This is a genomic window from Formosa sejongensis, assembly GCF_033447105.1.
Classification (GTDB): Bacteria; Bacteroidota; Bacteroidia; order Flavobacteriales; family Flavobacteriaceae; genus Formosa.
Genome location: NZ_JAWQUN010000005.1, coordinates 57,672 through 238,891, shown reverse-complemented (window position 1 = coordinate 238,891; position 181,220 = coordinate 57,672). Strand labels below are relative to the sequence as shown.

The 181,220-nt window shown below is 32.3% G+C and carries 157 protein-coding genes, 2 pseudogenes and 1 riboswitch; of the genes and pseudogenes, 90 read left to right on the top strand and 69 right to left on the bottom strand.

The window, feature by feature from the left end:
• The 13 genes and pseudogenes from R6X41_RS08105 to R6X41_RS08045 all read left to right on the top strand — a co-directional run.
• A partial coding sequence (locus tag R6X41_RS08105) for a transposase (protein ID WP_318499122.1) occupies positions 1-302 on the top strand: 302 nt, incomplete at its 5' end.
• 114 nt (positions 303-416) lie between these two features.
• Positions 417-1,331 carry a helix-turn-helix domain-containing protein gene (locus tag R6X41_RS08100; protein WP_318499121.1) on the top strand — a complete coding sequence of 305 codons (915 nt, stop codon included), beginning with the start codon at positions 417-419 and terminating at the stop codon, positions 1,329-1,331.
• A gap of 111 nt (positions 1,332-1,442) precedes the next feature.
• On the top strand, positions 1,443-1,805 hold the full coding sequence (locus R6X41_RS08095; protein ID WP_318499119.1) for a hypothetical protein: 363 nt from the start codon (positions 1,443-1,445) through the stop codon (positions 1,803-1,805).
• 908 nt (positions 1,806-2,713) lie between these two features.
• Positions 2,714-2,908 carry a hypothetical protein gene (locus tag R6X41_RS08090; RefSeq protein ID WP_318499117.1) on the top strand — a complete coding sequence of 65 codons (195 nt, stop codon included), beginning with the start codon at positions 2,714-2,716 and terminating at the stop codon, positions 2,906-2,908.
• Between the two features lie 68 nt (positions 2,909-2,976).
• A complete protein-coding gene (locus R6X41_RS08085) occupies positions 2,977-3,372 on the top strand; it encodes a hypothetical protein (protein ID WP_318499115.1) in 396 nt (131 codons plus the stop codon).
• 66 nt (positions 3,373-3,438) lie between these two features.
• A complete protein-coding gene (locus R6X41_RS08080) occupies positions 3,439-4,428 on the top strand; it encodes a hypothetical protein (RefSeq protein WP_318499113.1) in 990 nt (329 codons plus the stop codon).
• 307 nt (positions 4,429-4,735) lie between these two features.
• On the top strand, positions 4,736-5,596 hold the full coding sequence (locus R6X41_RS08075) for an alpha/beta hydrolase (RefSeq protein WP_318499111.1): 861 nt from the start codon (positions 4,736-4,738) through the stop codon (positions 5,594-5,596).
• 199 nt (positions 5,597-5,795) lie between these two features.
• Positions 5,796-6,188, top strand: a complete 393-nt coding sequence (locus R6X41_RS08070) for a VF530 family protein (protein ID WP_318499109.1) — start codon at positions 5,796-5,798, stop codon at positions 6,186-6,188.
• A 125-nt stretch (positions 6,189-6,313) separates the two neighbouring features.
• Positions 6,314-7,405: a nickel-binding protein gene (locus R6X41_RS08065; RefSeq protein ID WP_318499107.1), complete on the top strand. Its 1,092-nt coding sequence runs from the start codon at positions 6,314-6,316 to the stop codon at positions 7,403-7,405.
• Between the two features lie 131 nt (positions 7,406-7,536).
• A complete protein-coding gene (locus tag R6X41_RS08060; protein ID WP_318499105.1) occupies positions 7,537-8,037 on the top strand; it encodes a YybH family protein in 501 nt (166 codons plus the stop codon).
• 79 nt (positions 8,038-8,116) lie between these two features.
• Positions 8,117-9,502: an FAD-binding oxidoreductase gene (locus tag R6X41_RS08055; RefSeq protein WP_318499103.1), complete on the top strand. Its 1,386-nt coding sequence runs from the start codon at positions 8,117-8,119 to the stop codon at positions 9,500-9,502.
• A 971-nt stretch (positions 9,503-10,473) separates the two neighbouring features.
• Positions 10,474-10,761, top strand: coding sequence for a hypothetical protein (locus R6X41_RS08050; RefSeq protein ID WP_318499101.1), 288 nt, complete (start codon positions 10,474-10,476; stop codon positions 10,759-10,761).
• A gap of 12 nt (positions 10,762-10,773) precedes the next feature.
• A pseudogene (locus R6X41_RS08045) lies at positions 10,774-11,112 on the top strand (4Fe-4S dicluster domain-containing protein).
• Between the two features lie 177 nt (positions 11,113-11,289).
• On the opposite strand, the gene R6X41_RS08040 reads toward R6X41_RS08045, so the two are convergent.
• From R6X41_RS08040 to R6X41_RS08020, 5 genes are all read right to left on the bottom strand, one after another.
• On the bottom strand, positions 11,290-12,219 hold the full coding sequence (locus tag R6X41_RS08040; protein WP_318499098.1) for a DUF302 domain-containing protein: 930 nt from the start codon (positions 12,217-12,219) through the stop codon (positions 11,290-11,292).
• Between the two features lie 99 nt (positions 12,220-12,318).
• Complete coding sequence (locus R6X41_RS08035) at positions 12,319-13,239, bottom strand: alpha/beta hydrolase (RefSeq protein ID WP_318499096.1); 921 nt, start codon at positions 13,237-13,239, stop codon at positions 12,319-12,321.
• Between the two features lie 112 nt (positions 13,240-13,351).
• Positions 13,352-14,653 carry a Na+/H+ antiporter NhaC family protein gene (locus R6X41_RS08030; protein ID WP_318499094.1) on the bottom strand — a complete coding sequence of 434 codons (1,302 nt, stop codon included), beginning with the start codon at positions 14,651-14,653 and terminating at the stop codon, positions 13,352-13,354.
• Positions 14,654-15,238: 585 nt separating this feature from the next.
• The gene (locus R6X41_RS08025) at positions 15,239-15,385 is read right to left on the bottom strand and encodes a hypothetical protein (RefSeq protein WP_318499092.1); all 147 of its coding nucleotides are present in this window, start codon (positions 15,383-15,385) and stop codon (positions 15,239-15,241) included.
• Between the two features lie 120 nt (positions 15,386-15,505).
• On the bottom strand, positions 15,506-16,240 hold the full coding sequence (locus tag R6X41_RS08020) for a flavodoxin family protein (protein ID WP_318499090.1): 735 nt from the start codon (positions 16,238-16,240) through the stop codon (positions 15,506-15,508).
• Positions 16,241-16,537: 297 nt separating this feature from the next.
• On the opposite strand from R6X41_RS08020, the gene R6X41_RS08015 reads away from it, so the two are divergent.
• From R6X41_RS08015 to R6X41_RS07980, 8 genes are all read left to right on the top strand, one after another.
• Positions 16,538-17,845, top strand: coding sequence for an MFS transporter (locus R6X41_RS08015; protein ID WP_318499088.1), 1,308 nt, complete (start codon positions 16,538-16,540; stop codon positions 17,843-17,845).
• Positions 17,846-18,125: 280 nt separating this feature from the next.
• Positions 18,126-19,502: a hypothetical protein gene (locus tag R6X41_RS08010; RefSeq protein ID WP_318499086.1), complete on the top strand. Its 1,377-nt coding sequence runs from the start codon at positions 18,126-18,128 to the stop codon at positions 19,500-19,502.
• A 132-nt stretch (positions 19,503-19,634) separates the two neighbouring features.
• Positions 19,635-19,952 (top strand): hypothetical protein, encoded by a 318-nt coding sequence (locus tag R6X41_RS08005; RefSeq protein WP_318499085.1) that lies wholly within the window; start codon positions 19,635-19,637, stop codon positions 19,950-19,952.
• A gap of 109 nt (positions 19,953-20,061) precedes the next feature.
• The gene (locus R6X41_RS08000) at positions 20,062-20,751 is read left to right on the top strand and encodes a M949_RS01915 family surface polysaccharide biosynthesis protein (protein WP_318499083.1); all 690 of its coding nucleotides are present in this window, start codon (positions 20,062-20,064) and stop codon (positions 20,749-20,751) included.
• A 131-nt stretch (positions 20,752-20,882) separates the two neighbouring features.
• Positions 20,883-21,719 carry a 5'-nucleotidase, lipoprotein e(P4) family gene (locus R6X41_RS07995; RefSeq protein ID WP_318499081.1) on the top strand — a complete coding sequence of 279 codons (837 nt, stop codon included), beginning with the start codon at positions 20,883-20,885 and terminating at the stop codon, positions 21,717-21,719.
• A 347-nt stretch (positions 21,720-22,066) separates the two neighbouring features.
• The gene (locus R6X41_RS07990) at positions 22,067-22,459 is read left to right on the top strand and encodes a hypothetical protein (protein ID WP_318499079.1); all 393 of its coding nucleotides are present in this window, start codon (positions 22,067-22,069) and stop codon (positions 22,457-22,459) included.
• Between the two features lie 433 nt (positions 22,460-22,892).
• The gene (locus R6X41_RS07985; RefSeq protein ID WP_318499077.1) at positions 22,893-24,116 is read left to right on the top strand and encodes an ankyrin repeat domain-containing protein; all 1,224 of its coding nucleotides are present in this window, start codon (positions 22,893-22,895) and stop codon (positions 24,114-24,116) included.
• 311 nt (positions 24,117-24,427) lie between these two features.
• The gene (locus tag R6X41_RS07980; RefSeq protein ID WP_318499075.1) at positions 24,428-25,225 is read left to right on the top strand and encodes a hypothetical protein; all 798 of its coding nucleotides are present in this window, start codon (positions 24,428-24,430) and stop codon (positions 25,223-25,225) included.
• Between the two features lie 285 nt (positions 25,226-25,510).
• Here the strand turns inward: R6X41_RS07980 and R6X41_RS07975 are convergent.
• Positions 25,511-25,663: pseudogene (locus R6X41_RS07975) on the bottom strand (transposase); the annotation flags it as partial.
• A gap of 173 nt (positions 25,664-25,836) precedes the next feature.
• Here R6X41_RS07975 and R6X41_RS07970 point away from each other — a divergent pair.
• The 4 genes from R6X41_RS07970 (at position 25,837) to R6X41_RS07955 (ending at position 28,211) form a co-directional block, all read left to right on the top strand.
• Positions 25,837-26,490 carry an 8-oxoguanine DNA glycosylase OGG fold protein gene (locus tag R6X41_RS07970; RefSeq protein ID WP_318499073.1) on the top strand — a complete coding sequence of 218 codons (654 nt, stop codon included), beginning with the start codon at positions 25,837-25,839 and terminating at the stop codon, positions 26,488-26,490.
• A 9-nt stretch (positions 26,491-26,499) separates the two neighbouring features.
• Positions 26,500-26,997 carry a hypothetical protein gene (locus tag R6X41_RS07965; RefSeq protein ID WP_318499071.1) on the top strand — a complete coding sequence of 166 codons (498 nt, stop codon included), beginning with the start codon at positions 26,500-26,502 and terminating at the stop codon, positions 26,995-26,997.
• Positions 26,998-27,164: 167 nt separating this feature from the next.
• Complete coding sequence (locus R6X41_RS07960; RefSeq protein WP_318499069.1) at positions 27,165-27,581, top strand: hypothetical protein; 417 nt, start codon at positions 27,165-27,167, stop codon at positions 27,579-27,581.
• A gap of 6 nt (positions 27,582-27,587) precedes the next feature.
• Complete coding sequence (locus R6X41_RS07955; RefSeq protein ID WP_318499068.1) at positions 27,588-28,211, top strand: hypothetical protein; 624 nt, start codon at positions 27,588-27,590, stop codon at positions 28,209-28,211.
• 7 nt (positions 28,212-28,218) lie between these two features.
• Here R6X41_RS07955 and R6X41_RS07950 read toward each other — a convergent pair whose 3' ends face one another.
• A complete protein-coding gene (locus R6X41_RS07950; RefSeq protein WP_318499066.1) occupies positions 28,219-28,659 on the bottom strand; it encodes a TlpA family protein disulfide reductase in 441 nt (146 codons plus the stop codon).
• Positions 28,660-28,765: 106 nt separating this feature from the next.
• Entirely contained in the window at positions 28,766-29,095 is a 330-nt protein-coding gene (locus R6X41_RS07945) for a winged helix-turn-helix transcriptional regulator (protein WP_318499064.1), read from the bottom strand.
• Positions 29,096-29,306: 211 nt separating this feature from the next.
• Between R6X41_RS07945 and nfsB the strand changes: the two genes are divergently transcribed.
• The 6 genes from nfsB (at position 29,307) to R6X41_RS07915 (ending at position 37,843) form a co-directional block, all read left to right on the top strand.
• Positions 29,307-29,966, top strand: a complete 660-nt coding sequence (gene nfsB / locus R6X41_RS07940; RefSeq protein ID WP_318499062.1) for an oxygen-insensitive NAD(P)H nitroreductase — start codon at positions 29,307-29,309, stop codon at positions 29,964-29,966.
• 1,282 nt (positions 29,967-31,248) lie between these two features.
• Entirely contained in the window at positions 31,249-33,933 is a 2,685-nt protein-coding gene (locus R6X41_RS07935) for a DUF2339 domain-containing protein (protein WP_318499060.1), read from the top strand.
• Positions 33,917-35,158: a DUF3999 family protein gene (locus R6X41_RS07930; RefSeq protein ID WP_318499058.1), complete on the top strand. Its 1,242-nt coding sequence runs from the start codon at positions 33,917-33,919 to the stop codon at positions 35,156-35,158. Before R6X41_RS07935 ends, R6X41_RS07930 begins: the two co-directional genes overlap by 17 nt.
• A gap of 108 nt (positions 35,159-35,266) precedes the next feature.
• Positions 35,267-36,313, top strand: a complete 1,047-nt coding sequence (locus R6X41_RS07925; protein WP_318499057.1) for a flavin monoamine oxidase family protein — start codon at positions 35,267-35,269, stop codon at positions 36,311-36,313.
• Positions 36,314-36,470: 157 nt separating this feature from the next.
• Entirely contained in the window at positions 36,471-36,899 is a 429-nt protein-coding gene (locus R6X41_RS07920; RefSeq protein ID WP_318499056.1) for an organic hydroperoxide resistance protein, read from the top strand.
• Positions 36,900-37,243: 344 nt separating this feature from the next.
• Positions 37,244-37,843 (top strand): DUF6642 family protein, encoded by a 600-nt coding sequence (locus R6X41_RS07915; RefSeq protein WP_412176260.1) that lies wholly within the window; start codon positions 37,244-37,246, stop codon positions 37,841-37,843.
• A gap of 447 nt (positions 37,844-38,290) precedes the next feature.
• Here R6X41_RS07915 and R6X41_RS07910 read toward each other — a convergent pair whose 3' ends face one another.
• The 3 genes from R6X41_RS07910 to R6X41_RS07900 form a co-directional block, all read right to left on the bottom strand.
• The gene (locus tag R6X41_RS07910; protein ID WP_318499054.1) at positions 38,291-38,596 is read right to left on the bottom strand and encodes a GIY-YIG nuclease family protein; all 306 of its coding nucleotides are present in this window, start codon (positions 38,594-38,596) and stop codon (positions 38,291-38,293) included.
• Between the two features lie 122 nt (positions 38,597-38,718).
• Positions 38,719-39,483, bottom strand: a complete 765-nt coding sequence (locus R6X41_RS07905; RefSeq protein WP_318499053.1) for a TIGR03915 family putative DNA repair protein — start codon at positions 39,481-39,483, stop codon at positions 38,719-38,721.
• Between the two features lie 9 nt (positions 39,484-39,492).
• Complete coding sequence (locus R6X41_RS07900; RefSeq protein WP_318499052.1) at positions 39,493-40,755, bottom strand: putative DNA modification/repair radical SAM protein; 1,263 nt, start codon at positions 40,753-40,755, stop codon at positions 39,493-39,495.
• 160 nt (positions 40,756-40,915) lie between these two features.
• Here R6X41_RS07900 and lexA point away from each other — a divergent pair, with 160 nt between their 5' ends.
• A complete protein-coding gene (gene lexA / locus R6X41_RS07890; protein WP_412176259.1) occupies positions 40,916-41,515 on the top strand; it encodes a transcriptional repressor LexA in 600 nt (199 codons plus the stop codon).
• A gap of 242 nt (positions 41,516-41,757) precedes the next feature.
• Here the strand turns inward: lexA and R6X41_RS07885 are convergent, their stop codons facing one another.
• The gene (locus R6X41_RS07885; RefSeq protein ID WP_318499051.1) at positions 41,758-44,151 is read right to left on the bottom strand and encodes an outer membrane beta-barrel family protein; all 2,394 of its coding nucleotides are present in this window, start codon (positions 44,149-44,151) and stop codon (positions 41,758-41,760) included.
• 456 nt (positions 44,152-44,607) lie between these two features.
• Between R6X41_RS07885 and R6X41_RS07880 the strand changes: the two genes are divergently transcribed.
• From R6X41_RS07880 to R6X41_RS07805, 16 genes are all read left to right on the top strand, one after another.
• Entirely contained in the window at positions 44,608-45,417 is an 810-nt protein-coding gene (locus R6X41_RS07880; protein ID WP_318499050.1) for a sensor histidine kinase, read from the top strand.
• Entirely contained in the window at positions 45,414-46,115 is a 702-nt protein-coding gene (locus R6X41_RS07875) for a LytR/AlgR family response regulator transcription factor (RefSeq protein ID WP_318499048.1), read from the top strand. Before R6X41_RS07880 ends, R6X41_RS07875 begins: the two co-directional genes overlap by 4 nt.
• Positions 46,116-46,712: 597 nt before the next feature.
• Positions 46,713-48,293 (top strand): aryl-sulfate sulfotransferase, encoded by a 1,581-nt coding sequence (locus tag R6X41_RS07870; protein WP_318499047.1) that lies wholly within the window; start codon positions 46,713-46,715, stop codon positions 48,291-48,293.
• A gap of 550 nt (positions 48,294-48,843) precedes the next feature.
• Positions 48,844-49,440: an NAD(P)H-dependent oxidoreductase gene (locus R6X41_RS07865; protein ID WP_318499045.1), complete on the top strand. Its 597-nt coding sequence runs from the start codon at positions 48,844-48,846 to the stop codon at positions 49,438-49,440.
• 3 nt (positions 49,441-49,443) lie between these two features.
• Positions 49,444-51,330, top strand: a complete 1,887-nt coding sequence (locus R6X41_RS07860; RefSeq protein WP_318499043.1) for a monovalent cation:proton antiporter-2 (CPA2) family protein — start codon at positions 49,444-49,446, stop codon at positions 51,328-51,330.
• Between the two features lie 8 nt (positions 51,331-51,338).
• On the top strand, positions 51,339-52,217 hold the full coding sequence (locus tag R6X41_RS07855) for a helix-turn-helix domain-containing protein (RefSeq protein ID WP_318499042.1): 879 nt from the start codon (positions 51,339-51,341) through the stop codon (positions 52,215-52,217).
• 97 nt (positions 52,218-52,314) lie between these two features.
• Entirely contained in the window at positions 52,315-52,938 is a 624-nt protein-coding gene (locus R6X41_RS07850) for an O-methyltransferase (protein ID WP_318499040.1), read from the top strand.
• 94 nt (positions 52,939-53,032) lie between these two features.
• Positions 53,033-53,476, top strand: a complete 444-nt coding sequence (locus R6X41_RS07845; RefSeq protein ID WP_318499039.1) for a MoaF-related domain-containing protein — start codon at positions 53,033-53,035, stop codon at positions 53,474-53,476.
• Positions 53,477-53,538: 62 nt separating this feature from the next.
• Positions 53,539-53,733: a hypothetical protein gene (locus R6X41_RS07840; protein ID WP_318499037.1), complete on the top strand. Its 195-nt coding sequence runs from the start codon at positions 53,539-53,541 to the stop codon at positions 53,731-53,733.
• A 137-nt stretch (positions 53,734-53,870) separates the two neighbouring features.
• Positions 53,871-54,116: an L-histidine N(alpha)-methyltransferase gene (locus R6X41_RS07835; RefSeq protein ID WP_318499036.1), complete on the top strand. Its 246-nt coding sequence runs from the start codon at positions 53,871-53,873 to the stop codon at positions 54,114-54,116.
• Positions 54,117-54,330: 214 nt separating this feature from the next.
• Entirely contained in the window at positions 54,331-55,182 is an 852-nt protein-coding gene (locus R6X41_RS07830; RefSeq protein ID WP_318499034.1) for an SDR family oxidoreductase, read from the top strand.
• A 358-nt stretch (positions 55,183-55,540) separates the two neighbouring features.
• Positions 55,541-57,943 carry a glycoside hydrolase family 31 protein gene (locus R6X41_RS07825; protein ID WP_318499032.1) on the top strand — a complete coding sequence of 801 codons (2,403 nt, stop codon included), beginning with the start codon at positions 55,541-55,543 and terminating at the stop codon, positions 57,941-57,943.
• Positions 57,944-58,391: 448 nt separating this feature from the next.
• Complete coding sequence (locus R6X41_RS07820; RefSeq protein ID WP_318499030.1) at positions 58,392-58,592, top strand: helix-turn-helix domain-containing protein; 201 nt, start codon at positions 58,392-58,394, stop codon at positions 58,590-58,592.
• A gap of 1 nt (position 58,593) precedes the next feature.
• A complete protein-coding gene (locus R6X41_RS07815; RefSeq protein WP_318499028.1) occupies positions 58,594-60,672 on the top strand; it encodes an HsdM family class I SAM-dependent methyltransferase in 2,079 nt (692 codons plus the stop codon).
• Entirely contained in the window at positions 60,669-62,003 is a 1,335-nt protein-coding gene (locus tag R6X41_RS07810; protein ID WP_318499026.1) for a restriction endonuclease subunit S, read from the top strand. Before R6X41_RS07815 ends, R6X41_RS07810 begins: the two co-directional genes overlap by 4 nt.
• Positions 62,000-65,818: a DEAD/DEAH box helicase family protein gene (locus tag R6X41_RS07805; protein ID WP_318499024.1), complete on the top strand. Its 3,819-nt coding sequence runs from the start codon at positions 62,000-62,002 to the stop codon at positions 65,816-65,818. Before R6X41_RS07810 ends, R6X41_RS07805 begins: the two co-directional genes overlap by 4 nt.
• A gap of 761 nt (positions 65,819-66,579) precedes the next feature.
• Here R6X41_RS07805 and R6X41_RS07800 read toward each other — a convergent pair.
• On the bottom strand, positions 66,580-67,584 hold the full coding sequence (locus R6X41_RS07800; RefSeq protein WP_318499022.1) for a sugar kinase: 1,005 nt from the start codon (positions 67,582-67,584) through the stop codon (positions 66,580-66,582).
• Positions 67,585-67,740: 156 nt separating this feature from the next.
• Here R6X41_RS07800 and R6X41_RS07795 point away from each other — a divergent pair, with 156 nt between their 5' ends.
• The 6 genes from R6X41_RS07795 to R6X41_RS07770 all read left to right on the top strand — a co-directional run bounded on the left by R6X41_RS07795 (position 67,741) and on the right by R6X41_RS07770 (position 72,758).
• Positions 67,741-68,319: a TetR/AcrR family transcriptional regulator gene (locus R6X41_RS07795; protein ID WP_318499021.1), complete on the top strand. Its 579-nt coding sequence runs from the start codon at positions 67,741-67,743 to the stop codon at positions 68,317-68,319.
• Between the two features lie 27 nt (positions 68,320-68,346).
• Positions 68,347-68,979 carry an NAD(P)H-dependent oxidoreductase gene (locus R6X41_RS07790; protein ID WP_318499019.1) on the top strand — a complete coding sequence of 211 codons (633 nt, stop codon included), beginning with the start codon at positions 68,347-68,349 and terminating at the stop codon, positions 68,977-68,979.
• Between the two features lie 11 nt (positions 68,980-68,990).
• Entirely contained in the window at positions 68,991-69,989 is a 999-nt protein-coding gene (locus tag R6X41_RS07785; RefSeq protein WP_318499017.1) for an NADP-dependent oxidoreductase, read from the top strand.
• Between the two features lie 139 nt (positions 69,990-70,128).
• Entirely contained in the window at positions 70,129-70,779 is a 651-nt protein-coding gene (locus tag R6X41_RS07780; RefSeq protein ID WP_318499015.1) for a peroxiredoxin-like family protein, read from the top strand.
• Between the two features lie 83 nt (positions 70,780-70,862).
• On the top strand, positions 70,863-72,023 hold the full coding sequence (locus R6X41_RS07775) for an iron-containing alcohol dehydrogenase (RefSeq protein ID WP_318499014.1): 1,161 nt from the start codon (positions 70,863-70,865) through the stop codon (positions 72,021-72,023).
• Between the two features lie 42 nt (positions 72,024-72,065).
• On the top strand, positions 72,066-72,758 hold the full coding sequence (locus R6X41_RS07770; RefSeq protein ID WP_318499013.1) for a type 1 glutamine amidotransferase domain-containing protein: 693 nt from the start codon (positions 72,066-72,068) through the stop codon (positions 72,756-72,758).
• 1,634 nt (positions 72,759-74,392) lie between these two features.
• On the opposite strand, the gene R6X41_RS07765 is transcribed toward R6X41_RS07770, so the two are convergent.
• A complete protein-coding gene (locus R6X41_RS07765) occupies positions 74,393-75,511 on the bottom strand; it encodes a DEAD/DEAH box helicase (RefSeq protein ID WP_318499012.1) in 1,119 nt (372 codons plus the stop codon).
• A gap of 111 nt (positions 75,512-75,622) precedes the next feature.
• Between R6X41_RS07765 and rlmF the strand changes: the two genes are divergently transcribed.
• Positions 75,623-76,498, top strand: coding sequence for a 23S rRNA (adenine(1618)-N(6))-methyltransferase RlmF (gene rlmF / locus R6X41_RS07760; protein WP_318499011.1), 876 nt, complete (start codon positions 75,623-75,625; stop codon positions 76,496-76,498).
• Between the two features lie 126 nt (positions 76,499-76,624).
• Here rlmF and R6X41_RS07755 read toward each other — a convergent pair whose 3' ends face one another.
• The 3 genes from R6X41_RS07755 to R6X41_RS07745 form a co-directional block, all read right to left on the bottom strand.
• On the bottom strand, positions 76,625-76,996 hold the full coding sequence (locus R6X41_RS07755) for a hypothetical protein (RefSeq protein WP_318499010.1): 372 nt from the start codon (positions 76,994-76,996) through the stop codon (positions 76,625-76,627).
• Positions 76,997-76,998: 2 nt separating this feature from the next.
• Complete coding sequence (locus R6X41_RS07750; protein WP_318499008.1) at positions 76,999-77,379, bottom strand: hypothetical protein; 381 nt, start codon at positions 77,377-77,379, stop codon at positions 76,999-77,001.
• 502 nt (positions 77,380-77,881) lie between these two features.
• Positions 77,882-79,435 carry a DEAD/DEAH box helicase gene (locus R6X41_RS07745; RefSeq protein WP_318499007.1) on the bottom strand — a complete coding sequence of 518 codons (1,554 nt, stop codon included), beginning with the start codon at positions 79,433-79,435 and terminating at the stop codon, positions 77,882-77,884.
• 469 nt (positions 79,436-79,904) lie between these two features.
• Here R6X41_RS07745 and R6X41_RS07740 point away from each other — a divergent pair, with 469 nt between their 5' ends.
• Positions 79,905-80,708 carry a DUF1853 family protein gene (locus R6X41_RS07740; RefSeq protein ID WP_318499005.1) on the top strand — a complete coding sequence of 268 codons (804 nt, stop codon included), beginning with the start codon at positions 79,905-79,907 and terminating at the stop codon, positions 80,706-80,708.
• A 78-nt stretch (positions 80,709-80,786) separates the two neighbouring features.
• Here R6X41_RS07740 and R6X41_RS07735 read toward each other — a convergent pair whose 3' ends face one another.
• The 8 genes from R6X41_RS07735 to thiS all read right to left on the bottom strand — a co-directional run bounded on the left by R6X41_RS07735 (position 80,787) and on the right by thiS (position 88,387).
• A complete protein-coding gene (locus R6X41_RS07735) occupies positions 80,787-81,842 on the bottom strand; it encodes a HesA/MoeB/ThiF family protein (protein WP_318499004.1) in 1,056 nt (351 codons plus the stop codon).
• Between the two features lie 16 nt (positions 81,843-81,858).
• Positions 81,859-82,971, bottom strand: a complete 1,113-nt coding sequence (thiH, locus tag R6X41_RS07730) for a 2-iminoacetate synthase ThiH (protein WP_318499002.1) — start codon at positions 82,969-82,971, stop codon at positions 81,859-81,861.
• 3 nt (positions 82,972-82,974) lie between these two features.
• The gene (locus R6X41_RS07725; protein WP_318499000.1) at positions 82,975-83,748 is read right to left on the bottom strand and encodes a thiazole synthase; all 774 of its coding nucleotides are present in this window, start codon (positions 83,746-83,748) and stop codon (positions 82,975-82,977) included.
• Positions 83,738-84,400, bottom strand: coding sequence for a thiamine phosphate synthase (gene thiE / locus R6X41_RS07720; RefSeq protein ID WP_318498998.1), 663 nt, complete (start codon positions 84,398-84,400; stop codon positions 83,738-83,740). Before thiE ends, R6X41_RS07725 begins: the two co-directional genes overlap by 11 nt.
• Entirely contained in the window at positions 84,397-85,158 is a 762-nt protein-coding gene (locus tag R6X41_RS07715) for a hydroxymethylpyrimidine/phosphomethylpyrimidine kinase (protein WP_318498997.1), read from the bottom strand. The genes thiE and R6X41_RS07715 overlap by 4 nt, the downstream gene beginning before the upstream one ends.
• A 345-nt stretch (positions 85,159-85,503) precedes the next feature.
• Positions 85,504-86,088 carry a thiamine phosphate synthase gene (locus R6X41_RS07710; RefSeq protein ID WP_318498995.1) on the bottom strand — a complete coding sequence of 195 codons (585 nt, stop codon included), beginning with the start codon at positions 86,086-86,088 and terminating at the stop codon, positions 85,504-85,506.
• 148 nt (positions 86,089-86,236) lie between these two features.
• On the bottom strand, positions 86,237-88,093 hold the full coding sequence (gene thiC / locus R6X41_RS07705) for a phosphomethylpyrimidine synthase ThiC (protein ID WP_318498993.1): 1,857 nt from the start codon (positions 88,091-88,093) through the stop codon (positions 86,237-86,239).
• A 90-nt stretch (positions 88,094-88,183) separates the two neighbouring features.
• A complete protein-coding gene (thiS, locus tag R6X41_RS07700) occupies positions 88,184-88,387 on the bottom strand; it encodes a sulfur carrier protein ThiS (RefSeq protein WP_318498991.1) in 204 nt (67 codons plus the stop codon).
• Between the two features lie 76 nt (positions 88,388-88,463).
• Positions 88,464-88,557: riboswitch (TPP riboswitch) on the bottom strand.
• Positions 88,558-88,679: 122 nt separating this feature from the next.
• Here thiS and recQ point away from each other — a divergent pair.
• The gene (recQ, locus tag R6X41_RS07695; protein WP_318498989.1) at positions 88,680-90,803 is read left to right on the top strand and encodes a DNA helicase RecQ; all 2,124 of its coding nucleotides are present in this window, start codon (positions 88,680-88,682) and stop codon (positions 90,801-90,803) included.
• Between the two features lie 92 nt (positions 90,804-90,895).
• Here the strand turns inward: recQ and R6X41_RS07690 are convergent, their stop codons facing one another.
• Positions 90,896-92,524: a DUF885 domain-containing protein gene (locus R6X41_RS07690; RefSeq protein ID WP_318498987.1), complete on the bottom strand. Its 1,629-nt coding sequence runs from the start codon at positions 92,522-92,524 to the stop codon at positions 90,896-90,898.
• Between the two features lie 407 nt (positions 92,525-92,931).
• On the opposite strand from R6X41_RS07690, the gene R6X41_RS07685 reads away from it, so the two are divergent.
• Together R6X41_RS07685 and R6X41_RS07680 are read left to right on the top strand one after the other, a co-directional pair.
• Positions 92,932-95,235, top strand: a complete 2,304-nt coding sequence (locus R6X41_RS07685) for a type IA DNA topoisomerase (protein ID WP_318498986.1) — start codon at positions 92,932-92,934, stop codon at positions 95,233-95,235.
• On the top strand, positions 95,222-95,830 hold the full coding sequence (locus R6X41_RS07680) for a pseudouridine synthase (RefSeq protein WP_318498984.1): 609 nt from the start codon (positions 95,222-95,224) through the stop codon (positions 95,828-95,830). The genes R6X41_RS07685 and R6X41_RS07680 overlap by 14 nt, the downstream gene beginning before the upstream one ends.
• Here the strand turns inward: R6X41_RS07680 and R6X41_RS07675 are convergent.
• The 4 genes from R6X41_RS07675 to R6X41_RS07660 form a co-directional block, all read right to left on the bottom strand.
• On the bottom strand, positions 95,819-96,550 hold the full coding sequence (locus R6X41_RS07675; RefSeq protein ID WP_318498982.1) for a LytR/AlgR family response regulator transcription factor: 732 nt from the start codon (positions 96,548-96,550) through the stop codon (positions 95,819-95,821). The two genes, R6X41_RS07680 and R6X41_RS07675, sit on opposite strands and share 12 nt — an antisense overlap.
• Positions 96,547-97,596 carry a sensor histidine kinase gene (locus tag R6X41_RS07670; protein WP_318498980.1) on the bottom strand — a complete coding sequence of 350 codons (1,050 nt, stop codon included), beginning with the start codon at positions 97,594-97,596 and terminating at the stop codon, positions 96,547-96,549. The genes R6X41_RS07675 and R6X41_RS07670 overlap by 4 nt, the downstream gene beginning before the upstream one ends.
• 11 nt (positions 97,597-97,607) lie before the next feature.
• Complete coding sequence (locus R6X41_RS07665) at positions 97,608-97,940, bottom strand: DUF4907 domain-containing protein (protein ID WP_318498979.1); 333 nt, start codon at positions 97,938-97,940, stop codon at positions 97,608-97,610.
• Between the two features lie 116 nt (positions 97,941-98,056).
• Positions 98,057-99,043, bottom strand: coding sequence for a Kelch repeat-containing protein (locus R6X41_RS07660; RefSeq protein ID WP_318498977.1), 987 nt, complete (start codon positions 99,041-99,043; stop codon positions 98,057-98,059).
• A gap of 276 nt (positions 99,044-99,319) precedes the next feature.
• On the opposite strand from R6X41_RS07660, the gene R6X41_RS07655 reads away from it, so the two are divergent.
• Positions 99,320-100,624, top strand: a complete 1,305-nt coding sequence (locus tag R6X41_RS07655) for a DUF4270 family protein (protein ID WP_318498975.1) — start codon at positions 99,320-99,322, stop codon at positions 100,622-100,624.
• On the top strand, positions 100,617-101,846 hold the full coding sequence (bamG, locus tag R6X41_RS07650; protein WP_318498974.1) for a BamG family beta-barrel-assembly machinery protein: 1,230 nt from the start codon (positions 100,617-100,619) through the stop codon (positions 101,844-101,846). Before R6X41_RS07655 ends, bamG begins: the two co-directional genes overlap by 8 nt.
• 19 nt (positions 101,847-101,865) lie before the next feature.
• Here bamG and R6X41_RS07645 read toward each other — a convergent pair whose 3' ends face one another.
• The 3 genes from R6X41_RS07645 to R6X41_RS07635 all read right to left on the bottom strand — a co-directional run bounded on the left by R6X41_RS07645 (position 101,866) and on the right by R6X41_RS07635 (position 105,706).
• Positions 101,866-102,318 (bottom strand): cold-shock protein, encoded by a 453-nt coding sequence (locus R6X41_RS07645; RefSeq protein ID WP_318498972.1) that lies wholly within the window; start codon positions 102,316-102,318, stop codon positions 101,866-101,868.
• Between the two features lie 206 nt (positions 102,319-102,524).
• Positions 102,525-103,223: a hypothetical protein gene (locus tag R6X41_RS07640; RefSeq protein WP_318498970.1), complete on the bottom strand. Its 699-nt coding sequence runs from the start codon at positions 103,221-103,223 to the stop codon at positions 102,525-102,527.
• Positions 103,224-103,534: 311 nt separating this feature from the next.
• On the bottom strand, positions 103,535-105,706 hold the full coding sequence (locus R6X41_RS07635; RefSeq protein WP_318498968.1) for a S9 family peptidase: 2,172 nt from the start codon (positions 105,704-105,706) through the stop codon (positions 103,535-103,537).
• A gap of 245 nt (positions 105,707-105,951) precedes the next feature.
• Between R6X41_RS07635 and R6X41_RS07630 the strand changes: the two genes are divergently transcribed.
• Genes R6X41_RS07630 through R6X41_RS07615 form a run of 4 tightly spaced genes read left to right on the top strand, consistent with a single transcriptional unit; the run spans position 105,952 to position 109,052 of the window.
• Entirely contained in the window at positions 105,952-106,902 is a 951-nt protein-coding gene (locus tag R6X41_RS07630) for an isopenicillin N synthase family dioxygenase (RefSeq protein ID WP_318498967.1), read from the top strand.
• Positions 106,903-106,915: 13 nt separating this feature from the next.
• The gene (locus R6X41_RS07625; RefSeq protein WP_318498965.1) at positions 106,916-107,242 is read left to right on the top strand and encodes a translation initiation factor; all 327 of its coding nucleotides are present in this window, start codon (positions 106,916-106,918) and stop codon (positions 107,240-107,242) included.
• 6 nt (positions 107,243-107,248) lie between these two features.
• Positions 107,249-108,190: a DUF1835 domain-containing protein gene (locus R6X41_RS07620; protein ID WP_318498963.1), complete on the top strand. Its 942-nt coding sequence runs from the start codon at positions 107,249-107,251 to the stop codon at positions 108,188-108,190.
• On the top strand, positions 108,180-109,052 hold the full coding sequence (locus R6X41_RS07615; RefSeq protein ID WP_318498961.1) for a nucleoside phosphorylase: 873 nt from the start codon (positions 108,180-108,182) through the stop codon (positions 109,050-109,052). Before R6X41_RS07620 ends, R6X41_RS07615 begins: the two co-directional genes overlap by 11 nt.
• Positions 109,053-109,478: 426 nt before the next feature.
• Here the strand turns inward: R6X41_RS07615 and R6X41_RS07610 are convergent, their stop codons facing one another.
• Positions 109,479-110,144 carry a uracil-DNA glycosylase gene (locus tag R6X41_RS07610; protein WP_318498959.1) on the bottom strand — a complete coding sequence of 222 codons (666 nt, stop codon included), beginning with the start codon at positions 110,142-110,144 and terminating at the stop codon, positions 109,479-109,481.
• Between the two features lie 75 nt (positions 110,145-110,219).
• Here R6X41_RS07610 and R6X41_RS07605 point away from each other — a divergent pair, with 75 nt between their 5' ends.
• From R6X41_RS07605 to R6X41_RS07560, 10 genes are all read left to right on the top strand, one after another.
• Positions 110,220-111,716: a YfcC family protein gene (locus tag R6X41_RS07605; RefSeq protein ID WP_318498958.1), complete on the top strand. Its 1,497-nt coding sequence runs from the start codon at positions 110,220-110,222 to the stop codon at positions 111,714-111,716.
• 59 nt (positions 111,717-111,775) lie between these two features.
• Positions 111,776-113,941: an endonuclease MutS2 gene (locus tag R6X41_RS07600; RefSeq protein WP_318498956.1), complete on the top strand. Its 2,166-nt coding sequence runs from the start codon at positions 111,776-111,778 to the stop codon at positions 113,939-113,941.
• Positions 113,942-114,034: 93 nt separating this feature from the next.
• Complete coding sequence (locus tag R6X41_RS07595; protein ID WP_318498954.1) at positions 114,035-114,781, top strand: DUF3575 domain-containing protein; 747 nt, start codon at positions 114,035-114,037, stop codon at positions 114,779-114,781.
• A 24-nt stretch (positions 114,782-114,805) separates the two neighbouring features.
• On the top strand, positions 114,806-115,222 hold the full coding sequence (locus R6X41_RS07590; protein WP_318498953.1) for a thiol-disulfide oxidoreductase DCC family protein: 417 nt from the start codon (positions 114,806-114,808) through the stop codon (positions 115,220-115,222).
• A gap of 96 nt (positions 115,223-115,318) precedes the next feature.
• Entirely contained in the window at positions 115,319-115,999 is a 681-nt protein-coding gene (locus R6X41_RS07585) for a hypothetical protein (RefSeq protein ID WP_318498951.1), read from the top strand.
• 123 nt (positions 116,000-116,122) lie between these two features.
• Positions 116,123-116,896, top strand: a complete 774-nt coding sequence (locus R6X41_RS07580) for a M90 family metallopeptidase (protein WP_318498949.1) — start codon at positions 116,123-116,125, stop codon at positions 116,894-116,896.
• Between the two features lie 17 nt (positions 116,897-116,913).
• The gene (locus tag R6X41_RS07575; RefSeq protein ID WP_318498948.1) at positions 116,914-117,945 is read left to right on the top strand and encodes an alpha/beta hydrolase; all 1,032 of its coding nucleotides are present in this window, start codon (positions 116,914-116,916) and stop codon (positions 117,943-117,945) included.
• 102 nt (positions 117,946-118,047) lie between these two features.
• On the top strand, positions 118,048-118,947 hold the full coding sequence (locus R6X41_RS07570) for a DnaJ C-terminal domain-containing protein (protein ID WP_318498946.1): 900 nt from the start codon (positions 118,048-118,050) through the stop codon (positions 118,945-118,947).
• A 1-nt stretch (position 118,948) separates the two neighbouring features.
• Positions 118,949-119,245: a chaperone modulator CbpM gene (locus R6X41_RS07565; RefSeq protein ID WP_318498945.1), complete on the top strand. Its 297-nt coding sequence runs from the start codon at positions 118,949-118,951 to the stop codon at positions 119,243-119,245.
• A 53-nt stretch (positions 119,246-119,298) separates the two neighbouring features.
• On the top strand, positions 119,299-120,054 hold the full coding sequence (locus R6X41_RS07560; RefSeq protein WP_318498943.1) for a M15 family metallopeptidase: 756 nt from the start codon (positions 119,299-119,301) through the stop codon (positions 120,052-120,054).
• Between the two features lie 63 nt (positions 120,055-120,117).
• Here the strand turns inward: R6X41_RS07560 and R6X41_RS07555 are convergent, their stop codons facing one another.
• Entirely contained in the window at positions 120,118-120,693 is a 576-nt protein-coding gene (locus R6X41_RS07555; protein WP_318498942.1) for a DJ-1/PfpI family protein, read from the bottom strand.
• Between the two features lie 328 nt (positions 120,694-121,021).
• Between R6X41_RS07555 and R6X41_RS07550 the strand changes: the two genes are divergently transcribed.
• A complete protein-coding gene (locus R6X41_RS07550) occupies positions 121,022-121,597 on the top strand; it encodes a hypothetical protein (RefSeq protein WP_318498940.1) in 576 nt (191 codons plus the stop codon).
• Between the two features lie 64 nt (positions 121,598-121,661).
• Here the strand turns inward: R6X41_RS07550 and R6X41_RS07545 are convergent, their stop codons facing one another.
• Positions 121,662-123,293: an ABC-F family ATP-binding cassette domain-containing protein gene (locus R6X41_RS07545; protein WP_318498938.1), complete on the bottom strand. Its 1,632-nt coding sequence runs from the start codon at positions 123,291-123,293 to the stop codon at positions 121,662-121,664.
• A 179-nt stretch (positions 123,294-123,472) separates the two neighbouring features.
• Positions 123,473-124,060, bottom strand: coding sequence for a hypothetical protein (locus R6X41_RS07540; RefSeq protein ID WP_318498937.1), 588 nt, complete (start codon positions 124,058-124,060; stop codon positions 123,473-123,475).
• 198 nt (positions 124,061-124,258) lie between these two features.
• Between R6X41_RS07540 and R6X41_RS07535 the strand changes: the two genes are divergently transcribed.
• Positions 124,259-125,071: an EcsC family protein gene (locus R6X41_RS07535; RefSeq protein WP_318498935.1), complete on the top strand. Its 813-nt coding sequence runs from the start codon at positions 124,259-124,261 to the stop codon at positions 125,069-125,071.
• Between the two features lie 38 nt (positions 125,072-125,109).
• Here the strand turns inward: R6X41_RS07535 and R6X41_RS07530 are convergent, their stop codons facing one another.
• The 4 genes from R6X41_RS07530 to R6X41_RS07515 all read right to left on the bottom strand — a co-directional run bounded on the left by R6X41_RS07530 (position 125,110) and on the right by R6X41_RS07515 (position 129,786).
• Positions 125,110-126,000, bottom strand: a complete 891-nt coding sequence (locus tag R6X41_RS07530) for a fructose bisphosphate aldolase (RefSeq protein WP_318498933.1) — start codon at positions 125,998-126,000, stop codon at positions 125,110-125,112.
• A gap of 103 nt (positions 126,001-126,103) precedes the next feature.
• Entirely contained in the window at positions 126,104-127,081 is a 978-nt protein-coding gene (locus R6X41_RS07525; RefSeq protein ID WP_318498932.1) for a bile acid:sodium symporter family protein, read from the bottom strand.
• Between the two features lie 186 nt (positions 127,082-127,267).
• Positions 127,268-128,776: an aminotransferase class V-fold PLP-dependent enzyme gene (locus R6X41_RS07520; RefSeq protein WP_318498930.1), complete on the bottom strand. Its 1,509-nt coding sequence runs from the start codon at positions 128,774-128,776 to the stop codon at positions 127,268-127,270.
• A gap of 233 nt (positions 128,777-129,009) precedes the next feature.
• Positions 129,010-129,786 carry a universal stress protein gene (locus tag R6X41_RS07515; protein ID WP_318498928.1) on the bottom strand — a complete coding sequence of 259 codons (777 nt, stop codon included), beginning with the start codon at positions 129,784-129,786 and terminating at the stop codon, positions 129,010-129,012.
• A gap of 164 nt (positions 129,787-129,950) precedes the next feature.
• Here R6X41_RS07515 and R6X41_RS07510 point away from each other — a divergent pair, with 164 nt between their 5' ends.
• A complete protein-coding gene (locus tag R6X41_RS07510) occupies positions 129,951-131,348 on the top strand; it encodes a hypothetical protein (RefSeq protein WP_318498926.1) in 1,398 nt (465 codons plus the stop codon).
• A 166-nt stretch (positions 131,349-131,514) separates the two neighbouring features.
• On the opposite strand, the gene clcA is transcribed toward R6X41_RS07510, so the two are convergent.
• The 7 genes from clcA to aroC all read right to left on the bottom strand — a co-directional run bounded on the left by clcA (position 131,515) and on the right by aroC (position 142,472).
• Positions 131,515-132,735 carry a H(+)/Cl(-) exchange transporter ClcA gene (clcA, locus tag R6X41_RS07505; protein ID WP_318498924.1) on the bottom strand — a complete coding sequence of 407 codons (1,221 nt, stop codon included), beginning with the start codon at positions 132,733-132,735 and terminating at the stop codon, positions 131,515-131,517.
• Positions 132,736-133,013: 278 nt separating this feature from the next.
• Positions 133,014-135,332 carry a chondroitinase-B domain-containing protein gene (locus R6X41_RS07500; RefSeq protein WP_318498923.1) on the bottom strand — a complete coding sequence of 773 codons (2,319 nt, stop codon included), beginning with the start codon at positions 135,330-135,332 and terminating at the stop codon, positions 133,014-133,016.
• A 774-nt stretch (positions 135,333-136,106) separates the two neighbouring features.
• Complete coding sequence (locus R6X41_RS07495; RefSeq protein WP_318498921.1) at positions 136,107-137,147, bottom strand: glutathione synthetase; 1,041 nt, start codon at positions 137,145-137,147, stop codon at positions 136,107-136,109.
• Between the two features lie 7 nt (positions 137,148-137,154).
• A complete protein-coding gene (locus tag R6X41_RS07490; RefSeq protein ID WP_318498920.1) occupies positions 137,155-138,984 on the bottom strand; it encodes a peptidase MATCAP family protein in 1,830 nt (609 codons plus the stop codon).
• Between the two features lie 2 nt (positions 138,985-138,986).
• The gene (locus tag R6X41_RS07485) at positions 138,987-139,817 is read right to left on the bottom strand and encodes an N-formylglutamate amidohydrolase (RefSeq protein WP_318498918.1); all 831 of its coding nucleotides are present in this window, start codon (positions 139,815-139,817) and stop codon (positions 138,987-138,989) included.
• A gap of 131 nt (positions 139,818-139,948) precedes the next feature.
• Positions 139,949-141,262, bottom strand: a complete 1,314-nt coding sequence (locus R6X41_RS07480) for a dicarboxylate/amino acid:cation symporter (protein WP_318498916.1) — start codon at positions 141,260-141,262, stop codon at positions 139,949-139,951.
• Between the two features lie 148 nt (positions 141,263-141,410).
• On the bottom strand, positions 141,411-142,472 hold the full coding sequence (gene aroC, locus R6X41_RS07475; RefSeq protein ID WP_318498914.1) for a chorismate synthase: 1,062 nt from the start codon (positions 142,470-142,472) through the stop codon (positions 141,411-141,413).
• Between the two features lie 201 nt (positions 142,473-142,673).
• Here aroC and R6X41_RS07470 point away from each other — a divergent pair, with 201 nt between their 5' ends.
• Positions 142,674-143,537, top strand: coding sequence for a UDP-2,3-diacylglucosamine diphosphatase (locus tag R6X41_RS07470; RefSeq protein ID WP_318498912.1), 864 nt, complete (start codon positions 142,674-142,676; stop codon positions 143,535-143,537).
• Here R6X41_RS07470 and R6X41_RS07465 read toward each other — a convergent pair.
• Entirely contained in the window at positions 143,529-146,459 is a 2,931-nt protein-coding gene (locus R6X41_RS07465) for an FAD-binding and (Fe-S)-binding domain-containing protein (RefSeq protein WP_318498911.1), read from the bottom strand. The two genes, R6X41_RS07470 and R6X41_RS07465, sit on opposite strands and share 9 nt — an antisense overlap.
• A 138-nt stretch (positions 146,460-146,597) precedes the next feature.
• On the opposite strand from R6X41_RS07465, the gene R6X41_RS07460 reads away from it, so the two are divergent.
• Positions 146,598-147,071, top strand: a complete 474-nt coding sequence (locus R6X41_RS07460; RefSeq protein ID WP_318498909.1) for a hypothetical protein — start codon at positions 146,598-146,600, stop codon at positions 147,069-147,071.
• A 119-nt stretch (positions 147,072-147,190) separates the two neighbouring features.
• Here the strand turns inward: R6X41_RS07460 and bshA are convergent, their stop codons facing one another.
• From bshA to R6X41_RS07420, 8 genes are all read right to left on the bottom strand, one after another.
• Complete coding sequence (gene bshA / locus R6X41_RS07455) at positions 147,191-148,336, bottom strand: N-acetyl-alpha-D-glucosaminyl L-malate synthase BshA (RefSeq protein WP_318498907.1); 1,146 nt, start codon at positions 148,334-148,336, stop codon at positions 147,191-147,193.
• A 1-nt stretch (position 148,337) separates the two neighbouring features.
• A complete protein-coding gene (locus R6X41_RS07450) occupies positions 148,338-151,259 on the bottom strand; it encodes a serine hydrolase domain-containing protein (protein WP_318498904.1) in 2,922 nt (973 codons plus the stop codon).
• Positions 151,260-151,534: 275 nt separating this feature from the next.
• Positions 151,535-152,758 carry a phosphoserine phosphatase SerB gene (gene serB, locus R6X41_RS07445; protein ID WP_318498902.1) on the bottom strand — a complete coding sequence of 408 codons (1,224 nt, stop codon included), beginning with the start codon at positions 152,756-152,758 and terminating at the stop codon, positions 151,535-151,537.
• Between the two features lie 143 nt (positions 152,759-152,901).
• Positions 152,902-153,387: an ABC transporter ATPase gene (locus tag R6X41_RS07440; RefSeq protein ID WP_318498900.1), complete on the bottom strand. Its 486-nt coding sequence runs from the start codon at positions 153,385-153,387 to the stop codon at positions 152,902-152,904.
• Positions 153,388-153,573: 186 nt separating this feature from the next.
• Positions 153,574-154,365 carry a (Fe-S)-binding protein gene (locus R6X41_RS07435; protein WP_318498899.1) on the bottom strand — a complete coding sequence of 264 codons (792 nt, stop codon included), beginning with the start codon at positions 154,363-154,365 and terminating at the stop codon, positions 153,574-153,576.
• Between the two features lie 48 nt (positions 154,366-154,413).
• A complete protein-coding gene (locus R6X41_RS07430; RefSeq protein ID WP_318498897.1) occupies positions 154,414-155,724 on the bottom strand; it encodes a (Fe-S)-binding protein in 1,311 nt (436 codons plus the stop codon).
• A 3-nt stretch (positions 155,725-155,727) separates the two neighbouring features.
• A complete protein-coding gene (locus R6X41_RS07425) occupies positions 155,728-156,717 on the bottom strand; it encodes an MlaD family protein (protein WP_318498895.1) in 990 nt (329 codons plus the stop codon).
• Positions 156,718-156,770: 53 nt separating this feature from the next.
• A complete protein-coding gene (locus tag R6X41_RS07420; protein WP_318498893.1) occupies positions 156,771-157,886 on the bottom strand; it encodes an N-acetylmuramoyl-L-alanine amidase family protein in 1,116 nt (371 codons plus the stop codon).
• A gap of 131 nt (positions 157,887-158,017) precedes the next feature.
• On the opposite strand from R6X41_RS07420, the gene R6X41_RS07415 reads away from it, so the two are divergent.
• The 3 genes from R6X41_RS07415 (at position 158,018) to R6X41_RS07405 (ending at position 162,310) form a co-directional block, all read left to right on the top strand.
• Complete coding sequence (locus R6X41_RS07415) at positions 158,018-160,744, top strand: putative LPS assembly protein LptD (RefSeq protein WP_318498892.1); 2,727 nt, start codon at positions 158,018-158,020, stop codon at positions 160,742-160,744.
• Positions 160,745-160,754: 10 nt separating this feature from the next.
• Positions 160,755-161,135, top strand: coding sequence for a Rid family detoxifying hydrolase (locus tag R6X41_RS07410; RefSeq protein WP_318498890.1), 381 nt, complete (start codon positions 160,755-160,757; stop codon positions 161,133-161,135).
• Between the two features lie 134 nt (positions 161,136-161,269).
• On the top strand, positions 161,270-162,310 hold the full coding sequence (locus R6X41_RS07405) for a GMP reductase (RefSeq protein ID WP_318498888.1): 1,041 nt from the start codon (positions 161,270-161,272) through the stop codon (positions 162,308-162,310).
• A 117-nt stretch (positions 162,311-162,427) separates the two neighbouring features.
• Here the strand turns inward: R6X41_RS07405 and R6X41_RS07400 are convergent, their stop codons facing one another.
• From R6X41_RS07400 to lon, 7 genes are all read right to left on the bottom strand, one after another.
• The gene (locus R6X41_RS07400) at positions 162,428-163,675 is read right to left on the bottom strand and encodes an MliC family protein (RefSeq protein WP_318498886.1); all 1,248 of its coding nucleotides are present in this window, start codon (positions 163,673-163,675) and stop codon (positions 162,428-162,430) included.
• Positions 163,676-163,849: 174 nt separating this feature from the next.
• Positions 163,850-164,500: a pyridoxamine 5'-phosphate oxidase gene (gene pdxH / locus R6X41_RS07395; RefSeq protein ID WP_318498884.1), complete on the bottom strand. Its 651-nt coding sequence runs from the start codon at positions 164,498-164,500 to the stop codon at positions 163,850-163,852.
• Positions 164,501-164,519: 19 nt separating this feature from the next.
• Entirely contained in the window at positions 164,520-165,425 is a 906-nt protein-coding gene (locus tag R6X41_RS07390; RefSeq protein WP_318498882.1) for a ribonuclease Z, read from the bottom strand.
• A 3-nt stretch (positions 165,426-165,428) separates the two neighbouring features.
• Positions 165,429-165,761, bottom strand: a complete 333-nt coding sequence (locus R6X41_RS07385; protein ID WP_318498880.1) for a ribonuclease Z — start codon at positions 165,759-165,761, stop codon at positions 165,429-165,431.
• A 2-nt stretch (positions 165,762-165,763) separates the two neighbouring features.
• A complete protein-coding gene (locus R6X41_RS07380) occupies positions 165,764-166,693 on the bottom strand; it encodes an aspartate carbamoyltransferase catalytic subunit (RefSeq protein ID WP_318498878.1) in 930 nt (309 codons plus the stop codon).
• Positions 166,694-166,699: 6 nt separating this feature from the next.
• Positions 166,700-167,239: a bifunctional pyr operon transcriptional regulator/uracil phosphoribosyltransferase PyrR gene (gene pyrR / locus R6X41_RS07375; RefSeq protein WP_318498876.1), complete on the bottom strand. Its 540-nt coding sequence runs from the start codon at positions 167,237-167,239 to the stop codon at positions 166,700-166,702.
• A 240-nt stretch (positions 167,240-167,479) separates the two neighbouring features.
• Positions 167,480-169,930 carry an endopeptidase La gene (gene lon / locus R6X41_RS07370; RefSeq protein ID WP_318498873.1) on the bottom strand — a complete coding sequence of 817 codons (2,451 nt, stop codon included), beginning with the start codon at positions 169,928-169,930 and terminating at the stop codon, positions 167,480-167,482.
• A gap of 248 nt (positions 169,931-170,178) precedes the next feature.
• Between lon and R6X41_RS07365 the strand changes: the two genes are divergently transcribed.
• From R6X41_RS07365 to R6X41_RS07350, 4 genes are read left to right on the top strand one after another with little or no spacing between them, the layout of a single operon-like run.
• Positions 170,179-170,733, top strand: coding sequence for an RNA polymerase sigma factor (locus tag R6X41_RS07365; protein ID WP_318498872.1), 555 nt, complete (start codon positions 170,179-170,181; stop codon positions 170,731-170,733).
• A 12-nt stretch (positions 170,734-170,745) separates the two neighbouring features.
• The gene (locus R6X41_RS07360) at positions 170,746-171,309 is read left to right on the top strand and encodes a hypothetical protein (RefSeq protein WP_318498870.1); all 564 of its coding nucleotides are present in this window, start codon (positions 170,746-170,748) and stop codon (positions 171,307-171,309) included.
• Positions 171,287-172,372, top strand: a complete 1,086-nt coding sequence (locus R6X41_RS07355; RefSeq protein WP_318498868.1) for a hypothetical protein — start codon at positions 171,287-171,289, stop codon at positions 172,370-172,372. Before R6X41_RS07360 ends, R6X41_RS07355 begins: the two co-directional genes overlap by 23 nt.
• Before the next feature lie 20 nt (positions 172,373-172,392).
• The gene (locus R6X41_RS07350; protein WP_318498867.1) at positions 172,393-173,127 is read left to right on the top strand and encodes a head GIN domain-containing protein; all 735 of its coding nucleotides are present in this window, start codon (positions 172,393-172,395) and stop codon (positions 173,125-173,127) included.
• Between the two features lie 63 nt (positions 173,128-173,190).
• On the opposite strand, the gene R6X41_RS07345 is transcribed toward R6X41_RS07350, so the two are convergent.
• Both R6X41_RS07345 and R6X41_RS07340 read right to left on the bottom strand, forming a co-directional pair.
• Positions 173,191-174,510, bottom strand: a complete 1,320-nt coding sequence (locus R6X41_RS07345) for an MFS transporter (RefSeq protein ID WP_318498865.1) — start codon at positions 174,508-174,510, stop codon at positions 173,191-173,193.
• Between the two features lie 65 nt (positions 174,511-174,575).
• Positions 174,576-175,382 (bottom strand): M48 family metallopeptidase, encoded by an 807-nt coding sequence (locus R6X41_RS07340; protein WP_318498863.1) that lies wholly within the window; start codon positions 175,380-175,382, stop codon positions 174,576-174,578.
• A gap of 220 nt (positions 175,383-175,602) precedes the next feature.
• Between R6X41_RS07340 and msrB the strand changes: the two genes are divergently transcribed.
• Positions 175,603-176,085, top strand: coding sequence for a peptide-methionine (R)-S-oxide reductase MsrB (gene msrB, locus R6X41_RS07335; RefSeq protein ID WP_318498862.1), 483 nt, complete (start codon positions 175,603-175,605; stop codon positions 176,083-176,085).
• Here the strand turns inward: msrB and R6X41_RS07330 are convergent.
• The gene (locus R6X41_RS07330; RefSeq protein WP_318498860.1) at positions 176,082-177,371 is read right to left on the bottom strand and encodes an NAD(P)/FAD-dependent oxidoreductase; all 1,290 of its coding nucleotides are present in this window, start codon (positions 177,369-177,371) and stop codon (positions 176,082-176,084) included. The genes msrB and R6X41_RS07330 overlap by 4 nt on opposite strands.
• A gap of 115 nt (positions 177,372-177,486) precedes the next feature.
• Between R6X41_RS07330 and lpdA the strand changes: the two genes are divergently transcribed.
• The gene (gene lpdA / locus R6X41_RS07325; protein WP_318498859.1) at positions 177,487-178,863 is read left to right on the top strand and encodes a dihydrolipoyl dehydrogenase; all 1,377 of its coding nucleotides are present in this window, start codon (positions 177,487-177,489) and stop codon (positions 178,861-178,863) included.
• 167 nt (positions 178,864-179,030) lie between these two features.
• On the opposite strand, the gene R6X41_RS07320 is transcribed toward lpdA, so the two are convergent.
• Positions 179,031-179,669: a porin family protein gene (locus tag R6X41_RS07320; protein WP_318498857.1), complete on the bottom strand. Its 639-nt coding sequence runs from the start codon at positions 179,667-179,669 to the stop codon at positions 179,031-179,033.
• A 423-nt stretch (positions 179,670-180,092) separates the two neighbouring features.
• Here R6X41_RS07320 and R6X41_RS07315 point away from each other — a divergent pair, with 423 nt between their 5' ends.
• The gene (locus tag R6X41_RS07315) at positions 180,093-180,647 is read left to right on the top strand and encodes a nitroreductase family protein (RefSeq protein ID WP_318498855.1); all 555 of its coding nucleotides are present in this window, start codon (positions 180,093-180,095) and stop codon (positions 180,645-180,647) included.
• A 63-nt stretch (positions 180,648-180,710) separates the two neighbouring features.
• Here the strand turns inward: R6X41_RS07315 and aroQ are convergent, their stop codons facing one another.
• The gene (gene aroQ / locus R6X41_RS07310; RefSeq protein WP_318498853.1) at positions 180,711-181,127 is read right to left on the bottom strand and encodes a type II 3-dehydroquinate dehydratase; all 417 of its coding nucleotides are present in this window, start codon (positions 181,125-181,127) and stop codon (positions 180,711-180,713) included.
• Between the last annotated feature and the right edge of the window lie 93 nt (positions 181,128-181,220).

Sequence of the window (181,220 nt, the reverse complement as noted above, 5' to 3'; positions counted from 1 at the left end):
TCTACAAGGCTAGATGGGAGGTAGAAATCTTTTTCAGAGACATAAAACAACAATTGCACATAAAATCCTTTATCGGAACAAGTCAAAATGCAGTGATGATACAAATTTGGACAGCATTAATAACTATTCTTATCCTAAAGGCGTTAAAAGCACAAGCTAAACACCCTTGGTATTTATCTAATTTGGTCGCCTTTATAAGACTAAACCTTTTTGTGAAGGTTGAACTGAATAAGTGGCTCGATTATCCTTTTCAAAAAGGTAAACCCCCTGCAAATAATTATATGCAAGGGGTTCTATTTTGAAAAAACACAAAAATTAATGGTTAAACCAGTAAAATGGTTAAAATTAGTGCGCCTTAATTTTATTTAGGACAGGATTGATTTTTGTCCATTAAATAATAGTACATAGAAAATAAAATGTTGGCACAAGGAGCAAAGGAATTAAGAAAAGAAAAAGGCTTGTCTCAAGAAGAATTAGCTAAAAGTTCAGGACTATCTTTAAGAACTATTCAGCGATTTGAAAATGGAGAAACAGAACCTTCAGGTGAAACTCTTAGAAGAATATCGTCAGCTTTAGATTTAACTCCAAAAGAATTAATGGAATGGGGTCAAAATAAAGACACATTGAAAAAGACGGTTAAAGCTAAACATGAATATCTGCACATTTTTGACAGTAAACTGGTTTTTAGTAAAACCCCTGAAATAGAAGATTTAGTTGGAGATTATGGTAAATCGGTTAACAATGCTTTTAAATCGTTGATGGTATTCCTTGTTTTTATACCAATTTTCACAGCATTGGCAGTTGTTTTTTATAATATGGAAAAATTTGGTTTGGCATTATATGTAGGATCATTTGGATTATTTTTCTTGACTTTAGCATTCTATTATATGCTTTTCACCTCAGGTTCTTCTTCTATAAATAAGGAGAGTATTCATAAAATAAAGATAAAAAGGAGACTTAATTATACTGTGCTTGAGATTTCTTATAATGAATTTGGTCGATTTAAAAAGCGGGGATTGATATTTGAGAAACATCAAGTGGAGCCGATGAAAAATGTTTTGCTATCGCAGAAACTAATTGAAAAATCAGATATATCACTTAAAGGAAACAAGGGAATGAGAGTTGGCATTATTGTTTTTATGGGATTATTTTGCATTATTCCATCTTTGTTGAATTTGAAAAGTGGTGAAGACAAAAGCTTAAACATAATGATGTATTATGGATTTTACGTGATAATACTATGTATTATAGTTATATCAATAATGGTAATAAGATTTTTAAAGCCATCATTCAATAAAAACAACAAACCGCTAACACGTGCTCATAAATAATTGCCATTTAGTAGTTTATTCAAGGTTTATAGCCCGTATTAGGTTCTGTGTAACTCGATATACGTTGGATGACCAAATAAAGAAAAGACGATGCTTTAAATACTTTTTAAAATGAAAAAAACAATATATATATTATTGATTATAGGTACCTGTATTGTCTTAAGTCTGAATTTTTATAATTCACAAAAAAAACTAGCTACTTATCGAAGTCCTGATGGTAAGTATGAATTAATAATAAAAAATAGAAGAAGTTTTTTTGAAACTATAATGCCTGGAGATGGAGGTCTAGGAAGTTTACCTGTAGAAGTAATACTAAAAAACTCTAACGGTAAAGTAATTGGTAAAAGCAGTGATAATAGTGATTGTGGGCTTTTTTATGACAGTGTTGAAGTGTCATGGGATATAGAAGAAGGGTATGTATCATATGGTAGAGCTAAAACTATCAACTTAAAAACAGGTCAAGTTGAATGTTAATACATAAAACGTTTTGTAATAACTTAGTATTCGGCTCGCCGATTGGCCAGAGCTGAATATTGTGTTGAATAATCCAGTTACAATGATGTGGTTGCTTACCCAAGTAAATATGCCTTTTTATACGGTTTATTCATAAATGTTTATTGTTTTAGTTTAATAGCGTCCTAAACGATTACTCTCTTTTTCTACAAAGATTTGCCACTGCTGACTTTATGGAATTAGTTGTACTTAGGGAGGTACTTTTTCTATATAATTTGAATTTTGTTTTTTGGGTTGGCCTATCGAAAATTTATCGTAAAATTTGAAGAGAAACTATCGTAAAATTTAAAGCTGTTTGAGCTAAACGTATGTTTCTATATAGTTGATTTTTAGTAGCGAGTTCTTTAAATTTAGATAGTGAACGAAAAATTTAGATAAAAGTTCGTAAGCCTAGATTTTTTTGGTTCGTTTTTTTATCAATGAAAAAAATGAACATGTAATATTATTTAGGACACGATTGGTTTTAGTTGTATTCATGATACCGCTTCGCTAAATTCTGTTTAGTTTATACTGAGCGAAGTCGAAGTACCAGTACCGAGTTTTGTAGTCGGTATTTGCTCATTATTCAATCACAAATAACCTTCAGATAAAACCTCACGATTTTCACCCTTGCGACTTACTAATGCTTCAAAGCCCCTGTCCTGAGCCAGAGCCGAATAGTTACTCTTGCGCATAATGGACTTGCACCCTCTAGATTAATTATTTACCTTTCGGTAAATCAAAAGACGCCCATGCTGTGCACACACACCGTATAAAATTTAGCCTATTTACGAAAGTCTAAACGGACTTTTTATCTGTGATTTATTTGCTAAATTTACTGCCTAAAACATGTAACTAATCTTATACAATCACGTTTTAGCCAATTAAAAATGACAGACGAAGAAATAAATAAGATAGTAAATCAAGTTGACGGAATTGAAGGAATGACAGTTAACGAAAGATTATTTACGACCGATTTAATGGACTTATTTGATAAAGCAAAAGTTACAGACAAAGAGTTGGCAAAAAGAATTCTATTGGCTTTAAAAGTTGACAATACCTCAATTGATAAAATCTTAAATTAATGAGTCCTGAAGTACCAATAATAGTTTTAATTCTAGCAATTCTAACTTATTTTATATGCATGTGGCTAATGACAAGGCTTAAAATTGGAAACGAAAGTAACAGAAAATTCCTTGCGATAATACCAACTGTTATTTTAAGTCCGATTATCTATGTCGGACTTGTGATGATTTGGATTTTCTCAATTTCATACTATCCAACAAGTGATTTCAACAAAGATGAATGGAATTCCAATGTTGAAGAAAGATTTAAAATATCAGAATACATCATTGAGAGTAAAATCCTGATTGGTAAAACACGAGAAGAAGTAATCCAATTGTTAGGAAACGAATTTATAACTAATAATGAAAGTGAATTATCATATGAATTAGGTTTCGTACCAGGATTATTTAATATTGACCCTGATTATTTAGATATAAAACTTGAAAACGGAATAGTAATAAGTGTCAACCAACATAAAGGATGAAAAACTAGCTACAACACGAGTATAAACCGTTACCACACATTTCCAACATCAGAACCCGATTAATTTATGATAACACATTCCAATATTCTAGATCTTAATTCGAAAAGAAAATATTTACATTTTGTAAAAAACTATAAGAATCTATTATTTACAATACAAGAAGATAACATTTTAACCATTTGGAAAATTGAAGTTCCTTTCCAGCTAAAGCAATTAGTAAAGATACCGCTGGAAGTACGTTTTTACGAACCTAATTTTCAATTTATAGATGACACTCTCTTGTTAAGAGGCGGTAGAGGTAATAAAATTGCAATTATAAACTTTCAAAATCTTGACAAACCTACTGTTATAATTAAGGAAAGAGAAATGGGTTATATAAAAGGTGCCTGTATAGCAAAAGGCAAATTATACATTCAAATTTCTTCTCTTTATAATAAAGACTATAGGTTTGAGGTTTCTGATATTCCAACTATTAATAACACAGATCCAATATCAAAAATCGTTATACCAGATAAGAATGAAGAATCTTCCGCTTTTTACTCTTTAGTTTTTAATGATACCATTTATTGGGTTAATCAAGATTCTATATTTTTAATGGATATCTCAGAACCAGACCATCCAAAATCAATTGTATCAAAAGAAATAGTTAATTTAGGAATAGGCTATCCGATACTATTATCAGATAATAGAATGATTGTCTTTGAGATTGCAAGTGATGTGAGAATTGGGTTAAACTATTTAGATATTTCAGGTAATAATGTAAAAAGAAAAGCAAAAGGATTGTTTAAAAATCACTGCATTAGAGGTTGGCAGTTAATAGATAATACATTGTACATAGTACATTTGGATTTCAAAAAAACTGATAACGAACGAAAATATAAAACTTTTTTAAGTAGTGTTGACGTAAGTAGCGACCCAGTTATCAACTTCACAAAAGAACTACCTATTCTAGAAGTTTATGGTGAAGATAATACAACCATAGTTTGGTATTATATAAGTCATAACAAGCACATTTTTCTTCAAGGTAATGGAATTTTTTATGAGCTACCTTTCTAAAAAACGATTTGCTAATAACTAAGTTTTCGGCTCGCCGATAGGCCAGAGCTAAATATTAAGTTGACGAATCCGGTTGCTTTGCCATTTATGGGTAAAGCGGTAACTTTAGGGAAGGTATATAGGGTGTGTTAAGTTGTATTCGAGACCAAAATATATAAAAAGCACTTATGTTCTCATAGGTTCGTGCACTTTTTAATCGATTTAATTTTTAAGCAGGCGTTTTACAGTTTACTTTTAAGGGAATAAATCTAACTTAAGTTTTACATAAACGTTATAGGCAAACTAAAATATAAAACGGAATAAAAATATGCGATTACTATTTCAGATTTTCATCTATATTCTTTTCACTTCAGCACTTCACGCTCAAATTAGAGATACCATTTATTTGTGGCCGGATCAAGTTCCTAACGAGAAAAAGGAAAAACATGTACCAGTACAAACCGCTAATACAGGTGGTGATGTTAGTAGGATTACAGATATTACAAATCCTGCTATAGTTGTTTTTGAACCCGCTGCTAATTCAAATAATTCAGGTGTTGGAGTAATTGTTTGTCCTGGAGGCGGATATAGGATATTAGCTATCGATAAGGAAGGTTACGAAATAGCTAAATGGCTTAATGAACTCGGCTATACTGCTTTTGTTTTACAATACCGAGTACCAAATAATCAATTAGGGGCATTGAATGATATTCAAAGAGCAATTAGGGTTGTTCGTAGTAGAGCAGATCACTATGACTTGAATCCTCAAAAAATTGGTGCTATAGGATTTTCTGCAGGAGGGAGTTTAGTTGCACGAGCATCAACCCAATTTACTAAAGATTCCTATACTAAAACGGATGCTATCGATACATTATCCAGTAAACCGAATTTTTCAATGCTTGTTTATCCTGCGTATCTAGATAAAGGTGAAGACAGAAGTATTACACCTGAATTAGAGTTGAGTACAGGTGTACCGCCCTTTTTTATTTTTGGAACCTCAGATGACCAGCATGGAAATAGTTCATTAGTGTTTACTCAGGCGCTTAGAGATTATCAGATACCAGTTGAACTTCATATGATGCAAAATGGTGGACACGGATACGGTATGCGACCTGGTAATATTTCAGCTATAACATGGCCTTCTTTAGCAGCGATTTGGTTGGATATGACTATTAAATCGATTAATTAAAAGATTCTCAGATGTTGTTATGCTTTATCTCATCATTATATATTGATTGGAACTTCTACAAAAGAAGTTTTAGAAAATAAATAACAATACCTAATAAAGTACTTCTAGTAAGAATGGTTATATATTAATTCTATTTTTGCTGCGATAAAACCTGATTTAAGGGCTGGCAAAAAACATACACTAAAAACACTTACCAATAATGGATTTAAAAAATGATAATAAGAATACCCCAGTTGATAAACAGCAAGAAGGAGATGAGCTTTCGAGTACAGAACTCAAACCAAAAACAAATGAGGAGCTGAATGTAGAGAAACCTTCTAGACGAAATAGGAGGCAAGCCACTGAAGCAGAACTTAACAATCCGCTACATGGGGTGAAATTGGCTCAGATTTTAGATCGTCTAGTAGAATATTATGGTTGGGAGTATTTGGCAGATCGTGTCAATATTCGCTGTTTTATATTTAACCCTACAATAAAGTCAAGTCTAGGTTTTTTAAGAAAAACACAGTGGGCTCGCGAGCATGTAGAGGATGTATATTTAGATATGTTGGATGAAATTGAAGACGAGGAGGCTTTTAAAGCGAGAAAATGATACAGGTTTAAACGGATAGTTCTTATCGGAACTTCTCTGTTATGATGTCATCAAAATGTTAACATCTATTTGATTTTTAAATAGATACGTGTAAAAAAACGTATATTACATTAAAAATCAATACTATGCCGTTATATTTAGACTTACATGAACTTCCAGAAGGGATAACCGCAGCACATGTTGCAGAAATGCATCAAGCAGATTTAGATATTGAACATAAATACAATTGTCGGGGGTTAACATACTGGTGTGACGAAAAACGTAAAACAGCCTTTTGTTTAATAGATGCTCCAAATAAACAAGCACTCATAGATTTACATGAAAATGCTCACGGTGCTATCCCAACGCGAATTATTGAGGTAAATGATACTATAGTGGAGTCCTTTTTAGGGCGTATTGAAGATCCCGAAAAGTCTAAAAATATAACTCTAAATATTATTAACGACCCTGCGTTTCGAACGCTTATGGTTGTAAAAATTAAACGGAATACGTTAAGCCGTAACCATAGCAATATGCTAAATGCTGCAATTCGGGGCTATACTAAATCTATTATCGCCTTAACGCACGAAAATAAGGGGCGATTGGTACAGCAAGAGGGCAGTTGCTTTCTAATGTCTTTTGATGCTGTTACTAACGCTGTGCATTGCGGATTAAGAATTAAAGCGGCTTATAACGCGGTGATAACTCCCGATTTAGAATTTAATATTGGACTAAGTGCAGGAACTCCTGTTACCGATAAAGACAGTATTTTTGAAGATACAATCAAGACTTCAAATTACTTTAGTGATATGGCTAAAGGCGATTTTTCTATCACTACAGCCGTAAAAGATCTCTATGAAGGCGAAAATCAAAACAAACCCATTTCCATCCATAAAGACATTAGTGTTTTAAGTCAACAGGCAGAAGCATTTATAATGCAATTAATGGCCTATACTGAAACGATTTGGTCGCAAGCAACTATAAATGTTACAGATTTTGAAGACAATTTAGGCTATAGTAAATCTAAACTCTATCGCACAATGATGGATGTTGTAGGTAAATCTCCCAATCAATTTTTAAGAGATTATAGGCTTAATAAAGCGCTAGAGTTGTTAGAAAAACAACAGCATAATATTTCCGAAATCACCTATCAAACCGGTTTTAGTAGTCCTGCTTATTTTTCAAAATGTTTCCAAAAGAAGTATGGTGTTTTACCTTCTGTCTTTAATAATAGTTAATTAAAGTATTGTTTTGTAGTATGTTGTAAAATATGTGAATTGGTCTAAAAGTATATTTATTTGGTCTAAATGTAGAATTCTAGAATGTTTTTCTGTTCTACTTTTGAAATAAATCAAATACTTATATTATTATGAAAACAAAAATTGTATTAGGAATAGTGGTGATGTTATCATTGGTATTCGCAAGCTTTCAAGCAAAAGATGAAGTCGTAAAAACAGACTTGATTACGAATGAGTTTCCAAAAGAGAAACAAGAAGTTCTAGAAACATTTGGTGCCATTGCACAAAGCATAAAAGATGGTGATATGGATCAGCTTATATCCTATCATGCCTATAGTCCAAAGTTTACAGAATTTAAAAATGGACAACCTAGAAATGGTGGTGAAGCTAACGAAGAACACGAACGTAGTGTTTTTGGAGTAGTTACAGAAGTTGTAAAATTTGAGGCCGACGATTTACAAATTGCGGTGTATGGCGAAGTGGCCAACTTAACATTTCATTCCGATTTTGAATTAATGTTCGGAGACGAACTTGTAGTTGTAAATGATCAAATTACACTATTGTTTGTAAATACCGAGGATGGTTGGAAAATGGTTCACGAGCATCATTCGCCACTTAAAAACCAACAATAGCAACACAATAATAATTCCCTAAGATTATATTTAATAGCTGATTTCCATAGTTTTTTAATTCTAACTTTAATATATACCAATGAAAAATTCAGCAAAAACACTAGACCCTCAAATTATAGGCGCATTTAAAACGCAATTAAATGGTCAGCTTATTTCACCTACAGATGCTGCTTATAACGATACACGGCGAGTCTATAATGGCATGATTGATAAATATCCAGGATTAATTGCGATGTGCAATACTACTGAAGACGTTATTACCGCTGTAAATTTTGGAAGAGATAACAATCTGTTAGTAGCGATTCGTGGTGGCGGTCATAATGGCGGCGGACTGGGGATCTGTGAAGACGGATTGGTAATTGATTTATCCGGAATTAAGTTTGTTACGGTCTACAGGTCTAATAAAACTGTAAAAGTAGGCGGTGGAAACATTTGGTGTGAAGTCGATGAAGAAACTCATAAATACGGACTTGTAATTCCTTCGGGAATGGTATCTTCTACAGGTGTTGGTGGTTTAACCTTAGGTGGCGGTGTCGGATATTTAAGCCGGAAGTATGGATTAACGATTGACAATCTTTTAGAAGCAGAGATGGTTTTAGCCGATGGTAGTTTTGTGACTGTAAATGCTGAAGAACACACCGATTTGTTTTGGGCAATCAGAGGTGGAGGTGGAAACTTTGGTGTGGTTACCTCGTTTACATTTCAAGCACATCCGCTTAAAACGGTAAAGGCTGGACCAACATTTTGGCCTATAGAACGTGTAGAAGAGATTATGGCGTGGTATGATACATTTATTGAAAACGCAACAGAAGATATTAGCGGATTTATAGCGACCATGGTGGTTCCAGAATCTCCATTTCCAGCAGAATTACACAATAAAAAGTTTTGTGCTATTATTTGGTGTTATACGGGAGATAGTGGAGAATTTGATGAATTATTTAAGCCTGTGCTTGATCTAAAACCTATATTTGCTCATGTTGGCGAGATGCCATATCCAGCATTACAAAGTATGTTTGATGATTTCTTTCCTACAGGTATGCAATGGTATTGGAGAGCTGACTTTTTTAATAGTATAACTCCGAAAATGACTGCACAACATTTTAAATTTGGTTCTAAAATTCCAACAGCATTATCTCAAATGCATTTGTATAATATTAGTGGTGCCGCAAGTCGGGTAGGAGCAGAAGAAACACCCTGGGCCTATCGCGATGCGAAATATGCAGGTGTGATTGTAGGTGTAGATCCAGATCGTAAAAACTCAGATAAAATCACGAATTGGTGTAAGGACTATTGGGAAGCATTACATGTATATTCTTCTGGTGGGGCATATTCTAATTTTATGATGGACGAAGGTCAAGAGCGTGTAAAAGCAAGTTATAAGTATAATTACGAGCGTTTACTATCTATTAAAAAACAGTATGATCCAGAGAATTTATTTCGCGTAAATCAGAATATTAAATCTTAATGGAAATAATGAAAAAGGGTTAGGTTAACGTAACTATTAACACGCCGTCATGCTAAATTAGATTTAATATCACACAAGATCATAATGCTAAAACAAGAATTTTAGATAACAGTAGTAAATAAGAAATTAAACGCAGTTCCGTTATAATACTCGGCCTCTTAAAATTTTGATAAAACAATTGGATTAAATAGCGTATCTGTTTTTTTACTATCCGAATACAATACTTTACTAAAAAAGTACTTTAAATTGTATTTAACTAAAATGTATTTTGGGTACATTTTCTTAACGCTAATTAGTCTAAAACATAACGGTTAATCCGTTCATTGTTTTCCAGAATTATATGCAGCCTTGATTTTTTTGGTTCAATTTTTCATTAAGGAAAAAAGAAGATATTAACTATAACATTCAATTCATTCCAGTACGTAAATATGGTTAGTTACGTATGAGAACCTGAAACAAGTTCAGATTGACGCTGCGATAAATAATGCGTCATGCTAAACTTGTTTCAGTATCAAATAAAGAGCAGATCTTCTTAAGTCAATTCTTTTTCATTTTTACTATTCAAACCCCTAATTTTATGTAATACAAAAATCAGATTAACTTCATTTCAATTTTGTGATATTCTGTAAGATATGTTAACAAATTAATCTTACAATATCAAAAAATATTTTGGTCTACATTTTTATTCTGAAGCCTTACTCCTTTAAATAATATTATCGGATAAATTTGTCCGAATTAAAATAAATGCATACTTTTACTAGAGTTAAGATTCAAATAAGATATTAAAACATCAAGGTTTGCACTTAAAAAGTATCAAGTATAATATTTGTAAGACATATTAAATCATAATGTAATGCATTTATTATCAGTCATTAAAAAGATGTATGTCACATGAGTAAAGCTATAAGATTTAAAAAATATATTTCTCTTAAATCAAAGAATTCATACTAACAGTTTTAAATATATTTGAGATGATTTTAAAAACATATAAAAGTTTATTGATAGAATATAGTTCAGGAATTATTGGTTATGGTACGCTAGGAGTACTTGGTCAGAGTTGTATAGGATCTATTGCTGCAATGTTTATATTAATGAATAATGATCTCCCCAAAACACCAAAAATGATTGAGCTCTTTTTAGTCACCATATTCACTATGGGGTTTAATGGTGCGGTACTATCGCAACAATCTGGAAAAGTTCAGTTTAACATACTTGTCGCAAGTATTTTAATAAGTATTCTATTCATCCTGCTTAATTAATTTTTATATACTATGGCAATAATTATAACAGATGAATGTATTAATTGTGGTGCTTGTGAACAGAGTGGCCAAATAATGCAATTTATGTAGGGGCAGACCAATGGAGATATTCTGATGGAACAAGACAGTAATTTAGCAGATGGGAGACATGTAAATGCAGACAAGTTACAAGAACCCATTGTAGATGAGTTTTATTTTATTGTTCCAGATAAATGTACAGAATGTATGGACTTTCATGATGAACCACATTGCGCAGCTGTGTGTCCTGTAGATTGTTGTATTCCCGATGAAAATGTTGTTGAAGCTAAAGAATCCCTTTTAGAGAAAAAACGAATTTTACATGATAAGTAATTGTGAATTTAAATAATGTGAGCTCCTTGTTAGAACCTGAAACGAGTTCAGGTTGACTTAACTATTAATGTCCGGTTACATACTTATCTAGTTTCAGTATCACACAAGATAAAACCCTGCAATTAACTTACAGGGTTTTATCTTTATCTTGAAAGGAAATACTATAAACGATATAAATTAATCGACTAAAGTACCTGAAGTCGCAATCGTTTTTAACGCATTAGAAATCATATTTAATGTTTCATCATTATTATCTATATCATGACGATCTGCAATATAAAACGGATCATTATAAATAATCTTCACATCACCATTAGCATCTTCATACACTAACATTTTTTGAGGTAAATCTAATGCGGTTGTTCTAGACTCTTGCATTAATGGTGTTCCTAATACCGGGTTCCCAAACATAATTAACTTTGCAGGCATTAATTCCATATCTACACGTTGTGCATTGGCTTGATGATCTAATTCTGCCATTATAGTGATAGGTTCTATAGTATTCAGTGTATTTATAATGTTCGCATAAGTTGTGTCAAAATCATTAGAACTCGACACGGTAATAATGCCAGAGGCATCATCGGTATCTACAGCATTTAAAATAGCTTCTTCTCCAGTTGAAGAATTCACAATCGAGGCCAAGGCATTTTCAATCATAGTTGTGGTTGAAACTTCTCCTAATTCATGTCTGTTTATAACATAATCTATAGAATTATAAGCAACAACAGTTTGTCCATCGTCATCTGTGTAAACGGTAATGCGTTGGGGAAGATCTAATCCAGCCTGAATATTATCTTGCATCAGAGGAGTTCCTAAAGCAGGGTTTCCAAAATAAACCGTTCGTGTATAGTCTAAAGTTAATCCTGCATTTACTGCATTTGCCGAATGATTAACTTCCGCAACAATCCCGATATTGCCGTTAGCATTTAAAGTCGAAATAATCGTGTTATATATTTCTGAAGGTTCAGTATTGGTTTTTACATATCCAATACCTTCAGTCTCTGGCATGTTGTTATTCTGATCTTGTACTGTTGAATCGTCATCATTGCAAGCAAAGAGTAAAAATACGGCACTAAATAATATTGAAGTAAATGTTGTCATTTTCATAAGTTCTTAATTTTGTTTGTCGAAAATAAAGAACGATTCTTTCAGTGTTTAGCGCTATCACTTATAATGTTGACTTAAAAAACGAAAGGCATTTTATCTTTAAAGGTGAGATAACCAGGAAAACATATTACTAAAAGCCGTATCTCTAACAGCTTTAGGAGATAAAAAGATATCATGTTGGGCATGATCGATTGGCATTAAGGTAACTTGATCTCCCAATTTTTTTCCAACACGTTTAATATCTTCAATATTCAATACAATATCGTTAGACATCGCATCTTTGGTGTATTTTTTAGTGCGAATAGATCCTGAAGAATACATTACTAAAACAGGAATTTTAATGTTGGAAACGTCTAAACTATGTTGCCCCTTTGCAATGGCTACAACCCATTTAAAGTAAGTTGGAAATCCTTTTATCGGTTTCCATTTCAGATTAAAGTCCCATTCGCCATAATAATCTTTGTGAATACTTTGTGCATAAGCAGGAGCAAGGACACCAGTTATTTTTGCGTAGTCTGATAATTTAGCAATATGTCGCGCCACAAATTGACTTACTGTTTTTTCGAATGGGGTTTGATTGAAATCTAAAAAAGGGGAGTTTAAAATTAAACCATCTACAAGATGTCGTTCTGCCCCGGAGTTCATATAACAGCTTGCCGTTAATCCACCTGTAGAATGTGCTAGCAAGTAAATCGCATTACCCTGACCTTTTATTTTGCGAAGCGTGATAGATATTTCTTCAAAATATTCTTCTAAATCTTTACAATAATTAGGGTGCTGATGTGGCAAAAGAGCTCTACCATACTTACGAAGATCGAGTGCATAAAAATCGAAATTATTTTTGTTAAACTGTTCTCCTAAATGCGGATGAAAAAAATAATCCACATAACCATGCAAATACAATATGCTTTTTCTATCTCCTGTATTGAAATTAGAAGCGGTTAAAACGGCAATAACTTCTCCTTCGTAATCCGGTTTCAGAGTAATGGTTTCACTGCTATAGTCTTTAGATAAATTCATTTTCAGGTATGCTAATCTACGTTATATTAAGAATACTAATTTAAGCATATAATGACAGAATACCCAATGTAGTAGTTTAAGGTTGTTAACCGTGTTGCTCTAATTTGAATAATTAGCGGCTTCTCAACGGACTTAAAGTAATAAAGGCTAAGGTGTAAATAAATAGCAAAATCAAATACCACGAATTACTCACCAAATCTAAATAATCTATACGCGCTTTAGAAAAGCTTAAAATCATTAAAACTTGAGCGCCATAAGGCAATAGACCCTGAGAAACACAAGAGAATATATCTAAAATTGAAGCCGTGTTTTTATTATCTAAACCGTATTCATCATTAATTGTTTTACTAATCGGACCTGCAATTATAATAGACACGGTATTATTGGCAATAGCCAAATTAATGGCACTCACTAAAGTCGCAATACCAAGCTGAGCCGATGTTTTACCTGTAATACCTTTTTTAATGTGAAGTAAAATATAATCTATACCTCCATTTTTTTCAACTAAAGCCGCAAGACCACCTGTAAGCAAGGATAGTAAAAAGATTTCTGTCATGTTTGTAAAACCATTATAACTGATTTTAGTCGCTTCTAGAAACGTAAAATCACCATAAAAAAGACCAAGAAGTCCCGCCGAAAGTGTCCCAAATAGCAAAGTAACAAACACGTTTATACCTGCAATAGACAGTATAATGACTAAAATATAAGGGAGTATTTTAATAACAGAATAATTATAAACCACGATTTCAGTGGTAGCAGATTCTAAGTCCAAACCTTGAAACAGCAATATAGCAATCGTAAATACAGCAGCAGGAATGGCAATTTTAATATTCTGTTTAAACTTATCATTCATCTTACACCCTAAGGATTGGGTGGCTGCTATAGTAGTATCCGAAATCACTGATAAATTATCGCCAAACATACTACCTCCTAATAAGGCGCCACATAAAATCGCTAAATCGGCAGTGCTTCTATCTGCAAAACTTACAACTATAGGCGCTAATGCCACTATAGAACCAACCGAAGTCCCAGAAGACACCGCTAAAAACCCAGAGATAATAAAGATCCCAGCATAAATATATTGAATCGCAATATAATCTAATCCTAGATTTACTATGGCTTCTACACTGCCTGTTTCATTTGTAATAGCTGCAAAAGCACCAGCCAGTAAATAGATTAAGCACATGGTTAAAATCTTGTCGTCACCACAGCCTTTTAAAAGTGTTTTTATTTTAGAATCTATAGATTGTCTAAACATTAAAAAGGCAACGATAATACCCATAATAACAGCAATAGGAGCAGGCAAGGCATAGAAGTCGTTCTGATAAATACCAAATCCTAAAAAGGTAAAAACAAAGACGAATAAAGGAATTAATGCTGAAAACTTAGGGGTTTGTGTATATGTCTTTGCCATGTAATATTTCATTTTAAAAGGAGAAGTAAAGCTAATAGTTAATCCAATCAATTAGCCTATCTAATGAGCGCCATACTCATTAATGCCGAAGCAAAGTCCTTTAATCGAGATTCTTGATTCAAATTTTAAGCCGGCGAAATTACTATAAAAAAGGAGATAGGTAATTCTTTAAGTCTGTTATTTTCTAGAGGAGGCTTATAGAAGGAGGGATTAGGTTTTGGGTTTTGGGAATTTTGTTCTTAGTTGAATTAACTTGGCCTCAGCCGTGCTATCGTAACATGTGCAGTGCAGTATCCGTAAAATTTTAGGCTGTCTGAGCAAAACGAATGTTGTTAATATGTAACCTAATTTTTTTAATCTTTAATATGGTAAAACAATAAAATCTAAAAGCGAGTTCCTGAAATTTAGGATGCAAACATAACATGTAGATAGCACGGGTGCAGCCTAGATTTTTTTGTTTCGTTTTTTTATCGATGAAAAAAATGAAAATAAGGATCATTTAGAACACGATTACAACATAAAAACCTTCCCCGTCACCCTATATTCATTTCAGCGTCACACAAAAAACTTTACAGAACGCATGTGCTATTCAGTAACGTCAATAGTCTTTCTGAAAACCACATGTTTTCCAGTAACCGTGAAACCATCTAAAACTATTTCATAAGTTCCTGTTACACTAGACGTGTAAAATTCGATGGTCTTAGTGTTAGAATCCATTTTTAAATTTGGCATCCATAAGAGCTGTATTCTGTAATCTGGAATATCAACAAAACTCCCATAACAGTATAATTTCTGAATTAAAAAAAAGCTTGAATACTACCGGCATAGGTAATATTAAAGCTTTTTAAATTACTATCTATATTCAGGGTTTGAAAAATTCCATCTTGTGCCGTCATCCCAAGCTTCCCTAGAATTTCCATACGCAGGATAACCGTCTTGTTCTTTTAACATTTTGGCCAAATGCATTAAGTTATAACTCATAAAGGTTGTGTTTCGATTGGTGAATTCAGAATCGTAACCCACTGGCGGATTTATTTTTTCTCCTTTCCATTGTGTATCACCATAACTAGGTCCTGGACCCACAGGTCCAATCCACCCTGCATCTGCTTGCGGCGGAATACTATACCCTAAATGTTGTAAGGCATACAACATACCCATAGCACAATGTTTAACACCATCTTCGTTTCCAGTAATAATACACCCACCAGCTTTGCCATAATATACATATTGGCCTTTATCGTTTTGGTAACCACTCATGGCGTATAAGCGCTCTATTAGCTTAGAGGCTACCGAAGAGCGTTCTCCCAACCATATTGGTGTTCCAATAACAAGGATATCTGCTGCGATTATCTTTTTATAAATATCCGGCCATTCATCTGTGTCGTGACCTTCTTCAGTAAGATCTGGCTGAACACCTGCTGGGATATCATAATCTGCCAGACGAATAGTTTCTACAGAGACACCCTCAGATTTCATGATGTCAATAGACACATCCATAAGATTACGGGTGTGACTTTTCGTTGGTGATTTCTTTAACGTACAATTTACAAATACAGCTTTTAAGTTGCTAAAATCTATTTTTTTCATGCTATTTATTTAAGTGTGATTTCTTATTACCTTCTATTTTGTAAGATATATGATGTCTATGATTCTTATTACCCCATTCCGTTTCATAATTGCCGTAAATAACTTGGTGAATTTGTATTCTAATTACTATTCTAAAAATGAGTATTAAGCCGTCTAAATTGGTTTAATTAAGATTGTATTTGCTTACTTATGGAAATAAAATATGAATTTTGTAGTCTACATTAAGAATGAAAAAAGTAATGTTTACTATACCTCAATGCATTAAAACAATTACTTTTATGCTCCTGAAACAAAATCATGTTAACCCCAAATTCATTCTCATTCATCAATCCCAATAAAGTTCCTTTTTTCTATGGTTATATAGTGCTTTTTATAGGTAGTATTGGTGTTTTAGCAAGTATTCCTGGGCAAACTGTAGGCGTTTCTGTGTTTACAGATCCTGTAAAAGATGCCTTAGGCCTAAGCCGAAATCAGTTTAGTAATGCCTATATGTTTGGAACCTTACTAAGTGCCTTTTTCGTATCTAAAGCAGGGCGGTTGTTCGACCGTTTCGGAGCGCGTTATGTTGCTTTTTTCGCGACTATAGTTTTAGGCATCTCATTAGTACTCTGTGCCGTATCTGTACAAATTAGCGAAGGGATACAATCTATACTAAACGTGAGTACATGGATTGTGCCTTTTGGAGTTATGTGTGTGTTGTTTTTTTGTATCCGATTTAGCGGACAAGGCGTCTTAACCATGGCATCCAGAAACATGATTATGTTATGGTTCGATAAAAACAGGGGGAAAGTAAATGCAATTAGTAGCGTTACCGTGTCACTAGGGTTTTCGAGTTCGCCTTTAGTGCTTAATTACCTTATCGAAAACCATGGTTGGGAACGCAGTTGGCAAATACTAGCCGCATGTTTATTTATCTTTAGTTTTGGTATCCTTCAATTTTACCGTAACAAACCAGAAGATTTTAATCTCATACCAGACGGCGTCCAAAAGACCATTAAAAAAGTAGTCGAAGCCCCTAAAAAAGTACTCAAAGATTTCACGCTAACGGAAGCCAAGAAAACACGCGGATTCTGGATGTTTGGTTTAGTATTAGCCTTTAATAGTTTCTTTGCTACAGGATTCACCTTTCATGTGGTGTCTATTTTTGCGACTCAGGGCTATAGTAAAGCACATGCCATTGCTATTTTTATTCCCATTTCTATTATAGCCTTATCGGTCTCTAATTTTTGTAATATACTAAGCGATTATATCAGTCATAAAATATACTTGTACGTCATGTTGGGTGGGGGCGTGTTAGCATCTTGCGGATTGTTATTCTTATCTAGTCCATTTGGTGTGTATGCTTTGGTGGCTGGTTTAGGATTATTAAGCGGATTATTCGCAGTTATTAACGCCGTAACCTGGCCAAGATATTATGGCCGATTACATTTGGGAGCTATTACCGGAAAAGTCATGAGCTTTTTAGTCCTTGCAAGTGCTATAGCTCCAAGTTTATTTAGCTATTGTTTTTCAACCTTCGGGTCTTACAGTTATATTGGGTATATCGCTTTGGCGTATTTGTTGTTTTTAATTGTAGGATCTGTAGCGGTTAAGAATCCGCAGTAGTGCAGACTGTTTATATGTAATACGGTGTAAGATCTTATCCAGAGCAAAGTCGAAGGATCCACTTATTCGAGAAAAAATGAACCTATAATATTCAATCAATCAACTTACTTTTTAAAATATAAGTGTTTATTTGTGTTTTAATAATAGCCAAATCATAACGAACTTGCTTTATAGCGAGTTATAATTAAGTCTTTTGTCTTATATAATAGCGAAGTAGTTTTGTTTCTTTTATCGGACAACAAATAATAATAATATACAACCTTAAAAATATATTTAAACCATGTCAGATTTTCTAACGGTACTATTAATTATGATTGGCGTAGGACTTTTATTCCTGCTTCCAACTGCTTTTATAGGCGGTAAAAAAAGTTTAATAGTTGTTACCATTGTGTTAACAGGAATTAGTTGTTTTCTGTTAATGTACGGAAAAGCACTAGGAAGTTCTTTTTCTAATAGTAATAGAACTAAGTCTTTTGATTGGGATGCGGTGCTTATGTCTCTTGCATTTGCTGCCCTATATGCTTTTATTGCCTACGGTTGTTTTTGTTTAAATCAAGTACTTAATGATATTGATGGTTATAAAATTAAACTATTAATTTGGGGCATTATATTAATTGGGTACCCAATGTATCTCATTATTAGTGCTGAGACTAGTTTACATAATATGCATAAAAAACATTATGAAAGTGAAATTATAATTGCACATCCAATAGATTTTCCAATACTTATCGATCGGTTACGGTTCTTCGATTCTAAAACAAACAAATCATCCTCTTTAAGTTCTAGATTTCTTGAAAATGATAGAATGCGGTCCAGTATAGAAGGCTTAAGTTACGAGTACGAGTTTATGCAAAGTCAGAGGTATTACACCAGATTACCCAAAATTTTAATCCCAATTGATTTTGATACTTTCGAATTGTCTTGGTATTCCGTTCCAGAACAGAAATTTTATAGGGATACCTTTTCTATCGATCAGAAGAAATTAAAAGTAGGTGAGAATTACGATAAACAATTAATTATTAGTGATATGCTTATTCACATATTACCAGGCGGACATGTAGAGCTTTTAAAAAATGAATATAGAAATTATACACATTTATACTCTTATTTTGATGTTGATTTTAAAGCTGTAGAAGGTCAATCTATAGATTCAATTTGGAAACAATATTCTCAGGTTGATTCAGAATATATCAATTATAATAATCTAAACTATGATTTCAAAATATTAAATAATGGAACAGTTGAGAAATTAACTCCAGAAGAGATCTTGGCTTTTAGTAGTGTACATACGTATGCTATTCAAGTTGAATTAATTCAAAAAGAAGATGAAGTCAATGAACTTGAGGAGATTAAAGTCATCGATTTTTATCTGAACCAATATACTCGATCTACGGAGTTTTTAAGAAAGGAAGGCACAAAACCCTTACCGAGTTTTATACAAATTGAACTTTTAAAGGATAGAGAATTTAAAGGTCGGATAGAAGTTATGTTCGATAAAAAGGAATTACTGAATCAGTTTAATGCGTTTACAACCACACCTAAAGAAGATGTATTTTTTAAGGTCACTATTAATGTTGCCGATTTAAATAAGAGTACAATAGAGTTACATTCTAAAGATGAAACATTGATGCTAAACAATTGGCATATTACAGATTGATAGGGGCGTTGCCAATATTAAAATCTGATAGTTTTAATAATTATATAGATTATTGGGGTTATTAGAAAAAAGTCCGAGTAAGCCGAAAAGGACTAAAAATTAGAAGTAGGTATTATATTAAAATTGAATTTTATGATTGTATGGTCAGGTAGAGGGTTTCTATCAATTATTGTTTTATTTGTAACATTATTTATATGCGTTTCAATCTTTTCGACTGAAAATGCTAATTATGGATTTAGTATCACAGCTTTTGTTACCGGAATTTTTAGTTGGTATTTTGGTAAAAAATGGAATACAAATAATGAAAGAATTGTAATTGATGAAAAAACAGGAGAACGATTAAAAATTAAAAATAATCACACGCTATTTTGGATACCAATGCAATATTGGGGAATAATATTTATAGCGTTTGGAATACTCATTCTTTTCCAGAGTTTTGTGATTTTGTAGTCATAGGAACGCTATTTTTAATATTTTAATAACTGCTAATTTTACTTCTAAAAACCTTAGTTCAATAACCGTATTATTTCATTAAGATACTAGTGTAACCCATTACAAAATGAATAAAATTACAATAATAGTATTGCTACTAATTTACAATGTCACATGTGCACAACAAGTAAAAGTAACAAGTACTCAACTGTCGGAACATCAAATAGATTCTGTTTTTACAGACCCAATAAAAGCCACTTTACAATTAGATTACGATATTCACAGAGTCTATGAATATAACGATAAAGCTGGTAAGCACTTTGTTGTAATGACCAAAAATCTCGTAAACTGCGAAGAACTAGAAACCTGTTACGATTCCATTAAGGCCTATTGTTATGTTTATAAAAATGACACCTTCAAACTCAAATGGAAGTGTAATGATTTTATTCTACCTAACAACTATGAATACTCCATCTCGTATTGGACAAAATACTTCGAAATAAAAGACTATGATAACGACGGTTTGGCCGATCCTATACTTGTTTATGGCACTTATGGTTTGAATGAATTCTGGGATGGTAGATTAAAAATATTGATATATTACAACAACAAAAAGAGTGTAATTAGACACCAGAACGGTATACATGATAACGAGAGATACACCCAAGTAGATTCGCAGTTTTATGACTTGCCCATAGAAATTCAGAAACGAGTAAAGATTATAATGGAAAACATTACGGAAAATGATCATGGTATTTTTCCCTACAATTGGGAAAATGATATGAAAAATAAGCAACTAAGATTTGATGAAAGCTAAAACCGATTGTCAATAACAAATAAAAAGGGTGGGAGCGTCTTACATCTTAATTTTATTCAGATAATCCTTGTATATAATAACGACGTTCTTTATTCAACACCTCGAAACCTAAAAACTTAAATAATATTTTCATGAAACATATACTGCCATTATTAGCCATTTCCATTCTAATTAGCTGTTCTCCTAGTATTTCGGTAACAACGCAAACCGTAGTTAAAGACACGGAATCCGTACCACAGGAATTAAAGATCCCATCGCAAGAAAATTTAGTCTTAGCGGTTTTATGGCAACAATCCGCTTCCGAATACAAAGCCCTGTGTTATCAAGCTTATAATCTAGCTAGAGTGCAATTAGATCAGCAGCTTTTAGAGCATAAATCGGATTTACCATTGGCAATAATAACCGATATAGACGAAACCGTCCTTGACAATAGTCCATACTCCGGTAAATTAATCCAAACAGACACCAAGTTTACTGCCGAAAATTGGAATACATGGGTCAACTTAGAATCTGCCGAACCTGTACCGGGAGCAATCGATTTCTTTAACTATGCTGCCAGTAAAAATGTCGAAATATTTTACATATCTAATCGCGAAGATCGTCAGACCCAAGCCACGATTAATAATATGATAAAACAAGGCGTACCTTTTTCCGATGCCGAACACGTATTACTGCAAACCGACACCTCAAATAAAGATGCCAGACGAAATCATGTACTAAAAACACATCGTGTGTTAATGTATATCGGAGACAGCCTTGGCGATTTTAATAGTGTTTTCGATCATAAAGACACTCCAGAGCGCCATAAACTAACCAATAGTTCAAAGTCTAAATTTGGTACCTCGTATATTGTATTACCAAATCCTATGTATGGCGCTTGGGAATATGGGTTGTATAATAAAAAACCGTATAGCATAAACGAAGTGCAAAAGGATTCCCTAAGAAAATCGAAATTAAAAGCCTATTAGCTATTTGTGTAAATAGATGCAAATCAATAATATAAAGTTGTGTTTTAAATAAATGCATCCTAAAATACCTGAAATGGCGTCATGCTGAATTTATTTCAGCATCTCACCGGAAGATATAGCATGATTCAAGAGGAATTATAATCTAAAAACGCAATAAAAAAATGGCGTTTACGGTAATCCGTAATATATAACTGTGTGAATTGATTACTTTTAGTGTTGATTAGTTGAGAGTTAAATTAATATATAAATGTTTTACGAAATTTTGACAATGATATTTTAAATAAATATAGAATTTACCTCCTCTTTTTCGAAATATATAGTTGAAAAATAAAATAAAACCTAAATTAATGAAAGAATTATTAAAAAAACCATTTGTTATTATAGTTCTACTAATAGCATTAACTTATGTAGGAATTAATATTTATAATAAAATTATTTTAGGAGATGAATATGATAAACTATATCCTGTTGGTGATACACCTTCCAATTATTTTAGTAAAGAAGATGCTGTTTACGCCTCTCAGAAATTTGTAGAATCAAGGTTAAAATCTCCAAAATCAGCAGATTTTCAACCAATGTTTCAGGCGAAAGTAGAAAGTGAAAATGATATTTACACAATAAATTCTTATGTAGATTCTCAAAATGGATTTGGAGCAATAATAAGAAGTAACTATATAGTTAAACTCAAAAGAAAGCCTAATGGGGATGTATCGTTACTTGATATTATTATAGAAAATTGATTAAAAACAACATAAATATGCTATTTATAATTATTAGGCTCTTTGATTAACGGGTTAAAATTTTGGATTTTAATGTATAAACAACAGCATAAATGCAAAATGATTTTTATATAAAGAACAGACAAAAACTTTTGTTTATGGTTAAGTAATTACCCAGCGTGTCAATTGTAAGGTTCGTTGGACTCTGTGTTTTCTTATAAATCGTAATTAAAACTTATTTACGATATCGTTTTTTTATTTTTACTAGTTCTTTAGTTTTTTAAATAGGTAGTTTATCTAATATGAATATAAAATATATATAGAACATATGTTACATATATCTTATATTTGAGAGATATAGCACATATGTGCTGTATACAATTGTTAGCTTTCATTACAGCAAACGAACCAATATCAAAGTATTTGAGAATTAATTAAGTATAAAAAACAGAAAATGAAACAAGAAGAATTCCTAGAAGACTGCCAAGGTGGTAATGAAAAAATAATTTCTTTAAACTTAAAACAGGGTTTGAATCCGAATTTTGAAATTAATGGGAATACACCTCTAAATGCAGCGATACAAGGAGATCATCTACATATAGTTAAGCTACTTATTGATGCAGGTGCAGATGTGAATTTTCCAATTACCAATAATGAAACGGCCATTTTAATGTCCGCAGCCTTTGGGAATGTTGAAATTCTTAAAATACTTATTTCTAATGGAGCGCAACCACATGATCGGGATGCTGCTAATAGTTCAGTGATATGTCGGGCATGTCAATACACTAATGCAAAATTCGTAAAAACATTATTGGACGCAGGTTTACCTATTGATGATTGTTCTCATAATTGGACCCCATTGATTCATGCCGCCTATAAAGGAAGACTTGATATTGTTGAGATGTTAATTAGTATGGGCGTAGGTATTAATATAGAAACCCAAAAAGGACAAACGGCCCTTATGTTCGCTTGCGAAGAAGGGCATGCAGAAACGGTAAAACTATTACTGGAAGCAGGTGCAGATCCAAATATTGGCGTAAATAAACAACATCATTTATATGGAGGAGGACGTCAAGCCAGCCCTCTTAATACTGCAGCTTTTTGGGGTTATACTGATATTGTACGTATGCTGTTAGCTAAAGGAGCAGACATTGAAACTTCTGGAGAAAATGATAGAAAGAACGCCTTGCACCTGAGTGCCATAGAGAAACATTATGAAGTCGTTAAAGAACTAATTGTGGCAGGTGCAGATCCGAATGTTAAAGATGGTTATGGTTCAACCATTTATAGTTTAGCTGAGGAAAATGGAGTTCTTGTTGCATTGGAAGAAGCAATAGGGGAAAATCAAAAAAATGAAACTAATGATCGAGGAGATACAGATATTTCAAAAATGGTTAATACCATTTCTTTAGCTTTAGAAAACATGAGTTTGAGTAAGACCTATGTAAATTTCCAAATAGACGAAGGTATTTGTTATTTGGTTGATGATTTAAAAAATAGAGAATTAATAGTTGAGCTGGAGGAAGACGATGGCTTTGATTTTGACATATACCATGAAAATGAGCAAGAGTACAAAACAATCATGTCGGAAGTCTTTGAGTCCCTGGAGTCAAGTAAAACACTTAAAAACAAAGAATTAACTGACTTGAAATTAACATTTATCGATCATGTCATGTAAAAAATACATTGTAGAAAAAGCAAGGATCAAATTAACGAAAAGCTAACAATATGTATAAGTAATGCGGGGAAAATGCTATATTTTAATGAATTATTAATTAATGAGCGGCAGTGTAACTTGATAGTTTGGAGCTTCGAAATACCGCACTACTCATACAAGAACCGTTATGTGTAATTCAAGATGTCTCCCGAGACAAACTGACTTTTGTAGTTAACGTTAAAGAAATTAATTTTCGAAAGAATTATATATTAAAGTATAAAATATTGAAATTAAACATTTTAAAAAAAAGTTAGTTAAAAATGATACATTGTATGAGAGATTGGATATTTATAGCGAGTATGTGCATTACTTTTACTGTAAATGGTCAAAACGTAAATAGTAAATTAGAAATTTCCATAATAAAAGAAACACTGCCGCAATTGTTAAATAATCATCCTAACTCAGCTGCAAGTTATCTTAAAGACGGTGGAATATACAAGCTAATGTACGAGACAATAAATTCAACCGCAATCCACGATACCATAGGCATTCCTGAAATATTATTAGAGCTAAATAACTTATCAGATTCTATATCAAATGTTTTGGCTAAACAAAAAATTGTAGTTCTCCTAAGTGACACTTTATTTACTTATAAATATTCCCCAAAGATTATTGATTACAAAGCCGAATATTCAGATACAATAGATTTGAATACACCTGAGAGTTGGGAGAACACTAAAAATGATTTAATTGAAGTCTTTCAGACAAATTATATAAATAGTGGACTTGAGAATCCGGTTGACTTGGAGTTTATTGATCTAATCTATGATCAAATTCAATTGAAATCCTCCGATGAAAAAATAGGTCTGAATGATTTAAACAACTCTTATTATGAATATAAGAATGACCTAGATTCAAGTTCAAATGAAGATTTAATATTCCATGGCATACGACTTTACAAACCTGTTTTTAATAAAAATATGGATAAAGCCTGTTATTTATTCTCTTACGAAGCTAGCAATGGTCCGTTTCGAGTATTTGTGTTTGTTGAAAAACATGAGGGACATTGGGTATATATCGAAAAATATGGAAGCCATCATATTGATTCTAATCAAAATTGGTTTAAGTAGTCAAATAAGATACACATAATTACGTAGACGGCTCCAACTAAAATAGCTGGAGTACGCCTCTCACACTACCCATAAGGGACTTGCACCCTCTAGATTAATTATATACCTTTCGGTAAATCAAAAGATGCCCATGCTGGGTACACACACTATATAAAAAACATAGGGCGTTTGTGCTAAACTAAGGTTTGTGAATATTAATTAAGTCCGCTAAATATAAAATTTAGCGTTTAAGAGAAACTAAACCACCCTGCACTTTCAGTGCAGGGTGGTTTAGTTTCCAGTGTTAAGGTTGTTTTTTTGCCCGCCTTTACGATAGTCTTTCAAGCTAATGGTAACGGTTTTATCAGTTCTGTTGAGCGCTAAAATGCGATGGTTGCTAATAGCTGTTTTATGGGTATATCTCCCCAGATATTCAATCACATATTTTGGACTTCTAAAACATATAAAAGCGCATCATGCTGAACGCGTTTTAATATCTCACCGGAAGATATAGCATGATTCAAGAGGAAATGTAATATAAAAACGCAATAAAAAAAATAGCGTTTACGGTAATCCGTAATATATAACTGTGTGAATTGATTACTTTTAGAGTGGATTAAAAATGAAACTTCGTGAACATTACAAAATATAAAGAGTTTATTAGAGAATTCCCCTATTTAAACCAATCGTTTGATATTAAAAAACAGAATTGGAAAATTGAGTCTCAACAACAAAAAATTGATCAGATTTTTAACGAAAGTGAGATTATTACTTTAAACAGATTTGATCTATTTAATTCAAAATTCGATTTAGAAAACTTCATATTTAAAACGCTAATGTGGGGGTATCCGACAAAAGGTAGAGGGAAAAATATTGAAAATATGCTTGAAGTTAAAAATTTAGAGCATCTTATAAATATTCTTGAGAATTATCGAGATAGTGAAATTTCGATTAAGCAATTAAAAGATGATTTAAAGTCTTTACCAGGTTTAGGGCTTTCGACTCTTACGAAATTTGCTTACTTTTTAAACTCAACTATAAACGGTAACAAAGCAGTAATTTTTGATATACAAATAATTGAGGCTATTAACACTGGTCGTTTTGAGGAATTTAATCACTTAAAAGGAATAACATATGGAAATGCACCTAAACGTTATCCTGAATTTTTAAAGACAATAAATGAATTATCTAAATCAATAAATGCAGAGCCTGATCAAATTGAAATGTTTTTGTTCACTTTTGGAAGAAGATTATCAGAAGTAATAGGAGAAGAGTGTTATGATTAATATAAAAAAATGAGAATATTTATTTTACTAGTACTTTTTAGTTTTTCAATGGGTTATTCACAAACAGCGGAATATGGAAAATTATCTGAAAAATCTAATTATAAAGTTTACCTAACTAAAACCGGAGATTCTTTAAAAGTTGGTGATACTTTAACGATTGGAATTCCAACATCTGATTTAGGATTTACTTATATTACACAAGGAGGACAAAGAGTTTCAAATAGCTTAGCGGACAAAAAAGTTATTGTACATAAACTAAAAACTTATGGATCTGCAAAAAGCGGATATAAAATGTATGTGCTATTTAAGGGTTATGGTATTAATGTTTTTATTGATTATGATACGGCTTTGGAGCTTGGTGAAATAAATAATCCGAATAAAAAATTAACAAAAACCGAAGCTATTAATAAATTAAAGGAAGGAAAAGATTTATTAGATTTAGAATTAATAACACAGGATGATTATGACAAATTAAAATCTGAATTGACACCATTAATTATAAATTAAAAAAAGCAGTAAGATCCAGACCTACAAACCGGAAACCATTCTTATTATAAGAAAGTAGGATGTGTTTATAACTCCTCCTAAATAAAGGTTTTCTATTTTTGATTACATAAACAATAGCACAAATGCAAAATGATTTTTATATAAAGAACAGACAAAAACTATTGTTTATGGTTAAGGAATTACATAAACGTGGTTATGGGAACTTGAGAGTATTTCCATCCATTGCTCCAAATGGCTTGGTTTGGCGTTGTAAATTCATTAACCAAACAAAAGAATACGATTTTATCGCTTCTTTATGGTTTGAGAATCATGAAAATAAAGATTATCAAGTAGAAATTAAATTATCTCCAATAGAATTAGCTGATTATTTTATAAATGAAAATCATAGTTTTATTGAACATTGCAAAGTAAAAAATCAAGAATACGAAAAATGGTTCGATCAAATGGTTGAAGGTCTAAAGGAGGAAGAAATACCATATTCTACTGATGTCGGAGAACGCTTTTTTATTTGCGACTATTGGTTAACGAATAAAAACAAAGAAATTAAAACGTTGCTCAACGAAAAAGAATTTTATACCTATTAAATTAAAATGGATGAACTCAAAGCAATAAAAGCTAATCTGAAAACTGGAGAAGAATGCTTAAAAGACAATGGACAAAATACAAACTATAATTTATTAGACTTTTGGCGTTGGAGTGTTTCAGACATTTTAAGTAATGCAACACGCGGAAGATTTGCAGAGTTTGTTGTTGGCACTGCAATTGAAATAAACCCGGAAAACTTAAGAGTAGAATGGGATGCTTATGACATATTAACAAAAGACGGAACAAAAATAGAAGTAAAATCGGCAGCTTATATTCAAAGTTGGGATCAAAAGAAATTTTCTAATATTTCATTTTCTATCAAATCTGCAAGAAGTTGGGAAGGAGAAAATAATATGCAACGTGGAGAACGAAAAAGACACGCTGATCTTTATGTTTTCTGTCATTTAAAACATAAAGTCAAAAAAACAATTGATCCATTAAAAATGGAACAATGGGATTTTTATATATTACCAACATACAGACTTGACAACTATAAAAGAAGTCAAAGTTCCATCACAATTAATTCACTTATAAAATTAGCGAATCCCAAAAGATACAGTGAATTAAAAAGTGAAATAGCGAATGCATCTAAAGAACAAAAAAAATACATCGAACAAAGTAGTATTTAAGAATTATCTACTCCCCACCAACAAGACTTTCCAAAGCATAAAACAAACGATTTTTAGCATTCGCTTGCGATCCAAAAATCGAACGAAACAATACACCCTGTTCCGAAATAAGCACCCATTGTGGTGTCCCTTCAGCCTCAAACTGATCGTACACCTGATGCTCTCGGTCTATATAAATAGGAAACGGAATCTCGCCGCTAGTAAACACACTTTTTATATTGGCTTTGTTACCTTCTCGGTTTTTAAAATCGGCATGAATCCCTAATACCTGAATAGAAGGGAAAGTCTGCATAAATTCATAAGCCAAGGGGATAGCACGTCCCGTACAACCCAAACAATCGTTATTATAAATAATAAGCAACAAGATCTTATCCTGGTAAGCCGATATTAAATCTACAGCATTGCCATCTAAATCTAAAACAGGTATGGATTGTATTTGAGTATTCATGTTTTTCTGGTTTTATAAGCAGCTGTAAATGTATAAATTTAAGAATGTAATAGCAGGTGTTCTAGAGTAGAGTATTGGTGATAAAGATGTTGTGGGGAGCTATAAATTAGTCTTTTGTTACCACAGAAACGCCCCAATCAGCAATAGATTGAATGACCGGAATTAAGGTTTTACCAAAATCGGTTAACGCATATTCTACTTTTAAAGGCGGTTTAGAGGTGTATACTTTTCGTTTTATTACGCCATCTTCTTCTAAGGTTTTTAGCTGTAAACTTAAGGTGCGCTCGGTAACCGTCGGCATTTTTTTACGCAATGCGTTGTATCTAAACGGACCGTCAATTAAATGATACAATATCACGGTTTTCCATTTTCCTCCAATAACGCCCATGGTTAAACTCGCACAACAGGGGTACTCCTTACCTTTAAATATATACATGATTTTTGGATTTAAAAGGCAAAGATAAAATACTATACATAAGTACACAACTATATTTTTTATAGTAAATATTTTAATTTGTAAAACACCGTAAATAAGCACTTTATTAAAAATAGTTTATACTATCCTTTTTGACCGTTATTGCGAAATATAAATACTATACATACTTTTGTCACTATAAAAATGATAGTATAACTTATACACTATAAAAATGAATTTACAAGATACCCTAAACTGGAGATACACAACTAAAGAATTTGATACAAGCAAGAAGATATCGGAAGCAGATATGACCCAAGTCAAAAATTTATTACGCATGAGTCCTTCAAGCGTCAACCTTCAACCTTGGCATTTTATCATTGCAGAAACTACAGAAGGAAAAGCACGTATGGCAAAAGGAACACAAGGTTTTTTTAAATTTAACGAACCTAAAGTCACCAATGCCTCAGTTGTAGTCTTGTTTTGTTCAAAAATTGACGCAGACGACGACTATTTTAAACATATAGCAGATACAGAAGATAAAAATGGAAGATTTCCAAATGAAGATATAAAAAACGGATTTTTAGGTGCTGTAAAGGCCTTTGCTGGGATCCATAAATACGATTTAAAAGATCTTCAACATTGGATGGAAAAGCAAGTGTATTTAAATATTGGAAGTTTCTTATTGGGAGTTGCAAGTTTACATATTGATGCCACACCAATGGAAGGAATAGATGTAAAAGCGTTAGACGAAGAATTCGGATTAAGAGCAAAAGGGTATACGGCATTGGTGGCTGTATCTTTAGGATACAGAGCAGCATCTGATTTCAATTCAACCGATAAAACACCAAAATCTAGACTGGAAGCAAGTGAAATTATTACAATTATTTAAGTTCTAGATCAATAGCGCCCTAAACGATTACCCTCTTTTTTTTTAAAGATTTGCCACTGCTTACTGTATGGAATTAGTTTTACTTAGGCAGGTACTTTTTTTATATATCTTAAATTTTGTTTTTTTTGGTTGGCCTATCGAAATTTTATCGTAAAATTTTAAGAGAAGACACCGTAAAATTTAAGGCTGTTTGAGCTAAACGAATTATTTTAATTAAAATATAAATACTAAAGCGAGTTCCTTAAATTTAGGAGTCAATCGATAAATTTAGATACAATTTCGTAAGCCTAGATTTTTTTGTTTCGTTTTTTTATCAATGAAAAAAATGAAAATATGAATTATGTTAAAAACGATTACATCATTAAAAACCTCCCCCGTCACCCTGAATTTATTTCAGGGTCACACATAAAACACATCACAACACAATTAGTAATTAGATTGCTTCAATTTTAGTTCTTAATAAGCGGTCTGAATACGTACGCTGGTTTTTGGTCTTGGGTTTTAGTATTTAGGAAGTTTAAGCGTTTTAGAATTTTGTTAAACTGGCCATAGCCTTGTTATCGTAACATGAACGGGGTAGTTTCATGGTCAAACAAAAACATTAAACTATCTAAAAACACCAATAGTAAGCAAACGGCCTATCGAAAAGGTATCGTAAAATTTGAAGAGAAGACACCGTAAGATTTAAGGCTGTTTGAGCTAAACGGATTATTTTATTTAAAATATAAATGCTTTAGCGAGTTCCTTAAATTTAGGAGTCAATCGATAAATTTAGATACAATTTCGTAAGCCTAGATTTTTTTGTTTCGTTTTTTTATCAATGAAAAAAATGAAAATAATTATCATTTAGAACACGATTACAACTTAAAAACTTTCCCGTCACCCTGAATTCATTTCAGGGTCACACACAAAAGATCTCATTACACAAATAATAATTAGATTGTTTCAATTTTAGTTCTTAATAAGCAATCTGAATACGTACGTAGATTTGTTTAATGGTTTTAGTATTAAGGATACAAGCATAACATGTAGATAGCACGGGTGCAGCCTAGACTTTTTTGTCTAGGTTTATCCAGAGCGTAGTCGAAGGATCTGCTAATGAAAAAAAGTAAAGAGAAACACTATATCATCTATAATCATGTAAAACCTAAACTATTTTAAAATGTGTCTCCATAACATAATTATAAAGATCAATCCGCTTAGGTTCTATCTTTATAAAGAACTCTAAAAAAAATACTACATTGCAGATATTCTCTTTAGGAGATCTCAAACCAAAGACCATATGGAATACCTACTTTCTATTGTTATTATCATTTTATTACTCATCCAAAAGGCTAAAACCAATAAAAATAGTAGACGTTTACAGGAAGATATCGATACGCTTAACGCTAAGTTAGATACGCTTCAAGAGTTCTTAAAAACAGATCAGCCATCTAAAACGAGTACAGAGGAACCTCTTGAAGTCGTGGTTAAAGACACTACGCAGTTACCTTTAGAAGTCAAGACTCCGGAACCAACGGTTACAGAACCAACGCCCAAAGAGGCATATATTCCAATGTATACTGCAGTCACAAAATTATCTAATAAAGATATCACCGTTATTAAAGATATATTAGAAACGGCTACACAAACAGCAGATTCTGAAAGACTAACAGCATTGCGTACTAAGTTAATAAAGGTGTTAGGATTAGAAGGCATTGAAGTCGGTTCTGCCAATACATTTATACAAACCATAATTAGTGATTACGATTACTACGCAGCACAGGCAATTACTGAAACGTCTTCTATTGAAGACACTACCGAAACTGAGAGTCCAGCATCTATTTTAGAGGCTACAAATTCAGTATTAAGCACAGAGCCAGAATCAACAGAAATACAAGAACCAAAACCTTCACTATGGGAACGTTTTAAACAGAAAAACCCTGATTTAGAGAAGTTCATTGGGGAGAACCTAATTAATAAAATTGGTATTCTAATTCTAGTATTAGGAATTAGTTATTTTGTGAAATTCGCTATCGATAAAGATTGGATTAACGAACCTGCTCGTGTAGGTATTGGTGTTTTAGCAGGGAGTTTAGTACTGTTTATCGCTCATAAATTACGACAGAAGTATGCACCATTTAGTTCGGTGCTTGTGGCCGGAGCCATTGCAATCTTTTATTTTACCATTGCCATTGCGTTTCACGAATACAAACTCTTTAGTCAAGAAGTTGCCTTTGGCATTATGGTGATTATTACTGCGTTTAGTTGTTTAATATCCTTGTCTTATAGCCGTATGGAACTCGCTATACTATCCCTAATTGGTGGGTTTTTAGTACCATTTATGGTAAGTACAGGCAGCGGAAATTATGTGGTTTTGTTTACCTATATCGCCATTTTAGATATCGGAATATTAACCTTAGCCTATTTTAAGAAATGGCAATTACTACATACGCTAGCTTTTGCATTTACTATGGTATTGTTTGGAGCTTGGGTGTTTAAGGATATATATAGCGACGCACCGCATTATAGAGGCGCTCTAATGTTTGGGTTTATATTCTATATTATTTTCATTATAATGACTGTTATAAACAATTTACGATCTAAAGGTAGTTTTACAAACATGCAATTATCGATGCTTACCATAAATAATGTGGTGTTTTATGGCATTGGTATGCTGGTTTTAGCAGATTATAAACCACAATATACCGGTGTTTTTACAGCATTTTTAGCGCTATTAAATATGGGGTATTCGGTACTCTTATTTAAGAAATTCGGATTAGATAAACGAGGTATTTATCTGTTAATTGGGCTGAGTTTAACCTTTATTACATTGGCAATTCCTGTGCAGTTTTCCGGTTATAGTATTACCATATTCTGGGCTGTAGAGGCTGTAATGCTCCTTTGGCTATCTCAGAAATCGCAAATTAAAAGCTATCGTTTTGCTGCGGTTATTGTACAGACTTTAATGCTTGGTAGTTTGGTAATGGATTGGGAGGTGTATTTTACAACTTCAGACTTAGATGTTGTTGTCAATCCTATTTTTATGGCGGGTATTTTAGTGGTTGCATCGTTTGTTGGGGTAAACTTATTATTACGAAAGGACACCGAAAAGGTCTCTCAATTTGGATTAACATTTAACCCGATATTTTATAGAAACCTAACTCGTAATTTGGCTGTTATTACAGGATATTTTGTAGGACTGGCCGAAGTGATTTATCAGTCGTTACAGTATGTCGAATTTAACGATGCTTTAGCCATTTTAGTACTATATCATATTGTATTTACAGCGGTGCTTTGTTTCGTATTGTACAGACACAAATCGGTTAAATCCGTTAAAATCATTAATATTATAGCGGTGGTAAACATTCTTGCATTTGCGTTTGTGTTTTTTCAGATTCCGTATTTAGAAATAGAAGACAATATTGTTTACGATCATGATTATAGTATCGCCTATTATTTACATATGGTGTGCTTAATCTTTATGGTGTATTTCTGGACTTTAATATATCGTACGAACAGCGGTAAGAAAGTATTTGCCCTCTTTAATCATAAATTGGCGCTATGGTTTGCTGTTTTTGTATTGGTACTTATTACGAGTTCCGAAGTGATTCTACAGGGCTTGCATTTCATGGCCTTCCCCTCAATTCCAGACCAGATAGGCAGCACTTACGAGATGTTCGACACAGCACAGTATAAGATTATAAAAACAGGACTGCCTGTGCTATGGGGAATCTTAGCTTTTGTATTGCTGCTATGGGGCATAAAGAAACAACTAAAGCACTTACGCATTATAGCACTGTCCCTTTTAGGATTGACTATTGTTAAGCTGTTTGTATACGATATTAGTAATGTCTCTGAAACCGGAAAGATTATTGCATTTATACTATTAGGTGTTCTTATTCTAATCATTTCGTTTATATATCAAAAAATTAAAGTTCTAGTCACCGATGAAGATAAAACTCCCGAAAATGAAAACTTGGATTAAACTATTACTGATGCTTAGTGTGGTTTCGGCTTTTGGTCAGGATGACACTGTAACCGGCAAAATAGATGCTGTAAGTACAGACGGTTTACGTCTTATTCCTATTCCGCATACCGTGCGTTCTTATGCCACACCTAATATGCGTGACCTTAGGATTTGGGATGCTAACGGAAATCAAGTGCCTTATTTTATACAACCAGAGACAGCCTATACCCATACAACGGTTTCAAATTTCACAGCATTTGCTATTATTTCGAATACTCGGATAGCAGATAGTAGTGCAACCTATATTTTTAAAAACCCTAATGCAACGATTAAACAAGCAGTGCTTAATATTGCTAATTATCAAGGTGTTAAAAATTATAAATTAGAAGGGAGTCATGATAAGAATAAATGGTTTGGTATTGTAAATAACGGTACACTCCAAGACTTAAATCACCCTGAAGAGACTAGTGTATTTAAGGTGATTGAGTTCCCTATTTGTAATTATCCCTATCTTAAATTGGTGTTCGACGATCGCTATTCCTTGCCTTTAAATCTCTTAAAAATAGGTGAAGCAACGGCCGAAACGGTGCAATTGGTACCAGTAATTATGGAAGAAATCCAAGTAGATTCTATTGCTTTTTCTGAAGCAGATAAGACCACACAAATCCATATGAGTTTTAAACGCCAAGAAATCATCAATCAGTTGAAGCTAGATATTACGAGTCCTGATTTGTATAGCCGAACCGCAACTTTATATACTTTGGGAGAACGTGAGGTGAATCGTGTTAAGGAAACTTACCGACAGAACATCACAACCTTTGAGCTGAGATCTGATCGTCCGCTAGTTTTCAACATTCCAACCACCATAGCACAAGAGGTCTATTTAGAAATTGAAAATAAAGACAACCCTAAATTGCAAATAACAGGCATTCAGATTATGCAGAAACCAGTGTATGTAGTTGCTAGTTTAAAGGCGAAACAACCCTATACCATTACAGCTGGTAACACGGATTTAGCTGCTCCAGATTATGATATTTCGGAGGTAACCAATACATTAAAACAGGCATTACCCATTGCTGAAATAAGTACTATTACCTATATAGCTCCCGAGAATGAAGCAGCTGTTAAAACATCCTTATGGCAACAACCGTGGTTTATGTGGTGTTGCATTGGTTTTGCTGCTCTAATCATTTTGTATTATGGGTTTAACTTAATCAAGGACATGAATACCGATAATAAGTAAATGGTGACTATAAATTATGGTCTAAAATACACTTAAAAATATCTAGGTAGGAAGGATGTCAATGTGTGTTTTAAGAATACTTTGTTTTAATTAATCTCAATCTTTTCTATGTCTAAATATCATTCAAAATATATTATAGTTGGTGCAGGTTTATCTGGTTTAACATCAGGATATCAATTACAAGCAAGCGGTGAACATGACTTTGTTGTTCTAGAAAGTAGAGCACAGGTTGGAGGTAGAATATATACCAAAAACGGAGTTGATTTAGGAGCGACTTGGTTTCAAAACCATCATACATATGTTAAATCAGTAATAGACCAATTAAAAATCAAAACCTTTTCTCAGTTTAGCGCTGGGAAAAGTGTTTTAGTCTATAATACGATGTCGCCAGCCCATTATTTTGAAAGCGATCAGAACAGTCCTTCAGCACATAGAATTGAAAAGGGTTCAGAAGCATTAGTGCATGCATTATCTGCATCTTTTCAGGATAAAATCCAGCTTAACACGCCTGTTATTAGTATTACGGAAGACAAGGATATTCTTCAAGTAAAAACCAAAACTATCACATTTACTTGCGACAAAATAATCATAACCCTTCCGCCTAAACTTGTGAAAAATATTAATTTCTCACCTCAATTACCAGAAGAACTTACTCAGATTTTAAATAAAACACATACTTGGATGAGTAATGCGATAAAAGTAGGTATAACATTTAAAAGTCCTTTTTGGAAAGCAAAAGGATTGTCAGGAACAGTGATTAGTCAAATAAGCGAGATTACAGAACTTTACGATCATTGTAATTATTCAGATACTGAATTTAGTCTTATGGGCTTTGTAAATGAAGGCTTACGGGAATTATCCCCTACAGATAGAAAAGAACGTATTCTAAAGTATTTAGAAACATATTTAGGTGGAGACATAAGATTGTACACCAATTATTACGAGAAAGATTGGTCTGCAGATCCTAATACATCTTCTAAAGAATTAAATTCTGTATATATGAGTCCTTCTTATGGAAGTAAAGCGTTTCAAGAGGTGTATATGAATGGAAAACTATTCTTCTCGGGAACAGAAACGTCTCCAATAAGTGGCGGTTATATGGATGGTGCTATTTATAGTGGTCTTCAAGCAGCAATAAAGATTTGTAAGCTTTAGTGTCAATTATTTATACTACAATTGTGTCTACGTGATGTTTATCGAAATTCATAACATCCAGTAACTCCTATAATTTAATAGAATTTTAAGATAATTCTCTTTATTAGATATGGATATGGTCTTATCTTTAAATCTGTAATTTATAAAAACGTAAACAATGAAAACATTATATGAAGCAACTACAGTTGCAACAGGAGGAAGAAAAGGACACGTCGTATCAGAAAACAGCCCGATAGATTTTAATTTGTCAGTTCCAGAATCTATGGGAGGTGACGGTGGAGCAGGAGCAAATCCTGAACAATTATTTGGAGCAGCTTATGCCGCTTGTTTTGGTGGAGCTATTCAAGCTGTAGCTAAAAGTGAAGGTATTGAAATTGATGAAGACGAATTAAGTGTGACTGCCATTATCGGATTCTGCCAAGGTAAAAAAGGATTTTTCCTAGAAGCTACCCTAGATTGCTATATTCCAGGAGTAGATCTAAAAACGGGAGAAGATTTAGTAGAAAAAGCACATGAAGTGTGTCCGTTTAGTAAAGCCACTCGCGATAATATTACGGTGACTTTAAATCTGTTATTAGACGAATAATCAACTTTATACTTTTAAGATTATTAAAAAGCTCACCAGAAGATGGTGGGCTTTTTTGTTGCTTTGAATTATACTTAGAATCAAAATCATGTAGTTACTAGCTATACAATCGTTATTAGATGTAATTCTTGTTCTCGACTCCGCTCGAACACCCTGTAAAACAGAATATGATTAAAATGGTCTTTGAGCATCAGCGAGAAAAAATAGTAAGATTCTGACGAAACTAGGAAACGAAGTTTGTCTAGAAGTTTATAATTCAATATCTAATTTTATATTAAAATCCTAAAAAAATCAAAAGCGTTGTTTTAATTTTGTATTTCAAAACGTCACATAAATTAAAAACCTTGTTAGAAAAAAGTCAGCAATTACCACAAGAACACGCTATAGATTCAGAGTATTTTATCTATTGTTTAGAAGGCGTTCACGACATCGAAATAGATCAAGTTACCGAAGCACAAGAAAGCCTGGAACACTTGGCGTTGACCTACGAAATAGCGAGTATACATAAAACATGCGACACTATTGAAGGATTTGAAGATAGCTTAAATGCACTGATCTTGGATGATCATAATTTTAAAGATTATGAAATAATCTACTTGGTTATTCCTGGTGAAGCAAATAACATTTGTTTAAATGATTATTACTATAGTTTACAGGAAATTGCGGAACTTTTTGAAAGCAGGTTAAGTGGAAAGATTCTACATTTTTCAAATGCAAAAATTCTAGATTTAGACGAAGAAGAATCTCAATATTTTTTAGATATCACGGGCGCAAAAGCAGTCTCAGGCTATGGTAATGTGCTTAACGGTATAAGCAGCTCAAATCTTGATAAAGCATTCTTTAACTTATTTAAAGAAGATGATAATATGTTTGACGTTGTAGAAGAATTACACCAAAAATATTATGAGGTCTGCAAATTACTCGATTTTAGATTGTATTATTAATCCTGTTTTTTTGTGCGCAGTAGAGACCGAAAAAGTGTATTGTATTAATTCCATTTCTTTTTAATGATTTGATTATCATAAGTTTAACGGCTCCTAGTTTTAAACTAGTATTGATGCTTCTCGTCAAACTTTGTTTGTTAGTTTCGTCAGAATCTTACTATTCTTTCTCACTAATGCTTGAAGACCGTTCCAATCATATATTGTTTCCAGGGTGTTCGAGCGGAGTCGAGAACGATAATGTATATTATAGTACGTTTATTTCTTTTAATGTGATGACTGTCTATAGCCTATTGGTTTTACTTTGTAAAGTATAGTAGTGGCTTCTCAACAAACTTCGTTTGCTAGTTTCGTCAGAATCTTACTATTCTTCCTCACTAATGCTCGAAGACCGTTTTAATCATATTATGTTTCCAGGGTGTTCGAGCGAAGTCGAGAACAAAACATCTTTTACTTTTTCTTTTTAAAATGTGTGTCATTTTTACATTCTGAAAGTTTAGGTAATAATTCCCAATTATTATCTATCATAGCTTTCTTTTTAGCATGAGACCACTTTTTTATCTTCATTTCATAGTAAAAAGCATCTTCAATATTTAGAAAATACGCTTGAAAAACTAAGTTAACAGGTAATCTCATTTTGGTATAATTAGCACCTTTCCCTGATTGATGTTCAGATAGTCTTTTTTCTAAATTTTTAGTGCTTCCTGTGTAATAGGTTCCATTGGAACATTGCAAAATGTATAAATATCCAGGCATAATTTAGTTGGGTATTTGCTTCTCGTCAAACTTCGTTTGTTAGTTTCGTCAGAATCTTACTATTCTTTCTCACTAATGCTTGAATACCGTTTAATCACAAATATAAATCGAAAAATGAAGCGCTACTGTTTCTCACTTAAATATTTCCAATACCGTTTAGGCACATGTTGTATGTGTAGTTTCATATTTTTCCGAGATGCGATGTTTGTACTTTTAAAATAGTCGTTCCATAACTGTTGAAACTCTAATTCGATTTCAGCAAAAATGTCTGTCGATGTTTTAGACGGATCGAAATCAGCATCAAATTCAAGGGTTATAATATCTACTTGTTCTAAATCGTAATAAATGCCATACTTCCGTTTTAAATCGTAAATCAGCCATTGTTGATCGGCATATCGCCTTTTAAAATGATTTTTTATAAGCGGTAATACGTTAAAATCGGGTTCTATATTTGCAAAATAAACGCCATCTTTCGTCAGTTTAAATCGTACAAAAGCTTCCATTCTGTGTTTTTCTCGTCCTACGTTTTTTGTCAGTTTAGAGATTTCCAATATATGCACATTGGTATAATCAGACCCCACGTTGGTTTTAGATGCAAATACGTATACCATGGCTTGGAATAAGGTATCTTCTACAGTAGGTTTTTCACTCAGAAACGCATAATAAAAACGGCGTAACTCATTAGCAGACATTTTATTTTTTAAGCCTGTCCACACGCGATTTGCCTTCTCAGCATCCGTATGCACCGTTTCGTAACTCCCAAATAAAGGTTGTTGAAAGCGTTCTGTAGTAACAATAGTCACTGTTTTTAATTTCATTTCGAACGCTGCAAACACAGCCGTTAAGAAGCCATCGAATGTGCCGTCGTAAATTAGAGTCGTTTCCATAGTAGTGGACTATCCAAAAAGATTTAATTGGTTACTAAGCATGCTGGTATATTTGCTCTTTGTGTTTTGTAAGATTAGACCTTTAATCTTTTCAGCGGTCAGATCACGAGTTTCAAATTGGTTAGAGGCACAAATCAAAAAGTACTGCGCGCGATTTAATGACACACCAATCGCTTTTAAATGGTCCCAATTCAGTTGTCTATAACGTCTGGCGCTTAATATTTTAAACACCGATTTCATCCCCAAACCCGGAATTCGTGCCAGCATGCGCTTATCGGCTTTATTCACATCCACAGGGAATTCGTGTAAATTCCGTAATGCCCATCCCAATTTTGGATCGATATCCAAATCTAGATGCTGATTGTCTTTGTTTAAAATCTCTTCAATATTAAATCCGTAAAACCGCAACAACCAATCGGTTTGATATAACCTATTTTCCCGTAACATGGGTACAGGCGTGCCGATTTGAGGTAAACGCGTATCGTAACTAATAGGCACATAACCCGAATAGTACACCCGCTTTAAATTAAAGTTTTTATAAAAGTAATTAGAGGTGTACATGATTTGCATATCATTTTCACCACTCGCACCCACAATCATTTGGGTACTTTGCCCAGCAGGTGCGTATTTAGGTGTACTTTTAATCAGTTTCTTTTCATTTTTATACTGTATGATTTCATTTTTAACCTTTTCCATAGGTTTAATAAAATCGGCTCTATTTTTCTCTGGAGCTAACAATTTTAAACCTTCTTCTGTCGGAATTTCAATATTAACACTCAATCGGTCGGCATATAAACCCGCTTCCCGCATAAGTTCGTCACTAGCACCGGGAATAGATTTTAAATGAATATAGCCATTAAAATTTTCTTCTAACCTTAATTTTTTGGCCACAGATACTAAGCGTTCCATGGTATAGTCAGCGCTTTTAAAAATGCCTGAACTCAAAAACAAACCTTCAATATAATTACGTCTGTAAAAGTTTATGGTTAAATCGACCACCTCTTGTACCTGAAATGCCGCCCGTTTAATATCGTTGCTTTTGCGCGTCACACAATAGGCACAATCGAATATACAATGATTGGTAAGCAGTATTTTTAATAAGGACACACAACGGCCATCTTCCGTATAGGTATGACAAATACCAGAATTCGAAGCATTCCCCAATCCCTTATTGGTATTGGTTCTATTGCTTCCGCTAGAGGAGCAAGACACATCGTATTTGGCAGCATCTGCAAGGATATTTAACTTTTCTTGTACACGTTCAAAAGACATACTTAAGCATTTAATTTTAAGGCGTAAAGCTACAACTTAATCTTATTAAAAAGGAGTTGTGTTTTAAATAAATATCATTATAGTGTAAATAAGTATCTCATAATATGATATGCCATTATGTAATTTATTATATTTGCTAATGAAAATCAACTCATTGATTATGAATCGGATTAAATTCATTTTAGAAGACAAAGGCATCAAGCAAACCTGGTTGGCCGAGAAGCTAAATAAGAGCTACAATATGGTGAATTCTTATGTCCAAAATAGGAGGCAGCCTAGTATAGAAATGTTGTATGAGATTGCTAATATCCTGCAGGTTGAAGCCCGAGATTTATTAGATTTTAACCAAGCGGTGTTTAATCCTACGGTTGAAAGTGATACGGTAAACATTCCATTAATTGGATCTGTCGCCTGCGGATTGCCTGTTTTTGCAGAAGAACATATTGAAGCTCAAATCCCGATTTCTACACAATTGGTAAAAACGCCATCCGATTATTTTTTATTGAGAGCGACTGGAGATTCTATGAATACGAAAGGGATTGATAGTGGCGACTTATTGCTTATTAAACGCCAACAGACTGCTAATACAGGAGATTTAGTCCTCGCTTTATTAGACGACGAAGCCACGGTTAAGGAGTTTAGACATAACGGCAGTACCATTGTATTAAAACCACATTCTACAAACTCGAAACATCAGCCTATTATATTAACAACCGATTTTAAAGTTCAGGGTGTAGTTGCGCATGTGGTTAAGATGTAGTTTGGTATTAAAATATATTGTAAAAAGTTGCTTTTGAAATGTTTACAGAACACATTTTATATAACGACCTAGGAAGGAAGTGCTAATATATCTGCAGTGGAAATATGAAGACTATACTAAATAATAGTACACGCTAAAATCCATAAATTTAAAGCAACACTTTACTTTCTGAAGGTGCGAATAGTTAATCTCGTAATGCATTTATTTAATAAGAGTGTCGTTTTTCATCTTTTCTAATAAAATTAAAATCTTTGATTTTCTTCCTCTCCAGAGGATTTACGTTGATAATTTGTCTTCTTTAACTTCCCAAAATTGTAAGTGGCCACAAACCGAAAATAGTGTGTGTTATTAACCCTATCAAACAAAATTAAAGTGTTTCCAAGACTATAGTATCCATCGGGTTTGTTAGTCTGGAAAATATCATTGGCCACCACTTGGAGTTTTAAAGACTTGTTAAACAGATCCTTTTCTAAGCCTAAGGTGATTTCAGACTGGTTTTTTCGGAAGTAGATGCCATCGTAACGATCACTCAAGTACCACGCTATCAATTGTAATTTGAAACCTTTAAATAAGTTGAATTTATTAGAGGTATAGAGATAGGCTTGAGGTTCAGTATTCATATAGCCAAACGAAGATTGGTTGTCTATTAATTTATTATAGCTCACCGTAATAGTGTTCATACTGGTCCACCAATTCGTATTGATAGGTAAACTCAAGTTGGCGAAGATGTCGTGTTGCTCGGTGCCATTGAAAGATTGTAGCACATAGGTTTTTGGGTCCTCTCCCTCTAAAGCACCACCAACTATTGGGTCTATGATATAATTGTAACCTATTTTTAAGGTGAATTTTTTAGTGCCAATACCTGTTTCAAAGGCATAAATTTTTTCAGGAATTAAATTGGGATTTCCTTGAATGGAGGTAAAGGCATCTTGGTAAATAACGGTTGGATTGAGGGCTTGATAAGATACACGGGAAATTCTGGAAGCAATAGAGGTGAAAAAAGATTTGTTTTCTCCTAACGTTATTCCTAATGTAGCATTCGGGAATAAATTGAAGTAGGTATTTTTTATCTTTTCATCTGGATTAACTGTTGCCAGATTGTATTTTGTGAGTTCACTTCGAAGGCCAAAACTATAGTTTAACTTTTCTGATGGATTCATTTTATAACTAATATAAGTGGCATAAATCTGTTCGTTATATTCAAAATCTGTAGATAGGTTTTCATCTAAAGTAGCACTAACATTACTTGACAAAACCAGAAAATCGGAATAAGAAGTATTGCTAACCCGTCCAATTTTAATTCCTGCTTCTAACTGATTTTGTTTAGAGAATGCTTTGATATAGTCTAATTGCGCACTGAAAATTGGAATTTCACGGTCGATAACATTATTCAATGTACGGTTCGTTTCTTGACCATCGTTAACGGATGCTTCATCGATGATATCATTTATTTTTGTTTTGAAAAGAGAATATTGCCCACCGATGTAGACAGACGAGCCTAAGGTATCCAATATTTTTAAATAATTAAAGATTAAAGCATTTTGTGTAGTAAGATTATCTTTATAAACAATACTTTCAAATTGTTCCTGTTCTCCGTTATATGTTATTGTATTATTACTGGTTTCTGTGCCTCCTAAATTATTGGTAAGACCATTATAAGAGATAGAAAAATAGCTACTTTCACCAAAATTATATTGGATACCCATTCCGTAATTTCCGAAATAATCCTGATTTCTAACCCAATCCGTAGTGATGTCAGAATTGAAAACATCTCCTTCCTCCTCTCTATTTCGTGTGGTATTTAATAGAAAGCGATAGGCTCCCAGTTGCATTCCGTAATTTCCAGTTATAGAAACACGTTGCTTTCTGAAATCTAAATTCAAATTGGTGTTGGTATTTGTAGGTGAAAAATTAGAAATACTCACATTTTGACTAACCTGTCCTTTAATCCCTTCTGTAGTAGCTGTGCTTGTAATAATATTTATCACAGCCTGTCCTTCGGCATCGTACTTCGCAGAAGGGTTCGATATAATCTCGATTTTCTTTATTTCCGATGCTTGTATGTTGGCCAATTGTTCGCTTAACACAAGCTGTCCGTTTAAATAGATAATAGCTTGGCCTTTTCCAATAACTGAAATACCTGTGTCATCTACATGCACATTTGGTGAATGCGCCAAAATTTCTAAAACAGAATTGCTGGTGGCCAATACGGTATTTTCTACATTTACTTGTACCGTTCCATCTGCTTTAGTCTCAAATAGTGGCAAATTTGCAACCAAAACCACTTCTTCTAGTGCGTTTTCGGCATTCTTTACCACTATGTTCCCCAAGTCAATGGAAGGCTCTCCTTCGTATGCAATGCTTATATAGGTATCTTCAAACTCTAAAGACTTGAGTTTCAACAAAACGTTTTTATCTTTTAAATTCAAAAATTCAAACTTACCTTCAAAAAAACTGGTTCCTTTAATAATTGTTGAATCTTGAGGGGATATAATAAGTGCATCTCCAAAGACAAGTTCTTTATTTGTATTCATTACATTTCCAGAAATAGATGTTATGGTCTGCGCGTTGGTCATGGTTTGCACCAAAACTAAAAACATTAGTTTTAGCGTCACTTTTAAGATACTACCTTTCATTTGGTTTCTTTTTTTCAAAACTAATGTTACATAAATCCTGTTTTCGAGAAAGTAGATGAAGCATAGATTATAGTCTACAGACAATCTATTTAGTGTTTGTAGCTCGTTTTGGCCTGTTTGGAGTCTTATAAGATCTATTTAGTAGAAAATTTGATTTGAAAAGGACATAAAGCGCTATTTTTATCATTTAATTATATGAACAGTCTACTCACATACCTCAAAAATCCAGTCTTAAAACATATATTGTTTTGGATGGTGATCTATTTATATTTTATCTTATCTATAACTAATATTAGTTTTTATGGTAGTTACAGACATGTATTTGAATCGTACGGAATAATTGTATTGGTGCAAATAATAACAGCCTATGTATGTATTGATGTTTTAATACCCAAATTTTTAAATAGAAAGCGAACTATTCTTTTTGTTTTCTGGATGTTAATCCTATTGCTTTCAATGTTCGCGTTTTACCAAGCTATTAAGATGTTTTATTTTGATGTTGAATACTTTTATTCATACAATGAAATCCAAAGAAATTATGCGAAAGAGGGCTATTGGAAACGATTGTCTTACTTTTCTATCTATCTCAGTAAAGGAATCCTTTTTCTTACACCCACAGCACTTTTGTTGATGGCTCGTTTTTATAAAAACCAACAGAAGTTCCTAAAATTGAACGAACAAAAAAGAATAGCGGAGCTTACTGCTTTACGAAACCAGCTAAATCCACATTTTTTGTTCAACACCCTCAATAATATTTATGTATTAGCATTAGAGAAATCGGATATGACGCCTGAGGTTATCGAACGTCTTTCCGATATTCTGGACTATATTCTTTACCGTTGTAAGGAGAATTATGTGCCTGTTACAAAGGAGATTGAGCTTATCGATAACTACCTGTCATTAGAGAAAATACGCTATGGAAACCGTGTGGTTATAAATTTTGATCATAGCGTTGAATCCGATGCGAAGATCGCTCCCCTTATTTTATTAACATTTATTGAAAATGCCTTTAAGCATGGGGTAACGCAGGAATTGAACAAAGCAAATATTAATATCTCTTTATCAACAGATAAAACCGATGTGTTATTTACAATATTCAATTCGAAGCCAAATAATACGATAGAGAAGCGCAACACCCAAGATGAGCCACTAGGACTCAAAAATGTAAAACAACAATTGGAGTTATTGTATCCCAACGCACACGAATTGACTATTTTGGATGCCGAACATAGCTATGAAGTAATACTAAAACTAAAGCGAAAATGAAGTACAAATGCGTAATTGTTGATGATGAAGCCCTGGCTAGAAGTTTGATTAAAAACCATTTGAGCCAGATGGATGATTTTGAATTGGTGGCTTCTTGTGCTAGTGCCATAGAGGCTAGTGCGGTTCTTAAAAATGTAAAAGTAGACCTCTTGTTTTTAGATATAGAAATGCCTGTTTTAAAGGGGACGGAATTTTTTAAAAACCTGATACACAAACCCAAGGTTATTTTTACAACGGCTTATCGTGATTTTGCAGTGGACGGTTTTGAATTGAATGCCGTAGACTATCTATTAAAACCGATATCTTTTGCTCGTTTTTTTAAGGCTATAGAGAAATATTTGGAGCAAACCCCAGCATCAATTATTCCAAATGAAGATAGCGTGCAAAGTAAAATGGATTCTGTTTTTATTCGAAAAGATAGAAAACAGGTAAAAGTGTTATTTGCAGACATATTATATATTAAAAGTGTCAAAGATTATATTCAGATTAAAACCCAAGACCAAGATCACATAGTCAAACAAAGTCTAACCTCTTTTTTAGAAAATTTGGACGATAGATTTCTAAGAACGCACCGTTCTTACCTTGTCAATCTGGATAAAATCACAGCCTATACAAATCAGGATATTGAGATTGGAAAATTTGAAGTCCCAATAGGGGATAGCTATAAATTAGTAGTGTTGCAACGCTTAAAGAATTGAAATAGATTCGATACGTATTTAAATATTGTCAATTGGACTATTCTGTTCTCGACTCCGCTCGAACACCGTAAAAGAATAAAAACTAGTTCCAAATTATCGATCTTCGAGCATTAGTGAGAAAGAATAGTAAGACTCTTAATAACTAGTAAACGAAGTTTGTCGAGAACCAAAATACCAAAATAACTATAATACAATTTTAATAGGCATAATTATTCATAAAATGAACTAGGAGGGAAGTTACATGTATGTAGCCAAGAATGTCATCATGACCTAATATTAAATTTTAAATACTCTATTACGCTTACCATCCTTTATATTCTGAAAATCGTAAATAAATTAGGAGTACGATAGCCTAGAAATAGTATTCCGAAATTTAGTCTCGTTATTCGATTTTGGCCGGTTGCGAATACTAGTTCCTAGCTTAAGGCGTTGTTTAAAATTAAACTATATTTTTAAGCATTTATAGTATATATTGCTATTCTCATAAAAAATAGTGGTATTGTGAACGCAGCTTTACATGAATGTGCTTCAATTTTTTTATGACTATGGAGTAAGCTTAATGACTAGCACTCAAATTTTAATAAATAATAGGACCCAATGTACAGTAAATTGAAAAATAAATATCCTAAATTTTTAGTCTTAATAGGTGTATTTTTATGTATATCTTGTCAAAATGATAATGATTTTAATTCTGAAGAAGAGGCCGATATCCCTTGTAATGGTGCCATATGTGATATGCTGATAGCGGAAGAAATTATACTAAATCCCACTGGGTATGCACCTTTGTCGGCCATAATAGCACTAGAGACTAATGAGAGCATCCAAGTCGATATTAGTATCGCAGGGTCTAATGGCACGGATTCTAACGTGGTTCATCAGTTTTCTGAAACTGGCACAACCTTAGACATTCCCATTCACGGACTCTATCCAGACTATGAAAATACAGTAACACTTAGCTTTTTTAACACTAACGGTTTAAAACTAGGAGAAAAATCCTATGTTATTACTACAGATCCGTTAATTACAGATCTACCGCAAATAAGCATCGATACGGCAGATCGAAATCTAATGGAAAGTGGAATGAATTTAGTGAATTATTTTGGATATGATCAGCATTTGACCCTGTTTAGGCCCTTTATTTTCGATTCTTATGGTGATATTCGATGGTATCTCAATTTTGAAAATCATCCCATTTTAAGCGCCTTGGACTATGATAACGGACCAGAACAATTGGCCAACGGAAACTTGTATTTTGCAGACCAGTCTACCAATGCGATCTATGAAATAGATCTTTTTGGAACCATTTTAAATATCTGGGAGATTTCAGGATACAAGTTTCATCATGAAGTCTTTGAAAAGCCAAATGGCAATTTTTTAGTTACCGTAGATAAGAATGGTGAAAATACTATAGAAGATTATATTATTGAGATTGATAGACATAGTAAAGAGATCGTAGTCGAATGGAATTTAAATGCATCTCTAGACAATACTAGAATGGCTTTAACGAGTAATACACAAGATTGGATTCACGTAAATGCCATTAATTATGATGAAACTGATAATACTATTATCGTTTCAGGTCGTACACAAGGCGTTATCAAGTTAAATAATAACAATGAAGTGGTTTGGATTATGGGATCACACAGCGATTGGAATACCTCGGGAAATGGTATAGCACTTAATCCCTTTTTATTACAACCTTTAGATGCTTCAGGTTTACCTATTACCGATCAGGCGGTTTTAAATGGCCATGAAAATCACCCTGATTTTGAGTGGAATTGGTTTCAACATGCCACAAAAGTACTTCCTAACGGCAATATTATTCTCTTTGATAATGGTGGAACTGACCGCAATTTTAGCACGACAGATTTATATAGTCGCGCCGTAGAATTTAAGATAGAAAACGGTACTATTCAACAAGTCTGGGATTATGGAAAAGAACGCGGATTAGAAATTTATTCACGAATTGTATCAGATGTAGATTATTTAGAAAATCAAGATCATATTTTAATGTCTTCTGGTGCTATTGTTTCTGGAACGCAACCCGTAGGTAAATTAATCGAAATCGATATGTCAGACCATAATGTGATTTTTGAAGCCACAATTACACCACCTACCGCGCATATTGATCAAATAACATTTCATAGAGCAGGACGCATTTCACTTTATAGCAATTAGAATACACGAGTATCGCATTACATAACGTTCGCCGTATATTTTCCAGGGTGTTCGAGCGGAGTCGAGAACTAGAATACTCATTATAATACGTTTATTCATTTAATATGATGATTGTCTATAGCCTATTGATTTTAATTTTTAAATCAGAGTAGTTATCCTTTTGAATCTCATATTCAGGGTGAATAATTATATGTGCCTATTGATAATTATGGTTTTGTTCTTGGAGGATTATCTGAAGATCAGACTGTAAAGTAATTGTTCATCGGACTATTATAGAGAGTGTTCCAGTTGGTGCTTTGGCATACTAGAGTTTCTTTATGTTTTTTTCTAAAAATTTCTTATACAATGCTAATAGAGCACTTTTTATGCGACGACGACGAAGGGAAGCGTAATGTGTGTGGAAAGGAATATTAAAAACTAATTTTAATACTTATAAAAATTACTACATTTAAATAATCAAAAATAAGTGCATTATTAAGTGTTACAAATTTAATAGTATTAAAAATATAAGTTCTTTACCCATTAATTGTTTTTCATTTAGATTTGTGAAATGAAAAAAATATTAATTTTATTTTCACATCCTAAATTTGAAAAATCTAGAGCAAACGCGGCTCTTGTAAATCATATAAAAGACATGGAAGGGGTCACGTTTCACGATTTGTATGAACGTTACCCATACTTCCATATCGATGTGGAAGCAGAAAAAAAACTACTAGAGACACATGATGTTATTATCTGGCATCATCCATTTTACTGGTATAGTTGTCCACCATTAATGAAACAGTGGATTGACCTCGTTTTAGAATTTGGTTGGGCGCATGGCCCAAATGGTAATGCTTTGCAATCTAAAATATGTTTAAATGTGATTACAACTGGTGGTGCGCGAGAAGTATATTGTTCTGAAGGCACAAATAGTTTTACGGTAAATCAATTTTTACGCCCCTTTGAACAAACAGCAAATTTATGTGGCATGCAGTATTTGCCACCATTTGCAGTTATGGGAACGCATTTGTTAACCAACGATCAATTGGATAACTATGTGATACAATATGGTAAATTAATACAATGGCTTCAACAAAGGCTTACGCTGAGCGATTTTAATGGCTGCTTTTTTTTAAATGATTTACCGCAATTACAAACCTCATAATATATGACAGGAAGTATACTTTTTGAAGCCATCGTTTTTTTATTAGGCGCCATTATAAGTGTCTCTATAGCCAAAAAATTAGGATTAAGTTCTGTTATTGGGTATTTGTTAGCTGGTGTTTTAATTGGCCCTTATGTTTTCGGGTTTATAGGGAATGAAGGCGAAGACATCATGCATTTTGCCGAATTTGGTGTAGTAGTCATGTTGTTTTTAATTGGCTTAGAAATTGAACCAAAAAACTTCTGGAACATGCGAAAAACGATACTGGGCATGGGCGGATTACAAGTGGGAGTGACCATGTTCCTCTCCTATATGTTGTTTACTTGGTTAGATTATGATTGGAAGGTGTCGTTAGTCATTTCCATGGCAGTCGCGTTGTCATCCACCGCCATTGCGTTGCAAACTATAAAAGAAAAAGGCTTGATGGACACTACTTTCGGTAATTCGTCATTTTCCATTTTATTGTTTCAAGATATCATTGTTATTTTCATGTTGGGTGCATTGCCTTTATTATCAAACTCAGAAACGGTTTCGGCGACAGAAAATCATAGCGAACATGTTAATTTATTAGATGGCTTGCCTATGGGTTTACAAACATTGGCCATTATTTTATCGGTTGTTTTAATAGTAATTTCCGGTAACTATTTAATAGTACCCATGCTTCGTAAAGTCGCTAAAACAGGGGTTCGAGAACTATTAATAGCGTCGGCATTTTTAATTGTATTTGCCATCACTTTTTTAATGGAATATGTAGGCTTAAGTCCTGCATTGGGTGCTTTTTTAGGTGGTGTCGTTTTATCCAATAGTGAATTTAAACACGAGCTTGAAAGTACACTAGAGCCTTTTAAAAACTTGCTATTAGGCTTGTTCTTTATGGCTGTAGGTGCATCTATCAATTTTATTGTGATAGCTAAAAGTCCGCTTACTATAGGCGGTATATTACTAGCGATTATTGTTTTAAAAGCTTTTGTTTTATTTGTTACAGGGCAGGTTTTTAAATTAAAATTAGATCAAAAACTACTACTAACCTTTGGTTTAGCCCAAATTGGAGAATTTGCATTTGTATTACTATCATTTGCCTTTAATTTAAATATTTTAGAACAAGAACAAATGGATATGATGTTAGTAATAACAGCATTAACCATGTCGCTTACACCCATTATCAGTATGATTAATGAGCGCTTGATTCTTCCAAAAATTGGCACAAAGGAATCCATTAAAAGACCCATGGATCATATTGCCAAAACACATAAAATAATATTAGTTGGATTTGGGCATTTTGGAAGCACCGTCGGACGCTTTTTAAGATCACATGGTGTAGAAGCAACCATTTTGGACCATGATTCTAATCGGGTCGATTTTCTTCGTAAAATGGGTTTCGAAGTGTATTATGGAGATGCTACCCGTCTTGATTTATTGGAATCTGCAGGAATTGCAGAAGCTAAAATACTCATTTGTGCAACTAATAAATTAGAAGTTTCAAAAGCTATTAGTAAAATAGTTAAAGATAAATATCCACATGTAGAACTCATGATTCGTACTAAAAATAGATACGATGCATACGAATTACTTAATCTTGGAAATGAAAATATTTATCGTGAATCTTTAGAAACCTCACTTACATTAGCCAAAGACGTATTAAGCAAAATGGGATTTAGAAAATACACATTGAATAGGCAAGTACAAAATTTTATTAAATATGATGAGGATAGTTTGAGACGCTTATCCGCAGAAACTAAAGACACACAAAACTATATTTCTAAAGCAAGAATTGAGTTAGAGCAACTGGAAAAATTCTTAAATGAAGATTTTAAAAGAGGCATTGTAGATTATGATAATCAATGGGATAGCGAGCATATCAGAAAAGCTTTAGAAAAGAACAAAGACTAATTAGTTTTATGCAGAAAGATATACCAAACATTGCGTTCAACTCTAAAAATCCAGAGAATAAAGGCATTGAAATAGTAACCATTGAAAGCCTTTCGCTGCGCAAAGCAGATATCGCACACAATCCAGAAAAAGCACATCAAGTGGCTTTTAATATGATTGTATTTTACACAGCAGGTGAGAGTAAACATTTGGTGGATTTTGTATGGTATACCGTTAATAAGAATACAATTCTTCATATTTCTAAAGGTCAAATTCACGCCTTTCAGTTTACGGAAGGGTTAAAAGGGTACATATTATTATTTACAGATGATTATTTAAAAAATCAGATTCATTCCTTACCTAAAAACGAAATCATCAGATTGTTTAATTTACATTTGTTTTCGCCAAAAATCGAAGTTCCTGAAGATTCAAATGTAGCGCAATACATTAGATTATTTTACGAAGAATATACCAATCCTAAAGAAAACTACAATCAAGAAAACACCTATAACGCGTTACATTCTATTATCTTTTCAAAATTAGAACGCTTAAAGCAATACCAAACTGTTCATTTAAAAAAATCAGATAAACTCAATACTTTTTTAAATTTAAAATCCCTACTTGAAAATAATTACGATAAGAGCAGAAATGCCGATTTTTATGCAGAAAAATTAAACATCACTTACAAACATCTTAACACCATTTGCAAAGACATTGTAAACGTTACTGCAAAACAATTTATAGATACTTTTATAGTGTTAGAAGCCAAAAGATTACTTATTAATTCTGAAATAAAAAGCACCGAATTAGCATATTCTTTAGGGTTTGAAGAACCAACAAACTTTGTGAAATACTTTAAAAAACATACAGGATTAACCCCTAATTCCTTTAAAAAAGATTATATGTAAATAGCTGGGTTCGATATTTACCATTTTTACACCCATATTCATCTTTAGTAAACTTGATAAAATCTTCAACTTTGTAGTACAGTTAAAAACTGCAAATATGACATCACAAGAACAAATAGCACATACATTGGATGAACTATTCAATGATTCAAAATATGACCGTATTAAAATGGTAAAAGGTGCTGCAAAAAGTATGTTCCGACCCATGCAAACGCCAGATTTTAAAGATGCCTATCTTTCCATTTCGAGAGAACAAGGCGAAGATTTAGTGAAACTTATTACTGTTAATCATCTTAAAAATATTGTGGAGTTTGGTACTTCATTTGGAATCTCTACGCTTTATTTAGCACAAGCAGTAAAACAAACAAACGGTAAAATTATAACCACAGAATTAATTGAATCTAAAGCTCAAAAAGCAATAGATAATTTTAAAAAAGCAGGTGTGAATAAATTTATTGATGTCAGAACTGGCGATGCTATTGAGACCTTGCAAAATCATAAAGAATCTATAGACTTATTGCTTTTAGATGGCTGGAAGAATTTGTATTTACCATTATTTCAAATGCTCGAACCTAATTTTCATACACACACTATAATTTATGTGGACAATGCAAATATGTCTGATTCTCAAGCTTTTTTGAATACCGTTGGTCAGAATAAAAAGTACCACTTGCAATCTAAATTTGGTAATAAAGTGGTTTTAATAACTCTTAAAAATTAAATAAAATGAAACGAGCATGTTCAAAATTTTATCACCTAAGGGAATGATTAATGGCGAACAGCATGTGACCGATAGTAAACAATAAATTAAACTCATGAAAACAAAATTAATTACAATTATCTGTATGATCTTATTAGTTACCACACATAGTTTTTCACAAAGTGAAACATTAGAAAACAATAATTTCCAATTTGGTGAGCCAGAACACTTGCTAGATGGTTACTCCATGAACTTCCAATATCAAAATGGCACCGCTATACATATGGCTTTTAGTAATGGTAAGGCTGAATATAAATGGCTTGTTGGACCTGGAAAAGGAAATGGAAACCAAGATATTTCGTATCGTTCTCTTAAAATTGGTGAAAATCTTTATTTAATCAATTGGCACGAAATTGATAAAAACGATTACTTAACAATTGTTTTTGATTTCGATAAAATGATTGTTCATAGTTCTATAATAGTTGGTTATAAAAATGAGGCTAAACGACCTTTACAGACCGTATTTAGAAGCGGAATTATTGATCATTTAAAAAAATAAAATATTTTTAGAATAAATATAGCTTTGGTAATAGTATAAATTATCTATAAAACATAAAAAAGATGAGTCAAGTAGCAATATGCCCAACTTGTGGTAGTAAATCAAAAATAAAAGAAGTAAACGGGGAAACAACGTATCAAGCACTTCAAGATGATGAAGTTTTAAAAAAAGTAGGTCAGCTTAAAAAAGCAATGCAAAAATTTAAGGAAAAAGCAGAAGCTTTAGAAAAAGAATTAGATGCACTAAAATCTAAATAATAAACTTATGGACGTATCGCAAAACAAAAAAAGACGCCACTGTTTTTTATAGAAGGCTATATGAAGACAACCCTACAATAGCTGTAGAACTTTATTTTGGCGATGTATAAAGAACACAACCTCAATGGTTGTAGAAGGTGATCAATGAAATAGATGGTATTGCTAAAATTTATATGGTAAGCACTATCCATCAAAAAGTTGAAATTAAAGCTTTAAACAAAACGTATGAGTTTATAGAAGGAGAAAGCATTCATAACGAAATTTCAAGAAAATATAATGATAGCATTATTGAAAAAATAATTTCAAAAACAGATTTTAATATTGCAGCTAAAATTATGGATAGCAAAGCGTATTTTGCAGAATATATTCTTACAAGAAGTTAAAAATGAATAAAATAGCAGTTGCTGTTTTAGGACTTGGAAGTCGCGTTACTTCTTAGGCATGGCAGATGTACAAAAGGAAGAACAGTAAAACTTATGCTTCAATAAGATGATATTTACCATTTTTCGACTCACTTTCATCTTTAATGTAATAGGAATAAATTTAACCTTTGTATTAATAAATGAAACAGATTATTAAACCTTAAAACAAATTATAATGAAAATAGCAGTAACATCAGCAAGCGGAAAATTAGGAGCTTCTATAGTAAAACATCTTATTCATTTTATAGGTAAGGATAACGTCATTGGAATTGCTCGTACGCCAGAAAAAGCTGAATATTTAGGGGTAGAAATTAGAAAAGGAGATTATAATAGTAGAGCACAGTTTGATGCTGCCTTAAAAGGAATAGATGCTGTTTTATTGGTTTCAGGCATGGATGCTCCAGATAAAAGAATCATACAACACAGAAATGTCATTGAAGCTGCTAAAAGTAATGACGTTAAAAAAATAGTCTATACAAGTATTGTTGGAGCAGAAGAAGGCAATGCGTTTAGTCCGATTGTTCAAACCAACAGACAAACTGAAAAAGATGTACAAAATTCTGGATTAGAATGGGTTATTGGCAGAAACGGCATTTATATAGAACCTGATTTAGAATACATAGATACATACGTAAAAGAAGGGGAAATTAGAAATTGTGCAGCTACTGGAAAATGTACGTATACAAGTCGTGAGGAGTTAGGTTATGCATATGCCAAAATGCTTATTGATGAAAAGCACAATGGACATATTTACAATTTAGTTGGCGAACCCATAACTCAAAGTCAACTTGCTAAGCACATAAATAAAGTTTATAATACCAATCTCGTTTATAATTCTGTTTCTGTTTCAGACTATGCCATAGAGAGAAAAGAAGCATTAGGCGATTTTATAGGAACTGTTATTTCAGGAATTTATGAAGGAATTAAAGATGGCGCAAACGATGTGGCTTCCGATTTTGAGAAAGCAGCAGGAAGACCGCATAAGTCAACTTTAGAAATTATTGAAGATTATAAAATCTCACAATAAAGAGTTTGTTAAAAGCATCTTGAGAATGGTTTAGTTATTAATATTATGTAAATAGAATCATGTGTAATTTGTACTCATAATTATTTTCGGATGGTGTTATAAAATTTCGAGATGAAGATTATTACTTGCTTTTTAATTTCAGATTTCTTTATTCTAAACCAGAGTGTTATTACTTAAGATTTTACTTTGTTTGAAAAGCGTGATTAAGAAACTATTTCTTTAGTTTAATTTTAGAAAGTACTAAGATTAGCCTTAATACACTTCATTTTAAGAAAAGTTATCAACACGAAAACGTATTCGTAATGTTTCACATATTGTATTTGTAAAGCTTAGTTATATATTGATAAAAAAATATATTATGCGCCATATAGTAAGCCTTTTTCTAATGTTTGGTCTTTTAGTCATTTTTACATCTTTTAAATATAAATCCTATCAATTTAAAGACAAGAGCATTGTAATTACCAATAGCGATAGCCTAAGATTGAAGTTAACACCTTATGGTAAAAGCATGATTCGCGTACAATATGCCTTGCCAAATGAAACATTTTTCTCAGACAATCATTACGAGATGGTTGCATCTCATGATTTTGATGGTGAGTTAAATATGGGTGAAGCTAATAACAACTTCGAAGTTTCAATAGTAGGAGAACCATCTTTAAAGTTGATTATAAATAAAGAAACTTTAAGTCTTGATTATCAATATTTAGGACAAACAATATTAAAACAAGAAGACCGTTTTTTGGCAACAGAGGATAATTTAAACATATCTTTTGTAAGTGATTCCACTGAGCATTTTACTGGTCTTGGACATAGTTATTTTGGAAGAGCAGAAAGTCTAGATCTTAAAGGTAAATTGCATACCAGAAATTATGGAAGTGATGCACATGAACAAGCGCCATTAATAGTGCCTTTTTACATGTCTAGTAAAGGCTATGGTATATTTTTGAATAGCACTTTTGAAAATTATTTCAATTTTGGGAAAGACGACAATTATGAGTTTGGTATTAATACATCTGGCTTTAAGGGACAAATGGATTACTTTTTTATTCTTGGTCCTTCTTTAAAAGAAGTATTGCAAGGGTATGTTTCATTAACAGGAAAACCTAGATTACCACAAAAATCTATATTCGGTCTTCAACTTTCAGATAAAGGGCACGACCATGATTCTGATACACCATCTGATGAACAATGGTGGCGACATAAGATTAAAGCACATAAAGATGCAGGTTTCCCTCTAGATCATGTTGTTAATGATAACAGATGGAGAGCTGGAGGTGGTAAGCGATGTGAATCCTACATAGAATGGGATAAAGATAGGTATCCAAAACCGCAAGATTATCAAAAATGGTTAAAGGAACAAGGTTTGACTATGACCATAGATTATAATAGGTGTATTGGTCAATTTAGCGAAGGCTGGAATCCTGATTTTAATATTCCAGTAACAGATTCAATTAACTTTAAAGAAAGCGCACCAGATTTAACGAATAAAGAATTTAGAACTTGGTTTTGGGATATTTTGTATAAAAAATCTTTAGATCCGACATTAAATTATCCAGGAGATGGTCTTTGGATAGATGAGTTTGATGAAATGGGTAACGCACCAAAAGATATGATACTTGCTAATGGAAAAAGTTCTGCCGAAATGCGAAATTATTGGTTCTTCTTAATAGCTAAAGCATTGGTAGAAGATGGTTGGGATAAACAAATTGGTGAAGAAAAACGACCTTATGTTTGGGTTAGAGGGATGACAGCAGGAGCACAGCGTTATGCCACACTTTGGAGTGGTGATATATTGCCAAATCACCAAGAGATGAAATTACAAATTCGTGGTATGCAATTAGCAGGTTTATCGGGTTTTCCTTTTTGGGGACATGATGCAGGTGGTTTTTATGATTGGGATAAAAATATTGGGCCAGATGAACAATTATATCAACAATGGTCAATGTTTATGGGTGTTTTTTCTCCTATTTGGAAACCTCATGGTATGGGACAATCAAGATGGCCACTAGACAGGTCTAAACAATCGCAAGGCGTAGCAAAAAAGTATAGTGATTTAAGATATGCTTTAATGCCTTGCACTTATTCAAACGCATATTTAGCACATAAGACAGGATTACCAATGGTTAGAGCTATGATTTTAGAGTATAGCGATAATGAAAAAGCGTGGAGTCATGATCTTCAATATTTATGGGGAAAAGATATGCTCATAGCACCAAGTATCTCTAAAGATGATGTGGTTAGCGTATGGTTACCAAAAGGAGGATGGTATAATTTCTGGAATGATGACTTTTATTCTCAAGAAGCCGAACTTTCATTTAAGGTTGAGAATGACGAATATCCAGTATTTGTGAGATCTGGCGCTATTATTCCCATGGTTCAAACTGCGAACAACATGTCTAGCATAAATAATGATGAATTAATTGTGCATGTTTATACTGGAGCAGATGGCGTTTTTACACTGTATGAAGATGATGGCGAAACTGAAAAATATAAAACTAAAAACCTACAACGTCAAACTGTATTTAGATATAACAATACAGATAATAAATTGGTCATAGAGAAGTCAAAAGGCACTTTCGATGGCGCAAATTCGTCAAGAATTTATACTGTAGTAATTCATGGATTAACTAATAAAATGCAAGTTAAAGTTAATGCTGTAATTCCATCTGAAAAGGTAGTTTTTCAACAAAATAAAAAAGTGTTGACAGTAGATTTAGGTGCATGTTCTATTCATGAAAAATTAACAGTTGAATTATATTAGATTTCAGTTTTTATAATATAAAGTATTAAAAACGTGTGTTACAGAGTTTACTTCATATACTATTGTTAGGGCATTTAGTAATAGAAAGAATGAAAAGAAAGATTAATTGAAGTTCTAAATATAACAAGTGCATAGAATTTTATTTTACTCACATATTTAATTATTTTCAGAAACTTAAAATGTGTTCCTGAATCTCCTAAAAAGTCGATTTCATAAAATTTATGCTCTAAACAAGTTTCAACGTAGATTTAATGAAATCGAGTTTTCGAGATTCAAAAACTCCTCTAAAACAATATTAACCTTGTGATTAAACACTTTTTATGCGACGACGTAAGAGGGAAGCATAATGTGTGTGGAATGGCTATTAAACTAACGGTTTAGTTTATCTCAAAATATGATATATAATTAAATAATAGTACTATTTTTATTCTTTAAAATAGTTAATATAATGAGTCGCATTAAAGAGGTACTCGAAGAGAAAAGTATTAAACAGGTTTGTCTAGCTGAAAAGTTAGGTAAAAGCTATAATATGGTTAATTCTTATGTGCAAAATAGAAGACAACCAAGTCTAGAAAACCTATATAAAGTGGCAGAATTATTAAATGTAGACGTTAAAGAACTATTAATATCAAATGTAGATAAAAAATAAAATGGCGAATAACAATATTTTACAATACACAACTAAAGTTTGGGATACAGCAGATTTGCTGATTGGTGCAGGAATAAAACAGAGTGATTTTCCTAAATATATGATGCCTTTTTTCGCCATATTATTGGTAGAAAGTAGATTAATTAGAGAATCCAATAAGCTTTTAGAAGATTATGGAGTTGATTCAATTGCTGAATTAAATAAAGAAGATTTAGAAAGCTTTGTTGAGGAATTCTCTGATAATGGTTTAGGCTATAGTGATTTCATAATTAGAGAAGGAAAAAAGTTATCTGACATATGTGAAAATGATAAAACTTTTGATATTGATTTTCAAAACTATTTGAAATCGTTTGATCAACAAACCAAATCACTTCTTGGTGTTGATAAAGGCAATGAGGAAGAGAAGTTTATGAATATTTCTGGAATTAGTGGTTTACTAAAAAAGAAAAAGATTTTGTTTGAATCTGTTAAGGCTTGGAGTCAAATTAATTTAGTTTCTTTTAATAACTCAGAAATAACAACACTAGAGGAACACATAAAAAGAAAATGGGCTGATATTTCTGCTGAAACTGCAGGAGAACAATATACACCTGATGATGTGATTGCCTTAATTTCTGAAATCATCTTGTCTAAAATTGAAGACAATAAAAAATTCTTAACAATTTACGATCCTACTTGTGGTGGTGGAAATATGCTTTATGGTGTTGAAGATAAAATAAACGAAAAATATAATAGACCAACTTCTACATTCGGAGAAGATTGGAATGACACACTTTATGCTTTAGCTAAAATTGAAAGTAGATTTAGAAATGATTCTAGAATTGAATATGGTAACTCTTTAACAGGTCTTAAATTTAGCGACAAACAGTTTAATGTTATTGTTGCCAATCCACCATATGGAATTCCTTGGAAAGGATATGAAAAGGAGATTAGAACAGATCAAACAGATCGATTTATTGATTTACCTGGAATTGGTGATGGACAAATGTTATTTGCACAACATATTATTTCCCAGTTAGCTGACGAAGGTATTGCTATCGAAGTACATAATGGTTCTTCTTTATTTAGTGGTGATGCTGGAGGTGGAGAAAGTAATATTCGAAAACACTTTTTTGATAATGATTACGTAGAAGCTATTATACAGCTACCAACTGATGAATTTTATAATACAGGAATTTATACGTATCTGTGGATTTTTAATAAAAATAAAGTTCAAGAACGTGTTGATAAAGTCATAATGATTGATGCCAGCAATCATTTTACTCCTATGAAGAAAAGTAAGGGTAAAAAACGAAAAGAAATGTTGGAAGATGACAGAGAGCCTATAGTAAAAACTTTAACTAATTTTAAAAATACTGCATTTGCTCAAGTACACGACAAATGGGATTTCTATTACAATAAACAAGCTATAATGCTTACTAAAATTGATGAAAACGGGAAAACTTACAAAAGGGAATTAGTTGGGAAAGCAAAATCTAAAAAATTAACTCCAACAAAAATAACTCAAGTTGATCACGAAGGAGAATTAATTGAGATTACTAATTTTTTAATTACAGCATTTGATAATACTAAATACAGTAATTTAAAAGAGTACAACGACAATTACATTAAACCGTTATTAAGCAATTTCGATTATAAAGAATGTGATTTAAAAGTTATTACACCACAAGCCACTTATTCTTTTGATGCTGATAAAGAAACTCTTATTGAAGATACAAAAGGAAAGCAAAAGGAATTAGGGTGTGGTAAAATTGTTGTGAAATCAAGCTATAAAAAAGCAACTAAAACTAAAGTGGCCGAAATTGTAATTACTACTGAACTAACACCAGACTATCAAAAAGATTATGAAATAATACCTTATTCTAATGATTTAGCTTTAAATGAATTGTGGATAGAAGAATTTATGACTAAATATATTACAAAACCATTTAGATATTTAGATAGGAATGTAGGAGTAGAGATGAATTTTAACAAACTTTTTTATAAACCAGAAAAATTACGAGATGTTTCCAAAATTATCATTGATTTAGATAATTTAGAAAAAGAGTTGAAAATTTCAGAAAAAGAGTTATCGATATGAGTATAGTGAAAAAAGAAAACCATATTGATTTTTCTGACAACGATTGGAAATCTTTAAGAATTAAAGATTTAATTACTAAAATTGGAAGTGGAGTTACGCCAAAAGGAGGAGGTGAAGTATATGTTGATAATGGAGTTACTTTTATAAGAAGTCAAAATGTATATAATGATGGATTAAGATTAGATAAAGTTTCATTTATTACAGATGAAGTGAATAATCGCATGAAAAATTCACAATTAAAACCATTCGACATTCTTATAAATATTACTGGAGCTTCTATTGGAAGAACTTGTGTTTTTCCCATTTCTGTCGGGAAAGCTAATATTAATCAGCATATCATTTATTTAAGAATAAAAAAACGAAAAGTCGATTTTCTGTCATATTATCTCAAATCTCAATTTGTTAAGGATTATATAATGTCTGTTCAAGCAGGTTCATCAAAAGAGGCTCTCAATATGGGGCAGACTTTAAATATTCCTGTATCAATACCTAACCCAGAAATGCAAACCAAAATAGCCAGTTACCTTGAAGTTAAGACTGAGGCTATAGATGAAAAAGTAGCATTGCTAGAAAATAAAATTGATAAATATAAAGACTTCCGAAAATCATTAATTAACCAAACCATTACTAAAGGATTAATAACTACTGTAAAACTTAAAGACAGTAAAATTGATTGGATTGGTGAAATTCCAGAGCATTGGAAAGTAAAAAGAATGAAAGATATAGGCTTTTTATATAGTGGATTATCTGGTAAGAGTGCTAAAGATTTTAATCAAGATGATAAAGAAGACAATAAGAGTTTTTTAACTTTTACAAATATTGCAGGTAACACATATATAAACACTAATGATTTTGGAAAGGTCATTATTAAAGAAAACGAGAAACAAAATAAAATAAAGCAAAATGATTTATTTTTTTTGATGAGTTCAGAAGGTTATGAAGATGTTGGTAAAGCTTCTTTATTAGTTGATAATGTTTCAGATACTTATTTAAATAGTTTCTGTAAAGGTTTTAGATTAACCACAAAAAATGTGGTTCCAAAATTTTTAAATTGGATGCTTTATGCACCAATATTTAGAGAAAGGCTTTTAATACAAGGTAAAGGGTTTACAAGAATTAATTTAAAAATGGAGAAAATAAATGATTTCAATTTAATCATCCCATCAACAACCAAAGAACAAATAGAAATTGCCAACTTTTTAGATTTAAAAACGACCTCTATAGATAATATCATTACCAATATTAAAAAACAAATTAATTTACTGAAAGAACTCAGAAAGACATTAATTAATGACGTAGTAAACGGAAAGCTTAAAGTAATAGAAGAATGAAAGAATTAGACTTACAAGAAAAATATCTTATCCATTTCTTTACTGAAAGGGCAGACGGATTACAATACAAAGAAGTAAAAGCAAATACGGTTTCCACAAAGTTTTTTATTGTTGAGGATTTAAAGAATTTTATTAGTGAAACCTCACTAAATAAAGAGAGTTACAAAAAACTGCTTAGAACCAAATTCAATGGTGATGAAAAGGCATTGATGGATAAATTTATGGATTTCTTAAATGAAAAGATAAAGTCATCCATGAATATGGCTATTTTCATTAATAGTAATCACTCTGTAACGTTTGAAGGTTATAAATTGTACTTATTTTATCCAAGTGGCGCAGTGAGCTCAGAAGATAAGCACTTTGAAGAGAACATATTTTCAGTTGTTCAAGAATTACCATACACCTATAAACACGAAGGAATAAAACAATTTGCTTTTCGACCAGATCTAACCTTTTTCTTAAATGGTATTTTCCTTGGTTATAGTGAATTAAAATCTAACTGGAATAATCAGAATGCAAAGAAACACGGAGTTAAAAAAGTTGCTAAAGATTATCATAAAGCAGTTTCTTCTTATTTGACTTTAGCAGATGGTAATGATGTAACTCAAACTATCAAAAAGGATTTTCTAAAAATATTTGAAAAGGCTATTCACATTACTTCTACTGATGTCAATGAAACCTATATAATTAGAAATATTTCTAATCATTTTGATAATGTTAAAAAGTTTGGAGATTATGATTACGACAAGTATCATAATGCTATTTCAAAAGATTTTAAAGAGTATCCGTTATTAAACCCAAAAGCTTCACGTCAAGAACGATTTGAAGAGGTTTTTAGAGCCTTGTTTAGTAAAAAAATGATAGAGAAGGAAATTCTTTACTACAATTTTATTGAACGTGAGTTAGTCATAAAAGAAGGTAAAAAGGATAAAGAATATAAGCACAATGATGGACGCTTAATTAGTCCTAGACCTAAACAAAAATTTGGTGCAGACAAAATAATGTCTAAAATAGATGAATTCTTAGAGCACGAAAATGAGCCTGATTATTTCATTAACAAACTTAAAATAGACCTTAAAGAAAGAGGTTTAGGAGAGGCTCAAATAAATGAATTAGTTGAAAATAGAAATAAGTACCAAAATAATAAAAACGTTTATTCTTTATTGCTTCAATATGCTGCTGGGTTTGGAAAAAGTAATATAATTGGTTGGTCTGCATTACAATTAAAAGATCTTAGAAAAGATAAAGAATTTATTTTTGATAAAATAATGTTGGTTGTTGATAGAGTTCAACTTAGAGATCAGCTTGACACTTTAATGCACAATATGAACATCAATAAAAAGATGTTTATTGAAGCTAATAGTAAAAAAACATTTTTAGAGGCTTTACATTCTAATGTAAAAATAGTTGTGGTCAATCTTCAAAAGTTTGGCACAATCAAAGAGGTGTTAGATGAAGAGGCTATAAATAGGCTAAATTCATTACGTGTAGCCTTTTTAATTGATGAAATTCATCGTTCAAATAGTGGTTCTACGAATGAAGAAATGATTAGTTTATTTGATGAACTTCAAAGTAGTTTTGATAATAGTAAAGAGTACAAAACTAGTCATACCAAAAAAAACCTCATAATTGGTTTTACAGCTACACCAAGCAAACATACATTATCAAGATTCGGTGAATTTAATAATTATGCCGAAGCAGAAAAAATGTGGGCTCCTTTTGATAGCTATACAATGAAGGAGGCTATTGATGATGGTTATATTTTAAACCCCATTAAAGGCATTGTTCCAGTTTCTTCTAAAATGTATTTTGAATTACAGGATAATGATTTAGAAGGATTTGAAGGCGATACTGGTTATGAAACAATACCAGATGGAACTGAAGAAGGTATTGACGAATACGGAAAGAAATATAGAATTAGAAAACAAAAAATATATGCTAACGAAGATAGAATAAAAGCTATCTCAAAATTTGTAGTTGACAGATTGGTTAGTACAATTTATCCAAATATTTGGGGACAAGCAAAGGCAATGTTAGCTGTGTCATCAATTAAATCAGCTATAAAATATCATAAATATGTATCAGAATTTTATAGAGAAGTAGTTCCAAACTCTAAATATGATAAATTTAAAGATGCACCAATTTATATTGTTTATAGTTCTGATAGTCAAGATAATCCAAGTTCTTCTTCTTTAAATGGAGGTTTGTCAGAAAAGAAGGTTCTACAAAATTTTGCAAATAAAAAGAATGGAATAATTATCGTCATTGAAAAACTGCAAACTGGTTTTGATGAACCAAAATTACATACATTATTCTTAGACAAGGAAATTAGAGGTATAAATGCTATACAAACAATTTCAAGAGTAAACAGAACTACAAAACATAAGAACGATTGCAAAATTGTAGATTTCTCACATAAGAATGTAAACGTAAATAATATAAAAGAAGCATTTGAGCATTTCAGCAATGTTGTTGTGTCAGATTTTGATCCTCTTGGAGATGAAAAAGTTTTAAAGACACATTTCATAGACCTAAATGATCATAGTCTTTTTAAAGACCATTATGCCAAGTTTCTGTCTTATGTTACTGATGAAAGCGAAGACAAAGGAATTACTATAATTGAGAATGTTACAGAAGGGTTTAGTAAATACATTAAAACGAATGTAGAAACTGCGAAAACACTTAAAAAGAAAATCAATAAGTATTTTCAAATTCTAAATCTGATAGAATTTGTTATTGATTTAGAGGATAAATATAAGGATGAACATTTTTTAGATTTTTGGAGAAGGTTCAATAAAATATATAACAACATTAATAAATCAGAAGATATTATTGATGATGTTGAAGTTTATTTTGACAATAAAATTGGAATTGTTGCTCCGCAAGATTACAAAACTCAAGAGCAAAAATCTAAAACAGCTAATGAGGGTGAACCAACATATGGAGAAGGAGGAAAGCAATACAAGTTTCATATTCTTGCAGTAATTGAGAAAAGAAACCAAGAAGAAGAAGAAATAGAATTACTAATTGAAGATTTTGAGAAAAAAGTCATCAAATTATTCGAATTTATTAAGACTGATGATAAGGGAAATCGCCTTGTTGCTAAGATATTGGATGACGGTTCAGCTTTTGATTCTGATGAAATATATGGAGATTTTAAAGTTATACTAAAAAAGTTTTTGATTCGCAAGAGAAAGGAATTAGGAACATTTTTCCCAAAAGAAGCAAAAGATAATATAAATCAATTATGTGATGATTTTGAAAAATATTTAAAGGAAGAACATTTAATTATTATGCCCCAAAGTGATTCTTTATGCGATAAGAGCGTTCAAGAAATAATTAAAAAAGGAGAAACTAAAGAAATAGAATTCAAGTCATCATTGCGTTATTGTTTAAGAGAAAAAAAGCCAATGCCACATATTGAACATTCTGCATTTAAAAATATTGCAGCATTTTTGAATACGAATGGAGGTGTTCTTTTAATAGGAGTAGAAGATGATTTAAACGTAATTGGAATTGACACAACTGATTATCCAACATTTAGCGATAGTGATAAAAAGGATGCATTTTTAAAACATTTTGATAATTTACTCGCTAAATATTTAGGAAATGATTTTAACAGCATTGTGGATATTAAGATTGAAAGTATAGATGGTAGAAAAATTGCTAAAATCTGTGTAAAAGGAAAAGCTCTAGAACCTGTATTTTTAAATCAAAAAGGGAAACCTGACGAATTCTACATTAGGAGAAGTGCAAGTGCTATAGCTTTGACTTCTAAAGAAATGCTTAGTTATACTAGATCACATTGGACATAGTATCTTTTAAGTTGTTTAATATTATGTAAAATAGAATCTCGATGTTAAACTTGGCCTCATAAAATTTTGGTAAAACAATAAGGTGAAGTGAGCGTGTATATTTTAGGGGTTTAAGTAATACAGTTTATTAATAGTTTCAATTATACAGGGGATTTCAAAGCAATGTTAATAGTTACAATGTTTCCTAAAATATAGCGATTGATCCGTAATTGTTTCCAAAAGTTTATGCAGCCTTGATTTTTTTGTTTAGCTCACGCGTTTATATTTTATTGGAGTTCGTGAATCTCCTTAAGTCGATTTCTATTTTTTATCAAGAAAAAAAGATAAGAATGTTTTAAAAAAGGATTAATTGAAATTCTACATATAACAAGTGCATAGAATTTTATTTTTACTCACATATTTAATTATTTGCACAAATTTCAAATGTGTTCGTGAATCTCCTAAAAAGTCGATTTCATAAAATTTATGCTCTTGTGGCAATCCACGAGAATCTCGTAAAACAAGTTTCAACGTAGATTAAATCAAATACACGATTTATGAACCAGATAAAAAAGCGCTTTGTAGTCGTTTAAATAATCGTATTTAAGAAGCCACAATTAACTTGTACATAATCACTAACGATATAAAACACTAAGGTGTTATTACATCTGCGATTATGTCAAATAGCGCTGAAATGCGCTATTAGGTTAATTGTTGTAATTTGTTCTATAATTAATATTATGTAAAATAGAAAATTAAGAATGCTCTCGCACTCTTTTAGTTTATCTTACTAATCTGCCACCAGTATTACCCGATAGTAAATGATTTACATCTTCGACAGTTGCATAATTTATATCACCAGGAAAAGTATGCTTTAATGCACATGCTGCACTTGCGAATTCCATGGCTTTATAATCATCGTAGTTTAAAAGTCCGTATATAATTCCAGCTGCAAATGCATCGCCGGTTCCAATACGATCTACAATGTGTGTAATTTCAATAGCTTCGGTTTCTTTAAATTCTATACCATTCCACATTCTGGCTTTAATTTTCTGCCAAGATGCATTTATAGCAATTCTAATCTTATCAAAAACCTTTTCGACATTCGGATACTTTTCAATCAACGCTTTACTCGCAGAAACAAAATCCTCATTATCATAGCCATATTCTGTACCTAGTATTTCATTAATCTCATTTATCCCACCAATAAAAATAGTGACATATTGCATTAAATCACGAATGGCATCTTTAGGATCTACACCATATTTCCATAAACCACTACGGTATGTTGGATCTGAAGAAATGGTAATTCCTTTTTCTTGAGCTGCTTTTAAACCTTCTCTTAAAGTATCGTAAGCACCTCTGGATAATCCTGGTGTAATTCCTGTCCAATGAAACCAATTTCCTTTAGCTAGCGCCTTATCCCAATTTACCATATCTGGGGTCACCCCAGAAAAAGCAGAATTAGAACGATTATACGATATGGTACTTGGTCGCATTACAGCACCAACTTCTAAAAAATACATTCCTAAAGGTCTGTTTGTTCTGTATATATCTCGAGTATCTACATTGTATTGTCTTAAATAACCAATGCATGTATTCCCTATAAAGTCATCGGAAATACAAGAAATATGTTTTACTTTATTTCCAAAATTAGCCAAAGAAATAGATACATTAATCTCGGTACCACCAAAATAATACTCTAATAAATTGGTTTGTTTCATCTTCTTATTTCCTAGCGGAGACAGCCTCATAAGTACTTCGCCAAAGGTTACAATTCTATTCATGTTTTTAGTTTGTTTTGTTTAAGTATCTAAATATATAATTTTGTTTATACACTTTGTAAGAATAGATTGATTAATACGTTAAACTCATCTTAAAACAGTCAATAAAAAATGAATGTTTATTCTTTTATTATACATTTGTACTCTAAATTAAAAATCATGACGGTTTTAAAAAAGAGTGAAATCAAACGCGCAGCACTTGTAAATGCCACCATTAATTTGGTAAATAATCAAGGCTTTCACGCAGCTCCTATGGCTAAAATTGCCAAAATGGCTAACGTGTCTCCTGCAACGATTTACTTGTATTTTGAAAACAAACAAGATTTAATTAATCAAGTCTATAAAGAAGTAAAAGCAGAATTTATGCAGTATGCTTTTGAAACCTTTTCAGAAGACTTGGCTGTAGAAGCTGGATTTGAAATGGTTTGGAGACGTATGGCAGCATATAAATTAAAAGATATTGAAAAAGGTTTTTTCTTATCGCAATGTGAAAACACACCTATGATTGATATGGATAGTAGACAGGAAGGTGTTCAAAACTTGAAGCCCCTACTCGACCTCTGGAATCAAGGGATAGTACAAGGTATTATTAGACCCATATCACATCATTTACTATATGCGTATAGTATTTACCCATTAGCATTCTTACTTAATGCCCATAAACGTGGGGATTTTAAAATTACAAAACAACATTTAAACGATGCCTACCAAGCGGCTTGGGCAAGTATTAAAAAATAAAAACTTAAACATTACAAATATATACTTATGGAATTATTAGATAAATTAAATTGGAGATACGCAACCAAAGCTATGAATGGAAAGGTCGTAGAACAAGATAAAATAGATCGTATTTTAGAAGCAGCACGTTTAGCACCGACGTCTAGCGGATTGCAACCTTTCGAAATTATTGTAGTGACTAATCCAGAACTTAAAGAACAAATTAAACCTGTAGCTTGGAACCAATCTGTGGTTACCGACTGCTCACATTTATTAGTTTTTGCGGCTTGGGATACTTATACTGCAGATCGTATTAATAAGGTATTCGATTTAACAAATAGCATTCGTGGTTATGAGAATGAAGGTTTTGAAGCTTATAGACAAATGTTATTAAGCACATACCCTCAAAAAGATGCTGAAGAGAATTTTACACATGCAGCGAAACAAGCATACATTGCTTTTGGATTAGCAATTGCTGCAGCGGCTTACGAAGGTGTAGATGCTACCCCAATGGAAGGTTTCGATCCTGAAGCTGTAGATAAAATTTTAGGATTACGTGAAAAAGGATTGAGAAGCGCCATTTTATTACCTTTAGGTTATAGAGACGAATCTAGCGATTGGTTAGCAAATCAAGTAAAAGTTAGAAAAAGTACAGAAGATTTAATAACAGTTTTAGACTAAATTTTTAGATTATGAACCAGACAATTTTATTAAAAAGCAGACCTCAAGGCACACCTCAATTATCAAACTTTGAATTTCAAAAAGACGATAAAAGTTTAAGTATTTCAGAAGGTCAAATAATATTAGAAACTAAATACATTTCTGTAGATCCGTATCTAAGAGGTCGCATGAGCGATGCAAAATCGTATGTGCCACCATTTAATTTAAACGAGCCGGTTTCTTCTGGTGTTGTAGCGGAAGTTATAGCTTCTAAAAACGACAACTTTAAGGAAGGTGACTTTGTTTCCGGTTTATTAGCTTGGAAAACACAACAAGTGTCTAACGGAGAAGGTTTAACAAAAGTGAATAAAGACCTTGCTCCTCTAAGTGCCTATTTAGGTGTTTTAGGAATGACAGGTTTAACTGCATTTTTAGGTTTACAAGAAATAGGAAAACCCAAAGCTGGTGAAACTTTATTAGTTTCTGGAGCTGCTGGAGCTGTTGGTAGCGTTGTGGGACAAATTGGAAAAATATTAGGTCTTCGTGTGGTTGGTATTGCTGGTACAGATGAGAAAGTTGACTTATTAAAACGTGATTTTGGTTTCGATGATGTTATAAATTATAACACGACTACCGATATGACACAAGCCATAAAAACAGCTTGTCCAGATGGTGTAGATGTGTATTTCGACAATGTGGGTGGACCGATTTCAGATAGTGCATTATTCAGTATAAATCGTTTTGCACGTCTTATTATTTGTGGAGCCATTTCGGTATATAACAAAACTGAAATGCCAACAGGTTTAAGTGTTCAACCATTTTTAGTAAAAAACAGTGCGTTAATGCAAGGTTTTATCGTGTCTAATTATGCTGAAAAATTCCCTGAAGCCATGAAACAATTATCAGAATGGTTATCTAAAGGACAATTAAAATATACAGAAACCATAGTTGAAGGTTTCGAAAATACACCACAAGCTTTTATCGATTTATTTAGCGGAAAGAATAAAGGTAAAATGATTGTTAAAATATAATACGTATATATCGTGTTCTTAGTTTTGATTACTAAATTTGGCATACTGTTTTAACTGTGATTTAATACTAAAAGTATGAATACAGTAATCAAATTCAGTTTAACAAAAAAAAAATATAAAGCTAAATAAAGTATAAAAAATGAAAAACTTAAAAGAACAAACTGACGCTAAAATAGCAGAAGGACGATTAAAAAACCCTGAGTTTATGAAGGGTGTAGATGCTGCAATTGCAGAAGCTAAGTCATTTGAACAAGGTGGTAACGCCATTAGAGTTGGGGAAAAAGCACCAAGTTTTAAGTTGCCAAACGCTAGAGGTAAAAATGTTTCCTTAGACAATTTACTAGAAAACGGTCCTGTAGTGATTACATTTTATCGTGGTGATTGGTGTCCGTATTGCAACTTACAGATTAGAGCGTTACAGGAGATTTTAAGCGAAATTAAAGAGTTAGGCGCAAACTTAGTAGCTATTAGTCCGCAAGTACCCGATGTTAGTTTAAGTGACGATGAAATTACAGCTATGGATTTTGGTGTATTGTCTGATCAGGATGCAAAAGTTGCTTTTCAATATGGAGTAGCTTGGGGAATTCCAGAGTTTTTAGAAGATCATATGCGTGAAGATCGCGGATTAGATTTGGAAAAAATTAATAATGGTAATGCCATTATGTTACCTATACCAGCAACCTTTGTATTAGGACGTGATGGTGTAGTAAAATGGCGTTTTGTAGATGTAGACTATAGAACACGTGCTGAACCAAGCGATATTATTGAAGCTTTAAAGAAGTTATTTTAAACTATTAGTTGGGTCGATATATTAAGCGACAAGGATTAGAGTTAAAAAGAATAAGTAGGATTAAATATATAAAACTAAGGATCATGAACAATTTTGAATTTAAGAATCCAACAAAAATTATTTTCGGAAAAGATACGATTGCTAAAGTATCCGAGGAAATTCCATCAGATGCTAAAGTGTTAGTGCTTTATGGTGGTGGAAGTATTAAAAAGAACGGTATTTACGATCAAGTAAAAACAGCCTTAAAAGATATTGAACATGTTGAATTTAGTGGTATTCCTGCCAACCCAGAATATTCGGTATTATTGGATGCGCTTCAAGTTATAAAAGAAAAAGAGATTACTTATTTATTAGCTGTTGGTGGTGGTTCTGTTATTGATGGCACTAAATTCTTGTCGGCTGCTGCTCTATTCGAAGGTGACACGCCTTGGGATATTCTAGCCAACGCAAAACCGACATTAAAAGCGATGCCCTTTGGAGTTGTATTGACTATGCCTGCAACAGGTTCGGAAATGAATTCTGGAGCAGTAATCACCAATAAAGAAACGAAAGAGAAATTAGGAATGGGCGGTGCAGGATTGTTTCCACAGTTTTCCATTCTAGATCCTCAAGTCATAACATCCATTCCAAAACGTCAGTTGGTTAATGGAATTACAGATGCCTTTACTCATGTTTTAGAGCAATATATGACCTACCCTGCTGGTGCATTGCTTCAAGATCGTTTTGCTGAAAGTATCATGCAAACGCTTTTAGAAGTCGCTCCGAAAATATTGAAAGACCCAACAGATTATGAAGCAGCTTCTAATTATATGTGGAGTTGTACCATGGCGTTAAACGGATTGATTCAAAAAGGAGTGCCTACAGATTGGGCCATCCATGCCATCGGACATGAGTTGACTGCACTTTATGGTATTGATCACGCTAGAACTTTAGCGATTATAGCACCAAGTCATTACCAATATAATTTCGAAACTAAAAAGGAAAAATTAGCGCAATATGCAGAACGTATTTGGAATATTACTGAAGGTTCTTTAGAAGATAAAGCTTACGCAGCCATTGAAAAAACGGAGAGTTTCTTTAACCAAATGGGCATAGATACTAAATTATCTAAATACACAGATGCCTATGAAGGAACTGCAGAAATTATTTCCAAACGATTTACAGATCGTGGTTGGTTAGGTTTGGGAGAGCATAAAAGCTTAAAACCAGCAGATGCCGAAAACATAGTAAGAATGGCTTACTAATTTGTTTTTAAACTTTAATTATTAACTTAAAAATCAAGAATTATGAAAATATTATTTGTTTTAACATCACATGATGAATTAGGAAATACAGGTAAAAAAACAGGATTTTGGATAGAAGAATTCGCAAGTCCTTACTATGCTTTATTAGATAATGGTGCAGATATAACGATTGCAACACCTAAAGGAGGAAAAGCTCCAATAGACCCTAGTAGTGATACTGAAGAGACAGCAACGGCAGCAACAAAACGTTTTGAAACGGATGCTGTTACTAAAGATAAAATTGAACATACAGTAAAATTATCCACTATAAAAGCTAGTGATTATGAAGCTGTATTTTATCCAGGAGGACATGGACCACTTTGGGATTTAGCAAACGACGAAACATCAATTAAATTAATTGAAGATTTTAACGCTGCTAAAAAACCAATCGGATTTGTATGTCATGCACCTGCTGCTTTAAAAAGTGTAAAGAATGCAGACGGAACACCTCTAGTAAAAGGAAAAAATGTAACAGGATTCTCAAATTCTGAAGAAGCTGCCGTACAATTAACAGATGTGGTTCCTTTTTTAGTTGAAGATATGCTAAAAGAAAACGGTGGAACATACTCTAAAGGAGACGATTGGGGCGTACATGTGGTAACAGATAGTAATTTAATTACAGGTCAAAATCCAGCTTCGTCTGAATTGGTTGCTGAAACACTTTTAAAAGTGATAAAACCTTTAATAAACGGATAATTTATATTTTCCTATATACACAATTAAAAAGCCTTTATTCTATTACAGAATGAAGGCTTTTGTTTTTATACTAGAACATGAAAGGTTATCGAGCAGAGTCGAGATATGGCTTAAAAAGCTTTCGACTCCGCTGAAGCACCCTATACATTTATATTTGTGTTGTTAATTAACATAGTTTATAAATCTTGATTCTTTTATCTAAAAGCGTAGCGGTCTCACATCTAATATCTAGTTGTCTTATACTTTATACTTGAATATGAAGGTTATCGAGCGGAGTCGAGATATGTTTAAAAAGCTTTCGACTCCGCTGAAGCACCCTATACATTTATATTTGTGTTGTTAATTAACATAGTTTATAAATCTTGATTCTTTTATCTAACAGCGCAGCGGTCTCACGTCTAATATCTAGTTGTTTTATACTTTATACTTGAATATGAAGGTTATCGAGCGGAGTCGAGATATGCTAAAAAAGCTTTCGACTCCGCTGAAGCACCCTATACATTTATATTTGTGTTGTTAATTAACATAGTTTATAAATCTTGATTCTAAAAGCGTAGCGGTCTCACATCTAATATCTAGTTATTTTATGCTTTATACTAGAACATGAAAGGTTATCGAGCGGAGTCGAGATATGTTTAAAAAGCTTTCGACTCCGCTCAAGCAACCTATACATTTATATCTGCATTGTTAATCAACATAATTTATAAATCTTGATTCTTTTATCTAAAAGCGTAGCGGTCTCTAATCTAAAATCTAGTTGTCTTATACTTTATACTTGAATATGAAGGTTATCGAGCGGAGTCGAGATATGGCTTAAAAAGCTTTCGACTCCGCTCAAGCACCCTATACATTTATATCTGCGTGTTAATTCACCACAATCAAAAATCTTGATTCTTGATTCTAAAAGCGCAGCGGTCTCATATCTAATATCTAGTTGTTTTATGCTTTATATTTGAACATGAAAGGCTATCGAGCGGAGTCGAGATATGACTAAAAAAACTTTCGACTCCGCTCAAGCACCCTATACATTTATATTTGTGTTGTTAATTAACATAGTCTATAAATCTTGATTCTTTTATCTAAAAGCGTAGCGGTCTCTAATCTAAACACTTTTATGCTTTATGTTTGAACATGAAAGGTTATCGAGCGGACTCGAGATATGGCTTAAAAAGCTTTCGACTCCGCTCAAGCAACCAATACATTTATATCTGCATTGTTAATCAACATAGTTTATAAATCTTGATTCTTTTATCTAACAGCGCAGCGGTCTCACGTCTAATATCTAGTCGTTTTATGCTTTATATATGAACATGAAAGGTTATCGAGCGGAGTCGAGATATGCTAAAAAATCTTTCGACTCCGCTCAAGCAACCTATACATTTATATCTGCATTGTTAATCAACATAGTTTATAAATCTTGATTCTTTTATCTAACAGCGCAGCGGTATCACATCTAATATCTAATTGTTTTATGCTTTATACTTGAATATGAAGGTTATCGAGCGGAGTCGAGATATGTTTAAAAAGCTTTCGACTCCGCTCAAGCACCCTATACATTTATATCTGCGTGTTAATTCACTACAATTAAAAATCTTGATTCTTGATTCTAAAAGCGCAGCGGTCTCATATCTTTTTTATATAGAAATCTCCTTAAACTTAATACCCAATTCTTTATTCATTTCATGAACACGTTTTAATTCACTACCTAAAATTAAAGCGATAGACTGTCCAGTTTTTCCCGCACGAGCTGTTCGTCCGCTACGGTGTGTATAATATTCTAAATGCTCCGGAAGTTGGTGGTGTAATACAAACGCTAAATCGTTAACATCAATTCCACGAGCAGATACATCAGTAGAAATAAGGACTTGTAAGTTTCCTTTTTTAAAGGCACGCATCACTTTATCGCGATCACGTTGTTGCATATCCCCTTCTAAAGCTTCAACAGAAAAGCCTTCATTCTTCAAGAATTCTGTCAAACTTTGTGTCCCTGCTTTTGTTCTACAAAAAATAATACCACGATCGTCTGGTCTTGATTCCAAGAGTGTCAAAATTACATTTTGTTTTTGATCAATTGTCGTCGTAATATAAGCATGAGAGATGTTAGCATTTACAAGTTCATCTTTATTTACAACTACACGAACTGCTTTTGGTGACATATACTGATCTATAATTTGCTGAATTCCCGATGGAATAGTTGCAGAAAACAACCATGTATTTTTAGATGTTGGTGTATGATCAAGAATTTTAGTTAATGCTTCTTTAAACCCCATGCTTAGCATTTCGTCAGCTTCATCTAAAATAACCGTATTTACTTTTCTAATATCTATAATTTTTCTATCTAATAAATCGTTTAAACGCCCTGGAGTTGCAACAATAACATGAGTAGTACGTCTTAAATTTTGAATTTGAATATCTATTTTTTCACCGCCATAAACACCTTCAACAAAGATTTTCGAATCGGAATATTTAGTGAATTTAAAAAGTTGTTTTTTTATTTGTTGAACCAATTCACGTGTAGGTGCTAAAATTAAAGCTTGGACGTGATTTAATTTTGGATCTATATTTTGAAGTACTGGTAAACCAAAAGCGGCTGTTTTTCCTGTTCCTGTTTGTGCTAAGCCAATAAAATCTGTATTAGATTTTAGTAAAACCGGAATTGCTTTTTCTTGAATTTCACTAGGGTGTTTTATCCCTAATTCTTTTAAAGCTTGTATAAATTCTTGTTCTACACCTAAATGTTTAAATGATGCCATAATATATTTTTCAGATTGCAAAGGTATACTAATTTAAAGCGTGGTCTAATACAAATTTGGATTTCTGAAATGTTGCTTAATTTTAGTTTATCTTTGTCGCAAATTATATCTATGCACTCTAAAAATAAGCATAAAAAATCTTACGATTTTGATGCATTAATTCAAGCGTATCCAAAATTAAGCTCGTTTGTATTCACTAGTCCACTAACACACCAAAAAACCATCTATTTTGAGAAAAGTGATGCTGTTTTTCATTTAAATAAAGCCATTTTAATTGCCGATTACAATTTAACAGATTGGAGAATTCCGAAAGGTTATTTATGTCCGCCCATTCCTGGACGTGCAGATTATATTCACCATATTCATGATTTGTTAGAAGTTGAAAAACTTAATGAAAATGTAATGGGTCTTGATGTTGGTGTTGGAGCAAATAATATCTACCCTATTCTGGGAGCTCAAATTTATGATTGGAAAATGGTAGGTTGTGATACGAGTTTAAGTGCTGTAGAAAGTGCAAAGCATAATGTGATTTTAACCCCTCCATTACTTAAAAAAATAGATATCAGACACCAACCTGATCCGGCTAATATTTTTGAAGGTATTATAAAACCTAACGAACATTATACATTTACCATGTGTAATCCGCCTTTCTTTAATTCTGAAGAAGAAGCTATACGTACGACTAAGCAAAAACTAAAAAACCTTAAGAAAGCTGGTCCAGCAGAATTGAATTTTGGAGGACAAGCTCACGAATTATGGTGTAATGGCGGTGAAGCTTTATTTATTAAACGTATGATTAAGCAAAGTGCCGCGTTTAAAAATCAGGTAAATTGGTTTACGACTTTAGTTTCTAAACAAGAAAATTTAAGTAAGTTAAAAAAGCAACTGGATAAGTTAAAAGCGACTCATAAAACCATGTCTATGGAACAAGGAAATAAGAAAAGCAGAATTTTAGCTTGGACATTTGCTGAGGTAGTGGCTTCTTAGAATAAATATTATGAAAAGAGACAACCTATAGTTAACTTAGATTGTCTCTTTCGAATTCGCCCGGCAAACATATCTGTATTTCATTTCGTACATTTAAAATGAAAAGGCTGAAGTTAATTTGATTCTTTATTTTGAGATTAAATGAAACATAAGCTTAGTCAGATCCCCTCTTAATTCTACAATTTGTTTTTGTAGTTCAGCCATTTGAATATTAACTTCAAAAGCGATTTTTTTGTTCAATACAACTTCATCTGGTCTAATTAAACTTTTATCCACTTCTTTATCTTTTTTTTCTGAATACTCCCCTGTTAATATGAAGGAACAATCCCAACCTAATTTATCATGAAGCATATTAATATGATAAGCCTTAACTCTATCATTAACAATAGCTTTACGGATTCCATCTGCAGTAATACTTTCCAAATTACGAGCTAAATCATTATAAGACAATCCTTCATGTTTTCTTAAAAATTCAACTCTTTCTCCAATTGTATTCATAATTATTTATTGTCAATTTTTTCATGAAGACTAATTAGTAGCTCCTTTATCTCTGAAATTTCGTCTGGTAAATTTGCAAATTTTCTAATCAAATCAAATTCCTTATTAATACCCATATTCATGAAATCCAATTGAGTTTGTAAAGATTCACCTTCAAGAATTATAGGAGCTTCACCCTTTTCTAAATAAACTCTATTTACATTCGGAAAATATTTTATAATCTTGTCTATCATTCCTTTTGACAAAGCATTTACACCATTGATAACATGATATATTGAAGCAGGAGATTTATACTCTAATGCCGTAGCCAGTCCATTGTTTGTCAACCTTAAAGCACTAGCGACATTAGCTAGTATCTCTGAATCTTTAATTTTTTGTTCCATTATATTTAATATTTATTTGTTATATAATCTAAATTTTTTCAGTTTTTACTTTTGGCCAAATGACTACATAATATATTAATAATCTGTTTGATCTTTAAAAACAAAGTCTATAATTAAAACTATATGCAAATATATATTAAATATAAATATATTTATGTTTTTATGTGATATTTTTTATATTTAAACCATATTAAGTTGTGTTTAAATTCTAGGGGAAATAGATTTCAGTTAAAATTGAATACGCTTTTTTGTTCTTTACTGAACCTTAATAACTATCGAGCGTAGTCAAGATAAGGCTAGGAAGACTTTCGAATCCGATCAAGTTGACAGTAATCGTAAATAGTAACAATGGGTTTAATAATAATGAGATACTGAAACGAGTTCTGCAAGACGTGTTAAACAAAAAATGTCCTTCAGTTTTAAATTGAAGGACATTTTTTATATTGTATAAGTTAAAAAGAATATACAAATAGAATCATAAATATTCTCAGATAGTTATAATCTAATCTTCGGGAGGAAATCCGTTTATTTCTTCAAATAACTCATCGAAATTTTCACGAATATAAGCACGTAATTTTTTACGATAATCGTCGCGTAACCATTCTACAAAATTAAAAGTACTTTTACTAATGCATTTGGTGTAACGCTGAATACGATAATCTATATCGTCTCCTAGCATTTTAGCAAGTGCTAAAGCATCGTACATATCTTCGCTGTTTTCTGTACAAATATATGCGTGATGTATGATAGAGCGTTCTAAAACAACTTTTGAAGACTCTCCTTTTCTAATAGAATCAATATAGGTTTTTTTAACATCAAAATAGACAGAGTTAGATTTACCAAATTCAGCACGTAATTCGTCTGGCATTTCGTATCTAAAATTCTCTTCTAATTCTTCGTCACTCATAATTCCATCTAAATAGAAATTAGGAGATCTAAATATTTTCTGCCAATCTAAATCTGCTCCCCAAGGACCAAAACGATGGAAGTTATTACCTAAGTCGATTACATTAAACTTCGATTTATTTTTTAAAATACGAGATCCACGACCAATCATTTGGTAATATAAAGTCAACGATTTTGTAGCACGATTTAAAATAATAGAATCTACAGTTGGCTCATCGAAACCTGTGGTTAAAATACTTACCGATGTAAGAATCGCATCTGGTGTTTCTTTAAACCATTTTAATATTTTTTTACGTTCTTTCTTTGTATTCGTATTATCTAAATGCGCGACAGGATATCCTGCTGCCCTAAATGTATCGTATACATGAAGAGACGTATTAATACCGTTATTAAAAATAAGTGTTTTTTTATGTTTAGAACGTTCTTCGTAAGCTTGAATTAATTTACCAAGCATGTCGCTATTGGTATATAAATCTTCAGAAGATTTTACGGTATAATCTCCATTTGCACCAACAACTAAAGAGGTTAAACCAACATTGTAAGAATAAACTTCGGCACGTGCCAAGAATTCGTTTTCTATTAAAGATTGAATAGTTTCTCCAACGATTAATTCGTTGTAGTTATCATTCATTGGTAATTTAATATTCGAACTTAAAGGTGTTGCTGTTACTCCTAAGATGAAAGACTTCTCGAAAAACTTAAATAATTTAGTAAAGGAATTGTAATGCGCTTCATCAATAATAATTAAACCAACATCTGAAATATCAAGTTGACCATCATTTAATCTGTTATTAAGCGTTTCGACCATGGCCACAAAACAACTAAAATCTGCTTGATCATCTAGATTGGCTTTACTGTGGATTACTTTATTAGAAACACCAAACTCGGTTAACATACCCGACGTTTGTTTACACAACTCAATACGGTGTGTCATAACAAGTACTTTCCTATTATGATGCTTTAAATATTGCCTTACAATTTCAGAAAATATTACAGTTTTCCCACCACCAGTTGGTAATTGATACAGTAAATGATAATCTTCTGGAGCTTCTTCAAAACATTGGAAAATCTTGTTTATCGCTCCTTTTTGGTAACTGTATAAATCTTTTCCGGCGTTTCTTTCTGCTAAATCTGTAGCTGTAACTGACATTTAAAATAAGTTTTAAGGAATGCAAAAATACGGCCTTTTCTAGGGTTTTTATGCATAATTCATCAGAAATTATTGACACGCAGTTGATTTATACTTCAAATGATAAAAAACCAAAATATAATAAGAATATTAAAATTTTATAATGAATTAATTATGAATCAACTAACACTAAAAATTATCTTAAACATTTAACACCTAATCCTTATCTTTTAATTCCACTTTAATATGATTAACATCATAATTCCATTCCTAAAAAGTACTTGGTTATCAGATTGTACTTATAAAAACACATGAAACTCATAAAGTAAAAATTAGAATATCCTATGGTCACTAAATTTAAATATATGATGTGCGTTTTTATACCAAGAGCTCTCTTTATATTTCAAAAAAAGGCAAATAGAGATTAGCCTTAAAACAGATCTAATATTAAATTTTTGTTACATTTATGGCGCTATTTAAAAGCTAATGTATGAGTTCGATTCCCAAGAATTTTATAGGATATTTAAACACACCTGTACTTTGGCAAGGTAAAAACAGTTGGGGAATTACTCAATATTCAATGCAGAAATCGATACTTGCTCCTTTTAATAGTAGTGTTGAAAAACGTTTGAGATTAGGGAAATTAGTAGAACGTTTTGTTGGTTTCGAGTTAAAACAGCATGAAAACATTAAAATTATTGTTGAAAATCTTCAAATTCAGAAACAAAAACGTACCATTGGTGAAATTGATTGTATTTTAAAACAAGATGATCAACTGATTCATTTAGAAATAGTCTACAAGTTTTATTTATACGATCCTGAAGTTGGAACGACAGAATTTGAACATTGGATCGGTCCCAATAGAAAAGATAGTTTTATAGAAAAACTAACAAAATTAAAAGAGAAACAACTACCACTACTCTATAATCCTGAAACAAAAAAGTATCTTGATGCTTTACAAATGTCTTCAGAAACAATCATACAACACGTATATTTTAAAGCACAATTGTTTGTGCCTATACATTTAAAAACTAATGCTTTTAAAGACATTAATTCGGAGTGTATCGTTGGTTTCTATGTGTCCTTTAATAACTTAAAGCAATTTGAAGATTGTAAATTTAGTATTCCTGAAAAAATAGACTGGCTTTGCGATATTGAAATACAATGCGCTTGGCTCACGTTTTCAAACTTTATTACAGAATTAGAACCCTTAATTTCTAGACAAACATCGCCTTTATGTTGGATTAAATATCCAAATGGTATAACCGAAAAATGCTTTGTGGTCTGGTGGTAAAATATATAATCTAAGTATCGCAGACTAACTGAAAAATTTCAACATTAACTAACACCTAACACCTAACACCCAGAAAAACTAAATAGGTTGTTGTAATCCGTCTTTTAAATTATATAATTTGTTTTGCATCTTTAATGATTTTAAAAGTTTTACTGCTTGAATACTACGTCTTCCAGATTGGCAATATACCAAAATTGGTTTTTTAGTATCAATTTCAAAATAACGTTCGTTTAATTCTTTTAAAGGTATATGGTAATCGTGAGACAAATGAAACATATCGTGTTCTTTTAAAGTTCTTACATCTAACACAAACAAGTTATCTTTATGTTTTAGGTATTCACTGAACGTTAAAGATTTCATGGAGCTATTTATATTGAAATATTCATCGATATCTGCAATATACGTCACATGAGCATGAACTGTTTTGTCGTAAGTCAATAAATTTTGACTCATTGATAATGCATTAAAAATTAATAGTTTTCCGGTTAACACCTCTCCTATTTCACAAATTATTTTAATAACCTCATTGGCTTGTAATAAGCCTACAATGCCAGGTAAAACACCTAAAACACCGGCTACTTCGCAGTTTTGTGATTCTTCAGATGGTTTTGGAAATAAACATCTATAGGTAGGACCATTTTTGTAATTGTAAACCGTAACCTGACCTTCAAACTTAAAAATAGACCCAAAAACAACAGGTCTTTCACTTAAAACAGCGGCATCATTTACTAAATAACGGGTGCTAAAATTATCGGTTCCATCAACAATAATATCATACTGTTTGAATAATTTAATAGCGTTTACCTTGGTTAAACGTTCAATATAAGATTTGAATTTTACAAATTTATTGAGCTGTTCTAATTTAGAAATTGCACAAGACACTTTAAATTTTCCAATATCATTATACCCATATAAAACCTGACGTTGCAAATTGGTCTGATCCACACTATCGTGATCTATAATACCAATAGTTCCAACTCCAGCAGCTGTTAAATATTGTAGTATTGGGCAGCCTAAACCACCAGCTCCAACAACTAAAACCTTGGCACCTTTTAGTTTGTTCTGACCAACTTCGCCAATGTCTTCTAAAGTTAAATGGCGCTTGTATTGTAAATGTTCTTCTTTATTTAGCATGCTGTAAATTTAATAATTATTGCCAATTGTTTTCCCAATCTTTCCAAACAACTTCTAATCCTTTAGATTTTAACATTTCTGCCACGACTTCTGTTGGTCTTTCGTCTGAAATCTCAAACTGCTCTAACGATTGTTTTTCAACCACATAACCTCCTGGATTCGTTTTGGATTCCGCACTGATAGATGTGATACCCAAATTTACAATATGATTTCGAAATAATTCACTTTCTCTCGTAGACATCGATAATTCTACATCTTCATCTAACAATCTAAACGCACAAATAAGCTGAACTAAATCGTGATCTGTCATTTCTACTTTAGGTTCTAATCCCCCAGAAAACGGACGTAAACGCGGAAAAGACATGGAATATTTTGTTTTCCAATAAGTTTTTTGAAGGTATTTAAAGTGAAGTGCCGTAAAAAAACTATCGGCTCTCCAATCTTCTAAGCCATATAAACTGCCTAAACCTATTTTATGAATTCCTGCTTTACCTAAACGATCGGGTGTTTCTAAACGGTAATCGAAATTAGATTTTTTCCCTTTCGGATGATGTTTTTTATATTCGTCTCGATGGTATGTTTCCTGATAAACCAAAACTGCATATAAGCCGTTTTCGATTAATAATTCATATTCGTCTTGATCTAACGGTTGAACTTCTATTGTAACATTCGAAAATTGAGATCTAATAAGTTGAATCGCATTTTTAAGATACTCCAAGCCTACCGTTCTATTTGCTTCACCAGTAACCAATAAAATATGATCGTAACCTTTCGATTTTAAAAAAGCCGTTTCTTTTAAAATTTCTGTATCAGTTAACGTTCTACGCGGAATCTTATTCGTCATACTAAATCCGCAATAGGTGCAAATATTTTGGCACTCGTTGCTCAAATACATCGGAGCATACATCTGTATAGTATTTCCGAAACGTTTCTTTGTAATCTGCTGACTTAATTGCGCCATATCTTCTAAATACGGTTGTGCTGCGGGAGAAATTAAGGCTTTAAAATCTTCTAAATCTCGAGTCGATTTCCCTAAAGCATGTAAAACATCACTCTCGGTTTTATTATAAATACCTTCTAAAGTATCGTTCCAACTATATTGGTCTAAAACAGTTTTAAAAGTGCTCATTTTCTAGTTATTTAAAAAGCTTGTTAACGGACTACTCGCTTCAGCAATTTGCTTTACAGGAGCCAATTTAGCATTGTATCCCATACGTCCAGCTTGTACTGCTAATTTAAAAGCTATAGCCATTTCTATCGGATTTTGAGATACAGCAATGGCAGTATTTACAAGCACAGCATCTGCGCCTAATTCCATCGCAAATGCTGCATGAGACGGACTTCCAATTCCTGCATCTACAATTACAGGAACATTACTTTGCGCAATAATTATTTCAAGAAATTCCAATGTTTTTAAACCTTTATTACTTCCAATTGGAGCTCCTAAAGGCATCACACATTGTACACCAACATCTTCCAAGCGCTTACATAAAACGGGATCGGCATGAATATATGGCATCACTACAAAACCTTCTTTAACTAGAATCTCAGCGGCTTTTAATGTTTCAATCGGATCTGGTAATAGGTATTTAGGATCGGGATGAATTTCTAATTTTACCCAATTGGTATTTAAAGCTTCACGAGATAAATGCGCAGCAAAAACAGCTTCTTCTGCAGTTCGCACACCTGAAGTATTTGGTAATAAATGTATAGATGAATGATTTAAGTGAGACAATATATCATCTTCTGTATCAGTTATATTTATTCGTTTTAATGCCACAGTTACCAATTCACTTTCTGAAGCTAGTATGGCATCTCGCATTGTTATAGAATTACAGAATTTTCCAGTTCCTGTGAATAATCTCGAACTAAATGTTTTATCTGCAATGATTAAATTATCCTTCATCATCGTCTTTTTTATCCATTTTATAAACCTGTTCTTGTGTACTCGGTCCGTTTAAAATTTTATTAAACTCACCAATAGTATTAAAATCTTTAGAAATATCTGTAGACACAGCGACACCATAAATCCCGGTAGTTACAAGTTCATTAAGATCGTTTAACGTAATGCCACCAACAGCAATAATTGGTATGTCAGATAGTAGTTCTGTTAGAATATTCTTGTAAGCTGAAGTTCCTAAAACAGGTCCTAAATTAGATTTCGTTGTTGTAAATCGAAAAGGCCCCAAACCGATGTAATCGACATTCTTTTCTATAAGATTTTGACAATCTTCCAACGTATTTGCTGTACCTCCAATCGTGAACCATTTTCCTAAATACTCACGAACTTCTAACGGGCAACCATCAGATTTCCCTAAATGCACACCATCTGCATTTACTGCTTTAGCTATTTTATAAAAGTCATTTATGATTAATCGTGTTTGAAAATGCATGGTAATTTCTCGTGCTTTTTCAGCTGTCTTTAAAACGGTGTCTTCATCGAAATTTTTCATTCGTAATTGAATCCAATCTGCTCCTGAAGTACATGCCGCTTGAACATATTCTAAATGCTGATCTGCAGTATCTCCTTGTGTAATATAATGTAATTTACTAATCATAAGTTTTTGTAATTATGTGTTCCTAATAAAGAATCATTTGAATTTAAAAAGTGTTCGGTATACTGTTTCGCTAATCGGCATGCATCTTCTAATTCTATATTCCTAGCGAAATTAGATGCTAAAGCAGCCGATAACACACAGCCACTTCCGTGTTTTTCATAAACCGTCTCTACACCTGCTGGTAAATTAATTTGGACAATACCACTATGGTAAATTTCGTCTAGACCTATTTTGTCCTTTCTGTGACCTCCTTTTAAATACATATTTGTTTTTTCTGAAATGTAATCAATGGTTTCTGAAATAGATTTATCTGGAAATAATTCCTGAATTTCATCGTAATTAGGTGTTATAAAATAACAATTGTATAGAATATTATTAAATACGTTAGCATCTAAATCGGTATGAAAAACAAATCCAGAACTTGCTTTAAGAATCGGATCTAAAATTATTTTAATATCAGGATTTAATCTTAAGAGTGTATCTACTACTTTTGAAAGTATGTACCAAGATTCAATAATACCAATCTTAACAACAGCTATTGAAAAACGATCAAACACCATTTCTATTTGATTAATAATTACGGATTCATCTATCCAGATACAATCCTTTAAATCTATATCATTTTGAACCGTTACAGCTGTACATACTGATAAACCATATAAACCATGTGCTTCGAATGTTTTAATATCTGAAGTGATGCCGGCTCCGCTTGAAGGATCGAGTCCGGCTATTGTTAATATGTATGTTTTGTTGCTCATTAATATATGATTAATTCTGTCACGTGACACTGAACGTGTTTCATGGTCTTATTATTCTTAGTTCCTTGTGTGATACTTAAACGAGTTCAGTATGACGGCGTATTTATAATTATATTTCTATAATAATGATATGACCGTCACTCTGGATTTAATTCAAGTCTCACATTTATTTGAACTACTTTTCATTTATTCGAGATAATACTTAAGCTACTTGTGTGATGCTGAAACACGTTCAGCATGACGACGTGAAAATAATTACATTTCTAGAATGTTGATATTACCGTCACCCTGAATTTAGTTCAGGGTCTCATCTTTTTTTAGTTACTTGTTTCAAACTCTCAATAATTAAAACTGAGTCAGCATTTTCTTAAACGTTTCCAAAGGCGTTTCACTATTCCAAATACCTCCCAAAACACCAACACCTTTATAGCCTAATGTTTTAAATTTATCAATATTAGAATCTGTAACGCCGCCCATACCAATAATAATCTTATCAATACCATTAACGTCAAATCCGCGGCCTTCATAACCTTGCTTTGAAATCGATGAAAACACGGGACTCAACAAATGATAATCGAATTCGAAATAACAATTATCTAATTCTTCAGGTTCATGAAATGATGAACTGATGATTTTACCAAACATATTTAAACCTTTAAAGTATTGCCCTGGATTATCGATATGATCAATACGTTTTTGCTCTTGAAAATGAATGCCTTTTAGATTGAAAGTATTTATTAATTCATGAAAATAGTGAACTACAATTCTGTTATGATATTTAGGATCTATCTGATTTAAATAGTCAACATGTTCATCGAAATTCTTACTCGGTTTCCTTAAATGATAATATTGTAATCCTGCTTGAAATAACTGCTGTAGTATTTCAATTTCATTAGGCACATCTGTTTCGGGCGCTATTAGTATGATCATGTTTCTTTGGTATTTGTCAGTCTTAGATCTTTTTTTGATGCTGAAATAAGTTCAGCATGACGACATATAACAGCAATGCATTTTTACAAAGTTGATTGAATCGTCACTCTGAATTTAGTTCAGGGTCTCATTAGTTCTGAATAAAACATTAAAGATACACTTCGCTTCCTTTATTTTTAAATTCTTCCGACTTTTCTTCCATTCCTTTTGCAAACACTTCGTCTCCTCTAATTTCGTTAACGGCTGCAAAATCACGGACTTCCTGTGAAATTTTCATAGAGCAGAATTTTGGGCCACACATCGAACAAAAATGCGCAATTTTAGCACCTTCGGCAGGTAGTGTTTCATCATGATATTCGCGAGCCAATTCTGGATCTAAAGCCAAATTAAATTGGTCTTCCCAACGGAATTCAAAACGGGCTTTACTTAAAGCATCGTCACGATGTTGTGCTCCGGGGTGACCTTTAGCTAAATCAGCAGCATGAGCTGCTAATTTATAAGTAACCACTCCTGTACGTACATCGTCTTTATTTGGCAAACCTAAATGTTCTTTTGGTGTGACGTAACACAACATGGCACATCCAAACCAACCAATCATCGCAGCTCCTATTCCAGAAGTAATATGGTCGTAACCTGGTGCAATGTCTGTAGTTAACGGTCCTAAAGTATAAAAAGGCGCTTCCTCGCAAACTTCCAATTGCTTGTCCATGTTGGCCTTTATCATATGCATTGGCACGTGGCCCGGCCCCTCAATAAAGGTTTGTACATCGTGTTTCCATGCGATTTTTGTTAGCTCTCCAAGTGTTTCTAATTCTGCAAATTGAGCTTCATCATTCGCATCAGCAATACAACCAGGACGCAAACCATCACCTAAAGAGAACGCCACATCGTAAGCTTTCATAATCTCACAAATGTCTTCGAAATGCGTATATAAAAAGCTTTCTTTATGATGCGCTAAACACCATTTTGCCATGATAGAACCACCACGAGACACGATACCTGTAATACGTTTCGCCGTCATCGGGACATAACGTAAACGGACTCCTGCGTGTATGGTAAAATAATCGACACCTTGTTCGGCTTGCTCTATTAAAGTATCACGGAAAATCTCCCATGTTAAATCTTCAGCCTTACCATTTACTTTTTCTAAAGCTTGATAAATAGGTACAGTTCCAATGGGTACTGGCGAATTTCTGATAATCCACTCACGGGTTTCATGAATATTTTCTCCGGTTGATAAATCCATGATATTATCGGCTCCCCAACGACACGCCCAAACGGCTTTTTCTACTTCTTCTTCAATGCTGGATGTGGTTGCCGAATTCCCGATATTGGCATTGATTTTTACAAGAAAATTGCGACCTAAAATCATAGGTTCACTTTCTGGATGATTTATATTTGAAGGCAATACAGCGCGACCACGAGCAATTTCTTCTCTCACAAATTCGGCTGTAATTTTTTTCGGAATAGATGCTCCAAAATCTTGTCCTTTATGTTGTTCGGATAAGCGAATGGCTTCGTCAATTTTCTGATTTTCACGAATAGCAACATACTCCATTTCAGACGTTATAATACCTTGACGTGCATAATGCATTTGAGATACATTTTTGCCTGCCTTGGCTTTAAATGGCTTTTTTACATCGGCAAATCGTAAATGATCTAGTTCTACATTATTCAAACGTTCATTACAATACTCTGATGAAAATGCATCTAATTGTTCGACATCTCCGCGCTTTAAAACCCAAGGTTCACGAATGCGTTCAATCCCTTTATGGACATTAATCGCTTTGTCTGGGTCTGTATAAGGTCCGGACGTATCGTAAATTGTTATAGCCTGATTTTGAGTTCGTGCTTTAGTCATAGAATCTACCGTATCACTAAGAGAGATTTCTCGCATAGCCACTTGTAATTCTGGAAATAATTTTCCTTGAACGTAGATTTTTTTAGAATTTGGAAACGGGTTTCTGGTCACACCATTTTGTGGTGCAGTGTCTTTTTTCTTCATGGTTATTCATTAAATTAAAGTGCAAACACAACGTATTTACACAGCAATAATTAGATAAAATAAGCTTGTGATATAGAAAAATAAACAGGACTAACCACCTTGTGTGGCATGAATAATCAGGATGTTGTCGTTATTTAAAACTATCGTTTTTTTCCAATTTAATTTAGATATAACCGTGTTGTTAACAGCGACGGCAATACCATTTTGTGTTGGGCTTTGTTTAGAAACGACAGTTGCAAGCGAAGTGTTTTCGGCAACCTGATGCATAGCATTGTTTACGTTTATAGATATCATAATCTTGATTTAGATAAATTTCCATAAACTTTTAAAGGATAAACCGAAATTGAAATCGGTTTTAGTGAAATGATTTTGAAAAGACTGAACTTTTTCCTCCGGCTGTATTAACAGCGTCAGGTTCAAAGGATATTTCTCAAACTACTTAGTAGTTACTCCTAAAGTTTATTTTAATACTTCAAAGTTAAAGGAATTTTATCCACGGAAACAAATTTATTTGGAAGAAATTTAAAAATAGTTTTGCTGTTTTGTAACTTGTTTCTTTTAATTTTGCCATTCGAAAAAAAGATGCATGCCACTACCCGATTATAAAAATCAACTACTTCCTACTTTAAAAAAACACTTTGGTTACGATGAATTTCGTGCCCAACAACAAGATATTATAGAATATGTTCTTGAAGGAAACGATGCTTTGGTTATTATGCCTACAGGTGGAGGAAAATCGATGTGTTTCCAAGTTCCAGCCTTGCTCTTTGAAGGTTTAACTTTAGTAGTTTCTCCGCTTATTGCTTTAATGAAAGACCAAGTAGATGGATTAAAAGCAAACGGAATTCATGCGAATTTTTATAATAGTAGTCAGTCGGCAGACGAACAACATGCCATTTTAGAACAAGTTGTTAAAGCAGAATTAAAGTTGTTATATGTGGCTCCAGAAAGTCTTGCTGGTTTGTCTAATATTCTAAATGAGCGCTACGTGAGTTGTATTGCTATTGATGAAGCACATTGTATTTCGTCTTGGGGTCATGATTTTCGTCCGTCCTATCAGCAACTCGGATTTTTAAAAAAATCCTTACCAAATATTCCCATTATTGCATTAACAGCAACTGCAGATAAAGCAACACGTCAGGATATCCTTGATCAGTTGAAAATCCCAAATGCACAACAATTTATTTCGTCTTTCGACAGACAAAACATTTCTTTAGAAGTCCGTTCAGGGACAGAAAAAGTGAAACAAATCATTAGTTATGTCAAAAAACATCCTAATGAATCTGGAATTATTTATTGCTTGAGCAGAAAGAATACCGAAGAGTTAGCTAAGAAATTAAATAGTAATGGTGTGCCTGCAACAGCTTATCATGCTGGACTTGGTTTTAACGAGCGCAGTAAAGTTCAGGAAGATTTTGTGTACGATACGACTCAGGTAGTCTGTGCGACTGTGGCTTTCGGGATGGGAATAGACAAATCGAATGTCCGCTGGGTGATTCATCATAATATGCCTAAAAATATTGAAGGGTATTATCAGGAAATTGGACGTGGTGGTCGTGATGGATTACAAGCTCATGCCCTATTGTTTCATAGTTATGCAGATGTGATTCAGTTACGTCGTTTTGCTTCAGGTGCTTCTAATGAAGAGGTTCAGATTGCGAAGTTGGAGCGTATGAAACAATTTAGTGAAGCAACAACATGCCGTAGAAAAATACTGCTGAGTTACTTCGGGGAATTACTTGAAGAGAATTGTGGAAACTGTGATGTGTGTAAGAATCCGCCACAAATTTTTGACGGGACTATAATTGCTCAAAAAATATTATCTGCGGTGTATCGGCTTAAAGAAAAAGAAGCGATTGGTACTATTTTAGATGTTTTACGAGGCTCTCATAATGCCAATGTTTTAGAAAAAGGATACGACAAATTAAAGACTTTTGGAATTGGTAAAGATGTGGCTTGGAAAGATTGGCAACATTTCATTATTCAGCTTATGAATCAAGGGTATTGTGAAATCGCGTTTCATAAGCACAATGCCTTACAGCTTACCGAATTTTCTAATAATGTATTATTTAAAGGCGCAAAAGTCTCTTTAACGCGACCTGTACATATTGCAGAACCGAAAGTTAAGGAACGTGTTAAACGTACTAAAACCTCACGAAAAAGCACACCTACAAACGATACTCTTTTTGAACGTTTACGACAGTTACGTTATAAAATTTCTAAGGAAGAAAACATTCCTGCTTATCTCGTTTTTAGTGATAAAACGTTAATTGAAATGGAACGCGATCGCCCAATGAGTATTATGGACCTTATGGATGTTAGTGGTGTTGGTCAGCATAAAGCTGAAAACTATGGTGATGAGTTTATCGAGGAAATCATGAAATTTCTGGGTGCTAAACCTAAGAAAGATAAAAAAATATCCACACACATGGTGACTTACGATTTGTATAAAAAAGGCTTGTCTATAGATGAAATTTGTATGCAACGTAAATTAAGAGATACAACAGTTTATTCTCATATTGCTAAACTTCATAGTGATGGAAAAGATATAAATATTTACGATTTTGTGTCCAAGCGTGAAGTTGAAGATGTTAGAAAGGCTAAAGAAAATATTGAAGGTTCAACTTCAATAAAAGCGTTTTACGACTATTTTGATGAACAATTAGATTACTTTAAAATTCGATTAGCGTTGAGTGTAATTGATAAATAAACTAGTCTTAGTAATCAACATATATAATTTTAGTTAATTTATAAAAAGCCTAGCATTCATTCATAAAGGAAGAACAGTAGGCTATTTTTTAATTAATTTTCCTTTTGTAATGCGATCCAACTGTTTACGCTGCGTTCCAATAGCGGTAAAGGCAATGCACCGCCTCCAAGAATAACATCGTGAAAGCCTTTAATGTCAAATTGATCTCCTAATTCAGTTTCTGCATGTTTACGTAACTCTTGCATTTTAAGCATCCCTATTTTATAAGATGTGGCTTGCCCAGGCATCACCATATAACGTTGTACTTCAGCTGTAATGGCACCATCGGAAACCGAAGAATTTTCCTTAAAATAATTAAAAGCATCTACTTCTGTCCATCCTTTGGCATGCAATCCGGTATCTACCACCAATCGTATTGCTCTCCAAATTTCATTTACCAAACGTCCGAAATCGTAATATAAATTCTGGTATCCTCCCATTTCTTTAGCTAAAATTTCGGAGTATAATGCCCAACCTTCACTGTACACACTAAAACTGGCTTGTGTTCTAAATTGAGGCACAGATTCTAATTCTTGCGCTATAGAAATTTGCATATGGTGTCCAGGAAGTCCTTCATGGTAAGCTACACCTTCCATAGTGGTTTTATCCATAGAACTCATATCGGAAAGGTGAACATAGTAGGTTCCTCCTCTGGAGCCATCTGGTGTTCCTGCACTATAATGTTGAGGAGCGCCGTCTTGTTCTCTAAAAGCTTCCACACGTTTTACTTCTAATTTAGCTTTTGGAAGCACCCCGAAATAGTCAGGGAGTTTCATCTCAATATCGTCTAAATACGCTTGTCTACCTTCATCTGTATTTGGAAAATAAAACTGAGGATCTGAGTCGACAAACTTGAAAAAGGCATTTAAATCACCTTCAAAACCAACGGCATCTTTTATAGCAATCATTTCCTCCTTAATTCTTGCGACTTCAGCCAGTCCAATCTCATGAATTTCATCTGCAGTTAAATCAGTAGTCGTAAATTCTTTTAATTTGTAATTATAAAATGTTTTACCATTTGGATGTCTACCAACCCCGGTAGGTGCGATTTCAGCATTATCAATTTCAGTTTCTAACCACGTTAAAAGATTTTGATAAGCAGGAATGAATGCTTCTTGAATTGCGGCTACCGATTCAGTTTTCAGAACCTCTGCTTCGTCTGTAGTTATATTTCCGGATGCTAAAAGCGCATCGATTTTTCTATTCATATCTTGTAATAAAGGCGCACCATCTAGCAATCCTTTTGTTTGTTTAATTACAATTTCAAAAGCAAATTTTGGAGGTAAAATCCCTAAAGCAACCTGGTCTTTTGCTTTATCTATTAATTGATTCATAGCGGTTTCGGAAGCAATTACTCGCGAAATGTAGGCGTTCATGTCGGGAAGACTGTCTACATTATGGTAATTGATTAAAAAATTTGGAAAATAAGTATGTGCACCACGCATTTGCTCGAAAACATAATCCATATCTCTATAAGTCATGCCCTCTTTTAGCATCTCGTATTGATACACCCATAAATCAAACGACGCTTGATCTGCTTCATCCAGCTCTTCATAATTAAACTTGTCTTTCAGTTCGTTTGTTGTATTTGTATACCATTCCAATTTTTTGTCATCGGCTGATTTACTCATGTCGTCCATTTGATCATATTGATCTTTACGTCCTAAGTAAGTCAAATGCATTGGGCTCATTTGTAATAACTCCTCATATTTTACATCAAACCATTCGTTAAGTTCTGCTTTTTGGCTGACTTCTACTTCTGTTTTAGGTCCTCTTTACATGAAGAAACTAATATTAAAAGTAAAAAAAGTGAAAGTACTGTTTTGAGGATGTTGGATTTTTGCATAATATGGCTTGGATGATGATTAAATATAGACTTTTGATAAATATAGGTAATTAATTCAATTGTAAGTAAATGTGTTTTTTTTTGGTTTGTATTTAATTTTATTGATGATGTTTATACACCATTGTTTGCTATGCTATTTTTATAAATTGAAGCTGAACAAATTCGTTGATAACTCCTAATAACTCTGCTTCGTTTTACTACTTAAAAGTTCTACTTTTACGGGCTGTTATTTAAGGAAAGAAAATGAAAGTATGTATTGCTGAAAAACCAAGTGTTGCCCGTGAAATCGCCTCTGTTTTAGGAGCGAATACCCGACACGACGGCTATTACGAAGGTAATGGTTATGCAGTAACCTATACTTTTGGTCACTTATGTACGTTGTTTGAACCTAACGATTATAAACCGCATTGGAAAAGTTGGGATTTAAATAACCTTCCTATGCTTCCTGATAAATTTAAGACTAAAGTTACTTCTGATTCTGGAATTCAAAAGCAATTTAAAATTGTAAAAGGATTATTCGATAAAGCCGATTTGGTTATAAACTGCGGGGATGCTGGGCAAGAAGGAGAACTCATACAACGTTGGGTTTTAGATCAAGCGGAATATAAAGGAGAAGTACAACGCTTGTGGATTTCTTCATTAACTACTGAAGCTATTAAAGAGGGTTTCGAGCATTTAAAATCTTCTAAAGACTATGATAATTTATATTACGCAGGATTTTCTAGAGCTATTGGAGATTGGCTTTTAGGGATGAATGCCACGCGTTTATATACGCTAAAACATGGTGGATATAAGCAAGTGCTTTCTATCGGGCGTGTGCAAACACCAACTTTAGCTATGGTTGTTAACCGTTTTAAAGAAATTGAAAACTTTAAACCACAACCTTACTGGGAACTTCAAACGATGTATCGTGATACGTTGTTTAGTTACGAGGAAGGCCGTTTTCTAAAAATGGAAGATGGTGAGATTCTCGCCAATAAAGTTAAAGAAGACGATTTTGAAATTGTTTCTATCACCAAAAAGAAAGGTACAGAATATGCACCGAAATTATTCGATTTAACGGGATTACAGGTGTATTGTAATACGAAGTTCGGATTCTCGGCAGATGATACGTTGAAGATTGTTCAGAAGCTTTACGAGCAGAAAGTCGTAACCTATCCAAGAGTAGATACCACGTTCTTACCAAACGATGTGTATCCTAAAGTGCATGGTATTCTTCAGAAGCTTACAAAATATAATACGTTAACAGAACCGCTTTTAGGTAAAAAAATTAAGAAGTCGGCTAAAGTATTCAATGATAAAAAAGTAACCGATCACCACGCAATTATTCCAACGGGAATTCAGATTAATCTGCAATATAATCAGCAACAGGTTTACGATATTATAGTAAAACGTTTTATTGCGGTATTTTACGACGACTGTTCAGTGTCGAATACCACAGTGATTGGTAAAGCGGCAGATGTAAATTTTAAAACCACCGGAAAGGAAATCCTTAAGAAGGGCTGGCGTATTGTTTTTGAATCTCCTGATAAAGACAAAAAAGAAACGGGTATTTTACCAACATTTGTCAAAGGCGAAAAAGGACCTCACGAACCGTCGTTTTTAGAGAAACAAACCAAACCACCCAATCAGTTTACTGAAGCTACCCTCCTACGTGCCATGGAAACGGCAGGGAAACAGATTGATGATGAGGATTTACGGGAATTAATGAAAGAAAATGGTATTGGTAGACCATCCACGCGAGCCAATATTATTGAAACTTTATTCCGAAGAAAATATATTGTCCGTAATAAAAAGCAATTATTACCAACCACAACTGGTGTGCAGCTCATTGATGTTATTCAGAATGAATTATTGAAATCTGCAGAGCTTACAGGACTTTGGGAAAAGCAATTAAAAGATATTGAAAAAGGCGAATACAATGCGGGAACGTTTATAAATAATATGAAACGCATGGTAGACGAATTGGTATATGAAGTGCGTAGTGAAACCAAACGTGCTAATATTTCGCATGCTGCAACAGTAGAAAAAAAAACAGCGAAAGTTGAAGCTAAACAACAAGCAGGAATTCTATCTGAAACCTGTCCGAAATGCAAACAAGGCACTTTAATAAAAGGAAAATCGGCTTATGGCTGTAGTACTTTTAAATCGGGTTGTAAATTTGTTTTGCCTTTCAATTTTAATGATAAAAAAATCTCAGAAAAACAATATATCAGATTGCTTCAAAAAGGGTCGACAGTAAACCTAAAAGGCTTTAAAACCGAACACGGAACTGTAGAAGGTTTATTGCGATTTGATGATGATTTTAAATTGGTTTTAGAACCTAAAGTTGCATTTAAATCAAAACCAAAAGATGACGTTCCTGATACGTTAACCTGTCCGAAATGTAAACAAGGCACAGTTATAAAAGGTAAGACCGCTTATGGCTGTAGTGCGTATAAATCGGGTTGTGATTTTAAAGTGACCTTTGATGTTATACGAGAAAAATCGGCTGGAGAAAAACTATCCAAAGTATTGGTTTTTAAAATCCTAAATGAATCTATCTAAATTAATGCATCAGCACTTTAAGATATATAAACCATTTGGATATTTAAGTCAGTTTATAAACAACGGACAGAAACAACATCGAAAAAAACTACTTGGTGAGCTGGGAGAATTTCCCGAAGGTATCATGTCCATCGGGCGTTTAGATGAAAAATCTGAAGGCTTATTATTACTCACTACCGATGGGAAAATGAGCGATTTTGTGAATAGTTCTAAAGTCGATAAAGAATACTATGCACAAGTCGATGGAGACATTACAAGCGAAGCTATTGTGGCCTTACAAAATGGAGTAGAAATTGGACTTAACGGAACCAAATATACCACTAAACCCTGTCCTGCCTTTAAGCTTTTAGAAACTCCCAATTTACCTGAACGGTGGAAAAAATTAAGAGACGAAAGACACGGACCAACCTCTTGGGTTTCCATTATTTTAAATGAAGGTAAATTTAGGCAAGTCCGTAAAATGACATCTGCAGTAGGATTCCCTACCTTACGTTTAGTACGTGTGCGCGTTGGTAACATTTATCTTGACAAACTACAACCAGGAGATTCTATAGAATTGCAAGACATTAAAGCAGAACTTAATTTAAACGCCTAGACGTTCTAATACATCCTTTTTAAATGTTTCTCCAATAGGAATTCGCATATCGTTTTGCAACACAATTTTCGTTTTTTGTAATGCTTTTATGGAATTTACATTTACAATAAACGACTTATGTACGCGCATAAAATGATTGTTTCCTGGTAATTTATCTAACATATCTTTAAAACTTAAGAGTGTGATTACTGCTTTATTAGTTCCTTCGACATGAATCTTAATGTAATCTTTTAAACCTTGAACATAAATTATGTTCGCTGTTTTGATTTTAATGTTTTCGTATTCTGATTTTACAAAAATAAAATCGTTTTCTTGCTTTGGTAATGTTCCTATAGAGGAAACAAAATTTGTAGTTTGTAAATTTTCCAATTCGTATTTTTCTTTTGCACGAGATACTGCTTTAATAAACCTATGGAATGGTATAGGTTTTACTAAATAGTCTGTGGCGTTTAAATTAAATCCGTCTAATGCATATTGTGGGTAAGCGGTAGTAAAGATAAATTGTGGTAAGTTTTCTATAGATTTCACCAGATCTATTCCGCTTAAATTAGGCATTTCTATGTCTAAAAAAATTAAATCTACGCTATGCTTATTTAGTAAGGTAATCGCTTCAAGCGGATTTGTACATTTAGCAATAATGTCTATCCCTCCTATTTGTTTTAAATACGATTCTACAACATCTATAGCTAACGGCTCATCATCAATAATTATACATTTCATGTTGATAGATTTAAATTTAAGTTCACTATAAATTGATTGTTTTCCTCTTCAATTATAAATTCATGTAAATTTGGATATAGAAGCTGTAGGCGTTCTCTAGTATTCTGTAATCCAATCCCGGAATTTTTAAGATCTTGTTTTCTATTCCCAATCAGATTAGTACATTTAAAATCTAAGTTATTACCGTTTACATTAATTTCTATGTGTACTAAAGTATTGCCTTTGTAATCTGTTCCGTATTTAAAAGCGTTTTCTATAAACGGAATTAATAATAAAGGTCTAATTTTCTGTTGTTCAATTCCACCTCTTATGTTAAGGGTCACATTTTTATTATTTGCAATTCTTAAACGTTGTAATTTTAAATAATTCTGCACATAATCTAATTCATCTTTCAGCATTACAAAATCATTATCTGCTTGATAGAGCATATAACGCATGAGTTCAGAAAGTGTAATTACAGCTTCGGGAGCATCGTTAGATTTTTTAGACGTTAATGAATATATACTGTTTAAGGAATTGAATAAAAAATGAGGACTTAATTGATTTTTAAGAAAATGAAGTTCTGCTGTAGATTTTTGTGACTCCACTTCCTTTTGATGTTGAATGTTCTTATCCCACTCTAAATACATTTTAATAGCCGTACCAATTACGATAAGAATTAAATTCAAGAATAAAGGAAACCCAATCCTTAAACCAGGTTTGTTTCCTTGTCCATTTATATCGTTTGGAGGCGGTAAATGACGTATTAATTCCGGTCTTGGTAATACAAATTGAATAAAAACAACTGCTATAGCGATTAGAATACTAACCGTTATAAAGTAATATAAATTCTTCTTCTTAAGTAAAAACTGTGGAACTAGAAATAAATAATTAATATAGAAAGAGATAAATCCTATCAGAAGAAAATTTAAAAATGGTTTGGGTATTTCCCCAGTATTTAAATACACTTGAAGAAAAAACACAAACAAAAAGAGAGACCAAATAAAAATATGTATAAGGCTTTCGTTTTTAAATGCACTAAATAATTGTTTGGTTGTTTTGTTCATTATCTATTAATCTAATTTAAACACGCTAATGAGATCGCATTCTGTTGCAATTCTATAGGTGTAATTTTAGGATTGATTTTATTTTCAAGTTTTTTAATTACTAGATCTGCAATTATTTTAGCATCAGATGCTGAACAAAATTGTAATTCAGATTGCAAGGCTGGTATAACATCTTGTTTAATTAAAATTTTATGGTTTAAACTTATTTCATAACCATAACCAGAATTTACAGTATAAACTCTAGCGACATATGCATCCTTGGTTAGACTATCTGATTTAAAAATTAATATCATTACAAGCATAACTAAACCAAAACCTAAAACGAACTTAAACATATTTTTCATAAAACTTTAATTTTAATCCCAAGATATGCATCACTATATCTCGGGATTTAAATAAACAAATTAAAAAAACAAACAACTATTACCTATAAAGGCTTAACTAAATTTTCTTAAAAGGACTAATCTTCATCATCGTATTCCTCTTGAGGATACAACTCATAATTATCGTCTAAATATAAACTTCCACTTCTTCCTAAAAGCACGAAAGCTCTCGTATCATTAGAGAATCCTAATGCATCCTGACGTGAATAAGCTTCTATACCAGTAATTTCTTCCCAAGTATCTGTTCCAGAATTATATTCCCAAGTACTTTCTAAAACACCTCCATTATAACCGGTTACAATATACCCTAAACCACCTACACTAAATCCTACAGCATTAGATCTAGCAACGCTATAATCATCATCTTCATCTAAATCATTCTTACTTGTAAATACTTCGGTTGATGGATCAAATTCCCAAAAATCGGTTTTATATAAACCATTACTAACACCTGTACCTATATATACTTTATTACCAATATTAAAAGAGGTTCCAAAACGACGTTTTTCTCCACCAAAACCTACTAGTTCTGACCATGAATCTGTCGAAGGATTATATTTATAAAAATCTTTTCTATCATTATCACCATCGTAACCTGTACCAATATATCCAGTACTGTTTCCTGAGAATCCTATTGCTGCTTGTCTAACACCTCCTAAAAAGTCGGCCTTTTGAGTCCAAACATTAGAAAGAACATTATACTCCCAGAAATCTTTTAATTCATCTGTTCCATTATAACCAATACCTAAGTAACCTTTTCCATCAATTGCAAATCCAGATGCAGAACTTCTTTCTGTTCCAGGGAAATCGGCTTTTTGTACCCAATAATCTCCATCAATATTATATTGCCAAAAATCATTTAAATAGTCATCACCATCGTAACCTGTACCCATATACCCCAAGTTGTCTATAACAAAACCAACAACATTACTTCGTGGTACACCATCGAATACAGAACGTTGTTGCCAGTTTCCTCTATCTCCATCATCGTCGTCGCTAGAACAATTAAAGAGACATAATGTTAGTGCGCATAACACTAATACTTTTGTTGAATTTGTAATCATATTTAGAATCATTTATTATAATTTTTTACTGAATAACTTATCATCAGTCTATTTTTAAATAACAATGACAAATTTACGTGCTAAACGTAGCACTGGAAAATAAAGTAGATAGTCTAAGCATTTGTCTATACCAACAGGGTGGCTTGATCTATGAATGCGTTATTTATATGAAATAGAAGTTTTAGAGGTGTTTAAAGGTGTAAAAGCAGTGTTTGTATAACTCTTTTTTAAAGTACAAACCTAGAGATTAAGTTCGCATAATTTTAAAAATGAAATATGAATTCAATTTTTCTTAGAACGCTCTTTGGAGCGTGTTGTTTTATAATGCTTTTGGTGTCTTGCGAAACAGATACGACCGCTGTAGTAGGTGAAGACTGGATAAGTAACGGAACAAAAGTGTTTTTTATTGACACTTTTACGGTTGAAAGTTCTACTTATAAATTTGATTCTTTACCCGTATCTGGAACAAATAAATATTTATTAGGAGCCTATACAGATCCTGTTTTCGGACATGTTAAAGCGAGTACTTATATAGAATTGTATACCGATAATTTTTATATTGATGACGATGCTGTTTATGATTCCGTAGCTTTATTACTGGATTACACTGGTTATTATTATAATGATACAATTCCTAAACAAAAATACAATGTTTACCAAGTTCTCGAATCTTTAACCCCTCCAGAAGATTACTTTTATAATACAACATCTTTCCTTACATCAACGACATCTATAGGGAATTTAGAAATTAGTCCAAAGCCTAATAAATCAGATTCAATTCAATTTACCTTGAATAACTCTTTTGGGAAACAATTATTTGATGACATTCAGGATGATGAAATTAATAATTTAGATGAGTTAACTCAAAAATATTACGGAATAAAGGTTGAAGCCGATGATGATAACACAACCGTTCTAGGTATTGGAACCTCTTCTATATTAAGATTATACTATAAACTAAAGGGCGAAGTTGAAGACGTAGAAGCTTATTATGATTTTACCATTAATACAACTAATAGTTTCCATAGCGTAACCGAAAAATTCTCCAATGATGATTTAACAGATTTAACGCTTCAGTCTGATGAAGTTTCTAGCAAGCAAACAGATAATACAAGCTACATTCAGGCTGGTGTTGGCTTGGCAACAAGAATAAACATTCCATATATAGAGAGCATCAATTCGCTTAATGGTTCGGGATCTATTATGGATGCGAATTTAAAAGTATCTATTAAGCAAAATTCAAATACAGATAATTTATCTGTAAGAGATTCTTTGAATGTATATATCATCGACCAGAAAAATGAAATTGTAACTCAACTTGTAGATTATACTGGTAACCTTGTTTACGGACTTCAAATTAACGATGAATTTGGTGACGGTTATATCACTTATAATATTGCTCTTAAATATTTTCTAGATCTTAAACTTAATACAATCAATTCAGATTTTTTATTTCTAGGAATTATGAGTCAAGATTTTAATGAATCTGTAGATCGTTACATTCTTGAAGGCGAAGAATCAGAAAATTCCAAATTAAAAACAACTTTAGAATTAAATTATGCTTTATACAACGATGAATAAATTAAAAATAATCACAACACTCTCCCTCTTAATGTCTATTGCTGTTTTTTCGCAAAGTAATTCATTATCTAGTTCTCCGTATTCGCTTTACGGTATGGGAGTTTTTAACACAACAAATACCGGAAAAACTACAGGAATGGGTAATACTGGTATTGCAAACAGTTCTAGCGAATATATAAATAATTTAAACCCAGCTTCTATGGCGACGATTCCGCTAAATACCTTCTTTTTTGATGTGGGTTTAAAATCGGAATATGGTTTACAAATAGATGGTGGTACAACAGAAACTAAAATTATAGCCAATTTTTCTAACATGGCTTTTGCTTTTCCTCTAAATAAAAAATCTGGAGTGAGTCTTACACTCATTCCTTACACAAATGTGGGATATAATATTTCTAATCTTGAAAACGATATCGAAGGATCTACAAATTCCTTCTATAGTGATATAGATGGTTCTGGAGGTTTAAACGATTTAAAGCTGAATTATGGTTATGCGCTATTAGACAATTTAAATATTGGTGTAACAGGATCCGTTTTATTTGGTCAGATTATTGAAACTGAAGTTGATTATATAGAAGCGAATATTTTAAGTATTTACGATACTAATAGTTATTCTGGATTACAATTTGGAGCAGGTATACAATACAGTCCGATAGAAAATGTAACGTTGGGAACCACTGTAAATTTTCCGACTACTTTAAGCGGGTATCAAGTTAGAACCGTATCTCAATTATATGATAGCGATATTATTTTGGAACAAGATATAGATGATTTTAAAATCCCATTAGAGGTGGGACTTGGTGTACAAACACAGTTTATGGAACAGGTAACTGTTGCTTTAGATTTTAATAAGAAATATTGGACAAACACTAATCAGACCGATCAACTAGGTACTTTTGTCGATCAAGATATTTGGGGTTTAGGTGTAGAATTCGCACCAAATGGAAACCCTTTAAAGTTTAAGAATAGAATCCAATACCGAGCTGGATTAGATTATGATAGTGGTAATCTAGAAATTAACGGAAAAAAGATTAGTGCTTATACACTAAATTTAGGACTGGGAATCCCAGTGACATTCGATGGATTGTCTATGATAAATTTGGCCTATTCTTATGGAGAAAAAGGCCAGATTTACAACGGTATCATTCAAGAAAATTACCATATGCTTACACTAAACATAAGTTTAGCTGGGCGATGGTTTGAAAAAAGAAAGATACAATAATTATTAAATGCGGGAAAGGTTAAATTTTCTTAACTCGTACCGCATTCATACCTTTCATACCGCGTTCTAATTCAAATTGAACTTTATCATTTTCAATAATAGTATCAATTAAACCACTTACGTGACAAAAGTATTTTTCTGAGTTTTCAGCATCAATAATAAAACCGAAACCTTTAGAGCTATCAAAAAATGATACCTTTCCTTTACGGATTGGATCTACTTCTTCAATATCACTATCGTCTTTTTTAGGAATTCCTAAAACAATATCATCGGCATCTACTTTAATTTTATCAGAAGGATCCGGTGGAGTATCTGTTAAATTACCGTATTGATCTACATAAGCAAATTGAATCCCTTGACTGTCTTTAGATTCTGCTTTACGAGCTTCTTTTTTCTTTGATTTTTCTTCACGTTTTTTTTGACGTGCTTTCTCTTTTTCGATTTTATTGTACGTCTGTTGAGACTTAGCCATAAATTACTACTTATTTTAAATTGAAGATTAAGTTTATTGAAATGAATACATTAGCCGGTAGAAATACACGACTAAATTGATTACAATTCTTTACAAATATAATGTAAGTATTTGGATTTGATAAACACTAGACAGAAAACTATTTTAATAAATAGTTAAGTCGGCCTATTTTAGGGGATAAATGTGTTTTATTAATGAATTAGATATTATTCTTTTACTATTACTATAGACCCTTTAACGCCTTTAGCTAAATTCCATGTATTCCCAGATATTACATTCCCATCTTCATCTAATATCTTAAACTGTGCTGTATTTGGACCAGATGATCCTGTGTTTAAAGCTTGGAAATCTATTTTATTCAGTCCTGGTTGTAATTCTAAATCAAACCCACTGTAACCGTTAGTTAACAATACGTTAGATTTTATAACATCGTCATTTACTAACACCATTATTCTATCACCATCAAAAGCTTGATGATCTCTATAAACAACATTTACTTTTCCAGAAGTCGTTTTAAAATCGCCAAAATATTGATCGACTAAACTACCTACAGCATTTGGGTTTACGGCTTCAGTATAAGGCATTTCTAATTGTTTATCTAAATTACCCTGAAATAATTCTGCAGGATTTCCAAATTTCTTTTTATTAAACATAGAAAACTCTTCTTTAACATTTAAATCGGATTGCCTAGATACGGTTAAGCCATTCACTTTATTAGATGTGTTTGGCTCATTTAAAGTAGGTGTTTCTATAGGCTCTATATTTAAACTATTTGTTTCTGTAGCTTTCCCTTCTTCACTTTCAATAGCAGGAATATTAAACCCTGATCCTTGTCTCGAATCTATTTGAGACCAAGCAGTCGTTGAAAGGCATAAAAATGTTATAAATAATAGTAGGTATTTCATAGAATGCATTATACTGCTCAAAAATATATTTTAATTTTTAATGTAAGCAAGAATCATTCCTAAAATTTGTTAAGATTTCAAGTCTTTTTTAATCTATTAATAATTTCATAGAAGATTGATTATTTGAGCGTTAAAATTTGCTAATATTTTGAATAAGTAAAAAAAATATAGTATCCATATTTAGTATAACCTGCTAAACAATAGGTCTATCATAAAAACAGAATGCAAATAAAACTCAGAATACATATTAAATGTTCTATAAAAATCAGAACAATTGTTCTGGCTTTTAAAATTTTTAATAAAGTATCACTCTATTTTAAAACGACTTTTTCTTCTTCTTGTTCTAAATCTAGTAAAAAAGCAAATTGTAATGCTCGTATTTTGTACTTCTCAAAACGGCCTGAAGCTCCACCGTGTCCTACATCCATATTACAGTCCATTATAAGTAAATTATCATCTGTTTTAGTAGCACGTAATTTAGCAATCCATTTTGCAGGTTCCCAATATTGTACCTGACTATCCCAGTATCCTGTCGTTATTAATAAGCTTGGATAGGCTTTAGCTTCAACATTATCGTAGGGTGAGTACGATTTAATATAGTTATAATAAATACTATCTTTTGGATTTCCCCATTCGTCAAACTCAAATGTAGTTAAAGGAATTGTTTCATCTAACATGGTGGATACTACATCTACAAAAGGTACGGCTGCAATAACGCCATTCCATAATTCTGGTTTCATATTAATTATTGCTCCCATAAGAAGTCCACCTGCACTACCTCCCATTGCATATAAATGATTTGCCGATGTAAACTTACGCTCTATTAAAAATTCTCCACAATTTATAAAATCTGTAAATGTGTTTTTCTTATTCAATAATTTACCGTCTTCGTACCATTGTCTACCCATTTCTTCTCCACCTCGGATATGCGCAATAGCATAAATAAATCCACGATCTAAAAGACTTAACATACTAGAATTAAAATAAGCATCCATTGAAGACCCATAAGACCCATAACCATATAATAGTAGTGGATTATTCCCTGATTTTGAAATTCCTTTTTTATAGACTATAGAAATAGGAATCTTAGTGCCATCTGTAGCTGTAGCAAACAGGTGCTCTGAAGTGTAATTCTCGGGACTAAAATCGGCATCTAAAACTTCTTCTTGCTTAAGTAACACTTCTTCTTTAGTTTTCATATTATATTCTAAAGTACTCATTGGTGTTGTTAAAGAGGAATAATTATATCTTAACGTATTGGTATCGAAATCTAGATTAGATATTGGGTAGACTAAGTACGTGGGATCATTAAATACTAGATAATGTTCCGTACCATCCCAGTTTCTGATTCTAATATTTTTTAAACCATTTTCACGTTCTGTAATGACTAGGTAATCTTTAAATAAATCAAAATTTTCTAAAAGTACGTCATCCCGATGTGGAATAACATCTACCCAATTTTCTTTTTCGGTTGCATGAATTGGTGTTTCAACTAATTTGAAATTTTTAGCATCGTCTATATTAGTTTTTATATAAAAATGATTTGCATAATGATCTACATTATATAATAAATCCTTTTCTCTGGGTTGAATGACCTTCCACTCGCTATCTATATTATTAGCATCAATAAATTGGTATTCATTTGATAAGGTTTGAAAGCTACCAATAAATATATATGCTTCAGATTTAGATTTGAAAACAGCACATCTATAAGTGTCATCTTTTTCTTCATAAACTAAAACATCCTGCTCCTGTGGTTCTCCTAACACATGTTTAAATATTTTATTACTTCTTAAGGTTTCAGGATCTTTAGTCGTATAAAACACCGTTGTATTGTCGTTTGCCCACACAGCACTACCTGTAGTGTTTTCTAACTTATCTTTTAAGAGATTTCCTGTTTCTAAATTTTTAAAATAGATAGTGTATTGCCTCCGGGAGATCGTATCTACAGCAAAGGCTAAAAGCATATTATTGGTGCTAACTTCACGATCACCCATCCCAAAATAAGCGAGCCCATCGGAAAGTTCTGGTCCGTTTAATATAATTTCTTCTGTTTCACTTCCTGTTTTAGATCTACAATACAACGGATAATCATTGCCTTCTTTAAATTTTGTATAATATGAATACCCGTTATGATTAACAGGAACAGATTCGTCGTCTTTTTTTATACGGCCAACAATTTCATTATACAAAAGGCTCTGTAAAGAATCTGTATGACGCATTACTTTTTCTAAATAGTCATTTTCGGCATTTAAATAATCAAGTACATCTTGTGTTTGATCATCTGGAGTTTTTGCGTTTTTTTGTTCGTCAGACAAACGCATCCAAAAATAATCATCGACGCGTGTATCTCCGTGATTTACTAATTCTATAGATTCAATTTTTGCTATTGGAGGTTGTATTAATTTTTCTGTAGATTCCTTGTTATTTGATTTACATCCTATTAATAAAAGTACGGCTAAAAAGTAAAAGGTCGATTTCATATCTATTTAATTATTAGTAGTTTATAAATATACTAAAGAATTAAATACAAAGTCATGCCCTGTAATTATTTCTTGATAGAATCGGTCTAATTATCACTTTTTTTTAAAACTATTGTATTAAATAAGTGTCATAAATTAGATTAAAATACTGAATATAAATGCTTAAAATAGCACTGAAAATTGTTTAAAAATTCTTACGTTGTTTTTTGTACATTTGTAATAATAGCGAAGTAAAACTAAGATATATGAATAGTATCCCTAGCGTAGATTTAAACGATTTTATTTCTAACGACCCCATCAAGAAGCAACAATTTGTAAACCAAATTGGGAAAGCATACGAAGACATTGGCTTTGTAGCTTTAAAAGGTCATTTTTTAGACGAACAATTAGTGTCTGATTTATATTCAGAAATAAAACAATTTTTCGATTTACCAGAAGATTCAAAAGCAAAGTATGAAATAGAAGGTATTGGCGGGCAACGTGGGTATACTTCTTTTGGAAAAGAACATGCTAAAGGTAAGAAAGAAGGTGATTTAAAAGAGTTCTGGCATTTTGGACAATATGTAGAAAACGATGCGGTTTTAGAAGACGAATATCCTAAAAACGTAATGGTTTCCGAACTTCCTAAGTTCAATACAGTTGGAGAAGATGCATATAAAATGCTTGAAAAAACTGCTAAATATGTACTACGCGCCTTGGCGATATATTTAGACCTAGAAGAAACATATTTTGATAATTATATAAAGAATGGGAATTCAATTTTACGTCCTATTCACTACCCTCCTATTACCTCAGAACCTAAAGCTGCGGTTAGAGCAGCTGCGCATGGCGATATTAATTTAATTACCTTATTAATGGGTGCTCAAGGTCGTGGATTACAAGTGCAAAATAATGATGGAGAATGGATTGATGCTATTGCGCAACCAGATGAAATTATGATTAATGTTGGAGACATGTTATCCCGACACACCAATAATAAATTAAAATCTACCATACATCGCGTTATTAACCCGCCAAAAGAATTATGGGGAACTTCTAGATATTCTATTCCGTTTTTTATGCACCCTATAAGTGATATGAAACTAGATGTTTTAGAAAATTGTATAGATAACAATCATCCAAAACAATATGAAGATATTAAAGCTGGAGATTATTTGTATGAGCGATTAGTCGAGTTAGGTTTAATTAAAAAATAATATTGTCCTTGCTATGGATATAAAAGATCAGTTAAAAAATTTGTTTCCTGAACATGAAGAAATACCTCAAGAAACCTCAGAAGCAGATTCTAATTTATGGGTTCAAGACGATCCTATTATTTGTAAATACGAAAAACGCAAAGGGAAACCTATTACCATATTAGAAGGTTATACGGGTGCTACAGAAGACTTTAAATTACTTGCAAAAGAGTTAAAGAAAGAGCTTAGTGTTGGTGGTAGTTTTAAGGATGATAAAATAATTATTCAAGGTGATTATCGCAATAAAATCATGACCATGTTAAAGGAAAAAGGGTTTAATGTTAAACGTGTGGGGGGCTAACTAACTATGGATACTAAAATTTTACATATTACAAACGGGAGTGCGCTAACAAACTACCTAGACGAGCTGCAAATACCTGGCGATATTTTAACTTGGCACGAAATGCTTTGTGAAGGTCCAACTATTGAACATATAAATTCGAATGCGTTTTTAGATATCAGGAAAAAATTTCTACTCGATTTCTATCAGATCGAAGTCGATGAAGTTAAAGTAGAAAAAGATATAGGTGTTTTAAATCATTCTGAAAATTATAATGAAATTGTACTTTGGTTCGAATATGATTTATTTTGTCATATTAACCTTATTGGAGTTCTTAATTTATTGATTCAGAAGAAAATAAAATTACCCTTGTTTTTAGTCTGTAGCGGAAGAATTCATGGTGTTAATGAACTTAAAGGATTAGCAGAATTAAGTTCTTCGCAACTTACAAGCCATTATAAAAACCGTGTTAGATTAACCGCAGACGATATTGATTTAGCACGTACTGTTTGGCAACTTTACAATGGGAAAGATCATAATTTATTAAAACCATATATCGTTAAACATTCATCTTTCGTGTATTTAAGTAATTGTCTAAAAGCACATTTACAACGCTTCCCTAATTCTGAAAGTGGGTTGAGTGAATTAGAATCCAACATACTTAAAATAATTAATTGTAGAGAAGTCCATTCTAGAAATCATTTATTAGGATATGCATTAAACTTTCAAGGATTTTATGGGTACGGAGATTTGCAATTTGAACGCTTAATAGATAGGTTAAGTATGTTTTATATAGAAGAAGAACATAGTTTAACTTTAAACGAAGACGGAATAAAAGCCTTAAATTCTGAAGCTAATTATGAAAAATTCATATCCGACCCTTTAGTTTATGGTGGTGTAAATAAAAAAGATTTCAATTTTAACGTCAAGCTCAATAAGCTTGTAAAAAATACTGATTATGCCAATTAAAGAATCAGAATTAATTTTAAATCCAGATGGTAGTGTTTACCATTTAAATTTAAAACCAGAACATATTGCCCATACTATTATATTAGTTGGCGATCAAGATCGTGTAAGTAAAATTACCAAATATTTCGATTCTGTGGAATATTCTATTCAAAAACGAGAGTTTAAAACAGAAACGGGATTATATAAAGGTAAACGTATAAGTGTGGTTTCTACCGGAATTGGTTGCGATAATATAGATATTGTTTTGAATGAATTAGATGCTTTAGTTAACATAGATTTTGAAACACGCACAGTTAAAAAGGAATTAACAACTTTAAATATTATTCGTGTTGGAACTTCGGGATCTCTTCAAAAGGAAGTGCCTGTAGATTCTTTTGCGATCAGTTCTTATGGATTAGATTTTTCTGGAATTCTTCATTTTTATGAAGTTGAAAATTTTAGAAATAAACCTTTTGAAAGTGCTTTTGTAGAACATACACAATGGAACGCTAATAAATCACTTCCTGTTTTAATGAACAACAGTAAGGCATTGGAAACTATTTTCTCGTCAGAAGAAACCAAATCTGGAGTTACAGCAACTGCTAGTGGTTTTTATGGTCCGCAAGGTCGAATTTTACGTTTAAACACGCAAGACAATACTTTAAATGATAAGATACATACGTTTAACTTTGAAGGTTTAAAGGTGATAAATTACGAAATGGAAACGGCAGCTATTTACGGGTTATCGCTACTTCTTGGTCACAACGCATTATCGTTAAATGCAATTATAGCAAACCGCGCGACAGGAGAATTTAGCAAAGATCCAGGTAAATTAATTGATCGTTTAATCGCTTATGCGCTGAATAATATTTTAAAACTTTAAATCATATTCAGCTTAAAAAAATAAAGAAGCGTTTATTAAAATAAAAGTCTAAAGCTAAGTACATAAATGAATCTTGAATTATTAAAAAAGATACATTTTAAAGGGGTATAAGTATCTAGATTCTTTATATAATTAAAAATTACACCTCTACATTTTAGTTTAAATTTACGATTTAAGCAAAAAAATAGAAAAATATTTAGAATCACTTAAACGTTTACTTAAATAAAAACGTTAAAATTTGGTTAATTTAAAACTTATTATTAAGTTTAGTCTTCGACAAACTAAACTAGATTATGCTATTAACCATTTCAATTATTATAGCAGTACTTGTGATTATTAATATTTTATTATTAATTTTTAGTTGTAATAAATTAACGATTACTGAAGATCGCAAGCCAGAGCGTATTGAAATATTAAAGAAATCGACTACCAAACAATCGCAGGAAACTTATTTTGCAGCAACAGGGAGTTAGTTTTACTAAAATGCTTATTACCAAACCAAAATCCTCTATTCGCACTTAAAGGAGATGGATGTCCAGACGTTAGTATAAAATGTTTTTCAGTATCTATTAATTTCGATTTCTTTTTAGCATATCCACCCCACAATAAAAAAACAACATTATCTTTTCTTGAATTTATAAGTGAAATAACATGATCTGTAAAGGTTTCCCATCCTTTTTTCTGATGACTTCCCGCTTCATGTTCTCGAACAGTTAATGTGGCATTCAACAATAACACACCTTGTTTAGCCCAACGTTCAAGATTACCACTTGCAGGATAAACTGTGCCCAAATCGGTTTCAATTTCTTTGAAAATATTTTTTAATGATGGAGGATGCGAAATTCCATCGGCTACCGAAAAACATAATCCGTTGGCTTGTCCTAAACCATGATATGGATCTTGACCTAAAATTACAATCTTTACATCTTTAAATGCACATGAATTAAAAGCATTAAAGATTTCATTTTTTGGTGGATAGCAAACATGAGAGGTATAATCTGCTTCAACAAAATCCCATAAGGTTGTAAAATAAGGTTTATCAAATTCAGGTTGTAAAATAGATAGCCAATCGGGATTTATATTTTTAGACATAATTGTAGACTTAAAAGTTCAAATTTAAAAATAGTATTATCTTTCAGCTTATAAAAATGAAAAAATATGTCTTTTATGAAGACCATTAAATTCCCTACCGCATTAACTGTTTTATTTATAATTGCTGCTGTTGTTGCATTGTTAACCTATATTATTCCTGCTGGAAAATACGACAGATTAACTTATAATAAAGATACAGACACATTTACTCAAGTTACAAAAACGGAGACTTTGGTTTTACCTGCTACTCAGGAAACTTTAGAGGGTTTCGATATTAAAATTCCGATAGAAAAATTCAAAAATGGTGACATTTGGAAGCCAATAGGTATTCCGAATACTTATCACACTTTAGATTCTAAGCCTCAGGGCATAATGGCATTTATACAATCTCCAATTAAAGGGATTATGGAGTCTATTGATGTTATTCTCTTTGTCTTAATAATTGGTGGTTTTATTGGAATAATGAACTTTAGCGGAGCTTTTGAAGCTGGTATTTCATCGCTAGCAAAAATGCTACAGGGTCGAGAATATATTTTAATAATAGTGATCACTTTTTTAATCGCAATTGGCGGAACAACTTTTGGTTTAGCCGAAGAAACCATCGCCTTCTACCCTATTTTAATCCCAGTGTTTTTAGCAGCAAAATACGATGCCATGGTGGCTCTAGCTTCTATTTATATTGGCTCTTGTATTGGTACTTTAGCATCAACAGTAAATCCGTTTTGTACAATTATTGCTTCAAATGCTGCCGGAATTAATTGGACTACAGGTTTAGCAACGCGACTTATCGTACTTATTTTAGGTTTAATTATTTGCTTAATATATATTATTCGTTATGCACAAAAGGTTAAGAATGATCCTTCAAAATCTATAATTTTCGATCAGAAAAAAGAGATTGAGAGTCAATTTCCATTAATAAATTTAGATGCAGAAGTTAGGTTAACTTCAAAATATAAACTCATTTTAATCATTTTTATGATGTGTTTTGTAGTCATGATTTATGGTGTATCTCAATTAGATTGGTGGTTTTTAGAAATGACAACCGTGTTTTTAGTTGGTGCCATTATTATTGGATTTATTGCACGAATTAAGGAAGCTACTTTTGTAGATACTTTTATTAAAGGAGCTAATGATTTACTGGGTGTCGCTTTTATTATAGGTATTGCTCGTGGAGTAACAGTGTTAATGGAAGACGGTTTAATTAGTGATTCTCTACTATTTTATGCAAGTTCATTAACCGAAGGAATGAACAAAGGTGTATTTATTAATGCCATGTTATACATATATAGTGCACTATCCTTTTTTATACCATCGTCTTCTGGAATGGCTGTATTAACCATGCCAATAATGGCCCCTTTAGCAGATGGTGTTGGTATTGGTCGCGATCTGGTTGTAAATGCGTATCAGTTTGGTATGGGTTTATTTGCTTTTATTAATCCAACAGGCTTAATTTTGGCATCTTTAGCCATTGTAAAAATAGGTTTCGATAAATGGTTACGCTTTGTTTTGCCTTTAGTTGGAATTTTACTAATTTTCCTCATGATTGTATTAACAATTTCAGTCTATATTTAGACTCTATAACCTTTTTATTTACTTAAATTTGCTCTCTTTAAAAAGTTTTAAAATTTAGGATGATAAACATTCACCAGAAAACATTACAAGATTTAGAATTTCAGACCGTTTTAGAACAAGTTAGTGAATATTGCATCACTGCTTTAGGACATAACGCTGCACTAGAAATTTCTCCATTTAATAATAAAGAAGACGTTTTAAACGAGCTTCAGTTAACGCACGAATACGTATCATCTTTCGATAACGATAACCGCATCCCAAATCATGGTTTCGACGACATTACTAAGGAGTTAAAACTTCTTAAAATTGAAAACACTTACTTAGAGGTTCATAGTTTAAAAAAGATTGTATCTATTTCTCAAGCTACAAACGAAATCATAGTATATCTTAAAAAGTTTGTAGAATACTATCCCAACTTATACACAAGTGCTTCACATATTGAAATTACAAAAGTACTTATAGACAGAATAGATGCGATTGTAGATAGATTTGGAGATATTAAAAATAATGCATCTCCATTACTTTCAGAGATCAGACAGGTAATGAATAAGTTAAAGGGCCAAATAAACCAAAGTTTTACAACGGCTCTAAACATGTATAACGGTTTAGAATATTTAGATGATATTCGGGAATCTGTAGTAGAAAACAAACGTGTTTTGGCAGTAAAAGCCATGTACAGACGTAAAGTTAAAGGGTCTATTATGGGAAGTAGTAAAACGGGAAGTATCGTTTTTATTGAACCCGAAGCGACTTTAAAATACACACGTGAATTACACAATTTACAGTTTGAAGAAAAAGAAGAAATTGTAAAAATATTAAAGGCGTTAACTAATTTTATTCGTCCCTATATCACATTATTAGCAGACTATCAATCCTTTTTAATTAAAATTGATTTGATTGCCGCCAAAGCACAATATGCCAAATCGTTAAATGCTATTCTTCCAGAGATCACAGAAGAACGTAGTATGTTTCTCCGCGATGCCTATCATCCGTTACTGTATTTAACAAATTCAAAAAAAGGAAAAACAACATACCCACAAACCATAACCTTGAATGAAGACAATAGAATTATTGTGATTTCAGGACCAAATGCAGGAGGTAAAAGTATCACCTTAAAAACGGTAGGTTTATTGCAAGTTATGCTTCAAAGTGGCATGTTAATTCCTGTTCACGAACGTAGTAAAACTTATATTTTTGAACGTGTGTTAAGTGATATTGGTGATAATCAATCTATAGAAAATCATTTAAGTACCTATAGCTATCGTTTAAAACAGATGAATTATTTCTTGAAAAAGTGTAACAGCAGAACACTATTTTTAATTGATGAGTTCGGAACTGGTAGTGATCCGGAATTAGGAGGCGCATTGGCTGAATCGTTTCTTGAAGAATTTTACGATAGAGAGGCTTACGGAATTATTACAACCCACTACTCCAACCTGAAGATTTTAGCTAATGAATTGCCTTCTATGCAAAATGCAAATATGCAATTTAATAATCAGACTCTAGAGCCCATCTTTAAATTGATTCTAGGTCAGGCAGGAAGTTCGTTTACATTTGAAGTCGCTCAGAAAAACGGAATCCCATATAGTTTAATTAACAAAGCGAAAAAGAAAATTGAAGGGAGTAAAGTACGTTTTGATGCTACAATAGCTAAACTTCAAAAAGAACGTAATAAGCTTGAAATGACAGAACGTTCGCTTAAAGTAAATGAACGAAAAAAACTATCTGAAGCTGAAAAATTAGAAGAGATAAATTCTAAAATTCAGAAAAAATTAGAAAGCTATCAAGAGCTTTACGATAGCAACCAACGTTTAATTTATTTGGGACAGAAATTAAATGATATTTCGGAAAAATACTTCGATAATAAGCGCAAAAAGGAAATGCTAGACGACGTTTTTAAAGTTGTTCAGATAGAAAACTCAAAACGCATAAAGGTTTCGCCTAAAGAAAAGAAAGTACAAAAAGCCAAAGAGAAAAAAGTAGTTGAGGAAGCCGAAAAGAAAGTTGAAGTTATCCGAGAAAAAAAGAAGATAGCAAAACAAAAAGCTATTGAGGCACCTAAACCAAGAGTAAGCTTAAAAATTGGAGATCGCGTTAGAATGATAGATGGAAAAGCCGTTGGAAGTATCGATAATATAGAAAAAACCAAAGCCATTGTAAATTATGGCATTTTTACAACTAATGTCGACTTAATTAAGTTGGAACTTGTAGAAGCTAAAAAATAATCTCAGTTTAAGTAAAAAATATAGAAAAACAATTAATCTAAATTGCAATAATTATTGTAATTTATAATATATTTTATATAATTAAAATCAGCCATGAAAAACACATTACGTTTACTAATATTATTCACATTATTTAGTCAATTCGGTTATGCTCAGGAAATAACGTTTGAAGATAATAAAACCTATACCAACTATAAAAACGAAGTCTCTTTTGATGCACTTCAAGTTATAAACGGTGTATATCAATTTGGATATGAGCGTTACATCTGGAATAACTTAACAGCAAGTTTAAGTTTAGGTTATAAAGGAAAAGAAGGTCTTGTGAAAATTTCTGGACTTGATGGAGAAAAAATTAAAACAGGAGACGTTTTCTATACTGGATACCAAATCATCCCAGAAGTACGTTATTATTTAAAAAACACGGCTCATTCAACCTTAACAGGGTTTTACTTTGGAGCGTATTTAAAATATTCAAATTATAAAAGTGACTTAGATGGAAGTTATATAAATTCGGAAGACGTCTCTTATGTTTTAAAATTTGATTTGGAAGTAGATGTTACTTCAATTGGGTTTATGGTAGGTTATAAACTCCCTATTTCTAAACATTTTAATATCGATTTTATAATAGCTGGACCAGGTTCAGGTCATTATAATTTCCGTTTAAAAAATGAACAAGATTTACCAGAAGAATTTTACGAAGATTTAAATGCAGAATTAGAAGACTACACCTTGCTAGATATAATTAATTCAGATTTTGAATTTTCTCAAGTAAATAATAATTCTAAATTTTCGGCATTATCATTTAGATACGGTATCTCAATTGGTTACACTTTTAACTAAACTTAATCGATTAAATAATTTACAATGATCTCAATTGATAAAAATAAAAAACTTATCCTTTTTGACGGTGTTTGTAATTTATGCGATAATTCTGTTCAGTTTATAATTAAGCGCGATAAAAAAAATCTATTTAGGTTTACAACATTACAAGGAAAGACTGCTAAATCTATTATCGAAAATTTTAATATTGACACTAGCAAAACTGATTCTATATTATTATATATCCCTGAACATAAGTTGTATACAAAATCTACTGCAGCGTTAAAAATTGCTTCACATTTAAAATTTCCTATTAATTTAATGAGTGCGTTTCTAGTAATTCCTAAATTTATAAGAGATTATGTTTATGATTACATCGCAAAAAACAGATATAAATGGTTTGGTAAAAAAAACGACTGTATGATACCTACTAAAGCATTGAAATCCAAATTTTTAGAATAAAACTTTAAGTAATTCAAGTTTTTTCTTTTAAATAAACTATTATCCTTATACATTTGAAAAAGTAATTAAAAATTAATTCATTTAACATCATCTCTTATGAAAACATCAAATTTCTCTTTAGTATTACTTATGGTTACCTTAGTTTTAAGTAGCTGTTCTAGTGTTAAAGTGTTAAATTCATGGAAATCGGACAACGTCGATACTATGAAAGGTAAAAATATTCTTGTAATTGCAAGAACAGATAATACGCAAGCAAGAATCGCTTTTGAAGAAGCAATTGTTGCAGAATTACAAGAAAAAGGATATAAAGCAACAGCAAGTTTTAAAGAATTGCCTCATATCGAGCCAGATAAAAAACTTACAGAAGCTGAAATTCAAACACTTGAAGAAAGTTTAAAAAGAGAAGGTTACAATGCTGTTGTTTTAAGTGTAATTAAACGCCAATCAGAATCTACTCAAACAACTACAGATGGTGGTTATTATGCTGGTGGAACTATGGGAGGTATGTATGGTGGATACGGTGGCTACTATGGTGGTTTTGGAGGCTTCTATGGTTACCCAATGAACTATGTAAGTGTTGGTAATTATATGCCAATGACATCTACTACAAGAGTTGTTAAGAATTTTGTATTAGAAACAGCTGCGTATAACTTAGACGAACCTCAAAAACAACAATTAATTGCTGTTGTAACATCTAGTATCGACGATCCTACTAGTATGAGTAAAAATGCTACTGAATATGCAGCTAAAATCTCTGCAGCTTTAGAAAAAAAATAAATTTATTTTAATATAATATTTAAAAGAGACTGTCCGAAAAGACAGTCTCTTTTTTTATGTACTATTACCTCTTAATGCTAATTCAATTTGTCTTAACTTAGAAAAAAAATAAAAATAAGATCTATGTTTTATGTAGGTATAGCTTTCGTTATTCTTATCGCATTCGCAGCTTATGCTTTAAGTAAATTAAAAGCAAAAAAGGCAAAGCAATTTCCAAAGCAATGGCATAATTTATTGTTGGAACATGTTCAGTTTTACAAATTGTTAACTCCTGAAAAGCAAAAGCATTTTCAGAATCGCATGATGCGTTTTTTAAGTGAAGTTCATATTGAAGGCATTCAGCTAGAATTGCAAGATTTAGATAAAATTTTAGTCGCTGCTAGCGCTGTAATTCCAGTATTTAGTTTTTCTGATTGGCATTATAACAACCTAAGTGGTATCTTATTATATCCGGATAATTTTAATTCGGATTATGAATTTGGTACTAAAAATGAAAATAGAATTATTGCTGGAATGGTTGGAACCGGACGTTTAGAAAAACAAATGATTCTCTCCAAAAAGGCATTACATCATGGTTTTTCTAACGAGAATGACAAAAGCAATACGGCGATTCATGAATTCGTGCATTTAATAGACAAAATGGATGGTGATACAGATGGCGTTCCGGAGTATATTATGAAACATACTTATACTATTCCATGGTTGAGATTAATTCATAAAGAAATGGAAGCTATTCATAATAATAACTCTGATATTAGAAGTTATGGCGGAACCAATCAAGCAGAATTTTTTGCTGTGGCTTCAGAATATTTCTTCGAAAACCCAACGCTTATGGAGAAAAAACATCCCGATTTATTTAATATGCTTCAACAGTGTTTTCAAACCACTTCAAACTAACTTACAACTATCCAATAATGAAATTAAAATCATATATCTTATCCTTCTGTTTTATACTTTTCAGTATAATTACAATACAGGCGCAAGGATTTAGAATGCGATTAAAAGTTCCGAGTGTGGCATTAAAAAACAACTTAATAAACGACCCATCAATTATAGATGTGACCGTTTATTTACCACCATCTTATCAAACAAAAATCGACAAAAAATATCCAGTTGTTTATTTTCTTCATGGATATACAGACAGCGATAGCAAATGGTTTGGCTGGGAAAATCATTGGATAAATTTGTACTCCATTTTAAACAAAAGTATTGCCGATGGTACGAGTAAAGAAATGATAGTAGTTATGCCAAACGCTTACACAACATTTAAAGGTAGTTTTTATAGTAATTCTAAAACCACTGGCGATTGGGAAACTTTTGTTACCAAAGAATTAGTGTCTTTTATAGATAAAAAATTTAGAACTATAGACAATGTAAAAAGTCGTGGTTTGACAGGACATTCCATGGGTGGTTATGGCGCAATGCGTTTGGGTATGAAAAATCCTGATGTGTACTCTGCTCTATATTTATTAAGTGCTTGCTGCATGGATACTAGTCCAATTCCAGATGCAGAAAACATAAAGAATATGGAAGCTGTAAGTTCGAAATCTGGTGTTGCTGATTTGTCTTTTGTTGAAAGTATAAATATGGCATTCTCGGCAGCTTGGGCTTCAAATCCTAAAAAATATCCGCTTTATATAGATTTAGCCTATAAGGATGGAAAACCAAGAGCAGATGTATTAGCTAAATTTAAGAACAATCAAATTTTATATATGGTTGATGATTATATTCCAAATTTAAAACAGTTTAAAGCGATTGCAATGGATGCTGGAACAGATGATATTTACATAAGTGAATCTACTAGGAAACTTCATGATATATTATCTAGTAATGGTATAAATCATACTTACGAAAGCTATAAAGGCGATCACCTTAACAAAATTCCTGAACGTATTTCAACCAAAACATTACCATTTTTCTCTGAGAATTTAGAGTTTGAAAACTAAATGTTTTAACATTACTATGGCTTAAATACTTTTGCTTATAACTTATAATTTCAGATATTTATAGATGATAGCGATTGCTATTAAACATTAATAATTCCCTTTATGGATTACATAGATTATTATAAAATTTTAGGCATTGACAAATCGGCTAAAGAAGCAGATATTAAGAAAGCTTACCGAAAAATGGCTAGAAAATATCATCCCGATTTAAATCCGAATGATAAAGATGCTGAAAAGAAGTTTAAGCAAATTAATGAAGCTAACGAAGTTTTAAGCCATAAAGAAAATCGTAAGAAATACGATAAACATGGTAAAGATTGGAAACATGCCGACGACATAGAACGTGCACAAAGACAACAAGGGTCAAGTACTCGAGGTTCTCAAAATTATTCTGGACAACCGAATTCGGGAGAAGATTTTTCAGATTTCTTTGAATCTATGTTTGGTGGACAACGTAATTCCGGATATAGTCAAGGACGTGGGAATACACAGTTTAAAGGTCAAGATTTCAATGCAGAACTTCAACTTAATCTAACAGATGTTTACACAAAAGAAGCTCAAGTTTTAACTGTAAATGGTAAAAAAATTAGACTGACTATTCCTGCAGGAATAGAAAATGAACAAGTCATAAAAATAACTGGTAAAGGTAGTCCAGGTGTAAATGGGGGGCCTAATGGAGATTTGTTTATAAAATTCAATATTGTAAACAATACAAAATTTAAACGCTATGGGAATGATTTACATGCCGATGTAGATTTTGATTTATATACTTCACTTTTAGGTGGAGATATCATGGTAGATACATTTTCTGGAAAAGTAAAACTAAAAGTAGCTCCAGAAACACAAAATGATACCAAAGTAAAGTTAAAAGGAAAAGGATTTCCTGTATATAAAAAAGACGATCAGTTTGGCGATTTTATAATTACTTACTGCATAAATACGCCTAAAAACTTAACAGATAAGGAAAAAGAGTTGTTTTCTGAATTACAAAAACTAAGATAACATGTCGGAAAATCAGTATATATTAATTAAAACCATCTGCGTTCAGTATGAAATAGAACCTTCATTTTTAGATGAGTTACATGGCGTTGGATTGGTGAAAATTATAACCATAGAGCAAAATCAGTTTATTCTTCAAGAAGCCTTAGGTGATCTTGAAAAAATTATACGATTGCATCAAGAATTAAACTTAAACATAGAAGGCATAGATGTTGTTTTTAATTTGTTGAATAAAGTAGATACGTTACAAAATGAATTAACTACACTTAAAAACAAGCTCTATTTTTACGAAAATGAATAACTTAAAATTTATTTCATTAATTTTCGTTTAAGGCTATATTAAAACAAAAAATTATGCTTTATATTGGAAGTATCTTCATGCTTTTTTTTTCGGTTTTATCAACAACTCCCATACCTCATAAAAATATAAATTCAACTGTGTTTAAAACAGATTCTATCAATAAGAATCAAAAAACAATTACTAAAACGTTTGTTTTAGGTCAGTTTAACTACAAAACAGATAGTGCTTTTGTGATGGTTGATTCACAATTTTCGACTAAAACGCTTTATTTACAAAACCAAGTTTACGACGCATTTTTAAAAATGCATGAAGCAGCAATTTTGGATGGAGTAGATTTAAAAATAGTTTCTGGAACCCGGAATTTTAATGAACAAAAATCTATTTGGGAGCGCAAATGGAATAAATACGCTTCCTTATCCCCTATTAAACGTGCAGAAAAAATTCTACTTTACAGTTCTATGCCTGGAACTTCTAGACATCATTGGGGTACAGATATGGATTTAAACCATTTAACTAATACTTATTTTGAAAGTGGAAACGGACTAAAAATCTACAATTGGTTAGTGGAAAATGCTAATAGTTTTGGATTTTACCAAGTATATACATCTAAAGAAAATGGACGAACAGGATATAATGAAGAGAAATGGCATTGGTCTTACATCCCTTTAGCTTGCGAATATTTAGAATATTATAATTCATACATTTCTGAAAGCGATATCTCCGGTTTTGAAGGCTCTCAATTAGCTAAAGAATTGCATATGATTCCTGATTTTGTTAATGGAATTTCTAATTCTGCTAAATTGGAATAATAGAAAAACCCAAGTATAATTCTTAAGAATTATACTTGGGTTTTTCTATTTTAATTAAAATATTTATAATGTTATTTTTGCTCCCATAATATCCAAAAAACCTTTTATAAATGCTGGATGTCCTGGCCAAGCTGGCGAGGTTACTAAATTTCCATCGACATAAGCTTTATCTGCTGCAATATCTCGAAACTCCCCTCCTGCTAAAGTCACCTCTGGACCAACTGCAGGGTAAGCTGTTAATTTTCGGCCTTTAACAACACCAGCTGCCGTTAGTATTTGGATACCGTGACAAATGGCTGCAACTGGTTTATTTTCTGTAAAAAAATGCTGAACCATAGTTAATAATTTTTTGTTCAATCTTAAATATTCTGGTGCTCTACCTCCAGCAATAACCAAACCTTCATATTCTGTAACATCTACGTCATCAAAAGAATAATTCAGCACAAAATTATGACCTGGTTTCTCTGTATATGTTTGGTCACCTTCAAAGTCGTGAATAGCCGTTTTAATGGTGTCTCCCCTCTTTTTGTCCGGACAAACCGCATGCACTTCGTAGCCCACCATTTGTAACATCTGGAACGGCACCATGGTTTCATAATCTTCAGTAAAATCGCCTGTAAGGAAAAGTATTTTCTTCATTTTTATTGATTTTAAACGTTGTGAATTAGTAACTCTATTGTCTTTTAAATTTACAATGAAATTTTATTCTGCTAGAAATCATGATGTTAAAAAAATGATAATATTAAAAAACAAATGCTAACTTCTATTGTAATCAGTAGTTCACAATTATCTTCTATCTTTTGCGTTTCATTATAAACCTTAACTTTACAGCCTATATTAATTATACTAATGTATTTCTGTATTAACTCATAAAGGTTATTATTGTATGTTTGAGCGGATTCGAAAACCATTACGGACGATATAGACTCCGCTCGATTTGACACTTAGTTAATTAAAATAAAAAATTATGACACATAGCGGACATTTAAATTATGCGATGATAAAAACGATAACACTAAAACAGGTATTAAGCATCTTTATGCTATTTCTATTTATGTCTTGCGATACCCTAGATGAATTAACTAAATTCGATATTTCCTTTGAGGAGTCGATAACCATACCTGCGACTTCTCCAATTGATTTACCGTTTACTATAAGTACTCCAGAAATTGAAACCAATTCAAATTCTGAATTTAGCTCTAATGATACGGCTAAAGATTTAGTTGAAGAGATTAAGTTAACAGAATTAAAACTCACTCTTAAAAATCCAAGTTCGGAGGATTTCAGTTTTCTTGAAACCATTGAGATTTATATTGCAGCAGACGATTTACCTGACACGAAATTGGCTTGGAATCCAACGCCGATATCAAACGACAGTAATGTGATGTTTTTAGATACATCAAACGAAGATTTAAAAGCGTATATTTTTAAAGATTCATTTTATCTAAAAGTAAAAACAGGAACAGATGAAGTGTTAACTCAAGATTATGACATTGATATAAACACAGTGTTTTTTGTGGATGCCAAAATTCTTGGACTTTAAATAACTAAAAACGCCTTGCAGACATTATCTGCAAGGCGTTTTTATTTTGAAATAATGATAAAATCTATTTTTCGATATCTCTCATATTTTCCATTTTCTTTAGCTTAAGAAAACCGTTTATATCCTCAAAGTGTTCTATAACACGTTTGTTTCCAAACTCAAATACTTTAGTTGCTAAACCATCTAAGAAATCTCTATCGTGAGATACCAATACTAAAGTCCCATCAAAGTCCTTTAAGGCATCTTTAATAATGTCTTTCGTTTTCATATCTAAATGGTTTGTAGGCTCATCCAGAATCAACACATTTACAGGTTCAAGCAATAATTTAATCATAGCTAGACGTGTTTTTTCACCTCCAGAAAGCACTTTTACTTTCTTTGTAGAAATATCGCCACCAAACATAAATGCCCCTAATAAATTTTTAATATTATTTCGCATATCACCAACAGCAATACGATCAATAGTTTCAAAAATGGTTAATTCACCATCTAATAAGGATGCTTGATTTTGAGCAAAGTATCCGATTTGTGCATTATGACCTAATTCCATACCGCCTTCAAAATCAATCTCATTCATTATGGCTTTTACCATAGTCGATTTTCCTTCTCCGTTCTTCCCTACAAAAGCTACTTTTTCTCCACGTTCAATAACCATGTTTGCTTTACTAAAAACAACATGATCTCCGTATGATTTAGACAATTCATTAACCACAACTGGATATTGACCAGATCGCGGTGAAGGCGGAAATTTTAATTTTAAAGCTGCAGTATCGACTTCATCTACTTCAATAGGTGTTAGTTTTTCAAGCATTTTAACACGCGATTGTACTTGTAATGTTTTAGAATATGTACCCTTAAAACGATCTATAAAAACTTGATTATCGGCAATCATTCTTTGTTGCTCGTCGTATGCCTTTTGCTGATGTACGCGACGGTCTTTACGTAATTCCAAATAGTGAGAATACTTCGCTTTATAATCGTAAATACGTCCCATAGTAACTTCTATAGTTCGCGTTGTAATATTATCGACAAAAGCTCTATCGTGAGAAATAACGACAACGGCTTTCGCTTGACTAATTAAAAAATCTTCTAACCACTGAATACTTTCAATATCCATATGGTTTGTAGGTTCATCTAAAAGAATTAAATCTGGTTTCTGAAGTAATATTTTTGCCAGTTCTATACGCATACGCCATCCTCCACTAAACTCTGAGGTCGGTCTATTAAAATCTGACCGTACAAAACCAAGTCCAACCAATATTTTTTCGACTTCGGCTTCGTAGTTTGTTTCTTCGATAGAATAGAATTTTTCACTTAATTCTGAGACTTTCTCAATCAATTTCATATACGCATCGCTTTCGTAATCTGTACGCACGGTAAGCTCTTCATTTATAGCTTCTATTTCATTTTTCATTTTAAAGATTGAAGCAAAGGCTTTAGATGTTTCTTCCATAACCGTACAATTATCTTCAGTTAATAAATGTTGTGGTAAATAGGAAATCACATAGTTTTTAGGAGACGACACATTACCACGAGAGGCTTTACTTTGTCCTGCAATAATTTTTAATAAAGTCGATTTTCCGGCTCCATTTTTCCCCATTAAGGCTATTTTATCATTTTCATTTATGGAAAAAGACACATCACTAAACAATGTTGTTCCTCCAAATTCTACTGCAATCGCGTCTATTGAAATCATTTAAAAGTATGTTTTTAAGTCGGCAAAGATAAGTTTTATCGTTGTATGTTAACAAATGATATTTAATAAAATGTATTGCTTCATTTAAGTTGATAAAATCAATACTATTCAAATCAAAACACCTACTATTTCTGAAGTAAAATAGTAGGTGTTATATGTAATTATAAATGTTCAGATTCTTAAAAACCGTAACCTATTCCTAAATTAAATAGCGGATATCCTTTACCTGAAATATATTCCGTAATATCGTCATATGTTAAATAGAAAGTTTCTTGTTGTCCGTTAACATTTCCAACAACTTTAATTTCTTCTGGAAGCTGACCGATAGCATAGCCGGCTTCAATTCTAAAGTAAAGTGCTTTTCCGTATTTCCATCCTAACTTTAAATTGAATGACGATAATTGTTCATTAGCAACACCATCAGTATAATTATCTCCAGCATCATTAGTACCATTTAAATTAGTCACTTCACCATTTAAATCTCCATAAGAAGCAGCTAAATAACCACCTTTACCACGGCTTCCCAAGTAAATATTAGAACCAATTTCAAAATATTTAAAGTCTAAATCATTAAACGGATATATTCCATAAGTAACAAAAGGAGCAATTCTATTTCCTAATATAGGTGTTACATATTCAACATCTAATCCTATTCCTATTGGTGCACCTGCTTTAATTCCAATGCGAAAAGGATTAACTTCTGCATTACTTTGAGCAAAACTTAGCATAGGAATACTTAATAATAGTGTGACTAAAAGAGACTTCATCTATTTTGTATTTTGGTTGATTAATTAAAACAAATGTAATTCAAAAAAGGACTACTTAAAAATAAGGTTTGATGTAACCAAAATATGGAGTTTATTATAAATTCTAAAATATTTAAATATCTTAAGAAAACTTTAAAACTTCTCAAGAATAGTTTTTGTATTTTTCAATTCAAACTCAATTAGAAAAACATTTTACTTATGGAAACATCCTTAAGCGATTTACACATACAAGAATTAACTACTGCTGTAGAATTACTGGAAAACCCAAGTATGGCTGCTAAAATAACTAATGTTATAGGTATGCCTATAGAAAAGGCTATTGGTTTTCTTCCGGATAATTGGCAAGATAATATTGGAAAAATCACTCAAAAATCATTAATAAAAGCTACTGAAGCTGCTATTTGGTCCATAGACGATAAACACGTCGAAAAACCTTCGAATTTATGGCATAAGTTTGGTGTAGCACTTTCTGGTGGTGTAGGCGGTTTTTTTGGACTTCCTGGTTTAGCCATAGAATTACCATTATCTACAACTATTATGTTACGATCTATTGCAGATGTTGCACGCTCTCAAGGCGAATCGCTTAGCGATTACGAAACTAAATTAGCCTGTATGGAAGTTTTTGCTTTAGGAGGAGAAAGCACATCTGACGATGACGCAGAAAGCGGATACTTTGTTGTGCGAGCTGCTTTAGCAAATTCAATTACAGAAGCCACAAGATTTGTTGCAACTAAAAAAATATCGGAAGAAAGTGCTCCTGCCCTTGTGAAATTTATTGTGAATGTAGCCGCTCGTTTTAATGTTTTAGTGACAGAAAAAGCCGCTGCACAAGCAATTCCAGCAATTGGTGCTGTTGGTGGAGGAATTATAAACACGCTGTTTATTGACCATTTTCAAGATGTTGCAAAAGGACATTTTATTGTTAGAAGGTTAGAGCGTTTGTATAGTCCTGAAATTGTAAAAACATGGTATAATGCAATTCTAGACCTTAAATACGAAGAACAAGACTAGCCTTTTAAGGCTAGTTTTATTCTTTTAATTATGTTTTTTTAAGTTATTGAAGCATTATAAATACTACCAATGGCATTATTTAAAGCAGTGGAAAATTCGTCTTCATTTTGTTGAAGTTTTAAATCGTTTAAAAGTGCTCTAGAAAAACTAGCGATTACGCCTTTATTTTTAGTAAGTAATGTATTTGCTGTTTCTATATCGTAACCTCCAGAAAGTGCAAAAACACGTATAATCTTGGAATGATTAACCAGATCTTTATAAAAATCTGGAACTGTTGGAAGCGTAAGTTTTAAAATAACAGATTGATTTTTATTTAATTTATCTAACTCTAGATGAATATTTTTCTTTAATACAGCTTCAATTGCAGCTTTGTCTTTAGCATGAATATCTACTTCTGGTTCTAAAACAGGAATTAATCCGCAGGATAAAATATCTAACCCGAATGCAAACTGCTGTTTTACAATTTCGGCTATTCCTTTTGCATTGTTTTCATAAATTACTGAACGCATTTTCGTTCCGAAAACACCAAGGTTTTTAGCTTCTAATAATCGAGATTCAAGATTTGGAATGGGTTTCATTAATTTTACGCCATTATTTAAATCTTCTAGCCCTTTATCAATTTTTAGAAAAGGCACTATATGTTTATCTAATAAATATGAAGGAACGGGATCACTACCGATTAAACCTTTCATTGTTTTTTCAAAAAGAATGACCCCTAATATTTTATCTTCAGAAAAAAACGTGTTGGTAATAACGCGTGTACGCATGTTGTGAATGAGTTGAAACATTTCGGTTTCATCCTTATATTGATTCTCATCAATACCATATCCTAAAAGCGCTTTTGGGGTGCTTCCTCCACTTTGGTCTAAAGCTGCAATAAATCCTTTTCCCTCTTTTATGTGTTGTAATTGTTGCTGAAATGTATACATGATAATTGTGGTTTTAGTATTAAAAAATCAACTCTTAATTAACATAAAGGTGCAAAAACTTAAAGCAATCAGCAACAAAATTTGTCTAAAAATCAGTTAAACTTTAGACTCCCAATTTGTTATCGCGTTTAGCGAATTTTGAAGCTAGAATACTAATAATAAGTATTTGAGAAGCATGGAAAATCATAAGTGGTAACAAAACTAAACTTGAGGCAGCTGTGTTTTTGAATAATATTTTATAGAAAATAGTACCGTGAACTAGCGATTTTTTTGTTCCGCAAAATTGAGCTGTTATTTTATCTTCAGTAGAAAATTTCAATTTTGAAGCTATAAATCCAACAATAGTAAATATGATAAAAAATATAGCAATCACAATGACGAACAATATTACGAAATCGAGCAGTTTTATACTACTAAAAATATTATCGTGAAATGATTCTGCAAAACTTTTATAAATAACTAGTAGAATTACAGACTTATCGAAATTACTAAGTTGTTTACTATATTTAATCGCCAATGCATGTCCAAATTTCTGAAGTGCAATTCCCAAAACAACAGGTAAAACGATTCCTAAAATTAGATTTAAATAGATTGTAGAATAATCGAATTCTGCACCTCCTTTTTCAATAAATAATCCAACCCAAAGCGGTGTAATTAAAATACCTATTATTCCCGAAATACTAGCGTTAAAAATAGCTGCAGGAACATTTCCTCGAGCTACAGATACCATAACGACAGATGAAGATACGGTTGAAGGTAATGCTGCCATAAACAAAAGTGCCAACCAAAAACTATGTTGCTCCTCTGTTTGTACAAACGGATAAAACATTAAAACTAATAATGGAAACAATAAAAATGTAGACAACTGCACTAAAACATGAAGCTTCCAGTTGAATAATCCGGACTTGATTTGTTGCGGACTTAACTTTAATCCGTAAAAGAAAAATATTAAAAAGAACCCTATAGAACTTACCGTTGAAATAGGAAAGCCACTTCCCTCTATTCCCCATTGCGGAAAAAAATATGCAAATGTTATGGTTGCAATAATCGCTAGGACAAAGCGGTCGATTTTAAATTTCATAGATTACTTTTTTGCTTGCAAATTTAAATAACCTCAAGAATATTCCATTCTTTTCTTATCAACTTTATTTTTAATCTCTAAATTTTCATTTTGAGTAAAAACAAGAAACTTCATCTATAATTAAAAAGATGAAGTTTCTTAGTATTTGGACTTCAATTCAACATTAAAAATTTATTGATTTAAGAATTAAATCACAAACCAATCTTGAACTTTTTTTATAATTTCGGTATCTTTAGTTGTGTCTTCAAATTCATTATTTACTTTATTATAAACATAATCTTTACTCCACACTTCATGGTTTTCTGCGACTTGTTTTATAGCATCACAAATAAACTGCATTTCTTGATTAGTGGTTACAGGATGTAGCGATAAACGTACCCAACCTGGCTTATTCGTTAAGTTTTTAGAATTAAGATCGTCTACCATTTCTAACGATCTATTTTCATCAAAATCGAATAAATAATGGCCGTAAGTACTTGCGCAAGACCAACCACCACGAACTTGTATACCAAAGCGATCGTTTAACAATCTTACCACAAGATTGTAATGTACATTGTTAATTCCGAAAGAGACACAACCAATGCGCTTCACTTCTGTACTTCCTAAAATATATAAATTTGGAATTTGTTTTAATTTTTCGAAACAAAACGATAATAGCTCTTCTTCACGGTCGGCTATTTTTTTCGTATTCATTTTATCTTTTAATCGCATGGACAAAGCGGTTCGCATAACCTGTAAGAATCCTGGAGTTCCACCATCTTCTCGTACTTCAATATCGTTATAATAGGCGTATTCTCCCCAAGGATTAGTCCATTGTACATTTCCTCCACCAGGCACATCCGGACAATTGGCTTTATATAATTCTTTATTAAAAACTAAAACACCACAAGTTCCAGGGCCACCAAGAAATTTATGAGGAGAAAAGAAAATGGCATCTAAATAAGCATTTTTAGCTGTTGGATGCATATCGATATCGACATAAGGTGCAGAAGCTGCAAAATCGACAAAACAAACGCCACCATGTTTGTGCATAATCTTAGCTAAATCGAAATAAGGTGTAATAATTCCTGTAACGTTAGAACAGGCTGTAAACGAGCCTATTTTCGTTATTCTATCTTTGTATTGAATTAGAGCAGATTCTAAATTTTCTGGACAAATTAATTTTTTGTCGTTACATTTTACAATTACAACGTCTGCAATAGTTTCAAGCCATGGCACATGGTTTGAATGATGCTCCATATGTGAGATAAAAACAACTGGACGATCATTCTCAGCCATTTCAGATTTTTTCTGTTTAGCATCAGGAAAACGTAATCCCATGATACGCTGTAAGTGAGATAGAACCCCTGTCATTCCTGTATTAGCTGTTACTAATACATCATTTTCGTTGGCATTAACATGATCTTTTATAATAGAGCGTGCATGTTTATATGCGTATGTAGAAGCTTTACCCGTTTCGCTAGAAAAAGAATGCGTATTGGCAATCATTGGTCCAATTTTATCTTGCATTATCTTTTCGATTGGTGCATATAACCGTCCGCTTGCTACCCAATCTGCATACAATACGTGTTGCTCTCCTAATATGCTTTTAAATTTATACTTATCTCCTATTACCCCTGTTTTAAAGGTTTGAAAATAGGTTTCTAAATTTGAATCTATCAACGCGTTGTTATCAATATCTATAGTTTTGCTCATGTTTTTGTAATGATCTTTTACTATTTAGAATGCCTTACAATAACACAAGACATTCTTACAATTGAGTGCAAATTTACCATTATATGGTACAATCTAAAATTATTTAGACTTTGTATATTCTTTTCTTTCTAAATTCGGAATGTTCTTTTAATTAAAAAAGACTGTCTTTACAGACAGTCTTTAAATTCAACCGGATTTAAGGTGTGATTTACATCACGAATAATTACATTAATTTAATCGATTACTAATAATGGTATTTTCGAAACTTCTGATAATGCTTTTGTTAAAGCGCCTTTAGAAGAGATTGCTCCTTGCTCATTATTCCGTGGTAGAATGCTAATAAGATCTATTTCTTTTTCTTCAGCATATTTAAAAATACTTTTCGGAATATCTGGTCCATCAATAAAGACATGTTGCGAGTAAAAATCTTCTAAATAGTAAGAAATAGTGTTTTCATTCTTTTCATCTACTTTAGTATAACCATATTCAGCCTCACCATTTTTAACTGTAAGTACATCTACTTTAGCATGAAAACGTCTTGCAACACCCAACAACACTTCTAATAATTTACTATTATGAATTAAATCCTCACCTATAACCAAAGCGATTTTTTTAATTTGAAAGACTTCATAATCTTTTGGAATTACAATAACTGGACAATCTGCAGCAAGTACAAATGTAGATGTGTTGGTGTTTAATTTTTCATGGTTTACCAAACTGGTTCCCATAAAAATGATATTTGATTTTTCTTCTAGTACAACTTTCAATAATGAGGCTTGAAACTCTCCTTTTACAACTAGAGCTTTAACGGTACTCATACAATGCTCGTTAAGATCTGATTTAATTGCATTTAATTTTTCTTCAGCTTTAGCATCTCCACTTTCATTGACATAAACTAACAAAATTTCGGTATCTGCATCGTTTCCTACAAAATTCTTAACATAATTAAGTGCGTTTTTTGCAGTTTCAGTAAAATCGAATGGGACAAGAATTTTAAATAACTTTTTCATATGTTCTAAGTATTCCTATTATGTAACAAAATTAGGTATAAATGAATTAAATAACATGACAGAAGTCATTGCCTAGATACTATTTAAGGACGTAATTTACATTCTTAAAACTTAAAATCTCGAAATTTTTCTAACTAACTAATTTCAACTGAAATTTTGATATAATGTCTAAACACCAATCAAATTATTTTAATACGATTACGAATAATCATACTCTTTTAAAATGGATGTCAATAATTTCACTTAGTTTTCTATTATTTCCTGCACTTAGTTTTGCTCAGATTAAAGATACTGATACTGATACTGTAAAAGTAAAAAAAACTCGTTTTGAATATACTCTATTTAAAAAGCCAGATATTAAAATGAAACTTGGTGGGTATATACAACCTTGGGCGCAATATACCGAGTGGAATCCTGGAAGTCAGAATGAAGCTGGAGATATAAAAAACAGTGATTTTGGACTAGCAATTAGACGTTTACGATTAACTAGTAGCTTTACTTTTGGTGAAAAACTAAAACTGAATTTTGCTATTGGAGAAAATAATTTTAATGCTAAAGGCAAAACGTTTCCATATTTAAAAATTCTTGATTTATATGCAACTTATAATATTTCGAAACCATTTGCGATAGCTTTTGGGAAAACGACATACGATGGATTATCGCGTTTTACAGCGCCTTCTACATCGACTATGTTACAAACAGATTTACCTCTAATTGCACAGCCTACATTAAATTATACCGATGATCTTACTCGGGATCTGGCTTTAATATTATTAGGAGATGTAGGAAAACTAAATTATCGTGTTGTTTTTATTCAACCTTATAGTTTTTCATATACAGGAGCGAATCCACCAACTCCAAAAGAAGGCGTTTCACAGTTTACAGACGAATTTAAGAACATCCAATATTCGACATATTTTAAATATGATTTTCTTGAAAAAGAAAATAGTCGTGGCCCAAATTTTACTGGAACCTATTTGGGAAAGTATAAATTATTTTCAATTGGTTTAGGTACAAAATATCAGAAAGACGCTTTGTATTCTATGGAAAATGACACAAAATCTTATCATGATATGAATTTATGGGCTGCAGACTTATATTGGGATCATCCTGTAACATCAACTTTTGTTGCCGCGACTACCGTATATTTAGGTTATTTTAATTATGATTTGGGACCTAATAATTTAAGGAATATTGGTGTAAATAATCCCTCTTATGGATTTGATGGCACTTCAGGTATATTAAATGGTAGTGGTAATTCCTTTCCGTTTATGGGAACTGGTCAAAGTGTTTACGGTCAGTTTGGAATATTATTCAAAAAGATGGGAAAACGAACCGATTGGGGCCAATTGGAACCTTATGTCGTAATGCAGTCTAGTGATTTTGATGCTTTAGAATCGCACATGTTAATAGGAAATTTAGGACTAAACTGGTATTTAGATGGACAGTTTTCTAAACTGAGTCTCGATGTTCAAAATCGTCCAGTTTTCTCAAATATTACACACCAGGAAATAGATAGAAAATATATGGTTGTTCTGCAATACCAATACATATTACATTAAACAAGTTAGTATAGATTTATTACTAAAATTTAACTTTTAATGTATTTAATTCGTTAGATTTTTTTAAACAGATTTTGCTTATCCAAAGTTCTTTTTAATAAGGTTGTGTAAATTGGCTGATTTCCTAGAAATGCTGTAAATATTGCTGCTGTAACTGTAGTAATGATTAGAGGTAATATATCAATTCAAAATTAGATGTCATTTCAATAGCAAGCATTAATCCAGTTATAGGTGCTCTAACAGTCGAAGCAAATATTCCTGCCATTCCTGCTACAGCGAAAACACCTGCATGTAAAATTATATCCGGGAATAAATTTTGTGCAATAATCCCAAACCACATTCCCAAAATAACACCAAGTGTAAGTAATGGAGCAAAAATACCTCCAGGTACACCTATGCTATAACTAAAAATTGATAATAGTAACCTTACAATAAACAATACTAATAAAAAATAAATGGTGTAAGAATAATCTAGTACGTTAGTGATTGTGCTATAACCTCCTCCTATCATTTCAGGAAAAAAAACGCCTGTTATAACTATTAATAATCCTGAAATAATTCCCGTTACTATTATTGGGAGTTTCATAGTGTTTTCGAAGAAATTTAATGAAACAACTAGTAATCTATTATAAAAGTACCCCACGAGACCTAATATTAACCCCAATAGAATAAACATCCACAAGGCCATTAATTTTGGAATAGGGAAAATAGTCATTTCTATTATAGGCCTATCACCAATTAAAGATCTTATAACAAAAGTGGAAGATCCCGCTCCTATCATAAGGGCAGCTACTGAATAAAAATTAAATTTGAAATGTCCGTGAAGTTCCTCGATAACAAATAATATTCCAGCAAAAGGTGCATTAAAAGCACTAACAAGTCCTGCTCCAGCACCGACAGAAATTAGTGAATTATTTTCAAATTCTGATGAATCTATATTAAAAACGTCCTTAATCATTTTACCTATATTCGCTCCCATCTGAATTATTGGTCCCTCTCTTCCTAATAATAGCCCGCTACCTAAGGAAAATAATGAAGCAATAAATTTTACTGGTAATACTCTTTTCCAACGTACAGGTCTTAGCCCATCTAATGCTCCTTCAATTTCATGAACGCCACTTCCTTTTGCTTCTGGGGCAAATTTTCGAACTAAATACATTGGGATAATTATGGCACTAATTACTAGTACAATTGGTAATAGCCAACTAGAGAATCCTGTACTCCCTATATTAGCAAATAAAACAACCCTAAAATCATCAATTTTAGTAAGTATAATTCTAAAAATTGCGCCAACAAGTCCTGTAGTAAGTCCTACTATTAGTGCTAGAAATAACAATGTAAAATTCTTAGTTTTATCCTCAGATTGCTTATTATCTACTCTTGTCATTCTCTTTAACTTCTTCGAAATAGGTTGTATCAATTGGGTCTAACCTAATTTACTTTAAATATACGTTTTAGATCAGCTTGTAAGCTTTTCAAATGTCCTTTTCTAAAATACCGAAACAACTTAAAATTAACTTTTTACTGTCAATTTATATACTAAACAAGGAGTTTCGAATTCTAAAGATAAAAGTAATCTATAAATAAATATGAAAAACCAAAAAGAGCCTACGATATAAATCGTAAGCTCTTTAATTTTGATGTCTTTAATATCACTAAAAACAATTAATACATCAATTTCATTTTTAAATTTTGTTCTGTTTTAACTTCACCAGAATTTACTAAAGTGTTGTTCACAGATTTCTGTTCTTTTTCTCCCCAAAGTACGATAACGTAATGTACTGGGTTATTTGTAAATGTGTTTCCGCTAAAATCTATGTTTACAATTCCACGAGTTTGTAATAAAATTTTACTAGCATCTGAAGCACCACAATTTTTAAATGTATTATTCTTTAATACTAAGGTTCCTCCTATTGTAGATTCATCGTAACCACCTCTGTAGTAATTTAAAACGTTTTGGTCTATATTTTCGAAAATAGTATTTTCGATGGTTACAAATTCAGCATTATAATCTCCTTTATCATCGTCTTCTTCTGCCAATTGTATACCATTTGTACAGTCTTTAATAGTCGAATTATAAATTGCTAATGAATCTGCTAAAGAGCCTTTAGATGTTTTTAAAACACTATTGAATTTAGAAATATCGCTGTTCTTAATTTTTAATTTGTAAGCAACAGACATATTTTTATCTAACGTTGCAAAAGCATCTTGAGTTGTATTTCCTGAGATTGCTACATTATCTAATATTAAGTTTCCTTTAGGAAGTAATTGAAATAAAGCTGTATTTGCAGTACCAGTATATGTAATCTTAACTTTACGTTTGCTAGCAGATTTTATAGTGATTTCTTTATCAATTTTTAAAGCTTCAGAAATAGTATATGTTCCTGAACTTAATTCTAAAATATCTCCAGATTTAGCCGAAGTTAATGCAGTTGTAAGATCTTGTGCAGATGCGACTTTTATAATTTTAGACTTTCCTTTTCCTGCATTAAGGTCTAACCATTTTGGTCCGTATAGTGATTTATTAATTTCAACTTTACCTTCAGCAAATGGGAATGTTACAGCACCAATAGAATTATTTTTAGATCTATCGTCTTTTAAAAGGTCTTTCGAAATTGTTGAAAAATCATATCCATTATATACATCTGGAAATCCTTTTGTTGGCGCATAGAACCAATCTGAAACTTTACTTACACTAATAGATTCTTGTGAAAGGCCTCCATCTGTTTCAACAGCACTATTGTTTTTGTTATTTGAGATGTTGTTCTTGAAACTCACACCATCTACTTTATCGTAACCATAAATTGGGGTAGTCTGATTTTCATCAGTATTATAAATTAAATTATTTGCTACAACTGTACGAATTGGTCTTGCAGAACGAATTTCGCTTGCTGGTAACACATCACTTTTATCAACATTAGATCCCACACTAAACTGTAAAGGTGTAGTACAATCCATAAAAGTATTATAAGCTATAACAACATCTGTTACTTGGTTATAACGGTTTAAAGGTGATTTTGGCACACCATTCATAACAGCTATAGCGCTTCTAAATTCATTTCCTATAATTTTATAAAAATAATTATTTGTTACCCAATGTCCTGTATTTACAACACGTACACCACCAATTGCAGTAGAGTTATCGTTACCAATAAATACATTTCCATTAACCTTGGCATAGTTTCCATGACGTAATACTAAAGATCCTTCACACTCGAAAAATATGTTATGTTCAAATTCGTTAAAATTAGATTTACTTGAAATTATTTCAACTTCTCCATTACATCTTTCAAATAAGTTATTTTTAACCTCTGTGTAAGATGGTGTCATAGACGTATAGCTATCACCAATTTGTAAAGTCTCTCCATGTGGTCCTCCTAATCTTGGTCTTTCTCCTAAATAGTTATTTACAATTTTATGATGGTTATTAATATTCTCATTTCCATTTAGAAATACTCTTATTGTTGGGCCTGGATTAGATTTTCCAATAATGTAACAGTTACTTAATTCGTTATGTTTTCCGTAAAACTGAACCCAATGATCTTTTTCATCACGATTGGCTTGTGTAAAGCCATCAATAACTGTATTAGTTACTTTACAGTTATTTGCTATACTATCTTCATCTGTTCTAAAATCGATAACTGTATTTTTAGGCGTGTAACCATTTCTGAAATATAATCCAGTAACTTCTAAATATTCACCTGATAATCTAAGGGTAGACTGTCCTTCAATAAATACTTGTCCTGCTGTTTCTGCTTCCAAAACAATAGGCTGTTCTTTTGTACCAACACCTTTAAATTTTATAACGATATCCGTCCAAACACCATTAGCCATTACTAAATGGTCGCCTGGTTTTGCTTGTTTAATAGCCTGATTTAACTCTTGGGCATTTTTAACAATAGTCTTTAAAGCTTGTGCACTGACTTGAGCTGTAAACAAAATTGATAGAATTAAAATTGAAATTGTACTTTTAGTTGTATTCATTTGTTTTTTAGATTAAACTGGTTAACCAATTTGGTGAACCAAAAATACAAATTCTAAAACTTTTATTCAATTTTTTTGAATAAAATTAATTTAAAGTGTCAAAAATTAGCTTTAAGTTGAGTTATTTAGATAAAACTCCCGAAACACAGGTTTCAATTCTATTGGTTTGAATTATTGTAAAATGTTAGGCGTTTTATAAATAGATTATTAATAGCGTCCTAAACGATTAGTCTCTTTTTCAAAAAAGATATAACGACGTTGACTTTATAGAATTACTTGTACTGAGGGATACTTTTTCTATGTAAGTTGAATTTTGTTTTTTTTGTTGGCCTATCGAAAATTTATCGTAAAATTTGAAGCTGTTTGAGCTAAACGAATGTATCTACATATATGAATTTCAGTTGCGAATTCTTTAAATTTAGATGGTGAACGAAAAATTTAGATAAAAGTTCGTAAGCCTAGATTTTTTTGGCTTGGTTTATCCAGAGCGTAGTCGAAGGATCTTTTTATCAATGAAAAAAATGAGCATTTAATATTATTTAGGACACGATTGATAGATTATAGAAAGTGATAATTAACTTTTGTGAATTTTTTTTCTTGCTGAAAAGCTATTAAACACATTTATAGTTCATCTAATTATCATAATTTACGTTCAATTACACTTTACTTAATTCTATTTTTGAACATTACAAATACATAAAAAACAATAAGTTAAGCCCTCTTATTTTGAAGCGGACTTAACTTAAAAGTAAACTATTTATCTAAAAACTGTAATTACAACGTCGCTAATCGGCTATTAAATAAATATCCAGAATACATGTTTTTGTAATAAACTTTTTGTTCAATAGATTCAATGACTTTTGCTGCAAAATCTACTTCATACATATCAGACATACGATTTAAACCTCCAGGGCTAAACACATTAATTTCCATTAATTTATTTCCAACAATATCAATTCCAACTAAAAACATGCCATCTTGAACTAATTTTGGACGTACAATATTGGCAAGTTCCATAATCTGATCAGTCATTTTTGCTTTCATGGCCTTTCCTCCAGCATGAATATTACTTCTTATATCTCCTGAACCATTTACGCGTTGCATTAGTGCATATTTCCCATCTACTTGTAAAGGTTCTCCATTCAATAAAAATAAACGCGTATCTCCTCCTGTAGCTTCTTCTAAATATTCTTGAGCAATGACATAACCGTCGCGACAAATCGCATCTATAGTCTGATTTAAGTTTTTGGAATTATCTTTATCCATTAAAAACACATTAGTTCCACCTGATCCTTGCAACGGTTTCAAAATCATTTTTTGCTTTTGTTCCTTGAAAAAATCTTCAATTTCTTTATGATCGCGGGTAATAATTGTTTTGGGCCTTAGCACTTCTGGAAAATGCTGGAAATACATTTTATTAACAGCCAAAGCCAAACTCTTAGGATGATTTAAAACAATAACACCATTTCGCATCGCAATTTCTCCAAAAACAAAAGCTGCGTTTTGTGCCCAGTCACGTTCGTTTATCTCATCGGCAGGATTGTTTCTTAAGAAAAGAACATCCAAATCTTCGGAAGAAAGACTTATAAATTCCTCTTTTTGTAAAGCCTTAAAATAGGTTTCTTCACTTTTAAACACTTTATCTTTTATTGTTTTACAACGTACTGATAAATGTCCTGTCGAGGCATAAGACAATTCGCCAACACCAATAAAATAGACATCATGTCCTTTTTTATAAGCCGAAAAACCAAGAGTTGGCGTGGTGTAATTATGTTTTTCTGTATTGTGGTCGTTTATTATAAATGCTATTTTCATCGTGTTTTTAATTTATAAGTTCAATAATTTTAATTCCTTTATGTAATGTGTCTAAACGTTCTTTAACGTTAACTCTATTGTAAAACCTAGGCATTTCTGCTGCTTTTAAAACATTCCTATAGAGTAGTTCTTCGATAATATCGACATGTGTTATATTAAATTTTCCAGTATATAAATGCTCGATTTGCCCACCTTGTTTTAGGTAATTCATCAAGTCCATAATTCCAGCGAGATAAATGGCATCTTTAGTCAATCCGCCACCACGATACACCCGCATGGAAATCATAAATGCAGTATATTCTGAAAAGCTATACTTAATTCTTAAAATGTTAAATGTGGTAATAAAGTTAGCGCCTTTTAACATCGATTCTACTGCCATTACACGTCCCGCTAATAACCGCAATCGATTTACCGTAAGTCCGCCAACCAAATATTCCGCGATAACGGCTAATCCTTCTTGAAGCTGATCGTAACCTTCAAAACCTTCATACATTTGTTTTATCGGCTGGCTTTTACCGTTACAATAGGTAAGTATATGCGTTCCTATTTCATGATGAATTAAGGCATCTACCCGCTTTTCATCGATTAATAATTTATCGTTTATAAGTAATTTCGATTTCGAAACCATAATTCCAGCAACGTCATCTCTAATCTCTAAACCAATATCTATATCTGGAAATAGCCCACTATAATAATCAAGTTCTTTCTGAGCCACTTCTGCAAATTGATAGCAATCTAAGCGTTTAGCATTACTAATAATTTCTGGTTCTGGAAATGTTTCTAGAATATGTTTAGCTTCTTTTAAAACAGTAGTATTGATGCCTCCATATAAACTTTCACCTACAAATCTGAAATTCTTAGAACCACGTTCCTCCAACATAATAAGTTGTTTTTCGATTTCTAAACGTTTTCCTCTAAATATAAATGCTAGAGTTGGGTCTTCAATTTTATCAATTGGAATGGTAAATAATTTACGTTTTTCAACCTCTGGATCTAAAGCGATTAATCGGTATTTAAATGCGGGTGCCTTTTCAAAATCCTGTGCTTTAAAGGTCTCCCATTCTTCATTACTATTTACTGGTGTCACTCTTAAAAGGAAAGAAATCCGTTCGCTAATATTGGCTAAATCTTTATCCGTTTGAAGCGTAATCTCATCAATATGAGTTTTACCAAGCATCAAATAATGTTTAAAATCATCTGAAGTTTGCACACGAATAAATTCATAAACAGCGCGTTTAATAGTTTCAGAAAAAATTGTATAAAACGCTCTGAAAAACAGTGAGTATAACTCGTCTGACTTCGTGTTTTTGTATAAGGTTGGAATTGCCAATCCAATAATTAATGTACCCGACTTTCTTGAAGCACTAGAATCTAATAACGGTTGTAAATGATCCGGATGTCTGTCCAATGTATCAATCACTTCTGTCGTTAAATTTGGGTGCGTTCTTTTTAATTTATTGAATCCGTTGTACAATGCTTTTATAGCACCAGGTGCTTTATCTTCCGGACAAAAAATATTGAATTGATTCGAAATACTTTCAGTATTTGGCCACATTTCTATGACTAAAAACATTTCAAATTTCTGAGATATTAGCAAATTTATGGCATCTAATAAATGAGTGATATTAATAGTTTCATCTATAATTAAATATGATGCTTGTGTTTTTATTAGACGTGAAAAATAAACATCTACTTTGCTATATCTATACACACAAATAAATGGTAGCAGTTTATCTATATGTAACAAGCCGTTATTTATTAAACGTTCGTTAACAGGTTTATTCTTCGATAAACTATCGCATATTCTACCTATTATTTCAGGATCTAATGTTTTCATGTTTATTTAGAATATGTGTTATAGAACTGTGCAGCATGGGATTTGATTTTAGCGCCAAGTTGATCTCTGACGTTTGAAACGATTTCAGGATAAATCAGTGCTTTTTTTTCATTACAATACACTTTAGCAATTTCTGTGGCTAAAACCAGAGTGTTTGTGAAATTTGATGTGATGTACTTTAGAAAGTATCCGTTCCCTTGAAATGTATCGTTAATGTGAGCTGTTGAAGGGATTTTTTTAGATAGCGTAATTTCGGAAAGTAACTGTCTCCAATTTTCGATTTCAGTTTTAAATCGAGATTCATCTACATTTTTAGTCCCTAAATTCCAGGTAGGTACTTCACGGTCCCAGCGTTTTACATTAAAACTATGCATGTCGTATACTACAGCGTGACCGTAAATATCTTCGACAGTTGAAACTAACTTATGAAGTACGTTATAAAATTCGTGATGTTTGTTTAATGCACGATCTTTTAAGGATGTTAGTAATGGTTTTTTCCAAAGAGGTTTACCCCAAGCATCTTTATAAATAGCATCTTCAGGAGCTCTATTTAAATCGTATTCGAAACGAGAATCTAAACCTGAAATAACAATCGGACATTCTGAAACCATAGTTTTGGTTTCAGGATCTTCTTCGTACCAACGTTCATATTCAGAATGGGTACAAAAGTCCCATAAATCACGTTTAAAATGATGACCATCGTGAACTGCGCCGCAAATAAACGGCACGTATTTATCGATTTTTAGTGTAAAAGAATAATCTGAAGCAACCGCATGAAAGCGTTCTTTTGCTTCGATTTTTTTGACGATATTTTTAAGACTTAATTTTTCCATAGTTGAATAAAACTATAAAATTGAATCTTAAAAAGATGTTAAATCATTGATTTGAAGTGCTTAAATAGCCTCTAAAAATAAAAGTAATTAATGGATTATCGTGATTAGAATTATTAATAACTCAAAACGTCTTATTTTGAAGTTTTAGTCTTGTAATTATCATCCCAATGTTTTTCGTGAGGCTCACCAAGTTTACCAACAGACTTGGCAACTAACATGGAAACGGCAGCATCACCAGTAATATTTACGGTGGTACGACACATGTCTAATGGTCTATCTACAGCAAAGATTAATGCTAAACCTGCTTCAGGAATACCAGCTTGAGCTAATACAATAACTAACATTACCATACCTGCGCCAGGAACAGCTGCACTTCCTATAGATGCTAAAGTAGCTGTGGCGATAATACCTAATTGTGCTCCTAAACTTAAATCCATACCAAAAGCTTGCGCTATAAATACAGCAGCAACAGCTTGATATAAACTGGTTCCATCCATATTAATCGTTGCTCCAATGGGTAGTACAAAACTAGCAACTTCCTCTTCTACGCCTAAATGTTCTTCAACGCGCTCCATAGTAAGTGGTAATGTCGCTGCACTACTACTGGTTGAAAACGCTAAAAGCTGGGCAGGAGAAATTCCGTTGAAAAAGAATTTTGGTGTTTTTTTTGTAAATACATAAACAATTCCAGCATATACCATCATCATCAGTAATAAGCCTAAAACTACACTAAAGGCATACCAACCTAAGGCTTTAAATAAATCTGCACTTGGTGCTTCTACAATTAAGGCAGCAAGTAACGCGAATACACCATACGGTGCAGCCAACATAATAATATCTATAAGTTTTAAGATAACTTCATTAAACCCATCAAAAAAGTCTTTTACAGGTTTAGATTGTTCTTCTGGAATTAGAATTAAACCCACTCCAAAAAAGATAGCAAAGAAAATCACTTGAAGCATATTTCCGTTATCGCTAGCAGCTTGAAAGATGTTACTAGGCACAATGTCCTCTAAGGCTTGTAAAGGGCCTGCTTCTTTTTGTTTTGCTGCAGCTGCAATTTTAGAATCTGCATCGCCTTTGTAATTTTCAACCAATTGCGATCTTGTTTCTTCAGAAATAGAATGTCCTGGTTTTATAATATTTACTACAGCTAATCCAATAGAAACCGCAATTAGAGTAGTAAGAATATAAATTCCTATAGTCTTTCCTCCCATTTGAGAGAGCTTAGAAATGTCTTTTAAATCTGAAACTCCTTTTATTAATGACCCTAAAATTAAAGGAACGGCAATGAGTTTTAATGAATTGATGAAGATGTTTCCAAAAGGTTTAATCCAACGGCTAACAAAATCACTTCCCCATTCAAATTGTGTCATTATTAATGCGAACACAACTCCTGTAACCATTCCTATCAATATTTGCCAATGCAATGCGAGTTTCTTCATAGTATAATTTTGGTGCTTATATTTTAAATTGTTTGTTAAGTTAGATGATTGTGTAAAATAATAAAAGGTTTTCTATTAGAATTTTAGTCGACTGTATATCGATTTATGAATTCAAATAGAAAACCTTTTAAAAATTTATGTATTTATTTTATTGATAGGTTTTATCGAGTAAAAAATAATCTGCTATAACCAATGCGGCCATAGCTTCAACAATTGGTACAGCTCTAGGCACAACACAAGGATCGTGACGTCCTTTACCTTCCATTTGCACAATATTACCATCTTTATCAATCGTATCTTGCGTTTGCATAATCGTAGCGACTGGCTTAAAAGCAACTCTAAAGTAAATATCCATACCGTTACTTATTCCGCCTTGTATACCTCCAGAAAGATTAGTTTTTGTTGTTCCGTCTGTATTATATAAATCGTTGTGATCGCTTCCTTTCATTTTTGCACCACAGAATCCGCTACCATATTCAAATCCTTTTACAGCATTTATAGAGAGCATGGCTTTCCCTAATTCTGCATGTAATTTGTCGAAAACAGGTTCTCCTAAACCAATAGGCACATTTTTAATCACACAAGTTACTGTGCCTCCAATAGTATCTCCAGCTTTTCTGATTTCTTTAATTTTTGAAATCATTCTATCTGCCGTTTCCGTATCTGGACAACGTACAATATTACTTTCTGTATTATTAAGATCTACATCTTGATATGGTTTTTCCATGAAAATCTCACCTACAGAAGATGTAAACGCATGAATTTCTATACCTTTTAAAAATTGTTTAGCCACTGCACCTGCCACTACGCGACAAGCTGTTTCTCTAGCAGAACTTCTCCCTCCTCCTCTATAATCGCGAACACCATATTTTTTTTCGTAAACGTAATCGGCATGCGACGGACGGAAAGAATCCTTTATGTGTGAATAATCGTGAGACTTTTGATTTGCGTTTTCAATAATGAATCCTATTGAAGTTCCTGTAGTTTTACCTTCAAAAATTCCGGATAAGAATTTTACTTCATCTGGTTCTTTTCGTTGTGTTACTATAGCCGATTGTCCAGGTTTTCTACGATTCATTTCATTCTGAATAGCATCAAAATCTATTGAAATCCCAGCCGGGCATCCATCTAACACTCCACCTAATGCAACACCATGAGATTCACCAAAAGTGGTGAGTTTAAATATTTTTCCAAATGAATTACCTGCCATAACAAACTGTATTTTTTTGCTAATTTAAATGTATTATTACGAAAAATAAAATAGAATGTGAGTAATTCCAAAATTAGATTCTAAAACATAGATAACACTAATTTTACAAAAAGCTGTTTATTACTTAATTAGGACTTTAAGTTAAAGTAACATCTGTAGTTGTTATTTGCATTATTACGAACATTCTAACGTCCTACTTTATTGAAAATTAAACGAAAAATTGAAGTCGCCGTCATATCCGATGTTCATTTAGGAACATTTGGTTGCCATGCCAAAGAGCTATATTCTTATTTAAATAGTATAGACCCGAAAAAGCTTATTTTAAATGGAGATATCATAGATATCTGGCAGTTTAACAAACGTTATTTCCCAAAATCGCATATGCAAGTCATTAAAAAAATAATGGACATGGCTTCAGATGGTGTTGAAGTGATTTACATTACAGGAAACCATGACGAAATGCTTAGGCGTTTTAGCGATTCTACTATAGGAAATTTTTCGATTGTAGATAAATATGTAACCGAGTTAAACGGAAAGAGTGCTTGGTTTTTTCATGGAGATATTTTTGATGTATCTATACAGAATGCAAAATGGTTAGCTAAATTAGGTGGTTATGGTTATGATTTTTTAATCTTAATAAACCAAATTGTAAATTGGGGTTTATCGAAAATGGGAAGAGAGAAATATTCAATTTCTAAACGTATAAAAAATGGCGTAAAAGGTGCTGTGAAATATATAAGCGATTTTGAAACAGTTGCTACAGATTTGGCTATAGAACAAGGTTACGACTATGTAATTTGCGGACATATACATCAGCCAAAGATGATTATTAAGGAGAATAAGCATGGAAAAACCATGTATTTAAACTCTGGAGATTGGGTTGAAAACTTTACGGCTTTAGAATATCAATTTAAGCGTTGGAAAATTTATAACTATAACCACGATAAACTCTCCCCTTTTTTTGTAGACGAAGATTTAAAAGATATGGATATGCAAGATTTAATAGCTGCAATAACGATAGTTGACAAGAGAAAGAAGAAATCTAAAAAGCAAAAATTAGAGTAAAGCTCTTCTTAAAATAGTTACTGGATGGAGTGCCTCCCGATTTGTCCCATCCTTAATTTGATGTCGACAACTTGTCCCATTTGCTGAAATAAGCACGTCTTGAGCTGCTTTTCTAACCGCAGGGAATAAGGTTTGTTCACCAACATTCATACTCACTTCATAATGTTCTTTTTCGTATCCAAAACTACCTGCCATTCCGCAACATCCGCTTGGGATAATAGTCGCTTTATACCCTTTTGGAAGATTGAGAATTTTAAATGTTGATAATTGGTTGCTCATTGCTTTTTGATGACAATGTGAATGGATCTTAATTATTTTCTCTTCGGTGTGAAATTGCTCAGATGTAATATTTCCTTTTTCTAATTCTGAAAACAGAAAGTCTTCAATTAAAAAGGTATGTTTTGCAATCCGTTTTGCTGCTTCTTTATCCTCAGCCAACATAATATATTCATCTTTAAAAGTAAAAATTGCTGAAGGTTCTACACCAACCAAGGGTGTATCTTCAGATATTAAATTTTTATAAATATTCACATTCTTGGTAGCGCAATCTTTAGCTTGTTCTAGAAAACCTTTAGATATGAATGCGCGTCCAGATTCTTCATGTTTCACAAACTTTAAATCGTAATTTAATCCTTGTAATAAGGCAATAGCATCTAAACCAATCTCAGTATCTAAAAGGTTTGTAAACTCATCTACAAAGAAATGAATCGTTTTTGTTTTTTTATAGTTAACTAATTCAAAATCATTATTTTTAATATGTTTATTTAAACTTTTAGAAGATACTAGAGGCATACTTCTTTTTTCGGCGATACCAAATGTTTTCTTCATTAAATCGGATGTGAATTTCGTTTTGAAAAAGAAATTTGTAATACCCGAAACATGAGTAGTTAATTCGTTCACTTTGTTATTATATGCAAATAATTTAGAGCGTAAACTAAATCCGTTTTCCTTCTGATATTGGTATAAAAACTCTGATTTCATACTCGCAATATCCACTGTACTCGGGCATTCATTTAAGCATGCTTTACAGCTTAAACATAAATCTAGAATGTCTTTTAGTTCTTCATGATTAAACGGGTTTTTACCAGCTTCTGTATGCGTTAAAAATTCGCGTAAGGCATTCGCTCTTGCTCGTGTTACATCCTTTTCGTTTCTAGTTGCACGATAACTCGGGCACATGGTTCCGCCTAATTCTGGTGGTTTTCTGCAATCTCCACTCCCATTACACTTTTCAGCTTGTCTAAGAATACCCTCAGAAGCCGAAAAATCCATTAACGTTTTTATTTCAGGTTCTTTACGGTCTGGAACATAGCGCAGCGCTTCATCCATAGGAAAAGCATCAACTATTTTACCTGCATTAAATATGTTATTAGGATCGAAAACCGATTTAATACGCTTTACAATTTGGTAATTATCCTCACCAATCATTAACGGAATAAATTCAGCACGTACAATTCCATCACCATGTTCACCAGACATGGAACCTCGGTATTTCTTAACTAAATGCGCAACATCCGTAGTGATTTTTCGAAATAAAACAACATCTTCACTCAGTTTAAGATTTAAAATCGGACGTAAATGTAATTCGCCAGCTCCAGCATGTGCGTAGTAAATCGCCTTCTGATTATAGCCTTTCATTAGTGCTGTGAATTCATTTATATAATTCGCGAAATCAGGAAGAGCAACTGCTGTATCTTCTATACATGCCGCCGATTTTTTATCGCCAATTATATTTCCTAAAAGTCCAAGACCTGCCTTTCGTAATTCAATGGCTTTATCAATATCATCATCAAAAAGGATCACATTTGCATAACTTAAACCTTCAATATTTAAATCATTTACAAGAGCTGTAGCTTGACGTTTAACAGCTGTTTTATCGTTACTTTTTAGCTCACACATTAAAATGGCTTCAGGATCGCCAACTACAAATTGTCTATTTTCTTGTTGTTTTAAATTATTTTTAGTACAATCTAATATTGTTTTATCCATCATTTCGCACAAGTACAAATTATGCTGCATACATGTTGTTGTCGCTATTAATGAGTCTTCAATTGTTTTAAAATGTGCAGCGACCATAACACGTTCTGTGGGTGGTAAAACATCTAAATGCAATGTAATCTCTGTAGTAAAAGCCAATGTGCCTTCGCTTCCAGATAATAGATTACACATATTAAAGGGCTTGTCTGATTCTTCAAAAACAGAAGCATCCATCAATTTATCTAAAGCATATCCTGTGTTTCTACGATGTATTTCTGGCTTTGGAAACTCTTTATAAATATGACTTCTAACCGCTTCAGATTTTAACTCGTTGTAGATCGTTTTATATATTTTGCCTTCCAGATTGGATAAAGTCATTTTCTTATGAAATTCATCCATAGTTAAATTTCCAAAGACAGCATCCGTTCCATTACTTAAAATGGTTTTTAATTGTAAAACTTTATCTCTAGTTACGCCATATTGAATAGATGTTGTTCCTGAAGAGTTGTTCCCAACCATTCCACCAATCATACAACGATTAGACGTTGATGTGTCTGGAGAGAAAAACAATCCATAGGGTTTTAATTGAAGATTTAAAAAATCCTTTACAATCCCAGGCTGAAGCGTAACTGTTCTCGCTTCTTTATTTATTGAAATAATGTTTGTGAAATATTTAGAAACATCTACAACAATACCATCACCAACACACTGTCCAGCTAAAGACGTTCCTGCTGTTCTTGGAATTAATGTAATCGAATTGGTGTTTGCAAAAGCAATTAAAACTTTTAAATCTGTTTTATGTTTTGGATACGCAACAGCTAATGGTAATCTTCTATAAACCGATGCATCTGTGGCATAAATGGATTTCATTAAAGCGTCGTAATACAACTCGCCTTCTAAAGATGTTTTTAATTCGTCCAAAATAGAAAGGGCAATTGTGGTCATAACAAGAAGATTATTTACTAAGTATGTTTAGCAGTTTTAAAAGTAAGCAATGTAATAAAACTAACAAATAAATGATTAATTACCATTAAGTTAATTTCTGAACTATTAAATTTATAGCTTGAATTGAAATTACTTTTTATGAACAAATTATTTTTAGCACTGACTTTTATTTTTATTGGATTAACAGTTCAATCACAAGAAACAACTAAAAACGCCTTAGGTATTCGTTTAGGAAACAATGATGGTATTGGATTCGAAATCTCTTATCAGCGTGCATTAGGCACTAAACAACGATTAGAAGCCGATTTAGGATGGCGGACAGGTGATAGTTACGATAGTTACCAATTAACTGGATTATACCAATGGGTTTGGCCTATAATAAACAAATTAAATTGGTTTGTTGGTGCAGGTGGAGGTTTTGGTAGCCGCGATTATAAGCAAACAGACCAACAGAGTGGCGATAATGATGTTTTTGTATTTATTGCTGGTGATGTGGGTATAGAATACAATTTTAATATTCCTTTAGTTATATCTTTAGATTTTAGACCTGCCTATGGATCTAACGACTACGATGCATATGATTTTGGATTTGGTTTTAGATATAAATTTTAAAATCCGCTTTTGTGAAATGAAAAAACGCTTCAGATTTAAAATAATCTGAAGCGTTTTTTTTTATAGTTTCGAATAAATATTTTTTTTCAAACCGACTATCATCGAGGAATTCTTCCCGATTAAACTATATTTTCTTCTAAACTTTTACGTAATGTATCTTCGTATAATTTTTCATATTGTGGTACTATTTTATGCAAATCGAATATATAAGAACGCTCTTTTGCATTTTGCTTAAATTGCTTTAATCTATCCTCGTCACTTAAAATATGAATTGCATTTTGGCTCATTTCTTCAATATCTCCAACATCGCTTAAAAAACCGGTAATACCGTGAATATTAACTTCTGGAATTCCTCCTGTATTACTAGAAATTACAGGAACACCGGATGCCATTGCTTCTAAAGCAGCAAGTCCAAAACTTTCTGTTTCCGATGGCAATAAGAACAAATCACTAAAACATAAAATTTTATCAATCTCGTTACTTCTTCCAAAAAATACCACTTTATCAAGAATGCCTAATTTCTGACATAAATTTTCTGCTTTTTCTTTATCTGGACCTTCACCAATTAACATTAATTTTGCAGGTATTTCCTTTTGGATGTTGTAGAAAATTTTAATTACATCTAAGATGCGTTTTACCGGTCTTAGATTACTAATGTGAGTAATGATCTTTTCATTATCAGGAGCCATCATTCCGCGTTGGCAATCTGTATATGAATGTTTATATTTTTCAATATCAATAAAATTAGTGATAACGTGAATATCCTTCTTAATATCAAATAATCTAAAAGTATCTTCTCTTAAACTTTCGGAAACCGCTGTAACAGCATCCGATTTATTTATACTAAAACTAACCGCAGGTTTATAAACAGGATGACTTCCTACCAAAGTGATATCGGTACCGTGAAGTGTCGTTACTATAGGAATATTTATACCTTCTTCCTGCAACATTTTCTTAGCCATATATGCCGCATAGGCATGAGGAATGGCATAATGCACATGTAATAAATCAAGTTTGTGAAGCTTAACCATATCTACCATTTTACTAGATAAAGCCAGTTCATAAGGCTGATAATGAAATAAAGGGTATTCTGGTACATTAACTTCGTGAAAATGCACTTTGTTACTTAATAAATCTAACCGCACTGGCTGATTATAAGTAATAAAATGAATTTCGTGGCCGCGTTTCGCTAACTCTAAACCCAATTCTGTAGCAACTACGCCACTTCCTCCAAATGTTGGATAACAATTAATTCCTATTCGCATCTTAATTTATAATTGCTTCGTAAATAAGTTCTTGAATATCTGTTCTAATATTTTCTCGTAATAACATGTTTATTTCTGCAGAAGGATAGGTTCTGTTTGCTAAAAACACATAAACGATATCTTCATCTGGATCTGCCCAAGTATATGTTCCTGTAAATCCGGAATGCCCAAAACTTTTCATAGAAAGGCAACCACATGTTGGTCCGCTTTTCCCGAATTGAGGTTTATCGAATCCTAATCCGCGTCTATTACCTTTGTCTGCATAATAACATGTATTAAACATATCTATAGTTTCTGGTTTTAGATAACGTTTATCACCATAAAATCCTTTTTGCAAATACATTTGCATAATTTTAGCGATATCGTTGGCATTACTAAAAACACCTGCATGCCCACCTACTCCATTTTGCATGGCAGCTCCCATATCGTGAACGTAACCTTGCACTACCTGATGCCTATAATAAGTATCGTTTTCTGTTGGTATTATATCTTTCATTGGAAACTTTAAATACGGATTATAAGTTGATAAATTCATTCCTAAGGATTCATAAAAATGAGTTTGAACTAATACATCTAATGTTCTGTCGTAATAAGTTTCGATAAATTTCTTTAAAATGTAATAAGGTAAATCACTATAGCGATAACTTAGTTTGGGAAGCAAGTCTGTTTCTTTAATAATTTTCTGAATCGAGTCTGGATAATCGCGTTTTAAATATATATTATTCGCTATTTTAATATTGAAAAGCTCGCTTGGCGCATTGCTATAATATTTAGAACTCGGCATTTTAGCAGTGTCAAGCGTTGCAACATAAAAAGGAATCCAAGGTTTTAATCGTGCATAATGCGATAACATTTGTTTAAGACTTATGTCCGCTTTATTTGAACCTATATATTCGGGCATTAATTTTGAAAGTGTAGAATTTATTGTAATTTCATCATCCTGCTCTACAATTTCCATTAACAAAGGTAAGCTCGCAACTATTTTGGTTAGTGATGCAATATCGTAGATATCATTAAATTTTACAGGTTCCGCATCTTTTTCATATGTATGTTTTCCGAAATTCTGATTGTAAATTACCTTTCCCTTTCTTGCGACCAAAAGTTGCAATCCGGGAGTCATATGTTCGTCTACTGCACGTTGTGCAATTGCATCGATTCTGTGTAATTTTTTCGAATCGACACCTACCCGTTCCGGAATTGTATATCCTAAACGAGAAATTGAACTGGTATTAACACCATCTCCAACAAGCAATCCATTTCCAACAGAAACGGGAAGTTTACCTTTAGCCTCTAGAGCTCCAAAAATAATTTGAGCCGACTTTTCTTGAGCGACATCACTATTTTGATAACTTACTATAATACCTTCAATATTTTCAATTGATGGTAAATCTAACAATGCGTATGGTTTAACAAATACATCTAAAATTACATTATGTGTTTGCGCTATACTGTCTAAAAGTTGAACTTCTTCTGTAGTAAAATCGTAACTCTTCCAAGGATTTGCATTCGAGCGATGTAAACCAATTATAATGGTATTATAGTTATCTAATCTGTTTTTGATATAATCGTACGTGTCCGATTTAATCTCGTGGACTTTAGTGTATTTTTTTAATTCCTCATAAAACGGTGTCCCAGTATCATCACCAAATTTTATATAGGCAATTGTTTTTTTATCTAAATCGCGAATTGGTAAAATGTCATTTTCATTTTTTACGACTGTAATCGCATTTTCGAATAATTCCTCATTTAAAATATCATCTTCCAAACGGTTTAAATCTGCAACCAAATTAGTCGTGTTTATTGGTTTGTAATGATTTAAACCTACTTTGTATTTAGACATTAATATTTTCTTTACAGAGTATGCTAAACGATCCTCTGTAATGATGTTAGAATTATAAGCTTCAGTAATTTTCACCATAGCTTTTGGCACATCTTCAGAAATTAGTAAAATGTCGTTTCCTGCTAAAAATGCAGCCAAATCAATATCTCCTGGACTACTAAAATTTGCAACGCCTTTCATTTCTAAAGCATCGGTAAAAATTAAGCCTTCAAAACCCATTTTATCTATTAATAAATCGGTAATTATTGCTTTAGATAAAGACGATGGAAAATCTGGTCTAGCTTCTAAACTAGGCACATTTAAATGTGCTACCATAATGCTTTCTAAACCATTTTTAATCATTTTTTTATACGGATAAAGCTCAATGGAATCTATACGTTTTTCTGAAAACGTTATGGTTGGAAGGGCTTTATGCGAATCGGTTTCTGTATCTCCGTGTCCTGGAAAATGCTTTCCTGTAGCCATAACTCCAGCACTTTGCAAACCTTTCATAAACGCTATAGCATGATCTGTAACTTCGTCTCGGTCTTCACCAAAAGAACGATTTCCAATAATAGGATTTTTAGGATTTGTATTAATGTCTACGTCTGGACCAAAATTAAAATGAATCCCTATACGTTTACAATGCTCACCAATATGTTTTCCAACTTGTTCGACTAATTCCTTGTTTTGTATGGCTCCTAAAGTCATATTCCAAGGAAATGCATATGTAGAATCTAGTCGCATACTCAATCCCCATTCTGCATCCATACCAATTAACATGGGCACTTTAGATAAACCTTGATACGTATTATTTAGTTTTGCCAACTTAACAGGTCCTCCTTTCGAATAAATAATACCTCCGATGTGATTATTTTTAATCAGATTTTCAATACTACTTTGATCTCTTGTGTTTGCAGAAGTCATGGCTCGAACCATAAATAATTGGCCAATTCGTTCTTGAAGTGTCAATTTAGTATACACACTATCCACCCATTTTTGTTGAGCTATAGCATCTTTTGTAACTAAAGGATTTGTAGAATTTTGACTAAAAGAAAGGTTTATACTAAAAAGAATAAATAAAATATATAAAATGTTGCGCATGAAAAATTCAATTTGATTGTAAATACATTATTTACGATAAATAAGTAGCCAAAATACCATATTTAAAATGAAGTTAAAAAGACTTTGTGATAGATTTATAAAGAATTAATTAACAGTGATAAATCCAATAAATATGAGATAAAAAAGCGATGTGTTAAATAGTAGTCAATGCTCTATAAGTATTACTAAAATACGTTAAGAATGACTGCTTTAAAAAAAAACTTCACTCAATAAAAATTGAATGAAGCCTCTTTATATTATTCTTCTAATTTGAGTTATTCTATTAAATCGATATATCTATCGTGATAGCCTAATAAATATAAAACACCATCTAAGCCAATACTAGAAATAGAACTTTGTGCATTGTCTTTTACTTTAGGTTTTGCATGAAAAGCAATGCCTAGACCGGCAAGGTTAAGCATTGGTAAATCGTTGGCACCATCTCCAATGGCAATAGTTTGACTAATATCTATACCTTCTCTTTTTGCGATATCTTTAAGATACTCTGCTTTTTTATTCCCGTCTACAATTTCTCCAAGATAACCACCGGTAAGCAGTCCATCTTTAATTTCTAGTTGATTTGCATACACATAATCAATACCTAATTCTTTTTGTAAATAATGTCCAAAATAAGTAAATCCACCAGATAAAATGGCGGTTTTAAATCCGTATTTTTTTAAAGTATCAATAAGTCTTCTGGCACCTTTTGTAATTGGTAAATTAACAGCCACTTGCTGAAGCACATCTTCGCTTAATCCTTTTAAAAGTTTCATGCGTTTCTCAAAACTCTCATTAAAATCGATTTCACCTTGCATTGCAGACTCAGTAATCGCTTTTACTTCTGCTCCAACTCCTGCCAATTCTGCAAGTTCGTCAATAACTTCTGTTTGAATTAAAGTAGAGTCCATATCAAAACAAACTAAACGTCTGTTTCTTCTATAAATATTGTCTTCTTGAAAAGCGATATCCACATTTAAATCCCGTGAAATTTGCATGAACCTTTCTGTAAATTCAGATTTATTTTCGATATGACCTCTAATTGATAATTGAATAGACGCCCTAGGATATTCTTCATCTTTAACTAAAGATAAACGACCAGTAAGACGTTTAATCGCATCGATGTTTAAGTTCTTTTCAGAAATAACTTTAGTGACTTCAGAGATTTGTTTAGCCGATAATTTTTCACCTAAAAGTGTTATAATATATCGGTCTTTACCTTGCAGCGTTACCCATTTCTCGTAATCATCAAGAGTAATAGGTGTGAACTTAGCAGTGATACCGAGTTCGTAAGCTTTAAATAATAAATCTTTTAAAACTGCTGCCGATTTTTTCTTCGATTTTATTTCAAACAAAATACCTAAAGATAGTGTATCGTGTATGTTTGCTTGGCCAATATCTAGAACTTTAGCACCATATTGTGCTAAAACATCTGTTAAACTAGATGTTAATCCAGGCTTATCTTGTCCCGAAATGTTTAATAAGAAAATCTCATTACTCATAATATCGTATTTGGATTTTAGGTTGAAAAAATTAAAGATCTATTTGGTATAATAGACCTATTATAAAGATTGATAGCTTTTGTTTTGTGAATAAAATTCATGGAATAGCTAAAACTGATTCTTAAACTTTTATTAAATATTAATTATTTAATAAATCTATTATGCCAGCTTTCACTTGCAGGAACTTCCCAGTTTTCCTTGTATTCGGCAACTGTATTTACTAAATTATTAAAGACAATAGTGTTTTTAGAAACTGCTTTATCTTTAGCCATTTTTCTGAATTCGGTTAAGTTTTTATAAGCAACAAACTCACCTTGTTTATAAGACACATTCATTTTATCTAATAAATCTACATTGTATTCTTTTTCTAATTGTTGAATAAAATGCACTGAAGCATCTACCGAACATCCTGTAGCATTATTAACTTCTTGATTTAAACCAAGCACAATAAAACGCTTATACTTAATATCGAAACCTGCATTTAAATCTGCACCGTGAGCAGTCCAGTTTTCTAAAAAGACTTCAAGTTTAGATTTTATTTCTTCTAATTCTTGATCTGAAAAAGAACGATTGGCTTGATAAATCCAAACTTTTGAGGTTTCTGGTAATGTATTAAAATCTACTAACATCTTTTTAATTCTATATTTTTAATCCGGATTCAGTTTTTTGAATTTTCTAAAATCTATTTCAATTTAAGACCTCTAAAACGTACTAATAATTATTTTACTCGACTTTATGGTGTTAAAAAAAAACAGATATTAGGGTTTGGATAAGTGCTAATATTAAATCTACCATATGCGTTAGTCCTTTAAAATTTATAAATCTTGAGCGTTTGCTATAAGTTCTGCGATATCCATTACTTCAACTTCTGTCTCTTTGTTTTTAGCTTTAACACCGTCAGTCATCATTGTATTACAAAACGGACAACCCGCAGCAATAATATCTGGCTTAACTTCTATCGCTTGCTCTGTACGCTCTACGTTTACTTCTTTATCGCCTTTTTCGGCTTCTTTAAACATTTGAGCTCCACCAGCACCACAACAAAGTCCTTTGCTTTTACAGTTTTTCATTTCGACTAATTCAGCTTCTAACTTCCGAATTAAATCGCGAGGTGCTTCGTACACATTGTTTGCACGCCCTAAATAACATGGATCATGAAATGTAATACGCTTACCTTTATATTGTCCGCCTTCAATCGTTAATTTACCTTCATCTAATAAAGATTTTAAAAACTGAGTGTGATGCATAACTTCGTAATTACCACCTAATTCAGGATATTCATTTTTGATGGTATTAAAGCAGTGCGGACATGCTGTTACGATTTTTTTGACTTCGTAAGCATTTAAAACTTCGATATTAGTAACCGCTTGCATTTGGAATAAAAACTCGTTTCCTGCACGTTTCGCTGGGTCTCCGGTACAACTTTCTTCTGTACCTAAAACTGCAAAATCGACATTCGCTTTGTTTAATAATTTTACAAATGCTTTGGTTATTTTTTTTGCTCTATCATCAAAACTTCCGGCACATCCAACCCAAAATAAAACATCAGGTTGCTTTCCTTGAGCCGTATATTCTGCCATGGTAGGCACTTTAAGTATTTCGCTCATTTCTCTATTTTGATTTATTGTATTTATAAATTTTAAGCATATTAAAACCTATTCGTCTTTCCAATTTAAACGATCCATCTGGTTGTAAGGCCAAGGTGCACCATTATTTTCTATGTTTGTCATCATGTTATTTAATTCTATAGGAGCAGCAGACTGTTCCATTACTAAATAACGTCTCATATCTATAATTATCGATAACGGGTCTATACTAACCGGACACGCTTCTACACATGCATTACAAGATGTACAAGCCCAAAGTTCTTCGTTAGTAATATAATCGCCTAATAATTGTTTTCCGTCGTCGTTAAAGACACCATTATTGGCATCTATATTTTTACCAACTTCTTCTAAACGATCTCTTGTATCCATCATAATTTTACGAGGAGACAGTTTTTTTCCTGTTTGATTTGCTGGGCATTCGCTAGTACAACGTCCGCATTCGGTACAGGTGTAAGCGTTTAATAATTGTACCCAATTTAAATCTTGAACATCGCTAGCTCCAAACTTTACAACTTCTTCTTCTCCGGATTCATCTTCTGCAGGTGCAGCAAATGGATCGGCATCAGGATCCATCATCATCATAACTTCTTTTGTTACGGCTTCAAGATTGTCTAGTTGTCCTTTAGGTTTTACTTTCCCATAATAAGTGTTTGGAAAAGCTAACAGGATATGTAAATGTTTAGAAAAGTATAAATAATTCAAGAAAATTAGAATACCAGTGATATGAAGCCACCACGCTCCTCTTTCAACAATGTGCAATGTGCCTTCTGAAAGATTACTGAATAGAGGTGCTATAAACTGACTGATAACATTTCCGCTATTCATAGCTTGAAAATGAATGTCGGTTGCATTCATGACTAAAAATAAAGTCATTAATATCATTTCGAAATACAAAATGATATTTCCATCACTTTTTGGCCAACCTTTCATTTCCGATTTCCAGAAACGTTTCAGTTTAATAATGTTTCTACGTATCCAGAATATGGTTACTGCAACAAAAACTAATAGCGCTAAAACCTCGAAAGATCCAATTAATACGCCGTAAAAACTCCCCATTGTAGAAAATATTCGGTGCGTACCGAAAAGACCATCAATAATAATTTCTAAGACTTCAATATTTATTATTACAAATCCTACATATACAATAACGTGTAAAAAACCAGCTATTGGTCGGCGTACCATTTTACTTTGCCCTAAAGCAATCATAGCCATGTTTTTCCAACGTTTAGATGTATTATCGCTTACATCGACATCTCGACCAAGTTTAATGTTTCGGACTAATTTCTTTACATTTATTGCGAAGAAACCTATTCCTGCAATTAATAGTATCGCAAATAATATGTTAGGAATTATGCTCATATATTAGTTAGTTGTTGGTGCCTTAACGTCTACATCTATACCGTTATCACTAGCTTGATTTTCTTCGACATCAAAATCATTTGGTTTTTTTCCGAATACAGAAAAATGAATATAACGCTTTGGATTTAATTTCATGTCCTGAAGCAATTGTTCTAACTGTAGCGTTGCTCCTTCTAAATTAGTATATAATTTATCGTCAGTCATTAATTTACCTAAGGACCCTTGTCCATTATTTACATCAGCCAAAATACCATTAAAGGTTCCTAGCGTTTGTTCGAAATTATTTACAACACCAGAAATATTGGTCGCTGCCAAAGAATCTGAAAGTTTAGAAATATTTGCAGAGGCATTACTAAAATTAGATAAGGTTGTATTTATGTTATCTTCATTAGTTTTAATAATACCGTTTAGACTATTAGATGTTGTTTTGAAAGACAATATTGTTTGATCCAAAGATGTAATGGCATTTTTAAGATTTGTTCTTGTCTCTTCATCGAAAATACTATTTACGTTTAGAAGCAACGAATCTGCATTGTTAGTTAAAGATTCTATCTTTTCCTGTAAAGGTGCAAGTTTCTCACCAAGTAAATCTGTTAAGCCAGATTTTTTAGAAGCTGTTAAGTAATCTTTATCTTTTGCAAGTTCTGCATTATCTAAAGCAGGTACAATTGATATTGCTTTACCGCCAATTAAACTTGTATCGTATAATTCGGCTTTACTGTTTTTAGAAAATGGATATTCGTTATCTATAAAAAGAGTAACCAATAGTTTTGCATCCTCTTGTAGTGTTATTTCTTTAACATTTCCTACTCGTAAACCACTAATGGTAACAGGTGTAGATGGGGTTAAACCTTCAACATTATCGTAAACCACATAAAATGTTCGCGAAGACGAGAATAAATTTACACCATTCAAAAAATTAATTCCGAATATTAAAAATATAATTCCAACTATAACAAGGATAGCAGTTTTGACTTCTTTTGATATCTTCAAAGTATTGATTTTAGTTTATGAACAAAATTAGAAATAATTAAATTATAATACACCTAATTTGATGTAGTTTTTAGCACATCCTCCAAAAGTACTTGCTCTCCGTTGTTAAATGCAACGATAAAACTTGTATTGAATCCTTTTGATTTAGCCTGTGTTAACATCGATTTTATTTCAGAATAATCTGACGAACTTCCGTAATAATATTTGTAAAGATTACCTACTTGATCTCTAGATATGGGACTTAAACCGCTAAAATTAAAAGGTTTTGTTTCTAATTTCTTAGCACCGGCAGCAATCTGAACTTTAAATTCGACATCGCTATATGTTTCAATTGTTTTCTTTTCTAAACCAATTTGTTGCTTTCTTGGCGTACCAATATTTTCACCAACATTTAAATCTAAAGATGTTTTGTATTCTAATATTGCATCTTCAATAGCTGTAGAAATTTCGTGTTGCCCTTTTTTTGAGTTTAAATAATGACCTTCTTCATTATTAGTTATAAAACCTGTTTCAATAAGTACACTTGGCATATATGTATTATGCATAACCCATAAACTTGCTTGTTTAACACCTCTACTTTTACGTTTTAGTTTATTCGCAAAATTGCTTTCTATCATTCCTGCAAGTAAAATACTATAATCTATATAATCTTCCTGCATTAAAGTTAACCCGATTAAAGACTCAGGAGCATTAGGATTAAACCCGTCGTAATGTGTTTCGTAGTCGTCCTCTAGAAGGATTACTTCGTTTTCTAGTTTTGCAACATCAAAATTTCGTTTTGTATTCGCTACTCCAACAACATAAGTTTCTGTTCCTGAAGCCTGAGTATTGTGAGCATTACAATGAATAGACACAAATAAATCGGCATCTGCTTCATTTGCAATTTTAGCACGACCTCTTAAAGTTACAAAAACATCGGTTTTTCTTGTGTATATTACTTTAATGTCGGGGTTCTTTTCCAACTCTGCTCCTACTTGTAAAACAATTTTTAGAGCAACTTCTTTTTCTGTAAACCCATATTTTGTTGGTTTTCCAGGATCATGACCACCATGTCCAGCATCTAAAACCACTACAAATTTACTAGAAATGAGAGGTTTATCACTAGTGAATGATGTGAGTAAAATTATTGATATAAAGGATAAGAAAAATAATATAGATTTCGTTTTCATATAGAGTATAACACTTAAGGCATCTGTTTATTATTAAATTTAAGTGAATATTAATCAATCACAAAAAAATATATGTAATTTTGGGACTTTAAAACACTAAATCAGACTTTACAAAAATACATTTAAAAGCATTGCGTACAAACTACTTTCAAATACTTTTAGCTTTAAGTTTTACAGTGCTTATAAACACGACTGTCTTTTCTCAAGACCTGACAACACCTGTTAAAGTCGTAAAGCCAACCATTGATTACTTTCCCGTATATAGTCCTACTATTAGTACAGATAGTTTAGCGGTTAAACAAATTACTGGAATGACTCAAGACACTGTTATGCTTGATAGTGTAAAACTTAAAAAAGAATTTATAAGTGATGTTGTAAAATATCATGCTAAAGATCATTCTTCTTTTAATCGCCTAGAGCAAAAATTATACTTGTATAATGAAGCAGAAGTCGATTATCAGGATATGAATATTAAAGCTGGAGTTATCGTTATTGATTACAGTAAAAATGAAGTTTATGCTGGTCGAATAAAAGATACATCTGGTGTTTTGGTTCAGAAACCCGTATTTACACAAGGTGAAAGTGTTATCGAACCCGATTCTATTCGTTATAATTTTGATACACAAAAAGCATTAATTTTTAATTCGAAAACCGAACAGAGCGGATTTAATATTATCGCACCTATAGTAAAAAAGGAAAATGATTCTGTGATTTTTATGGCTAACGCACGGTTTACAACGTCCGAGAACCTAGATAATCCTGAATATTATTTTAAGGCAAGTAAAATTAAATTTGTCCCAGGTAAAAAAATAGTTGTAGGACCTACAAATATGGTAATTGCTAATGTACCTACGCCTATTGCTGTTCCTTTTGGTTTTTTTCCATTAACAGATAAACAGACCTCAGGTATTATAATCCCAACTTTTGGAGAGGATAGTACTAGAGGGTATTTCCTTCAAAACTTTGGGTATTATTTTGCCGTTAACGATTATGTAGATTTATCTCTTTACGCCGATTATTATACCAACGGGAGTTATGGATTTAGGGCAGAAAGTAGTTATGCTTTAAGATATAAGTTTAGTGGAAGCACGGCGTTTAGGTATGAAAGTTTAATAAATAGTGAAAAAGGATTTCCCGACTATTCCAAGTCAACAGTTTATAATATTCGTTGGTCGCATAGTCAGGATGCAAAATCGAATCCCAACTCACAATTTTCAGCTTCTGTTAACTTAGGTAGTAGTTCTTATTATCAGCAATCTGTAAATCAAATAAATACAGGTAATTTCTTAAACAATACCTTATCATCTTCTGTATCCTATTCAAAATCATTCACAGGAGATCCTCAAGTCAATTTAAGTGTTACTGCTACGCATTCGCAAAACACACAAACCGAACAAATAAACATGACACTTCCAACGTTTCAAGCTAGTGTTGGAAGAATGTATCCATTTGCCCCAAAAACGGGTACAAAAAAAGGAATTATTGATAATGTAAATTTACAGTATTCTGTACGTGCAGAAAACCAAATAGAGACAAATGATTCTTTGTTTTTTAAAGCGCAAATGTTTGACGATGCTCGGAGTGGTGTACAACATACTATTCCTTTAAGTACCAATTTTAAAGTGTTTAAATATTTTAGTATAAGTGCAGGAACAAGTTTTCAAGAAAACTGGACATTAAAAACAATAAACAGGTATTACGATCAAGATTTAGAGGAAGAAATTACGACTGAGGTAAATGGATTTGATTCCTATAGAACATATAATTTTAATACCAGTTTAGGAACTACAATTTATGGTATGTTCGATTTCAAAAAAGAAGGTAAAGACCCAAAAATACAGGCAATTAGACACGTAATGAGGCCATCTTTAAGTTATAATATAAATCCCTCATTCGATCAATATTATGATACATACGATGTAATTTCTGCAGATGGAACTACACAAGATGTATATTCCAGATTCGAAGAGTCTATATTTGGTGCGCCTAATCAAAACTTTTCATCTGCTGTAGGGATATCATTAGGTAACAATTTTGAAGCCAAAATTAGAGAAAATGATAGTACCGCAACCGAAGCTAAAAAAGTTATGTTGCTTAATAGCTTAAACTTTTCAACACAATATAACTTTGCTGGAGATTCTTTACAGTGGAGTCCTCTTAGAATAAGCGGTGGTACTCAAATTTTAGATAATAAAATGAATATCAATTTTGGTGCAACATTAGATCCGTATGCATTAGACAATAACAACCAAAAAGTTGATGTTTATAATATTAATAATAACGGTAGTTTATTTAGATTAACTAGTGCGAACATGACGTTAAGTTATTCGTTATCTAATAAATTGTTTAATGGTAAAGCTGAAGAAGAAGAGGAAGCACCAGGAATTCAAGAAAACCTTCGTGGAGGTGGTCGAGATGATGATTTGTTTGGAATATCTCAAGATTTTTCTAACGACAGTTTCTTTACTGACGAAGAAGAAGATGATGACGATGAGAAAAAAGAAGACAACGAGTTTTTTAAATTTAAAATACCCTGGACATTAAACCTAGCATATGCTGTAAATTATATTAATACTACTCGACAAAACGAAATCTCCTCGCAATCGTTAATGTTCTCTGGAGATTTAGAACTTTCGCCGCGTTGGAATGTTGGAGTATCATCGGGGTACGATTTTAAGAACATGGGATTCACTTATACTCAGCTGCGTTTAGAACGTGATTTAGAAAGTTGGAGAATGAATTTTAGTTGGGTACCTTTTAGCACACAAAAATCTTGGTATTTCTTTATAGGAATTAAATCGAGTATTTTAAGCGATCTTAAATACGATAAACGTTTACAACCAGATCAACAACTCTAAAATTATAGATATGAAAACAATTATTACAACCCCTAATGCTCCTGCTCCTATTGGCCCATATAATCAAGCGGTTTTAAAAAATGGAATGTTATATGCTTCAGGTCAAATTGCTATTAATCCAGCAACTAGTGAATTGGTTTTAGATGATATTAAAACGGAAACAAAACAAGTCATGGAAAACATAAAAGCGATATTAAAAGCCGCAGATATGACGTTTGAAGACATTATTAAAACATCTATCTTTATTAGCGATATGCACAACTTCGCCCAAATAAACGAAGTATACGGTCAGTATTTTGATGAAGCAACTGCTCCTGCAAGAGAAACTGTAGAAGTCGCTAATTTACCTAAATTTGTAAATGTTGAAATTAGTTTTTTAGCTTCAAAATAGAACAAATACATTTTTAAGATATAAGCCCGATTTTAATTAACATTGTTAGTTAAATTCGGGCTATTTTTTTGAAATCAATTTTCCTATGCAAAACTTAAAATGTACTTTTATATTGTAACTTAAACTCCTATGCTATGCGTATTGAAAATAAAATAAAATTAGGCTTTAAAGATGTTATGATTCGTCCAAAACGATCTACATTAAAAAGTCGATCACAGGTGAGTTTAGATCGCGAATTCACGTTTTTACACAGTCAGACTACATGGACAGGAGTACCAATTATGGCAGCAAACATGGATACTGTTGGAACATTTCCACTGGCATTAGCTCTAGCTAAGCAGAATTTATTTACAGCCATTCAAAAACATTATAGTTTAGAAGAATGGGATCAGTTTATGTCTGAAGCTCCAAAACATATCGAGAATCATATAGCAGTAAGTACCGGAACAGGTTCGAAAGATGGTAAAAAATTAAAAGTGATTTTTGAAAAACATCCGCAACTTCGCTTTATCTGTATTGATGTCGCTAATGGCTATTCTGAACATTTTGTAAAATTTGTAGAACAAACACGAGCACAATTCCCTGATAAAGTTATTATTGCTGGTAATGTGGTTACTGGTGAAATGGTAGAAGAATTATTACTCTCTGGTGCCGATATTATTAAAGTTGGTATTGGTCCTGGTTCTGTATGTACTACTCGTGTAAAAATAGGTGTTGGTTATCCGCAATTATCAGCCATTATAGAATGTGCAGATGCAGCCCATGGTTTAGGCGGACAAATAATTAGTGATGGTGGTTGTGCTGTTCCTGGCGATGTATCTAAAGCTTTTGGTGCTGGAGCAGATTTTGTAATGCTTGGTGGTATGCTTGCCGGTCACGAAGAAAGTGGCGGTGAATTAATCGAACGAGATGGTATACAATACAAACAATTTTATGGTATGAGTAGTGAAACTGCCATGGATAAATATGTTGGTGGAGTTGCCGAATATAGAGCTAGTGAAGGGAAAACGGTAGAAGTGCCCTTTAAAGGTCCTGTAGACCATACATTGAACGATATACTAGGCGGAATAAGAAGCACGTGTACTTATGTTGGTGCACAGCGTTTAAAAGAGCTAACAAAGCGTACCACATTTATAAGAGTTGCTGAACAAGAAAATCAAGTCTATACTAAATAACTTCAAGATAACTTTAAGAAAGTAATATATTTCTAATTGCAGACATTTTCCTATAAACAAAAATTCTCGAGTTTAGTGACTCGAGAATTTTTGTTTTACAACTGAAATATTTTATTTCTAATATTCAACAATTTTATTAACTACCAATTCACTAGAAGATTCACCTTCTTCTAATTTATATTGAATTTGTTTTATTTTTCCTGTGGGAGAATTGTTTTCGTATATAGGAAAACGCTGTATAAAAGTCCCTTCAACCATCGCAAATTCATCACGTCCTTGATATCCTTTATTAGTTTCTTCGTTATCTGAAACTTTTGAAATATTAATTCTACTCATCGATTTTCCATTATTTACTGAAAAACCAAGAACTTTTCCATGAGCATCTACTCCCGATTTTGTATAAATTAACAATTCTGGAAAGGTGTCATAATTTAAATCATCTACTTCTACATTAGTAATTTCACCATTTATAGGATATTGTTCTGCTTTATCAATTTCTAATCCTCTAGGTGTTACGGTCACCACTCCTCCACTTTCTTCAATACTAAAGAAAATATCATTATAAATTAACGATTTAGAATATCCCGTTTTATCTATTTGTTTTTTATCTAATTCACCATCTATTTTAGAATAAGTTCCAGCAAAATTTGCACCTCCAGAACAGAAAAATGCTAATTTATCATTTTCAGATTCCGGATTTGTAGTAATCACTACAGAGCCCGGTTTAAATATAAATAAGATGTTAACACCATTTTCAAATACGTTCAAGGTGTTTTTATCACTAACATTTCCTATAGCATCAAAAGTACAAGTTCCTTTCTTTTTATCTCCTCTAGATCTCACGGATACTGTGGCTTTAAAATCGTCGATAGGTTTAACAATTACGGCAACCCAATCGGTACCATCATCTTTATTGCTATAATCGGCATTAACATAATTACCATAATTAGAACTATTTAATTTAGCAACTTCAACCTCTTTTTTAGCTTCAAATTCGGTCGTTTTTAAATAACCTTTAGCAATAGTCTCCTCGTCTTTACTCCAAGTAAATTCACTCCCTTTAGTCCATAATACATAACCGTTCTCACTTTCGTATTGTACACCTACACCACTTTTAACGCGTTTTAAAGTATATTCTTTATTGTCCTTGGAGTCGTGCACAGTAATTTCGCCATTATCGCTTCCAGGGTTTGCGATAACTACAAATTCATGTTTGTTATCGTTAGATAAAAAAATAGTTGAAGAACTCATGTCTACAAATTCTTGAGCGATTACACTACTTTTTTTATCCTGATTACAGGATACTAAGCTGAGTGTAATAATTAAAGTACTGGTAATGAAATGAAGCTTATTGAAACATATCATAGTTTACTTTTTTAGGAAAGTTGAAGTATTAAATTTAAATAAAAATAAAGGACATAGCGCTAAAATTTTTCAAAAAAATATGAATTCTGAAAGAATAAGCACTTTCTGTTAGAATTATATATATTGAAATAATTACGGCTTTAACTCTTGTAAAGTTCTGTTTTAGCTAAGTTATCAAGGCGATAAGCGTTCTTTTTTCCAATCGTAATCGTCTTGAAGTTTATAACGTATGCGATCGTGTAATCTGTTTGGTCTGCCTTGCCAAAACTCCAATTCTACAGGTCTAACTATAAATCCGCCCCAATAATCTGGTCTTGGAATTTCTTTACCTTCGAAAGAATCTTCTAAAGTTTTTAAATTAGAATCTAAAAACTCGCGACTTTCTACAACTTCACTTTGATGTGATACAATTGCACCCAGTTGACTTCCTCTTGGACGAGATTCGAAATAGCCATCGCTCAGGTTTTCAGGAATTTTTTCAGCCTTACCTTTTATAATTATCTGACGTTCGGCTTTAGGCCAAAAAAATGATAAACACACATTTGGATTGGCTTGAATAGCCTTCCCCTTTTCACTGTCGTAATTAGTATAAAAAATAAAACCTTCGTAAGTATATCGCTTTAAAAGTACGACTCTACTTTTTGGAAATCCATCTAATCCAAGCGTAGAAACGGTCATGGCATTAGTTTCATCTTCCAAAAAATGCTGGTCGACTTCTAAAAACCAACTTCTAAATAATTCTAACGGATTTTCGGGAGTGTCTTCTGCGAGAAGTTCTCGCTTTTCGTAAGACTTTCTATAATTACTTAAATCTTGTTCTTCCATAGTTTAAAATAATTACAGATTATATTTGAAATACTTTTCCTGCTTCTGCAAGTTCTACGGGTTCGTATATTTCTTGAGCTTCAGTTTTAAATTCATTTAAATCGTCGTAACGTGTAGAAAAATGACCCAAAATAAGCTGTTTTGCTTGCGCTTGTTTTGCAATACTTGCGGCCTGTTTTGCTGTGCAATGCTTCGTTGGCAAAGCATTTTTCTCGTGTTTTTCTAAAAATGTGGATTCATGATACAACAAATCAACATCTTTAATAATAGGCACTATGGATTCATTATAAACCGTATCGCTACAAAAGGCATAGCTTTTTGGTGCTGTAGGTGCGTTGGTTACGTTTTCATTTTTAATTAAAATACCATTTTCATTTAAAACATCGGCACCTTGTTTTAATTTTCTATAATAGGCAACATCAATATCATCGTTTAAAATCGCATTCATATCAAGTTTACGCTCACCTTCTTTTTCTTTAAATAAAAATCCGTTGGTATATACACGATGTTTTAAAGGAATGGTATACACTTCTACAGTATCATCTTCAAAAATCAATTCAGATTCTTTCGAAGATAATTCGTGAAAAATGAGGTTAAAATTAGTCCACGATCCTCCTAATTTCATTTGAAGCGTAATAACTTCTTGTAATCCTTTTGGCCCATAAATATGTAAATCGGTTTCGCGAGTTAATAATCTAAAGGTTGATACCAATCCGATAAGACCAAAATAATGATCGCCATGAAGATGGGATATAAAAATATGCTTAATACGATTAAATTTAACCTTGTATTTTCTAAGTTGAACCTGTGTACCTTCCCCACAATCGATTAGAAAGACATGATTTTTAATTTCTAAAATCTGAGCCGTTTGATGAGCAGAAATACGAGGGGTTGCACTGTGACAACCTAGAATAGTTAATTCCATAAATTAAAATCCTAAATCGCGTTCCATGTCTTCCATTTCAATAATGTCGTAAGCTTCCTTTAAAGTTGGTACTACAATAATTTCGTCTAGAGTTTCATCTAGTTTAATTTTATTGGTAACAATTATAAAAGAATGTTTTGCTTTTCTATGAGTATTTGAAAGTTGAAGAAATTCGATAATGTTAGCTAACGTTAGTGTGTTTAAAGACGATAGATTTACAATAATATTATCGTTTTTAAATTTTGAATACGAGGCTTCAATTTTTTTCACTAATTCAATTGGAGTCGCATTTTCTTGAGTAACTATAGTGGTGTTACCTTCTGTATTTAAAATCATAATTACTGTTTTATTTTTGAAGCTAATAAATATATTACAGCCATCCTAATGGCAACACCATTTTGTACTTGATCTAAAATAATGGCTTGCTTAGAATCTGCAACATCACTCGTAATTTCTACACCCCGATTTATAGGTCCTGGATGCATAATAATGATCTCTTTATTTAAACTTTCTAAAAGCTCTTTATTGACTCCAAATTGTTGTGTGTATTCTCTTGTTGATGGAAAATAGCTAATATCCATACGTTCGTTCTGAACGCGAAGCATGTTTGCGACATCACACCATTCTAGAGCTTTACGTAAATCTGTTTCGACTTTTACACCTAACTTATCTATATATTTCGGAATTAATGTTTTTGGACCGCAAACCATAACTTTTGCACCTTGAAGTTGTAAGGCATATATATTTGAGAGAGCTACTCTACTATGAAGAATATCTCCAACTATAACAACTTTTTTTCCTTTAACTTCCCCCAAACGCTCGCGTATAGAATACGAATCTAATAAGGCTTGTGTAGGATGTTCGTGGGCACCGTCTCCAGCATTTACAATACTTGCTTTAACATGTTTTGAGAGAAACACCCCTGCTCCTGGATTGGGATGACGCATCACTACCATATCTACTTTCATAGATAAAATGTTATTTACAGTATCGATTAAAGTCTCCCCTTTTTTAACAGATGATTGTGCTGCAGAGAAATTTATAACATCTGCAGATAATCGTTTTTCTGCTAATTCGAAAGATAATTTCGTTCGTGTAGAATTCTCGAAAAAGAGATTGGCAATAGTAATATCACGAAGTGAAGGCACTTTTTTAATGGGCCTATTGATAACTTCTTTAAAATGATCGGCAGTTTCAAAAATTAATTGAATATCCTCTTTTTTGAGATATTTAATACCTAGTAAGTGATTTACACTTAATTCGCTCATCTTAGTCTAATTATTAATTAAGTACACAGCATCCTCCTCACCTTGTTCCTGCCATTGTACTATTACTTTTTCCTTGTTTATTGAATCTACTTGTCGGCCACGATAATTGGGCTGAATAGGTAAATGTCTGCTAAAACGTCTGTCTATTAACGTTAATAGTTCTATCTCTTCTGGTCTTCCAAAAGATTGAATTGCAGTAAGTGCGGCACGAATACTTCGCCCGGTATATAAAACGTCGTCTATAAAAACTACATTTTTATTTTCTACTACAAAATTTATTTCGGTGGTATTGGCTTCTAGAGGTTTGTCACTTCTTCTAAAATCATCGCGATAAAAGGTAATATCTAAAAGGCCTATTTTAAGATCTTTAATCTTATAGTCGTCCTCTAGAATCTTGGCTAACCGTTTTGCTAAAAACTTCCCACGGGGTTGTAATCCTATTAAAACGGTATTTGAGAAATCGTTATGTTTTTCAATAAGTTGACAAGCCAATCGATGAAGAATGATGTTTACCTCTGTTGCATTAAGTAACACTTTTTGACTCATATTGTTTCCAAACGTATTTGGTAAACAAAGGTAATGTAAAATTTTAATAATACGGATTGCCTTTAATAAAAAAGTACTGTTTTAAAAAATCTAAAGAAACAAAAAGATATAATGTGGTTTCTTAGATTTTATGATTTTTAAGACAATTAGAATATAGGATTAGAAACAAAAAAGCATCCAAAACGATATTGTTTTGGATGCTTATAATTTTTACAAAAAATTATTTTTTGAGTCTAGAAATTATAATGTTTTAGCATTTTTTACTTTCTCATCTGTTAAAGCAAATTTTAAAACATCGCTCATTTCTGAAACGTAATGAAAGGTTAACCCTTTTAAATATTCTTGTTTTATTTCTTCAATATCTCTTCTATTATCTTCACAAAGCATAATCTCTTTAATTCTTGCGCGTTTTGCAGCAAGGATTTTTTCTTTAATTCCACCAACAGGTAAAACCTTTCCACGAAGTGTAATTTCGCCAGTCATAGCTAAACTACTTTTCACTTTGCGTTGTGTAAATAAAGAGACTAAAGAAGTTAACATGGTTACACCTGCACTTGGACCATCTTTAGGGGTTGCCCCTTCTGGTACGTGAATGTGTACATTATATTTATCGAAAATATCTGGATCTAAGCCCAATTCTTCAGCATTTGCTTTTATGTATTCCATAGCAATTGTCGCCGATTCTTTCATCACCTTCCCTAAATTCCCAGTAATCGTTAAATTCCCTTTTCCTTTAGATAAAATAGATTCAATAAACAAAATATCTCCACCAACACGTGTCCAAGCTAAACCTGTAACGACACCTGCAACGTTGTTGTTTTCGTATTTATCGCGCTCTAATTTTGGTCCGCCAAGTACTGAGATAATATCTTCGTTAGAAATTTTTACGTTGTACTCGTCTTCCATCGCAATGTTTTTGGCCGCATAACGTACCATTTTAGCGATTTGCTTTTCAAGACCACGAACACCAGATTCTCTAGTATACCCTTCAACAATTTTTTCTAATTGAGGTTTTCCTATTTTAATATCTTTTTCGGTTAACCCGTGCTCTTTTATTTGCTTAGGAAGTAAATGACGTTTTGCTATTTCTACTTTTTCTTCAATAGTATATCCCGTAACATTTATAATTTCCATACGGTCTAATAAAGCCGGTTGGATTGTGCTTAAACTGTTAGAGGTTGCAACAAACATTACTTTAGATAAATCGTAACCTAATTCTAAGAAATTATCGTGAAACGCACTGTTTTGTTCTGGATCTAATACTTCTAATAATGCTGAAGATGGATCGCCTTGATGCGAGTTCGATAACTTATCAATTTCATCTAAAACAAAAACAGGGTTCGATGTTCCTGCCTTTTTAATACTCTGAAGAATACGGCCTGACATGGCACCAATATATGTTTTTCTATGTCCGCGTATTTCTGCTTCATCACGCAATCCTCCTAAAGATACACGTACATATTCTCTTCCTAAAGCTTCAGCAATCGATTTCCCTAAAGATGTTTTACCAACTCCTGGAGGTCCATAAAGACATAAAATTGGAGATTTCATATCGTTACGTAATTTTAAAACCGCTAAATATTCAATAATACGACGCTTAACATCTTCTAAACCGTAGTGATCGCGGTCTAAAATACGCTGTGCGCGCTTTAAGTCGAATTTATCTTTACTAAATTTATCCCAAGGTAAATCTAGAAATAAATCTAAATAATTACGTTGAATGGAATATTCGGCAACTTGCGGATTCATACGTTGCATTTTAGCAAGTTCTTTCTCGAAATGCTTAGACACGTCTTCGTTCCACTTTTTCTTTTTAGAACGTAATCTCATTTCTTCAACTTCCTCTTCATAACTCACGCCACCCAATTCTTCTTGAATGGTTTTCATTTGCTGATGTAAGAAATACTCACGTTGTTGTTGGCTCATATCACTCTGAACCTTTAACTGTATATCGTTTTTAAGTTCTAGTTTTTGAAACTCAACATTCATATATCGCAAAGTTTCCAAAGCGCGTTCTTTAAGAGAATTGTTTTCTAAAAGACTTTGTTTTTCCAGAACCGTTAAATTCATATTAGAAGACACAAAGTTGATTAAGAATGAATTGCTCTCAATATTTTTTATGGCAAATGAAGCTTCACTTGGTATATTCGGACTTTCCTTAATAATTTGAAGCGATAATTCTTTTATAGAATCTATAATTGCTGAAAACTCTACATTTTTCTTAGTTGGCTTTTCTTCAGGAACTTCAGATATTGTTGCTGTTAAATAAGGTTCTTCAGAAATGACTTCCTTTATTTTAAAGCGTTTCTTCCCTTGGATAATAACTGTTGTATTTCCATCAGGCATTTTTAAAACACGTAAAATACGAGCCACTGTACCTGTTTGGTATATATCATCGGCACTTGGGTCTTCAATACTTTCGTCTTTTTGAGAGACTACACCTATCACTTTTCCACCTTTATTGGCATCATTAATAAGCTTAATCGATTTATCTCTACCTGCTGTAATCGGAATTACAACACCCGGAAACAATACGGTGTTACGTAAAGATAGAATAGGTAACGTATCGGGAAGTTCTTCTTTGTTTATTTCTTCTTCGTCTTCCGGCGTCATTAAAGGAATTAATTCTGAATTCTCATCAAACTCTTGAAGTGACATATTGTCTAGAGTTAAAAAATTAGATTTTTTCATATATATATTTAGGTCAATCTGTCATTATAAATTAATAAATACAGATTGTTTAGATTTAATAATTCGTCTACAAAGCTATTATACTATTCAAAATTAGCTTTTTACAGCCATATTTTTTTAAATAACTACTATCTATTTTTCAATTAATATGCCAAGCTAACCGTATTCAGAAAAACTTTTATTACTAAAACTGTAACAATATTGTAATACCTTCATCTTTATATTAAACCACTAGATATTTTTTGTAATTGTCACTAGCCAACCAACATATAGATACACTTATAGAACACTGTAAAACGGGAAACCAATCTGCACAATTGGAAGTTTATAACAGATTTTATAATGCCATGTATAATACGTCTTTTAGAATTGTAAAAAACAGTTTTGAGGCCGAAGATATTATGCAAGATTCTTTTTTAACGGCTTTTACAAAGTTAGAAACCTTAAAAGACATCAAAACCTTTAGCGGTTGGTTAAAACGAATTGTGGTTAATAATAGTATTCATCATTTTAATAAAAATAGTAAATATGAAGATGTCCCTTTTGATGCTGTAATGTATAAAGTTGAAGATACTTACGTAAATACAGAGCAAGATGAGGATGCTAGCGAGCAAGCAAAACAGGTATTAAAAACCATGAACACTTTAAAAGATAATTATAGAATTGCCCTAACATTACATTTAATTGAAGGTTATGATTATGAAGAAACATCTAGCATTATGGATGTGAGTTATGCCAATTGCAGAACCACCATTTCTAGAGCAAAAGAAAGTTTAAGACAAAAACTACAACACGTCGTTTAAAATATAAAGATTATGAAACCAGAAACTAGTTTAGAAGATCTTTTTAAAACGTTACAAAACGATTTTGATATTGAAACACCAAATTTACATCATGAAAATCGGTTTTTAGCGAAATTAAAGAAACAAAATGTAGAGGTTAAGCCTGTTAAAAAAGTATATCCGTTTTTGAAGCCTTTATTAGCTGTAGCCGCTAGCATTGTATTACTTATAACCTTAACATTTACATTTCAGAAACAAGAATCCACAAATGATTTAGCAAGTGTCTCTCCAGAAATGGCAAAAACACAAAGTTTTTTTACAGCGACAATCGCACAAGAATTAAAAGAATTAGAAAAAGAAAACGCACCAGAAGTGCAACCCTTAATACAAGATGCTTTAAAGCAATTAAATGTGCTTGAAGCCAATTACGAAAATTTAAAATTAGACTTAACAAAAAGTGGTAACGATAAACGCGTAATCTATGCCATGATTGCAAATTTTCAAAGTCGAATTGAAATTTTAGAAAGTGTTATGGAAACTATAGACAATGTAAAACAATTAAAAAACAGCTCTCATGAAAACCAAACTACCATATAGCATCGCTTTTTTACTCTTGGTTATTCCTTTTGTAGCGTTAGCGAACAATCCTGTAAAACCAAAACATTCAGAGAAAAAGGTTATAAAAAAAGAATTTAAAGTGAACAGTAATGCCACTTTAAATATCGATAATAGTTACGGGAATTTAGATATAATTACCTGGAATGAAAACCGAATTGTTTTCGAAATCATAATCACAACAAATGGAAATGATTCTGAAAAAGTTCAAAATAAATTAGATGAAATTACTGTAGAATTTAATGCATCGCCTAACCTAGTTACAGCAAAAACCATATTTAGTAAAACAAAATCTAAATGGTGGGACTGGAATGGATCCGATAATGTAAACATGAAAATTAATTACATCGTAAAAATGCCAATCACGAATAGTGTCGATTTAAGTAACGATTACGGTGCCATAAATTTAGACAAGCTAGAAGGTCGCGCAAAAATTAATTGCGATTATGGTAAAATTACAACCAAAGAATTAATGGGCGATAATAACGATATTGAATTCGATTATTCTTCAAATTCTTATTTTGAATACATTAAAAGCGGAACTATTAATGCTGATTACAGTGTATTTACAGTTGCAAAAACCAAAAATCTTTTTATTGAAGCAGATTACACCAATAGTAAAGTTGAAATTGGTGAAAATGTAAATTACAACTGCGATTACGGAAGTATAACAGTCGATAAAGTAAATCATTTTAAAGGTGAAGGTGATTATCTTACTGTCGTGATCGGAGACGTTTATAAATCTGTAGATATTAACGCCGATTATGGATCTATAAAAATTAAAAACATGGCAGCTAATGCCAATAATGTAAACATCGATTCCGACTATGTAGGCATTAAGATTGGCTACGATCCAAATTATCACTTCAACTTTGAATTGGATTTAGATTATGCAGATTTACGCGACCAAGATGATTTTGAATTTACCGTAAAACGTATTGAGTCTAGCGACAAATATTACAAAGGATTCTACGGAAGTTCAAGTACATCGAATAATATAAAAATCACTTCAGATTACGGAAGCGTATCATTTATTAAAAATTAACTACCAATAATCAATTACATATGAAAACACTTATTTTAAAGAGAGTATGTCTCATGGCTGTTTTAGCAGTTTCAGTAAATTCCTGTGCACAATTCAACAAAAATGCTATAAACGGAAATGGAGATATTACCACAATTAAAAGAACAACATCAACTTACGATGGTATAAAATGTTCTGGCTCAATGGATTTTGTCTTAGTACAAGGCACTGAGGGAAACATTACTATACAAGGAGAATCTAACCTACTGCCTTACATTGAAACGGAGGTTCACTCTAATGTGTTAATAGTAAAGGTAAAAGACGGTGTAAACATTAAAACAACAAACAGGGATATTGTTATAACAATTCCTTTCGAAACCATTTCTGAAGTTTCACTTACTGGTTCTGGAGATTTAGTTAATAAGAATACGATTAATGCTGAAGAACTAAAGGTAGGAATTACAGGATCTGGAGATGTAATTTTAGATGTTATAACATTAACGTCCAAAGCGAGTATAACGGGTTCGGGAGATTTAACTTTAAAAGGTAAAACCGAAAATTTAGAAGTTAATGTTACAGGTTCGGGAGATTTCCACGGATTTGGTTTAGAATCTAAAATTACAGATGTGTCTGTTACGGGGTCTGGAGATGCTGAAGTTGTAAGCTCAGAATCTATAAAAGGTCGTGTTTCTGGATCGGGAGATATAACTTATAAAGGTAATCCTGCAAAAGAAGACACTAAGGTTTCTGGTTCAGGTAGTATAGAAATGAATTAAAAACACCTCTATTTATAATTAAAAAAGCACCCTTAATAGGATGCTTTTTTTATACGTTGTAATTTATACCTTTTGCTCTTTGGGAACTTTATATAATAGAATAATACCAATTAAGAAGAAAACAAAAAGGAACAATATAGAATTTCGCATACTCCCTGTAATTTGATCAATAGAACCGTAAATAACCATTCCGATAACGATTCCTATTTTTTCGGTAACATCAAAAAAGCTAAAGTAAGATGTTGTATCTTTTGTATCAGGTAAAAATTTAGAATAAGTAGATCTTGATAACGCTTGAATGCCTCCCATGACTAATCCTACAAACATGGCAGTAATATAAAACTGTATTGGTGTTTTTACAAAATAGCCATAAAAACATAGAAACATCCATATAAAATTTATAAAGATAAGTGTTCTAATATTTCCAAATTTAGCTGAAGCTCTAGAGGTTAAAAAAGCACCTAAAATCGCCACAATTTGAATCAGTAAAATACTACCTATAAGTCCCATGGTTTTTTCTTGCTCTCCACCCCAATCAACTTCCTGTTCTCCAAAATATGTTGCAACTAACATGATGGTTTGTACGGCCATACTGTACACAAAAAAGGCTCTTAAATAACACTTCAATCTTACATTTTCTTTTATAGCTGCAAAAACAAGTTTTAATTCCTTAAAACCATTTAACACCACTGCTTTGGTTACTTTATGGCCAGTTTTTGCACCCTTTGGTAAAATATAATAGGTGTATTGACTAAAAACAATCCACCAAATTCCCACCATTATAAACGAATATCTCATGGCTTTCATAGCGGCTTCACCTTCAGTTCCTGTGATTCCGAAAAAATCCGGTTTCATAACCATACCTAAATTGACAATCAATAATAAAACACTTCCAATATATCCTAAAGAGAATCCTTTAGCACTAATTCTATCTTGTTGTTCTGGAAAAGCAATATCTGGTAAATACGAATTATAGAATACTAAACTCCCCCAATACCCTATTAAACCAAGAAAATAAAATGTTAAACTCAGATAAATATAATCTAAACTAAACCAGTTTAATCCTATACACGCAATGGCTCCTGTGTAACAGAAGAATTTCATAAACACCTTTTTATTCCCAATATAATCGGCAATACCAGATAATATTGGAGACATAAAAGCAATCACTAAAAATGCAAAAGCGGTAACAAAAGATATTAGCGCTGTATTTTTTATATCGGTACCAAAAACATGAACCTGTTTATTATCGGCAGAAAATAAAGCACCATAAAAAATAGGAAAAATGGTTGAGGCAATCGTTAAGGTGTAAACCGAATTGGCCCAGTCGTAAAAAGCCCAAGCATTTAGTAACTTTTTGCTTCCTTTAGTATATGTTTTCATTTTTGAAAAATAGAAATTCTAAACGTTAAAACGTTCAGAACTAAATTAAAAAATAGTTACTAAAATTATTCGCTAAATGATGTTACTCCAAACTTTTTAGCTTCTGCTATTGCATCAGAAACTAAAGAATTTAAAGATGCTATTCGACTTTCATTTGAAGGGTGTGTACTTAAAAATTCTGGCGTACTACTAGATTCCATACGTGTCCATAATTCTGGTGCAGCTTCTGGATTATAACCTGCAATTGCCATTAAAACAATACCAATTCTATCGGCTTCAGACTCATGACTTCGGCTAAAAGGTAGCATCCCAGCAACATTAGATCCGATGCCATAATATTGATTAAACATATCTCGACTTTGTTCGTCTGTAATAGCAACATTTCCTGCAATAGCAACACCTTGCTGAATATATGCAGCACTCATACGTTGTTGTCCGTGATTGGCTAAAGCATGGGCTACTTCGTGTCCCATAATAGCAGCAATTCCCGCGTCGGTTTTGGCAACTGGTAAAATACCTGTGTAAAATACAATCTTTCCTCCAGGCATACACCAAGCATTCATTTGTGGATCTTCTATCAAATGATATTCCCATTGATAGCCTTTTAAATATCCTATATGTCCATTTGCATTTAAATACGTTTCAGCAGCCTTAGCTATACGCTGACCAATTCTAGTAATACGTTCAGCATCTGGCGTCCCCTCTATTACTTTGTTAGATTTTAAAAAGTCATTGTATTCTTTAAATGATGTTGGAAATAATTGATCGTTAGAGACAAGTGCCATAGTTTGTTTTCCTGTAAACGGATTCGTTGCGCAAGATCCTAAAGCAAACATGCTAGATATAACAAAAACACGAAAAGTTAATTTCATAAATATTTCTTTTTTAATTCCTCATTGAGGGTTTAATTTCAGGACGTTTTACGTCGAAATGAGTTAAATTATTTTCCTTTAAAATACAGCTCTGGCTTAACCAAAGTCGTAGTTTATAAATAACGAAAATATTAAGACTTTGTTATTTATAAAACTAACAGTATATTTTTTTCGTAAGTATAATCATATAAAACGACAATTTAAATAAAACATACGTATTATGAAACCTATTTTATTATTATACCTCGCTTTTAGTCTATTTTCATGTCAAGGTTTTTCACAAAAAAAAGATTCAAAAAACACCACTACTTATAAGGTAGAAAAAAGTAAAACAGAATGGAAGGCTGAACTAAGCGATTTACAATATCGTGTTATGCGAGAAGAAGGAACGGAACGTGCTTTCTCTAGCCCGTTAGACAAAGTTTACGAGCCAGGCGTGTATTTATGTTCGGCTTGTGAAACTCCATTATTTACTAGTGAAGCAAAATTCGATTCAGGTTCGGGTTGGCCAAGCTTCGATACTTATATAAAAGGTAATGTCCTTTTTTCTGATGGAGGAAACGGCTATTATGGTATCGAAGAACATTGCGCAACTTGTGGTAGTCACTTAGGACATGTCTTTAACGACGGCCCGATAAATACCACAGGAAAAAGACATTGTATTAATGGTGTGGCTTTAATATTTGTACCAAAAGGGAATTAATCATCTGCTTTTAATTTCTTCTTATACGGACGAATAATTAATCGTGCTTCTCTGTCGAATCGGATGTAATTGTATACCCAATTTACAAATACAACCATCCGATTTCTAAATCCTATTAAAAAGAAAAGGTGGACAAACATCCATACAAACCAAGCAAAAATACCTTGAAATTTAAACTTCGGCATATCTACTACAGCTTTGTTTCTACCTACAGTAGCCATAGATCCTTTATCCTTATATTTAAAAGGAATCATAGGTAAATCGTCCAACATACGTTTTAAATTACGTCCTAATTGCTCCCCTTGTTGAATGGCCGGTTGGGCCATCATAGGATATCCAAACGGATGGGTTTCTGTCTCGACCTGAGCAACATCGCCTACAGCAAAAATATTTGGATAGCCTTTTAATTGGTTGAATTCATTTACAATTATTCTATTACTTTTAGAAACTAAATCGGCGCCTTCTATACCTTTTATATTAGCACCTTTTACCCCTGCTGCCCAAACCATGGTTGCTGTTTCAAAAATAACATCGCTATTTGTAGTCACTGTTTTACCATCGTAACCAGATACACGTAAATTTTTCCAAATGTTTACTCCCAGCTCTTCAAGAAATTCTTCAGCTTTTTCTGAAGCTTTATCACTCATTTCCTTTAAAATACGATCGCCTGATTGCACTAAATTAATCTGCGCCAAACGTGTATCTAAATCTGGATAATCTTTTGGAAGAATCCCTTTCTTAATTTCGGCTAAAGCACCAGCGAGCTCCACTCCTGTTGGACCTGCTCCCACTATTACAAAATTCATCAGTGCATTTCGTTCTTGCAAATCGGTTGTTAATAAAGCCTCTTCAAAATTTTCAAGAATTAAACTTCTCAAATTTAATGCCTGCGGAATGGTTTTCATGGCCATACTATTGGTTTCAATAGACGCATTTCCGAAATAATTTGTTTCAGAACCGGAAGCAATCACCAAATAATCATACTTTAACGCACCAATATCAGTAATCACACTATTTTTAATAGGATCTATTTCTAACACTTTTGCAAGTCGAAATTGAAAATTCGAATAATCTTTAAGGATTTTCCGAATAGGATATGCTATAGAATCGGGTTCTAATCCGCCCGTAGAGACCTGATATAGTAACGGTTGAAAATTGTGATAGTTATGTTGATCAAGCAGAACGACTTGCACTTCTTGTTTAGATAATTGCTTTGCGAGGGAAACACCTGCAAAACCGCCGCCTATAATAACGATTCGCGGGTTACTCGTTCTGTTTATATTCATATATAGTAAGTTACAAAACAAAGGTAATAAAAGATCTATTTTTTATTGTCTCTAAATTCATTATTTGAAATAGGTTTTGTAAATTCGTAGCAATAAACGATTTAAAGAATTAATCATGAGTAAATACGATATTATTGTTCTTGGAAGTGGTCCTGGAGGCTACGTAACCGCCATTAGAGCGTCTCAATTAGGATTTAAAACTGCCATAGTAGAAAAAGAAAGCTTAGGTGGTGTTTGTCTAAATTGGGGATGTATTCCTACCAAAGCACTTTTAAAATCTGCGCAAGTATTCGAATATTTAAAACATGCAGACGACTACGGTTTATCTGTAAAAGAATTCGATAAAGATTTTGGAGCTGTTGTAAAACGTAGCCGAGGTGTTGCAGATGGAATGAGCAAGGGTATTCAATTTTTAATGAAAAAAAATAAAATTGATGTCATTAAAGGTTACGGTACATTAAAAGCTGGAAAAAAGATTGATGTTGATGGTACTGAATATAGTGCAGATCATATTATTGTTGCTACAGGTGCACGTTCTCGTGAATTACCTAATTTGCCTCAAGATGGTAAGAAAGTAATTGGTTACCGTGAAGCAATGACATTACCTACACAACCTAAGAAAATGATTGTTGTTGGTTCTGGTGCAATTGGTGTTGAATTTGCATACTTCTACAACTCTATGGGTACAGATGTAACTATCGTAGAATATTTACCAAATGTAGTTCCTGTGGAAGACGAAGAAATTTCTAAACAATTAGAGCGTTCTTTTAAAAAGATTGGAATTAATATTATGACTTCTTCTGAAGTGACTTCAATTGATACCTCTGGAGAAGGTGTTAAAGCGACTGTAAAAACGGCTAAAGGAGAAGAAGTTCTTGAAGCTGATATTATACTTTCTGCTGTTGGAATTAAAACAAATATTGAAAACATTGGTTTAGAAGATGTTGGGATTGCTGTAGACCGCGATAAGATTTTAGTAAACGATTTTTACCAAACAAATGTACCTGGATACTACGCAATTGGAGATGTTACTCCTGGTCAAGCGTTAGCTCACGTTGCTTCTGCTGAAGGTATTTTATGTGTTGAAAAAATTGCAGGAATGCACGTTGAACCAATTGACTACGGAAACATCCCTGGTTGTACGTATGCATCTCCTGAGATAGCAAGTGTTGGTTTAACAGAAAAACAAGCTAAAGAAAAAGGTTACGAATTAAAAATTGGTAAATTCCCTTTCTCTGCTTCTGGTAAAGCAAGTGCTTCTGGAAATAAAGATGGTTTTGTAAAAGTAATTTTCGATGCTAAATATGGCGAATGGTTAGGATGCCACATGATTGGTGCTGGTGTTACAGATATGATTGCTGAAGCTGTTTTAGGTCGTAAGTTAGAAACTACAGGTCATGAAGTATTAAAAACTATTCACCCTCACCCAACTATGAGTGAAGCGGTAATGGAAGCTGTTGCAGCTGCTTATGATGAAGTAATTCACATCTAAGTTATAACTTCAATAAAATAATTAAAAGGTGATTTGGAAATATTTTCTAAATCACCTTTTTTGATTTTCATTAGTTCCCAATATAACTTCTAAAGCCATTATTTATAAAACAAAAAAAAGGTCTCAGAATAATCTGAGACCTTTTCATCTTAAATATGCTAATAAGTTTAGAACATATATCCTAAACCAAACTGCCAAACATCATTTTTACCATCAACGTTTCCTAAAATAGTATTGTCTTCAAATATATTAGTTAATCCCAATGTGTAACGTGCACTTAAAAAGAAACCGCCATCAAATTTATAAGACGTACCGAACGCTAAACTCGTGTCAAAATCTTTCACATAAGAATCATCACTATTAATTTCGAAGTCTCCCCCATCAGAATTTGGTTCTGAATCAAATTCTTCATGAATTTTAAATCCAAACTGCGGACCTGCTTCAACACTTAATCCTTCTATTAGATAGAATTTTATTAAAAGAGGAACTTGAATATAATCTAATTGATATTCTAGATTTTGATCTGTATCAAAAATGTTATCCTGATCTATTTCTAATACATCGAAACCTTGACCGGAATAAAATACCTCGGGCTGAAAAGAGAATCTATCAGAAATAGGAATTTCGGCAACTAAACCTGCGTTAAAACTTGTTCTTGAATCCACATCATCAAAATCATCTCCGCTTAATTTAGATATATTAACACCCCCTTTTACTCCTAATTGAACTGCTTTTGAATCTGATTGTGCATAAACTGATGTTAATGCAAATAATAATACTCCTGTACATACAATTAATTTTTTCATTGTTTTGATTGTTTTATTTGGGTTAAAAAAAACAAATCTAAACGCCGTAAACCTACTATCAATAAGGCTTAACAGCAAATTAACAAGTTGTTGGTTTCTACAAAAAAACAATCGTAAATACTTAATTCACTAGGCAACTCTTTTGATTAAATTATTGACTCTATTGTAATAATTTAATCAATTATAACCGTTAACTAGAAATTGTATGTTAGCAGAAATGTCTTCAAAACCGATATTATATTTCATATACAGACATAAATTACCCTAGCATCACGATAAAGTGAAATACATCTAAATAAGGCAAAAATTTTATACGTAAGTGTTATGGCGATTCAAATTAAATCTCCATTTTTTATCCTAATTTTATCCAAAGCGGTATTGAAAAAAGTATCGCTATTACTACTTTTGACAAAAACTAATCACATGGAATTAAAAGACATTATAGAAAATAGACGCTCAGTTTTTCCTGATCAATATAATTCGAAACCCATTTCTAAAGAAACAATCCAACAGCTCCTAGATGCTTCAAATTGGGCTCCTACACATAAGCGTACAGAACCTTGGCGTTTTAAAGTGTTACACGGAGAGTCTCAAGCTGATTTGGGTCTATTTCTTGCTGAAAAATTTAAAGCTACAACTGATAAGTTTTCTGATTTTAAATATAATAAGCTTAAAAAAAATCCTAAAAAAGCGGGAGCGATTATAGCGATTTGTTTGGCTAGAGATCCAGAAGAAAGTATTCCTGAATGGGAAGAAATTTCTGCTACAGCTATGGCTGTACAAAATATGTGGCTTACCGCAACATCGTTAGGTCTGGGGTCGTATTGGAGTTCTCCTGGATTAATTTCTAATATGAATGATTTTTTTAACCTAAAACCAAACGAAAAATGTTTAGGCTTTTTCTATTTAGGATATTTCGATGAACCATCACCAAAAAGAAAACCTTCTCCTATAGCAGATAAAGTAGAATGGTTGTAAAATTAAAGAGTCCTTATTTACAAAATAAGGACTCTTTAAATCTATAATTACTTTTAATATATATTACAAGAAACTTTGTATTGCAAGTTCGTAGCTTTGTAATCCAAAGCCTAGAATAACGCCCTTAGCATTTGGCGAAATAAAAGATTGGTGTCTAAATTCTTCTCTAGCAAATGTATTAGATATATGCACTTCTACAACTGGAGTTTCAATCGATTTAACAGCGTCGCCAATAGCAACAGAAGTATGTGTATAAGCTGCAGCATTTAAAATAATACCATCGAAACTAAAACCAACTTCATGCATTTTATCAATAATTTCGCCTTCTACGTTAGATTGAAAATAAGATAACTCAACTGTTTTATATTTTTCTTTAACCGTTTCAAAAAATTCTGTAAACGTTAAACTGCCATAAATTGCTGGTTCTCGTTTTCCTAATAAGTTTAAATTAGGACCATTTAAAATTAAAATTTTCTTCATAAAGTAAAAGTATAAAAGAATGCATCAAAAAAAAAGTAAAAGTTTTATTTCAATGTTTAAAATCAATAGCGTCCTAAACGATTAATCTCTTTT

What these genes read in the sequence shown, in the direction of transcription:
- R6X41_RS07885 (WP_318499051.1), bottom strand. Translation starts at nt 44,151, where the DNA reads ATGAAAGGTAGTATCTTAAAAGTGACGCTAAAACTAATGTTTTTAGTT.
- R6X41_RS07740 (WP_318499005.1), top strand. Translation starts at nt 79,905, where the DNA reads ATGAGTTCGATTCCCAAGAATTTTATAGGATATTTAAACACACCTGTA.
- R6X41_RS07685 (WP_318498986.1), top strand. Translation starts at nt 92,932, where the DNA reads ATGAAAGTATGTATTGCTGAAAAACCAAGTGTTGCCCGTGAAATCGCC.
- pyrR (WP_318498876.1), bottom strand. Translation starts at nt 167,239, where the DNA reads ATGAGTCAAAAAGTGTTACTTAATGCAACAGAGGTAAACATCATTCTT.
- pdxH (WP_318498884.1), bottom strand. Translation starts at nt 164,500, where the DNA reads ATGGAAGAACAAGATTTAAGTAATTATAGAAAGTCTTACGAAAAGCGA.
- R6X41_RS07955 (WP_318499068.1), top strand. Translation starts at nt 27,588, where the DNA reads ATGGATGAACTCAAAGCAATAAAAGCTAATCTGAAAACTGGAGAAGAA.
- R6X41_RS07880 (WP_318499050.1), top strand. Translation starts at nt 44,608, where the DNA reads ATGTTCGCGTTTTACCAAGCTATTAAGATGTTTTATTTTGATGTTGAA.
- R6X41_RS07550 (WP_318498940.1), top strand. Translation starts at nt 121,022, where the DNA reads ATGACACATAGCGGACATTTAAATTATGCGATGATAAAAACGATAACA.
- R6X41_RS07430 (WP_318498897.1), bottom strand. Translation starts at nt 155,724, where the DNA reads ATGAGCATAATTCCTAACATATTATTTGCGATACTATTAATTGCAGGA.
- R6X41_RS07490 (WP_318498920.1), bottom strand. Translation starts at nt 138,984, where the DNA reads ATGAAAACATTAGATCCTGAAATAATAGGTAGAATATGCGATAGTTTA.
- lon (WP_318498873.1), bottom strand. Translation starts at nt 169,930, where the DNA reads ATGAAAAAATCTAATTTTTTAACTCTAGACAATATGTCACTTCAAGAG.
- R6X41_RS07590 (WP_318498953.1), top strand. Translation starts at nt 114,806, where the DNA reads ATGATCTCAATTGATAAAAATAAAAAACTTATCCTTTTTGACGGTGTT.
- R6X41_RS08020 (WP_318499090.1), bottom strand. Translation starts at nt 16,240, where the DNA reads ATGAAAAAAATAGATTTTAGCAACTTAAAAGCTGTATTTGTAAATTGT.
- R6X41_RS07615 (WP_318498961.1), top strand. Translation starts at nt 108,180, where the DNA reads ATGCCAATTAAAGAATCAGAATTAATTTTAAATCCAGATGGTAGTGTT.
- R6X41_RS07345 (WP_318498865.1), bottom strand. Translation starts at nt 174,510, where the DNA reads ATGAAAACATATACTAAAGGAAGCAAAAAGTTACTAAATGCTTGGGCT.
- R6X41_RS07840 (WP_318499037.1), top strand. Translation starts at nt 53,539, where the DNA reads ATGAGTCAAGTAGCAATATGCCCAACTTGTGGTAGTAAATCAAAAATA.
- R6X41_RS07465 (WP_318498911.1), bottom strand. Translation starts at nt 146,459, where the DNA reads ATGACCACAATTGCCCTTTCTATTTTGGACGAATTAAAAACATCTTTA.
- R6X41_RS08005 (WP_318499085.1), top strand. Translation starts at nt 19,635, where the DNA reads ATGATTGTATGGTCAGGTAGAGGGTTTCTATCAATTATTGTTTTATTT.
- R6X41_RS07905 (WP_318499053.1), bottom strand. Translation starts at nt 39,483, where the DNA reads ATGGAAACGACTCTAATTTACGACGGCACATTCGATGGCTTCTTAACG.
- R6X41_RS07545 (WP_318498938.1), bottom strand. Translation starts at nt 123,293, where the DNA reads ATGATTTCAATAGACGCGATTGCAGTAGAATTTGGAGGAACAACATTG.
- R6X41_RS07675 (WP_318498982.1), bottom strand. Translation starts at nt 96,550, where the DNA reads ATGAAATGTATAATTATTGATGATGAGCCGTTAGCTATAGATGTTGTA.
- R6X41_RS07900 (WP_318499052.1), bottom strand. Translation starts at nt 40,755, where the DNA reads ATGTCTTTTGAACGTGTACAAGAAAAGTTAAATATCCTTGCAGATGCT.
- R6X41_RS07585 (WP_318498951.1), top strand. Translation starts at nt 115,319, where the DNA reads ATGAAAACATCAAATTTCTCTTTAGTATTACTTATGGTTACCTTAGTT.
- R6X41_RS07630 (WP_318498967.1), top strand. Translation starts at nt 105,952, where the DNA reads ATGAATAGTATCCCTAGCGTAGATTTAAACGATTTTATTTCTAACGAC.
- R6X41_RS07980 (WP_318499075.1), top strand. Translation starts at nt 24,428, where the DNA reads ATGAGAGATTGGATATTTATAGCGAGTATGTGCATTACTTTTACTGTA.
- R6X41_RS07665 (WP_318498979.1), bottom strand. Translation starts at nt 97,940, where the DNA reads ATGAAAAATATGTTTAAGTTCGTTTTAGGTTTTGGTTTAGTTATGCTT.
- R6X41_RS07435 (WP_318498899.1), bottom strand. Translation starts at nt 154,365, where the DNA reads ATGAGCGAAATACTTAAAGTGCCTACCATGGCAGAATATACGGCTCAA.
- R6X41_RS07925 (WP_318499057.1), top strand. Translation starts at nt 35,267, where the DNA reads ATGTCTAAATATCATTCAAAATATATTATAGTTGGTGCAGGTTTATCT.
- R6X41_RS07530 (WP_318498933.1), bottom strand. Translation starts at nt 126,000, where the DNA reads ATGTATACATTTCAGCAACAATTACAACACATAAAAGAGGGAAAAGGA.
- R6X41_RS07655 (WP_318498975.1), top strand. Translation starts at nt 99,320, where the DNA reads ATGAATTCAATTTTTCTTAGAACGCTCTTTGGAGCGTGTTGTTTTATA.
- R6X41_RS08025 (WP_318499092.1), bottom strand. Translation starts at nt 15,385, where the DNA reads ATGCCAAATTTAAAAATGGATTCTAACACTAAGACCATCGAATTTTAC.
- R6X41_RS07575 (WP_318498948.1), top strand. Translation starts at nt 116,914, where the DNA reads ATGAAATTAAAATCATATATCTTATCCTTCTGTTTTATACTTTTCAGT.
- aroQ (WP_318498853.1), bottom strand. Translation starts at nt 181,127, where the DNA reads ATGAAGAAAATTTTAATTTTAAATGGTCCTAATTTAAACTTATTAGGA.
- R6X41_RS08035 (WP_318499096.1), bottom strand. Translation starts at nt 13,239, where the DNA reads ATGAATTTATCTAAAGACTATAGCAGTGAAACCATTACTCTGAAACCG.
- R6X41_RS07965 (WP_318499071.1), top strand. Translation starts at nt 26,500, where the DNA reads ATGAGAATATTTATTTTACTAGTACTTTTTAGTTTTTCAATGGGTTAT.
- R6X41_RS07920 (WP_318499056.1), top strand. Translation starts at nt 36,471, where the DNA reads ATGAAAACATTATATGAAGCAACTACAGTTGCAACAGGAGGAAGAAAA.
- R6X41_RS07565 (WP_318498945.1), top strand. Translation starts at nt 118,949, where the DNA reads ATGTCGGAAAATCAGTATATATTAATTAAAACCATCTGCGTTCAGTAT.
- rlmF (WP_318499011.1), top strand. Translation starts at nt 75,623, where the DNA reads ATGCACTCTAAAAATAAGCATAAAAAATCTTACGATTTTGATGCATTA.
- R6X41_RS07670 (WP_318498980.1), bottom strand. Translation starts at nt 97,596, where the DNA reads ATGAACAAAACAACCAAACAATTATTTAGTGCATTTAAAAACGAAAGC.
- R6X41_RS07595 (WP_318498954.1), top strand. Translation starts at nt 114,035, where the DNA reads ATGAAAAACACATTACGTTTACTAATATTATTCACATTATTTAGTCAA.
- serB (WP_318498902.1), bottom strand. Translation starts at nt 152,758, where the DNA reads ATGAGTAATGAGATTTTCTTATTAAACATTTCGGGACAAGATAAGCCT.
- thiE (WP_318498998.1), bottom strand. Translation starts at nt 84,400, where the DNA reads ATGATTAGTAAATTACATTATATTACACAAGGAGATACTGCAGATCAG.
- R6X41_RS07910 (WP_318499054.1), bottom strand. Translation starts at nt 38,596, where the DNA reads ATGCCTGGATATTTATACATTTTGCAATGTTCCAATGGAACCTATTAC.
- R6X41_RS08095 (WP_318499119.1), top strand. Translation starts at nt 1,443, where the DNA reads ATGAAAAAAACAATATATATATTATTGATTATAGGTACCTGTATTGTC.
- R6X41_RS07775 (WP_318499014.1), top strand. Translation starts at nt 70,863, where the DNA reads ATGAACAATTTTGAATTTAAGAATCCAACAAAAATTATTTTCGGAAAA.
- R6X41_RS08060 (WP_318499105.1), top strand. Translation starts at nt 7,537, where the DNA reads ATGAAAACAAAAATTGTATTAGGAATAGTGGTGATGTTATCATTGGTA.
- R6X41_RS08070 (WP_318499109.1), top strand. Translation starts at nt 5,796, where the DNA reads ATGGATTTAAAAAATGATAATAAGAATACCCCAGTTGATAAACAGCAA.
- R6X41_RS07410 (WP_318498890.1), top strand. Translation starts at nt 160,755, where the DNA reads ATGAAAACAATTATTACAACCCCTAATGCTCCTGCTCCTATTGGCCCA.
- R6X41_RS07330 (WP_318498860.1), bottom strand. Translation starts at nt 177,371, where the DNA reads ATGAATATAAACAGAACGAGTAACCCGCGAATCGTTATTATAGGCGGC.
- R6X41_RS07620 (WP_318498963.1), top strand. Translation starts at nt 107,249, where the DNA reads ATGGATACTAAAATTTTACATATTACAAACGGGAGTGCGCTAACAAAC.
- R6X41_RS07480 (WP_318498916.1), bottom strand. Translation starts at nt 141,262, where the DNA reads ATGAAGAAACTCGCATTGCATTGGCAAATATTGATAGGAATGGTTACA.
- R6X41_RS08100 (WP_318499121.1), top strand. Translation starts at nt 417, where the DNA reads ATGTTGGCACAAGGAGCAAAGGAATTAAGAAAAGAAAAAGGCTTGTCT.
- R6X41_RS07865 (WP_318499045.1), top strand. Translation starts at nt 48,844, where the DNA reads ATGAAAAAAATATTAATTTTATTTTCACATCCTAAATTTGAAAAATCT.
- lpdA (WP_318498859.1), top strand. Translation starts at nt 177,487, where the DNA reads ATGAGTAAATACGATATTATTGTTCTTGGAAGTGGTCCTGGAGGCTAC.
- R6X41_RS07610 (WP_318498959.1), bottom strand. Translation starts at nt 110,144, where the DNA reads ATGTCTAAAAATATAAATCCCGATTGGCTATCTATTTTACAACCTGAA.
- R6X41_RS07820 (WP_318499030.1), top strand. Translation starts at nt 58,392, where the DNA reads ATGAGTCGCATTAAAGAGGTACTCGAAGAGAAAAGTATTAAACAGGTT.
- R6X41_RS08055 (WP_318499103.1), top strand. Translation starts at nt 8,117, where the DNA reads ATGAAAAATTCAGCAAAAACACTAGACCCTCAAATTATAGGCGCATTT.
- R6X41_RS07580 (WP_318498949.1), top strand. Translation starts at nt 116,123, where the DNA reads ATGTTTTATGTAGGTATAGCTTTCGTTATTCTTATCGCATTCGCAGCT.
- R6X41_RS07855 (WP_318499042.1), top strand. Translation starts at nt 51,339, where the DNA reads ATGCAGAAAGATATACCAAACATTGCGTTCAACTCTAAAAATCCAGAG.
- R6X41_RS07960 (WP_318499069.1), top strand. Translation starts at nt 27,165, where the DNA reads ATGGTTAAGGAATTACATAAACGTGGTTATGGGAACTTGAGAGTATTT.
- R6X41_RS07690 (WP_318498987.1), bottom strand. Translation starts at nt 92,524, where the DNA reads ATGCATTTGACTTACTTAGGACGTAAAGATCAATATGATCAAATGGAC.
- msrB (WP_318498862.1), top strand. Translation starts at nt 175,603, where the DNA reads ATGAAACCTATTTTATTATTATACCTCGCTTTTAGTCTATTTTCATGT.
- R6X41_RS08090 (WP_318499117.1), top strand. Translation starts at nt 2,714, where the DNA reads ATGACAGACGAAGAAATAAATAAGATAGTAAATCAAGTTGACGGAATT.
- R6X41_RS07440 (WP_318498900.1), bottom strand. Translation starts at nt 153,387, where the DNA reads ATGTTAGTAGATTTTAATACATTACCAGAAACCTCAAAAGTTTGGATT.
- R6X41_RS07875 (WP_318499048.1), top strand. Translation starts at nt 45,414, where the DNA reads ATGAAGTACAAATGCGTAATTGTTGATGATGAAGCCCTGGCTAGAAGT.
- thiC (WP_318498993.1), bottom strand. Translation starts at nt 88,093, where the DNA reads ATGAAGAAAAAAGACACTGCACCACAAAATGGTGTGACCAGAAACCCG.
- clcA (WP_318498924.1), bottom strand. Translation starts at nt 132,735, where the DNA reads ATGACAAGAGTAGATAATAAGCAATCTGAGGATAAAACTAAGAATTTT.
- R6X41_RS07950 (WP_318499066.1), bottom strand. Translation starts at nt 28,659, where the DNA reads ATGAATACTCAAATACAATCCATACCTGTTTTAGATTTAGATGGCAAT.
- R6X41_RS07560 (WP_318498943.1), top strand. Translation starts at nt 119,299, where the DNA reads ATGCTTTATATTGGAAGTATCTTCATGCTTTTTTTTTCGGTTTTATCA.
- R6X41_RS07320 (WP_318498857.1), bottom strand. Translation starts at nt 179,669, where the DNA reads ATGAAAAAATTAATTGTATGTACAGGAGTATTATTATTTGCATTAACA.
- R6X41_RS07715 (WP_318498997.1), bottom strand. Translation starts at nt 85,158, where the DNA reads ATGAGCAACAAAACATACATATTAACAATAGCCGGACTCGATCCTTCA.
- R6X41_RS07460 (WP_318498909.1), top strand. Translation starts at nt 146,598, where the DNA reads ATGAACAAATTATTTTTAGCACTGACTTTTATTTTTATTGGATTAACA.
- R6X41_RS08075 (WP_318499111.1), top strand. Translation starts at nt 4,736, where the DNA reads ATGCGATTACTATTTCAGATTTTCATCTATATTCTTTTCACTTCAGCA.
- R6X41_RS07515 (WP_318498928.1), bottom strand. Translation starts at nt 129,786, where the DNA reads ATGAAAAAGTTATTTAAAATTCTTGTCCCATTCGATTTTACTGAAACT.
- R6X41_RS07555 (WP_318498942.1), bottom strand. Translation starts at nt 120,693, where the DNA reads ATGAAGAAAATACTTTTCCTTACAGGCGATTTTACTGAAGATTATGAA.
- R6X41_RS07355 (WP_318498868.1), top strand. Translation starts at nt 171,287, where the DNA reads ATGAAAACCAAACTACCATATAGCATCGCTTTTTTACTCTTGGTTATT.
- R6X41_RS07660 (WP_318498977.1), bottom strand. Translation starts at nt 99,043, where the DNA reads ATGATTACAAATTCAACAAAAGTATTAGTGTTATGCGCACTAACATTA.
- R6X41_RS07510 (WP_318498926.1), top strand. Translation starts at nt 129,951, where the DNA reads ATGTCTAAACACCAATCAAATTATTTTAATACGATTACGAATAATCAT.
- R6X41_RS07360 (WP_318498870.1), top strand. Translation starts at nt 170,746, where the DNA reads ATGAAACCAGAAACTAGTTTAGAAGATCTTTTTAAAACGTTACAAAAC.
- R6X41_RS07750 (WP_318499008.1), bottom strand. Translation starts at nt 77,379, where the DNA reads ATGGAACAAAAAATTAAAGATTCAGAGATACTAGCTAATGTCGCTAGT.
- lexA (WP_412176259.1), top strand. Translation starts at nt 40,916, where the DNA reads ATGAATCGGATTAAATTCATTTTAGAAGACAAAGGCATCAAGCAAACC.
- R6X41_RS07525 (WP_318498932.1), bottom strand. Translation starts at nt 127,081, where the DNA reads ATGAAATTTAAAATCGACCGCTTTGTCCTAGCGATTATTGCAACCATA.
- aroC (WP_318498914.1), bottom strand. Translation starts at nt 142,472, where the DNA reads ATGGCAGGTAATTCATTTGGAAAAATATTTAAACTCACCACTTTTGGT.
- R6X41_RS07340 (WP_318498863.1), bottom strand. Translation starts at nt 175,382, where the DNA reads ATGAAATTAACTTTTCGTGTTTTTGTTATATCTAGCATGTTTGCTTTA.
- R6X41_RS08080 (WP_318499113.1), top strand. Translation starts at nt 3,439, where the DNA reads ATGATAACACATTCCAATATTCTAGATCTTAATTCGAAAAGAAAATAT.
- R6X41_RS07845 (WP_318499039.1), top strand. Translation starts at nt 53,033, where the DNA reads ATGAAAACAAAATTAATTACAATTATCTGTATGATCTTATTAGTTACC.
- R6X41_RS07725 (WP_318499000.1), bottom strand. Translation starts at nt 83,748, where the DNA reads ATGAAGGATAATTTAATCATTGCAGATAAAACATTTAGTTCGAGATTA.
- R6X41_RS07860 (WP_318499043.1), top strand. Translation starts at nt 49,444, where the DNA reads ATGACAGGAAGTATACTTTTTGAAGCCATCGTTTTTTTATTAGGCGCC.
- R6X41_RS07520 (WP_318498930.1), bottom strand. Translation starts at nt 128,776, where the DNA reads ATGAGCAAAACTATAGATATTGATAACAACGCGTTGATAGATTCAAAT.
- R6X41_RS08000 (WP_318499083.1), top strand. Translation starts at nt 20,062, where the DNA reads ATGAATAAAATTACAATAATAGTATTGCTACTAATTTACAATGTCACA.
- R6X41_RS07745 (WP_318499007.1), bottom strand. Translation starts at nt 79,435, where the DNA reads ATGTCAGTTACAGCTACAGATTTAGCAGAAAGAAACGCCGGAAAAGAT.
- R6X41_RS07765 (WP_318499012.1), bottom strand. Translation starts at nt 75,511, where the DNA reads ATGGCATCATTTAAACATTTAGGTGTAGAACAAGAATTTATACAAGCT.
- R6X41_RS07600 (WP_318498956.1), top strand. Translation starts at nt 111,776, where the DNA reads ATGATAAACATTCACCAGAAAACATTACAAGATTTAGAATTTCAGACC.
- R6X41_RS07625 (WP_318498965.1), top strand. Translation starts at nt 106,916, where the DNA reads ATGGATATAAAAGATCAGTTAAAAAATTTGTTTCCTGAACATGAAGAA.
- R6X41_RS07785 (WP_318499017.1), top strand. Translation starts at nt 68,991, where the DNA reads ATGAACCAGACAATTTTATTAAAAAGCAGACCTCAAGGCACACCTCAA.
- R6X41_RS07985 (WP_318499077.1), top strand. Translation starts at nt 22,893, where the DNA reads ATGAAACAAGAAGAATTCCTAGAAGACTGCCAAGGTGGTAATGAAAAA.
- R6X41_RS07405 (WP_318498888.1), top strand. Translation starts at nt 161,270, where the DNA reads ATGCGTATTGAAAATAAAATAAAATTAGGCTTTAAAGATGTTATGATT.
- R6X41_RS07755 (WP_318499010.1), bottom strand. Translation starts at nt 76,996, where the DNA reads ATGAATACAATTGGAGAAAGAGTTGAATTTTTAAGAAAACATGAAGGA.
- R6X41_RS08065 (WP_318499107.1), top strand. Translation starts at nt 6,314, where the DNA reads ATGCCGTTATATTTAGACTTACATGAACTTCCAGAAGGGATAACCGCA.
- R6X41_RS07830 (WP_318499034.1), top strand. Translation starts at nt 54,331, where the DNA reads ATGAAAATAGCAGTAACATCAGCAAGCGGAAAATTAGGAGCTTCTATA.
- R6X41_RS07535 (WP_318498935.1), top strand. Translation starts at nt 124,259, where the DNA reads ATGGAAACATCCTTAAGCGATTTACACATACAAGAATTAACTACTGCT.
- R6X41_RS07680 (WP_318498984.1), top strand. Translation starts at nt 95,222, where the DNA reads ATGAATCTATCTAAATTAATGCATCAGCACTTTAAGATATATAAACCA.
- R6X41_RS07495 (WP_318498921.1), bottom strand. Translation starts at nt 137,147, where the DNA reads ATGAAAATAGCATTTATAATAAACGACCACAATACAGAAAAACATAAT.
- thiH (WP_318499002.1), bottom strand. Translation starts at nt 82,971, where the DNA reads ATGAGCACTTTTAAAACTGTTTTAGACCAATATAGTTGGAACGATACT.
- R6X41_RS07795 (WP_318499021.1), top strand. Translation starts at nt 67,741, where the DNA reads ATGACGGTTTTAAAAAAGAGTGAAATCAAACGCGCAGCACTTGTAAAT.
- R6X41_RS07605 (WP_318498958.1), top strand. Translation starts at nt 110,220, where the DNA reads ATGAAGACCATTAAATTCCCTACCGCATTAACTGTTTTATTTATAATT.
- R6X41_RS07570 (WP_318498946.1), top strand. Translation starts at nt 118,048, where the DNA reads ATGGATTACATAGATTATTATAAAATTTTAGGCATTGACAAATCGGCT.
- R6X41_RS07825 (WP_318499032.1), top strand. Translation starts at nt 55,541, where the DNA reads ATGCGCCATATAGTAAGCCTTTTTCTAATGTTTGGTCTTTTAGTCATT.
- bshA (WP_318498907.1), bottom strand. Translation starts at nt 148,336, where the DNA reads ATGCGAATAGGAATTAATTGTTATCCAACATTTGGAGGAAGTGGCGTA.
- R6X41_RS07735 (WP_318499004.1), bottom strand. Translation starts at nt 81,842, where the DNA reads ATGCTAAATAAAGAAGAACATTTACAATACAAGCGCCATTTAACTTTA.
- R6X41_RS07710 (WP_318498995.1), bottom strand. Translation starts at nt 86,088, where the DNA reads ATGATCATACTAATAGCGCCCGAAACAGATGTGCCTAATGAAATTGAA.
- R6X41_RS07995 (WP_318499081.1), top strand. Translation starts at nt 20,883, where the DNA reads ATGAAACATATACTGCCATTATTAGCCATTTCCATTCTAATTAGCTGT.
- R6X41_RS07645 (WP_318498972.1), bottom strand. Translation starts at nt 102,318, where the DNA reads ATGGCTAAGTCTCAACAGACGTACAATAAAATCGAAAAAGAGAAAGCA.
- R6X41_RS07315 (WP_318498855.1), top strand. Translation starts at nt 180,093, where the DNA reads ATGGAATTAAAAGACATTATAGAAAATAGACGCTCAGTTTTTCCTGAT.
- R6X41_RS07640 (WP_318498970.1), bottom strand. Translation starts at nt 103,223, where the DNA reads ATGAAATACCTACTATTATTTATAACATTTTTATGCCTTTCAACGACT.
- R6X41_RS07990 (WP_318499079.1), top strand. Translation starts at nt 22,067, where the DNA reads ATGAAAGAATTATTAAAAAAACCATTTGTTATTATAGTTCTACTAATA.
- R6X41_RS07380 (WP_318498878.1), bottom strand. Translation starts at nt 166,693, where the DNA reads ATGAGCGAATTAAGTGTAAATCACTTACTAGGTATTAAATATCTCAAA.
- nfsB (WP_318499062.1), top strand. Translation starts at nt 29,307, where the DNA reads ATGAATTTACAAGATACCCTAAACTGGAGATACACAACTAAAGAATTT.
- R6X41_RS07450 (WP_318498904.1), bottom strand. Translation starts at nt 151,259, where the DNA reads ATGCGCAACATTTTATATATTTTATTTATTCTTTTTAGTATAAACCTT.
- R6X41_RS07350 (WP_318498867.1), top strand. Translation starts at nt 172,393, where the DNA reads ATGAAAACACTTATTTTAAAGAGAGTATGTCTCATGGCTGTTTTAGCA.
- R6X41_RS07800 (WP_318499022.1), bottom strand. Translation starts at nt 67,584, where the DNA reads ATGAATAGAATTGTAACCTTTGGCGAAGTACTTATGAGGCTGTCTCCG.
- R6X41_RS08040 (WP_318499098.1), bottom strand. Translation starts at nt 12,219, where the DNA reads ATGAAAATGACAACATTTACTTCAATATTATTTAGTGCCGTATTTTTA.
- R6X41_RS07540 (WP_318498937.1), bottom strand. Translation starts at nt 124,060, where the DNA reads ATGAAGTCTCTTTTAGTCACACTATTATTAAGTATTCCTATGCTAAGT.
- R6X41_RS07390 (WP_318498882.1), bottom strand. Translation starts at nt 165,425, where the DNA reads ATGGAATTAACTATTCTAGGTTGTCACAGTGCAACCCCTCGTATTTCT.
- R6X41_RS07790 (WP_318499019.1), top strand. Translation starts at nt 68,347, where the DNA reads ATGGAATTATTAGATAAATTAAATTGGAGATACGCAACCAAAGCTATG.
- R6X41_RS07780 (WP_318499015.1), top strand. Translation starts at nt 70,129, where the DNA reads ATGAAAAACTTAAAAGAACAAACTGACGCTAAAATAGCAGAAGGACGA.
- R6X41_RS08085 (WP_318499115.1), top strand. Translation starts at nt 2,977, where the DNA reads ATGACAAGGCTTAAAATTGGAAACGAAAGTAACAGAAAATTCCTTGCG.
- bamG (WP_318498974.1), top strand. Translation starts at nt 100,617, where the DNA reads ATGAATAAATTAAAAATAATCACAACACTCTCCCTCTTAATGTCTATT.
- R6X41_RS08050 (WP_318499101.1), top strand. Translation starts at nt 10,474, where the DNA reads ATGATTTTAAAAACATATAAAAGTTTATTGATAGAATATAGTTCAGGA.
- R6X41_RS07770 (WP_318499013.1), top strand. Translation starts at nt 72,066, where the DNA reads ATGAAAATATTATTTGTTTTAACATCACATGATGAATTAGGAAATACA.
- R6X41_RS07810 (WP_318499026.1), top strand. Translation starts at nt 60,669, where the DNA reads ATGAGTATAGTGAAAAAAGAAAACCATATTGATTTTTCTGACAACGAT.
- R6X41_RS07500 (WP_318498923.1), bottom strand. Translation starts at nt 135,332, where the DNA reads ATGAATACAACTAAAAGTACAATTTCAATTTTAATTCTATCAATTTTG.
- R6X41_RS07420 (WP_318498893.1), bottom strand. Translation starts at nt 157,886, where the DNA reads ATGAAAACGAAATCTATATTATTTTTCTTATCCTTTATATCAATAATT.
- R6X41_RS07870 (WP_318499047.1), top strand. Translation starts at nt 46,713, where the DNA reads ATGTACAGTAAATTGAAAAATAAATATCCTAAATTTTTAGTCTTAATA.
- R6X41_RS07815 (WP_318499028.1), top strand. Translation starts at nt 58,594, where the DNA reads ATGGCGAATAACAATATTTTACAATACACAACTAAAGTTTGGGATACA.
- recQ (WP_318498989.1), top strand. Translation starts at nt 88,680, where the DNA reads ATGCCACTACCCGATTATAAAAATCAACTACTTCCTACTTTAAAAAAA.
- R6X41_RS07930 (WP_318499058.1), top strand. Translation starts at nt 33,917, where the DNA reads ATGAAAACTTGGATTAAACTATTACTGATGCTTAGTGTGGTTTCGGCT.
- R6X41_RS08010 (WP_318499086.1), top strand. Translation starts at nt 18,126, where the DNA reads ATGTCAGATTTTCTAACGGTACTATTAATTATGATTGGCGTAGGACTT.
- R6X41_RS08015 (WP_318499088.1), top strand. Translation starts at nt 16,538, where the DNA reads ATGTTAACCCCAAATTCATTCTCATTCATCAATCCCAATAAAGTTCCT.
- thiS (WP_318498991.1), bottom strand. Translation starts at nt 88,387, where the DNA reads ATGATATCTATAAACGTAAACAATGCTATGCATCAGGTTGCCGAAAAC.
- R6X41_RS07400 (WP_318498886.1), bottom strand. Translation starts at nt 163,675, where the DNA reads ATGATATGTTTCAATAAGCTTCATTTCATTACCAGTACTTTAATTATT.
- R6X41_RS07945 (WP_318499064.1), bottom strand. Translation starts at nt 29,095, where the DNA reads ATGTATATATTTAAAGGTAAGGAGTACCCCTGTTGTGCGAGTTTAACC.
- R6X41_RS07485 (WP_318498918.1), bottom strand. Translation starts at nt 139,817, where the DNA reads ATGGAAAAATTAAGTCTTAAAAATATCGTCAAAAAAATCGAAGCAAAA.
- R6X41_RS07805 (WP_318499024.1), top strand. Translation starts at nt 62,000, where the DNA reads ATGAAAGAATTAGACTTACAAGAAAAATATCTTATCCATTTCTTTACT.
- R6X41_RS07935 (WP_318499060.1), top strand. Translation starts at nt 31,249, where the DNA reads ATGGAATACCTACTTTCTATTGTTATTATCATTTTATTACTCATCCAA.
- R6X41_RS07385 (WP_318498880.1), bottom strand. Translation starts at nt 165,761, where the DNA reads ATGATTTTAAATACAGAAGGTAACACCACTATAGTTACTCAAGAAAAT.
- R6X41_RS08030 (WP_318499094.1), bottom strand. Translation starts at nt 14,653, where the DNA reads ATGGCAAAGACATATACACAAACCCCTAAGTTTTCAGCATTAATTCCT.
- R6X41_RS07635 (WP_318498968.1), bottom strand. Translation starts at nt 105,706, where the DNA reads ATGAAATCGACCTTTTACTTTTTAGCCGTACTTTTATTAATAGGATGT.
- R6X41_RS07850 (WP_318499040.1), top strand. Translation starts at nt 52,315, where the DNA reads ATGACATCACAAGAACAAATAGCACATACATTGGATGAACTATTCAAT.